Raw genomic sequence first — 226,838 nt, forward strand, 5'->3', positions numbered from 1 at the left:
CATCACGCGCAGACCACGCGTACACATGGCGATGGGGAGGGCAGGACTAGTGACCGCAGAAGCAAGCGGTTCTGTGGTGCGGCGCATCCTCCTGGGCTCTCAGCTCAGGCGACTCCGAGAATCCCGCGGCATCACCCGTGAGGCGGCCGGCTACTCGATCCGCGCATCCGAATCGAAGATCAGCCGCTTGGAGTTGGGAAGGGTGAGCTTCAAGGCAAGGGACGTGGAGGACCTCCTCACGCTCTACGGAGTCACGGACGGCGCGGAGCGGGAGTCCCTGCTGGGGCTCGTCCGCGAGGCCAACGCGGCCGGCTGGTGGCACAGCTACGGCGACGTGCTGCCCGGGTGGTTCCAGACGTACATCGGCCTGGAGGGCGCGGCCTCGCTCATCCGGATCTACGAAGTCCAGTTCGTCCACGGCCTGTTGCAGACCGAGGCCTACGCCCAGGCCGTCGTCAGCCGCGGCATGCCCGGCGCCACGAAGGCCGAGATCGACCGCCGCGTCGCGCTGCGCCTGGAGCGCCAGAAGGTGCTCGTCTCCGAGACCGCCCCCGTCTTCCACGCCGTCCTCGACGAGGCCGCGCTGCGCCGCCCGTACGGCGACCGCGACGTCATGCGCGGACAGCTGGAGCACCTCATCGAGGTCTCCCAGCGGCCCAACGTGCAGCTCCAGGTGATGCCGTTCTCCTTCGGCGGCCACGCGGGCGAGAGCGGAGCCTTCACCCTGCTGCGCTTCCCGGAGTCCGACCTCCAGGACATCGTCTATCTGGAACAGCTCACCAGTGCCCTCTACCTGGACAAAGACGAGGAAGTGGCGCAGTACGAAAGGGCGATGGAGCGGCTGCAGGCCGACTGCCCCGACGCCGACCGGACGCGGGATCTTCTCCGCGGCCTGCTCCAACTGTCTTGATTCGCACGTAGTATGACGTCTGATCAGTGCATGATGACCGATCGGTCTCCGGTGCAGCGCACGGGTGCGCGCTCGCAGTAAGGGATGGCATGTCCATATTCGACGACCTGGCTCACCAGTACATCGACGGCGAATGGCTGGCCGGCACCGGTTCGTGGGACATCATCGACGTCAACCCGTACAACGGGGAGAAGCTCGCGGCCATCACCGTGGCCACCGTCGAGCAGGTGGACCGGGCCTACCGCGGCGCCGAGCGCGCCCAGAGAGAGTGGGCCGCCACCAGCCCGTACGTCAGACGCGCCGTCCTGGAACGCGCCCTGCGCATCACCGAGGAGCGCGAGAAGGAGATCATCGAGGCGATGATCGACGAGCTCGGCGGGACCCGTCCCAAGGCCGAGTACGAGGTCCACCTCGCCAAGGAGTTCATCCGCGAGTCGATCCAGCTGGCCATCCGCCCCGAGGGCCGGATCCTCGCCTCGCCGGTCGACGGCAAGGAGAACCGGGTCCAGCGCCTCCCGGTCGGCGTCGTCACCGTGATCAGCCCCTTCAACTTCCCGTTCCTGGTCACCCTGAAGTCGGTCGCCCCGGCCCTGGCGCTGGGCAACGCGGTGGTGATCAAGCCGAACCAGAACGCACCCGTGGTCGGCGGCGGGGTCATCGCCAAGGTCTTCGAGGACGCGGGCCTGCCGGCCGGACTCCTCAACGTGCTGGTCACGGACATCGCCGAGATAGGCGACGCGCTCCTGACCCACCCCGTCCCGAAGGTCATCTCCTTCGCCGGCTCCGACCGGGTCGGCCGGCACGTGGGCTCCGTCGCCGCCCGCCACTTCAAGCGGACGGTCCTGGAGCTCAGCGGCAACAGCGCCCTCGTCGTCCTCGACGACGCCGACCTCGACTACGCGGTGGACGCGGCCGTCTTCAGCCGCTTCGTCTACCAGGGCCAGGTCTGCATGGCCGCCAACCGGATCCTCGTGGACGCCTCGGTCGCCGAGGAGTTCACCGAGAAGTTCACCACCCGGGTGCGCGGCCTGAAGACCGGCGACCCCCACGAGGCCGACACCCACATCGGCCCGCTGATCAACTCCTTCCAGGCCGACGCGCTCACCGCGCTCGTGGATCAGGCCGTCGAATCCGGGGCGCAGGCCCTCGTGCGCGGGTCTACGCGCGGCAACCTGGTCGAACCGACCGTGCTGGCCGGTCTCCCCGAGGACTCCCCGCTGCTGGGCCAGGAGATCTTCGGCCCGGTGGCGCTGCTGGTGGTCTTCGACGGCGAGGACGAGGCCGTACGGCTGACCAACGCGACCCCGTACGGGCTGAGCGGCGCGGTCCACACCCGGGACGTGGAGCGCGGCGTGCGCTTCGCGCAGCGGATCGAGACCGGGATGATCCACGTCAACGACTCGACGATCGGCGACGAGCCGCTCGCCGCGTTCGGCGGGGAGAAGGCCTCGGGGCTGGGCCGGCTGAACGGCGAGGCCACGATCGAGGCCTTCACCACCCAGAAGTGGATCTCGGTGCAGCACGGCCGCACCACTTTCCCCTTCTGATCAGGCTCTGATCGCGCTCTGACCCCGCCCTCGTCCCGCCCTGATCCGCTTCCGGCCTCGTTTCCACTTCCGGGCTCGCTCTAGACTCGGGCGAGTCAGCGGCAGGCAGCGTTCCGGGGGAGACCTGAGTTGAGCAACATTCCGGAGACGGGGCGCACGCCCCGGGTCCAGAACCGCCTGGTCGTCATCCAGGTGGTCGTCTTCTCCCTGCTGCTCACGCTGGGCGGGCGGCTCTGGTACCTCCAGGTGCGCAACGGCCAGGAGTACACGGACGAGGCGAAGAACAACCACACCCAGCAGGTCGTCCAGCCCGCCGTGCGCGGCTCGATCCTGGACTCCCGCGGTGTGCCCCTCGCCGACAACGAGACGCGCATGGTCGTCTCCGCCAGCCGTACCGATCTCACCAAGATGAGAGACAAGGGCAAGGACGTCCTGACCCGACTCGCCGGCGTCCTGGGCCTCAACCCGGACGACGTGGTCAACAGTGTCCGGCTGTGCGACGCCAAGACGCCCAAGCCGTGCTGGAACGGCTCCCCGTACCAGCCCATCCCCGTCACCGACGAGGCGACGACGGACCAGGTGCTGGAGATAAGGGAGCACGCCGAGCAGTTCCCCGGCATCACCGCCGAGCCGACCGCCCTGCGCCGCTACGCCGGCCCGGACGGGGCCAACACCTCGCAGGTGCTCGGCTACCTCTCGCCCGTCACCGACGCGGAGATCACCAAGGCCAGGAAGACCGACTCCCCGTACCTGCGCTCCGACCAGGTGGGCCGCTCCGGCCTGGAGCGCACGTACGACAAGGAGCTGCGCGGCAAGGCGGGCATCACCCGCTACGAGGTGGACAACCTGGGGCGGGTCATAGGCCAGGCGCAGGCCGACAAGCCGACGCCCGGCTCCAACATCGTCACCTCGATCGACTCGCGCGTGCAGGCGGTCGCCGAGCGCGAGCTGAACAACGCGATGCTCGAAGCCCGCAAGACGTACGACAAGATCACGCACAAGAACTACGAGGCCGACTCGGGCGCGGTCGTCGTCATGGAGGCCAAGACCGGCCGGATCGTCGCGATGGCCTCCAACCCGACGTACGACCCGAACGCGTGGGTCGGCGGCATCTCCGCCAAGGACTACGCGTCCCTCACCGACAAGGAATCCAACTACCCACTGCTCAACCGGGCGATCCAGGGCCAGGCGGCCCCCGGCTCGATCTTCAAGGTCGTCTCCTCGACCGCCGCGGTGAACGCCGGGTACCCCTTCAACGGACGGTACGGCTGCCCCAGCTCGTACTCGGTCGGCAGCCAGACCTTCACCAACTTCGAGTCGCAGGGCTACGGCGACATCACCATCGGCCGGGCCCTCGAAGTCTCCTGCGACACCGTCTACTACGGCATCGCGGACAAGGAGTGGAAGAAGGACGGCGGGATCAACCCGAAGAAGGACCCGAGCGACTGGTTCTTCAAGACGGCCCACGAGTTCGGGCTGGGCAAGGCGACCGGGGTCGACCTGCCGAACGAGGTGACCGGCCGGGTGCCCGACCGTCAGTGGAAGAAGGACTTCTTCGAGGCGAACAAGGCCGCCTGGTGCCGGGACGGAAAGAAGGACGGCTCGTACGCCGAGAAGATCGCGTACGAGAACTGCCGCCAGGGCAACCAGCTGCGCGAGGGCGACGCGATCAACTACTCGATCGGCCAGGGCGACACCCTCGTCACCCCGATCCAGATGGCGTCGATCTACGCGGGCATCGCCAACGGCGGCATGATGCACCAGCCGAGCATCGGCAAGGCGGTCGTCAGCGCCGACGGCACCTCGGTCAAGGAGATCGCGCCGAAGGAGCAGGGCCGGCTGCCGATGGACGAGGAGCTGCGCGACGACATCGACGGCGCGCTCGCTTCGGTGGCCACCACGGGCAGCGCGGCCTGGCGCTTCGGCGGCTGGCCGCAGAAGCAGATCCCGATGCACGCGAAGACCGGTACGGCGGAGGTCCAGGGCAAGCAGACCACCTCCTGGTTCGCCTCGTACACCGAGGACTACGCGATCGTCATGACGATCTCCCAGGGCGGTACGGGCTCCGGGGCGTCCGGGCCGGCGGTCCGCAAGATCTACGAGTCGATGTACGGGCTCGACGAGAAGGGCAACCAGGACCTGTCCAAGGCCCTGCTGCCGAAGCCGCAGACGCAGCTCCCGGTGATCCGTCCCGAAGGCGCGGCACAGTGAACGTCCATTGAGGACAGGATCTGACCGCATGCCTCAGTAGCGTGGTTCTTGTCAGCAGGAAGCAGGCAAGAACCACGGAAAAGGCGGTTGGTCATGGCTCACATCTCCGGAGAGATCCTGGGCGACGAGCGGGGCACGCTCCTCCTCTTCGTCGAATCCCAGCGCACGGCGATCCGCGAATCGCTGGCCGGACTGACCGAGGAGCAGGCGGCGAGCCGGCCCAGCGCCAGCGAGCTGTCGCTGTCCGGGCTGGTCAAGCACGTGGCCGAGGTCGAGCTGGCGTGGCTGCGGATGGCCCAGCAGCGACCCAACGAGAGCCAGCGCAGCGCCGAGACCTGGAACGAGGCCTTCCGCCTCGTCGGGGACGAGACCCTCGCGTCCGTCCAGGCGTTCTGGGACGAGGTGACGGCGGAGCTGACGGCCTTCGTGCGGGACCTGCCCAGCCTGGACGAGACCTTCCCGCTGCCTCCGGCGCCCTGGTTCCCCGAGAACGCCAAGGTGTCGATGCGCTGGATGCTGCTGCACCTGGTGGAGGAGTTCGCCCGGCACGCGGGCCACGCGGACGTCGTCCGGGAGTCCCTGGACGGCACCAAGGCGATGGGATAGCCGGAGGGCTGCCCACCGGCTGAACCGGCCTCGGAGACGACCCTCGGAGAGGACTTGCACCTCACGTGGCGTGAGGACCCAGAGTGAACGGCGTACCGACCAGAGGAGCGGAAACCATGGGCTACTCCGTGGGACAGGTCGCCGGATTCGCCGGAGTGACGGTGCGCACCCTGCACCACTACGACGAGATCGGCCTGCTCTCCCCGAGCACCCGCAGCACCGCGGGTCACCGGCGTTACGACGACGCCGACCTCGACCGGCTGCAGCGGATCCTGTTCTACCGGGAGCTCGGCTTCCCGCTCGAAGAGGTCGCGGTCCTGCTGGACGATCCGGACTCGAACCCGAGGGAGCACCTGCGCCGGCAGCACGCCCTCCTGTCCGACCGGATCGCCCGGCTCCAGCAGATGGCCGAGGCCGTTGAGCACGCCATGGAGGCAGAGAGAATGGGCATCAACCTCACGCCCGAGGAGAAGTTCGAGGTCTTCGGGGAATTCGACCCCGACCAGTACGCCGACGAGGCGCACCAGCGCTGGGGCGACACGGACGCGTACAAGGAGTCCGCACGCCGGACGGCCGCCTTCACCAAGGAGGACTGGAAGCGCTTCCAGGACGAGGCGGACGGGATCAGCCGGCGGTTCGCCGCCCTGCTGGACTCCGGTGCGGCCGCGGACTCCGAGGAGGCCATGGACGTGGCCGAGGAGCACCGCGGCTGGATCGACGGCAACTGCTACCCCTGCTCGTACGAGATGCACACGTGCCTGGGTGAGATGTACGTGGCGGACGAGCGCTTCACGGCCCACTACGACAAGATCCGGACCGGCCTGGCGGTGTTCGTACGGGACGCGATCCTCGCGAACGCCGTCCGCAGCGTCTAGCCGCGGGCACCGCCTGGACCGTCGGATGTTCCCCACATGGCCCCCTCCCGGTACCTGGAACCGGGAGGGGGTCCTGTGCGTTGATAATTGAAACCGCCGTCTTGTCCGGCGCACCCGCGGACGCCCGCCGCGAAACCCCCCGATCCAGGAGAGTCCGGAACTCGTGTACACGCTTGCGCTCGGCCCTGAGTGGCTGTCCCCGGAGTATCTGATCGGGCAATTCGGTCTGATCGGCATCCTGGTCATCGTTTTCGCGGAGTCGGGCCTCTTCGCGTTCCTGCCCGGGGACTCGCTGCTGTTCACGGCGGGCCTGTTCGTCGCGAGCGGCACGATCGACAAGCCGCTGTGGCTGGTCTGCACCCTGATCTCGGCCTCTGCCATCCTCGGTGACCAGGTCGGCTACATGATCGGCAAGGTTTTCGGTCCGAAGATCTTCAACCGGCCGAACTCCAAGCTCTTCAAGCGCGAGAACCTCGACTCGGCGCACGACTTCATGGAGAAGCACGGCCCCAAGGCCATCGTGCTCGCGCGCTTCGTGCCGATCATCCGCACCTTCGCGCCGATGGTCGCGGGCGCGACGGCGATGAAGTACCGCACCTTCCTGACGTTCAACGTCATCGGCGGTGTCCTGTGGGGCGCGGGCGTCACGGTCCTGGGCTACCAGCTCGGCCAGTTCGAGATCATCAAGAAGAACGTCGAGCCGATCTTCATCGGCATCGTCCTGATCTCCGTCATCCCGGTGATCTTCGAGGTGCTGAAGTCCCGCAAGGAGAAGAAGGCGGCGGCCGCCTCCGGCGGGCAGCCCGAGACCGGCGAGGACCCGCAGGCCCCGGGCCGGCGCAGCGGCCGCCACGCCAAGCGCTGAGTCCCGTACCGGCCAGTCCGAAAGCCCCGGCCGACCCGGAGAGGGTCGGCCGGGGCTTTCGCGTGCGCGGTGCCAGGCGGACACCCCCTAGAAGCCGCGGGTCCGCTTCGCCGCGCGCCGCTTGGCGGCGCTCGCGGCCCCCGGGATCCGCATGAACAGCCGCGAGGTCTCCGACCCGAGGTTGACCCCGATCGCGATGGCCAGCGCGATGGCGGCGGCGTTCACCAGCGAGGCGAGGCCCTCGTTCAGCCGGTTCTCGGCGATCAGCAGCAGCCCGTAGTACGTCGCCGAGCCCGGTAGCAGCGGGCCGATGGCCGCGGTCGTGTACGGCAGGGCCGAGGCGAAGCGGTAGCGCGAGAAGAGCTGGCCGAAGAGGCCGACCAGCCCGGCGGCGATGGCCGTGGAGGGGACGGGCGGGATGCCGCCCGCGTAGTGCAGGGCTCCGAAGGTCACCCAGGCGACCCCGCCGTTCAGCGTCACGATCCACACGGTGGAACGTTCCTGCTGGAGCAGGATCGCGAACGTGAACACCAGCACCATCGAGGCCGCGATCTGGATCAGCGGCCGCTGCGTGATCTGCAGGACCTCCTCCGGCTTCGGCGAGGGACCCAGCTGGAGCCCGAGGTACAGCACGACCAGCACGCCCATGATGATGCCGATGAAGAGGTACATGACCTCCAGCAGCCGGGCGGAGGCGGTGATGTAGAAGCCGGTCAGGCCGTCCTGCACGGCCGCGACCAGGGCTCGCCCGGGCAGCAGCGCGAACAGCCCGCCGGTGATCACCGCGGAAGCGCGTACGTCGATCTCGGCCAGCTTCAGGGCCACGCCTATGGCGGCGGGCGGCATCGCGGCGACCACGAACTGGTAGAACTCCGGCAGCCCGCGCCCGGCGCACAGCCAGGCCAGCCGGTCGCCGAGCATCGCCCCGATCGCGGCGGCGAAGAAGACGAGCACACCACCGCCGACCAGGGTGGAGGCGGCCCCGGCGAGCAGCCCGGCGGCGGCCGTCAGGACCCAGGAGGGGTACGGGTGCCGGTTGCGGCGGATCTCGGCGAGGCGCCGGTACGCCTCCTCCAGCGAGAGCTCGAACTCGTGCGCGCTGATGTCGTCCACCAGCTGGTAGACGGCGGCCAGCCGGGTGTAGTCGGTGCCGCGGCGGCGTACGGTCCGGCTCGCCGAGACGGGGTCGTCGACGAGCGAGGGCTGGTGGGTGATCGACAGCAGGGTGAAGGTGACCGTGGGCTCGCAGCGGTCCAGCCCGTACGAGCGGGCCACCGCGAACATCGCGGCCTCCACGTCCTCGGCCCCCTCACCCCCCGCCAGCAGCAGCTCGCCGATGCGCAGGGTGAGGTCGAGTACGCGGCCCACGGCGGGCCCGGCCTCGGCGTGCTTCTGCACGGCCTCCGGGACGGGCCGCACGTCGACCGGCATGCGCAACATGGTGCGCATACGGTCCTGCCAGGGGGATTCCTTCATCAGGGAGACGGGGAACCCGGCGCCGGGGGTGTAGGCGGGCGGGGAGTGCTGGGCGCTGTACGTGGCCGGGGGCGCGAAGGCGGAGCGTTCGGGCTCGGGCTCGGCGGCCGGCTCGGGAACCCCCTCCGGCACGGCGAACTCCGAGGTCGGCTGGTCCTCGTCGACCGGTTCCGGCTCGATTCCGGCGGGGGGAGTGAAGGCGCTGTGCGCCTCGTCGGATTTCGGCTTCCGGTCCTCCGTGCCCCCGGATCCCTCGCCCTCCGCCACACGTCCTCCAGTCCCCGACCAGCCCGGGTATCAGTATGCGGAACCGTTTCGTCCTCGGCGAAACCAGATGACGAACGGGCGGCACCCCCTCGGTGAAGGGGTACCGCCCGTCGTGTTCGAGCCTGTCACCGGCTGAGCGGACTCAGCGGAAGCAGAGGACTCAGTGGTGGCCGCCCTGGGCCTCAAGACGCTTGTACGAGGCCTCGATCTCGGCCTCGGCCTCGGCGCGGCCGACCCAGTTGGCGCCCTCGACCGACTTGCCCGGCTCCAGGTCCTTGTAGACCTCGAAGAAGTGCTGGATCTCCAGGCGGTCGAACTCGGAGACGTGGTGGATGTCGCGCAGGTGCTCCACGCGCGGGTCCGAGGCCGGCACGCACAGCAGCTTGGCGTCGCCGCCCGCCTCGTCCGTCATGTTGAACATGCCGATCGCGCGGCACTTGATCAGGCAGCCCGGGAAGGTCGGCTCGTCCAGGATGACCAGCGCGTCCAGCGGGTCGCCGTCCTCGCCGAGGGTGTTCTCGACGAAGCCGTAGTCGGCCGGGTAGCTCGTGGACGTGAAGAGGCGACGGTCCAGGCGGATCCGGCCGGTCTCGTGGTCCACCTCGTACTTGTTCCGCGAACCCTTGGGGATCTCGATGGTGACGTCGAACTCCACGTCCTGCTCCTCCATGCGTTGACTGATAACGCGTCCGGCCCAGCCCTGCCGGGGTGGGGTGCCATGCTCGCGGCAAGACGCAGTGGTTAAGTGTCCCTCACGCACATGTGTGATCGCGAAAGGGGCTGGTCCGAGGTGCCATTGGTCAAGACGTGGCAGCTCATCGCGGTGTCGGCCGTCGCCGGCCTCGCCCTGTCGGTGGCTGCGGTGGCCGCCGCCGGTCCTTGGGACTCCGGCCAGCGTAAGGCCGAGCGGGACAGGGCCGCCTCCCGGGGCCTCACGGGTGGCGCAGATCACGGCGGCGACCGCGGCGCGGGGCTGCTGCCGCAGGCCGCGCCCAGCGCCCCCGGGGTGCTCTCCGGGATCGGCCCGGGCGCCGCGCGCACGGCGGGCAGCGGGGTCGCGGCCGCGGATTCCGGGCGGCTCGCCGAGGTGCTGCGGCCGCTGCTGGCCGACCCCGCGCTCGGGAGCCTGCGTACGGCCTCGGTCATCGACACCGCCACCGGCCAGGTTCTCTTCGAGTCCGGGGCGCGCGAGGCCATGACCCCCGCCTCCACCACCAAGATCGCCACCGCGGTGGCGGCGCTCGCCGCGCTCGGCCCCGAGCACCGGATCCGGACCACGGTGGCCCCCGGAGCCGGCCCCGGGGAGATCGTCCTGGTCGGCGGCGGAGACCCCTCCCTCACCGCGAAGAAGAAGAGCCCCGCCGGGTCCGGCGGCAGCCTCGTCGCCCTCGCCGCCGACACCGCCCAGGCCCTCAAGGCCGCCGGCACCGACTCCGTGCGCCTCGGCTACGACGACACCCTCTTCACCGGCCCCGCCCGCCACCCGATCGGCGAGAACCCCAACATCGCGCCGGTCACCGCCCTGGCGGCCGACGAGGGCCGCGTCGACGACTCCACCTCCGGACCCGTCGACCGGGTCGGGGACCCCGCCATGGAGACCGCCCGCTCCTTCGCGGCCCTGCTGGGGGACCGGGGCATCAAGGTCACCGCCGACCCCGCCAGGGCCAAGGCGCCCGCCGGGGCCCAGCCGCTCGCCACCACCCTCTCCACCCCGCTCGCCGGGCTCGTCGAGCGGATGCTGACCAACAGCGACAACGACATCGCCGAGGTCCTCGCCCGCCAGACCGCCCTCGCCTCCGGGCAGCCCGCCAGCTTCGAGGGCGCCGAGAAGGCCGTCACCGGCCGGCTCGCCGCCCTCGGCGTCGACACGGCCGGCTCCCGTTTCGCCGACGGCAGCGGCCTGGGCCGCGCCGACAAGATCAGCACCGGCCTGCTCACCGGACTCCTGGCCAAGGCCGCCGACCCGCAGCGGCCGGAGCTGCGGCCCGTGCTCACCGGACTGCCCGTCGCCGGATTCACCGGGACCCTGCGCAGCCGCAACGCCGGCAACTCCCCGGCGGCCGGCCTGGTCCGGGCCAAGACGGGCACCCTGAGCGGCGTGAACTCCCTCGCCGGGACCGTCGTTGACTCCTCCGGCCGACTGCTGGCCTTCGCGTTCCTGACCGCGAACACCCCCGACCCCGGGGCCGCGGAGAAGGGCCTCGACAAGCTCGCCGCGGCCGTCGCCCGCACTTCGTAGCCGATCCGAGGGGCTCCGCCGCGGCGCCGGTCCACGTACCGTTGGCGCATGACGAGCATCGGTGGTGCCGAGATGGTCGACTGGAATCTCGCGGTGGCGACCGCGACCCGGCTGGTGCGGCCGGGTCCCGAGGTCAGCCGCGACGAGGCGCGCGCCGTGGTGGCGGAGCTGCGCGGGCATGCGAAGACCTCCGAACGCCACGTCCGCGAGTTCACCCGGATGATCCCCGAGGGAGCCACCGTCCCCGACACCCCCGTCCTCGTCGTCGACCGGGCCGGCTGGGTCAAGGCCAACGTGGCCGGCTTCCGCGAGCTCCTCGCCCCGCTGCTCGGCAAGATGCAGGACCGCCGCGCCGGCGCCACCGGCGGCGCCGTCCTCGGCGCGGTCGGCGGCAAGGTCACCGGCGTCGAGCTGGGCATGCTGCTCAGCTTCCTGGCCTCCCGCGTGCTCGGCCAGTACGAGACCTTCGCCCCGGCCGGGCGCGACCTGCCGGGCTCGCCCGCGGGCGGCGGCCGGCTGCTGCTCGTCGCCCCGAACATCGTCCACGTCGAGCGCGAGCTGGACGTGCGCCCGCACGACTTCCGGCTGTGGGTCTGCCTGCACGAGGAGACGCACCGTACGCAGTTCACGGCCGTCCCCTGGCTCCGCGACCACCTGGAGGGCGAGATCCAGACGTTCCTGGGCGCCACCGAGGTGGACCCGGCGACCGTCCTGGAGCGGCTGCGCGAGGCCGCCCAGTCCTTCGCCGGCGCCCGCTCCGACTCCGAGCAGGGCGACGAGGGCCGCTCCCTGGTCGAGCTCGTCCAGACCCCCGAACAGCGTGAGGTGCTCGGCCGCCTGACCGCCGTCATGTCCCTGCTGGAGGGCCACGCCGACTACGTCATGGACGGCGTCGGCCCCGCCGTGGTCCCCTCGGTCGCGGAGATCCGCGAGAAGTTCCAGCAGCGCCGGGCCAGCGGCGCGGGGCGCCTCGACGCCGCGCTGCGCAAGCTGCTGGGGCTCGACGCCAAGCTGCGCCAGTACCGCGACGGCGAGCGCTTCGTACGGGCCGTCGTCGGCCAGGTCGGCATGGACGGCTTCAACCGGGTCTGGACCTCGCCGAACACGCTGCCGACGAAGGCGGAGATCGCCAAGCCCGCGGACTGGGTCGCGCGGGTGCACCGCAAGGGCGAATAGAAGCGAAGGGGAGTGACTCAGGGGGCGTAAACATGTCTCACTGGGGGAAGAAGCGTCACCCGTCCGAGGGACCGTGAGGCGTGGAAGGGCGTGCGATGCTCAGGGAACGGCTCGGTTCTGTCACCATCGACGCACTCTGAGTGACAACCCTCATCTCGCGGGGGCTCCCAGCGGGGGGCTCCTCACGGGGGCCGGGGCACCGGGCAGCGTCGAACAGCACCGAACAGAGCCGTTCCAGCACCACACCCCCAGCCTTCGAGGCATCCGAACTCCACCGAAGGGCACCGGACATGGGTCCCCATCCTGCGGTCGCGGCGATACGCCTGGCGGTCCGCCGCGTACTCCACGACGTCCTCACCGACCTCACCGACCGTCCCGCCGGCCACTCCCCGACCCCGTCCGGGGGGACCCCCGCCGCGGCGGCCGGCACCCTGCCGCTCGTACTCGTCGCCTGCTCCGGCGGCGCCGACTCCATGGCACTCGCCTCCGCCCTGGCCTTCGAGGCGCCCAAGCTGGGCATCCGGGCCGGCGGCATCACCGTCGACCACGGCCTCCAGGCCGGCTCCGACCTGCGCGCCGCCGAGGTCGTCACCCGCATGACCGCGCTTCGCCTCGACCCGGTGGAGTCCGTCTCCGTGCGCGTCGGCCGTGACGGCGGACCCGAGGCCGCCGCCCGGGACGCCCGCTACGCCGCCCTGGACGAGGCCGCAGACCGCCTGGGCGCCGCCGCCGTGCTGCTCGGCCACACCCGGGACGATCAAGCCGAAACCGTCCTGCTGGGCCTCGCCCGCGGCTCCGGCATCCGCTCGCTGTCCGGCATGCCGGAGGTCTCGGGGGGTCCCGGCGGCCCGGGCCGCCGCAGCCACCGCTACCGCCGCCCCTTCCTCCAGATCGACCGGCAGACCGCCCGCAAGGCCTGCATGGTCCAGTCGCTGCCGGTCTGGGACGACCCGCACAACATCGACCCCGCGTACACCCGCTCCCGGCTCCGCCACGAGGGACTGCCCGCCCTCGAAAAGGCGCTGGGCAAGGGAGTGGTCGAGGCGCTGGCCCGCACCGCCCAGCTGTCCCGCGACGACGCCGACGCCCTCGACTCCTGGGCCGCCGATGCCGAGGCCGGCGTACGGGACGAGGACGGCCGGCTGGAGTGCGCCAAGCTGTACGCCCTGCCCCCGGCCGTCCGCCGCCGCGTGCTGCGCAGGGCCGTGGTCGCGGCCGGTTCCCCCGCGGGCTCCCTCTTCGCCCGCCACATCGAGGAAGTGGACCGGCTCATCACCGGATGGCGGGGCCAGGGCGCCATCAACCTGCCCGGCCGGGTCGAGGCCCAGCGGCAGGGTGGCAGACTTGTCATCCGGCAGGGCTGATTGGTGCTGAAACACGGCTGAGTCCTCCGGGGGCACCCCCGGAGCCCCGGCCGCAAACGAAAGTGATGCGGGTGGACGAGAAGGACATGGGCAGCGACCTCCAGTCGGTGCTCATCACCAAGGAAGAGATCGACGCGAAGCTGGCCGAGCTGGCCGCGAAGATCGACGCGGAGTACGCGGGCAAGGACCTGCTCATCGTCGGCGTCCTCAAGGGCGCGGTGATGGTGATGGCGGACCTGGCGCGCGCCTTGTCCACCCCGCTCACCATGGACTGGATGGCGGTGTCCTCGTACGGCGCCGGGACCCAGTCCTCCGGTGTGGTCCGGATCCTCAAGGACCTGGACACCGACATCAAGGACAAGCACGTCCTGATCGTCGAGGACATCATCGACTCGGGCCTGACCCTGTCCTGGCTGCTGTCGAACCTGGGCTCGCGCCAGCCGGCCTCGCTGGAGGTCGTCACGCTGCTGCGCAAGCCCGACGCCGCGAAGGTCGCGATCGACGTGAAGTGGGTCGGGTTCGACATCCCGAACGAGTTCGTCGTCGGCTACGGCCTCGACTACGCGGAGAAGTACCGCAACCTGCCGTTCGTCGGCACCCTCGCCCCGCACGTCTACGGCGGCTGACGCCCCGGACGGGACCGGGCCCCGGACGGGGCCCGCTCAGGGGAACCCTGGAACGATTCCTGCCGTTGGAGCAGGGGAAAGCAGTTCTGTCAGCCGTCCCACGAGGCCGCGGGTGACAATACAGGGGTACATTCCGAAGAACAGTCTTTACTCACAGCAGCATTTACCTACGGGCAGGAGGGACGGGGCGCCTGGCGCCCCGTATGGATGGACGTGAAGCGATACTTCCGTGGGCCGGTCATGTGGATCGTGCTGGCCGTCCTCGCCGTGGTCGTGTTGATGAACGTCGTCGGCTCCGGCGGCGGCTACAAGTCGGTGGAGACCAGCGAGGTCATCAAGGCGATCAACAGTGGCCAGGTGGAGAGCGCCAAGCTCACCACCGGTGACAGCCAGATGATCAAGATCGAGCTGAAGAAGGACCAGAAGCTCGGCGACAACGACGGCACCAAGTTCCAGGCCAACTACATCGGAGACCAGGGCGTCCAGCTCGCCCAGAACCTCCAGACCAAGTTCGAAGCCGGTCAGATCCCGGACGGGTACACCGTCTCTCCGGACAAGACCAGCCCGTTCCTCAGCGTGCTGCTCTCCCTGCTGCCCTTCGTCCTCATCGTCGTCGTCTTCCTGTTCCTGATGAATCAGATGCAGGGCGGCGGCTCCCGGGTGATGAACTTCGGGAAGTCCAAGGCCAAGCTCATCACCAAGGACACCCCGAAGACGACGTTCGCCGACGTCGCGGGCGCGGACGAGGCCGTCGAGGAACTCCACGAGATCAAGGAGTTCCTGCAGGAGCCGGCCAAGTTCCAGGCCGTCGGGGCCAAGATCCCCAAGGGCGTGCTGCTGTACGGCCCGCCCGGCACCGGCAAGACCCTGCTGGCGCGCGCCGTCGCGGGCGAGGCGGGCGTTCCGTTCTACTCGATCTCCGGTTCCGACTTCGTCGAGATGTTCGTCGGTGTCGGCGCCTCGCGTGTCCGTGACCTGTTCGAGCAGGCCAAGGCCAACGCCCCGGCGATCGTCTTCGTCGACGAGATCGACGCCGTCGGCCGGCACCGCGGTGCGGGCCTCGGCGGCGGCCACGACGAGCGCGAGCAGACCCTGAACCAGCTGCTCGTCGAGATGGACGGCTTCGACGTGAAGGGCGGCGTCATCCTGATCGCCGCCACGAACCGCCCGGACATCCTCGACCCGGCGCTGCTGCGCCCGGGCCGCTTCGACCGGCAGATCGCGGTCGACCGTCCGGACATGCAGGGCCGTCTGGAGATCCTCAAGGTCCACCAGAAGGGCAAGCCGGTCGCTCCGGACGTCGACCTCTCGGCCGTCGCCCGCCGCACCCCCGGCTTCACCGGTGCCGATCTGTCCAACGTCCTGAACGAGGCGGCGCTGCTCACCGCCCGCTCGGACCGCAAGCTGATCGACAACCACATGCTGGACGAGGCCATCGACCGCGTCGTGGCGGGCCCGCAGAAGCGGACCCGGATCATGTCGGACCGGGAAAAGAAGATCACCGCGTACCACGAGGGCGGCCACGCCCTGGTCGCGGCGGCTTCCCCGAACTCCGACCCGGTCCACAAGATCACGATCCTGTCCCGCGGCCGGGCCCTGGGCTACACCATGGTCCTGCCCGACGAGGACAAGTACTCGACCACGCGCAACGAGATGCTCGACCAGCTGGCGTACATGCTGGGTGGGCGCGCGGCCGAGGAGCTGGTCTTCCACGACCCGACCACCGGTGCGGCGAACGACATCGAGAAGGCCACGGCGACGGCCCGCGCGATGGTGACCCAGTACGGCATGACCGAGCGCCTCGGCGCGATCAAGTTCGGCGGGGACAACACCGAGCCGTTCCTGGGCCGCGAGATGTCGCACCCGCGGGACTACTCGGAAGAGGTCGCGGCGCTGGTCGACGAAGAGGTCAAGAAGCTCATCGAGACGGCGCACAACGAGGCCTGGGAGATCCTGGTCGAGAACCGCGACGTCCTCGACAACCTGGTCCTCGCGCTCCTTGAGAAGGAGACGCTGAACAAGGAGCAGATCGCCGAGGTCTTCTCGACGATCGTGAAGCGCCCGGCCCGCCCGGCGTGGACCGGCTCCTCGCACCGCACCCCGTCGACCCGTCCGCCGGTGCTCTCTCCCAAGGAGCTCCAGCTGACGAACTCGGCGAACGGCACCTCGGCGGGCACGCCGGCCGTGTCCGTGGAGAAGGACCCCGCGCCGGAGGACCGCGCCGAGTAGCCCTCGGCCGGACCGTCCCGGAATGGATGCCGCGCCCCCCAGGTTCTAGCCTGGGGGGCGCGGCACTTTTGCGTGCCCGTGAGGCGCCAGTGCACACAGGAACGAGGAAGAGATGACCGACCCAGTGACCCTGACCGGTGATGAGGGCACGATCGGCGAGTTCGACGAGAAGCGCGCCCAGGCGGCGGTCCGTGAACTCCTGATCGCGGTCGGCGAGGACCCGGACCGCGAAGGCCTCCTGGAAACCCCGGCCCGCGTGGCCCGCGCGTACAAGGAGATATTCGCCGGCCTCTACCAGAGGCCCGAAGAGGTCCTGACGACCACCTTCGACCTGGGGCACGACGAGATGGTCCTGGTGAAGGACATCGAGGTCATGAGCAACTGTGAGCACCACCTGGTGCCGTTCCACGGTGTCGCGCACGTCGGCTACATCCCGTCCATCGACGGCAAGATCACCGGCCTGTCGAAGCTGGCCCGCCTGGTGGACGTGTTCGCCCGCCGCCCGCAGGTGCAGGAGCGGCTGACCACGCAGATAGCGGACTCCCTGATGGAGATCCTGGAGCCGCGCGGGGTCATCGTGGTCATCGAGTGCGAGCACATGTGCATGACCATGCGCGGGGTCCGCAAGCCCGGCGCGAAGACGATCACCTCGGCGGTCCGCGGTCAGCTCCGCGACCCCGCCACCCGCAACGAGGCCATGAGCCTGATCATGGCGCGCTGACCGGGCCGCCCCGGCCCAGGCCCCGGCCGGGCCCGCTCAGGCGCGGGAGGGGGCTTGGGGGGTGGTGTCGTCGTCTTCAGGGAGTTTGAGGACGTGCTCCAGGAAGAGGGCGGCGGCGATGACGGCCGCACCCGCCACGACCGCGAAGCCGGCGTACCAGGTCTGGTCGCGGCGGGCGGGGACGTCGAGGGAGTCCATCAGCAGGAAGACGCCCACGCCGCCGTACATGCCCGCCACGAGGGCCGCGACGAGGGCGCTGGCCTGTCCGAAGACGACCGCGCGGGCAGCCATCAGCGGCTCCACGCCCTTGGCGCCCGGCCGGCGCTCGCGCTGCGCCTTGAGGCGGGAGCGGAGCGACAGGGCCGTCGCCAGCAGGACGACCGCGATGGCGCCCAGCACGATGGGTGCGGCCAGCGGGACGCCCGGCAGGGTCCCGTACGCGTTCCACAGCCGGGCGCCCGCCCAGGACAGCACCCCGGCGACGGCGAAGATCCCCGCCAGGACCGCCGGCCTCAGTTGCTTCACGTGCCCGTTCCCCGCTTTCCGCGCCGCAGACTCTGTCGACGTTCCTCGGCCTCCGCCACAGGTTAACGACTACTCGGGCAGGCGGAGTTCCAGGTCCGGTCGCGGCGTGACGCCGGCCAGGCCGATTCCGGCCAGCAGCGACGCGACCGGGCCGTGCCCCGGGATCTGCGCCTCGGGGTCGATGTCGTTCCACGGGGCCAGCACGAAGGCCCGCTGGTGGGCCCGCGGGTGCGGGAGGGTGAGCACCGGGTCGTCCGAGACCACGTCGGCGTACGCGACGATGTCGACGTCGATCGTGCGCGGGCCCCAGCGCTCCTCGCGGACGCGGTCGAAGGCCTCTTCGATGGCGTGGCCGCGCTCCAGCAGGGAGGACGGCGGCAGGGTCGTCTTCAGCGCGACGACCGCGTTGAGGTACGAGGGCTGCGAGCCGGGCGCGACGCCCCACGGCTCGGTCTCGTAGACCGGGGAGACGGCCTTGACCCGCAGGCCGGGGGTGTCCTCCAGGGCGTCGATGGCGCCCTGGAGGGTCTCCAGGCGGTTGCCGAGGTTCGAGCCGAGCGCGATGACGGCCCACTTGGGGTTGGACAGGGTGGTGTCGGCCGCGTCCACCGTCTCGACGACGGATGCGGGCACCGGCTGGACGGTGGGGTCGCTCTGGGCGTTCAGTCCGTTGTTCACACGCGGCTCCGGGTGATCGTGATGGTCACGTCGTCGAAGGGGACGGTGATGGGGGCGTCCGGTTTGTGGACGACGACCTCCACCTGTGCCACCGCTTCGTGCTTGAGGCACTGCTGGGCGATCCGCTCGGCGAGGGTCTCGATCAGGTCGACGGGCTCTCCCTGGACCACATCGACGACCTCTTCGGCGACGACCCCGTAGTGCACGGTCTTCGCCAGGTCGTCGTCGGCCGCCGCGGGGCGGGTGTCGATGTGCAGCACGAGGTCGACGATGAAGGTCTGGCCTTCCTCGCGTTCCCGGGGGAAGACGCCGTGGTGCCCGCGAGCCTTGAGGCCGCGCAGCGCGACACGATCCACGCGAATCACTCCTGCTTTCGTAGGTGCTTCCGGTCCGGGACTCCCCGGATCCATGGGCCTACGCCGAGTGCGGTCGGCGTCGTCCGTCTTCGAATTTACCTGCGAAAGACCTCGGGCCCCGCCGGAGGGGTCAGGCGGAGTCCTCGTCCTCGTCCTCGTCGGAGTCCGTCAGCACGGGAGAACCGTGGTGGGACCAGAGCCGCCAGCCCTCCGATGTGCGTCGGAACACATTCGTGGCGACGACCAGCTGGCCGACGAGAGGGCCTAGCTCTCCGCCGTCCTCGGCGGGCCCGCCGCTGAGGATGTTCTCCGTGCACGTCACCAGTGCGGTGTCACCTATGACGGCGACCTTCGTGTCGGTGAGGAAGAACTGGATGTAGTCGGTGTGGGACATGATCAGCGCGTACGAGCGCAGCACCTCGCCGCGGCCGGAGAGCACCGGCCAGCCCGGGTGCACGCAGGAGATCTCGTCCTCCAGCCAGAGCGCCGACAGTGCGTCGAAGTCCCCCCGCTCCATGGCCTCGTAGAAGGCCGTGTTGACCTCGTCGACGGCTTCGATGTCGGTACGGCTCACCGTTCCCCTCTCCTGGCTGCTGCTGTACGGGTCCCACCACCGGCGGGGCGGATCACAGAGCCCCTTCCACCGCACGGGCCACCCGAACCGCGTCGGCCGTGGCCCGTACCTCGTGGACCCGTACGGCCCAGGCGCCCTGGTGGGCGGCGATGGCGGAGACGGCGGCGGTGGCGGCGTCGCGCTCGCGGGCGGGCGGCGGGGCGGCGTCGGCGGCGCCGGCCAGGATCCGGCCGAGGAATCGTTTGCGCGACGCGGCGACCAGCAGCGGGAAGCCGAGGGCGCGCAGCTCGGGGAGGTGGGCGACCAGGGCCAGGTCGTGCTCGGCCATCTTCGCGAAGCCGAGGCCGGGGTCGACGAGGAGCCGCTCGGGGGCGATCCCGCCGGCCACGACGGCGTCGATGCGGATCCGGAGCTCGGCGGTGACCTCGGCGACGACGTCCTCGTAGACGGCGAGGCGGTTCATGCCGTCGCTGAAGCCGCGCCAGTGCATCACCACGAACGGCACCTCGGCTGCGGCGACGGCCGGGATCATCCCGGGGTCGGCGAGGCCGCCGCTGACGTCGTTGACCAGCGTCGCGCCGGCGGCGACGGCCCGGGCCGCGACGGAGGCGCGCATGGTGTCGACGGAGACGGTGACCCCCTCGGAGGCCAGGCCGCGCACCACGGGGACGACGCGGCGCAGCTCCTCCTCCTCGTCGACGCGGGAGGCGCCGGGGCGGGTGGACTCGCCGCCGACGTCGACGAGGTCGGCGCCCTGGGCGACGAGGTCGAGGCCGCGCTTGACGGCGGCGGTGGTGTCGAACCAGCGCCCGCCGTCGGAGAAGGAGTCGGGGGTGACGTTGACGACGCCCATGACCCCGCAGCGGTCCCATTCCGGCAGGCCTGCGACCCGGCCCCTGCCGGTGGCCCCGCGCTCGATGTTCATGGCTCCAGGGTAGGGCCGCCGTCCTGGCCGGGCCGTACGCGGCCGCCCCGGCCGGGCGGGAGGCGGGAAACGGAGCGCTCCCCCGGCCCCGGGCGGCCCCGGGAAACGGCGGAGCCCGGCCCGCCACACGTGCGGCGGGCCGGGCTCCTGGGGCAGGGGGCCCGGGATCAGGCGACCTGGACCTCGCGCTCCTGCTTGGCCTGGGCCGGGACCTGGGCGGTGTGGTGCGTGTGGGCGCAGGTGCGGACCGGCTTGGGACGGCGTCGGCTCGCGAACAGCCGGGGCAGGGCCACCGTCACGAAGCCCTCGGCCTGCATCACGGCGAAGCCGATGCGGGGCAGGTCGCTGCTGGTGCGGTAGACCATGAAGCGCGGCTCCCAGCGGGGGCGGAACTTCTCGTTGAACTTGTACAGCGACTCGATCTGGAACCAGCGCGACAGGAAGACCAGCAGGCCGCGCCACATCCGCAGCACCGGCCCGGCGCCGATCTTCTCGCCGCGGGCGAGGGCCGCGCGGAACATCGCGAAGTTCAGCGAGACCTTCTCGATGCCCAGAGAGGGCGCCTCCACCAGGGAGGCCACGATCAGCAGCTCGTTCATGCCGGGGTCGGCGGCGCGGTCGCGGCGCATCAGCTCCAGCGACATGCCGTCCTTGCCCCACGGGACGAAGTGCAGGACGGCCTTGAGGTCGCCGAACGGGCTGGTGTCGCCCTCCTCGACCCGGTGGGCGGTGGCGATGAAGCAGTCGCCGTCGCCCTCCTCGCCGACCCGGCCCAGAGCCATGGAGAAGCCGCGCTCGGTGTCGGTGCCGCGCCAGGCCTCGGCGGCGCCCCGTACGCGCTCCAGCTCCTCCTCGGTCAGCTCGCTGACGCGGCGGACCTGGGTGGTGTAGCCGTTGCGCTCGATGCGCTTCACCATCTGGCGGACGTTGCGCATGGGACGGCCGGCGAGGGAGAAGTCTTTGACGTCGACGATCGCCTCGTCGCCCAGCTCCAGGGCGTCCAGCCCGGTCTCGCGGGTCCAGACCTCGCCGCCGGTCTCGCTGCAGCCCACGACGGCCGGGGTCCAGGAGTGGGCCTTGGCCTCCTCCATGAACCGCTCGATGGCGCCGGGCCAGGCCTCGACGTCGCCGATGGGGTCGCCGGAGGCGAGCATCACACCGGAGACGACGCGGTACGTGACGGCGGCCTTGCCGCTGGGGGAGAAGACGACGGCCTTGTCGCGGCGGAGCGCGAAGTGGCCGAGGGAGTCGCGGCCGCCGTGCTTGGCGAGCAGCTCGCGCAGCTTCGTCTCGTCGTCGGCGGTCAGCCGGGCGGCCGGGTGCTCGGGGCGGAAGGCCAGGTAGATCGTGGTGAGCGCGGTCAGCATGCCGAGGGCGCCGAGCGAGTAGCCCACGGTCCAGGAGACCCGGCCGGCGTAGTCGACGGGTCCCTCGATGCCGAAGAGCCCGTACACGACGTGGCTGATCTGCTCGTAAATACCCGGATGGCCGACGACGCGGCCCGGGTGGGAGTTGACGATGACGAGACCCAGGCCGATGGAGCCGGCGCTCATCAGCACGAAGTTGGCCAGCGCCTTCCAGCGGCTGCGCGGGTCCGGCAGCGCCTTGAATTCACCCTGGTGACGCACGATGAGCCCCAGGAGTACCGCCGCGATGACGACGCTGATGACGGAGTGCCGGTACGCGAACTGCGCCGCGGCCCCGGCCGGGAGCAGGACGACGGCGGCCCGCCAGGCGCGGCGCTTGCGGCGCTTGAGGCCGTGGGCGAGGAGGAGCAGCAGGACGCCCGCGCTGATGGCGAGGGCGGCTGCGAAGGGGCCCAGCGAACCGGGCAGCACCTCGGTGACCGCGTGGATCCGGCTGTGCCGGAACCGCGGGAACACCCCCGCCGCGATGTCCAGAAGGCCGACGATCATGACGGCCGTACCTACCAGCCCGGGCACCGACTCCGGTCGTGGGCCGCGGAAGATTCGGCGGACCTGCTTCGGAACCTGTCCCGACTTATCGCCATCTATCCTGCTAGACATCGCTTCCCGTTGCTCCGCGAGAGATCATGTGGCCGAAGGCCGCGACAGCCTCCGGAGTGTGGTGCGTCCACTAGGACGACATCGGGGTCGAGCGGGTTCACTCTTCCGCCGAGAAAAACTAGTCCTGCCATCAGAAAGTCGACTGACTGCTCATGGGTCTCACCAGTAATACGGTCCTGGCGCTGGCCATCATCGCCGGTGTGCTGCTCTTCGCAGCAACGGTGTGGTTCTGGCCCCGGCTCTCCGGCCGCACCTGGCGTGCGCTGCTCGGCCGGATCGGGCTCCTGCTCGCGACCCAGCTGGCGCTGTTCTCGGCCGTGGGCCTGGCGGCGAACAAGTCCTTCTCCTTCTACGGCTCGTGGGCGGACCTGTTCGGCCAGCAGACATCTGTCGGCAAGGTCGTGGACCACTCCATGAGCAGCAAGGACATCAAGGTCGTCGACAAGCAGAAGCTCGACGTGCCGGGCGGCGCCCAGCCCCAGGTCGGCGGACAGATCCTGAAGGTTGCCATAACCGGGCAGAAGTCGAAAATAACGAGCCCCGGGTACGTGTGGCTGCCGCCGGAGTACTTCCAGCCGCAGCACAAGGAGCAGAACTTTCCGGCCTCCATCGTGCTGACGGGCTACCCGGGCACCGCCGAGAACCTGATCAAAGGGCTGAACTACCCGATGACGGCCTTCAAGCAGGCCAAAGCGGGCAAGATGAAGCCGATGATCCTGGTGATGCTGCGCCCGACCATCGCGCCGCCGCGTGACACCGAGTGCGTGGACATACCCGGCGGACCGCAGACCGAGACCTTCTTCGCCGAGGACCTGCCGCAGGCCATCCAGGACACCTTCCGGGTCGGCAAGAAGCCGCAGAACATGGGCTTCATCGGGAACTCGACGGGCGGCTACTGCGCCCTGAAGATCGCCGCGCACTACCCGCAGACCTTCGGCGCCGCCGCGGGTCTGTCCGCGTACTACGACGCGGCGAACGACGCGACGACCGGCAACCTGTTCCAGGGCGACGACAAGCTGAAGAAGCGCGCGGACGTCCTGCACAGCATCGAGCACAAGAAGCCGACCGGTACGTCGTTCCTGGTCACGAGCAGCGAGACGGGCGAGCCCAACCTCGACGACACCAAGAAGTTCATCAAGCTGGTCAAGGGCCCGGACCGGGTCTCCTCGATCATCCTCGACAGCGGCGGCCACAACTTCAACACCTGGCGCCGCGAGATCCCGTCGATGCTGGTGTGGATGAGCAACCGCATCCAGGCCTGAGCCCCGGCCTCGGTCCGAGGCCGGGCCCCGGCCCAGCCCCTCCCCGGCCCAGGCCTGCTAGGCCTCTTGCAGTTGGGCCCGGCGCAGCGCGCGGTGGACCCCCTCCGGGGTCAGTACGCCGACCAGCGCACCGGAGTCCGGATCCGTGACCCCGATCCGGCCGGAGTCCTCCTGCAGCAGCAGCGCGAGCGCCTCGCGCAGACTCGCCCCCAGCGCCACTGCGGCGGTGGGGGCTTTCCCGTCCGCCCGCGCCAGGTCGTCCTGCTCCACCGGGGTGACCGCGAGCCGCTTCAGGCCCCGGTCCGCGCCGACGAAGGAGGCCACGTACTCGGTGGCCGGCGCCCCCAGCACCGCGGCCGGGCGAGCGAACTGCTCGATGGTGCCCGCGCCGTAGACGGCGATGCGGTCGCCGAGCCGGACCGCCTCCTCCAGGTCGTGAGTGACGAGCAGGATCGTCTTGCGCACCGTCCGCTGGAGCGCCAGGAACTCGTTCTGGAGGCGTTCGCGGACCACCGGGTCCACCGCACCGAACGGCTCGTCCATCAGCAGCACCGGCGGATCGGCGGCCAGCGCCCGGGCGACGCCGACGCGCTGGCGCTGCCCGCCGGACAGCTGCTGCGGGTACCGGCCCCCGTACACGGCCGGGTCCAGCCCCACCAGTTCGAGGAGCTCGGCCGCCCGGGCGCGGGCCTTGGCCTTGGGGGTGCCGATCAGCTGCGGGACGGTCGCGGTGTTCTCCAGCACCGTCTTGTGCGGGAACAGCCCGACCTGCTGGATGACGTACCCGATGTGCCGGCGCAGCTCCACGGGATCGGCGCTCGCGATGTCCTCGCCGCCGAGCAGGATCCGCCCGGAGGTCGGCTCGATGAGCCGGTTGACCATCTTCATCGTGGTCGTCTTGCCGCAGCCGGACGGGCCCACGAGCGTGACCAGCTCACCCTCCGCCACCTCGAAGGACAGGTCCTCGACGGCCGTGGTCCCGTCGGGGTAGCGCTTGGTCACATGCTCGAATCGGATCACATGCCCATCCTCCCCCACACGCTGCGGGTTGTTTGTGACGGGAGTATTACCCCGGTGCGAAGGTTTCCGGCCATTGTCGGCGGCGGGGGTTATGGTCGCTGTTGACCGTGCCCGTTCGGACGGGTGTACGGATCGGCGCAGGGGGTGAGGGCATGGCCGGGCAGAACTGCCTGGTGGCGAACGACTGGATCTGCTGGGACTACGTCACGTCCCGCTCCCAGGAGCTCACCGACGCCACGGTCCAACATGTGTGGATCACGGGGGTGTCGGTGCTTATCGGCCTCGCCCTGTCCCTCCCGCTGGCCCTGCTGGCCCGCCGCGGCCGGCGCTGGGCCGCGCCCGTGCTGGGCCTGACCACCCTGCTCTACACGGTCCCCTCGCTCGCCATGTTCTCCCTGCTGCTGCCGCTGTTCGGGCTGTCGGCGTCACTGGTGGTGACCGGGCTGGTGCTGTACTCGCTGACCATCCTGGTCCGCAACGCGATGGCCGGCCTGGAAGCCGTCCCCGAGGAGGTCCGGGAGGCCGCGCGCGGCATGGGGTACGGGCCGGCGCGGCTGCTGTGGCAGGTCGAACTGCCGCTGGCGCTGCCCGCGCTGCTCGCCGGGGTGCGGATCGCCACGGTGTCCACGGTGGCGCTGACCACCGTCGGCTCCATCGTCGGCAAGGGCGGCCTCGGCAACCTCATCGCCCCGGCGGTCAACAGCTCCTTCAAGGCCCAGGTGCTCACGGCCTCCGTGCTGTGCGTCCTGCTCGCCCTGGTGGCGGACCTGCTGCTGCTCGGCGTACAGCGGCTGCTCACGCCGTGGACGCGGGCGACGCGCGCACCGCGGGCGGTGCGGCGGATGAAGCCGGTGCCCGCGGAGCCCGTTCCCGCGGCCTCGACGACCGCGAAGGGGGCCTGAGGCGATGGGCGTGCTCGGAGAGTCCTGGGACTGGCTGGCGAACGGAGCCAACTGGTCCGGGGAGAACGGGGTGTGGCACCGGCTCGGCGAGCACGTCTACGTCAGCGGGATCTCCCTCGCCATCGCCTGCGCGGTGGCCCTCCCGATCGGCCTGTGGCTCGGCCACATCGGCAAGGGCGGGGCGCTCGCCGTCAACGTCTCCAACATCGGGCGGGCCGTCCCCGTCTTCGCGGTGCTGGCCCTGTTCATGGTCTCGCCGCTGCGCAGCGCGGGCTATGTGCCCACCATCGCCGCGCTCGTGCTCTTCGCCGTACCGCCGCTGCTGACCAATGCGTACGTCGGCGTGCGCGAGGTGGACCGCTCGGTGGTGGAGGCCGCCCGGGGCATGGGCATGTCCGCGGGCCAGCTGTTCTGGCGGGTGGAACTGCCGCTCGCGCGCGAGCTGGTGATGACCGGGCTGCGCTCGGGAGCCGTCCAGGTGATCGCCACGGCCACGATCGCGGCCATGGTCGGCCAGGGCGGCCTCGGCCGGATCATCACCGCCGGCTTCAACACGTACAACACGCCGCAGGTCTTCGCGGGGGCGCTGCTGGTGGCGGCGCTGGCCCTGCTGGTCGAGGGCGTCCTGGTGGCGGCGGACCGGCTCTTCCCGCGCCCGGCGGCGCGCTGACCGGTCGCCCCGCCCCCGTCCGCCCCACCCTCCACCCCCCACCCCCGTTTTTCGTCGGTCGTTCCCACTCCCTCGGAGGAGCACAAGATGAGCAAGTCCACGCGCGTCCTCGGCGCCGTACTGGGGGCGGCGGCCCTGACCGCCTCCCTCGCCGCGTGCGGCGGCGACAGCCTGGAGAAGAGCAAGGACACCGGGTCGGGCGCCTCCGCCCCCTCGGACTCCGGCTCCGGTTCCGCCAAGGGCAAGGTCGTGATCGGCGCGGCCGGGTTCACCGAGTCCAACGTGCTGGCGGAGCTGTACGCGCAGGTGCTCAAGGACGCGGGCTACAGCACGTCGATCACCACGGTCAACAACCGCGAGCTGTACGAGCCCTCCCTGGAGAAGGGCGAGATCGACGTCGTCCCGGAGTACGCGGCCACCCTCGCCGAGTTCCTCAACGCCAAGGTGAACGGGCCGAAGGCGCCGGAGGAGAAGCCGGTCGCGTCGAGCGACGTCGCGGCGACGGTCGCGGGGCTGGAGAAGCTCGCGGCCCCGCTCGGCCTGAAGGTGCTGCCGGCGGGCCAGGCGGTCGACCAGAACGCGTTCGCGGTGTCGAAGGAATTCGCCCAGAAGAACAACCTGAAGACCCTTTCCGATCTTGGTAAGTCGGGGCTGAAGGTGAAGATCGCGGCGGGCGACGAATGCGCCGTACGCCCCTTCTGCGCGCCGGGGTTGAAGAAGGCGTACGGAATCGATGTTTCCGGCATCGACCCGAAGGGTGTCGGCACCCCGCAGGCCAAGCAGGCGGTCAAGGACGGTGTGGACCAGCTGGCGCTCACCACGACCACGGACGCCACCCTCGACACCTTCGGCCTGGTCCTGCTGGAGGACGACAAGAAGCTCCAGAACGCCGACAACGTCCTGCCGGTGGTCAACGCCAAGGACGCGGGATCCCCGGAGATCGCGGCCGCCCTCGACAAGCTGACCAAGGTCCTCACGACCACCGACCTCGTCGAGCTGAACAGGCAGGTGGACGCCCAGCGCGAGAAGCCGGCGGACGCCGCGAAGGCCTATCTGAAGGCGAAGGGCCTCACGAAGTAGGAGTAGCTACGGGTTTGGTGGAGAAATGACGGGTAACTGCCCGGCCACAGATTGCCGGGCAGTTACCCCACTCGACCTCCACGCCCTGTAAATTTCAGGCCATGCCCCGTGGACGCCACCGCAATCCCGAACCCCTGCACCGGCTGCTCACGCCGACGACCGTGGCCGGAGTCTCCGTCGCCAGTGCGGCCGCGGCCTGGCTGCTCGCGGAACCCCTGCCCCTACGCCTGCTCGTGGCCCTCTCGGCGGCGGCGGGCGTGTCCGGCGCCGTCGTCATGCGCGCCTGGGACCGCGCGGCCGGGCGCCGCGTGGCCGAACTCTCGCGCGAGCGGGTCAAGGACGAGTGGAAGACCGAGGAGCGGATAGCCGAGCTGGAGTCCGACCTCGAAGAGGCCCGGGCGCTGCGCGCCAAACTGGACGCGAAGCTGCGGGCCAAGCGGGTCGAACTCGCGGGGCTGCGCGGTGAGCACGCGGCGCTGCTGCGGCGGTACGCGACCGCCGAGACCGAGCGGGCCAGCGCCCTGGAGGGCCGCCGGCTGCTCGCCATCGAGGTCTCGGCCGCCCCGGAGTCCCCGGCGGCGCCGAAGGAGCTCCCGCCGGTGACCGAGGAGCGGACGTCGAGCGGCGCGCCCACCAGCATCGGCTACGCCCGGGCCAATGCCGCCATGGCGGCACTCGTGCGCAAGGCCGAGGCGAAGCCGGCCCGGCCGAAGATGCTGCAGGCCAAGGGCGCCGAGCCGATGGCGCTGGAGACCGGGCAGGCCCGTACGGGCGCGCTCCCGGCGCGCCGGCCCGCCGCGGCGGTGGCCCCGTACTCGGCCGCGCGCCGCTCGGCGTCCCGGGTCGAGGGCGGCTTCGACTTCTTCGGCACCAAGACCGCGGCCCAGGCCCGTGCGGTGATCGAATCGGTCCAGAACGAGGACCTGGCCGACGTGGTGGGCGCGGAGGCCCTCGCGGTCCACAAGGCGGAGTCGGCCCAGGCGGACCTGGCCGCCGCCGAGCAGCCGGTCAAGGACCAGGGCTTCAAGCAGCCCACCCCCGAACAGCGGGCGGTGGGCCAGGTCATCGACCTGACGGCCCACGACGAGACGGAGCCGATCGACGTGGTCCGCCTGCGCACCGCGATCTCGTAGCCGGCCAGACGGGACTTCGACGACACGACCCGGGCCGGTCCCGCGCTCAGAACAGCGGGAGTTGGCCCGGGAGGGGCGGGAGCGCGAAGCCGTCCAGGGTGGGGGCGCCGGCGCCGAGCACCACGCGGGCCCGGGAGCCCGGGCAGGAGATCAGATCGGCGCGGGCGCGGCCGGCGGGAGGGTCGTGGCGGGCGATCCGGCCTGCGGTCACGGCGCAGTCGCGTCCGCATGCGGGGCAGGCCCGTCTGGGGGAGTGGGACATGCCCCAAGTCTGCACCCCCGTACCGACATCAGCCCCGGGTGGCCAGCCACGTCTCGTGGGCCGCGCAGACGCGGTCCCACAGCGCCGTCCGGTCCGCCGCAGTCAGATCGTCGAGCTTCCGCTCGAAGAGGCCGCCCACCACCGCCCAGAACTCGCCCGGGGTGTCCAGGATCCGCTCGGTCGTCCGCTTCGCCGGTTCGGTCCGGCTCAGCACCCGGCCCCGCAGCGCGTCGATGCCGTGGGCGTCGCGCCGCAGCAGCGCGAGGGTCCGTACGAAGCCCGAGTCCGGCGCGGTCGACAGCCGTACGTGCGTGGCCTCGAAGTCGGCGGTCACCGCCGGAGCGGAGAGCACGTTGACCACCGGGAAGGGGCCCGCGTCGTTGACGTACCTCCAGCCGGGCCGGTCCCCGTCCAGCGGGCCCAGCCCGTACGTGAACTTCCCCTGCCGGTGCGTTCCGGCGCGCAGCGGCAGCGGCTCGTACGGGCCGTCGCCGAGCCCGGCGTCGACGAAGTACTCCGCGCCGTCGACCCGGACCGTCAGCGCCAGGTGGTCGCCGTTGACGTCGAGGCGCTCGCGGTCCGCCGGGCCGAGTACGCCCGCCAGGTGCCGGGTCACGGCGAAGCCGAGGCCCTCCAGGAGCAGCGCGAAGGCGCCGTTGAGATGGAAGCAGTACCCGCCGCGCCCGGCCGCGAAGCGGCGTACGGACAGCTCGGGGTCGATACCGGGCGGCCGGCCGAGCTGGATGCCGAGGTTCTCGTACGGGATGCGCTCGACGTGGGCGCGCTGGAGCGCGAACAGCGCCTCCGCGGTGGGCCGGGGAGGCTGCGTGAAACCGAGCCGCCGCAGGTAGCCGTCGAACAGGCCAGGGGTCATGGCCGCACCCTAAGCAGGAAACGCCCGCGCAGTCGCGGGAGTTCCCGCGACTTATCACTTGTCGATGTCTCCCACGACGAAGAACAGCGAGCCCAGGATCGCCACCATGTCCGCGACCAGCTGCCCCGGCAGCAGCACCGCCAGTGCCTGGATGTTGTTGTACGAGGCGGAGCGCAGCTTCAGCCGGTACGGGGTCTTCTCGCCCTTGGAGACCAGGTAGTAGCCGTTGATGCCGAGGGGGTTCTCGGTCCAGGCGTACGTGGCCCCCTCGGGCGCCTTCAGCACCTTCGGGAGGCGCTGGTTGATCGGCCCGGGCGGCAGCTCGGCCATCCGGTCCAGACAGGCCACGGCGAGGTCGAGCGCGTTGTGCGTCTGGTCCAGCAGGCACTCGAAGCGGGCCAGGCAGTCGCCCTCGGTGCGGGTGACCACCTTCAGGACGTCCTGGAGCTCCCCGTACGCCAGGTACGGCTCGTCGCGGCGCAGGTCGAAGTCGACGCCGGAGGCGCGGGCGATCGGGCCGGAGACCCCGTACGCGTGCACGGCCTCGGCGGACAGCACGCCCACCCCGCGCGTGCGGCCGCGGAAGATCTCGTTGCCGTGCACCAGCTTGTCGTACACGTCCATGCGGGTGCGGACGTCGGCGATCGCGGCGCGGGCCCGGCCGAGCCAGCCGGCCGGGAGGTCCTCCTTGAGGCCGCCGACCCGGTTGAACATGTAGTGCATGCGGCCGCCGGAGATCTCCTCCATGACGGCCTGGAGCTCCTCGCGCTCGCGAAACGCGTGGAAGATCGGGGTGATTCCGCCCAGTTCGAGGGGGTACGACCCGAGGAACATCAGGTGGTTCAGCACCCGGTTCAGCTCGGCGAGCAGGGTCCGCATCCATACGGCCCGCTCGGGGACCTCCATGCCGAGCATCCGCTCGACGGCCATCACGACGCCGAGCTCGTTGGAGAACGCGGACAGCCAGTCGTGGCGGTTCGCGAGCATCACGATCTGCCGGTAGTCGCGCGCCTCGAAGAGTTTCTCGGCGCCGCGGTGCATATAGCCGACGACCGGCTCGGCGCTGACGATCCGCTCGCCGTCCAGGACGAGGCGCAGGCGCAGCACGCCGTGCGTGGAAGGGTGCTGGGGTCCGATGTTGAGCACCATGTCGGTGCTCTCCGCCGCTCCGCCGATGCCGACCGTGGTCTCCGTCATGGCCGCATTCTCGCAGCCGCAGGGGGTGGCGTGTCGGCCAGGCCGATAAGGGAGCGGCACCAAGCGCCGCGAGCCCGGTCTGGCCGAGACGCCACCCCCCTACCCTGAGCGCATGGAAACGGGGACGACGGGTGAGACGAGCCGTGCCGAGTGGGTGGGGCTCCCGGGCGGGCTGCTGAGGCTGCGGCGGCTGCTGCTGGTGGTCTGGGCGGTGCCGCTCGCCGCGGGGACCGCGGTGCTGCTGGGGTTGACGGCCGGTCCGGGGTGGGCGGCCGTGGGGGCGATATGGCTGGTCACCCTGGCCTGGGGCTGGGTGCTGCTCGGCCGCAACTGGCGGTCCTGGCGGTACGCCGAGCGCGCCGACGACCTGCTGATCAGCCGCGGGGTGCTGTGGCGGGCGCAGACCGTGGTCCCGTACGGGCGGATGCAGCTGGTCGAGCTGACCTCGGGGCCGCTGGAGCGGCGCTTCGGGCTGGCCTCCGTACAGCTGCACACGGCGGCCGCGGCCACGGACGCCAAGATTCCGGGGCTGGTCCCGGCCGAGGCGCAGCGGCTGCGGGACCGGCTGACGGAGCTCGGCGAGGCAAGGTCGGCGGGCCTGTGACCGCCGAATCGGCCGCTGAACCGGCCGCCGCGCCCGAAGCCGCGTCCGCATCCCAAGCCGCGTCCGCCGTCGAGCGCCGGCTGCACCTGCTCACGCCGCTGCGCCGGGCGTGGGTGCCGATCGCCGCGACCGTCGGCGTCGTCGCCCAGCAGGCCGACCAGGTCGAGCGGTGGGCGAGCGGGCTCTCCGTGACCCTGCGCGCCCTCACTCTGGCCGGCCTGGTCGTGGTGTTCGGCGTGTACGGGTTCCTGAGCTGGTGGTTCACCCACTACGCGGTCACCGACACCGAGCTGCGCATCCGCAGCGGACTGCTCTTCCGGCGCACCGCGCACATCCGCCTCGACCGCATCCAGGCGATCGACGTGACCCGGCCGCTGCTGGCCCGGGTGGCCGGAGTCGCCAAGCTGCGCCTTGACGTGATCGGCACCGAGGACAAGGACGAGCTCGCCTTCCTCGACGAGCGCGAGGCCGTCGCGCTGCGCGCCGAGCTGCTGGCCCGGGCGGCCGGCTTCGCGCCCGCGGAGGCGGCCCTGCTCGGCGAGGCCCCGCAGCAGGAGCTGCTGCGCGTCCGCCCCCGGGACCTGGTGGTGTCGCTGCTGCTCACGCTCTCGGCGTGGGGTGCGCTGATCGGCGGGCTGGGGGTGCCCGTCGCCGTGTGGTGGTTCAGCGGGAACCCCTGGGCGACGATCGGGACCATGCTGCCGGTGCTGGGCGGGCTCTGGTCGGGTACGGCGGGCCGGTTCCTCACCGAGTTCGACTGGCGGGTCGCCGAGTCCCCCGACGGGCTGCGCCTCGACCACGGGCTGCTGGACCGGGCCCACGAGACCGTGCCGCCGGGTCGGGTACAGACCGTACGGATCGTGGAGCCGCTGCTGTGGCGGCGCCGGGACTGGGTCCGGGTGGAGCTGGCGGTGGCCGGTTCGAAGAACGGGGTCCTGGTCCCGGTGGCCTCGCGGGCCGCCGCCCAGGCGGTCGTCGCCCGGGTTCTGCCGGGCGTGGACCTGGCCGCCCTCGCCTTCGGCCGGTCCCCGAAGGACGGGTCGCGGTGGGTGGTCCCGGTGTGGTGGAGGGGGTACGCCCTGGCCGTCTCCGCGGACGTGTTCGCCGCCCGCAAGGGGCTGCTGTGCCGCCGTACGGAGATCGTTCCGCACGCCAAGGTGCAGAGCGTCCGGCTCACCCAGGGCCCGTGGGAACGGGTTCAGGGGCTCGCCGACGTCCATGTGGACACCGGCGCCAACGGCACGGTCACGGCCCGCCTGCGCCCGGCGGCGGAGGCCGCCGAGCTGCTGGACGCCCAGGCGGCCCGCTCCCGCACTTCCCGCGCGGACGCCCGCCCGGACCGCTGGATGACCTGACCGGCGGAGGAACCGACCGGCGGCCCGGAAGCGGGCTGCTGCGCCCCCTACGCGCCGCCGGCGCGGACCAGGCCCGTTTCGTAGGCGAGGACGACCACCTGCACGCGGTCGCGCAGGTTCAGCTTGGTCAGGATGCGGCCCACGTGCGTCTTGACGGTGGCCTCGGAGAGGACCAGGCGGGCGGCGATCTCGCCGTTCGACATGCCCTGGGCCACCAGCAGCATGACCTCGCGCTCGCGCTCCGTCAGCCGCTCGATCTCCTTGTTCTGCGGCTCCTGCGTGTTCGTCGGCAGCATCGGCGCGAAGCGGTCCAGCAGGCGCCGGGTCGTGGACGGGGCCACCACCGCGTCACCGCTGTGCACCGAGCGGATCGCGGCCAGCAGCTCCGCCGGCGGCACGTCCTTCAGCATGAACCCGCTCGCGCCCGCCTTCAGCCCCGAGAACGCGTACTCGTCCAGGTCGAAGGTGGTCAGGATGATCACATCGGGGTGCTCGTCCCGCTCGCAGATCCGGCGCGTGGCCTCGACCCCGTCGAGCTTCGGCATCCGGACGTCCATCAGCACCACGTCCACCTTCGTGGACCGCAGCACCTCCAGCGCCTCCAGGCCGTCGCCGGCCTCGGCGACGACCTCCATGTCCGGCTGGGCGGCGAGCACCATGCGAAAGCCCGTGCGCAGCAGTACCTGGTCGTCGACCAGCATCACTCGGATGGACATCAGTTACCTCGACCTCGTCATTTCTTCTTGAGCGGGAGAAGCGCGCTGATCCGGAAGCCGCCGCCTGGACGCGGGCCCGCGTCCAGGGTGCCTCCGACCATGCCGATCCGCTCGCGCATGCCGATCAGCCCGTGCCCGGCGCCGTCGGCGCCGCCGTCCTCGTACAGCTCGTGGGCCGCCCCCCGGCCGTCGTCCTCGACCAGCAGACCGAGCCCGTCGTCGAAGTAGACCAGCCGGACGCTCGCCCTGGCGTCGGGGCCGCCGTGCTTGCGGGTGTTCGTCAGCGCCTCCTGCACGATCCGGTACGCGGTGAGCTCGACGCCCGTGGGCAGCCGGCGCGGTGCGCCCTCGACCTCGAAGTCCACCGTGAGCCCGGCCGCCCGTACCTGCTCGACGAGGACCTCGATCTGCTCCACGTCGGGCTGGGGCACGTAGTCCTCGGACTCCTGGGGCTCCCCGGTGCGCAGGACGCCGAGCAGCCGGCGCATCTCGGCCAGGGCCTGGCGGCCCGTGCCGGAGATGGTCTGGAGGGCCTCCTTGGCCTGCTCCGGGGCCACGTCCATGACGTACGCGGCGCCGTCGGCCTGGACCACCATCACCGAGACGTTGTGCGCGACGACGTCGTGCAGCTCGCGGGCGATCCGGGCGCGCTCGGCGGCGACGGCCACCTTGGCCTGGGCCTCGCGCTCCTTCTCCAGGCGCTGGTTCCGCTCGACGAGCTGGGCGTAGTAGGCCCGGCGGGTGCGCAGGGAATCGCCGAGCACCCAGGCGAGGACGAACGGGACGATGGCGAACAGGGTGAAGAAGACGTTGCTGGAGGTGTCGCCCTTGTCCACGTGGAAGCGCAGGGCGTAGAGCGGGGCGGCGGTGATCCCGATGGCGAACGCGGTACGGGACATCCGGCGCGAGATCTCGGCCGAGGCGGCGACCGTGTACAGGATGATCAGCATCCCGAAGTCGGCCGTGTTCGTGTCGGTGTGGGTGAGGAGCTTGTACGCGCCGGCGCCGACGGCCAGCCAGAACATCGGCAGGGTCCATTTGCGGCGCAGGGCAACGACGAGGCCCATCGCGATCACGGAAGGGACGGCGATCAGCTTCGTGGTGGCGCTGTCGGCGCCGTTGTCGGCGACTTGCAGCATCGCGATCCCGAACAGGAGGACAGCCCAGAAGCCGTCGACGCCCGTCGGGTGTCTGCGGAGGAAGTCGTAGAGGCGCTGCACGTAACCCAGAGTAGGCAAAGGAGATAGGTGCTGGAGTCAACCACAGGTGCGATCCGTGCGACGGAGGTGTACTCCCCAAGGTGGAGGCCGAGCTTAACCTTTCGGGGATGAGGACCGAGGGAGAAGTCAAGGACGCAGTTCCGGTTCCGGTTCGGTGGCGGACCGCGATGGAGTCCGCGCTGTACGGGCCGGGCGGGTTCTACGTACGGCCGGGCGGGCCGGGGCCGGCCGGACACTTCCGTACGTCCGTGCACGCCTCGCCGCTGTACGCGGGAGCCGTGGCGCGGCTGCTGCGGTGGGTGGATTCGGAGCTCGGGCATCCGCGGGAGCTGGACCTGGTCGACGTCGGGGCCGGGCGCGGGGAGCTGCTGACCGGGGTGCTGGGCGCGCTGCCGGCGCAGCTCGCGGGGCGGGTGCGGGCGTGGGCGGTGGAGCGGGCGCAGCGGCCGGATGCGCTCGATCCGCGGATCCGGTGGGTGCCGGAGCCGCCGCAGGGTGTGCGGGGGCTGCTGTTCGCGAACGAGTGGCTGGACAACGTACCGCTGGACGTGGCGGAGGACGGGCACTACGTACTGGTCGACGGGGAGGGTACGCAGACCCGCGGGCCGGTGGTGGACGGCGCGGACCGGGCGTGGCTGGAGCGGTGGTGGCCGGGGCCCGGCCGGGCCGAGATCGGGCGGGGGAGGGACGAGGCGTGGGCGGGGGCCGTGCGCTCGGTGTCGCGCGGCCTGGCGGTGGCGGTGGACTACGCCCACACCCGGGACGCCCGCCCCCCGTACGGCACCCTGACGGGTTTCCGCGGGGGGCGGGAGGTCGCGCCGGTGCCGGACGGTACCTGCGACGTCACGGCTCACGTGGCGCTGGACGCGTGCGCGGGGCCGGGGGCCGTGCTGGTTTCGCAGCGCGAGGCGCTGGGCCTTCTCGGGGTTTCGGGGGCCCGCCCCCCGCTGGCCCTGGCGTCCACCGACCCCGCCGGGTACGTCCGCGCCCTGGCCCGGGCCGGCGAGGCGGCGGAACTCACCGCCCGCGGCGGCCTGGGCGACTTCGCCTGGCTGGTCCAGCCGGTCGGCGTGCGTTCCTGGCCGGACTGACCGGTCCCGCTGCGCGGGGTCGCCCCGCGCAGCGGGCCTGCGGACTGCTCCGTCTACTCCGCGGCTTCGTGGTCGTGGCCCGGGCGCAGGCCGCCGCCCGTGGCGCCGCCCGTGGTCGGGGTCGAGGGGACCGGCTTCGACAGCGGGGCCAGGTCGAACGCGTAGTGGCCGACCGCGTTCGCGATCACGTCCACGTTGATGTCCAGGGCCTTCTGGTCGATGTTCGTGATGTCGTCGCCCTTGCCGTGGTAGTTCACGTCGTACGCGATCCCCGCCCGGCCCCCGAACTTGGCCGCCTGCGCCGCGGTCTTGATGCCCTCGGCGCCCGTGTCCGTACCGCCGGACGGGATGCCCGCCTCGATGAACGGGCCGTAGTCCGAGCGGCCCGTGAAGTCGGACCCCTCGTGCGGGATCTTCTGCGCGTCGAGGAAGTCGGTGATGCCCTTCTCCAGCTGCGCCGAGCCCTCCGGCCCCGGGCCCGAGCCGACCTTGTCCGAGTCGTCGCCGTCGTAGACGAAGTACGCGGCGTTCGGCGAGGCGATCATGTCGAAGTTCAGGTACAGCCTGATCTGCTTCTTCTGCGCGTCGCTCAGCCCGCCGACGTACGCCTCGGAGCCCAGCAGGCCGAACTCCTCCGCCGACCACCACGCGAACTTGACCTTGTTCTTGATCTTGTTCTGGCTGCTCGCGAGGCGCTGCGCGACCTGGAGGATGCCGGCCGAGCCCGACCCGTTGTCGTTGATGCCCGGGCCAGCCGCGACCGAGTCGAGGTGCGCGCCGAGGAAGACGGTGTTGTTCTCGTCGCCGCCCCGGGTCTCCGCGATCACGTTGTACGTCTTGCGGTTCTCCCGGAACTGGCGGATGTCGAGGGTGACCTCCACCGGCCCGGCCGTCGCCTCGGCGGCCAGCCGCTCGCCCTCGGCCTGGGAGAGGCCGCCGGTGGGGACCTTGCCCGCGTTCGCGTCGCCCAGGGTGCCGTTGAGGGCGCCCTCGGTGTTGTTGTAGATGATCGCGCCGACCGCCCCGGCCGCCGCCGCGTTGGCCTGCTTGACCGCGAAGGTGCAGCCGCCGCGCTTGACCAGCGCGATCCTGCCGGTGAAGGCGCCCGCGGCGAAGTCGCCGGGCTCGCAGCCGTTCGTACCGTCCGCGTCCACCGGCGCGACGGCGATCCGCGCGGTCACCCCGCCCTCGGGGCCGCTCGCCGTGTACGTCATGAGCTTGATCGGGACGTCGCGTCCGCCCGCACCGTTGATCTTCAGCGTCTCGGCGATCGTCTCGACGTACACGAAGTCGAACTCGTTCTTCGAGACCTTGTAGCCGGCCGCCCGCATCACGGCCTCGACGTACTGCGCGGACTGCACGTGGCCCTTCGAGCCGGCCACGCGCGTGCCCTTGTTGTAGTCGGCGATGGCCTGAAAGACCTTCAGGTGGTTGTTGGCGCCTTTGCCGGTCGAGTCCTTGACCAGTTTCCGGGCCAGTGCGTCACCCCGCGCGGCATCGCTCTGCGGGCTGCCGGTGGCACCGGCCGGCCCGGCGAGCATCAGCGGGGAGACGAGGGCCGCGGCGGCCAGGGCGGCGGTTGCTGCGGCTATACGGCGTGAGGGCATGAAGGTCCTTCCACGACAAGTACGGGCAGACAGGCGGACGGTCGGGCGTCAGTGGTGCGCGGTGGACGCACGGTATAGACCACGGGGCCGATCTCGCCAGAGGTTTCGCTGATTCCGGGTGCTGACCTCCGCATACCGGTGAAAGGCCGCCGTCGCCATCCGGCCACCCGTCAGCGCAGGATGCCCTCGATGAACTCCGAGCCGATCCGGGCGACGACCCCCAGGTCCAACTGGTGCTGCACGTACCGCCCTTGGCGCCAGGTGTGCAGCAGGCCCGCCTTCTTCAGGGCCGACAGGTGCCGCGACACCTCCGGCGCCGTGATCCCGTGCACCGTCGCCAGCTCGCTCGTCGTGTACGGGGCGCGCGCCAGGCTCCGGCACAGCATCATCCGCATCGGATGCGCCAGCGCCTCCATCCGCCGCTGGAGCAGCTCCACCGAGCCCGGCTCGGGCAGTTCGGGGGAGCGGATCGGATAGTGGACCACCGGCACCCAGCCGGGTGCGTGCAGCACCAGCAGGTGCGGCCAGCCGAAGTTCGTCGGCACGAAGACCAGCCCGGGGCCTATCTCCGGGTCCGTCGCGGTGGCCGAGCCGTGGACCATCTTGTCGGCGGTGATGGTGGTCGCGGCCTCGTCGACGCTCAGCGCGCTCGACACCTCGTGCAGCGTCGCCGCCAGCCCCTTGCGGCGCAGGACCTCGGTCTTGTGCCGGGCGTCGGCGCTCTGCTGCGGCTCTATCCGCCTCCAGGTCTCCGCGAAGAACGCCTCGTCGCAGTCCTCCAGGAGCCGCCGCAGCCACACCCGTACCGAGGCCGTGTCGTCCAGCAGCCGCAGCGAGAAGTCCAGCTGGCGCGGGCCGCGCGCGGCGGCCGTCTCCAGCGCCTTGGCCCTGGCCTGCGGGTTCTTCAGCGGGGAGGGCCCGCCGCCCTCGTTGTACAGCGCCAGCCAGCAGTGCTCCAGGGCGGCCATCACGAACCGCTCGTCGTCGATCCGGTCGAGTACGTCGAGCTCCTCGGCCAGGGTCCCGGCGGGCAGTCCGCTGCCGCCGGGGATCCCCGCGAAGGCCATGAAGATGTCGGAGAAGGAGCTGCGCCACATGAAATCGCCCTCCAGCAGCCGGTCCGCGAGACAGGGATCCAGCGCGGCGGCAGTGGCGGTGGTCCAGGATGCCAGGCCGGGGTGGTGGGCGGGCTGCGAGAGGGCGTGCAGCGTCATGCAGAGCTCGGAGAGCGCAGAGGGCGCGAAACGGATGCGCTCCGCGGGGAGCCCGGCGATGTCGATGGTGACGCTCATCGGGCCATTCTGACCTGTCCCGGGCCCGTGACCTGGACAGACACGGATCGATTGACGAGGAGCGTCAATCGTCGTGCGGGGTGGCCCGACCGGGTCCAGGGTTGAGTCATGACAGCGATCGAGCAGTACCTCATCGACACATATCGGGCATCCCAGCTGGGTGAGCCCATGCCCCCGCCGCCGGGTCGCGACGATGTCGCCGTCCTGCGCGCGGCCCGTACGTACGCCCAGTTCCAGGCCGTCCTCGAAGGACGGGAGGCCCGGCACCCCTGGTGGGCCGCCCTGCGCCGGCTGACCCACGCGCAGGGAGCCCGCTGACCCGGCCCGGTCAGCGGTCCCCGGGGTGGAAGTCGATCTCGTACGCGATCTCCGAGCGCCGGTCCGCGACCACGATGTCGGCGGTCTCCACGGCCCGGCCGTCCACCGCGTAGTACGTCCGCTCGATCTCGGTGATCAGCTCGCCGACGCTGATGCCGAGCAGATTGGCCTGCGTCTGGTTCGCCCGCGCCGGGCGCGGGACCTCCAGCGCCGAGGCGACCAGCACACCGATCGAGCGCATCCGCTCGATGACCCCGGCGCCCTTGAACGGGCCCGCCTCCGGCAGGACCACCGGAGTGCCGTCGGTGACCGCCATCGGCTCCCAGGACTCGCAGATCTCCACCGGCCGGCCCTCGGCCAGGAACTCGTACGTGGTGTGCACGCACGGGTCTCCCGGCGCGACGGCGAGGCGCTGCGCGATCCGCTCGGGCGCCGGCGTACGGGCCGCGGAGTGCGATTCCCACGTCAGGCCGCCACCGCCGAGCCCGGCCCGGCGGCGCCGCCGGGAGCGGACTATCCGCAGCCGCTCGCGCGGCGCGCACAGGTAGGTGCCCGAGCCCGCGCGGCCCTCCAGGAGCCCCTCGATGATCAGTAACTCCAGCGCGCGCTGCGTGACGCTCTGCCCGACCCCGTACTCCCGGGCGAACCGGGACCGCGACGGCAGCTTGGCGCCGACGGGCCACTCCTCGGCCCCGATCCGCGCCCGCAGCGAGTCGGCCACCTTCAAGTACGCCGTATCACGGGCCATATGAGCCGTCCTGTACCTGTCGACGAGTTGGGCTCAAGCTAATTCATCAGGTCGAACCCGAGTCTTCAGAACGGCGAGGAGTGAGACGAGCGCCACACCGCCGCCCGCCCGCCGGTCGCGGACGAGCGGCGCGCGTGCGGCCTCAGTCGAAGTTCGGCGCGTTGCGCTCGTAGACCAGGCGCAGTCCGATCAGCGTCAGCCACGGCTCGTGGTCGTCGATGACCGAGGACTCGCCGAGGACCATCGGCGCCAGGCCGCCGGTGGCGATCACCCGGACGTCGCCCGGGTCGCCGTGCGGGCCGGCCAGCTCCTTGGCCATCCGTGCGACGACCCCGTCGACCTGCCCGGCGAAGCCGTAGACCACGCCCGACTGCATCGCCTCGACCGTGGACTTGCCGATGACGTTGCGCGGCCGCGCCAGCTCGATCTTGCGCAGCTGGGCGCCCCGTACGCCGAGGGCCTCCATCGAGATCTCGATGCCCGGGGAGATCACCCCGCCCACGTACTCGCCCTTCGCGGACACCGCGTCGAAGGTGGTCGCCGTACCGAAGTCGACCACGATCGCCGGGCCGCCGTAGAGCTCGACGGCGGCGACCGCGTTGATGATGCGGTCCGCCCCGACCTCCTTCGGGTTGTCCATCAGGATCGGCACGCCCGTCTTGATCCCGGGCTCGACCAGCACCGCCGGGACGTCGCCGTAGTAGCGGCGGGTCACCTCGCGCAGCTCGTGCAGGACCGACGGGACGGTCGAGCAGATCGCGATGCCGTGGATGCCGTCGCCGAGCTCGCTGCCGAGCATCGGGTGCATGCCCATCAGGCCCTGCATCAGGACGGCCATCTCGTCGGCCGTCCGGCGCGGGTCGGTGGAGATGCGCCAGTGCTCGACGATCTCCTCACCGTCGAACAGGCCGAGCACGGTATGGGTGTTGCCGACGTCGATGGTCAGCAGCATTACCGCTCCTCGCGCAGGTCCAGGCCGATGTCCAGGATCGGGGAGGAGTGCGTGAGCCCGCCGACCGCGAGGTAGTCCACGCCCGTCTCCGCGTACGTACGGGCGTTGGCCATCGTCAGGCGGCCCGAGGACTCCAGCACCGCGCGGCCGTGGACGAGCGCGACGGCCTCCTCGGTCTCGATCGGCGTGAAGTTGTCGAGCAGGATCAGGTCCGCACCCGCGTCCAGGGCCTCGCGCACCTGCTGGAGGGTGTCCACCTCGACCTCGATCGGCAGGTCGGGGAACTGCTCGCGGACGGCCTTGAACGCCTCCGCGACACCGCCCGCCGCGATCACGTGGTTGTCCTTGATCAGCGCCGCGTCCGACAGCGACATGCGGTGGTTGACGCCGCCGCCGCAGCGCACCGCGTACTTCTCCAGGGAGCGCAGGCCCGGCGTGGTCTTGCGGGTGTCGCGGACCTTCGCCTTGGTGCCCTCCAGCTCGTCGGCCCACGCGCGGGTCGCCGTCGCGATGCCGGACATCAGGCAGAGCAGGTTCAGCGCGCTGCGCTCGCCGGTCAGCAGGTCCCGGGTGCGGGCCTTGACCGTCAGCAGCACCTGGCCGGGCTGCACGCGGTCGCCGTCCTCGACGTGCCGCTCGACCTCGAAGGTGTCGGTGAAGACGACCGACAGGACGGCCTCGGCGACCCGCAGGCCGGCGACCGTGCCCGCCTCGCGCGCCGTGAAGTCGGCGGTGGCGACGGCGTCCTCGGGCACGGTGGCGACGGTGGTGACGTCCTCGCCGCCGTCCAGGTCCTCGGAGATCGCCATGTGGGCGATGTCCTCGACCTCGATCGGGTCCAGGCCCGCGTCGGCGAGCAGCTGGGCGAGCGCCGGGTCCAGGCCGCTCTCCTCTCCGTCGCCGCACGCGCAGTCGTCGCCGCAGCCGCCGCCCGCGGACTGGTCGAGGAGCGGCAGCTCCGCGTGCTCGTGGTCGTGCTCGTGCTGTTCGGGGGTGCTCACGATGACTGCTCCTGGCTCAGGGGGTGCTGTACGGACGGAAAGCCCGCGGAGTCGGTGGGGGTGACGACCAGGGCCCGCCTCTCGGTGGCGGACAGCCGGACGACGAGGTGGCGGCGCCAGGCGGCGTCGTCCCGGTCGGGGTGGTCCTCGCGCCAGTGGCAGCCGCGGGTCTCCTCGCGGCGCAGGGCGGCGGCGACCAGCACGCGGGCCACGCACAGCAGGTTCGTGGCCTCCCAGGTCTCGGTGCCGGGCACGGCGGTCTTGCCGTCCGTCTCCAGCGCCGTGAGGGCCGTCGTGTAGAGGTTCTCCAGGGCGGCGGCCGCCGTGCGCAGGGACTCGGCGGAGCGGAGCACGCCCGCGCCGTCCGTCATGATGCGCTGGACCTCGTACCGCGCCTCGGCGGGCTGGAGCGGGCCGGTCGCGGGGACCGGGATGCCGGGGCCGCTGCCGGCGGGCGCGCCGCCGGCGATGTCGGCGGCGATCCGCTCGGCGAAGACCAGGCCCTCCAGCAGGGAGTTGGAGGCGAGCCGGTTCGCTCCGTGCACGCCGGTGCAGGCCACCTCGCCGCACGCGTACAGGCCGGGGACGGTGGTCCGGCCGTGCAGGTCGGTCCGTACGCCGCCGGAGGCGTAGTGCGCGGCGGGCGCGACCGGGATGGGCTCGGTGACCGGGTCGATGCCGTGGGAGCGGCAGGCGGCCAGGATGGTCGGGAAGCGCTGCTCCCACATCTGCGCGCCGAAGTGCCGGGCGTCCAGGTACATGTGCTGCGCGCCCTGCTCCTGCATGCGGCGCGTGATGCCCTTGGCGACGATGTCGCGCGGCGCCAGCTCGGCCAGCTCGTGCTGCCCCTGCATGAAGCGGACGCCGTCGGCGTCGACCAGGTACGCGCCCTCGCCGCGGACCGCCTCCGACACCAGCGGCTGCTGGCCCTCGGCGTCCGGACCGAGGAAGAGCACGGTCGGGTGGAACTGCACGAACTCCAGGTCGGAGACCTCGGCCCCGGCCCGCAGGGCGAGCGCGACCCCGTCGCCGGTGGAGACCGACGGGTTGGTGGTGGCCGAGAAGACCTGGCCCATGCCGCCCGTCGCCAGGATCACGGCGGGCGCGTGGACGGCGCCGACGCCGTCGTGCTGGCCCTCGCCCATGACGTGCAGGGTGACCCCGGCCGTACGGCCTTCGGCGTCCTGCAGGAGGTCCAGTACGAGCGCGTTCTCGACCGTACGGATGCCCGCCCGGTGGACGGCTTCGACCAGCGCGCGGGAGATCTCCGCGCCGGTGGCGTCGCCGCCCGCGTGCGCGATCCGGCGGCGGTGGTGGCCGCCCTCACGGGTCAGCTCTATCTCGCCGGTCTCGGCGGAGGTGTCGAAGACGGCGCCCGCGTCCATGAGACGGCGCACGGCGTCCGGCCCCTCGGTCACCAGGAGCCGTACGGCGGCCTCGTCGCACAGCCCGGCGCCCGCGACCAGCGTGTCGTCCAGGTGCTGCTCGGGGGTGTCGCCCTCCCCGAGGGCCGCGGCGATCCCGCCCTGTGCCCAGCGGGTGGAACCGTCGTCGAGCCGGGCCTTGGTGACCACGACCGTACGGCGGCCCGCGGCGGCGCAGCGCAGTGCGGCGGTCAGGCCGGCGACGCCGGAGCCGACGACCACGACGTCGGCGTCGAGGGCCCAGCCGGGGGCGTTGGCGTGCAGCCGTATGCCGGTACCGGCGGTGCCTGTGCCTGGGGTGCTCACGTGTGTGCTCCGAACTCCAATGGGATGTTGTCGATCAGCCGGGTCGTCCCCACCTTGGCGGCGACGGCCAGGACGGCCTGCCCGGTGAAGTCGGGGCGGACGTCGGTGAAGTCCTGCGGATCCACCAGCGCCAGGTAGTCCAGCACCAGCGGCGGATCCTGCCGGCCCGCCTCCTCCAGGACGTGCCGGGCGGCGGCCCGTACGGCGTCCGGCAGCCCGGTGCCCGCGGCGGACACGGCGTGCGCGTCGGCGGCGGACCGGATCTCGCCGAGCCGGGCCAGGGCGGTGGCCCGCCCGTCACTGGCCGGGGAGGCCTCGGCGCGGGCGCGCAGCGCGGCCTGCGCGGCGAGCCGGTCCTGCCCGGCGAACAGGGCGCGCGAGAGGGCCAGGGCGGTACGGCGCTCCTGGGCGGAGAGGTACCGGTTGCGGGACGAGAGGGCGAGCCCGTCCTCCTCGCGGACGGTCGGTACGCCGACCACCTCGACGGGGAAGTTCAGGTCGGTCACCATCCGCCGGATCAGGGCCAGTTGCTGCGCGTCCTTCTGGCCGTACAGGGCCAGGTCGGGACGGGTGAGGTGGAGCAGCTTGGCGACGACGGTCAGCATGCCGTCGAAGTGGCCGGGCCGGGTGGCCCCTTCGAGGCGCTCGCCCATCGGGCCGGCGCTGACCCGCACCTGGGGGTCGCCGCCGGGGTAGACCTCGTCCGCGGCCGGGGCGAACACGGCGTCGGCGCCGGCCGCCCGGGCGATCTCCAGGTCGGCGTCGAGGGTGCGGGGATAGCGGTCGAGGTCCTCGTTCGCGCCGAACTGGAGGGGGTTCACGAAGACGGTGACCACGACCTGGCCGCTCTCCCCGGCCCGCTCGCGGGCCGTACGGATCAAGGTGGCGTGGCCTTCGTGGAGGGCGCCCATGGTCATGACGACGGCGCGGGGGCCGTCGGCGGTCCGCGGGAGCTTGTGCAGCTCCTCGGCGGTGTCGATCAGCAGCAGGTCGGTCACTGGTCCCCACCCTCGGGATCGGCGAGTACGCCCAGGAGGTCCTCGGCGAGTTCGGGCTTGAGGAGGCCGTGCGCGAGGGCCCGGTCGGCGGTGGTGCGGGCCATCGCCAGGTATCCGGCGACCGAGGCCGGGGCGTGCTTGCGCAGCTCCGTGATGTGCGCGGCGACCGTACCGGCGTCGCCGCGGGCCACCGGGCCGGTCAGCGCGGCGTCACCCGAGCGCAGGGCGTTGTCGAGGGCCGCGCCGAGCAGCGGGCCGAGCATCCGGTCGGGGTGCTCGACCCCGGCCTTGCGCAACAGCTCCATGGCCTGGGCGACGAGAGTGACCAGGTGGTTCGCGCCGAGGGCGAGGGCCGCGTGGTAGAGCGGACGGTTCTCCTCCGCGATCCACTCGGGCTCCCCGCCCATCTCGATCACCAGGGCCTCGGCCGCGAGCCGCAGCTCCTCGGGGGCCGTGACGCCGAACGAGCAGCCGGCGAGCCGCTGCACGTCCACCTCGGTGCCGGTGAAGGTCATCGCGGGGTGCAGGGCCAGCGGGAGCGCGCCCGCGCGGCGGGCCGGGTCCAGTACGGCGGTCCCGTACCGCCCGGAGGTGTGGACGAGGAGCTGGCCGGGCCGGACCGCGCCGGTCTCCGCGAGCCCCTCGACGAGGGCCGGCAGCGCGTCGTCGGGCACGGTCAGCAGCACCAGGTCGGCCAGCTCCAGCACCTGCGCGGGCGGTACGAGCGGCACGTCGGGCAGCATCCGTGCGGCGCGGCGGCGGGAGGCGTCGGAGACGCCGGAGACGGCGACCGGCCGGTGCCCGGCCTGCTGGAGCGCGCGGGCGAGCGCGGGGCCGACCCGGCCTGCGCCGACGACGCCGACGGTGAGCCGGGCGGGGCGCGGTTGCTGGGATGAATTCACGCGGGGAAGGCCTTCCGTTCCAGTCCGCGGGGGGTACCGGACGATACGCCGCCATGCTAGCCCCTGGGCGTGTTGGCCGGTCGGAGATGATCGGGGGCATGACGGATGACGATGATCTGACGAAGCGGCTGCTGGCGGCGGGGCGTGCGGCGGACCGGATGCTCTCGCCCGGCGCGCGGGAGGCGACCGTCGGGGAGCTGCTGGCGGGGCTGGCGGCGCCGGATCCGGACGAGCCGGCCGACCTGTACGGGGACGGGGTGGTGACCCGGCTGGAGCGGCGGGTGGCGGAGCTGCTGGGCACCGAGGACGCGGCCTTCTTCCCGTCGGGGACCATGGCCCAGCAGATCGCGCTGCGCTGCTGGGCGGGGCGGACCGGGAACCCGGTGGTCGCACTGCACCCGATGAGCCATCCGGAGTTGTGGGAGGGCGGTGCGCTGTCGCTGGTCTCGGGCCTGCGGACGGTGTACCCGACGACGGACCCGCGCCAGCCGACGGCGGAGGAGGTCGCGGAGCTGGCGGAGCCCTTCGGCACGCTGATGCTGGAGCTCCCGCTGCGCGACTCCGGCTTCCTCCTTCCCACCTGGGAGGAGCTTCGGGCGCTGGTCGACGCGGCCCGCGAACGGGACGCGGTGGTCCATTTCGACGGGGCCCGGCTGTGGGAGTCGACCGTGCACTTCGGGCGGCCGCTCCAGGAGATCGCCGCTCTCGCGGACTCGGTGTACGTCTCGTTCTACAAGTCGCTCGGCGGCCTCAGCGGCGCGGCCCTGGCGGGCTCCTCCGCCCTGATCGAGGAGGCGCGCATCTGGCGCCACCGGTACGGGGGCCAGATCTTCCGCCAGTTCCCGCAGGCCCTGTCGGCGCTGGCCGGCCTGGACGGGGAGCTCCCGCGCCTGCCGTCGTACGTGGCCCAGGCCCGCACGGTGGCCTCGGCACTGGCCGGGGCGCTGGCCGGCGGCCCGGTCCCGTGGTTCCGGATCAACCCGGAGACCCCGCACACGCACCAGTTCCAGGTCTGGCTGCCGTACGAGGCGGACCGCCTGACGGAGGCGGGGGTCCGCCTGGCGGAGGAGACGGGCACGGTCCTCTTCCGCAGGTGGTCCCCGACGGTGGTCCCGGGCGTCTCGGTGACGGAAGTGACGGTCACGGCTCCCGGCCTCACCTGGACCCCCGAGGAGGTCCACGAGGCGGCCCGGGCCTTCACGGCCCGCCTCTGACGGGGGCGCCGCAGATGCGTGAATTGTCCCGCCTGTGCAACAGCGATGCACCGATTTCCGCCGAAGTCATCGGTCCGGCGCCGCCTCCCGGTTACCTTCCCTCCACGGGAAAGCAACGGAGCCGTCCCCCGGAGGAGACACCATGACCGCTCACCCCGCCTGGCAGAAGTCCACGTACTGCGGCGAAGGAGACAACTGCGTCTACGTCTCCGCGGCCCCCGGCCACCTCGTCCGCGTGGCCGACCGGGCCGACCCGGCGCATCTGGTTCTGGCCACGACCCAGTCCGCCTGGGCCGACTTCCTTGACGCCGTCAAGGCGGACGGGTAATCGTCGGCGCGCCCGGAATCATGCCGCTCAGGGGGTTTTGTCCGATTAGCGCGTATCTTCGGCCCATGCCCACGCCCTACGGATCCCGCGGCGGCATGGCGTTCAGCGCCGCCGAGCTGCACGTGCTCAGGCGAACGCTCGCCCACGCCCTCCAGTCCTCCACGGCCCCCGCACCCCTGACGACCACCGAGGTCCAGGACTGTCTGCGCCTCGCGCAGTCGGTGGACGAAGCGGTCCAGGAGGCGGGGCGGCTCAGAGAGTTCCTCCTCGCCGACCTGGCCCGCTACCGCGACGCCCTGCCCGGCAGCCTCTCCGGCTACCTGGAGCTGCTCCAGGACGCCCTGGCCGCGGGGTACGAGCCCGCGCCCGACGACCTGGCCGCCCTGCGCGCCCTGCGGGCCAACCCGGTCGCGGCGGCGCTGCTGGAGCGCTGCCAGGGCATCGCCGAGCGCTCCGTACGCCGTCGGCTCTCCATGACCCCGCAGCCCCGCACCCGCCTGCTGGCGCTGTCCGGGGGCAAGGACATCAGGGGGGCCGGGGAGGGCAGGGAGGCCAGGGGTGCGAAGGACGGCAAGGAGGAGCCCGCCCGGCCCGCGCCGGCCCCCAAGGAGCCGGCGCACCCCGAACACCCGTCCGAACGCCCGTCCGAGCGGCCCATCCCGACCCCCGGTGAGGTGTTCCCGCCGCGCCGCAAGCCCACCCCGCCCCCGGCGGCCGGGCTCGCGGCCGGGTAGCTACGCTGGGGGCATGGACTACGTTTCCGCGCTCGTGCCCCCCGTAGTGATGGCCGGCTTCTTCATCGCGCTCGTCGTGACGATCGTGAAGAGCCAGGGCGGCGCCAACAAGGCCAAGGAAGACGCGGCCGTCGACGCCGTGATCGCCCGCGCCGAGGCCGCCAAGCAGACCCAGCCCGGCAAGTAACCCGCCCGGCCTTCTCGCAAGCGGCCCCTCCCGCGTAACGCCGCGCCCGGTATTTTTGCGGCGCGTTGCCTTCCGAATAGCCGGGCAATTCCGCACATTCCGCACTATCGTGCTGTTGTGCCTCGCCCCTTGGGAGAACTCGAAGACGCGGTCATGACGCGGGTGTGGCAGTGGAACCGCCCGGTCACTGTTCGTGAAGTACTGGAAGACCTCCAGCAGGAACGGTCCATCGCGTACACCACGGTCATGACGGTTATGGACAATCTCCATCAGAAGGGCTGGGTCCGCCGGGAAGCCGAAGGCCGCGCCTATCGATATACCGCGGTCTCCACCCGCGCCGCCTACTCGGCCGCACTGATGAACGAAGCCTGGTCGACGAGCGACAACCCCGCGGCCGCCCTGGTGGCCTTCTTCGGCATGATGTCCGCGGAACAGCGCGACGCCCTGCGGGACGCCTTCCGCATCGTGGGGTACGACGACGGGTCGGCCGCCGAGCCGGCGCCCGAGCCGCCCGCCGGGCCGCCCGCCGAGTCCGCGGAGTCCGCCGCGCAGCCCCCCGCCGCGACGCCCTCCGAAGCCCCTCCCGCCGAAGGGGACTCCGCCGGGCGCGGGGCCGAGCCCGGGCGATAGCGTCCGGGCATGGGTGAGTTTTCCGCTGAACACGCAAAAACAGTGACGATCCGCCGTGCCCGCACCGGCGATGTTCCCGCGCTGCGCCGCCTCCTCGACCAGTACGTGCAGCAGCGGATCCTCCTCGACAAAGCCCCGGTCGTCCTTTACGAGGACATCCAGGAGTTCTGGGTCGCGGAACGCGACTCCGACGGCCGGGTGGTCGGCTGCGGCGCTCTCCACGTCATGTGGGAAGACCTGGCCGAAGTACGCACACTCGCGGTCGACCGCGAGTTGAAGGGCGCCGGAGTCGGCCATCAGCTGCTGCGACAGTTGTTGGACACCGCGCGGACCCTCGGTGTCGCCAAGGTTTTCTGCCTGACCTTCGAAGTGGACTTCTTCGCGAAGCACGGCTTCGTCGAGATCGGCGAGACCCCGGTCGAGACGGATGTCTACATGGAGCTCCTGCGTTCCTATGACGAGGGCGTCGCCGAGTTCCTCGGTCTCGAACGAGTGAAGCCGAACACCTTGGGCAACAGTCGGATGCTTCTGCACCTCTGAACGATCACGGCGGCTTTTCCGGTGCTCCGCGCACCTGTGGCCTATGTCCGAATCGCGCACGTTTCCCGCCGCGTTGCGGTCTCGAACCTCTCCCCGGGGGTTTGTGTTTTCCAGGGAAAAGCGGTTTCCTTTCCGCGTACTGCTTTTCGATGAAAGGAAATCCCGGTGGCACAGAAGGTTCAGGTCCTTCTTGTCGACGACCTCGACGGTGGCGAGGCGGACGAGACCGTGACGTTCGCTCTGGATGGCAAGACCTACGAGATCGACCTCACCACCGCCAACGCGGAGAAGCTGCGCTCCGCGCTCGCCGACTACGTCAAGGGCGCCCGCCGCACCGGTGGCCGCGCCTCCGGCGGTCGCGCCAAGACCCGTACGGCCGCGACGTCCGGCAACCCGGACACCGCCGAGATCCGCGCGTGGGCCAAGGCCCAGGGGATGAGCGTCAACGACCGCGGGCGCGTCCCGCAGGAGATCCGCGAGGCCTACGAGAACGCCAAGGGCTGACCCTCGGCCTCCCGTTCCCACAGGGCCTGCGGTCCTGAGAGGGAAGGGGCCCCCAGGGGCGTACGCCGCCACAGGCGCGCCCGGTGGCATTCCGTCGCCGCCGCCGCGACCAGGCGTACGAGGTCGGGCCCGGCACCACCGTGCCGGGGACCGGCGCCCTGCCCCGGACCGGGCAGGGACGGCAGCAGTGCCTCACACCCCCGCTCGGGGGGTCGCAGCCACACGGCGGCCCCCCGGGGACTTCCCTGGGGGTGTCCCGGCGGGACCGGGGCCGAGATCCGGCCGCCGGCGCCCAGCGCGGTGAGGTCCAGGGCGACCCCGCCCCACTCCAGCCAGTCGAGCAGCCCGTCCAGCTCGTCCGCGCCCCCCGCGGCCACCAGGAACCGCATCCTGCGGCCCGCGAGGGCCACCGGACCCGTGGCGACCGGTCTGCGCAGCAGCCGCTCCCCGGCATCGGCCGGCAGCTCCAGCACGTCGAACCGCACCCCGGTGACCAGCCGGGCGGGCGGTCCGCCCGCGAGGGGCCAGCCGAGCACCTCCTCGTACCAGGACGCGTACGCGTCCCGGGGCGAATCCGCGGGTGAATCCTCGGGCGCGACGCGGGGCGGTGGAACGGTGGCGGCCATGCCCGGAGCAACTCCGCAGGCGCCCGGGAGTTACGCAGAGCGCCGGGTTCAATGCGGAACGTAAACATCCGTCGAGGTGGAGTCCCACATTCGGGACGCAATCGTGTTCGCCCGTAGCGGAGGGAACCGGTGCCACCGGCATGGAGTGTCAGTCCTTACGGGTAAGACATTCCTAGTGGATCGGGGCGACACGCTGATTTGAGCGGCTTCCGTTCGCCATCGGCGTACACGTGTGACGGGTATCTGCCTGGCCTGCGGGAACATCGTCTCGCACCATCGGGTTGGAGCAGTTGTCGGCTGTTGAAGCCGGTTTTCCCCACTGACGTGGGGGTGATCGCGGACGGATGTCGGCAGTTGGAATGAGCTGTCCCGCCCCGCGGGACTAGCATGCGGAAGGACAGGGCGGGGACCGACCCCGAACTGCCCGACCGCTCTGAGGAGCGATAAACGATGTTCGAGAGGTTCACCGACCGCGCGCGGCGGGTTGTCGTCCTGGCTCAGGAAGAAGCCCGGATGCTCAACCACAACTACATCGGCACCGAGCACATCCTCCTGGGTCTGATCCACGAGGGTGAGGGTGTCGCCGCTAAGGCCCTGGAGAGCCTCGGGATTTCGCTCGAGGCTGTTCGCCAGCAGGTTGAGGAGATCATCGGTCAGGGGCAGCAGGCCCCGTCCGGCCACATCCCCTTCACCCCGCGGGCGAAGAAGGTCCTGGAGCTTTCGCTCCGAGAGGCCCTCCAGCTCGGCCACAACTACATCGGCACCGAGCACATCCTGCTCGGCCTCATTCGCGAGGGCGAGGGCGTCGCCGCCCAGGTCCTGGTGAAGCTGGGCGCCGATCTCAACCGAGTCCGGCAGCAGGTCATCCAGCTGCTCTCCGGCTACTCCGGCGGAGGCAAGGAGTCGGCCACGGCCGGCGGCCCGGCCGAGGGCACCCCCTCGACCTCCCTCGTCCTGGACCAGTTCGGCCGCAATCTCACGCAGGCCGCCCGCGAATCCAAGCTCGACCCGGTCATCGGGCGCGAGAAGGAGATCGAGCGGGTCATGCAGGTCCTGTCCCGCCGTACCAAGAACAACCCGGTCCTCATCGGCGAGCCCGGCGTCGGCAAGACCGCCGTCGTCGAGGGCCTGGCCCAGGCGATCGTCAAGGGCGAGGTGCCCGAGACCCTCAAGGACAAGCACCTCTACACCCTGGACCTCGGCGCCCTGGTCGCGGGCTCCCGCTACCGCGGTGACTTCGAGGAGCGCCTGAAGAAGGTGCTCAAGGAGATCCGCACCCGCGGCGACATCATCCTGTTCATCGACGAGCTCCACACCCTCGTGGGTGCGGGTGCCGCCGAGGGCGCGATCGACGCCGCCAGCATCCTCAAGCCCATGCTGGCCCGTGGTGAGCTCCAGACCATCGGTGCCACGACGCTGGACGAGTACCGCAAGCACCTCGAGAAGGACGCGGCCCTTGAGCGCCGCTTCCAGCCGATCCAGGTGGCGGAGCCTTCCCTCCCCCACACGATCGAGATCCTCAAGGGCCTGCGCGACCGCTACGAGGCCCACCACCGCGTCTCCATCACGGACGAGGCCCTGGTCCAGGCGGCGACGCTGGCCGACCGGTACATCTCGGACCGCTTCCTGCCGGACAAGGCGATCGACCTGATCGACGAGGCCGGCTCCCGGATGCGCATCCGCCGGATGACCGCGCCGCCGGACCTCCGCGAGTTCGACGAGAAGATCGCGGGCGTGCGCCGCGACAAGGAGTCGGCCATCGACTCCCAGGACTTCGAGAAGGCGGCTTCTCTCCGCGACAAGGAGAAGCAGCTGCTGGCGGCGAAGGCCAAGCGCGAGAAGGAATGGAAGGCCGGCGACATGGACGTCGTCGCCGAGGTCGACGGCGAGCTCATCGCCGAGGTCCTCGCGACCGCGACCGGCATTCCCGTCTTCAAGCTCACCGAGGAGGAGTCCTCGCGACTGCTCCGCATGGAAGACGAGCTCCACCGTCGGGTCATCGGCCAGAAGGACGCCATCAAGGCGCTCTCCCAGGCGATCCGCCGCACCCGTGCGGGTCTGAAGGACCCGAAGCGCCCGGGTGGCTCGTTCATCTTCGCCGGTCCGTCCGGTGTCGGTAAGACCGAGCTCTCCAAGACGCTCGCCGAATTCCTCTTCGGCGACGAGGACGCGCTGATCTCCCTCGACATGTCGGAGTTCAGCGAGAAGCACACGGTTTCGCGCCTCTTCGGTTCGCCCCCCGGCTACGTGGGCTACGAAGAGGGCGGCCAGCTCACCGAGAAGGTGCGCCGCAAGCCGTTCTCCGTCGTCCTCTTCGACGAGGTCGAGAAGGCCCACCCGGATATCTTCAATTCCCTTCTCCAGATCCTGGAGGACGGTCGCCTGACCGACTCCCAGGGCCGGGTCGTGGACTTCAAGAACACGGTCATCATCATGACGACCAACCTGGGTACGCGGGACATCTCGAAGGGCTTCAACCTCGGTTTCGCCGCTGTCGGCGACACTAAGACCGGCTACGACCGGATGAAGGCGAAGGTCAACGAAGAGCTCAAGCAGCACTTCCGGCCCGAGTTCCTCAACCGTGTCGACGACACGGTCGTCTTCCACCAGCTCACCGAGGAAGACATCATCCAGATCGTCGACCTGATGATCGCCAAGGTCGACGAGCGCCTGAAGGACCGCGACATGGGCATCGAGCTGAGCGGCGACGCGAAGCTCCTGCTCGCCAAGCGCGGCTACGACCCGATCCTGGGTGCCCGGCCGCTGCGCCGGACCATCCAGCGCGAGATCGAGGACATCCTGTCGGAGAAGATCCTCTTCGGCGAGCTGCGCCCCGGTCACATCGTGGTCGTCGGCAAGGAGGGTGACGGCGAAGAGGCCAAGTTCACCTTCCGCGGCGAGGAGAAGTCGGCCCTGCCGGACCTCCCCCCGATCGAGGCCACGGGCTCGGGCCCGGACCTGTCGAAGGGCGCGTAACGCGTAAGCGGCAGCTGTACCGAGGGGCGGCCCCGGAACCGAAAGGTTCCGGGGCCGCCCCTCTTCGGGTTGCGGGGCTTTGGTCCCTCACGGGGTGGCGGAGGGCCTGCGGCGGTGACAAGCCGCACAGGGCAAAACGGACCTACTAGGGCGTCTCGTAGGCTTGATGTCCGTTTTGCCCCTGTCGGGCCGGGGGCTCGGGCCAGTTGGGGCGCGGTCAACCGGCTGCGTCACACCTCCCGGCCCTACGAGCGCCGGTAGTAATCGGGAGGTTTGGGGATACGGCGGGACGCGGGTTACCAAGGGTGGGCAAGCCCGGCATCCGCTCTCCAGCGTGCCGGGTGGCTTCTTGCCCGAACCGTCCTTGTCCCCGGCCCGGAGGTCTCCTTATGTCCGCGAAGCGCAGCAGCATCCGTCGTACCCGTATCGCCATCGGCGCCACCGCTCTCGGTGCGGCCTTGGCACTCGGGGCCGGGACGACCGCCGCCTTCGCCGACACCGCCCCGGAGACCACCCTGACCGGCACCGCCGCGCTGGTCGAGGCCCAGGCCAAGGTCCAGGCCGCCAAGGCGCAGGCCGCCAAGGCCGCCGCCGCCTGGCAGAAGCCGGTGTCGAGCTACACGCTCTCCGCCACCTTCGGCAAGGGCGGCACCATGTGGTCCCACAAGCACTCGGGCCAGGACTTCGCCTGCCCCGTCGGCACCCAGGTCAAGGCCGCCTCCGCCGGCACCATCGTCAAGGCCGGCCCGAACGGTGGCGGCGACGGTCCGGCGTACGGCAACGCCATCGTGATCAAGCACGCGAACAACACGTACTCGCAGTACGCGCACCTCTCGAAGATCCAGGTCCGGATCGGCCAGAAGGTCACCAAGGGCTCGCAGATCGCGCTGTCCGGCAACACCGGAAACTCCAGCGGCCCGCACCTCCACTTCGAGATCCGCACCACCCCGAACTACGGCTCGGCCGTGAACCCGGTCTCGTTCCTGCGCAACGCCGGCGTCACCGTCTGATCCGGATCTCCGAACCGGCTCAGTAGAGGAGCCAGGAGCCCGTCGGCTTCGTCTTCGCGTCGACCCGGCCCGGCTTGAGCGTGTCGATCTGGGCGGGCGAGAGCACCGAGGCGTAGGTCTGCACGGTCTCCATGGCCCCGTTCCACGGCGCGGTCCACTTGTCCTCGTGGCGGGAGCGTGCCAGCTCCAGCGGCCCCTGCGCCTGGAAGATCCCGGGGACGGGGGCCTCGCCGGTCTTCTTCCCGTTGACGTAGAGGGCGATCTGCTTGCGTTCGGCGTCGTAGGTCCCGGTCAGGGTGGAGAAGGTCTTCTCCATCTTCGGGCTCTCGCCGGTGACGGTCACCGCGGTCGCCTCCGCGCCCTGGTCGCCCGTCTGGACACGGAAGACCCAGGTCGGCTTGCCGTTCACCTGGTCCAGGCCCAGCTCGAACGAGAAGGACTTCTCGTTGCCCTGGCTGACGGCGATCTGGCGCCCCTTCGGGGCCCGGTTCCAGACGTGGGCCGAGACGGTGAAGCTCTTGGCCGTGTCCACCACGCGCTTCTCGGACTCGGCGTACGAGTTCTCGTTGCCCTTCGTACGGATCTCGAAGCGCTTCTCGATCGGGAAGACCCCGGCGTCGGCGCCCATCTTCAGCGGGGCCTTTCCGCTGCGGTCCCGGATCTGCGTCGGGTCGTCCTTGACGGTCGGGGTGTTGTCGACCGGCGCCTTGCTCTTCGACCCGCTGGGGGAGGGGGAGGCCGACTCGGACGCGGGCGGGGACTGCTTGTCGTCCACCGCCTCGTTCCCTCCCTTGTCGCCGCCCAGCAGCAGGAACGCTCCTCCGCCGGCGAGCAGCGCCAGTACGGTCACCGTGCCGCCGATCATCCACAGCCGCTTCTTGCGCCTCTCGGCCGCCGAGCGGTCCGCCATGGCCTCCCAGTCGGGCTGGTCCGACTGCGGCGCGAACGGGCCGGGGGGCCCGGGGATTCCAGGGCCGCCCGGGGCGCCGGGCGGCACCGGCGCGCCCATGTCCGGGAGCCCCTGGGCCCACTGCTGCGGGGCCGGGCCGAAACCACCGCCGCCGCCCTGTGCCGGCGGACCGGGCGGGTAGCCGTAGCCGTTCGCGGGGGCCGGCGGAACCGGCGGGAACCCGTAGCCCCCGTCCCCGGGGGCGGGCTGGGGCTGAGGGTTGCTGGGGGGATTCGTACCGTCGGTCATGCAGGGGATGCTAAAACACCGGCCCGTACGTCCGTACGACCCGGTCCTGGTCCGATGCCGGTCCGATACCGGTCCGATCGGGCTCCGGGAACCGGTCCCAGAGCGGGCCCCGTCGGCACGGCACCGGCGCCCACCGGCCCGGACCGCCCCAACTCCCCTACCCCGACAGCTTGATGATCGGGAAGCTCCCCGTCGCCGTCGGCGCGTGCTCCGGCAGCCACAGCACCGCCACCGCGCCCGCCGCGGCGCCCTCGCGGTCCACGCCGCCCGGGGCCGCCACGTTGCGGAACGTCAGCCGGGCTCCCAGCACCCGCGCCTGCCCCTCCGCGATGGTCAGCCCCAGCCCGTGCCCGACGCCCGCCCGGTCCGTCGACCCGGTGCGGAACCGGCTCGGCCCCTCGCGCAGCAGCGCCTCCGGGAAGCCCGGCCCGTAGTCCCGGACCCGTACGACCCGGCCCTCGATGTCGACCTGGACCGGGGGCTGCCCGTACCGCGCTGCATTGGCCAGCAGGTTGCCCAGGATCCGCTCCAGCCGCCGCGGGTCGGTGCTGACTATCTCGTCCGCGACCACCCGTACCGACGCCTCCGGCATCAGCGCGGTCACCCGCCGGCTCACGAACTCGCCCAGCGCCACGTCCTGCAGCTCCGCCCGCTCGGACGCGCTGTCCAGCCGGGCCACCTCCAGTACGTCCTCGACCAGCGCCCGCATCGCCTGTGCCCGGTCCCGCACCAGCTCGGTCGGCCGCCCCGGAGGCAGCAGTTCCGCCGCCGTGAGCAGGCCCGTCACCGGGGTCCGCAGCTCGTGCGCGATGTCCGCGGTCACCCGCCGCTCGGCCTCCAGACGCTGCTGGAGCGCGTCGGCCATGGCGTCCACGGCCCGTGCGAGGTCGTCGGTCTCGTCCCGTACGACGCCCCCGACCGCGTCCCGCACCCGTACGTCGGGATCCCCGTGCGCCACCCGCTGCGCGGCGGCCGCGGCCTTGCGCAGCCGGCGCGAGATCTGCCCGCCGATGAGCACGCCGAGCGCCGCTCCCGCGACCACGACGGAGATCGACCCGACGACCAGGGCCCGGTCCAGGTCGCGCACCATGTTGGCGCTCTCCTTGAACTCGTTGTGCAGCGACAGCACCTGCCCGTTCCCGAGCGGCACCGCGGCCCACACCTGGGGCACGCCCCTGCGCGACTCCTGGACGTACGTCCCGCGCCGCCCCGATCGCGCCTTCTCGCGCAGCGCGGCGGGCAGTTCGGGGTCGTTGATCTTCGCCCCCAGGACCGGCTTGCGCCCGGCCTCGACGAAGCGGGCGATGACGTTCACGTTGGCGAGCTGGGCCTCGCGGGCGCTCTCCAGCATCGACACGCGGGCAGCACTGTGCACGACCAGGCTCAGCGCCACGGCGACGAGCGCGCCGACGGCGGCGATGGCGAGCGTGATCTTCCAGCGGATCCCCGTACGGAGGGTGAAGCGCCTCATGCCTTCAGCTTGTATCCGAATCCTCGGACCGTTTCGATTCGGTCCTGCCCGATCTTGGTGCGCAGCCGCTGGACGTGGACGTCCACGACGCGGGTGTCGCCGCCCCAGTCGTAGTCCCAGACCCGCTCCAGCAGGCGGTCGCGCGAGAGAACGGTGCCGGGCGCGGAGGAGAATTCCAGGAGCAGCCGCATCTCGGTCGGCGTCAGCGCCACCGGGGCTCCGGCCTTGCGGACCTCCATGCCCTCGGTGTCGACCTCCAGGTCGCCGAAGGCCAGGACCCCGCGCTCCTCGGAGTCGTCCTCGCCGTTCGCGCCCGGCCGGCCGTTCTGCGGGCCGCCGGCGTGGCCGAAGCGGCGCAGCACCGCGCGGATGCGGGCGACGAGGACCGAGCCGTCGAAGGGCTTGGTGACGTAGTCGTCGGCGCCGGCCTCCAGGCCCAGGACGACGTCGATGGAGTCGGCGCGCGCCGACAGCATGATCACCGGGACGGTGGACTCGTCGCGGATCCGGCGGCACAGGCTCACGCCGTCCATGCCGGGCACCATCACGTCGAGGAGGGCGATGTCCGGGCGGTCGGCCCGGAAGGACTCCAGACCGGACAGGCCGTCGGGCATGGCCGTGACCACGAACCCGTCGCGTTCCAGCGCCAGGGTCGTGGCCTCACGGATGACGTCGTCGTCCTCCACGAACAGGACATGGGTCTCGGCCATGCGGAAGCCTCGCCTCGGTTCTTCGGTACGTCAGTTCTTCTGGGTGACGGCGGGAGCGGGCTGGGCCCCGCCGTCGATGTTGCTGTAGTCGCTGTGCACCCGGTCCTGCTCGCCGAACTTGTCCCCGTCCCAGCGGTACGTGATCACGTCCTCGCCGGACGGGTACGCGAGCGGGTCGCTCTTGCCGTACACCGGCCTGGTGACCACCAGGTCGCCCCGGTCGATCTCCGCGTAGACGGGCGACTGCTCGTCCGAGAACACATTCTCGTACGTCCCGCCCGCCGACCTGTACACGTACGAGCCCCGCCCCAGCGCGTCGGCGCAGGACAGCACGTTGACGACGATGTCGACGACCGAGTTCCCGGTGACTTTCCCGTAGCTCACGTCGATCGGGTACTCCTTGCCCGTGCAGGGCTTGAGGTCCCGCTTGACCTCGGCGCTGACCTTGGGGTCCGCCTGGAGCAGGGCGACGGGATCGACCTTCTTGGAGGGCCTGCCCGACGCGCCGGTCGTGGCCGGGACGTGGTCGGGCGGGGTGGCCGTCGGCGAGCCGCTCTTGGACACCGGGTCGGTGTGGGCGGGCCCGCCGTCGCGCAGGCCGGTCCCGCCCGCGCTGCATCCGGCCGCGAACAGCACAGTGCCGGCGAGGACGACCGTCCCCGCCGACATCAGCACCAGCGAACTTCTGCCCCTCGGGCATTGGCCGTTCAGGCCGCGCACCGCTCACGCCCCTCGTACCTGATGGTGTGGTCACCGCGGTGGTCACCGCGCTCCAGCGCGCGCATGTCCAGATCCCGGCTCTCCAGTTCCTGCCGGAGACGGGCCAGTGCGCGGTGCAGAGTGCTCTTCACAGTACCCGCAGACATCCCGAGCGCGGCGGCGGTCTCCTCGGTGCTCATCTGCTCCCAGTGTCGCAGCACGACGACGCTGCGCTGCTTGGGCGCGAGCACCTTGAGGATGTCCATCAGCAGGGCGCGGTCGGCGCGCTGGTCGGAGCCGTCCTCGACGCTCGCGTCCGGGAGCTGCTCGGTGGGGACCTCTTCGAGCTTGCGGGCGCGCCACCACTCGGTACGGGTGTTGATCATGACGCGGCGCATGTAGGCGTCGGCCAGGGACTTGTCGGCGATGCCGTCCCAGCGGCCGTACGTGCGCACCAAGGCGGTCTGCAGGAGGTCCTGCGCGTCCGTGGGGTCCGGAACCAGGCGCCGGGCACTGCGCAGGAGCGCGTCCTGCCGAGTGCGTACGTACTCTTCGAATCCGAGTACCTCGCCGTGCGCCATCTCAGACCGCCTCCGTCCCGTGCAACCGCTCGTCCGTTGCCTCTCGCCTTACGGATTTGAAGTTACGGAGGGGTTGTCACGGGCCTGTGCGGGCCAGCCTTCGGTGGGCGCACGGACACCCATAGGTTGTGTAACAGTGCCGTGAGCTGGGGTTTCGCCGGGATAAACGGAACCTCTGGCTCAGCTTGTGGAGGGGCTCGCCGGGGTGCTCGCGGCGGGGCTCGTGGGGGTGCTCGTGGGGGCGCTTGAGGGGGTCGCCGCGGGGGTGCCCTGCGGCAGCCGGTACATCCCCGCCGCGAGCGGCTCGACCAGCCCGTCCGAGACCAGCCCGTCAAGCGCCCGGGCCCGCTGCACGGGCTCGTCCCAGACGGTGTCGAGGACGGCCTGCGGAACCGGCCCGACCGCGTCCCGCAGCACCGCGAGCAGCTTGCCGCGCACCTGCCGGTCGGTCCCCGCGTACGTTTGCCCGCGCCGCGGCGGCCCGTCGTGGGCCGGCTTCCCGGCCAGTCGCCACGCACACAGCCCGGCCACCGGGCAGCGGGCACAGTCCGGGGACTTGGCGGTGCACACCAGGGCGCCGAGCTCCATCGACGCCGCCGCCCAGCGGGCCGCGGTGTCCTCGTCCTCGGGCAGCAGGGCCCGGGCCAGGCGCCGCTCGGCCGCGGTGGTGGCGTTCGGCGGGTACTCGACCCCGGTCGTGGTGCGGGCGAAGACCCGGCGCACGTTGGTGTCGAGCACGGCGTGCCGCTGCCCGTACGCGAAGGAGGCGACGGCCGCCGCCGTGTACTCGCCGATCCCGGGCAGCGCGAGCAGCTGCGCGTGCTCCCGCGGTACGTCGCCCCCGTGCCGCTCCGTTATCGCGACGGCCGCGCCGTGCAGGCGCAGGGCCCGCCGCGGGTAGCCGAGCCGCCCCCAGGCCCGTACCGCCTCGCCGGGGGCCTCGGCGGCCAGGTCGGCGGGGCGGGGCCACCGGGCGAGCCACTGCTCGTATACGGGCAGGACCCGGCTGACGGGGGTCTGCTGGAGCATGAACTCGCTGACCATGACCCCCCAGGGGCCGGCCTCGGGGCGGCGCCAGGGCAGGTCGCGGGCGTGCTCCTCGAACCAGGCGATGACCGGGGAGTGCAGCGCGTGGGACGCGTCGCGGGACGTCTCGGGGGAAGGGCTGGTGGATGCAGTCATGGCAACGGCATCCTGACACGTTTCACGGCTGTTGCGCGGGGCCCGGGCCGGTGAACCAGACAGCGGCGCGGCCTCCGCTCGCCCGCATGGCGGTGGTGATCGTACTGATCGGACCGGTCAGGGCGGGGACGGCGAACGCGGCCAGCGCCCCGCCGAGCAGCAGGCCGGCCAGTACGTCGTGGGGGTAGTGGACGCCGACGAAGACGCGGGAGAAGGCCATCAGCACCGCGAGCGGGACGGTCAGCAGCGCGAGGCGGCGTACGGCGAGGGCCAGCGCGACGGCGGCGGCGCCGGCGATGGCCGAGTGGTTGCTGGGGAACGACCAGTCGCCGGGGGCCGGGCAGGCGACGAGCGGGGCGGCCGCCCCGGCGACCGCCCGGCAGGGCCGTTCCTCGTCCACGGCGGACTTCACGAGCTCGGAGGCGACGTACGCGAGGGCTGTGGCGAGCGGCGCGGCGACGGCGAGGGCGACGGCCCGCGGGCCTGCTTCGGCGCGCGCACGCCACCACACGGCTATGAAGAGGAGGCCGAAGAGCAGCAGCCCGTACTCCGTCCAGACCTCGAACGCCGACCGCACCCAGCCGGGTGCGGAGCGGGCGGAGTCGGTGATGTCGCGGTAGAGGCCGGAGGAGTCCATGCTCACCGACCGTACCCAAAGCCGATCAAGTCCGGCATGGGACTCTTGGCCGATTCTCGACGGTCGGAGGTCGGCCCGCAGGATGATCATCGGCAAAACAAGCCGGTTGCGCGGCATGTGGGGCGCGGATCGGGCCGCGGACTCTCGTAAAGTTCCGTCCGTGGGATCTATGCGCAATCCGGTCGGGCCGCTCCCCTCCTCCATCTACTGGCGACGGAGGGCTGTGCTGGCGTCCGTCGTCGCCCTGCTCGCGCTCCTCGCCGTATGGACCGTCAGTTCCGGTGGGGGCAGGTCGAGTACGAACGGCAAGGGCGGCGACAAGGCGCCGAAGCCCGTCATGTCGATCACCCCCGGGCCGGCGGGGACGGGGCCGGCGATCAGTCAGGCACCGGGCGGGCGTGCGGAGTCGGGCGGCGGCGCGGGCAAGAACGGTGAACCGGGCGGCACTCCGGGCACGGGTTCCGCTTCGGGCGGTGGCGCCGGTTCCGGCGGCAGCGGCGGTACGGGTGGCGCCCCGCCCCAGGTCCCGGCGGACTCCCCCCTCCCCACATGTGCCCCGGGCGGGCTCCAGTGGGAGGTCAAGAGCGTGAAGAACGAGTACGAGACGAGCGAGAAGCCCCGCCTCGAACTGGTCGCGCGCAATGTCTCCGGCACGACCTGCAAGGTCGATCTCGGCCCGAAGCAGGCGGTCCTGACCATCCTTCAGGCGAGCACGAGCAAGGCGGTCTGGTCCTCGGCGGACTGCCCGTCGGGCGCGGGCAACGCGTTCTTCCGGGTGCCGGCGCAGGGCGAGACGAAGCAGTCGCTGGAGTGGGACAGGAAGTTCAGCGCCCCCGACCAGTGCCAGACGCCTCCGGCGGGGGCCGCGGCCCCGGACACGTACGTGGTGGAGGTCAAGTCCCCGGGCATGCCGGTGGCCCGGACCTCGTTCGTCCTGAAGCAGGACTGAGCAGGACTGAGCAGGACTGACCAGGACTGGGAAGGACTGGGAAGGACCGAGGCGTCCGGGGAGCGGAGCCCCCGGACGCCTCGGTCAGACGTAGCGTTCGAGGATCGAGGACTCCGCCAGCCGGGACAGCCCCTCGCGCACGCTGCGCGCACGGGCCTCACCGACGCCGTCCACGGCCTGGAGGTCGTCCACCGACGCGGCCAGCAGCTTCTGCAGGCCGCCGAAGTGCTCGACCAGCCGCTCGATGATGGCCCCCGGCAGCCGCGGAACCTTCGCCAGCAGCCGGTAGCCCCGCGGGGACACCGCCGAGTCCAGGGTCTCGGGCGAGCCCGTGTACCCCAGGGCCCGCGCCACGATCGCCAGCTCCAGCAGTTCCGGATGAGTCAGCGCGTCGAGCGCCGGCAGCGCCTCCTCCACCGTGCGGGAGCGCTTCGCCGTCGGCTCCGGCACGTAGTCCCGGATCACCAGCTCCCGCTCCTGCTCGATGCCGACCGTCAGCTCGTCCAGCTGGAGCGACAACAGTCGTCCGTCCGTGCCCAGCTCGACCACGTATTCAGCGATTTCCGTGGCAATGCGGCGAACCATTTCCAGCCGCTGCGCGACCGCCGTCACGTCGCGCACCGTGACCAGGTCCTCGATCTCCAGCGCGGACAGCGTCCCGGCGACCTCGTCCAGGCGGAGCTTGTACCGCTCCAGCGTGGCCAGTGCCTGGTTCGCCCGCGACAGGATCGCCCCGGACTCCTCCAGAACCCGCCGCTCCCCGTCCACGTACAGCGCGATCAGCCGCATCGACTGCGACACCGACACCACCGGGAAGCCGCACTGCTTGGAGACCCGGTCCGCGGTCCGGTGCCGCGTCCCCGTCTCCTCCGTCGGGATCGAGGCGTCCGGCACCAGCTGGACGCCCGCCCGCAGGATCTTGCTGAGGTCCTTGTCCAGGATCAGCGCGCCGTCGAGCTTGCACAGCTCGCGCAGCCGGGTCGCGGTGAACTCGACGTCCAGGACGAAACCGCCCGTGCACATCGCCTCGACGGACTTGTCCATCCCGAGGACGATCAGGCCGCCGGTGTTGCCGCGGACGATCCGTTCCAGACCGTCGCGTAGGGGCTGACCAGGTGCGACCGCGCTCAGCGAGGCGCGCATCATGGCCTCCTGCTTGGAGCTCGCGCCCGACTTCCCGGATGCTGCTGCCCCGTCCTTGGCTGCCACTGCACTCCTCCGGTTGCGGGTTGCGCCGCCTGCGTACGGCCGGGCGGACCAGCACAAAGTCTACCGGCGTGCGCTGCGCGCCCGCCGTGGCTTGGCCAGGTGCACTCCCGCGGGGCCCCGTACGGACCCCCTCACCAGCGGCTACTCCTCGGCCGCCACTCCCTTTACTCCTTGGCCGCCGCCCGCGAACGCCCGCGCGGCAGGACCCGCAGGGCCTCGCCCATGTCCGCGACCTCGATCACCTTCATCCCGGCCGGCACCTTCCCCGGATCGCCGGGCACCAGCGCGTGCGTGAAGCCGAGCCGGTGCGCCTCGGCGAGCCGCCGCTGTACGCCCGTCACCCGCCGGACCTCGCCCGCGAGCCCGACCTCGCCGATCGCCACGAGGTTCTTCGGCAGCGGCACGTCGCTCGCCGCCGAGGCCAGTGCGAGGGCGATCGCCAGGTCGGCGGCCGGCTCGGTCAGCTTCACCCCGCCCACGGTGGCGGAGTAGATGTCGCGCTTGCCGAGCGCGGTGATCCGGCCGCGCTGCTCCAGCACCGCCAGCATCATCGAGACGCGCGAGGTCTCCAGGCCCGAGGTGGTCCGCCGGGGCGAGGGGATCTGCGAGTCCACGGTCAGCGCCTGCACCTCGGCGACGAGCGGGCGCTTGCCCTCCAGGGTCACCGTCAGGCAGGTCCCGGGGACGGCCTCCGCGCGCCGGGTCAGGAACAGCCCGCTCGGGTCGGCGAGCCCGGTGATCCCCTCGTCGTGCAGTTCGAAGCAGCCGACCTCGTCGGTGGCGCCGTACCGGTTCTTCACGCCGCGTACGAGGCGCAGCCGCGCGTGCCGGTCGCCCTCGAAGCTGAGGACCACGTCGACGAGGTGCTCCAGCAGACGGGGGCCGGCGATCGCCCCGTCCTTGGTGACGTGCCCGACCAGCAGGGTGGCCATCCCGCGCTCCTTGGAGGCGCGGATCAGGGCCCCGGCCACCTCGCGGACCTGGGCCATGCCGCCGGGCGCGCCGTCGATCTCGGGCGAGGCGACGGTCTGTACGGAGTCCAGGACCAGCAACGAGGGCTGTACGGCGTCGAGGTGGCCCAGTACGGCGGAGAGATCGGTCTCGGCGGCGAGGAAGAGGTGGTCGTTGAGCGCGTTGATCCGGTCGGCCCGCAGCCGCACCTGGCTCGCCGACTCCTCGCCCGTGACGTAGAGGGTGCGGTGCGCTTCGCCGGCCGCCTTCGCCGCGACGTCGAGCAGCAGCGTCGACTTCCCGACGCCAGGCTCCCCGGCCAGCAGGACGACGGCGCCGGGCACGAGCCCGCCGCCGAGGACCCGGTCCAGCTCGTCCACGCCCGTGCTGCGGGCGGTCGCAGTCCGGCCGTCGACCTGCGCGATCGGGAGGGCGGGCGCCGAGACCCGGCCGGCGGCGGTGGTCCGTACGGCGGGCGCGCCGCCCATCTCCTCCACGGTGCCCCACGCCTGGCACTCGGGGCACCGCCCGAGCCATTTCGCGGTCGTCCAGCCGCACTCGGAGCAGCGGTAGGACGGCCGGTCCTTGGCGGATGAACGAGATGTACGGGCAGCCATGCGGCCCACGGTATCCGGAGCCTGTGACAGCGCCGACCGCTCGGCCGGGCAGCGCGGCGGGCGGCCCGGCGGATGGCCCGGCGGACGGCACGGCGTCAGGGCCGCAGTCAGCACACGTTCGATCTGTTCACCCGTAAGGGCTAAAACAGCTGAAGGCTTCACGGCCGTCACCGGCGTGCGGCCTACCTTCGCCAGGGTGAACAGCAGCAATCAGGAGAGCCCCGCCCAGCGCGCCGGCGCACACCGGGCGCACGGGCGCACGCCTCCCACGGGCCCCCCTGAACGCCCCGAGGGTCTCGAAGAAGACCGCGAGGGCCTCGCAGGCCTTGCAGGTCTCGAAGGCCTCGATCGAGAACAGCGGTCCCGGGCGCACCAGCCGTCCCAGCCGTCCCAGGCACCTCAGGTGCCGCCCCCGTTCCGGTATGAGCCGTACCTGGACGGCCTGTTCACCTACTGCCTGTCGGTCCTCTGCGACCACGACGCCGCCACCGAGGTCCTCGCCGAGGTCCTCGCCGTCGCCGAGCGGTACCCCGGCCGATGTCCCCACGAGGGCGACCGGCGGGCCTGGCTGTACGCCCTCGCCCGCTGGGCCTGCCTGCGGCGGCTGGCCGAGCACCGGCGGACCCGGCAGGGAGCGCATTCCGCCCGGCGCACGCCGGGGCGCAGGAACGCCGATCGCACCGAGCACACCGATCGCACCGATCACGCCGATCACGCCGATCACGCCGATCACGCCGATCACGCCGAGCGCGCGCCGGAGGCGTACCGTTCCGCCTCCCTCGACGTGAGCGCGTACCGGCGCACCGAGCTGGCCCGGCTCGCCTGGCCCGAGGCCGCCGGGACCACACCCGCGCAGCGCGAGGCCCTCGAACTCGCCGTCCGCCACCGCCTCGGCCTCCCCGAACTCGCCGCCGTCCTCGGCACGCCCCCCGCCCTCGCCCGGGAGCTGCTGGCCGGCGCCGCCTGTGAGGTGGAGCGGACCCGCGCCGCCCTCGCCGTCGTCGAGACCGGCGGCTGCCCGTCCGTATCCCGGCTCACCGGTGACGGCGACGGGCAGGTGCTGCTGTCCACCACCCTGCGCGCCGAGCTGGTCCGCCACGTCGACGACTGCCCGCGCTGCCGCCGCGTCGCCGAACGCGCCGACGCCGCGTCCCCCTGGCCCGGTACCGGCGGCATCGACGCCGCCCTCCCGCTGGTCCCCGCCCCGCGCACCGCCGTCCGCGCGGCCATGGTCCGTTCCGGCGGCCGCCGCGGGCGCCGGAACGGCCCGCGCTTCGACCGCACCGGCTTCCCGATGGCCCCCCGGGACCGCGCGGCCCGCCGCGACCGGCTGCGCGCGCGGGCCGTGACCACCACCGTCGTCGCCACCGTCGTCGCGGCCCCGGTCCTCGCGCTGTGGGCGGCGTACCGCGGCGCCCCGGAGACCGGCGAGCCCGTCGGCACGGACTCCACCCGGATCTCCGCGAGCGAGTCCGATTTCCCGGCCCTGCGGCAGGACGGCCGCCCGCTGCGCGGGTACGAGAACGCCGGCAACACCGCGCACGCCACCGGTGAGCCCGGCTTCGCCCCGGGCGGCGCGGACCCGGACGGCTCGGACGTCTCCGTCGAGGTGATCAGCGCCGGGGCGACCGGCGCCCCCGGCGACCGGGCGGGGACCCCCGGGCGGCTCTCCGTCGCCGCCTCCTCGCACGGGGGCACCACCATGCTCACGCTGACCGCGTCCGGCGGGGCCCCGGTGGACTGGCAGCTCTGGTCCGACGCTCCCTGGCTGAGGGCGAGCCGCTCCGCGGGCACGCTGGATCCCGGTGAATCGTCCACGGTGTGGATCACCGTCGACACCGCGGCCCAGCCGGTGGGTGCCTGGTCCGCCCGGATCGGGGTGGAGCCGGGCGGCGCGGTGATCTCCATCCAGGGCCGCGGCCGCCCGGCGCCCACGCCGGAGCCCGCGGACCCGACGCCGACACCGAGCCCGACGCCGCCGCCCACGCCGAAGCCGACGGAAACCCCGACTCCGACGCCGACCCCCACGCCGACCCCGACCCCGACGGCGAGCGCCTCGGCAGGAGGAACGGTTGGCCCGCCGGCGGACCCGAGCGGGCCGGGGCCGTCCTGAGGCTTACGGGGTGGCGGGGTCGGCGGGGTGCGGTGCCATCGGCAGCAGCGAGGAAAGCCGCGCCTCGCACAGCTTCACGAGGGCCTCGTACCCCTCCTTGCCCATCAGCTCGGTCAGCTCGGCGCGGTACGACACGTACACCGGATCGCCGGCGCCGTGCGCGGACGTCGCCGACGTGCACCACCAGTGCAGGTCGTGCCCGCCCGGACCCCAGCCGCGCCGGTCGTACTCGCCGATCGACACCTGGAGCACGCGGGTGTCGTCGGGCCGGTCGATCCACTCGTACGTCCGGCGGATCGGCAGCTGCCAGCACACGTCCGGCTTGGTCTCCAACGGCTCCTGGCCGCTCTTGAGCGCCAGGATGTGCAGCGAGCAGCCCGCCCCGGCGGGGAAGCCCGGCCGGTTGAGGAAGATGCACGCGCCGTCCCAGCGGCGGGTCTGCTTCTCCCCGTCGTCGTCGTGCTGCGTCCACCCGGTCTCGCTGCCGACGTCGTGGAACTGCCACAGCTCGGGGGTCAGCCGCGCCACGTGCTCGGCGACCCGCTTCTCGTCGTCCTCGTCCGAGAAGTGCGCGCCGAGGGTGCAGCAGCCGTCGTCGGCCCGCCCGGCCTGGATGCCCTGGCAGCCGCTGCCGAAGATGCACGTCCAGCGGGAGGTGAGCCAGGTCAGGTCGCAGCGGAAGATCTGCTCGGCGTCGGCGGGGTCGGGGAACTCCACCCAGGCCCGGGGGAAGTCGAGCCCCTTCTCATCGTCACGGGCAACCGAGGCCTTGGCCTTGGTCTTCTTGGTCGCCTTGGACTTGTTGGCCTTCTTCGTATTTGGCACAAACCCAAGCCTAAGGGCCCCTTACGTCACCCATACTCCAGCCGCACAGTAGCGTTTCCTCGTATGAGACTCGGTGTCCTCGATGTGGGTTCGAACACGATCCATCTGCTGGTGGTGGACGCGCACCCCGGCGCGCGCCCGCAGCCGGCGCACTCGCACAAGGTGGAATTGCGGCTGGCGGAGCTGCTCGACGAGCGCGGAGCGGTCACCCCGGAGGGCGTCGAGCGCCTCGTCTCGGTGATCGGCGAGGCGGCGCAGGCCGCCGAGGACAAGGGCTGCGAGGACGTGGTCCCCTTCGCGACCAGCGCCGTGCGCGAGGCCACGAACGCGGACGAGGTCCTGGCCAGGGTGCTGGCCGAGACCGGCGTCGACCTGCCCATCCTGAGCGGTGAGGACGAGGCGCGCCTGACGTTCCTGGCCGCCCGGCGCTGGTTCGGCTGGTCCGCGGGCAAGCTGCTGGTCCTCGACATCGGCGGCGGCTCGCTGGAGATCGCGTACGGCATCGACGAGGACCCCGACGCGGCGGTCTCGCTGCCGCTGGGCGCGGGCCGCCTCACCACGGGCTGGCTGCCGGGCGACCCGCCGGACCCGGCGGACGTACGGGCGCTGCGGCGGCACGCGCGGGCCCAGATCGCCCGTACGGTCGGGGAGTTCAGCCGGTTCGGGGCGCCGGACCACGTGGTGGCGACGTCGAAGACCTTCCGTCAGCTGGCCCGCATCGCGGGCGCGGCCCGCTCGGCGGACGGCCTGTACGTCCAGCGGGACCTGACCCGCAAGTCCCTGGAGGAGTGGGTCCCGCGGCTCGCGGCGATGACCACCGCCCAGCGCTCCGCCCTCCCGGGCGTCTCGGAGGGCCGCGCGTCCCAGCTGCTGGCGGGAGCCCTGGTCGCGGAGGGCGCGATGGACCTCTTCGGCGTGGACGAACTGGAAATCTGCCCCTGGGCCCTCCGCGAGGGCGTGATCCTCCGCCGCCTGGACCACCTCCCGTCCTGACGGACTCGGTACGGGGCACCTGCGGCGCGGAGCCGTACGCCCCGGGCAGCGCCGGTACGGGGCCTGCGGCGGTGACGCGGGTACGGGGCCCGCGACGCGGGCGGGCGCTGTCGGCGCGGCCGGGGCTTCGGGGGCTTCGGGGGCTTCGCCGGGGCGGGGCCTTCACCCCCTTGCTCCACCACCGCGCGGCGGTGGCTGCCCACCCGCCCCCCGGGGTCGGCACGGGCAGCATTTCGCTCAGGCAAGCGCCGCCTGCAAGACCAGGGCTTCGGGGCCGGTAGCCCACTGATCGGCATCGGGGAGGGTTTGGGGTTTCCCGCCAGTCCCATCGTCTCTCCGTGTCGGGCCGGGCCCTCAAGGACGCTCCCTGCGGTCGCGTCGCTCCGCGACGGCCTTCGGCCGCCCTTGACCGCCCGCCCCGCCCCGGAAAGACAAGGACTGCCGGGAAGCCCCAAAAGGACGGTCACCGGGCACAGGCCTTGAGCAGGGCGGCATCAGCGCCGCCAAGGCCCGGTCCCGGGAACGCCCGGCTGCCCAGCCGGGTCCCGTGAACAGACCCGCTCCGGTTCGGGGCGGCCCAGCCGTAGCCGGACAGCGACCACCCCCCCATCGGCGTCGGGCAGGCGAGCGCCACGCGACAGATCGCTACGCGCTTCGGTCGGCATGGCGTCCGGCGGCCGTCTGGGCGCGCTCATGAGGGACGGGGGCGGGTCCCGGATTGAGCGTGTTGGGCTCCGTCCGGCTGGCGCTCGGGTCCGTGGCAGGTTCCACGTTGTCGACCGACGTGGAGAATTCACGGCCCGATGCGGCCCGGATGTAGGCCAGATCCATCCAGTACTCCCGGGCGGCCACGGCCGAGACGTTCTCGTTGATCACTGCCATCAGCTCGCCCTCCGCACCGGACGCGACATCGCGCACCCGACGGCGCAGCAAGGGGTGCGGTTGGTACTCGTAGGCCTCAGACATCGGACCGCTCACCTGCGCTGCGCAGGAACCGCTGCCAGCCGGCATTGGCACGGGCCACCAGCTGGGGGCTGGGGTTCGCTGGCGGGGCGGGCCAAGTGGGAGCTGTGTGCGTTGGCTTGGGGCGTTCGTCTGCGCTGTTCGTGTTCATGGGCCGATGATGGGCTGGCACGAAGAGGGGCAGATAGGTCATCGTGCGGCCATCGGTGGCCACGTGGCGGCCATGGCCGGGGACAGATGCGATGACACCTCAAGCTGGGGCCATGGGCCACCGCAATGACGCTCTCCGGGCAGCGCGACTTCGCGTCGGCTGGCGCACCATGGACCAGGCCGCGAAGGGTTTATCCGCACATGGGCGGCAGCTCCTCGACGATCGGCACTTCGACGTGTCGCCGCGCACGTGGCGGCGGTGGGAGGGCGAGCGCCCGGGCTGGCCGCCTGCGGAGACCGCTGTCGTGTTGCACGACGTGTTCGGCCAGTGGCCCGAGGATCTGGGATTCACGACGCCCGACGGCTGGATCCGTCCCGAGACACACCAAGAGGGCGCCGTGAACCGACGGCAGTTCGTATCCGCTACCGCCGCGGCTCTCCTTGCCGGGCCGACCGCGCCCCAGCACGTCGACCCCGCCCTCGTCGACTACTTCCAGCAGCAGCTCGAAGGGCACTACCGAGCCGACATGTACCTCGGCCCTCACGATCTGATCGGTACCGTCAGCGCGCAGTACCAACTGATCGACAAGCTCATCCGTTCAGCGAAAGGCGAGGTACGGCGTGGTCTCCTGCGCGCCGGGGCTGCCTATGCCGCGCTCGTCGGCTGGCTTTACCAGGACGCGGGCGATCTCGGCGCTGCCGCGTTCTGGAGGGGCGTCACCCAGGAGATCGCGGTCAGGTCCCGCGACCCGCACCTCATCGGGTACAGCCTGGTGAACCAGGCTCAGGTCCGTACGGATCTTGGCGATGGCTGCGGGGTCATCGACCTGTGTGAGGCCGTCCTCGACGAATCGGACGGACTCTTTCCCAAGGTGAGGATCATGGCCATGCAGCAGCAAGCGCACGGCGCCAGCCTCACGGGTGACCGGACCGCCGTCGATCGGCTCATCGATGCGGCCGGGGGACTTCTCTCCCGTGTCGACGATGACTTGCCCTGGGGCAATGCCTGTCGCAGGACTCCGGGGTACCTGGAAGTGCAGCGCGCCACGTGTTACGGACGACTCGGTCTTGGTCGGGAAGCAGGCTCGCTCTGGGCGCAGGTCCTGGACGGAGTACCCGCCACCGCTCGCCGGGACCGTGGTGTGTACCTAGCCCGACAGGCCACGGCGGCGGCTGCGGCGAGGGATCCCGACCACGCGGTCGAGATCGCCCGCCAGGCAGTGGAGATCGCCGTCGAGACCCGGTCCGCGCGTATGTGCCGTGAACTCGCCACTCTGGAGCGGGTGATGCGTCCGTGGCACGATGCCCCGGTAGGCCGGGACCTGGCCGAGGTCCTGGCGCCTGTGAACGAGGGGGGCTGACATGGCCGTACCGAAGCCGCTGTCCGACCAGGAGATTGCGGAGCGCCTGGGAGGCCTGCCGGGCTGGGAGCGGAAGGGTGACGAGATCACCCGTGTGTACGAGATCCGCTACCACGCCGCGGTGGCGGCGATCGTGACCATCGCGGACCGGTCCCGGCGGATCCACCATCATGCCGACCTCGATCTGCGCATCGATCACCTGCGGGCGTCCATCACGACGCACGACGCCGGGTACCGGCTCACCGCCGCAGATTTCGACCTTGCGCACCGGATCGACATGATCGTCGCCGCGCACCAGGCCCTCCCGCTGGATTGACCCCCGCTTCGGGTGTGTCCCCTTCCGTCGGTGAGGGGGATGGGTGGCCGCGGTTCCCGTGGTTGCTGAGGCGTTGACCGGTCCGGCGGCGGTGTGTGGGGTGGTGATCGTCACGGCGGGGGAGGGGGGTGGGACCGTACTCTGTCTCCGTGGCAGAACCTGTTCGGATCCCGAGTGCGAAAGTCGCGCTTTCCACTGCCTCCGTATATCCGGAGTCGACGGCTACCGCCTTCGAGATCGCCGCGCGCCTCGGGTACGACGGCGTCGAGGTGATGGTCTGGACGGATCCGGTCAGCCAGGACGTCGATGCCCTGCGGCGGCTGTCGGATCAGTACCAGGTGCCGATCCTCGCCGTGCACGCGCCCTGTCTGCTCATCACGCAGAGGGTGTGGTCCACCGATCCTTGGACCAAGCTCCAGCGGGCGCAGGCCGCGGCCGAGCGGCTGGGGGCGTCCACCGTCGTCGTGCACCCGCCGTTCCGCTGGCAGCGGCAGTACGCGCGGGACTTCGTCGGCGGGATCTGGCGGATGGCCGACGAGACCGACGTGCGGTTCGCCGTCGAGAACATGTACCCGTGGCGGTACCGGGACCGCGAGATGCTGGCCTATGCCCCCGAGTGGGACGTGACCAAGGACGACTACCGGCATTTCACCGTTGATCTCTCGCATACCGCTACCGCCCGGACCGACGCCACCGAGATGATCGACCGCATGGGGGACCGGCTCGCGCACGTGCACCTCGCCGACGGAAACGGTTCGGCGAAGGACGAGCACCTGGTGCCGGGGCGGGGGACGCAGCCGTGTGCCGAGTTGCTGGAGCGGCTCGCCCGGGTCTCCTTCGACGGGCACGTCGTCATCGAGGTCAACACCCGCCGCGCGATGTCCTCCGCCGAGCGCGAGGCCGACCTCGCCGAGGCGCTGGCCTTCACCCGGTTGCATCTGGCCTCCAGCGCCGCGCCGATCAGGACCCGCCGGCCGTGACGGAACCGGTCAAGCCGCGCCGCGGGCCCGGCCGGCCCCGCCAGGACGAGGCCGACGAGGGCCCCGGCACCCAGGAGCGGATCCGGCTCGCCGCCCGCGAGGTGTTCGCGGAGCGCGGGTACGACAAGACCTCCGTACGCGGCATCGCGAAGGTCGCCGGCGTGGACCCGGCGCTGGTCCACCACTACTTCGGCAGCAAGGACGACCTCTTCGCCGCCGCCATCGAGGTCACGATGGAGCCCGCCCTGGTCGTCCCCGCCATCGTGGGGGAGGGCCCCGAGGGCATCGGGGAGCGGCTGGCACGCTATTTCCTGGGCATCTGGGAGAACCCGGTCACCCGGGCGCCCCTGCTCGCCGTCATCCGCTCCGCCCTCACCCACGAGGCCGCGGCGGCGGTGCTGCGCCGGCTGGTCCTGCGCCGGGTCCTGGAACGGGTCGCGGCCGACCTCGACGTCCCCGACCCCACCTTCCGCGCCGAGCTCGCCGCCTCCCACATGATCGGCATCGCGCTCCTGCGGTACGTGGTCCAGGTCGAGCCCCTCGCGTCCGCCGACCCGGAGGACATCGTCGCCCTGGTGGCGCCCACCCTCCAGCGTTACCTGACCGAGGAATGAGCCGCCCGTATCGACATGCGGACCACCTGTCCGCATCGCGGGCCGGGAGCGTAGCCTCGTAACCGAGCCATATCCACAGTCATGCACAGTCGCGGCGGGCGTGCGAACGCCACCGCACTCATGGGGAGTGAACCCGATGCCCGAGCTGAGGTCCCGTACCGTCACCCACGGCCGCAACATGGCGGGCGCACGCGCCCTTATGCGTGCGTCGGGCGTAGCGAGCGCGGACATCGGGAAGCCGATCATCGCGGTCGCCAACTCCTTCACCGAGTTCGTCCCCGGCCACACCCACCTGGCCCCGGTCGGCCGGATCGTCTCCGACGCCATCCGCGCCGCCGGCGCGATCCCGCGCGAGTTCAACACCATCGCGGTCGACGACGGCATCGCCATGGGGCACGGCGGCATGCTGTACTCCCTGCCCTCCCGCGACCTGATCGCGGACAGCGTGGAGTACATGGTCGAGGCGCACTGCGCCGACGCGCTCATCTGCATCTCCAACTGCGACAAGATCACCCCCGGCATGCTGATGGCCGCCATGCGCCTCAACATCCCGGTCGTGTTCGTGTCGGGCGGCCCGATGGAGGCCGGCCAGGCCGTCCTCGTCGACGGCACCGTCCGCAAGCTCGACCTGATCGACGCCATGGTCGACGCCTCCAACGAGAACGTCTCCGACGAGGACGTACTGCGCATCGAGGAGAACGCCTGTCCGACCTGCGGGTCGTGCAGCGGCATGTTCACCGCCAACTCCATGAACTGCCTCGCCGAGGCCATCGGTCTCGCGCTCCCCGGCAACGGCTCCGTCCTCGCGACGCACACCGCCCGCCGCGCCCTGTACGAGGACGCCGGCCGGACGGTCGTCGAGATCACCAAGCGGTACTACGAGCAGGACGACCACTCGGTCCTGCCGCGCTCCATCGCGACCCGCCAGGCCTTCGAGAACGCCATGGCCCTCGACATCGCCATGGGCGGCTCGACCAACACGATCCTGCACCTGCTGGCCGCCGCGCAGGAGGCGGGCCTGGAGTACGACCTCACCGACATCGACGAGGTGTCGAGGCGGGTCCCGTGCCTGGCCAAGGTCGCGCCGAACGTGGCGCCCGGCGGTACGTACTACATGGAGGACATCCACCGCGCCGGCGGCATTCCCGCCATCCTCGGTGAGCTGCACCGCGGCGGGCTCCTGAACAAGGACGTCACGACGGTCCACTCGGAGAACCTGGAGGACTGGCTGGCGAAGTGGGACGCGCGCAGCGGCACGGCCTCGGAGGAGGCCATGGAGCTGTGGCACGCTGCCCCCGGCTGCGTCCGCTCCGCCACCGCCTTCTCGCAGTCCGAGCGCTGGGACAACCTCGACCTGGACGCCGAGGGCGGCTGCATCCGGTCGGTGCAGCACGCGTACTCCAAGGACGGCGGGCTGGCGGTCCTGCGCGGCAACATCGCGGTCGACGGCTGCGTCGTGAAGACGGCCGGCGTCGACGAGTCGATCTGGACCTTCGAGGGCCCGGCGGTCGTCTGCGAATCGCAGGACGAGGCGGTAGACAAGATCCTCCGCAAGGAGATCAAGGCGGGCGACGTCGTCGTCATCCGGTACGAGGGCCCGCGCGGCGGCCCCGGCATGCAGGAGATGCTCTACCCGACCTCGTTCCTGAAGGGGCGCGGGCTCGGCAAGGTCTGCGCGCTGGTGACGGACGGCCGTTTCTCCGGAGGCACCTCGGGCCTGTCCATCGGACACGCCTCCCCGGAGGCGGCCTCGGGCGGCGACATCGCCGTCGTCGAGGACGGCGACCGCATCCGGATCGACATCCCCAACCGCTCGATCGAGCTGCTGGTGGACGAGGCCACGCTGGCCGCCCGCCACGCGGCCCTCGGCGGCGTCTACGCCCCGAAGAACCGCGAACGCAAGGTCTCGGCGGCGCTGCGCGCGTACGCGGCGATGGCGACCAGCGCCGACAAGGGCGCGGTCCGCGACGTGAGCAAGCTGGGCGTCTGACGACGGCCGGGCGTCTGACGACCCCCCGTGCCCCCACTGCGCACCGGATCCACCGCGAACCCCGTCGGGAACCCCCGGCGGGGTTCGCCGCTTCCGGCTGCGCCGGGGCCGGTCACCACCGCGTGGGGTCGGCGGCGTCGACCGCGAAGACCGTGCCGTCCGGGGCCGTTGCGTAGACCCGGCCGGCAGCGGGGACCGGGGCCGGCAGGGTCGCCGTGAAGCCGTCGCGGCCGTCGCCCGGGCGCGGCCGCGTCTGGCCCACCAGCCGCCCGGTCCCGGCATCGACCGCCAGCAGCCGTCCGTCCGGCGCCGTCAGGTGGATCCGGCCGTCGGCCGCCACCGGACGGGACGTCACGGCCAGGCCCGTCTCCAGCCGCCACTGCTCCCGCTCGGCGCCCACCGCGATCAGCGCACCCGAGACCCCGGCCGCGTACACGACCCCGTCCGCGCCCACCGCCGCCTCCGCGTCGTACAGCGGCACCGACAGCCGGACCCGCCGTACCGCCTGTGTCGCCGCATCCACCCGGACCACCGCGCCGGTCTTGCCCTCCGTATCGACCTCCAGCAGGTACAGCCCGCCCCGCGCGGCCCCGACCGGCCGCAGCCGCCCCGCCGTCCGCAGCTGCCAGCGCACCGCCCCGTTCGCCGGATCCACCGCCAGCAGCTGCGAGCTCCCGCCACCGCTGTCCGGCGTCGACACGTACACCGCCGCGCCGTCGCCCCACCACACGGAACCCACCCCGCCGAGCTGCTTCGTCCACCGCACGGCCCCGCTCGCCGCGTCGAGGGCCGTCACGCTCCCGTTCGGCGCCACGAGCAGCACCTGCCCGCCCGCCGCCACCGCCCGCGCGCCGTCCGGCAGCTTGTGCTGCCAGCGCTCGGCGCCCGTACCCGGATCCAGCGCCTGCAGCGTCCCGTCGCCCGGCGCGGCCACGAGCACCAGCCCGCCCCCGTGCATCGGCGCACCGTCCGCCGCCGTCCGGGTCGCCGGGGCAGCCGCCTTCACCGACCACACCACCGAGCCGTCCGCCGGGTCGAGCCGGGCCGCCGCCACCCCCGGCCCGGCGCAGTACAGGGCCGCCGCCTCCCCCCAGGAACAGGCCCCGGTCCGATTGCCCGCCCTCGGCTCGCCCACTGCGACCGCCCACGGTACGAACGGCTTCGCCGGCGCCGGACCGGTCTTCGCGGCGATCTGCCCCGGCGGTCCGGCCCCCGCCCCGAAGTGCAGGTACCCGCCCACGGCCCCGCCCGTCAGCAGCAGCCCGACCGCCGCCGCGACCACCGCCCGAGCCCTGCGCCGCCCCTGACCGGCGTGACCGGCATGACCCGCGTGATCGGCCTGGCCGGCTCGACCGGTCTCGACGGCGATCCGCTCCCGCCGATGGGTGGCTTCGGCAGCCGACCCCGCCACGACCGGCCGCCGCGGCTGCGGCACGAACACCTGCGTGTCCTCGGAGGTCGGGTACGCCACCGCCCGCATCTCCGCGATCAGCTCCTCCGCGGTGGGCCGGTCCGCCGGCTCCTTCGCCAGGCACCGCGCCACGAGCGGTACGAGCTGCTCCGGCAGCCCGGTCAGATCGGGCTCGGCGTGCACGACCTGGTACGCCACCAGGTAGTGGCTGTCGGAGTCGAACGGCCCGTGCCCCGTCGCCGCGTGGACGAGTACGGCGCCCAGCGCGAAGACGTCCGCGGCCGAGCCGACCTCCCGCGGGCGCTGGAACTGCTCCGGCGCCATGTACGGCGGCGTCCCGATCAGCTTCCCCGTCTCGGTCCGCAGATCGCTGTCCGCCGGCCGCGAGATGCCGAAGTCGATGACCCGCACCCCGTCCGGGGCCATCAGTACGTTGCTGGGCTTGAGGTCCCGGTGGACGACCCCCGCCCGGTGGATGTCCCGCAGCGCCTCCGCCAGCCCCGCGGCGAGCCGGGCCAGCTCGACCGGGTCCAGCACCCGCTCCCGTACGCGCTCGGCCAGTGTCGGGGAGTCGATGAACAGGGTGGCCATCCACGGCCGTTCGGCATCCGGATCCGCGTCCACGACGGGCGCGGTGAAGGCCCCGCTCACCCGCCGCGCGGCGGCGACCTCCTGCCGGAAGCGGGCCCGGAACTCCGGATCGACCGCGTGCTCGGCGTGCACGATCTTGACGGCGAGTTTCAGCCCCGAACCCGAGGTGGCCAGATGGACGACGCCCATCCCGCCGGAACCGAGCACCGATTCCAGCCGGTACTGGCCGGCGTACTCAGGAAAGCCCACGTAGTCCGCGCGCAGCGAATGCACCGCTCAACCACCCCCGCCGGAGCCTAGTCGATGGGCCGTACGAATCTCCAAGGGTCCTGCTACCCTGCGCGAGTTGCGCACGGCAACACCCGTGGGGGGAGATTTCACATGTCCGTGGAGAACGATTCCAGCCAAGTCCAGAGCCTGGCCGCCGACTCGGGATTCCAGACGTTTCCGGTCGCTCCGGGGTACCGCGTGAACGTCCGCAGCGGCCCGGGGACGAACTACTCGGTCATCGACACCCTGCCGTACGGCGCGAGCGTCTCGATCCGCTGCCAGTGCGACGGCACGACCGTCTCGGGCCCGTACGGCACGTCGGACATCTGGGACTGCATCGGCAACGGACGCTTCATCTCCGACGCGTACGTCAAGACCGGCACCGACGGCTACGTCGCGAACCGCTGCGGCTGAGCCCCTGAGCCCCTGAGCCCCTGAGCCCCTGAGCCCCTGAGGCCGGGGCCCCGGGGCCCCGGCCGTCCGCCGCCTGCCGCCCGTCTGCCACGTGAGACGACCCCGGCAGGGCCGGCGCGGCGAGGGATAATCGCCGGTGTGAGCGACGACGACCAGCGAGACCAGATCCCCGCCGAGCCGGCCGCGCAGGCCCCTGCGGCCCCCGCCGGGCCCGAGCCCGAGCCGATCCGGTTCTTCGGCACCACGTGGGTGAACCACGATGGCGGCTACGCCCTGCGCCGCGCCGCCATGGCCGCCGGTTCGCTCGTCACCGCCGTCGCCGCGGCCGTGCTGCTCCGCCTCTCCTACGAGGGCCTGGAGATCGGCAACGTCGGCCCGTTCCTCAGCATCTCCGTCGTCGTCCTCTTCGCGATCGCCAGCTCCATCGCCTTCGTCAAGACCTGGGACTCCTTCAGCCGCCGTCCCGCCCCGTCCTCCGACGAGGCCGCCCTCAAGGGCCTGAAGACGATCGGTTTCATCGGCTCCCTCATCGCGTACTTCCTGCGCTGCTTCTTCGAGGCCCCCGGCGAGAAGCTGCGCCGCGCCGAGTACGAGCGCGCCACCGCCGAGTTCGCCCGCCGCCGCAGCACCCGTACGGGCAACCCGGCCGCGCGCCGCCCCAAGCGGAAGAAGTAGCCCCGCCCGCCACCGCCCTGTTGACGCCCCGGCTCAGTCAGGAGCATTATTCATCACATGATGAATAACCCGCAGGCGTCGCCCGGCGAGCCCGCCCCGCCTGCCCCGCCCGCCGTCCACGCCCGCGGGCTCACCGTCCGCCGCGGCACAGGCCGCAGCCCCAGCACCGTCATCGACTCCATCGCCTTCGACGTCCCCCGCGGCCGCATCACCGGCCTCCTCGGCCCCTCCGGCTGTGGCAAATCCACCCTCATGCGCTCCATCGTCGGCACCCAGGCCCACGTCACCGGCACCCTCGACGTCCTCGGCCGCCCCGCCGGCTCCCCGGAGCTCCGCTCCCGCATCGGCTACGTCACCCAGGCGCCCTCCGTCTACGACGACCTCACCATCCGCCAGAACCTCGACTACTTCGCCGCCGTCCTCGACCCGGGCCGCGCCGCCGCCGACCGCCGCCGCTCCACCGTCACCCGCGCCATCGCCGACGTCGACCTCACCACCCACGCGGGCGCCCTCGCCGGCAACCTCTCCGGCGGCCAGCGCAGCCGCGTCTCCCTCGCCGTCGCGCTCCTCGGGACCCCCGAGCTCCTCGTACTCGACGAGCCCACCGTCGGCCTCGACCCCGTCCTGCGCCGCGACCTGTGGAACCTCTTCCACGACATCGCCGCCACCCGCGGCGCCACGATCCTCGTCTCCTCCCACGTCATGGACGAGGCCGAGCGCTGCCACGAACTGCTCCTCATGCGCGAGGGCCGCATCCTCGCCCAGGACACCCCCGACGCACTGCGCACCCGTACGCACTCCGCCACCGTCGAGGAGGGCTTCCTGCGCCTCGTCGACGAGGCCGAGGCCGAAGCCGAAGCGAAGACCGAGGTCATCCGATGAGCGCCGCCCGCACCGCCGCCACCGCCGCCCGCGTCCTGCGCCAGCTGCGCCACGACCCGCGCTCCATCGCGCTGATGCTGCTGGTCCCCGTACTGATGCTGACGCTGCTGCGCTTCGTCTTCGACGGCGATGCCCGCACCTTCGACGGCATCGGGGCGTCCCTCCTCGGGATCTTCCCGCTCATCACCATGTTCCTGGTGACCTCGATCGCCACCCTGCGCGAGCGCACCTCCGGCACCCTCGAACGCCTCCTCGCCATGCCGCTGGGCAAGGGCGACCTCATCGCCGGCTACGCCCTCGCCTTCGGGGCCGTCGCCGTCGTCCAGTCGCTCCTCGCCACCGGCCTCGCCCTCTGGATCCTCGGCCTCGACGTCGTCGGCTCGCCCTGGCTGCTCCTGCTCGTCGCCCTGCTCGACGCGCTCCTCGGCACCGCCCTCGGCCTGTTCGTCTCCGCCTTCGCCGCCAGCGAGTTCCAGGCCGTCCAGTTCATGCCGGCCGTGATCTTCCCGCAGCTCCTGCTGTGCGGCCTGTTCGCCGCGCGCGACACCATGCACCCCGTCCTCGAAGGCCTCTCGGACGTGCTGCCCATGTCGTACGCCGTCGACGGCATGACCCAGGTCCTCACCCACACCGACATGACCGCCGACTTCGTCCGCGACGCCGTGATCGTCGCCGCCTGCGCGCTGCTCGTCCTGGCCCTCGGCGCGGCCACCCTCCGCCGCCGTACGCCCTGACCGGGCCCTGACCGCACTGCGGACACCGCCTCGCCGCTCCGCGCACGGGTGCAAGGATGAGGAGGGAGAAGCCAGCACACGTGCAAGAAAGTTCGGCGAGGTGAATCGGGCATGACCCAGACAGTCGCAGTCCTCGGTACCGGCAAGATCGGCGAGGCCCTGCTCAGCGGAATGATCCGCGGCGGCCGGCCCGCCTCCAAGCTCCTCGTCACCGCCCGCCGCCCCGAACGCGCCGAGGAGCTCCGCGCCCGCTACGGCGTCGAGGCCGTCAGCAACGCCGAAGCCGCCAAGCGCGCCGACACCCTCATCCTCACCGTCAAGCCGCAGGACATGGGCAAGCTCCTCGAAGAGCTCGCCCCGCACATCCCGGCCGACCGCCTGGTTATCAGCGGCGCCGCCGGCATCCCCACCTCCTTCTTCGAGGAGCGGCTCGCCCCGGGCACCCCCGTCGTCCGCGTCATGACGAACACCCCCGCCCTCGTCGACGAGGCCATGTCCGTCATCTCGGCCGGCAGCCACGCCACCGCCGAACACCTCGCCCACACCGAGGAGATCTTCGGCGGCGTCGGCAAGACCCTGCGCGTCCCCGAGTCCCAGCAGGACGCCGCCACCGCCCTCTCCGGCTCCGGACCGGCGTACTTCTACTTCCTCGTCGAGGCGATGACCGACGCCGGCATCCTCCTCGGCCTGCCCCGCGCCCAGGCCCACGACCTCATCGTCCAGGCCGCCATCGGCGCCGCCGTGATGCTCCGCGACAGCGGCGAGCACCCGGTCAAGCTCCGCGAGGCCGTCACCTCCCCGGCCGGCACCACCATCAACGCGATCGTCGAGCTCGAACGGCACGGCGTACGGGCCGCCCTGATCGCAGCCCTGGAAGCGGCCCGCGACCGCAGCCGCGAACTCGCCTCCGGCAACAGCTAAGAGGACGGCGGTACGGGCCCCCGCACGAGCGGGGGCCCGGTACCCGCGGGGGCCCGTACGGCCCGGTGTCCTTCAGGGCTCCAGCAGCCCGATGGCCCGGTACGCCCGGTCCACGATCGGCCGCGCCAGCGCCCGCGCCCGCCCGGCCCCGTCCCGCAGCACCTTCTCCACCGCCGCCGGATCGGCGGCCAGCTCGGCGTGGAGCTCCTGCACCGGCCGCAGCAGCTCCACCACCGCGTCGGCGACGTCCCGCTTCAGCGCCCCGTACCCGCTGTACTCCTCCGCGAGGGCGGCCGGATCCCCGCCGGTGCAGGCGGCCAGGATGTCCAGCAGGTTCGCGACCCCCGGCCGCGCCTCCCGGTCGTAGAGCACCCCGCCGTCCCCGCTGTCGGTCACGGCCCGCATGACCTTCTTCCGGATCACCCCGGGCTCGTCCAGCATGAACACGACCCCGGGCCCCGCCCCGCCGGACTTCCCCATCTTCGAGGTCGGCTCCTGGAGGTCCATCACCCGCGCGGCCACCTGCGGCAGCGTCGCCCTCGGCACCGTGAACGTCTGCCCGTACCGCTGGTTGAACCGCACCGCCAGATCCCGGGCCAGCTCCACGTGCTGCCGCTGGTCCTCACCGACCGGGACCTCCTCGGTCCCGTACGCCAGGATGTCGGCGGCCATCAGCACGGGATACGTCAGCAGCGACAGCCGTACGCCCTCCCCGGTCGCCTGCGCCCGCGCGGACTTCTCCTTGTACTGGATCATCCGGCGCATCTCCCCGTCGGTGGCGGTGCACTCCAGTACGTACGAGAGCCGGGTGTGTTCGTCCACGTGGCTCTGCATGAACAGGGTGCATTTCTCCGGGTCCAGCCCGGAGGCGAGGAACAGGGTCGCCGCCTGCCTGCTGAGCCGGCGCACCCGCGCGGGATCGTGCTCGACGGTGAGCGCGTGCAGGTCCACGACGCAGAACAGCGCCTCGTCCGGCTCCTGGTCGGCGGCGACCCACTGCCGGAGGGCCCCCAGGTAGTTCCCCAGCGTCAGGTGCCCGGTCGGCTTGATCCCGCTGAAGATCCTCGTCATGTCCTGTCTCCCTGTTCGTGGCTGGTGTGGGGACCGCCGCGTCGGGCGACCGAGCCACTCCCGGGAGGGACAAACAGAAACGGCCGCCGTAAGCGGCGGCCGTGAGCGCATGCGTGCTCGCGTGGAAGGTCGGCCGCCGTCAGGCGGCCCACCAGCGAAGGCTGGACGTGAGCGCATGCGTAGTCATGGGGATCAGGCTAGCCCTTCCGGTGGCCCCTGTCCCGGGGTTGACACACCTGACCGGGGTCCGTAAGGTTCTTCGAGTTGTCCGACGTGAGCGCCGACCCCGGTCGGTCCCCGGACAGCCATCCCGCACTACACATTCGAACGAACGACGCACTGTGTCGTCTCGTTTTCATGCGTATTTGCGAATGAGGAATCTGCGTCCAAGGACGCAGCCGCCGATTAGGTTCGGGGGCAAGGAATCCGCTACTGTCTCACTCGCCGCAAGGGCCCAACAGCCCAAGCGGCGGAACCCGCTGACTGGGAGTCAGGCCCGAAAGGATCTGATAGAGTCGGAATCGCCGGAAAGGGAAAACGCGAAAGCGAAGAACCCGGAAAGCGAGCGGAACTGACTCTGATAGAGTCGGAAACGCAAGAACGAAGAGCGAAAGCCCGGAGGAAAGCCCGAGAGGGTGAGTACAAAGGAAGCGTCCGTTCCTTGAGAACTCAACAGCGTGCCAAAAATCAACGCCAGAAGTTGATACCCCGTCCACTTCGGTGGATGAGGTTCCTTTGAAAAAGACCTGTGAGGTCGCCTTCGGGTGATGCTTGCAGGCAACAACACAGCGAGGACGCAGTGGTCAGTCGGTCATATTCCGACATGACTGACCCGCTCTAAGTGTGTGTGTACCGGATTACCGGTAAACATTCATGGAGAGTTTGATCCTGGCTCAGGACGAACGCTGGCGGCGTGCTTAACACATGCAAGTCGAACGATGAAGCCCTTCGGGGTGGATTAGTGGCGAACGGGTGAGTAACACGTGGGCAATCTGCCCTTCACTCTGGGACAAGCCCTGGAAACGGGGTCTAATACCGGATAATACTCCTGCCTGCATGGGCGGGGGTTGAAAGCTCCGGCGGTGAAGGATGAGCCCGCGGCCTATCAGCTTGTTGGTGGGGTAATGGCCCACCAAGGCGACGACGGGTAGCCGGCCTGAGAGGGCGACCGGCCACACTGGGACTGAGACACGGCCCAGACTCCTACGGGAGGCAGCAGTGGGGAATATTGCACAATGGGCGAAAGCCTGATGCAGCGACGCCGCGTGAGGGATGACGGCCTTCGGGTTGTAAACCTCTTTCAGCAGGGAAGAAGCGAAAGTGACGGTACCTGCAGAAGAAGCGCCGGCTAACTACGTGCCAGCAGCCGCGGTAATACGTAGGGCGCAAGCGTTGTCCGGAATTATTGGGCGTAAAGAGCTCGTAGGCGGCTTGTCACGTCGGATGTGAAAGCCCGAGGCTTAACCTCGGGTCTGCATTCGATACGGGCTAGCTAGAGTGTGGTAGGGGAGATCGGAATTCCTGGTGTAGCGGTGAAATGCGCAGATATCAGGAGGAACACCGGTGGCGAAGGCGGATCTCTGGGCCATTACTGACGCTGAGGAGCGAAAGCGTGGGGAGCGAACAGGATTAGATACCCTGGTAGTCCACGCCGTAAACGTTGGGAACTAGGTGTTGGCGACATTCCACGTCGTCGGTGCCGCAGCTAACGCATTAAGTTCCCCGCCTGGGGAGTACGGCCGCAAGGCTAAAACTCAAAGGAATTGACGGGGGCCCGCACAAGCGGCGGAGCATGTGGCTTAATTCGACGCAACGCGAAGAACCTTACCAAGGCTTGACATATACCGGAAAGCATTAGAGATAGTGCCCCCCTTGTGGTCGGTATACAGGTGGTGCATGGCTGTCGTCAGCTCGTGTCGTGAGATGTTGGGTTAAGTCCCGCAACGAGCGCAACCCTTGTCCTGTGTTGCCAGCATGCCCTTCGGGGTGATGGGGACTCACAGGAGACCGCCGGGGTCAACTCGGAGGAAGGTGGGGACGACGTCAAGTCATCATGCCCCTTATGTCTTGGGCTGCACACGTGCTACAATGGCCGGTACAATGAGCTGCGATACCGTGAGGTGGAGCGAATCTCAAAAAGCCGGTCTCAGTTCGGATTGGGGTCTGCAACTCGACCCCATGAAGTCGGAGTCGCTAGTAATCGCAGATCAGCATTGCTGCGGTGAATACGTTCCCGGGCCTTGTACACACCGCCCGTCACGTCACGAAAGTCGGTAACACCCGAAGCCGGTGGCCCAACCCGTAAGGGAGGGAGCTGTCGAAGGTGGGACTGGCGATTGGGACGAAGTCGTAACAAGGTAGCCGTACCGGAAGGTGCGGCTGGATCACCTCCTTTCTAAGGAGCACAGTACCGATTGCAGACAAACGTTCTGCACGGTCAGCTCATGGGTGGAACGTTGATTAGTTGGCACGGTTTCCTAAACCCTCTGTAAGTACTGCTTCGGCGTGGAACACAGTGAGGTGGCGGTGATCGTGCTTGGCACGTTGTTGGGTCCTGAAGGTACGGCCGTGAGGTCATGTCTTCAGTGCCGGCCCCAGTGAACTCGCCAGCTTGTCTGGTGGGGTGATGGGTGGCTGGTCGTTGTTTGAGAACTACACAGTGGACGCGAGCATCTGTGGCCAAGTTTTTAAGGGCGCACGGTGGATGCCTTGGCACCAGGAACCGATGAAGGACGTGAGAGGCCGCGATAGGCCCCGGGGAGCTGCCAACTGAGCTTTGATCCGGGGGTGTCCGAATGGGGAAACCCGGCAGTCGTCATGGGCTGTCACCCACTGCTGAACACATAGGCAGTGTGGAGGGAACGAGGGGAAGTGAAACATCTCAGTACCCTCAGGAAGAGAAAACAACCGTGATTCCGGGAGTAGTGGCGAGCGAAACCGGATGAGGCCAAACCGTATGCGTGTGATACCCGGCAGGGGTTGCGCATGCGGGGTTGTGGGAATGAGCTTGATCGGTCTGCCGGCCGGTCGGCGAGTCAGAAACCGTTGATGTAGTCGAAGGACATGCGAAAGGTCCGGCGTAGAGGGTAAGACCCCCGTAGACGAAACATCAGCGGCTTGCTTGCTCATCTCCCAAGTAGCACGGGGCCCGAGAAATCCCGTGTGAATCTGGCGGGACCACCCGCTAAGCCTAAATATTCCCTGGTGACCGATAGCGGATAGTACCGTGAGGGAATGGTGAAAAGTACCGCGGGAGCGGAGTGAAATAGTACCTGAAACCGTGTGCCTACAAGCCGTGGGAGCGTCGCTCATTGGGTTTACCCAATGGGTCGTGACTGCGTGCCTTTTGAAGAATGAGCCTGCGAGTTAGCGGTGTGTAGCGAGGTTAACCCGTGTGGGGAAGCCGTAGCGAAAGCGAGTCCGAATAGGGCGATTGAGTTGCACGCTCTAGACCCGAAGCGGAGTGATCTAGCCATGGGCAGGTTGAAGCGGAGGTAAGACTTCGTGGAGGACCGAACCCACCAGGGTTGAAAACCTGGGGGATGACCTGTGGTTAGGGGTGAAAGGCCAATCAAACTCCGTGATAGCTGGTTCTCCCCGAAATGCATTTAGGTGCAGCGTCGTGTGTTTCTTGCCGGAGGTAGAGCACTGGATAGGCGATGGGCCCTACCGGGTTACTGACCTTAGCCAAACTCCGAATGCCGGTAAGTGAGAGCACGGCAGTGAGACTGTGGGGGATAAGCTCCATGGTCGAGAGGGAAACAGCCCAGAGCATCGACTAAGGCCCCTAAGCGTACGCTAAGTGGGAAAGGATGTGGAGTCGCAGAGACAACCAGGAGGTTGGCTTAGAAGCAGCCACCCTTGAAAGAGTGCGTAATAGCTCACTGGTCAAGTGATTCCGCGCCGACAATGTAGCGGGGCTCAAGCGTACCGCCGAAGTCGTGTCATTGCAGCAATAGGGCCAACGCCCGCTGTGATGGGTAGGGGAGCGTCGTGTGCCGGGTGAAGCAGCAGCGGAAGCTAGTTGTGGACGGTTCACGAGTGAGAATGCAGGCATGAGTAGCGATACACACGTGAGAAACGTGTGCGCCGATTGACTAAGGGTTCCTGGGTCAAGCTGATCTGCCCAGGGTAAGTCGGGACCTAAGGCGAGGCCGACAGGCGTAGTCGATGGACAACCGGTTGATATTCCGGTACCCGCTTTGAAACGCCCAATATCGAATCAGGCGATGCTAAGTCCGTGAAGCCGTTCCGGACCCTTCGGGGAAAGGAAAGTGGTGGAGCCGACGAACCAGACTTGTAGTAGGTAAGCGATGGGGTGACGCAGGAAGGTAGTCCAGCCCGGGCGGTGGTTGTCCCGGGGTAAGGGTGTAGGCCGAGGGGTAGGCAAATCCGTCCCTCGTTAAGGCTGAGACCTGATGCCGAGCCGATTGTGGTGAAGTGGATGATCCTATGCTGTCGAGAAAAGCCTCTAGCGAGTTTCATGGCGGCCCGTACCCTAAACCGACTCAGGTGGTCAGGTAGAGAATACCGAGGCGTTCGGGTGAACTATGGTTAAGGAACTCGGCAAAATGCCCCCGTAACTTCGGGAGAAGGGGGGCCATCACTGGTGATCGGATTTACTCCGTGAGCTGGGGGTGGCCGCAGAGACCAGCGAGAAGCGACTGTTTACTAAAAACACAGGTCCGTGCGAAGCCGTAAGGCGATGTATACGGACTGACGCCTGCCCGGTGCTGGAACGTTAAGGGGACCGGTTAGTGCACTTTCGGGTGTGCGAAGCTGAGAACTTAAGCGCCAGTAAACGGCGGTGGTAACTATAACCATCCTAAGGTAGCGAAATTCCTTGTCGGGTAAGTTCCGACCTGCACGAATGGCGTAACGACTTCTCGACTGTCTCAACCATAGGCCCGGTGAAATTGCACTACGAGTAAAGATGCTCGTTTCGCGCAGCAGGACGGAAAGACCCCGGGACCTTTACTACAGTTTGATATTGGTGTTCGGTTCGGCTTGTGTAGGATAGGTGGGAGACTTTGAAACCCCAACGCCAGTTGGGGTGGAGTCGCCGTTGAAATACCACTCTGGTCGTGCTGGATGTCTAACCTCGGTCCGTGATCCGGATCAGGGACAGTGTCTGATGGGTAGTTTAACTGGGGCGGTTGCCTCCCAAAGGGTAACGGAGGCGCCCAAAGGTTCCCTCAGCCTGGTTGGCAATCAGGTGTTGAGTGTAAGTGCACAAGGGAGCTTGACTGTGAGACCGACGGGTCGAGCAGGGACGAAAGTCGGGACTAGTGATCCGGCGGTGGCTTGTGGAAGCGCCGTCGCTCAACGGATAAAAGGTACCCCGGGGATAACAGGCTGATCTTCCCCAAGAGTCCATATCGACGGGATGGTTTGGCACCTCGATGTCGGCTCGTCGCATCCTGGGGCTGGAGTCGGTCCCAAGGGTTGGGCTGTTCGCCCATTAAAGCGGTACGCGAGCTGGGTTTAGAACGTCGTGAGACAGTTCGGTCCCTATCCGCTGTGCGCGTAGGAATATTGAGAAGGGCTGTCCCTAGTACGAGAGGACCGGGACGGACGAACCTCTGGTGTGCCAGTTGTCCTGCCAAGGGCATGGCTGGTTGGCTACGTTCGGGAGGGATAACCGCTGAAAGCATCTAAGCGGGAAGCCTGCTTCAAGATGAGTATTCCCACCTCCTTGAGAGGGTAAGGCTCCCAGTAGACGACTGGGTTGATAGGCCAGATGTGGAAGCCCGGTAACGGGTGGAGCTGACTGGTACTAATAGGCCGAGGGCTTGTCCTCAGTTGCTCGCGTCCACTGTGTTAGTTCTGAAATAACGAACAGCTGTGTTCATGCCAGCGTTCAAATTTCATAGTGTTTCGGTGGTCATAGCGTTAGGGAAACGCCCGGTTACATTCCGAACCCGGAAGCTAAGCCTTTCAGCGCCGATGGTACTGCAGGGGGGACCCTGTGGGAGAGTAGGACGCCGCCGAACAATCATTGTAGAAAGCCCCGTACCGGGTATCCGGTACGGGGCTTTTCTGCGTTTACGGGCATCTTTTGCGTAGGGTCGGGGCCATGGGCTACGACCTCGTCATCTTCGACAACGACGGCGTGCTGGTGGACAGCGAACCGGTCGCCAATACGATCCTCGCCGGGTACCTCACCGAGTTGGGGTATCCCACCTCGTACGAGGACTCGATCCGCGACTACATGGGTGCCGCCGTGCACCGGGTGCACGACCTCGTGTTCGAGCGGACCGGGGAGCGGTTGCCCGCCGAGTTCGACGCGACCCTGCACGCGCGGACCTTCGCCGCGTTCGAGCGGGAGCTGACGCCGGTGGCCGGCGCCGTGGAGGTACTCGGGGCGCTGACCGCGCGCGGGGTGCCGTACTGCCTTGCCTCCTCCGGGAGTCACGAGCGGATCCGGGTCGGACACCGGGCGGCCGGTCTCGACGGGTGGTTCGAGGAGGAGTGGATCTTCAGCTCGCAGGACGTGGGGAAGGGCAAGCCGGCCCCCGATCTGTTCCTGCACGCGGCCCGTTCCATGGGCGTCGAGCCCGCGCGGTGCGTGGTGGTCGAGGACAGCCCGCTCGGGGTGCGGGCGGCCGTCGCCGCCGGGATGGACGTGTACGGGTTCACCGCGATGACGCCCGCCGAGCGGCTGGCCGGGGCCACCGGTGTCTTCGGGGAGATGAAGGAGCTGACGGGGCTTCTGGAACTCCCTGTGTGATCTCTCTACCCACGGGTAGCCCGCGGGCCTACGCTGTGCCGCCATGACAGAAGACGTACGGCTGCGCCGGGGGCGGGGTTCCCTGGGGTTCAGCTTCTTCGTGCAGGGCGTGACCTTCGCCCTCCTCGTGACGCGGATCCCCGCCATCCAGGACCGGTACGGGATATCCGACGGGCTGCTGCCCGCCTTCCTCGCCGCCGTGCCGATCCTCGCCGGGGTCTCCAGCGTCGTCACGGAGCACCTCGTGAAACGGGTCGGGCCGGCCACCGTACTGCGGTGGGCGCAGCCGCTCGTCCTGCTCGCCCTGCTGGGAGTCGGGGCCGGTACGCAGATGTGGCACGCGGCGCTGGCGCTGGGGGCGTTCGGGCTGTCCGTCGGTGCGCTCGACGCGTCGATGAACATGCTCGGCGTCAGCCTGCAGCGGGCGTACGGGCGCAGCATCATGCTCGGCTTCCACGCCGCGTACAGCCTGGGCGGGATCGTCGGGGCGTCCGCGGCCTGGGCCGGGGCGCACTGGCACCTGTCGCTGTTCACCTCGTACCTGCCGGCCGTGGTCGTGCTGCTGCCGCTCGCGTTCTACGGGAGCCGGTTCTACGTCGACCAGCAGGACGCCAAGGACGCCAAGGACGCCACGGACCACGTCGTCGAGAAGGGGCTCGGGGTCGGCGGGTTCCGGCTGCTGCTGCCGCTGTGCCTGGTGATGGCGTGTGCGTACATCGGGGATTCGACGGTCTCGAACTGGAGCGCCAAGTACCTCCAGGACGTGCTGGGGAGCTCGGAGCAGCTGGCGACCGTCCCGTACAACGTCTACATGGTGACCACGCTGATCGGGCGGGCCGTCGGGGACCTGGGCGTGCGGCGCTTCGGGGCGGTGGCCGTCGTACGGATCGGGACGGTGGTCGCGGCCGGCGGGTTCGCGGTGGTGGCGTCCGCGCCCGGGGCGTGGACGGGAATGCTCGGGTTCACGCTGCTGGGGATCGGGCTGTGCGTGATCGTGCCGCAGACCTTCGCGGCGGCCGGGCGTCTCTTCCCTTCCTCCTCCGATACCGCCATCGCGCGGCTGAACATCTTCAACTACGTCGGCTTCCTGATCGGATCGCCGCTCGTCGGCGGGATCGGGGACGCCTGGAGCTACCGGGGCGCGATGCTCGTGCCGATGGCGCTCGTCCTCGTGACGCTCTTCCACGCCCGCTCGTTCGGCACGGAGGGCGCCCGATACGGTGTCGGGCATGAGCGGCGAGCCGGTGACCGGGCTGTTGATGTGGGACGAGGCGGTAACGAGGTATGACTTCGGACCGAGCCATCCGATGGATCCGGTGCGCCTGGCGCTGACCATGGGCCTGGTGCGTGCCTTCGGGCTGGACCGGGAGATGGAGGTACGGGCGGCCCGCGCGGCCGGGGACTCCACGCTGCGGCTGGTCCACCGGCAGGACTACGTGGCCGCGGTGCGCGAGGTGTCGGCGGATCCGGGGGTGGCCGACGGGTCGTACGGCCTGGGGACGATGGACGATCCGGCCTTCCGCGGGATGCACGAGGCCTCGGCGCTGATCGCGGGGCAGTCGGTGGCGGCGGCGGAAGCGGTCTGGCACGGGGAGGCCGAGCACGCGGTGAACTTCGCGGGCGGGCTGCACCACGCGATGCCGGGCGGGGCGGCCGGGTTCTGCGTCTACAACGACGCGGCGCTGGCGATCGCGCGGCTGCTGGAGCTGGGGGCCGAGCGGGTCGCGTACGTGGATGTGGACGTGCACCACGGGGACGGGGTCCAGGCGGTGTTCTGGGACGATCCGCGGGTGCTGACGATCTCGCTGCACGAACATCCGCGCACGCTGTTCCCGCAGACCGGCTGGCCGGAGGAGACGGGCGGACAGGCCGCGGAGGGTTCGGCGGTGAACGTGGCGCTGCCGGCCGGGACCGGGGACGAGGGGTGGCTGCGGGCCTTCCACGCGACGGTGCCCGAGCTGTTGGAGGAGTTCCGGCCACAGGTATTGGTGACCCAGCACGGGGCGGACACGCATTTCGAGGACCCGCTGGCGCATCTGGCGGTGTCGCTGGACGCGCAGCGGGCGGTGCAGGAGGCCTGTCACCGGCTCGCCCACGAGTACGCGGGGGGCAGGTGGGTGGCGTTGGGCGGCGGCGGGTACGCGGTCGTGGACGTCGTACCGCGGTCGTGGACGCATCTGGTGGGGATCGCGGCGCACCGTCCGGTCGATCCGCAGGCGGCGGTGCCGGACGGGTGGCGGGACGAGGTGTACGCGCGGACGCGGCAGCCGGCGCCGGCCCGGATGACGGACGGGCGGACGGTGGCGTGGCGCGACTGGGAGGCGGGCTACGATCCGGCGGACCGGATCGATCAGGCCGTTCTGGCGACCCGGCGGGCGGTGTTCCCGTTGCGCGGCCTGCTCGCGTAGGGGCTGGGCGGGGCGCAGCATCGTTACGCCAACGGTGGGGCTGTTCCCCGGAATTGACGAGCGGTCCGGTGGGGTGCGGCAGCATCGGAGGGTGTTGAGCACCGGCGCGCTGCGTGCGCATCTGCTGGCCGCCCGGTTGGCCGGGCCCGTCGCCACGTCGCGGGAGGAGAGCCTGCGCAGTTACCGGCTGTTCGCGGCGCGGGATCCGCGGGTGCTGCTGGGGCTGGATCCGGAGTGGGGCTGGGGCGAGGGTGACCTGCTGAGGCTGATGGCGGACAAGTGCGGGGTCTCGGCGGATCCGGCGCACGTCAGAGGGCCGGACGTGATCGATCCGGAGCTGACGCTGGCGGCTCTGGAGGCGTTCGCCGAGCGGCTGCGCGAGGCGGCGGGGGCGCGGTCGCCCGTGCTGTTCGGGACGGGTCATCCACACCGTCTCCTGGGGTTCTACGCCAGTTTGGCGCGGGCCCTGTCGGCGGTGGGATGTGTTGTGCTCACTCCTGCGCAGGGGGCCCGTGTCGACATGGCGACCCGGTTCGGCGTACGCAGGCACAGCATCGATTACGTACGGGGAGTCGCGTTGGTGCGGGAGCCCGGCGCGCGGCCGCCGGGGAGTGCCACCGGCGTGCACACCCATTCACCCCTGCCGGTTCGGATCGCGCTGGGGGCCCTCGCCGAGGCCGGCGGGCCCTTGCCGGAATTGGTGGTGGGGGATCACGGGTGGGTCTGCGGCGCAGGTCAGCTCGGTGTGGAGGCGATCGGGCTGGCGGATACGGACGACCCGGCGCTGTTCGTCGGCGAGGCGGAGGGGCGCGTGGCGGTGGCCGTTCCGCTTGATGACGCGGTGCGCGCGGACTACTACAGACCACTGATTCGCTATGTACTCGATCGGGCGAGCCTGTCGGGTGCGCAGGAGTGGCCGTAGCTCCTCTTCCCCACTCGTATCACACGCCCCTACTCTGGGAGTGAGCGTGCGACGACGAGGAGTAACCGGAGGGGAAGCCGGTGCCCGTCATGCGCGGAAGGTCAAGGTGTGTCATGGCTGCTGGCGAGAGGCCTCTCAGCGAGGTCGTGTTCCTGACCGTGGCAGAGGTTGCCTCGGTGATGCGAGTGTCGAAGATGACTGTGTACCGCCTGGTGCATAACGGTCATCTGCCCGCAATCCGGGTGGGCCGGTCCTTCCGGGTCCCCGAAAACGCGGTTCACGAGTACCTCCGAGAGTCCTATGTGGGGGTGGAGTCGGCCTGAGATTGACCCGCGGTGTCCCTCGGATTACGGGCTCGGAGCTCGGGCGGGTAGGCTAGGCCGACGTAGGTCGTGTGGGCCCAGACGCCCCGCACCGATCTCCGCTAGCGCGGAGATGTTCCGAGAAGTGAGCGAGGGTAGTCGTGGGCTCTGTTATCAAGAAGCGGCGCAAGCGGATGGCTAAGAAGAAGCACCGCAAGCTGCTCAAGCGCACCCGCGTCCAGCGCCGTAACAAGAAGTAAACGGCAGCTGTACGTGTTCTCCGCAGCCCCTCCACCATCCTTTGGTGGAGGGGCTGCGGTGTAGCCGGGGACGACGAGGAAGGCGCGGAGCTCGTGGGGAAGGTCGTGCTCGTTACCGGGGCTGCCCGGCAGCTGGGGGGCCGCTTCGTGCGGCGCATCCAGCGTGATCCTGAGGTCGATCGGGTCATCGCGGTCGACGCGGTGGCGCCGCCGCACCGGCTCGGGTCGGCGGAGTTCATCCGTACGGACATCAGGCAGTCCTCCATCGCGCGGGTGCTCGCCGAGCGCGCCGTGGACACGGTGGTCCATCTCGCTGTGACCGGGGGCGGAGCGGGCGCGGGCGGCGCGGGCAGTGCCGTCAAGGAGACCAACGTCATCGGCACGATGCAGCTGCTCGGGGCCTGCCAGAAGTCGCCGACGGTACGACGGCTCGTGGTGAAGTCCAGTACCAGCGTGTACGGGGGTGCCTCGCGGGATCCGGCCGTTTTCACGGAGACCACGCAGCCCAAGTCGCTGCCGGCGGGGGGCTTCGCCAAGGACGCCGGCGAGGTCGAGTCGTACGTACGGGGCTTCGCGCGCAGGCGGCCGGACGTGGCGGTGTGCGTGCTGCGCTTCGCGAACATCCTGGGGCCGTACGCGGACTCCGCGCTCGCCGAGTACTTCTCGATGCCGGTGATGCCGACGGTGCTGGGGTACGACCCGCGGCTCCAGTTCGTCCACGAGGACGACGTCCTGGACGTGCTGCGGCTGGCGGCGGGGGAGCCCCAGCGCGGGACGCTGAACAGCGGGACCTTCAACATCGCGGGGGACGGGGTGCTGCTGCTGTCGCAGTGCGCGCGCCGGCTGGGGCGGCCGACGGTGCCGCTGCTGCTGCCCGCGGTGACGTGGGTGGGGTCGGCGCTACGGGCGGTGGGGGTCACCGACTTCTCGCCGGAGCAGATCAGACTGCTGACGCACGGGCGGGTCGTGGAGACGTCCCAGATGCGGGAGGTGCTGGGATTCAAGCCCATGTACACGACCGCCGAGACGTTCGCCGATTTCGCGCGCAGCCGGGGGAAGGGGCTGCTGCCGCCGGAGCAGGCGGCGCAGGTCGTGGACCGGGTTGCCGCCGCGCTGAAGGTGGACGGCGCGCACGTGGACACCCTGAACGTCGAGGTTGCCGGAGCCGAAGAGGGAGCGCAGCGATAGTGGCGGACGCCAAGGTCATTCCGTTCGACGAGGACCGGCCGCGCCGGCGGGGCGCCGGGACCCGGAGGGTACGGGCGGTGCCCGCTCAGGGCCCGGCGGTGGAGGCCGAGGAGCCGGTCGGGGCGGAGCCCGCTGCCGTGAAGTCCGGCGGGGCCGACTGGGACCGGCGGATCGCCGGCGGGCTGGCGTTCCTGCGGCGCCGGGTCACCGGGGACTACGAGGTCGACGAGTTCGGCTACGACAAGGAGCTGACGGACCAGGTCCTGATGTCCATGATGCGGCCGCTGTTCGACAAGTACTTCCGGGTCGAGGTCAAGGGCATCGAGAACATCCCGGCCGAGGGCGGTGCGCTGATCGTGGCGAACCACTCCGGGACGCTGCCGCTGGACGGGCTGATGGTGCAGGTGGCGGTCCACGACCACCACCCGGCACAGCGGCACCTGCGGCTGCTGGCGGCGGACCTGGTGTTCATGCTGCCGGTGGTGAACGAGCTGGCGCGCAAGGCCGGGCACACGCTGGCGTGCTCGGAGGACGCGCAGCGGCTGCTGGAGGCCGGGGAGCTGGTCGGGGTGATGCCGGAGGGCTTCAAGGGGATAGGGAAGCCGTTCGGAGACCGGTACAAGCTGCAGCGGTTCGGGCGGGGCGGGTTCGTGTCGACGGCGCTGCGGGCGGGGACGCCGATCGTGCCCTGCTCGATCGTGGGGGCGGAGGAGATCTACCCGATGGTCGGCAACGCGAAGACGGTGGCCCGGCTGTTGGGGATCCCGTACTTCCCGATCACGCCGACGTTCCCGTGGCTGGGGCCGTTGGGGGCGGTGCCGCTGCCGACGAAGTGGACGATCCAGTTCGGCGAGCCCATCCCGACGGACGGGTACCCGCCGGAGGCGGCGGAGGACCCGATGCTGATGTTCAACCTGACGGACGAGGTCCGCGAGCAGATCCAGCACACCCTCTACAAACTGCTGGTGCAGCGGCGGTCCGTGTTCTTCTGAGTTCGTTTCACCGCTGATTCTTCACCGCATGACGCGCAGGCCCTCGACCCCGGTGGGGGTGAGGGCCTGCGCGTCATGCGGTGCTACTCGGTGTCCTCCGCCTGGATGCCCAGGCCCGGGAGGAGGCCCGGGAGCAGGGGCGGCAGGGTGATCTCCGGCGCGACGTGCTCCGGGGAGGACGAGGGCGCCGGGGTGTTCTGGCCCGCGGGCGGGTGGAGGAGGTCCCCCGTGCCGCCCAGGAGACCGCCGGGGGCGGGTGAGGGCTTGCCGCCGGTGGGTGCGGGCGTGGTCGGGCTGGCCGAGGGCGTGCCCGCCGCCGGTGCGCTCTGGTGCTGCCCGGCCGTAGTGCTCGGCTTGGCCGGGGTGCCCGTGCCGCGGGTCTGCTCCGGTGGCTTCGGGAGCAGGTTCTGCAGGGGCGCCACGTCATCGTCTATGGCCTGGAAGACCGACTCGACTTCCCCGCCCACGTCGGTGAGTTGCGCCGGGAGCTTCTCCCGGAGCCGGCCCCACGCGTCGCGGTGGGAGCGGGAGAAGGACGACAGGGCCTGGATCGGGCCGAGCGAGCCGTCCCGTTCGTAGGCCGCCTGAAGCAGTCGGTGGCCTTCGGCCGCGTCGTGCTTCATGCCGGCCAGGGCCCGGCGGATCGCGCCGAGCGACTCGTGGTCCAGGGTGCCCAACCGGCCGCGCTCCATCAGCCTGCGGGCTTCCGAGAGGCGGTTGGAGGCCTGGTCGAGGTAGAGCTCGCCCCGGTCCGCGTCCTCGTCGGCCATGCCCAGCTTCAGGTCCTCCATGCCCCGCTTGACGGGGTAGAGGGAGTCACCGGGCAGGGCGTCCGTGCTGGCAGCGGCCACGCCGCTGAAGGCCCCCGCGGCCACACCTACGGTGAGGCCGCCCGCTGCGATGCCCTTGGACCAGCGGGAGCGGGGCCGCAATTTCCGGAGCGAGGTCGCCCGGTGGGCGCCGCGGCCGGTCCGCTGCTCGGGCAACCGAGGGTCCGAGGCGGCACCGCCCCCGGCCCTCTCTTCCATCACCATGGCCTCCATGGCGGCCACGAGCTGGGCTCGTTGCACCACTTTGACCTCGGGGTCCAGCACCGGGCGCGGCATACGTTCGCCGAACGCGCTCGCCAGGGCCAACAACCGGTCGTGGTCGGCAGGTTCGGCAGGTGCCTCGGACTGCTCGGCCGCCGGGTCCGGTTCCGAAAGGTCGGATGGGGTCCGATCCTCCAGGGCCTGGGCGAAGGCGTTCGCCCGCCGGTGCGGAGTCACGTTCGCGATCACTGGCGGCACCTCCTCTCGTCATGACGATCGACTCCCCAAGGTGTCCGGAAGGTTGCCTTCCTTGAGCACGTCCACACTTTCGAGTGAGCGGCTTCGGGCAGGGCTTGTCCACAGGGAGCCTGCATTCCGCACAACGAGCGGCGCGGCACTTGGGTTACGGACGAAGGATGATCGGACCACAGCGTCATCGAGGGGTCACCGGTTGTGTGGATTGTCAGGAGGGTCGGAAGGCGTGGGGGGCGTGGGGGGTCCGGGTGGTGCGCGGGTGTGGCGGTGCGCGGCGCGGAGGTCAGCGGGCGTCGTCCGGCAGCAGGCGGGCCAGGGTGCGGACCGCCCGGTACTGGAGCGTCTTGATGGCGCCCTCGTTCTTCCCCATCACCCGGGCGGTCTCGGCGACCGACAGGCCTTGGAGGAACCGCAGGGTCACGCACTCCTGCTGCTGGGGATTGAGCTTGCGTACGGCTTCCAGCAGGGCGGCGTTGGAGAGGGACTCCAGGACCGAGTCCTCGGGGGATCGTTCCACCTCGTTCGCGTCCAGCATCTCGCCCGTGGTCACTTCCAGGCGGAAGCGACTGGACTTGAAGTGGTCCGCGACCAGGTTGCGGGCGATCGTCACGAGCCAGGCACCGAAATCGCGGCCCTGCCAGGTGAAGGTGGAGATGCGGCGCAGCGCGCGCAGGAAGGTCTCACTGGTGAGGTCCTCCGCGGTCGCCTTGCCGCCGACGCGGTAGTAGATGTAGCGGTACACCGTGTCGCTGTACTGGTCGTACAGCCGGCCGAAGGCCTCGGCCTCGCCGGCCTGGGCGCGTTCGACCAGGTCCATCATGCGGGCCTGGTCGCTGTCCGCGGTGGGGCGGCGGGCGGCGGGCGCGCTCGTTCCGGTTGCGGCGGTGCCGGCTCCTCCTCCCGCGCGACCGCGTCTGCCCACCGTCGCTCCGCCGTCGGTCAGGGCATAGCAAGGACCGGCCGGGCCGAGGCCGGCAGGGACCGCGGCGGCGAAGGCGGGGACGGCGTACGCGGTGGGGACGAAGCCGCGCAGGTGGTCGAGGACCGTTGCGCGCAGCGTAGCCAGGCCCGAGGCGTCAACCCCGACAGGTGGGTACACGGGACTCCCAGAGGCAGAGCTTCCATCACGTGCAGTGCGGGACCGTTCACCCGTCGTGGCGACAGATGAGCGGTGGCATGCGTTTGAGGAGAATAACGCTTCGTACAGGCAGCGCTACACCCAGTTGCTCAAATCACCGATTCCGACACTTCTGTTGCGTGTCGAAGGCATATTCGGTCGCAATTGGTGATCGGTTCTTGATCGGTTGGGCGCGCGGAATGGACGCTTCCACGCTGGCTCGCGACCGAGTCGGGGATGCAGGAGTGCCGCGTGGGGCGCGGGGGTAGGGGAGGGGGAATGCCTGCCGCGCACCTGGCCGCAGGGACGCGGAAAGCCGCCCGGCGGGCGGCCGGGCGGCTTAGGTGCAGGCGGCGGCGGGGTGGCGACCCCGCGGTGGTGCGCTGCGGGCTACTTGCGGCGGCGGTGCAGGGCGATGGCGGCGGCCGCGCCGCCCGCGATCGCGCCGACCCCGGCGGCTGCCGGGACGCCGACCTTCACGGCCTTGCGGCCGGTCCGATAGTCGCGCAGGCGCCAGTCGTGTGCCCGGGCATGCTTGCGCAGTTTTGTGTCGGGATTGATCGCGTACGGATGTCCGACCAGCGACAGCATCGGAATGTCGTTGTGCGAATCGGAGTACGCGGCGCAGCGTTCGAGGTCGAGTCCCTCGGCGGCGGCCAGGGCGCGGACCGCCTCGGCCTTCGCGGGCCCGTGCAGCGGTTCGCCGACGAGGCGGCCGGTGTAGATGCCGTCGACGGATTCGGCGACCGTGCCGAGCGCCCCGGTCAGGCCGAGGCGGCGGGCGATGATCGTGGCGGTCTCCACGGGCGCGGCCGTGACGAGCCAGACCTTCTGGCCGGCGTCGAGGTGGGCCTGGGCCAGGGCGCGGGTGCCCGGCCAGATCCGCTCCGCCATGTACTCGTCGTAGATCTCCTCGCCGATCGCCATGAGTTCGCAGACCTTGTGGCCCTTGACGATGGAGAGGGCGCTGTCGCGGGCGTCCTGCATGTGGTCGGGGTCCTCGACCCCGGCGAGCCGGAACCAGGCCTGCTGCCAGGCGAAGCGGGCGAGTTCGCGGCGGTGGAAGAACTCCCGCTTGTAGAGGCCGCGGCCGAAGTGGAAGATCGCGGCGCCCTGCATGACGGTGTTGTCGAGGTCGAAGAAGGCGGCGGCGAGGTCGTCGCCGGCGACGGGGAACTCGGGCTCGGCCGGTTCCGCTTCCTCGGCGGCTGCCTGCTCGGCCGCCTGCTCGGCCGCCTCCTCGGATTCGGCCGGTGGTCCGGCGTCCGCGTCGATGCCGTCGAGGGCTTGCGCGGTCTTGCGGGCGGCCTCGGCCGAGGCCTCGCCTGCCAGCACGCTCCGCGCGGTTGCGGAGCGCCTACGGGGGGTGAGCCATCCCAGAGCGGCCATGACGCGAGCATAGCCATTGTGTTCGGGAGTTCCCGAACCCGCGGGATGCCGGGGGCGTGAACTCTTCGGTGCCGTGGTGTTACGCGGTGGCGCGGGAGAATGGGGACATGAGCCCTTTGCTGCGTCGTAAGGAAAAGAAGCGTCCCGGCGAGCGGTTGGTCACGCTCATCGGGAAGCCGGGGTGCCATCTGTGCGATGACGCCCAGGAGGTGATCGAGAAGGTCTGCGCGGAAGTCGGAGCACAGTGGGAGAAGAAGGACATCTCGCAGGACGAGGAGCTCTACCGGCTGCACTGGGAGCAGATCCCGGTGGTGCTCGTGGACGGCGAACAGCACACCTTCTGGAGGGTGAACCCGGACCGGCTGCGCCGGGCATTGGAGGCCTGAGCCTCCCGCCGGTTACCATCATGGGCGATTTATGGGGTCTCGGGGGCGTATCGATGAGGAGTGTGTACCGTTTTGCCCCCCTCGGGATTTGAACGGGTTCGGCGTGTTGTGGGTTCCCGCCCTGCATGCCCGGACCGCGTGACCCCGGTCACTTTGCTCGGACAAAGCGGACACAATCTTTGTGCACGCGTTCACAAAGACATAGCCTGCTTCCGACGGGGCGGTCTTGGGACAAGTGACCGCCTGCAGCCCCGCTCATCCCGCAGGAGCATCGTGGCAACTGGCCGAACTCACCGACCGGCGACCCGCAGCCGAGGTATTCCCGAGGCCACTGTCGCCCGGCTTCCGCTGTACTTGCGCGCACTCACCGCGCTCTCCGAGCGATCGGTGCCCACGGTGTCCTCCGAGGAGCTCGCGGCGGCGGCCGGAGTCAACTCCGCCAAGCTCCGCAAGGACTTCTCCTACCTGGGTTCGTACGGGACGCGCGGCGTCGGCTACGACGTCGAGTACCTCGTCTACCAGATCTCCCGCGAACTGGGCCTGACCCAGGACTGGCCGGTCGTGATCGTCGGCATCGGTAACCTCGGCGCCGCCCTGGCCAACTACGGCGGCTTCTCCGCGCGCGGGTTCCGCGTCGCGGCGCTCATCGACGCCGACCCCGCGATGGCCGGAAAGCCGGTCGCGGGCATGCCGGTGCAGCACACCGACGACCTCGAAAAGATCATCGAGGAGAACGGTGTCTCGATCGGCGTCATCGCGACCCCGGCGGGCGCGGCCCAGCAGGTGAGCGAGCGGCTGATCGCCGCCGGAGTCACCTCCATCCTCAACTTCGCGCCGACGGTCCTGTCGGTGCCGGACGGCGTGGACGTACGCAAGGTCGACCTGTCGATCGAGCTGCAGATCCTGGCCTTCCACGAGCAGCGCAAGGCGGGGGAGGAGGCGGCCGCGGCCGGCGCCGGTGCTCCTGCGTCCGCCGGTGGTGCCGGTTCCGTCTCCGGTGACGCGGACCTCGCCGATGTCGCGGGCGTCGGTTCCGGTGCGGCCCCCGCCGCGGCCGTCGAGCCGCCGGCCGGGCGGGCCGCGGCCGTCGCACGCAAGAACGGCCCCGAGGGCGACGTCCCGGCGGTGATGCCGGCATGAGTCTGCTCGTCGTGGGACTGAGCCACCGCAGTGCGCCGGTGAGCGTGCTGGAGCGTGCCTCGCTGTCCGCCGATGCCAAGGTCAAGCTGCTGCACGACACGCTGGCCGCGGAGCCGGCGACGGAGGCGGCGGTGCTCGCCACCTGCAACCGGATCGAGCTGTACGCGGACGTGGACAAGTTCCACGCCGGTGTCGCCGAGCTGTCGACCCTGCTCGCGCAGCACAGCGGCGTGGCGCTGGAGGAGCTCACCCCGTACCTCTACGTCCACTACGAGGACCGGGCCGTCCACCACCTGTTCTCGGTGGCGTGCGGGCTGGACTCGATGGTGGTCGGCGAGGGCCAGATCCTCGGGCAGATCAAGGACGCCCTGGCGCTGGGGCAGGAGCTGCACACGGCCGGGCGCCTGATCAACGACCTCTTCCAGCAGGCGCTGCGCGTCGGCAAGCGGGCGCACTCCGAGACCGGGATCGACCGGGCCGGGCAGTCGCTGGTGACGTTCGGGCTGGAGCAGCTCGCCGTGCACCTGCCCGTGGACGTGTGGGCCAAGGACAAGCGGGCGCTGGTGATCGGGGCCGGGTCGATGTCCTCGCTGGCGGCGGCGACGCTGGCGCGGGTCGGGGTCGCCGAGGTCGTGGTGGCGAACCGGACCGCCGAGCGGGCGGAGCGCTTGGTCGAGATTCTGGTTGCCTCAGGCACTGGGGTGGTGGCCAGGTCCGTTCCGATGGCGTCGGTGGTCGACGAGCTGACACGTGTTGACGTGGTGGTGTCGTGCACGGGTGCCACTGGCTTGGTGCTGACCGGGGAGGACGTTGCCGCCGCGGTCGAGGGCCCTGCGGGGCTTTCCCCCACCCCGCCCCTTCCCGATTCCTGGGGGCTCCGCCCCCAGACCCCCGCGCCTCAAACGCCGGCGGGGCTGGAGGGGACGCCTGCTGGGCTGGATGCGGTTGACGCCGACGTCGTGGCGCGGCTCGCCGCCGCCGCTGCGGCCGGGGTGCGGCTGGCCGACGGCGGGGTGGCGCGGACCATCGTGCCCGGGACCGGCGAGCGCGACGGGTGTCCCGTCGAGGTGCCGGCCGGGGACGGGCGGGCCGCGCTCACCGGGGTCGACGCCAACTCCCTCGAACTGCACGGCACATGGGCCGACCAGGGCGAGGCCGCCGCGCAGCGGCAGCCCCGCAGGGGCGCCCGCAGCCAGGTCGACGTGGCACCGGTACGGCTGGCCCTGCTGGACCTGGCCATGCCGCGCGACATCGACGCCGCCGTGCACCGGATCCCGGGCGTGCGGCTCGTCGACATCGAGTCGCTCGCGGAGGCTTCGGCCGACGCGCCGATGGCGGCCGACGTGGACGCCGTACGCGGGATAGTCGCCGAAGAGGTGGCCGCGTTCGGCGCCGCGCAGCGGGCCGCGCACATCACGCCGACCGTCGTCGCCCTGCGGGCGATGGCCGCCGAGGTCGTGGCCATGGAAGTGGCGCGGCTCGACGGGCGACTCCCGGACTTGGACGAACGGCAGCGGGCCGAGGTCACCCAGACCGTGCGCCGCGTCGTCGACAAGCTCCTCCACGCGCCGACCGTGCGCGTCAAGCAGCTCGCCAGCGAGCCCGGCGGCGCCGGGTACGCGGAGGCGCTGCGCGAACTCTTCGATCTCGACCCGCAGACGGTGGCCTCCGTCAGCCGGGCGGATGCGGCAGACAAGAACGACGACTCAGGACGGGCATCATGAATCCACGTCTCGACCAGCCCCTGCGGCTGGGTACGCGGCGCAGCAAGCTGGCCATGTCCCAGTCCGGCCATGTCGCCGACGCGGTACGGGCGATCACCGGCCGGCCCGTCGAGCTCGTGGAGATCACGACGTACGGTGACGTGTCCCGTGAGAACCTCGCGCAGATCGGCGGCACCGGCGTGTTCGTCACGGCGCTGCGCGAAGCGCTGCTGCGCGGCGAGGTCGACTTCGCCGTCCACTCGCTGAAGGACCTGCCGACCGCGCAGCCCGAGGAGCTCGTGATCGCGGCCATGCCGCTGCGCGAGGACCCGCGCGACGCGCTCGTGGCCCGGGACGGGCTGACCTTCGAGCAGCTGCCCGACGGCGCCCGCATCGGTACCGGTTCGCCGCGCCGCACGGCGCAGCTGAACCACTACGCGCGCGCCCTCGGCAAGCGCATCGAGACGGTCGCCATCCGCGGGAACGTGGACACGCGGATCGGTTTCGTGCGCGACGGCGAGCTGGACGCCGTCGTCCTCGCCGCCGCCGGACTGAACCGGATCGGCCGCGGTGACGAGGCGACCGACCTGCTGTCCGTGGACAGTGTGCTGCCGGCTCCGGGCCAGGGCGCCCTGGCCGTGGAGTGCCTCGCTTCGAACACGGAGCTCATCGCTTCGCTCGCCGAGCTCGACGACCCGCACACCCGGGCCGCCGTGACCGCCGAGCGTTCCCTGCTCGCCGCCCTGGAGGCCGGCTGCAGCGCGCCCGTGGGCGCGCTCGCCGATCTTCTGGCCGACGGCCAGGTTGTCAATGAAATGCGCCTGCGCGGCGTCGTCGGAACCCTCGACGGCTCGACGCTCGTGCAGCTGTCCACCACCGGTCCCGTGCCCCAGTCGTACGACGAGGCCATGGCGCTCGGCCGCGAACTCGCGGACGAGATGCTGGCCAAGGGCGCGGCCGGTCTGATGGGGGAGCGATCGCTTTGAACCCCTCACGTCCGACCACCTCCGCTTTTCCGGTCGTCGCCGCGCACGGGCACGTCACCTTCCTCGGTGCCGGCCCCGGTGACCCGGGTCTGCTGACGCTCCGCGCCGTCGAGGCGCTCGCGGCCGCGGACGTACTGATCGCGGAGCCCGAGGTGCTCGAGGTCGTACGCACGCATGCGCGCGCGGGAGTGGACACGCCACAGCTGACGATTGCTGACGAAGTGTCAGCAGCCGCCGGTGTCCCGGTGATCCGAGATGCCGCCAATCTTGTCATGGAGGCCGCGCGCTCCGGCAGGCGGGTCGTTCGTGCCGTCACCGGCGACCCCGGGCTCGACGGCAACGCGGCCGAGGAGATGCTCGCCTGCGCGACCGAAGGCATCCCCTTCGAGGTGGTGCCCGGTGTCGCGACCGCCGTGGGCGTGCCGGCGTACGCGGGTGTGCCGCTGCGCGGCCGCCAGGGTGCCGACGTGCGGTTCGTGGACGCGCGCAACGCCTCCGCGCGCTGCTGGAGCGAGGTCGGTGCCAGCGACGGCACCCTCGTCGTCTCGGCGACGCTGGAGACCGTCGCGAGCGCCGCCGCCGAGCTGGTGTCCGCCGGACGCGGGGCCGACACCCCGCTCACGGTGACCGTCGCCGGTACTACGACCCGCCAGCGGACCTGGAACGCCACCCTCGGGACCATCGCCCAGGTGTTCAAGCAGGGCAAGGTGCTCCCGTCGCCCGAGGGCGCCCGGCCGGTCATAGCCGTGGTCGGTGAGCAGGGCGCCGCCGCGCGGCGCGAGGAGCTGGCCTGGTTCGAGTCGAAGCCGCTGTTCGGCTGGCGGGTGCTCGTACCGCGCACGAAGGAGCAGGCCGCTTCGCTCTCCGACCAGCTGCGTTCGTACGGTGCGGTGCCGCACGAGGTGCCGACCATCGCCGTGGAGCCGCCGCGCACCCCGCAGCAGATGGAGCGGGCCGTGAAGGGGCTCGTCACCGGACGCTACGAGTGGGTCGCCTTCACCAGCGTGAACGCGGTGAAGGCGGTCCGGGAGAAGTTCGAGGAGTACGGGCTCGACGCCCGGGCCTTCGCGGGCATCAAGGTCGCCGCCGTGGGCGAGCAGACCGCCGCCGCGCTGGTCGAGTTCGGAGTCAAGCCGGACCTGGTGCCGAGCGGCGAGCAGTCCGCGGCCGGGCTGCTGGAGGACTGGCCGCCGTACGACCCGGTCTTCGACCCGATCGACCGCGTCTTCCTGCCGCGGGCCGACATCGCGACCGAGACGCTGGTCGCGGGCCTGATAGAGCTCGGGTGGGAGGTCGACGACGTCACCGCCTACCGGACCGTGCGCGCGTCGCCGCCGCCGGCGGACACGCGCGAGGCGATCAAGGGCGGCGGCTTCGACGCCGTTCTCTTCACGTCGTCGAGCACGGTGCGCAACCTGGTGGGCATCGCAGGCAAGCCGCACAACGTCACCGTCATCGCCTGCATCGGGCCTGCCACGGCCAAGACGGCGGAGGAGCACGGCCTGCGGGTCGACGTCCTGTCGCCGGAGCCGAGCGTGGGCAAGCTGGCGGAGGCCCTGGCCGAGTACGGCGCCGCGCGCCGCGAGGCGGCCAAGGAGGCCGGAGAGTCGGTGTCCCGGCCGAGCGAGCGCCGGCCGGGGGCGCGGCGGCGCCGTACCACCTGACCGGTGGGGTGAAGGTCGATCAGGGCCCGGACGCGCCGCGTCCGGGCCCTGACCCGTGCCGGGGAGCCGGGCGGGTACGGCCTACGCTGGATCCCGACTGTTCTCGAAGCTCGAAGAGGCGACTGAGTATGAGCGCGTACGGATCCTTCCCCGGCTCGCGGCCCCGCCGGCTGCGCACCACCCCGGCGATGCGGCGGATGGTCGCGGAGAACCGGCTGCACCCCTCGGACCTGATCCTCCCGGCCTTCGTACGGGAGGGCATCAGCGAGCCCCTGGCCATCTCGGCGATGCCGGGCGTGGTCCAGCACACCCGCGACACGCTGCGCAAGGCGGCCGTGGAGGCGGTGGAGGCGGGGGTCGCGGGGATCATGCTCTTCGGTGTCCCGGCCGACGAGAACAAGGACGCGCTGGGCACGGCGGGCACCGAGCCGGACGGGATCCTGCAGCTCGCGATCCGCGACGTGAAGGCGGAGGTCGGCGACGACCTGGTGATCATGTCGGACCTGTGCCTGGACGAGTACACCGACCACGGGCACTGCGGGGTCCTGGACGAGCACGGGCGCGTCGACAACGACGCGACGCTGGAGCGGTACGCCGAGATGGCGCAGGTCCAGGCGGACGCGGGCGTCCACGTGGTGGGCCCGAGCGGAATGATGGACGGGCAGGTCGGCGTCATCCGCGACGCGCTCGACGAGACCGGGCACGAGGACGTCTCGATCCTCGCGTACACGGCGAAGTACACCTCCGCCTTCTACGGGCCGTTCCGCGAGGCCGTCGCCTCCTCGCTGCAGGGCGACCGCAAGACGTACCAGCAGGACCCGGCGAACGCCCGGGAGTCGCTGCGGGAACTGGCGCTCGACCTGGAGGAGGGCGCGGACATGGTGATGGTCAAGCCGGCCGGCCCGTACCTGGACATCCTGTACCGGGTCGCGCAGGCGGTGGACGTCCCGGTTTCCGCGTACCAGATCAGCGGTGAGTTCGCGATGATCGAGGCGGCGGCGGAGAAGGGCTGGATCGAGCGCGACCGGGCCATTTTCGAGACCCTGCTGGGCATCAAGCGGGCGGGCGCGGACACGATCCTGACGTACTGGGCGACGGAGGTCGCGGGCTGGCTGCGCGAGGCGCGCTGACGTCCCGGACCGGGGCCTCGTCCCGGCCCCGGCCCTGGTCGCGGCCGCGGTCCCGGTCCTAGCCGCGGCGGTTCACCGACGCGAGCAGGGCCTGGGCCGAGGCGAGGGCGGCGGCGTCGCGCCCGTTTCCCGCGAGGCTGTACGTGATCTCGGCGAGCAGCACCGAGAGCCGGCCGTCGTTCACCCGGGAGAGCGGCTCGGAGCCCTCCCACACGGCGTCCCGTACGGCGTGCTCGGTGATGCAGCCGACCGGGTCGGCGGCGGTCAGCAGCCGCCGGGCGATGGTGCGTTCCAGGTCGGTGGGGACCCAGTCGCCCGTGTCGAGGTCCTTGGCGAGTTCGAGGGTGCGCTCACGGAGGGCTGCCGGTGTCATGAGGTGCTCCTTGAGGGGTGGGCGGCTGCTCGGACGGGGGAGATGCGGATCGCCCTGCCGGGGGCGGGGAGGTCCCTGAGCACCAGCGAGTGGGCCCGGATCCGGTTGCCGGAGGCGATGGTGACCGGGCCGAGTACGGAGGCGCCGACGCCGATGAGGACGTCGTCGCCGATGACGGGGTGGCGGCGCACGCCGGGCTCGCCGGCGCGGGACCAGCCGCGAGATCCGAGGGTCACCCCGTGGTAGAGCGTCACGTCGTCGCCGACGCGGGCGGTCTCGCCGATGACCACGCCGAACCCGTGGTCGATGAAGGCCCGCCGGCCGATCCGCGCACCGGCGTGGATCTCCATGCCGGAGAGCAGCCGGCCCGCGAGCGTGAGCAGTCCGGCGGCGAACCGGTGGTCGCGTACGTGGAGGCGGTGCGCGATCCGGTGGAGGGCCAGCCCGTGCCAGGGCGAGTGCAGCAGGGCGTCGCGGCGGCGCGGACGGGAGGGGTCGCGGGCGACGACCGTGTCGAGGTCTTCGCGGATCTGTCCCAGGAGGGAGATCCGCTGCGGGGTGCCGCGCCCGGCGCCGGTCACGGCCGGCCCGCCGAGGCGTGCGGGGCTTGCTGGGCGCTGCCGGGGGCGTGTTGGGCCTGCTGGGAGTCCAGCCGGTTGATCCGGTACATCGTGCGCTGGAACAGGTCCTGCGCGGTCAGGGCCGGATACCGGTCGGGCTCGCCGTCCTCCGTGCAGCCGCGGAGCGTGGAGAGCACCGTCCACGGGGTGGGGTGGCAGAACTGCACGATGGAGAGCCGGCCGCCGCTCTGCCCGGGTGCGGCGACGACCCGGTGGACGGCGGCCCGGGCCCGGCCGCCGGTGAGCCGTTCCAGGACCATGCCGACGTTGAGCACGGTGTAGCCGTCGGGTGCCTTGACCGGGGTCCACTCGCCGTCGATGAGGACTTCGAGGCCGGCGGCGGTGGCCCGGGGCAGGGCGGTGATCAGGTCGAAGTCCTGGTGCTCCACCATCCATACGTGGTCCGCGGACGGGGCCCGCTCCATCGGCGGGTACCAGGTGGCGCGGTTGACGACGGGGCCGTCCTCCAGCATCTCCTCGAAGTAGCCGGGGGCCGCGCCGAGCGCCCCGGCCAGCCGGCGGACCACGTCGAGCTGGAACCGGGCCATCCGCAGGTGGAGTTCGCCCAGTGCGGCGCCGATCCCGGGCACCAGGTGGTCGGGGAAGTACGGCTGCGGATAGCGCGCGGGGTAGCGCTCGCGCAGCGGGTGGGCGGCGGGCAGCGGGGCACCCCAGTGGAACAGCTCCTTCCAGTCGGGGGTGCGGCCCTTCTCGCCCTGCTCGACCAGGGGCGGGAGGTACCCGGACTGCCCGTTGGAGCCGGGCACCCGGCAGTCCGCCTTGACCTCGGCGGGCAGCTCGAAGAACGCGCCGAGCATGGCGTACGCCTCGTCCAGCAGGCTCTCCGGCACCGTGTTGCGCACCAGGAAGAATCCGTCGCGCAGGGCGCTTCGGACGTGCTGGTCGTCGCCCCGGTCGTCGAGTGCGATCTCCTTGAGCATCTCCGGTCCCTCCTCTCTCTCCTCCCGCGCCGCTCAGACCGCGACGAAGGACAGGGTCAGGTACTTGAGCTGGTGGCCCTCGTACTCGAAGTGGCGGTCGATCTCCAGGCTGCCGGTGAAGCGGAAGCCGTTCGCCTCGTAGAGCTCGGTGACGAGTCGCTCGGTGAGCCACCAGTTCAGCCGCCCGTCCGCGAGCGCGTGCGGGGTGATCTCCCCGTCGGGGCTCAGGAACACGCTCACCACCCAGACCCCGCCCGGGCGCAGCATCTTGCGGCCGTGCTCCACCCAGGGGGCCCAGTCCTCGCGGCGCTGGTGGTGCAGACAGCCGTTGTCGACGAGCAGGTCGAGGCCCTCGGCCTGGAAGGCGAGGAAGTCGCCCTGGTGGAAGCGGATCGAGCCGTGCGCGACCTCGGGGGTGTCCCATACGTCGAGCAGGTCGAGGCCGGTGACCTCGGCCTCCAGCCATTCGGCGAGGGAGGCCGTCTGCAGGCCGCGGCCGCAGCCGATGTCCAGGACCCGGGCCGGGCCGGAGCCCGGCGGGTGGTCGTCGGTGGGGGCGGCCGCGATCGCGAAGTGCGTGACGCGGTCGTTGGTGGTCGTCCCCGACCAGGAGTCCTTGTTGTTCTTGTACCACTGCTTGAAGGAGTTGCGGACGACCTCGCGGTAGCCGCAGTAGTTCCGTTCCGCGTGCTCCGCGTCCGCGGCACTGTGGCCGTTGACGGTCAAGACGGGTGTGTCACGATCCTGCGGCATGCTCCCACTCCTCGATTGTTCCGCGGCTTGCGACGACCGCGACTGCGCTGCGCCCTCGCGGGCCTTGGTCGACCTCCGCCGAGGCGCCGAGCCAGGCGCCCGCGCCACTGCCGGAGACGGCGATGCCGTGTTCCCGGCGCAGGTGGCGCATGGCCTGCAGGGCCTGCGGATAGGCGACGGCGGTGAAACTGAAGAAGTCCTGCGGGAACGCGGCGATCAGCGGCTGGCGCAGGCCGTGGCCCAGCCCGCCCGTGCCGCTCATCCGGCGGGCGCCGTCGGGGGCGCGCTCGTCGCCGTAGACGGCCTCGGCGGGGAAGACGGCGAGGGGGCGGCAGTCCGGCCAGGCGCTGCCGAGGGCCATGGCGGTGCCGGCCAGGCTGCCGCCGGTGCCGACGGCCGCGGCCAGGGCGGCCGGTTCGACTCCGTAGCCGGAGAGCTGGCCGATGATCTCCGCGCCGGTGTGTTCGCGGTGCAGGGCGGCGCCCGCGGCAGCGCAGTGCTGGAGCAGCAGGTGCCGGTCCTCGCGTTCGGCTACGCGGACGGCCTCGTCCATCGCGCCGAGGAAGCCGGTGCCCTCGCGGGCCGTGGTGGTCTCGGCGCCCTGGCGGCGCAGTTGGTCCAGCAGCCGGTCGGAGGCCCCGTACGGGACCACCAGGTGCAGGTCCAGGCCCAGTTGTCCGCACAGCTCGGCCAGGGCGACGGCGAGGCTGCCGCCCGAGTACTCGGCGAGCCGCAGCCGGGGGGAGCCGGCCGAGGCCACGGCCGCGCACAACAGGGCATACGCGGTACGGGACTTGACGGACCCGTAGGTGTTGGCAGCCTCGGTCTTGAGCCAGACCGTGCCCCGTCCCGCCCGGCTGGGCACCGGGACCAGAGGGGTGTCCCCGATGCCCGGGCGCAGGGCGGCGAGCCGGGGCAGCAGCCGGTGTGCTTCGGCCTCCAGCGGTGCGAAGGCGCGGGTGATGTCGGCCAGGGCCGGGGCCCGGTCGGCCAGGACGCGGCGGATGTCGGCGAAACCGGGGCCGGGGTCGGGGCCGGGGCCGGTGCCGGGGCCGGTGGGGTCGGGGCCGGCGGCGAGGGCCGGCTCCGGCCCGGGGCGGAGGGCGGTGGTCATGAGGGCCGCTCGCCGGTGGCGAGGCGGAACCCGACGGGGTACAGCGGCCCGGGGAAGGCGCCGTGGCGGCGCCGGGTGCGGGTCAGGTCGCCGAACCGGGCGAAGGAGCCGCCGCGGGCGATCCGGTAGCTGCCCATCGACTGCACCAGGTGGTCGGCCACGTAGGGGCCGTCCGGGTAGGGGGCGTACTCGTCGGCGGTGAACTCCTCGACGTTGCCGCCCATGTCGTGGACGCCGTACGGGGAGCGGCCGGCCGGGAACGCGCCGACCGGGGTGGTGGTGTGCACGCCGGACTCGCGGGTGTTGGCCGCCTCCGGGTCGAACCCGCCGGGCCAGGGGTAGGGCAGGCCCTCGGGGCCCTTGGCGGCGTGCTCCCACTCGGCTTCGGTGGGCAGCCGCCAGGGGTGTCCGGTGCGCTCGGTGAGCCAGGCGGCGTAGGCGTCGGCGTGCTCGGGGCGGATCCCGGCCACCGGGTGGTTGGAGCGGTCCCACGGGTAGGCGCCCAGGTACCAGGTGGTGGGGCGCTCCTCCAGGCCGGTGTCGGCCAGGAAGGCGCGGTACTCGCCGTTGGTCACGGGGTAGGTGGCGATCCAGAAGTCGGCGATCTCCACGGTGTGCTCGGGGCACTCCTTGAGGATCCAGGACTCCTCCACGCCCACGTGCGCCCAGGCGTTGGTGACGTATCCGGCCTCGTTCGCGGGGAGGCCGATACGGATCCGGCCGCCGGGCACGTGGCGGGTGCCGGGGCCCGCTCCGGTGGCGGGGGAGGGGATGCGGGGGTCGCCGAGCAGGCCGAGGACGTGGCCGGCGGCGAGGCGTTCGGCGGTCGGCAGGTCCGGGTCCTCGACGGCGGCGGCGAGCTGCTCGGGGGTGGTGCCGGGCAGCCGGGCGGGGTGCAGCCTGCCGGGGTCGGCGAGGCCGGCGTGCTCCTTGAAGTGCGGGGAGTTCGCGAGGTCTTCGAGTGAGAGCGTCATGCCGCGGCCTCCTGGAGCAGCGCGATGGTGTGGCCGGCGAGTTCGGCCTTGGCGGACAGGTAGCGGGAGTTCTCCGCGGTGACGTACACGCCGGTGGGGATCACCTCGGTGATCTCGATGCCGTGCGCGCGCAGCTCCCGCACCTTGTCGGGGTTGTTCGTGAGCAGGCGGATCCGGGTCAGGCCGAGGGCGTGGAGCATCGCGGCGGCGGCCGCGTAGTCGCGCTCGTCGTCGCCGCGGCCGATCATGCGGTTGGCGGCGAAGGTGTCGTGGTCCTGCGACTGGAGGACGTAGGTGTCGAGCTTGTTGTAGAGCCCGATGCCCCGGCCTTCCTGGCGCAGGTAGAGCACGGCGCCGCCGTGGTCGGCGATGCGCCGCAGGGCCTCGTCGAGCTGGGGGCCGCAGTCGCAGCGGGCCGAGCCGAGGACGTCGCCGGTCAGGCATTCGCTGTGCAGGCGCACCAGCGGCGGCGCGGTGTCGCCGGGGGCGGCGGGGACGAGGACGGCGAAGTGCTCGCCGGGGTCGGGGAGGTGGTGGAAGGTGATGAGGTCGGCGCTGCGGTCCCGGACGCGCGAGAGCGTGACGGGTACGCGGGCCCGGACCACCGCCGGGATCACTGCCGGGATCACTGCCGGGATCACTGCCGGGATCACCGACGGGACCGCCGACGGGACCGCCGCGGGGGCGGCTTCCGTGACGGCCCCCGGTATGTCGGCCGAGGTCGTCATGCGGCCACCTGCTTCCGGTCGGCGCTCAGCGCGATGTCGTCGATGTGGAGGGTGTGCTGGATGTGGGCGCCGTACGCGTCGACGGCGACGAAGACGATCCGGCCGTCCCATCCGGCCACGGCGACGCGCCCGTCGGCGAGCTGGAACATGCAGGACAGGCCCTGGGTGAACCCGGCGAGGACGCGGCCGGAGGCGAGGGTGCCCGCCGAGTCGGCCCAGTCGACCTGCCAGGAGTAGAGGTTGAAGTCGTAGGAGCCGGCGAGGACGGTGGGCCTCTGGATGTCGCCCAGCAGCGAGACGCACTTGACCGACTCGTCGGAGCCGAGCAGCGTCTGCGGCGCGCCGGTGCTCCAGCCGCCGTCCTCGGTACGGGTGACCCGGCCGACCTTGACGGTGTGGTCGCGCGAGGCGCTGGCGACGACGGAGCCGCCGGGGCCGTGGAGGCCGGCGACCGCGTTGACGAGGTTGCCGTGCTCCCACAGCTTGGTGCGCCCGTGCACGGCGCCCGCCTCGATGGTGCGGTCGGTGGCGGCGGACAGGAAGCCGCCGTCCGGGAACGGGGCCAGGGACTTCACCGATCCGCCGTGCGCGTCGACGCGCTCTTCGAGCCGGAGCGTGGCCGGGTCCAGGACGAGGAACTCGCCGTTGTAGGTGCCCGCGATCAGCCGGCCCCCGTCGACGGTGAGGGAGGGGATCGGCGCGCCGAGGCGCTCGCTGGAGGTGCGGGTGCCGTCGTAGCGGATGACGTGGCCGGAGTAGGTGCCCGCGTAGATCGTGTCGCCGTCGGTGGCGAGGGACAGGATCGGGCCGTCGGTGAGCTCGATCGGGGTGGCCCGCCGCTGGGCGCCGTTCTCGACGCGGACGGCGAAGACGGTGCCGGAGTCCCCGCCGATGAGGAGCTCGTCGCCGCGCGCGGCCAGGGCGTTGGGGCCGTGGGTGGCGCGCTCGGGGCCGGACAGTTCGGCGGCCGTGGCCATGTCGTACAGATGCGGGGCGTTGCGGAAGGAGCCCGCGGCGACCAGGCCCCGGGCGGCGGCGACGGAGCGCGGCCACACGCGGAGGTCGGCGACGGTGTGCCGGCGTTCGCCGGAGCGGTCGAACCAGTGCAGGGAGCCGTCGTAGGCGCCGACGACGAACGCGGAGTCGTCCTCGGCCCAGTCGACGGCGCGGGCGGCGGAACTGGAGACCTCGACGGTCAGTACGTGGTCCAGCTCGCGGGTCAGCAGGTCGACGCGGCCGTCGTCGCGGGCCACGGCGAGGAGGTCGCCGGCCCGGGACCAGGCGCAGCCCTCGATGGAGGAGTCGTAGTGGCGCCTGCGCGCCGCGCCGGAGCCGGAGGCGGGGTCGCTGACGGCGACCAGGCCGTCCTCGCCGACCGTGGCGGCCAGGCCCTCGACGCTGACGGAGACCATCATGCAGTGCGCTTCGTGCGAGCCGACCTCGGTGAGGAAGGTGCCGTCGAGTACGGACCACAGGGTGGCGCGGCCGTCCTCGGAGACGCAGATCAGGCGCTCGCCGTCGGGCAGCCAGGCGACCGAGTTGATGTCGTCGGTGTGCCGGGCCAGGACGTTGACCAGCGTGGCCGGGCCCTCCTGGGGGACGCGCCAGATGCCGACCGTCTTGTCGGCGGAGGCCGTCGCGAGGAGGGTCGGGTCGGCGGGGTTCCAGGCCGAGGAGTTGACGAGGCGGCGGTGGCGCAGGGTCGCGGCCTCGGTGGGGTGGGCGGGGTCGGTGGTGTTCCAGACGATCACGGTTCCGTCGTAGGACGAGGTCGCGAGGCGGGAGCCGTCCGGGCTGAAGGCCACGTGGGTGATCGGGGCCGAATGTCCGGTCCCCGATTTAGGGATGGAGATGGTGCGCACGCTGTCTCTGTCCTTTGCTTCGGTGCCCGGGAAGGCCGTTTACAGGGTGGATGGAGAGTTGGGTGTCCAGGTTCCTGATGCACGCTAATTGCTGCCGCAAGGAACTGCGAAGCGCTGCCCGGCAATGTGGTAAGTCGCCCGACCTGATGTATTCGAATTCTCTTGTTTGACATGTTTCCGCAGATCAGAGTGGGGGTCGGAAGTATCGGGGCGGGAGCGAAACGGGAACGGAACGGGAATGAAAAGGGAAGAGGTGATGGAGTGAGCGGGATTATGCGGCTGCCGCTTGCCCTGTAGTCCGTGCCCCTCGATGCTTCGATGAGAAGAGGACTCAAGGGGCTGAGCTCATGCATGTTGTTCTGTTGGAGACGGCATACGTCAGAGGCTTTGACGTCGTGGCGGACATGGCCGACGACGGGATCGAGGTCACCTTCGTCACCGGGCGCCTGGACGCCTACCGCGCCAATGCCGGGTTCGAGCTGCTCGAACGCGCCGCGCGGGTGGTGGAGGTGCCGGACCTGTCCGGTGGCCAGGACCTGGCCGCCCTGCTGCGGGGACGGCTCGGCCCCCATCCGGTCGACGGCGTGATCTGCCGCGACGAGAACCTCCTGCACGGCGCGGCGCGGTTCGCCCGCGAGCTGGGCCTGCCCCACGAGTCACTGGAGGCGGCGCGGCTGCTCGGCGACAAGTCGGCCGTACGGGAACGGCTCGGGAAGGCCGGGATCGGCAGCCTGCGCTGGCGCCGGGCGGTCACCGAGGAGGAGGGACTGGCGGCGGTCGACGAGATCGGGCTGCCGTGCGTGATCAAGCCGACGTCCGGCCGGTATTCGGTCGGGGTCACCGTGGCGTGGACCCGCGAGCAGGCCGCCGCCGGGCTGGCCGAGGTACTGGGGGTCCCGTACGGGGACGGTAACGGCGACGGGAATGGTGACAGGGACGGGAACGGCGACGGTGGCGAGCGCCCCGTCGCGCTCGTCGAGGAGTACGCCGTGGGGCGCCACGTCAGCGCCGAACTGCTCGTCCAGGACGGGCGCGTGGTCCTGTACGGATTCGCCGAGCGCATCCCGACGGCGCCCGGCACCACGGCCGAGCTCGGCGGGCACTTCCCGGCCCGCTTCCAGGGCATGGGCGCCGCACGGCGGTTCGTCCTGGACACCGTCGAGGCTCTCGGGGTCAGGGCGAGCGCGCTCCACGTGGAGCTGCTCGTCACGCCGACCGGCCCGGAGCTGATCGAGGTGAACGGCCGGATCGCCGGACACGTGGTGACCCGGCAGATGTCGCTGGCCCTGGACCGCTCGGTCGCCCGCGACCTGGTCGCGCTCGCCACCGGTGCGCCGGTCGAGGACGCGGCCCCGCCGGTGACCACCGTGGCCCTGCACGCCCTGTGGAGCCCGGCCGACGGGATCGTGCGCGGCACGGTTCCCGCGTTCCGCGAGCTGCCGGCCGGGGTGGTCGACTGCGAGGTGACCGTCGGGCCCGGCGACCGGGTGCCGGCGCTGGGCACCAACCACGACCGGTTCGGGTACCTGATGGTGCGCGGAGCCGATGCGGCGACGGCCCGGCGGGTCGCCGCGCAGGCGGCCGCCCTGGTGCAGGAGTCGCTGCGCATCGAGCCGGTCGTCGCCGCGGAGCAGGAGCATCCGGAGCCTGATGCCGCGGGCGGCGAGCACGTGGTGGTGCTGCTGGACGGAGGGGACCCGGTCGAGCGGATCGTGGCCGCGGCCGGGGCGGTGACCGCGCGGCTGACCGTACTGCGGCGTGACGAGCTCACCTTCGACGCGGTGCGCGCGCGGTTCCTGGCGGCGCACGAGCGCCGGCCGGTGGCCGCGGTCCTGTCCTGGTCGGGCGCGTACGAGCGGGAGGCGCGGGAACTGCGCGCGCTGGCCGCCGGAGCCGTCCGGGCCGGCGGGGAGGGGGGCGAGGAACTCGGTGAGCTCGACGGGCTGCTGGAGGAGCTCGCCTTCGTCAGCGACCCCGTGCACACCGTGCTGGCCCTCGCGGCCGGCGGGGGCCGGGTGGACGTACTCGCCTCGATCGACGAGAGCGGTGACCAGGCCGCCGAGGACGGCAGCTCCGAGCGGCGCCTGACCGTCGGCCCGGTGCCCGCGCGGCTGCGGGCACGCACCGAGGAGGCCGTGCGCGACGCCGGGATCGAGGGGCCCGCCCGGGTCGTGTTCGGGGCGCGCAACACGCGCCCCCTGGTCCTGCCCGGCTTCGACCGGCAGGTCCTCGACCTCTACGACGCCGCCCACCGGCGGAGCCTGGTGACGGTCGCCGCCGAGAGCGCCCTGGGCCGGCCGGTGCGCGTCGCCCCGCCCGACGCCGGGCGGATCGCGATCCAGCGCCACGTCATGTCCGGGCCGGGCCGCTTCCGCGTGGTCGCCGCGACCGCCGCCGAGGAGCTGTACGAGTGGCCCGAGGTGGCGTCCGTACGGACCCCGCTCGATCGCGAGGGCATCCACAGCGGGCCGGTCGTCCGGCTGGAGTACACCGTGGCGGCGCCGGACACCGTCCGCGCCGAGCAGGCGGTGGCCCGGATCGAGCGCTCGCTGCTGTGGAAGACCGAGGCCGCCGACCGTACGCACGTCCTGCTGCTGGACCGGATCGGCTCCCGGGTGTGGACCCGCGACGACGGCTCGCCGCTGCTGGACCCGGACCGCTTCCGGGTCAGCGTGCTGAGCTCGGCCGCGGGCAACACCACCGGCAGCGCCGCCGACTTCGCCGCCCGGACGGACGTGTTCGACCCGGACGGGGTACGGGCCCTCGCGGGCGCGGTGCACGCGCTGCACCCGGTGGACCGGGTCGCCACCGTCTCCGAGCGGCTGCTGGAGCCGGCCGCGGAGCTGCGCGCCAGGCTGGGCACGCCGGGCAGCGACCCGGCCACCGCACGCAAGTTCGTGGACAAGGCGGTGATGAAGCGCATCGCCCGCCGGGCGGGCATCCGTACCGCCGAGGGGCACCTCGTCCACACCCCGGAGGACGTCACCGACCTGTTCGCCCGGCACGGCCGGGTCGTGGTCAAGCCGCGGGACGGTTCGGGCTCGTTCGGGGTGTCGGTGCTCGCCGACGCCGCCCAGGTCGAGCGGTGGGTGCGCGAGGAGTTCAGCCCCGGCACCCACCTGTGCGAGGGGTTCGTGGCGGGCGACATGTGCCACATCGACGCCGTCATCTACGAAGGCGACGTGATCTGGGACGTGTCCCGGTACGTGAGCGACACCCTGGCGGTCTCCCGGGTGGAGCCGCTGTCCTCCATCACGGTCGCCGACCCCGCCGTGCGCGCGGCCGCCCGCGAACTGCTCGGCCAGGTCGCGGGCGCCTGGCAGGTCTCCGCGGGCGTGCTCCACCTGGAGGCCTTCCTGGACGAGTCCGGGTTCACCTTCTGCGAGGTGGCCGGCCGCCCGGGCGGCGCGGGCGTCCGCGAGGCCTTCCTGGCCACCACCGGCATCGACCTCTTCCACGCCAAGATCCTCACCGACGTGGGCCTCGACCCGCGGGCCGGCCGGGTCGCCCCGGTGGGCGCGTACGCGGGCTGGACCGTGCACTTCACGGTCGGCGGGATGCTGCTGGACTTCGACGACTCGGCGGTCGCGCAGGACGCCTACTACCGCAACGTGCCGTACCGGATCGGGGACGTGGTCCCCGTGCAGCCGTTCTCGGGTACGGGCGCCAGCACGCACGTCTTCGCCCACGACTCGCACGAGGAGGTCAGGCGCCTGGTCGCGCGCGCCGAGCGCGATGTCCGCCTGGTGATCGGTCTGGAGCCGAAGCCGGGGTCCGCGGGGGCCGAGCGGTGATACTCGGCATCCTCGGCAGCGCCTCCGCGGACTCGGTCTCGCGCCGGGTCCTGGAGGTGGCCGCCCAGCGGATCAGGGCGGCCGGGGCGGCGTACGAACTCCTCGACCTGAGCGTGGAGTTCCCCGGCCGCCACCGGATCGAGGACTACGACGACCCGCCCCCGTACAGCCAGACGGCGGCGATCCGCGCCCGGATCGCCGGGGCGAGCGGCGTCGTCCTCGCCACGCCGGTCTACCACGGCTCGTACAGCGGGCTGCTGAAGAACGCCCTGGACCACCTCACCGGCGAGGCGCTGGCCGACCGGCCCGTGGGGCTGATCGCCGCGGGCGGCGGTCCGCGCGGCGCGGGGACGGCCTGCGACCAGATGCGGTCGGTGGTCCGGGCGATGGGCGGCTGGGCCGTGCCCACCCATGTGGCCTCCGCCCGCAGCGACTTCACGCCGGGGCGCCCGCTGGAGGAGCTGTACATCCGGATGGACCGCCTGGTGGACGAACTGCTCTCGTTCCGCTCCGCCCGCCGTGTCCCGGCACCCCTCGTCAGCCACTGACCCCGAAGCACCGACCCGACTCCACTGACCCGACTCCACTGGCCCCGACTCCACCGATCCCGACTCCACTGGCCCCGACTCCACTGACCCCCACTCCAGCGAAGCGAAGCCCCTCACCTGAAAGGACGCGCCATGACCCCCCGCTCCGCCCGCCCGTCCGCCGGCTCCGAGGAACAGCCGCACCTGCTGCTGATCTCGGGCATCGGCGGCCACCCTCCCGCCGCGGCGCTCGACTCCCTCTCCCGCCTCAGCCCGGCGGTCTCCGTCGTCCACATCGCGGCCTGGGGCGACCCGGAACCGGTGCGCGCCGACTGGGCCGCGCGCGGACTGCGCGGAGAGTTCCTGACCGCGGCCGACCTCGACGACGCGGTGGCCGTCGGCCTCGCCCTCCACGAGCGGTACGCGCTGTCGGGGGTCGTCACCTACTCGGAACTGCTGCTGCGCCCGCAGGCCGAGCTGGCCGCACGCCTCGGGCTGCCGGGCAACACGCCGCAGGCGGTGACCGTCGCCCAGTCCAAGTCCCGGCAGCGGCAGGTCTTCGCCGAACACGGCGTGCCCTCCCCGCGGTTCGCGGAGATACGGGAGGAGGAGGATCTGGCGGAGGCGGCCCGCAGCATCGGCCTGCCGGCCGTCTTCAAACCCTCGCTCGGCGCCGGCAGCCAGAGCGTGCGGCTGGTCCGCACGTACGAGGAACTCCTGGACGCCTACCGCGACGGCCGGGCCACCGTCTCGGCCTTCCTGCAGAACGAGGACGTCTTCCTGCTGGAGGAACGCCTCGAACTGGAGGCGGACGGAGACAGCGGCTGGGCGGCGTACTGCAGCGTGGAATCGCTGCTGGCGGCCGGCGAACGGCACCACCTGGCCGTCTCCGACCGGCTGGAGCTGCGCCACGGCTACGCCGAGGAGGGCGCGTCGATGCCGTCGCGGCTGGACCCGGCCGTCCAGGCGGCCGCCGTCGACTGCGCGGACCGGGCGATCCGGGCCATCGGGCTGACCACCGGGGCCGTGCACACCGAGATCGCGCTGACCCCGCGGGGGCCGCGCGTCATCGAGGTCAACGCCCGTGCGGGCGGACCGATGCCGGTCATGTTCGAGGTCGGCGCCCGGTACGACTACGCCGAGCAGATCGGCCGCAGCGCGCTGGGCCTCGCGCCGGACACCGTGCCGGAGTTCACGCGGACGGCGCTGATGAGGATGGTGCCGATCCCGGCGGGCGAGTGGCTGGTGGCCGCGCAGACCCCGGTGGCGGAGCTGATGGCGGCCTTCCCCGAACTGGTCTACGTGAAGCCGCGGTTCGGGCCGGGTCAGACGGCGAGCCGGGACCGGACCCTGCACCTGGCGACGTTCATGCTCGGCGCGCCCACGCCCGGCCGGGCCCTGGAGCTCGCCGACCGCGTCGAGCGGGCCCTCGGCATCGAACTCGTGGAGGCCGGGGCGCAGTCCGAGGCCGCCCTGGCCCGGGCCACCTAGCCGTGGACGGACCCGCCCACCCCCGCCCGACTCCGCAATCCCGCCTACTCATGACGTGGGGATCGCTCCGATGAAGAAACGCATCTACGCCACTGGACTCTCCGACGCCGTCGGACTCGGAATGTACCTATCCCTGTCCGTCCTCTTCTTCCACGAGGCCGTGGACCTGCCCAACGCCGAGATCGGGCTGGTCCTCGGCATCGCCGGCATCACCTCGCTGCTGGGTGCCATGCCCATCGCGCGGGCCGCCGAGCGCTTCGGCACCCGTACCGTGCTGACCGTCCTGTTCCTGGTCCGCGCCGCCGCCTTCCTGGCGCTGGCCACCGCCTCCTCCTTCATCGCCGCCCTGCTGGCCTCGGCGGTCGCCGGGGTGCTGAGCCGGGGCATCAGCCCGCTGATCGAATCGGGCCTGATCGCCCGGGCCAGCAACGAGGAGGCGGTCGGAGCGCTCGCCCGGCTCCGGTCGCTGCGCAACGCCGGCATGGCCGCGGGCGCGCTGCCCTCCGGGGCGGCCATCGCGATCGGCGAGGCCTGGGCCTACCGGGCGGTGATGGTGCTCTCCGCCGTCCTGTTCATCGGCTGCGCCGCCGTCAGCCGCAGCTTCGCCGACGGCGGGCGCCCGGCCGGGGCCGCGCAGGGCGGCCCCTCACGCGGCAGCGTCCTGCGCGACCGGGCCTTCCTCCGCATCACCGTCCTGTACGGGGCCCTGACCATGTCGGCGCTCGTCCTCGGACTCGGCGTGCCGCTGTGGGTGGTCCAGCAGACGCAGGCCCCCGCCTGGACCGTGACCCTGGTCCAGGTCCTCAACACCGCCGTCGTCGTCGCGCTCCAGGTCCGGATCAGCAAGGGGTCCGAGGACTTCGCCACCGCGCGCAGGATGATGCGGCGCGGCGGGCTGCTGTCGGCTCTGGCAGCGGGGGTCGTACCGCTGACGACGTTCGGCGGTACGACCACGAACCTGGCCCTGGTGGTCGCAGCCGCGCTGCTCTTCTCCCTCGGGGAGCTCTACATCATCTCCGGCACCACCGGCGTCGCCCTGTTGCACATCCCCGAGGGCCGCAAGACCGGCTACCTCGCCGCCTTCAACCTCGGGTTCGCCGTCACCACCGTGGTCGGGCCCCCTCTCATCACCAGTTCCGTCGGCTGGGGCGGCTGGGCCTGGCTGGGCTGGGCGGTCTACTTCTCCGCCGTCGCCCTGGCCGCGATGCGCGTCCCGCAGCCGGCCCCGGCCGCCGGGAAGGCGCCGCAGACCGCGGGAGCCCCCGCGTGAGGCCGGCCGAGGGAGCACGGGAGCGGGCCCCGAACATTCCGCTCTGTGCGGCGTACCGTCATCCTCGGACGACACGCCTCAGCCCATCTGCCGCTGCGGCCGGTTCGCCGACGGAGTGCCGGACGAACTCTCCGCCCGAGTGCGCCCAGCGGCGTGGTCGGCGCCGATCGCGACGCTGTGGGCGGCCGAGGAGAGCGTGAGGTGGCGGTGCCAGCCCTTGAAGGAGCGGCCGGCGAAGTCGCGCAGACCGGCTCGCTCGCCGGTGTCGGCGCTGTCGAAGGCCGTCCGCCGGCTGAGCTTGGCCAGCCGCATCAGCCCGTCTAGCGAGGTGGTGGTGAGATCCGTGAGCCACAACTCGCTGGGCGGGCCGTTGCGGTTGGTCCACTCGCCCATCAGCATCCACTGCTGCGGACCGGAGGGCGAGCGGCGCGGCTGCGGCAGCTCGACGCGTATGCCCGCGACCAGGGTGCTGCGTACGACGGGCGTCCCCGAGGAGGGGTCCAGCCATTCGACGGGCCGGCGCAGTCCGCGTACGTGCTGGAGCATGTCCGACACCGGTATGGGGCCGGCGCCGTACCCGGGCATGGCCGTGTCGGCGACCCGCAGCTGGTCCATGGCCCGCATCCGGGCCATGACGGGAACGCCCGCGGCGTGGAAGCGGCTCAGCACGGCGCTGCTGACGAAGTCACGGGAGGGCAGCACCACCGGGCGGCGTTCCACCCCGCCCCAGGCGAGGACCTCCAGGGCGGAAGCCGTGGCGCACTCGCCCGGCGACTCCTCGTCCACCCAGTCCGGGATGTCGGCCCGGCGGCGCTTCTCCTCGTCCTGGAGCCAGGAAGGGGAGAGGTACAGCCGCCAGTTGACGGGGGCGCTCATCGCCTCCGAGGCCATCCACAGGCCGAAGGAGTGCTGGCCGTGCACGGAGTGCCCCAGTTCCGGGACGAACCGGCGGTCTATGCCGGCCGACTGCTCGCCGGCCTTCTGGATCGGCATGGACTGGACGACCCAGGCCTTGGGCTGGACCATCTGCTCCGCGTACCGGGCGAGCGCCGAGCGCATCGGGGCCCAGTTCCAGGTGGATTCGCTGATGAAGTGGTGCAGCGACTGCTCGGTGCCCGCTCCGCCGACGACTCCGGCCATGTTGCGGATCGACTTGCGTCCGTCCGCGTAGAGCAGTCCCCGCAGGTACTGCTCGCCGCGGGCGCGCTGGTCGCTGCGGCGCAGCGACATGAACAGCTGCGGTGCCAGCTCCGAGATCATCGCTTCGACGATCTGGGCTCTGTGGTCGGCCGTCGTGGTCGACGGCAGGGCGGGTGGGGAGTGGGGGGGCTGTGCCGGAGGGGTGGCTACAGGTGCTTGGTAGGCGCTGTGCGCGGCGGCAGGCCGGGTGCCGGAATGGTTCGCCGCGCGCCGCACGGTCCGCCGGCTGGCGCCGAGGCCGAAAGTCTTCATCGCTGCTCCTGAGTCCGAGTCAGGAGGCCACTGTCCGAGGTGTCGTTCCCGCTTCGTTCCCGCTTCGCTACCGCTTCCCCCCGTAAGCTCTTAGGATCCTGCTGAAGGCTCTTCAGCAGGGGGCATTGAGGGGGATGGGGCAAGGAGGCCATGGCTAATTCGGTGGAAAGCCAGGTGCGTTTCAACATTCTCGGACCACTTGAAGGGTGGACGGCAGGAGAGCGGTTAAAGCTCGGCGGTCAAATTTACGAACGAGTTCTTGCCACCCTTCTGCTCGAACCGGGAAATATTGTCCCGGTTGTCCGTCTTGTGGAGGCGGTGTGGGATGAGGAACCACCGGTAACCGCTTCCCATCAGGTGCGCAAGGCGGTCGCCGACCTGCGGCGTCGGATCCCGGGGGGCGGGAAGCTGATCGTCACGGACGGTCCCGGCTACCGCGTGCAGGTGACGGTCGATCAGCTCGATCTGCTCGAATTCAACGGGCACATACAGCAGGCCCGGCACGCCGCCGCCTCGGACCTGCCCGAGGAGGCGGCCGACCAACTGCGCGCCGCCCTCGCCCTGTGGCGCGGCCCGGTGATGTCCGGCGCCGGCGGCTCGGTGGTCGAGGCCGCGGGGGCGGTACTGGAGGAACGCCGGCTGGGGGCGGCCGAGCAGCTCTTCGAACTGCGCCTGGCCCTGGGGGAGGCCGGTGAGCTCATCGGAGACCTGCGCACCCTCATCGCACAGCACCCGCTGCGGGAATCGCTGCGCGGGCACCTGATCCTGGCGCTGTACCGCTCCGGGCGGCAGGCCGAGGCGCTCACCGAGTACGCCAAGGTCCGTGAACTGCTCGTCGAGGAGCTGGGCATAGACCCCAGCGCGCAGCTCACCAAGATGTACGAGGACATCCTGCGCGCCTCCCCCGAACTCGCGGGCCCGGCCGCCCGGCCGGTACCGGTGGCCGGGCCGCCCAACTCCCGGTCCCCGGCACCGCCACCGGCCGCGGAGTCCGGACGGTCCGCGCCGTCCGGCGCCGGGAGCGGCCGCTTCCCGACCCTCGCCTCGCTGCACGGCGCTCCCTGCACCCTGCCGCCCGGCGTCCCCGACTTCACCGGTCGCGAGCGCGAGCTGGCCGAGGTGCTGGAGGCGTGCCGGCAGGACGCGGGGGAAGGTCCGCGCGTCATCGCGATCGACGGCATGGGCGGCTGCGGCAAGACCTCGCTGGCCGTGCGCGCCGCGTACCAGCTGGCCGAGGAGTACCCGGACGGCCAGCTCTACGCCGACCTGCGCGGTTTCACCCCCGGTGAGAAGCCGCAGCGGCCGGCCGCCACCCTCGTCGGCCTGCTGCGCACCCTCGGGGTGTCCGCCGACAGCATCCCCGACGACGAGGCGGGCCTGATCGGGCTGTGGCGGGCCACCCTCACGGGCCGGCGGCTGCTGTTCCTGTTCGACAACGCCCTGGACGCGGGCCAGGTGCTACCGCTGCTCCCGTCCTCGACGGAGTGCCTGGTGCTGGTCACCAGCAGGGCCAGGCTGCTCGATCTGGACGGCGCGGACTGGATCTCGCTGGGGGTGATGGAGCCGGAGGAGAGCCGGGTGATGCTCGCCGAGCTCCTCGGCGACAACCGGGTGGCCCGCGAACCGGAGGCCGCCGCCGAACTCGCCGAACTCTGCGGCCACCTGCCGCTGGCCCTGCGGCTGGCGGTGGCCCGCCTGCGCAACCGCCCCCGCTGGACCGTCCGCTACCTGGTCGAACGGCTGGAGGACGAGACCCGTCGGCTGGACGAGCTGAGCGCGGGCGAGCGCAGCGTCGCGGCCACCCTCAGCCTGTCGTACAAGGCGCTGGAGGAGGAGCTCCAGGCCGCCTTCTGCCTGCTGGGCCTGCATCCGAGCGCGGAGGTCGACGTCTACTCGGCCGCGGCGCTGCTGGAGACCGGGGTCCGGGACGCGGAGGACATGCTGGAGGACCTCCTCGACATGCACCTGCTGGTGCAGAACGACCCGGGGATGTACGCCTTCCACGACCTGGTGCGGACGTACGCGCTCTCGCTGGGTGAGGGGAAGGGCGGGCGCGAGGCCCGGGAGGCCGACGGCCGGCTGCTCGGCTACTACACGGCGGCGACCGAGGCCGCGTGCACGCTGCTGTTCCCCAGCCGCCGCAGCATGCACGTGGATGCGCCCGACACCGCGTACGCGCTGCCTCCGATGCGCCGCGAGGACCGCACCCTGGAGTGGTTCGACCGGGAGTCCGCGGGCATCCAGACCCTCCTGGCCCGGGGCGGTCACGATGAGAGCCCGCAGCTGGTGTTCGCCCTGGCCCGCAACGCGTCCTTCCACCTGAACCTCCGCGGACGCTTCGCGGAGTTCGAGGCGGTGTGCCGGGCCGGCCTCATCGCGACGCGCAGCATCGGCGATCCCCTGCTCATCTGCCAGACCCTCAACAACCTCGGGGTGGCTTGCTGGAAGCTGGGCCGGCTCAACGAGGCCGTGGAGGCTGCGGAGGAAGCGCTGGACTGGGCCAGGAAGGCCGGGGGCCCGGACGACGAAACGGTTGCCCTCGGACTGCTGGGGATCGCGCACTACGCGCTGGGGAACCTGGCGCGCTCGTACGACTACACGACGCAGGCCGTGGGGGAGCTCAAGGGAGGGGACCGCACCAAGCTTCCGCAGCAGCAGGCGGAGGACCTCAACAATGTCGGCACGGTCTGCCTGGCACTCGGGCAGTACGAGCAGGCGGTCGACGCCGCGCGACAGGCGATCGAGCTGTGCCGTGCCTTCCGGTTCCCGGAGCAGGAGGCCCTGGCTTGGACGACTCTGGCTCTGGCGTACTGCGGCACGTGCGCGTTCGAGGAAGCGGAGTCCAGCCTCTCGCGGGCGCTGAACACGGGCTCTTCCTGCCCGGACGAGGTTCTCGTACTCATCTGCGCGGTCTCTTCGGATCTCAGCGACCGGCGCGGCGACACGCGGCGGTCGCAGGAGCAGGAGGCCACGGCGCTGGAGCTGCTCAACTCGACGATCTCGCCGCAGCGGCGCTCCAGGGTGGACAACGTCCTGGCGCTCAAGCACAACCGCAACGGCCGGTACGAAGAGGCCCTGCGTCTGCACGAGCGCGCGTTCGCGTGTGCCGAGGGCATGGGCTACCGGGTCGAGATGGCCCACGCACTGGACGGGATGGCGGCCGCGGCCGGGCAGTTGGGCCTGTCGGACGCTGCCCAGTACGGGGAGCGGGCCGACATGCTCTTCGAGACCATGGGGGTGCCACCCGAGGGGCGGCGCACCCTCTGATCGGAGCGCGGTGCGCGGAGGTAAGGCAAAAGCAGTGGGCCCCGTCCGGTATCGGACGGGGCCCACTGCTTGCGCGGGGGGTGGATCAGGCGCCGGTGGGGGGCGTCGGCGGCGTGGTCGGGGGCGTCGCCGGGGCCACGCCCGGACCCTTGGTGTCGGCCAGTACGGAGTGACCCTTGGTGCCGTTGGCCTGGTGGTCCTGCTCGATCGCCGCACCCAGGCCGAGGGTGAGGACGAGGGCGAAGATACCGACCAGACCAGCGAGCTTGCCGCGCATTTCGTACCCCTTGTTTGTTTGGAAATCCCGTGTCGCTTTCGACATGACAGAGATTCGCAACGGGGCTTCCTGCTCCAGTCCCTCTCCGTTCCCGCTCAAGTGGGTGGTGGTATGGGAACGGAACGGGAACGGGCAGTCTAACGAGAAAACCGGTGGGCTATCCGGTATTTCTTTGGCCGGATATCGTCGTTCAAATATCGGTGGATTGCCGCTCAGGAAAGGGAGAGTCGAAGTTCCGCTTCGAGTCGTCCCAGATCCCGCGCATGGCCGTGGGCAGCGATATGCCCGTCCGGCCGGATCAGGTAGTACCCCGCGGAGCGACATCCGGCCTGCGCGGCGGCGTCGCGGCGCCGTACCGTCACGTGCCGCAACAGTGGCCATTGCGCCACGATGTGGCCCAATTCCTCCTCCCAGGCCCTGTTCCCGTCCGGGACGACCACCAGGTTCCAGCCGTGCGGATCCGCGGCCGGTCCCGAGATCCCGTAAGCGAGTGCCAGACGGCGCGGGAAGACCGCGCCGACCTCCAGGGCGCCGGGCAGTGAGCGCCGTACGCGGCAGCCCGTCCAGCCCGAGGGCTGCTGGGTGTCGCGGGTCACCGGGTACGACAGCCGGCGGCCGGCCATCACCGGGGCGTAGAACTCCGAGACGATCCCGGTCCGGTCCAGGAGCCGGAACGCCGCGTCGCGCGCCGCCACCGTGGCCTTGGACTTGAACAGCCAGGCCCTGGTCTGGAAGTCGGTGTCGCGCACGAGCTGGCGGGTGACCTCCGCCCGCTCCTCGCCGTAGGAGGCGAGCAGCGAGGAGGGGGACTCGCCCCGGATCACCGAGGCCAGCTTCCAGGCGAGGTTGTGCGCGTCCTGGAGGCCGTTGTTCATGCCCTGCCCGCCGGCCGGGCTGTGCACATGGGCGGCGTCGCCCGCCAGGAAGACCCGGCCGCGCTGGAACTCGCTCGCCCGCCGGGCGTGAACCCGGAACACGGCCTTCCAAACCGCCTCCTTGATCCGTACGCCGCGCGGTCCGCGCTCGTCGATGACGGCCTGCATCATCGCGGTGTCGACCTCGCCGCCGCCCTGGGGCATCACCGACAGGAACCGGAAGATCCCGCCCGGGATGGGCACGATCACCAGCGCGCCGTTCGCGGACTGGTAGAAGTGGCACTCGTCCGGAGGTAGGTACCCATCGATGCGTGCATCGATGAGCGCGAAGGCCATCTCGTACGTCGATCCCTCGAATCCGACGCCGAGCTGGCCCCGGACGGCGCTGCCGGCACCGTCGGCGCCGACGACGAACGGCACCCGCAGCCGCTGCAGCCCCTCGGGGGTCTCCAGCACCGCCGTGACGCCGTCGGTGGCCTCGATCCGGCCGGAGTAGTCCAGCCCGTCCAGGGCGAGCAGCCGCACCCCGCGCTCGATCTTGCCGCCCAGTGCCTGCAGCCGCTCGGTGAGCAGCCGCTCGGTGACGTGCTGGGGCAGGGTGCGGCACGCCAGGTCGTCGGAGAACCCGAAGGAGGCCAGCGGGCGCCGTTCGGAGAAGTAGCTCAGCGTGTTGATCCGTACGGACTCCTCGTCGACCACGCCGCCCAGACCGGTGTCCTCAAGGATGTCGAGGGCGCGCGGCCAGACGGACAGGGCCTTGGGGGTCAGCATGGGTTCGACGGCACGGTCGATCACGCGGACCCGGATGCCGCGCCGCAGCAGTTCGACGGCGGTCAGCAGGCCGGTGGGGCCGGCCCCGACCACCAGGACGTCCAGGTCGGACGCCCCGGCGGCGGCGGGTACCGCTTCGCCCTCTCTCGTGGGCCGGCTCTCGCCGGCTATCAGGTCAGCCATGGCCTCTGGGACTCTCTCAGTCGGTGCGGACGCCGGTGGTGGTGGAGTTCTCCGGCTCGGTGGGCAGTCGGTCGAGGCTGATGCCGAAGTGGGTCTTGTAGGCGGCGATGACCTCGGCGTCGTCCTGGAGGACGGTCTTCGAGCGCTGGTCGCCGTCGACGACGTTCAGGTGGCGGCCCTTGAGGGTCACCAGACCGGTCTCGGTGCGGATGGAGCAGAACAGCGCCTGCATGAAGGAGGAGTCGGGCGCCGTGCGGTACCACCACAGCGAGGGGCCGTAGTCCTCGATGCGGACCGGGGTCTCGACGACCTGGTACAGCGGGCGGCCGCCGAGCCACAGGTCCACGGTGCCGGGCTGTCCCTCGACGTCCTTGAGCTGGTACTCGCCGTGCGGGTCGCTCTGGACCTCGCGGCTGGTGAAGTCGAGCGGGAAGCGGCTGTTGCGGCCGAAGCCGGTGTCGACGAGGTACACCTTGTCGCCGATGGTGACCTTCAGGGCGAGGTGGCCGAGGAACGGGCCGAGGCCCTCCGGCCGGTGCACGCGGCCCGGCAGGATGTCGACCTCGTAGCCCAGGGCCTCCAGCACGAAGCCGAGCGCCGGGTTGACCTCGTAGCAGCCGCCGCCGCGGTGGTCGATCGCCACCTTGTCGACGGAGCGCTGATCCATGTGGATCTCGCGGCCTTCGAGGTGGTAGTCGAGGTTCTCGAACGGCACGGACAGCACGGCGCGTTCGGCCAGGTGCCGCAGTCCGGCGAGGTCGGGCTGCGCGGGGCGGCTCGCGCCGATCCGGGTGAGGTAGGCGTCGACCCGGGCGTCGTCGATCGGGGTTGCGTCCAGCATGGAATCTCCTTGAAGGGTGTCGCCCCCGGGGCGGGGCGGGCAGGGAGGGAGGGAGGGGTCCGCGGGAGGGGTTACCAGCGGACGAGCGACAGACCCAGGGCCATGCCGCCGCCGAAGCCCGCGAGCAGGACCAGGTCGCCGTCGGCCAGCCGGCCGGAGCGGGCCGCGCGGTCGAGGGTGATCGGGACTGAGGCGGCGCCGGTGTTGCCGTACCTCTCGTACGTCGTCCAGGTGCGGTCGGTGCCCACTCCGATTTCCTCGGAGAGGTCTTTCAGCATGTGTCCGTTGGCCTGGTGCGGAACGAAATGCGCGATGTCCGCGGTGGTGAGGCCGCGTTCCGAAAGGAATGCGTGGATGGCGGGCGGGACATTCGCGGCGACGAAATCGCGGACGCCCCGGCCGTTCATGGTGAAGTACTGAAGTCCCTCGGCGAGGGTTTCGGCGGTGGTCGGAATACGGCTGCCGCCCCCGGGGACCTCGATCAGATGGCGGTCGGCCGCGAAACTGGCCAGCCGGTTCGCGAGGATGCCGCGTCCTTCCCCGGCCGCCGGGCCGAGGACGACGGCGCCGGCGCCGTCACCGAACAGGATCGTGGTGCGCCGGTCCTCGCGGTTGAGGATCCGGGAGTACACGTCGGCGCCGATGACCAGGGCGTAGCCCTCGCCGGTGGCGGCGGCGAGCATGCCCTGTGCCGTGGTCAGGGCGAACAGGAAGCCCGTGCAGACGCCGTTGACGTCGAAGGCGGCGGTGCCCTGGTCCGCGCCGAGCTCGGCGGCGACCACGGCCGCCGTCGGCGGCTGGGGCTGGTCGGGGGTGGACGTCGCCACCACGATGAACGACAGCTGCCTGGCGCGGATTCCGGCACTTTCCAGTGCCGCCCGCCCCGCGATCACCGCGAGATCGGATGTTGCTTCATCGGGCTTCGCCCAACGCCGCTCGCGTATTCCCGTCTTGCCGAGTATCCATTCGTGATCAACTCCGGCCGGCGCTCCGACTTCTTCGTTGGAAATGACATGAGCCGGTACGTACGACCCCGTACCGAGCACGCCCACCGAAAAAGCATTGCGCGCACCGTGATTTCCCGTCGTGATCATTTCTACGACTCCTCAACACTGCGTGAAACTCATGGTTCCGTCCCGGGGGAATGCCGACAACGGCGTCCGTGGGACCTTGTCAGGTACGGGGTCGCGGGGCGGTCCGGGCGGACCGGACCGCCCCGCGCCGCGTCAGGCGGCGAGCACCCGCGCCGTCAGCGAGGACAGCAGGTCCCCGGTGATGCGCGGTCCGTTCTGTGTCAGCACCGACTCGGCGTGGAACTGCATCGACGCGAAGTGCGGGCCGCGCAGCGCGTGCACCTCCCCGGTCTCCGGATCACGGCTGATGTCCACGAGCCCGACACCGGGGACGACGGCCGAGTCGACCAGGGAGCGGGCGGCGAAGGTGTTGTAGAAACCGACCCGTTCCGGTCTGCCGAAGAAGTCGATCTCCTTCTGCACGCCCTGGTTGGGCTCGCTGCGGCGGACCAGGTCGAAGCCGAGCGCGGTGGACAGCACCTGGTGGCTGAGGCAGACGGCCAGGAAGGGCCGCCGTTCGTCCAGCAGGTTCCGTATCGCCGCGCGCAGGTGGTCGATCTTGGGGTGGGAGCCGTCCCGGGGGTCGCCCGGGCCGGGGCCCATCACCACCAGGTCGTGTCCGTCGAAGGAGTACGACTCGTCATAGCGGCGAATCGTCACGTCCAGGCCGATGGAGTCCAGTTGGCGGGCGATCATCGCCGTGAACGTGTCCTCGGCGTCCACCACCAGCACCGTTCGGCCGGCCAGCTCAGGATCCACGGCCGCCCGGTCCTGGTCCTCCTTGAGCCAGTAGCCGGCGATCGTGCGGTTGCGGTCCTCCAGTGCCGCGCGGACGGTGGGATGGGTGGCGAACCGGGCCGGGCCGCCCCCCGATTCGAGGGCCGCGAGCAGTCCGGCGGCCTTGGCCGCGGTCTCGGCCACCTCCGACCACGGGTCGGAGTGGCGTACCAGGGTGGCGCCGACCCCGATGCGGACCTCGCCGCCGGCGCCGATGTCGGCCGTACGGATCAGGATGGACGAGTCCAGCGCGTCCCCGCCCTGCTCGTCGCGGCCGATCAGCGCCAGTACGCCGCTGTAGTAACCGCGGCCCTGGGGCTCGTACTTGGCGATGACCTGGGCCGCGCTCTCCAGCGGGCTGCCGGTGACGGTCGGGGCGAACAGGGTCTCGCGCAGGATCTCCTCCGGGGGGCGCGTACTGCGGCCCTCGATGAAGTACTCGGTGTGGGCGAGGCGGGCCATCTCCTTGAGGTACGGCCCGTCGACGCGGGCACCGCCCTCGCAGATCCGGGCCATCATCTTGAGTTCCTCGTCCACCACCATGTAGAGCTCGTCGACCTCCTTGGTGTCGGCGAGGAAGTCCATGACCTCCGGCAGCGAGGGTCCGGCCGCCGGGTAGCGGTACGTGCCGCTGATCGGGTTCATGACGGCGGTGCCCCCGCGCAGGCTGACGTGCCGCTCGGGACTGGCGCCGACGAGGGTGCGCTCGCCGGTGTGCACGACGAAGGTCCAGTACGCGCCGGACTCCTTCTCCAGCAGCCGCCGGAAGAGGGTCAGCGCGTGGCCGGTGGAGTACGCGCGGATGCCGGTGGTCCAGGACCGCTTGAGGACGAAGTTGGCGCCCGCGCCCTCGCCGATCTCGTCCGAGATCACCCGGCGCACGGTGTCCGCGTACTCCTCGTCGGAGACGTCGAACGCTCCTCCTTCGAGTTCGATCGGCAGGTCGGGGATCCGGGAGAGGGCCTCGACGAGCGAGATCTGCTCCTGCCCGGTGACGGTCATCGCGACCAGCGGGGTGTCCTCGTCGGGGGCGGCGAAGCCCCGTTCGGAGATCTGCCGGTACGGGATCAGCGCGAGCACCTCGTGCCGGGAGCCGCTCGCGGCCGGCGCGGCCGCGGCACCCGGTGCGCGCAGCTGCGCCAGCGAGTCCACGGTGGCGCTCTCGCCGACGATGACGTCGAGGATCCCGGGACCGGCGGCTTCCGGACGGTAGAGAAGGGCGAAGGGGGGCGGATTGGGGCCCAGGACGCGGGCCAGCAGCGGTGAGGTCATCCGGCGATCTCCTTGGCGGTGGTGACGACCGCGCACCGCTTGGACGCGTAGTCGATGGCCAGCCGGTGCTCCAGCTCGCTGAAGTCGCCGATGGCGTCCGCGACCAGGAAGGTCTGGATGTCGTGGCTGAAGGACTCGATGGCCGTGGTCAGCACGCCGACGTGCGCGTAGACACCGCAGATCACGAGCTGGTCCCGGCCGGCGGCGCGCATGCGTTCCAGCAGGTCGGTGTTGAAGAAGGCGCTGTAGCGCCACTTGGTGCAGACCCAGTCCTCGGGGGCGGGGGCGAGCGCGGGGACGACCTCGCGGTCCTCGGGCGTCGTACGCATCCCGGGACCCCAGATGTCCGCGAGCAGCCCGCGCTGCTCGGGGGTCATGCCGCCGGGCTGGGCGGTGTAGGCGACGGGGGCGCCGTGGGCCTTGAAGTGCTCACGCAGCAGTACGGCGTTGTCCGTCAGCTCGGCGCGCAGCCCTTCGGGGAAGGGTGCGAGGAAGTAGCGCTGCATGTCGTGGACGAGCAGCACGGCTCGTTCCGGGTCGAACGACCACTGCGGTACGGACGGGGGGATGTCTCCCGCGGTCGGGAGGGGATAGGGCTCGATGGTCGGTATGCCGGCCATGAATGTCCTCTCGGATGTCTGTTCCTCAAAGGGGCTGCGCAGGGGTGGACGGGGTGGGCGGGCTCACGCGCCGAGCGTGGCTCCGCCGTCCACGGTGAGGACGTGCAGGGTGATGTGCGCCGCCCGGTCGGAGAGCAGGAAGAGCACGGATTCGGCGATGTCGTTGGTCCGGGCGAGCTTGCCCAGCGGGATGCCGACCTTGTAGGAATCGGGGCTGCCCGCGATGGTCCTCGCGGGGCCCTGCTCGTCCTCCCACATGGAGGCGAGCATCGCCGTGTCGGTGGACCCGGGGGCGACGACGTTGCAGCGGATGTTGTGCTTGGCCACTTCGAGGCCGAGCGTCTTGGTGAGCATGGTCGCGGCGGCCTTGGACGCGCCGTAGGCGCCCATGGCGGTACGAGGGGTGCCGGACGCGTTCGAGGCGACGGTGACGATGGCCCCGCGGTTGCGGGGGATCATCCGGTTGACGGCGGCTCGGGACAGCCGGAAGACACCGCTGACGTTGACCTCGAAGGTCTGCAGCCAGTCCTCGTCGCTGAAGTCCCGTACCTCGCCCAGGCGCAGGATCCCCGCCGTGTTGACGAGGAATTCCAGCGGGCCGAGTTGGGACTCGACCGCGTCCACGACGGCCTCGACCTGCTCGGTGACGGTGACGTCGGCCGGGTGGGCGTGGACGTCCAGTCCGTCGGCGGCCAGCTTCTCCACCGACTCCCGCAGTCTCTCGGCGTCCCGGTCCACGGCGGCCACCGTCGCGCCCTCCTCGGCGAGCAGGCGGGTTACGGCAAGGCCGATACCTCCCGCGGCTCCTGTGACGAGGGCGACCTTGTTCTCCATGTCCAATCTCCCTGCTGGTTCAGGCTCGCCACTGCGTCACCACGGCGTAGGCCTGGTTCGGGTTGAGGCGGGGGTCGCACAGGCTCGTGTACTTCTCTCCGACCGTGTCCAGCTGGTCCGCACCGGTCGCGCACTCGGTGACGTCGTCCGGGGTCGTCTCCAGGTGCAGCCCGCCCGCGATCCCGCCGCCCTGGGCCACGGCGGCCTGGAAGCCCTGGATCTCCTTGACGACAGTGGCGACGAGACGGGTCTTGTGACCGCCGGGGGCGGAGAAGGTGTTGCCGTGCATGGGGTCGGTCAGCCAGATCACCGGGTGTCCGGCCTGCCGGACCGCGTCCACGAGCGCGGGCAGGCGCTCGGCGACCAGGTCGGCGCCCATGCGGGCGATCAGGGTGAGGCGGCCGGGCTCGCGCCAGGGGTCGAGGCGCCGGCACAGCTCGATGAGCTCCTCCGGCTCCATCGACGGGCCCACCTTGCAGGCGACCGGATTGACGACCCCGGCCAGCATGTCCACGTGGGGGCCGTCGATCTGGCGGGTGCGCTCGCCGATCCACGGGAAGTGGGTCGAGGTCAGCAGCGGGCTGCCCTCCTCGTCCCAGCGCATCATGGGCAGTTCGTAATCGAGGAGCAGCGCCTCGTGGCTGGTCCACACCGGCGGGCAGATGCCGGAGCGGCGGGCCGGGTCGGTCCAGCCGAGGTGGGCCATGGCCTGCGCGGCGGCGCGGTAGCCGGAGAGCAGGCGGAAGGGGTCGGGGAGGCGGTCGGCCAGGCCGGCGTCGGGGCCGTTGACCATGTGCCCGCGGTAGACGGGCAGTTCGACCCCGTCCACGACCTCGGTCGGGCGCGAGCGCGGCTTGGCGAACTGGCCGGCGAGCCGCCCGATCCGGACCACCGGCTTGTGCGTGATCATCTTCAGGGTGCCGGCGAGCATGTCGAGGAGGGCGGACTTGCGCGCGATGTAGCCCGCGTCGCACTCCGAGGGGTCCTCTGCGCAGTCGCCCGCCTGGACCACGAAGGCCTCGCCGGCGGCCACCCGAGCGAGGTGGGAGCGCAGGCGGCGGACGTCTCCGGCATTGACCAAAGCAGGACGCTGGGAAAGATCGTCCTTTACTTTTGCCAGTTCGGGGAAATCGGCCCAGTCGGGCTGTTGGAGGGCCGACGCTTTTCTGACGGTGAGTGAAGCTGTAACCACAGGAAACTCCCAGGAAATGGGCCCAAGTCTGGCGTATGGGCAGAACTGAGGGGTGGCGGATTATCGATGCTGCTGGGTAATTGGGGCGGCACCCACCGGGCGATGGTCACTCCGTCAGGTGGGGCGGCCGCACCTGACAAAGCCGCCGGTGATCGCTTAACTCACACCTGACTGAAAATCGGCACGGGGTTTCCCGCGGCGGCCGCTGCGAACAGAATCCGAACCATGCATGCCGCCTATATCGAACAGTTGGGTCCCGCGGAGCTCATCCGCTTCGGTGAGCTGCCCGCTCCGCAGCCGGGGCCGTCCGACGTGCTCGTCGAGGTCGACGTCGTGTCCGTCAACCACGTCGACACCTTCGTCCGCTCGGGTGCCTGGCGCACCCCGCTCGCCTTCCCCTTCGTGATCGGCAGGGACCTCGTCGGTACGGTGCTGGCCGCCGGCCCCGAGGTCGCCCACCGCTTCGCGCCCGGGGACCGGGTCTGGTGCAACAGCCTCGGACACGACGGCCGCCAGGGCGCCGCCGCCGAGCAGGCCGTCGTCCCGGCCGACCGGCTCTACCCGCTGCCCGAGGGGGTGGACCCGGTCGACGCGGTGGCCCTCGCGCACCCCGCCGTCACGGCCTACCTCGCCCTCTTCGACCAGGGCCAGGTCACCGCCGGTGACACCGTGCTGGTGGCGGGGGCCGCGGGCAACGTGGGCAGTGCGCTGGTCACGATGGCCGCGCAGGCCGGAGCCCGGGTCATCGCCACGTGTTCGCCGCGCGACTTCGACTACGTACGAGAGCTCGGCGCGGCCGAGGTCATCGACTACAACGACCCCGACGTGGCCGGCCGGATCCGGGAGCTCAGCCCGGACGGGGTGGACATCCACGTCGACACCTCGGGCCGCAACGACCTCGACACCGCGGTGGACCTGCTCGCGAGCCGCGGCCGGATCGTGCTGCTCGCGGGGCTGCGCACCCGTCCCGTGCTGCCGGTGGGGCCGCTCTACCTCAAGGACTGCTCGGTCCGCGGTTTCGCCATCTCGCACGCCACCGCCGGCCGGCTGGCCGCCGCCGCGGCCCACGTCAACAAGCTGACGGCGGCCGGGCTGCTGCGGCCGCGCGGCACCGAGGTGCTGCCGCTGTCGGCGGCGGCCGAGGCGCACCGCCTGCTGGACGAGGGCAAGGTGACGGGAAAGCTGGTGCTGCGCGCCCGTTCCTGACGGATAAAGCTGACGGACAAAGCTGCGGAAAAAGCTGCCGGCGGCGCCGTGGAATCATTATCGCGGCGCCGCTCCCGCATGTCTTGAATTTCATTGTGCAATACACGGGTAAAAGACCTGATGGACCTGCGGCAAGAGTCTTGAGTGGCGAATGGTCGAGCAGCAGTATTTCGGCCATGACGAACTCCATCATCGACTCGACCCCGCTTTTCGAGGTCCGCGCGGATATTCCCGTCGCGGCCACTGCGCAGGAGATCTACGACGTCGTGAGCGACCTGACCCGGAGCGCCGAGTGGAGCCCGGAATGCCAGGGCGGCGAGTGGATTTCCGGTGAACCCTCCAGCGTCGGCGCGGTTTTCCGCGGCGAGAACCTGCGCGCCGAGGACGTCGTCGGCTGGGCCCCGCTGGTCCGCGGCACCTGGTACACCGAGGCCCGCATCACGGCGGCGGAGCCCGGCCGCACCTTCCGCTGGATGATGCTGACCCACGCCCAGGAGGACCAGGAGTCCATCTGGGGCTTCGACATCGAGCCGGCGCAGCAGGGCTCGGTCCTCGTGCACCACTTCCGGATGGGCAAGGCGACGGCCGGCATCCACAAGATCGTCGCCGACCTGGACGAGGTCCAGCGCAAGCAGTTCATCACCGACTGGACCGAGAAGCTCGAACAGGACCTCGACGCCACCCTCGCCCGCATCCGCGACGTCGTCGAAGGCCGCTGAGCCTGCGTTGTCGCACCCGGACGCCGGCACCGGCCTCCCCCGCGGTGCCGGCCCACTCCCCGTACGCCATCGAAGACACTCTTGAGAGAACGAGGCCATGCTTCTCCAGCGCATAGGAAACAAGGGCATCCGGCTGGGTACGCTCTTCGACCGAGCGGCCGCCCGCACCCCTGCGGGCCTCGTGGTCATGGACCACGACCTGGACATCGCCCCGCAGCTCGGGCGCCGCCCCACCTTCACCGAACTCGCGGACCTGATCGACGACTTCGCCTCCCGTCTGTGGTCGGTCGGCGTACGGCCCAACCACCACGTCGTCGTGCACAAGTCCGACGGCTTCGACATCTCGCTGCTGGCCTGCGCGATCGCCCGCATCGGCGCGATCCCCGCCCTGCTGTCCCCGAAGCTGGACGGCGAGACGGTCGCGACGCTGGTCCGCCGCATCGACCGGCCCTTCCTGATCACCGACCAGGAAAAGCTCGACCACAACCTGCCGGCCGAGATCTTCGACATCACGGCCGAGGTGCTGCTGACCACGGGTTCCTTCGACAAGGCCGTCGAACTGGCCTCGCTCGCGGGTGCCACCCGGGTCCCGGCCATCCCGATGCCGCCGGACCACCCCACCCTGATCACGCACACCTCGGGAACCACCGGCACCCCGAAGCTCGCCGTCCACACCGGTCACACCTTCGAGGCCCGCTACCGCCCGCAGGCCACGGTTTTCTCGGCCGTCGCCAAGCGCGAACCCGTCGCCGTGCACGTCTCGTTCGTCCACTCGCGGATGTTCACGGCGATGCCGATCTCGATCCTCCAGGGCCACACCCTGATCGTCCTCAAGGAGGACGACCCGGAGACCGTCGGCGACATCTTCTCCCAGGTCCCGCCCGGCTTCATCGAGGCCCACCCCAACACCTTCCTGCGCTGGGAGGCACTGGCCGACGACCCGCGCGGCCCGCTCTCGAACGTCAAGTACTACAGCTCGACGTTCGACGCGATCCACCCGCGCACCGTCAGCATCCTGCTGAACGCCACCAAGCGCCGCAACCCGCTCTTCGCCCAGGCCTACGGCCAGAGCGAGGTCGGCCCCATCGCGGCCCGCACCTACACCCGCAAGGGCGGCGCGGACTTCGACGGCCGCTGCGTGGGATCGCCGTTCCCCGGCATGACCGGCGTCCGCGTCGTCAGCCGCGACGGCAACCCCGTCACCAAGACGAACCCCGGCTTCATCGAGATCAAGTCCGACGGCCGCATCATCACCTACCTCTCCGAGCACGAGCGCTGGGAGAAGCAGGTCAACGACGGCTGGTGGCGCATGGGCGACCTCGGCTACCGCACCAAGTGGGGCTGCCTGCACCTGCTCGACCGCGAGGTCGACGAGATCCCGGGCATCGGCTCGACCCTGGAGATCGAGGACAAGCTCTTCACCCGGCTGCACGAGCTCATCGAGGTCATCATCATCCCCGGCGCCGACGGCGTCCCGGTCCCCGTGGTGTGCACGCGCGACGACAAGCCCCTCGACCTGATCGCGTGGAAGTCCGCGGTCATCGGCCTGCCGAAGCTCGCCGCCCCGGTCCAGTGGCGCCTCCAGGACGTCCCGCAGACCGCCACCACCAAGATCAAGCGCCTCGAACTCGCCCGGCTGGTCGCGGGCGGGACGGACGGCGCGGACGGCGAAACCGAAGCCGACGCCCGAGCCGAAACCGGAACCGAGGTCAAAGCCGACGCCGCATGAGCGCCCCGGTGAACTCCGCCGCGCCACCGCGCCCGGCCCACCACCGCGCAGACCCGGCTCCCACCCTGCATCCCCACAGCATCGGAGAAAACGCATGAGCAGCTCGTCCGTAGAGATAGCCGTCGTCGGCGCCGGCCCCCGCGGCCTGTCCGTCGTCGAGCGCCTGGTCGCCAACGAGCGGGAGAACCCCGTCCACGACTCGGTCGCCATCCACGTCGTGGACCCGGCCGCGCCCGGCGCCGGCCAGGTCTGGCGCTCCGGCCAGTCCCGCCACCTGCTGATGAACACCGTCGCTTGCCAGATCACCGTCTACACCGACGACAGCTGCAAGATCGACGGCCCGATCGAGCCCGGCCCCAGCCTGTACGAGTGGGCCAAGTCCCTCTCCGTGCTGGGCCAGTTCGGGGACTACGACGAGGGGACACTCGCCGAGGCCGCGGCCATGGGCCCGGACACGTACCCCACCCGCGCCTTCTACGGCAACTACCTCAGCGAGTGCTTCCAGCGCGTCATCGTCGGCGCCCCCAAGCACGTCACCGTCCACGTCCACCGCTCCCGCGCCGTGGCCGTCGCCGACACCCTGGGCATCCCCGGCGGCCCGCAGGGCGTCCGGCTGCAGGACGGCACCCGCCTGAACGACCTCGACGCCATCATCCTGGCCCAGGGCCACGTCCCGGCCCGCCTGACCCCGCGCGAGGCGCGCACCGCCTCCCTGGCGCGCATCCACTACCTGACCTACCTGACGCCGGGCAACCCCGCCGACAAGGACCTCGCGCAGATCAAGCCCGGCCAGACGGTGCTCATCCGCGGCCTGGGCCTGAACTTCTTCGACTACATGGCGCTGTTCAGCCACGGCCGCGGCGGCACCTTCGTCCGCGACGAGGACGGCAAGCTCGGCTACCAGCCGTCCGGGCAGGAGCCCCGGCTGTACGCCTTCTCCCGGCGCGGCATCCCGTACCACGCCCGCGGCGACAACGAGAAGGGCGCGTACGGCCGTTACTACCCCAAGCTGCTGACCCCGGACTACGTGCGCGCCCTGCGCGAGCGCGCCGCCGCCGGCGGCCGGGTCACCTTCAAGGAAGACCTGTGGCCCTTCATCTCCCTTGAGGTCGAGAGCGTCTACTACGGCGCCCTGCTCGCCGCCAACGGCCAGCCGGAGGAGCGCGAGGCGTTCACCGAGCGCTACCTGGAGACCGAGGACGCCGAGGCCCGCGGCTGGCTGCTCGCCGAGTACGGCATCCCCGAGGAGCAGCACTGGAGCTGGGAGAAGCTCTCCGTCCCGTACGGCGACACGCAGTTCGCCGACCGCGACGCCTTCCAGAGCTGGCTGGTGCAGTACCTCGCGGCCGACGTCGTCGCCGCCCGGCAGGGCAACCTGAGCGGCCCGATCAAATCGGCCCTGGACGTCCTGCGCGACCTGCGCAACGAGGTCCGGCTCGCCGTCGACCACGGCGGTCTCGACGGGGACTCGCACCGCGACGACCTGGAGGGCTGGTACACCCCGCTCAACGGTTTCCTCTCCATCGGCCCGCCGGCCACCCGCATCGAGGAGATGATCGCCCTCATCGAGGCCGGCGTCCTGACGATCACCGGCCCCGGCACCCAGGTCCGCATCGACACCGACACGCAGACGTACGTGGCCGCGTCCACGTCCGTGCCCGGCCCGCAGGTCAAGGCGCAGGTGCTCATCGAGTCCCGGCTGCCCGAGCCCGACCTGCGGCGCACCTCCGACCCGCTGCTCCAGCACCTGCTGGACACCGACCAGGCCAAGCCGTACGTCATCTCGGGCGAGCAGGGCGGCTACCAGACCGGTGGCCTCGCGGTCACCGAGCGCCCGTACCGGCTCATCGACGCCCGCGGCACCGCCCACGCGCGCCGCTTCGCCTACGGGGTGCCGACCGAGTCCGTGCACTGGGTCACGGCGGCCGGCATCCGGCCCGGGGTGGACTCGGTGACGCTCGGCGACTCCGACGCGATCGCCCGCGCCGTCCTGGCCCTGCCGCCGCTCGCGAGCCTCCCGGCCGGGATCCGGGCGGTGGCCGACGAGTCGGCCGGCGACACCCTGCCCGGTGTGATCGTATGACCGGCGAGGGCCTTCTCGTGGACGCCGGCCTGCTGTCCCCGGTGCGGGCCGGCACCGCGGTCGAGGCGGCCGTCGGCGACCGGGCGTGGCTCCAGGCCATGCTCGATGCCGAGGCCGCCCTGGCCCGGGCCCAGGCGAGTCTCGGCACCCTTCCGAGGGCCGCCGCGGCCACCATCACCGAGGCCGCCCGGGCCGAGCGGTTCGACCTGAGGGCCCTCGCGCTCGCCTCGCGGGAGACCGCGAACCCGGTGGTGGGCCTGGTCCAGGCCCTCACCGCCGTGGTCCGCGGCATCGACCCGCACGCCGCGGACTTCGTCCACCGGGGCTCCACCAGCCAGGACATCTTCGACACCGGCGCCATGCTGGTGGCCGCCAGGGCCCTGCGCCTGATCCGGGCGGACCTCGCCCGGACCGCGCAGGCCCTGGCGGGCCTCGCGCACACCCACCGCGACACCCTGATGGCGGGCCGCACCCTGGCCCTGCACGCCGTCCCCACCACCTTCGGACTCAAGGCCGCCGGCTGGCGCGCCCTCGTCCAGGGCGCCGACGCCCGCCTCGCCCGCGTCCTGGACGAGGGCCTGCCGGTCTCGCTCGGCGGGGCCGCCGGCACCCTCGCCGGCTACCTGGAGTACGCCGACATCGACCGCCCCGACGTGGCGGCCGACACCGCCCACCCCTACCTCGACCGGCTCGTCGACGCCTTCGCCGCCGAGACCGGACTCGCCCGCCCGGTGCTGCCCTGGCACGCGCTGCGCACCCCGCTCGCCGATCTCGCCGCCGCGCTGGCCTTCACCGCCGGCGCCCTCGGCAAGATCGCGGTCGACGTGCAGGCGCTGACCCGGACCGAGGTGGGCGAGGTCGCCGAACCCGCCGCCGCCGGCCGCGGCAGCTCCTCCGCCATGCCGCACAAGCGCAACCCGGTGCTCGCCACGCTGATCCGATCGGCGGCCCTCCAGGTCCCGGTGATCGCCGCCGGACTGACCCAGTGCCTGGTCACCGAGGACGAGCGCGCCGCCGGCGTCTGGCACGCCGAGTGGCAACTGCTGCGCGAGTGCCTGCGGCTGGCCGGCGGCGCCGCCCACACCGCGGTCGAACTCGCCGAGGGGCTGGAGGTCCGGCCCGGCCGGATGCGGGAGAACCTCGACCTCACCGGCGGCCAGGTGGTCTCCGAGCGCATCGCGGCCCGCCTCGCCCCCCGCCTGGGCAAGGCCGCCGCGAAGCAGCTGCTGACCGAGGCCTCGGCCGCCGCCGCCGGGAGCGGGCAGCCCCTGGGCGCCGTGCTCACCGGGATGTCCGAGGCCGGGCACGGACTCGGCGCGGACCACATCGCGCAGCTGTGCGACCCGGCCGGGTACAGCGGCGCCGCCGGCGCCCTCGTCGACCGCGCCCTGGCCGACGTACCGCGGAAGCCGCAGTCGGCCCCGCCGCAGTCCCCACCCCCCGGACCAACCGTCTGACAGACAAGGGAGAAACCAGGTCATGAGTGCCGCGAGAGCAGCCACGCGATCGGCCAAGGGGCGCTGGATCGAGGACTGGGACGCCGAGGACGAGCAGTACTGGGAGCGGGGCGGCAAGCGCATCGCCCTGCGCAACCTCTACCTGTCCGTCGTCTCCGAGCACATCGGCTTCTCCATCTGGAGCATGTGGTCGGTCCTGGTGCTGTTCATGACGCCCCGGATCGGCCTCGGCTTCGCGCCCGACGAGAAGTTCCTCCTCGTCGTCACCCCCACGCTCGTCGGCGCCCTCCTGCGCCCCTCGTACAGCTACGCCGTCACCCGGTTCGGCGGCCGCAACTGGACCGTCTTCGCCTCGGCGATCCTGCTGGTGCCGGCCCTGCTCACCGTGTGGTTCATCCAGCGCCCCGGCACCCCGCTGTGGGTGTTCCTGCTGATCAGCGCCCTCGGCGGGGTCGGCGGCGGCAACTTCGCCTCCTCGATGACCAACATCACCGGCTTCTTCCCGCGCCGCCACCAGGGCTGGGCCCTCGGCCTCAACGCGGGCGGCGGCAACCTCGGCGTCGCCGCCGTCCAGCTGCTGGGCCTGCTCGTCATCTCCACCGCGGGCGACACCCACCCGGCGTACATCGCCGCCTGCTACCTGCCGCTCATCGTGCTCGTCTCCCTCGTCTGCGCGCTGAAGATGGACAACATCGCGACCGTACGGACCGACCCGGGCGCCCAGCGCGAGGCCCTCGCCCAGCGCGACACCTGGCTCATCTCGCTCCTCTACATCGGCACCTTCGGCTCGTTCATCGGCTACGGCTTCGCCTTCGGGCTGGTCTTGCAGACCCAGTTCGGCTCCACCCCGCTCCAGGCGGCCTCGTACACCTTCCTCGGCCCGCTGCTCGGCTCCTTCTCCCGCCCCCTCGGCGGCTGGCTCGCCGACCGGTTCGGCGGCGCCCGCATCACCCTCATCACCTTCGCCGGCATGGGCGCGGGCACCGGGGTGCTGCTCCTCGCCTCGGACCGCGACTCCCTGACGATCTTCATCGCCGGATTCACCGCCCTGTTCGTCCTCAGCGGCATCGGCAACGGCTCCACCTACAAGCTGATCCCCGCGGCCTTCACCCGCCAGGCCGAGGCCCGCATCGTGGAAGGCCAGGACGCCACCCGGGCCTTCGCCACCGCCCGCCGCCTGTCGGGGGCCGCCATCGGCATCTCGGGGGCGATCGGCGCGCTCGGCGGAGTCGCCATCAACCTCGCCTTCCGCGGCGCCTACAGCGGCGGCGCGAGCAACGGCGCCCCCGCCTTCCTGTCCTTCCTCGGCTACTACGCCGTATGCGCCGCCGTGACCTGGGCGGTGTACGTACGCCGCGAGCGGGCCGGCGCCCCGGCCCCGCAGCAGCAGACGGCGCCGGCGGCCGCCGCCACCCGCCCGGAGAACGTCCATGTCTGACCGGACCCCGTCCGACGGCGAGGCCGACGCCGACGCCGGGACCGTACGGACCCACTGCCCGTACTGCGCCCTGCAATGCGGCACCCTGCTGAGCCGCGCCGACCCGGCGGGCGGAGCCGAGGTACGGCCCGACCCGGAGTTCCCCGTCAACGGCGGCGGCCTGTGCCAGAAGGGCTGGACCGCCCCCACCCTGCTCACCACCCCCGACCGGATCCGGACCCCGATGGTCCGGGACCCCGGCGGGACCCTGCGCCCCACCGACTGGGACACCGCCCTCGACACCGTGGCCGCCGCCCTCACCCGGATCCGCGCCCAACACGGACCCGACGCCGTCGGCGTGTTCGGCGGCGGCGGTCTCACCAACGAAAAGGCGTACCTCCTCGGCAAGTTCGCCCGCCTCGCCCTCGGCACCAGCCAGATCGACTACAACGGCCGCTTCTGCATGTCCTCGGCGGCCGCCGCCGGGAACGCCGCCTTCGGCCTGGACCGCGGACTGCCCTTCCCCGTCACCGACCTCGCGGCCGCCGACACGATCCTGCTCGCCGGGGCCAACCCCGCCGAGACGATGCCCCCGCTGATGCGCCACCTCACCGCCGCCCGGCTGATCGTCATCGACCCCCGCCGCACCCCCACCGCCGCCCGCGCGGCCCTGCACCTCCAGCCGCGCCCCGGCACCGACCTGGCCCTCGCCCTCGGCCTGATGCACATCCTCGTCGTCGACGGACACACCGACCGGGCCTACGTCGACCAGCGCACCACCGGCTTCGAAGCCGCGTGGAAACGCGCCGCGTCGTGGTGGCCCGAGCGCGTGGAGAAGGTCACCGGCGTACCCGTCAGCGACCAGCGCGAGGCCGTGCGGATGCTCGCCGCCGCCGACCGCGCGTACGTCCTCACCGGACGCGGCGCCGAACAGCACAGCAAGGGCACCGACACCGTCGCCGCCTTCATCAACATCGCGCTCGCCCTGGGCCTGCCCGGCCGCGAAGGCGGCGGCTACGGCTGCCTCACCGGCCAGGGCAACGGCCAGGGCGGCCGCGAGCACGGCCAGAAGGCCGACCAGCTCCCCGGCTACCGGATGATCACCGACCCGGCGGCCCGCGCGCACGTGGCGGAGGTCTGGGGCGTCGACCCCGAGACCCTCCCGGGCCCGGGCCGCAGCGCCTACGAACTCCTCAGCGCCCTCGGCACCGACACCGGCCCGCGCGCCCTGCTCGTCTTCGGCGCCAACCCGGTGGTCTCCGCCCCGCGCGCCGACCGCGTCGCCGAGCGCCTGGCCTCCCTGGACCTGCTCGTCGTCGCCGACTTCGTACCCTCGGAGACCGCGCGCATGGCCGACGTGGTGCTGCCCGTCACCCAGTGGGCCGAGGAGGAAGGCACCCTGACCAACCTCGAAGGCCGCATCCTGCGCCGGCGCCGGCTGCTCGACCCGCCGCCCGGGGCCCGCTCCGACCTCGCCGTACTGCGCGCCCTCGCCACCCGGCTGGGCGACCTCCCCGAGCGCTACCCGGCCGAACCCCGGGCCGTCTTCGATGAGTTGGGCCGCGCCTCCCGGGGCGGGCCCGCCGACTACTCGGGGATCGACTACGAACGCCTCGACGCGGGCGAGACCCTGCACTGGCCCTGCCCGCGCACCGCCGACGGCGAAGCCGCCCACCCCGGCACCCCCCGGCTCTTCCTCGACCGGTTCGCCCACCCCGACGGCCGGGCCCGCTTCGCCGAGGTGGAGCACCGCCCGCCCGCCGAGGAGGCGCACGCCGAGCACCCGCTGTACGCCACCACGGGCCGGGTCCTGGCCCAGTACCAGTCCGGTGCGCAGACCCGCCGGGTGCCGCAGCTGACCGCCGCCGCCCCCGAGGTGCACGTCGAGGTGCATCCCGACACGGCCGCCCGGGCCGGCCTGACCGAAGGCGGCCACGCCCGGGTCAGCTCCGCGCGCGGCACCACGCTCGCCCGGGTCCGCCTGGATCCCACCCTGCGCGCCGACACCGTCTTCCTGCCGTTCCACTTCCCGGGCGCCGGGCGGGCCAACCTGCTCACCAACGACGCCCTCGACCCGCGCAGCCGCATGCCCGAGTTCAAGGTGTGCGCGGTCCGGATCGAACCGGCGGACCTCGAATTCCCCGAGACGGACGCCGAGAGGGGCTTCGAAGAGGACGGCATCGAGGACGACGGCGACGGCACCGTGCTCGCCACCGCCCCCGGCCACGGCCCCGCACTCCTCCAGGACGCCCGCCCATGACCACGCACCCCACCGCGCCGCTCCTCGTCATCGGCAACGGCCCGGCCGCCCACCAGATCCTCGACCGGCTGCGCCACTTCGGCTGCGAGGACCCCGTCACCGTCCTCGGCGCCGAGGACACCCCGGCCTACCACCGGGCCCTGCTCACCTCCGCCCTCGACGGCAGCCTGCCGACCGAGGCGATGGAACTGCCCCCGCCGCCCGGCGACACCACGATCCGGACCGGCGTCTGCGCCGTCCGCGTCGACCGGGTCCGCCGCCGCGTGCACACCGCGGACGGGGACGTCTTCCCGTACGCCCGGCTGATCCTGGCCACCGGCGCCACCCCGCGCCTCCCCGACCTGCCCGGCCTGCGCACCCCCGACGGGAGCCCGGCCGCCGGGGTCGCCGTCCTGCGCACCCTCGCCGACTGCGCCCGGCTCACCGCCCCGGCCGTGGTGGCCGCCCGGGCCCCCGTGACCATCCTGGGCGCCGGATCCCTGGGCGTCGAAGCCGCGTTCGCGCTGGCCCTCAAGAACCGTCCCGTCACCCTCGTCCACCCCGGCCCCTGGCCGATGGACCACCTCCTGGACGCGGCCGCGGGTGGCCTCGTACGCGACCGGCTCACCGCCGCCGGCGTCGAACTCGTCGCCGGCAGCCCCGCCGCCTCCTACACCCCCGCCACCGCCCATGCCCCCGGCGCCCTCACCCTCGCCGACGGCGCCGCCCTGCCCGCCGACACCCTGCTGCTGTGCACCGGCGTCCTGCCCGAGACCGGCCTGGCCCGCACCGCCGGACTGGCCGTCCGCACCGGCATCCTCGTCGACGACTGCATGCGCACCGACGACCCGCTGATCCACGCCATCGGCGACTGCGCCGAACACCGCGGCAGCCGCGGCGGATCCCTGGCCTCCGGCTGGGCCCAGGCCGAGGCCCTGGCCCGCCACCTCGCCTCCGGCGCCCGCGGCGTGGCCCCCGCCCGCCGTGTCCTGCGGCCCCGTATCGCAGGCCCCGGCCTCGTGGTCCTCGGCATCCCCGGCAGCGCCCCCTGCGACGAGACGATCACCCTCAACGACCCGGCGAACGGCCGCTACGCGCGCCTGGAGCTGACCGGCGAACGCATCACCGCCGGGGTCCTCCTCGGCTTCGACCGGGCCATCGCCACCACGACCGAGCTGTATGTCCACGACGCGCCCGTCCCGCGCGACCGGCTCAGCCTGCTCCTGGGCCGCGCACCCCGCCTGGCCATGACCGGCTCCGCCGAGATCACGCCAGAAACCGTCGTCTGCCTGTGCAACAACGTCACCCATCAGGACCTCACCCAGGCCTGGCACGCCGGAGCGCACGAGCTCGCCGAGCTCGCGGACGCCACCCGCGCGACCACCGGCTGCGGTGGCTGCACCCGCCAGGTGGAGTCCATCTGCACCGCCCTGGCCTCCACCAGCGCTGCCGCGACCGGCAGTTGACCCGGCGCGGCGGCCCCCACCCCGCGAAGGACACCACGCATGACCACCCGCACCCTCGTCGTCATCGGACACGGCATGACCGGCCACCGCCTGGTCGAGGAGCTCCGCTCCCGCGACCGGCACGGAACCTGGCGGGTGGTGGTCCTCGGAGAGGACAGACACCCCGCCTACGACCGGGTCAGGCTCTCGTCCGCCCTCGACGACAAGACCCCGGCCCAGCTGAGCCTGGTGAAGCCGGCCCTGTTCGACGACGCCCTGGTGGAGTTCCACACCTCCACCAGGGCCGTCGGCCTTGACCGCGAACTGCGCACCGTCACCCTCGAAGACGGCGGCCGCGTCCCCTACGACGCACTCGTCCTGGCCACCGGATCGGTGCCCTTCGTCCCGCCCGTCCCCGGCCGCGAACTGCCCGGCGTCTGCGTCTACCGCACCCTCGACGACCTCGACGCCATCCGTGAGGCCGCCGCCCGCACCACCACCGGCGTGGTGATCGGCGGCGGCCTCCTCGGGCTGGAGGCCGCCAACGGCCTGCGCCTGCTGGGACTCGCCCCGCACGTCGTGGAGATGGCGCCGCGGCTGATGCCCGTCCAGGTCGACGAGGGCGGCGGCCGCGTCCTCGACCGGCTCGTCACCGGGCTCGGCGTCACCACCCACCTGGGCGTGGCGACCAGCCGCATCGAGGCGGGCGCCGACGGACGGGTGGCCCGCCTGGTCTTCGCGGACGGTACGTCGATCGAGACCGGCCTCGTCGTCTTCTCCGCCGGGGTGCGGCCCCAGGACTCCCTGGCCGGCCCCGCGGACCTGCCGCGCGGCGAGCGCGGCGGCTTCCTCGTCGACGACCACTGCCGCACCCCGGACCCGTACGTCTGGGCCGTCGGAGAGTGCGCGGCCGTCGAGGGCCGCTGCTACGGTCTGGTGGCCCCGGGCTACCGGATGGCGGAGGCGGTCGCCGCGCAGCTGCTCGGCGAGGGCCCGGCCCGCTTCCCGGGCGCCGACATGTCCACCAAGCTCAAGCTGATGGGCGTGGACGTTGCCTCCTTCGGCGACGCCCACGCGCAGACCCCGGGCGCGCTGGAATTCGTACGGGAATCCGCGGGCGGGGAGGTGTACGCCAAGCTCGTCCTCGACTCGGCGGGGGACAGCCTGCTCGGCGGGATCCTCGCCGGCGACGCGGCCGCCTACCCGCGGCTGCGATCCCTGCTGGGTCGTGAACTCCCCGACTCCGCCGAGGCCTTGCTGGCCTCCGTATAGCCCCAGCCCCACCCGTGCCGCTGGGGGGTGTCCCGGATCCGGGACACCCCCCAGCGGCCGTTTCCGTGGTCCGTACCGGGCACGGCGCAACGGCGCACGGCGAGAGCCCCCACCCGGCCGGGTAGGGGCTTTCGCCGTGCGGTGCGTCAGGCTGCCGGATCAGACACCGGCGGTCTGTGACTCGCGCTCGGCGGCGGGCGCGGTCTGCACCTGCTGCTCGGGCTTCTTCAGGCCCAGGGCGATCAGGCCGGTGATCACGATGCCGGCCGCGGCGATGAAGACCGCCTTCTGGATGCCGTCGGTGGTGGCGGCGCGGAGCGCCTCACCCGTCTGGCCCTCCAGGCCGGAGTTGGCGATGGCGACCAGGACGGCGAGGCCGACGGCGCCACCGATCTGCTGGGTGGTGGAGGCGACACCGGAGGCGATGCCCTGCTCCTCGGGGGCGACGCCGATGGCGGCGGCACCGAACATCAGGGTGTAGCCGGCGCCCTGGCCGAGGCCCATGACGATCAGGCCGGGGACGAGGGCCCAGTACGAGGCGTCGGTGGCCATGGTGACGCCGACGATCGCGGTGCCGATGACACCGATGACCATGGCGCCGACCATGATGGCGCGGATGCCGTGCTTGGTGGCGAGGCCACCGGCCGTCTGGGCGCCGATGGCGATGGCGACCATCGGGACGAGGAAGGCGACGCCGGTCTCCAGCGGGCTGTAGCCGTGGACGCCCTGGAAGTAGACGGTGAGGAAGTACAGCAGGGTGCCGAAGGTGGCCATGTAGAAGAAGGTCACGCCCACCGCGGTGGTGAGGTTGCGGTTCTTGAAGAGCGACAGCGGCAGCAGCGGGTCGGAGGACTTCTTCTCGATGACGAAGAAGGCGATGAGCAGGACCACGCCGATGGCGAGGGCGCTGAGGACGACCGAGGAGGCCCAGCCGGACTCGGGGCCCTGGACCAGGGCGAAGACGATCGCGGTGATGCCGACGGTGGAGGTCAGGGCGCCCAGCAGGTCGAAGCTGCGGCTCGTGTTGCGGGCGGCGTCCGGCTTGATCAGCGGGAAGGCGAGCAGCGCGGCGATGCCGGCCAGCGGCACGTTGACGTAGAAGACGGACTCCCAGCCGAGGGACTGGGTGAGCACGCCGCCGAGCAGCGAGCCGACGATCATGCCACTGCCACCGGCGGTGCCCCAGACGGCGAAGGCGCGGTTGCGCTCCTTGCCTTCGGCGAAGCTGGTGGAGACCAGGGTCAGGGTCGCCGGGAAGAGGAAGGCGCCGCCGATGCCCTGGATCGCGCGGGCGGCGATCAGCACCTCGGGGCTGCCGGCGAGGCCGCCGAGCAGGGAGGAGCCGGCGTAGAGGGCGAGGCCGAGGACGAACATGCGGCGCGGGCCGAACAGGTCGCAGGCGCGGCCGCCGAGGAGCAGGAATCCGCCGAAGGCGACGGCGTAGGCGCTGACGACCCACTGGAGGGTCTGGGCGGAGAAGCCGAGGCCGCTGCCGATGTCGGGCAGGGCCACGTAAACGATGTTGTAGTCGATGGAGATGATCAGCTGGGCGAAGGCGAGCAGCGCCAGGGTGAGACCGAGGTGCTTGCGCCGGCCTTCCTGGTTCTGGGTGGTTGACATGGTGAAACAGCTCCCGGGGTAGCGGGTCGGGGGTTGGTGGGCCGTGCTCGGTGTGCGGTGGTGTGTGGTGGAGTCCGGGGCGCGTTGCTCAGGAGGCCAGGTCGTGGGTCACCTGGTCGGCGAGCCGACGGGCCAGTTCGAGGCGCTTGATCTTGGCGGTGGCCGTGCGCGGCAGCTCGCCGAGCTTCATCTGGATGGGGTCGGCCATCGTGGACTGGTCGGCGATGGCGCGCTTCCAGCGGCCGAGGTCCAGCGGCGCGTCGTCCTTGGTGCAGACGACCGGCACGGGCTCCTTCTCGGGGCCCGGCACGATGATGAGCTCGGTCAGCTCGGGCAGCCGGTGCAGGACGGTGTCCTCGACCTCCAGGGTCGAGTGGATCGTCGGGATCTGGTCGACCTCGCGGTCCAGCAGGTGCAGGCAGCCCCACTTGGTGCGGTAGCCGATGTCGCCGCCGCGCCACCACTCGCCGTCGAGCTGCTTCTCGAAGCGCTCGGCCTCGCCGTAGTAGGTCAGGGCGCGGCCGGCGGTCTGGACGTCGATGTAGCCGGGGTTGTCGTGGGAGACGGGCTTGCCGTTGCGGGACACCAGGCGGTACTTGGTGATGCCCGGCGTGGAGTAGCCCTGGCAGCGGCCGTCGGCCTGCATGACGGTCTTGCGGGTGTACGGGCGGGCGACCAGCGGGCCGCACTCGCTCTGGCCGTACACCTGGAGGAAGACGGGGTTCTTGCGCTCCGAGGCCCGCAGGAACTTGTCCATCGTGCCCGGGTGGATGGCGTCGAAGGTGGAGTTGTAGAAGCGGACCGTCTTGAACGGCTTGCGCGGGTCGTCGAGGATCGACTCGCACTCCAGGAAGGAGTTCGGGTGCGTCTCGAAGACGCCCGGACGGTACTTGACCATCGCGTCCGCGACCTTCGCCGGCTCGGCGTCGTCCAGGAAGACCATCGGCTTGTTGGCCAGCATCATGGCCGCGATGCCCGGGTACATCCGCGAGTGGACGTAGGAGACGTGCATCAGGATCGGCTCGCGCTGGCGCAGCAGGCTGACGGGGATGTTCTGCCAGCGGTAGCGGGCACCGATCGAACGGGCCGAGTGCACGACCAGCTTGGGGATGCCGGTGGTGCCCGAGGTGTGGGTCATGATCGCGTGCGAGTCGGGGTGCAGCGTCACCGGCGTGCGCTCGGGGGCGCCGGCCAGGTCGGAGAGCGAGATCGCGCCCTCGACCGGCTCGGTGACCGAGATGACCCGCGCGGTGAGCTCGGCGAGCGGCGAGGCGGCCAGCGAGCCCGTGAGCTTCGCGGCGTCCGTCAGCAGCGTCGGTGCGGGCAGCCGCTGCAGCAGCGCGTTGATGGTCTCCCCGTCGAGGTGCGCGGAGAGCATCACCGGGACGGCGCCGATACGGGCCGTGGCGCACGCGAAGAGAGTGATGTCGAAGTTGTTGGTCTTGTGGATGACGACGTGTTCGCTGGGCCGGATACCACTGGCCCACAGGCGGTTTGCCATCTCGGCGATCAGGTCGGCGAATTGGGCGACCGTCAGGACCTGGCCGACCTCGGGGAGGGCGTCCATGGTGCGGTCGAGCGTGATGGTGTTGGCGCCGAACTGGGCGGCAGCCTCCTCGGCCACCAGGCCGAGGTAGAGCGGCGTCTTGTTCTTGGGAATCCGGAGCATGTGTTCAAGTTCTCACCAAGAATGCCCGGGCCCAATGGCGGTTGTTTGACTGTGTCAGCTCGACGGAATCGAGCCATCGAATTGGCGGGAATCAACTGCGGTGTGCGCGAGAAAAGGCCCGTAGCGGATGCTCCCGCTACGGGCCTTTCCGGTGCCGGTGCGTTGCTGTTCTTGCTGGTTGCAGGGGGTGTTACTACTTGAGCCCCTGCTTGAGCGCCTCGGCGACCTGGAGGGTGCGGACGGTCTGGTAGCCGACCGCCTTGAGGTTGTCCTCGGTCACGTTCTGGGCGAGCAGGCCGGGGACGGCCTGGAGCCCGGACGTGGCGCTCACGCCGTACGGGTTGCCGTTGCTCGGCGCCACCATGATCGGGTCGGTGACGCCCGGGGGCACGATGATCGCGCCCCAGTGGTAGAAGACGTTCGACAGGGACAGGACGGTCGACTCCTGGCCACCGTGCTGGGTGCCCGTGGACGTGAACGAGGACATGGCCTTGTTCTTCAGCCCGCCGCGGGCGTGCAGCTCGAAGGTCTGGTCGATGAAGTGCTTGAGCGGGCCGGCCATGGCGCCGTAGCGGCCCGGGGTGCCCCAGATGACCGCGTCGGCCCAGTCGAGGTCGTCCTGCGTGGCGATCTCGACCTCGCGGCTGCTGCCGCCGACGTGCTCCTGGAACGCCTCGGTCCACTCGGAGAAGTTGGGCGCGATGGTGGCTTCCTGGATCTCGGCGACGCGGCGCAGGCGTACCTGGGCGCCGGCCTTCTCCGCCGCCTCGGCGGCGGCCACCGCGAGCTTGTGGATGTTTCCGGTCGCCGAGTAATAGACGATCGCGACGTTGGTCATCGGCTCTTCAATCTCTCTTGTCTTGTGGGATTCAGGGCTTCGCGCTTTCGCGGTCGGTTCCCGGCGGGTTGTCAATGGCATAACGCCAGGAGCCGTCCGCGCCGCGGCGCACCACATCCGTGGCCGTGCCTTCGTGGAGTACGGAAGTTCCGTCCGGCTTGACGCCCTTGATCAGATAGTCACACAGCAGCAGCGCCAGGTCGTCGTATTCGTAGCAGTGGCGCACCGTCAATTTCATCGGGATGCCCAGTGACATGAAGCTGCGGGTCGCGTCGCGCCGGCCATCGCCCGTGACGACCTCGCCGGGGGTGAGCACGCGTACCGCCCCGGGCTCGAAGAGGCGGTCGATCGCCTCCATGTCGCGGGCGTTGAAAGCGCGCAGGAACGCATCGGGAAGTTCGGCCGGTGCCGTGACGGTTGTGGTCATGGTGACTCCTGGGAGGGGGGAAGGAGGTACCTGGCGGAGGCGATGGAGGTGGAGGCGGAGGTGGAGCCGGAGCGCCCACCGTGGGGGGAGTGGGGGGATCCGGCGGTGCCGGTGGGAGGTGGGGACGCGGGTGGGGAGCCCGCGGCTACTCGACGGCGATGCCGGACGAGCCCTCGGGGCGCACCGGCTCGTCGGGCAGCCGGTCCAGTGCCATTCCGAAGTACTTGTGGTACGCCTCGAACACCTCGGTGTCGTCGGCGAGTTGCTCCACGGTGAACTCACCGTGGACCCGCTTCGTCAGCGTGTGGCCCTTCAGCGTGATCCGGCCCTCGACCGTCGGCAGCGAGCAGAACACGTCCTGCATGAACGGTGAGTCCGGGCAGGTGCGGAACCACCACAGCGAAGGCCGGAACTCGCCCAGCTCACGCGCCCGGCCGTCCACCCGGTACATCGGATCGCCGTCCATGAACAGGTCGAACTCGCCCTGTTGCTCCGGTCCGAAGGCGAACGCGCCCTGCGGGTCGTACTGCACCGCCTCGGTCCCCAGCAGCAGCGGCCGCCGCGCGTTGCGCCGGAAGCCCACGTCCACCAGGTACGCCGACCCGTCGAAGGTCACGCGCAGCATCAGGTGGCCCAGCGGAGCGCCGAGCCCGCCCGGCCGGTGGACCCGCGCCGAGAGGATCTCCACCTGGAAGCCGAGCGCCTCCAGCAGCAGCCCGAAGGCCGGGTTCACCTCGTAGCAGGCACCGCCGCGGCCCTGGTGCACGATCTTGTCGACGGCCCGCTCGTCCAGGTGGATCTCCTGGCCGAGGTGGTAGTCGAGGTTCTCGAACGGCACGGTCAGCACGTGCCGTTCGGTCAGCTCGGCCAGCGCGGCCAGGTCCGCCTTCGCGGGGCGCGAAGCGCCGATCCGGGCCAGGTACGCCGTCGCGAGCCCGTTGTCGATCATCAGGCGTCCAGGGTCTTGATCACGGAGGCGACCTGGAGCGTACGGCGCGCCTGGAAGGCCGCGGCCTCCAGGTTCTCCTCCGGGACCTGGCCCGGGTTGCCGCCGACCACGGCGGAGGCGCCGTACGGGTTGCCGTTCTTCGGCTTGTACAGCACCGGGTCCGTGGAGCCGGTGGAGACGATGACCGAACCCCAGTGGGTGATCGCGTTGTGCAGGGCGAGGATCGCGGAGACCTGCCCGCCGTGGGCCGCCGAGCCGGACGCGAAGGCGGACACCGCCTTGTTCAGCAGCTTGCCCTCGATCGACAGCTTCGACGTGGAGTTGATGAAGTGCATCAGCTGCGGGGCGGCGAGACCGAAGTGCACCGGGGTGCCGAGCAGGATGCCGTCCGCCCACTCCAGGTCCGCGAGGGTCACCACGGGGATGTCCTTGGTGGCGTCCTGGAAGGCGGAGGCGCCGTCGCGGCTCGCGGACTCACCGTTCGGGGCGATCTCGGCGATCCGCAGCAGGCGGACCTCCGCGCCCTCCTTCTCGGCCGCGGTGGCGGCGGCCTCGGCGAGCTTGTGGGTGGAGCCGGTGGACGAGTAGTAGATGACAGCGATGTTCGTCATGACGCGAAGCACTCCCTTTCGACCGCCCCCGCTCGTATCCGGTTTTCGACTGCCGGGGCCTTGGGTTGATCCTGTTCCGTGCCCGGCGCCCCACCGAGGGCGCCGGCCCTAGTCCGTCACGTACGCGCGGCCGTGTGTCAGGTGCGCGCGTACGCATGTCAGGTGCGGGCGTACGCGAGTCAGGTACGGGCGGCCCGGCGCCGGCGGCGGCCGGTCACCACCAGCAGCACCACGCAGCAGCCCAGCAGGGCGGACATGAACAGCCCGACGCCCCTGACCTCGCCGAACGCGAGCGGGATCTGTGCGCCTATCCCGCCGCCGATGTTGAGCGTGAACCCGTACAGGGCCGTCGCCATGACCCCGTGCGCCGCGCCCGAGATCGCGCCGATCTCCTGCACCACGGCAGGGCCGATCGCCGCGAGGCCCAGCATGAACACGAACAGCGCCCCGGCCAGCCCGGCGGCCGTACCGCCGAACAGCCCGGCACCGCAGATCCCCGCCGCCGCCACGGCGAACGCCCCTGCCCCGCGCGGCCGGGCCGGGATCCGGCCCAGCAGCGGCGACAGCAGGACGCCCAGCACCAGCGCGGGAATGGCCGTGGCCCGCAGCGTCAGCATCGCCTGGCCGTCACCGACCAGCGAGGCCGGACCGTAGAGCTGCACGCTCGTGTAGACGGCCGTCATGGTGCTGGAGCAGGTGATCCCGACGACGTACAGCGGCAGCAGCCGCAACCACATCCGCCTGGTCTCGCCGCGATCCGCCCGCGAGGCGGAGCCCCCGCCGGAGCCGGCGCCCGCGCCGCCCCTGGCCCGCGCCGGATCCACCGGCGCCAGCACCCGGCGCAGGATCTGCGCACCCACCAGCAGCAGCGGCGCGGTCACCCAGAACGTGCCCCGCCAGCCGACGACGGCGGCCAGCAGCTGCGATTCCACCTGCCCGGCGACGATGGTCCCCGCCATGCAGGCGGAGACGATCGTGAGCGCCGTCGGCAGCTTCGAAGCCGGGATGTGCGTGTTCAGGTAGGCGTACACCAGCGGGACGTACACGCCGGCGAACAGACCCTGCCCGGCCCGCAGCGCCAGCCCCACACCGAAGGAGTCCGCCAGCGGCACGCAGGCGGTCACCACCGCCAGCGCGCTCACCCCGGCCACCAGCACCGCCCGGGTGCCGAACCGCCGGGCCAGCGCCCCGCTGAACAGCGAGATGATCGCGTACGTCACCGCGTACGCGGAGGTGGCCCAGGTGGCCGACGCCTGGTCCACCCCCCAGGCCCGCCCGATGTCGGGCAGCAGCGGGATCGCCACGTACAGCTGGCCCACCACGAGCATCCCCAGCAGGGAGATGGCCGCGACCACGCGTGCGACGGACCGCCGCGTAAGACGGCCCGGTGCGGTGCGGTGGGCTGGGGAGAGGTCGTGCGCAGGCTCATCGTTCCTCCAGGGCTGCGGTGCACCCCGGGAGGGTGGGCCGGTCCGGGCGAGGTGGCGGGTCGGCGATCAGCTGCCGTACGGCTGCTGGGCCTTCTTGTCCTTGAGCGCGGTGCCCCACCACTCCAGCGCGTCCAGGAGGGTCTTGGCCGCGGCCTCCGCCTCGGTCGGGTCGATGAGGTTGCCCTGCTCGTCGAACTGGCCCCAGGGACCGTGGAATCCGACGGTGTCGCGGACCGTCACCGAGTGGGTCTCGGCGAAGATCTGGCGCAGGTGCTCGACGGCGCGCATACCGCCCGCGAGGCCGCCGTAGCCGACGAAGCCGACCGGCTTGGCGTGCCACTCGGTGGTGTGCCAGTCGATCAGCGACTTGAGCGAGGCGGGGTAGGAGTGGTTGTACTCGGGGGTGACGACGACGAACGCGTCGGCGGCGGCCAGACGGGGCGAAACGCCCGAGAGCACGGCCTGGACCTCCAGGTCCGGCGACTGCGACAGCCGGTTCGGCAGGTCGTGCTCGATCAGGTCGATCACGTCGATCTCAAGGTTCTGCCGCTCACGGGCGACACCGGTGAACCAGTTCGCGATGACCGGGCCGAACCGGCCGTCACGGACACTTGCGACGATGACTGCGACGCGGAGCGGCTCAGACATTGAAAAATACCTCCGGATGAGTGCGAGCTAGCGGTGCCCACTTTTTGCGCCGCGCGCCGGGCGGACAACGCCGCGGGCACGAGTACGTCAACTTCCCGGCCCCGCCGCCCACAGATGCGCGTTGACCTGCCGGGCCGCCCCGGCCAGCCGGGCCAGCTCCACGACCTCGATCCCGGCCGCGCGCAGCTCGGCCACGCCCGTGCACGCCGTCACGAACAGCGCCGGCTCCCGCCACGCGATGACCACCCGGCGCACCCCGGCCCGGGCCACCAGCCGCGCACACGGAACCGGCCGGGAGCGCCGCTGCGAACACGGCTCCAGCGTCGAGTAGAGCGTCGCCGTACGCAGCCGGGCATCGTCCGGCGCGAGCTTGGCCAGCGCCGACTCCTCCGCGTGCACCGTCGGATCGCCCTCGCGGCTGTACCCGTACGACAGCTCCGTCCCGCCGCCGTCCACGAGCACCGCGCCCACCGAGTACGCGCCCGGGCTGGGCGGGCACCGCCGCGACAGAGAGATCGCCCGGCGCATCCACTCCTCGTCCGACAGGTACAGCGGTGTCACAGTGCACGCTCCTTCGGCGCGTAGCGCAGTACGACGGCATCCCCCGCCACCCGCGCGTCCAGCAGTCTCATCCGGGCCGCGGGCCCGCCCGGGAACTCCGCCCCACCCACCAGCCGCGGCGCGCCCTCCTGCCCCACCAGCAGCGGAGCCACGGCCACCTGGAGCTCGTCGGCCAGGTCGAGGGCGAGCAGCTGCGTGTGCACGGACGTGCCGCCCTCCACCATCAGCCGCCCGACACCGCGCCGCCCGAGCACGTCGAGCACCCGCGCCCAGTCCAGCTCCGGCCCGGTGCTCACCACCTCGGCGAGGCCGCCGAGCGCCGCGCGCAGCGGCCCGGCGCTCCCGTCGACGGTGAACACCACCTTCTCGCCGCCGCAGTGCCAGAACCGCAGCCCGGGATCGAGCCAGGGCGAGGCGGTGACGGTGACCTTGAGCGGATCCGCGGGCGCGCCGCGGTCCACCCGGGCGGCCCGCCGCCGCGGATCGCCCACCAGCAGCCGCAGATCGTCCTTCCGTAGGGTGCTCGCGCCCACCAACAGCGCGTCACAGGACGCGCGTACGGCGTCCACCCGGTCGAAGTCCTCGGGTGAGGACAGCAACAGCCGGTCGGGGCTCGCGTCGTCGAGCCGCCCGTCCACGCTCATCGCGGCGGACAGCAGGACGTACGGCCTGCGCGCACTGTCGGCACCGCCCATGCGGACGTCACCCCTCCCTGTACCCCTGCTCGTCGGTCGGGGCGTCACCGTAGGCGGTGCCCCTCGGCCAACTTGCGGGCCGCGAGCCGAGTCCGTCAGCTCAGCGCCGGCCCACCGCCGGGTAGTGACGGATTCCGGATAGCCGTGGCGGGAACCCTGCGTTCCTGACCGAGGCTGCACGCACTCGACCGAAAGCTTTGTCCTGCGTGCCAGGACGGAACGGAGTGTGGTTCACGTGCTCACCAGACGCTCGCTCATACGCGCCGGTGCCGGCGTCGGGGCGGCCGCCGCACTGACAGCCGGAACCGGTGGTCTGATGCTGGCGCAGGCTGCCGGCGCCACCCCGTGGAAGACGCTGCAGGGCCGGCTGACCGGCCGGCTCGTCCTGCCCGCCGACGCGACGTACGAGACGGCCAAGCAGCTGCAGCTGGCCCAGTTCGACGTGATCCACCCGCAGGCCATCGCGTACTGCACCAGCGAGGCCGACGTGGCCGCGTGCATCCGCTTCGCCCAGGACTACGGCCTGGCCCCCGCGGTGCGCAGCGGCGGCCACAGCCAGGCCGGCTACTCGACCACCCCGGGCCTGGTCATCGACGTCTCGAAGCTCAACCACGTCCGCCCCGGCGACACCGTCCACCTGGGCCCGGGCAGCCAGGGCGTCGACGTCCTCAACTCCCTCGCCCCGTACAACATCCAGGTCGCGGCCGGTACCTGCCCCACCGTCGCGGTCGGCGGCTGGCTCCAGGGCGGCGGCCTCGGCTACGCCACCCGCAAGTTCGGCATGGGCGCCGACCGGCTGGTCTCGGCCCGGGTCGTGCTGGCCAACGGGCGGACCGTACGCGCCTCGGAGACCGAGAACCCCGACCTGTACTGGGGCCTGCGCGGCGGTGGCGGCGGCAACTTCGGCGTCGTGACCGACTTCGAGGTGCAGCCGGTCCAGATCCCCTCGCTCACCACGTACAACCTCAACTTCGCCTGGTCGGACGCCGTCCAGGTGATCCTCGCCTGGCAGGACTGGATCGCGACCGCGCCCCGGGAGCTCTCCTCGGAGCTGCTGTTCCTGCTCTCCACCGACGCCCCGGCGGGCACCGAGCCGTACGTCGTCCTCACCGGCGGCTACGCCGGCCCGCAGGCCGACTGCGACCGGGCGCTGGACCAGCTCATCGCGGCCGTCGGCCGGCCCACCACCTCGCGCACGGTCAGCGAACTGCCGTACCGGGACGCGATGATGAACGTCTTCGGCTGCGGGACGAAGACCGTCAACGAGTGCCACCGGATCGGCTACTCGCCCGAGGCGCAGCTGTCGCGCGACAACTACTCCCTGGGCCGGAACAACTTCTTCGCCCGCGGCTGGACCCGCGCCAACGCCGAGGCGGCCGTGGCGGCCTTCACGGCCGACTTCCGTCCGGGCCAGTTCCGCTTCCTGGGCCTGTTCGCCTACGCGGGCAAGGTCAACGACGTCGCCCCGACGGCCACGGCGTTCGTGCACCGAGACTCGCTCTTCAACGCCGGGTACTCGGTGGGCCTGACCAACCCGAACCTCACGCAGGAGGACAAGGACCGGGGCCAGGCCTGGGTGGACAACGGCTTCAACACCGTGGAGCCGTTCTCGGCCTCGCTGCACCAGTCGTACCAGAACTACATGGACCCGGCGCTGACGAACTGGCGCGAGGCCTACTACGGCCGGAACTACACCCGCCTCCGCTCGGTCAAGCGCATCTACGACCCGAACCGCTTCTTCCGCTTCGCGCAGGGCATCGACTGACGCGGGGGCGGGCCGGGGCGTCGCCCCGGCCCGCCCCGGCCGGGTCAGCGCAGCGGCCAGACGCGCGCGGACCCGGCCGGGGGCCCGGCCCGCCAGACCCTCCACCAGCCCTGCCACCATCTCGGCACCCTGTTCCTGTCCATGCCGGGCAGCGTAGGCAGGGGGCGGGCGGGGGTTCACGGAGCGGGAGAGGAATCTGTCACTCCACGCGGTCGGACCGTTGCTGCCGCTGCCGGTACCGGTGGAGCTGCCAGGCGGCGTACGCCACGAACGGCACCGTGACGCCGGGCACGACCCACCAGGGCAGGCCGATCGCGAAGGCGGGGACCGCCACGGCGAGGGTGGTGACCGCCGCGCCGAGGAGCAGCGGGAACCCGAGCGAGCGCCAGGTCCAGGGCTCCCGCCCGCCGAACCCGGCCAGCCACGCGGTCGCGAAGCCGAGCCCGAGGGCCGCGAGCAGGCCGGCGAAGGTGCCGAGCCCGGCGGTCATCTGGGCATCGTCGCGGGGCTCGTCGGCGGAGCTCTGCCGGACGTCCCCCTGGGCGAGGGCCATGACTGCGCCGCGCCACACGGTGGCGGTCACCTGATCGCCGGGCTCCAGCCGCGCGAGGAGCGGCCCGGGGTCACCGAACCGCACGACGGTCTTCCAGGAGGCACCGGAGGCGGACGTACCGGAGAGGGTCGCCTCGAAGCTGCCGCTCCGGCCCTTCTTGACCACCGTGCGGTCGACGGTGAGGGGGAGGGTGCGCAGGCAGTCGTCGGTGCTGTCGCTGCACGGCGCGGCGGCGGCGTAGTCCCCGTACCGCCGGATATCGTCCGGCACCACCACAGCGAACAGAAACCCGCTGATCAGCGCGGGTATCAGCGACAGAACGGCCAATGCCGCCCCGGCCACCCGCCCAGGCCGATTTCCAACATCTGTCACCACAAGCCCCCCCCGTACGTACGCACGTTCGCTCCCCACAGCTTCGACGGCCGCGGGCGGGCAGGCAAATGACTTGATCGGCGCGCCTCAGGGCCAGTCGACGATGGCGGCGAACACGACGTAGTCGAGGACGACGACGGCAGGAGCGAGCAACGAGAACCCGACCCGCCGGGCGGCGTTCCGCCGCTGCCAGGGCAGCGCCCAGCAGATCACCAGCACGGCGAGGACGAGCAGCAGGCCGGTGTTGAAGACGGGGAAGGCGAGGCCGTACGAGGCATCGAACCGATCGCTCGCGGCGTCCCCGCAGGAATCGCAGGCCATGGGAGACAGCCCGGCGGAGAAGAACGCGAGGACCCCCATCGGCAGTGTCAGCAGGGTGGAGATCAGCGGCGCGACGAAGGCACACCGGTCGCGCGAGGTGGTGTCTTGATCCATGCCACGAGTCAACTGCGCCGACGGGAGCGGCACATGAGCGCGGGTACTCAGGCCACTAGGTATCTCGGGGGCGGGGTTTCGCCAGCCGGCATCAGAGGGAGTCCGGGGGTTTCCCGACAGTCCACTGTCCTTCCGTGTCGGTCCGGGCCGTCAAGGGCGCTCCCTTCGGTCGCGTCGCTTCGCGATGTCGCTACGCTCCACCCTTGACTGCCCGGCCCGCCCCGGAATGCCATAAGACTGTCGGGAAGCCCCCGAAGGAACGGTCAGGGGGACAGGTGCGCATTCGGCTCCCTCAGGGATGTCGATCTCACCACCGGGTTCAGCCGTCCTCTCCAAGGGGCACCGTGCACCCCTTCCCGCACCCCGCCAGCCCACCGCACACCAGACAGCGACGAGATGCCCATCCCGTCCCGGTCGGGCGGGATGCGCATCAAATCGCTACGCGCTTCGCCCGGCATAGCGTCCGACGACCGCCTGCGGCTGGACATAAGCCGCCCACGACCGGCACGGGGGCCCTGGGCCTGCGACAGCAGGCGGTTTGTCCCTTTTGGCGGCCAATCCGGACCCTCAAGGGGCCTTGCCGGAGTGGAAGGTTGAGAAACCCGGCATCAGACTCCCTCACACCCCTTTTCCGCCCCCTCTCGCCCTCTTTTCGGCCCAGAGAGCGTGCAGACGCCCGAAACCCGCCCACGGACGTCGTCTGGCGGCCTCCAGCGACGTGCAGACGCCCGAAAACCCGGCCACGGACGTCGTCTGCGGCCCCCAACGACGTGCAGACGCCCGAAGGCCGCCCACCTGCGGTGCGTGGGCGGCCTATGTCCAGCCCAAGGCGGTCGCTGGACGCCATGCCGGGCGAAGCGCGTAGCGATCCGCTGCGCGCCCCGTCATGGCCGGGCCCGGTGGTCCCGGGAGGGACGGGACGCCCCCGGACACACCACCGACCCCGGCCGACCGGGACCCCGCCCCCCCCGAGCCCCCGCTCGCGTTCCAGCCGCCCCAGGCGCACCCTGGAGACAGGGTGACCCCCTGGAGGTGATGCACCATGCCCACACTCGTCGGGTGGCACGTGGAGCTCGAATTCACCGAGGAAGGCCACCGCACCAGCGCGGCGGCCATGGTCAGGCTCGGTGACGGCTCCGAGATGAGGGCGCGCGGCTACGCCATGCGCCACCCCTCCGACCCGGAGCAGCTGCGGGTCGGGGAAGAGATCGCCGGCGCTCGCGCGCTGATGGATCTCGCGTCCCAGATGTTGCAGAAGGCCCACTCAGAGATCGATGCAGAGACGGGCCGACACTCTTACCCGATCAGCTAGTGACCCACTGAGCGAGGTGGGACCACGCGCTGGGAGAGAGAGCGAGCGAGGGGCCGTGAGGGACTTTCGAGTCCCTCACGTGCACCTGGTCGGCGCAGGTGGCGACCTCGACGCAGGCGTCGCCTTCTTCACTGCTGTAGCTGGACTTGCGCCAGGCGACGGCGACCTCCAGGCACTGGCCGCCTTCGTCGCTGCTGTAGCTGGACTTGAACCACGTGAGTGTGGTGTTCATCGTTCTCCTGAGAGGCGATCCAACAGGGCCTTTGTCTCCTGGAAGTTGAGGGCCTGGGATCGCAGCATTGCATACTTCCGTGTGAGGATGCTGACGTCCTCGGGGTCCTGCCGGAAAACGCTGCCGCGCTGGGTCTCCGCGTAGAAGAGGTGCTGGTGCTCGGGGGTTTCCAGGAGGATGAACGGGCCTCCGAGCCCCGCGTGGCCGGTGAGGCCCAGAGGCAGGATCTGGAGCGAGATGCCCGGCCGATCCGCGCACGCGCGCAAGTGTCGGAGCTGCTCCCGATAGACCTCATCACCGCCGATCCGGTCGCGGACGGCGGGTTCCCAGATGATGAAGCTGAGGGTCGGCGGGACCGGGCGGTCCAGGATCTCCTGGCGCTCCATGCGGCGGGAGACCTGGACCTCAATCTCCTCGACGCCCAGGTACGGAACGCGGCAGCCGAAGAGCGCTCGGGCGTACTCCTCCGTCTGGAGCAGGCCAGGTAAGACATGTGTGTTGAACCACGAGATGGCCACGGCCTCCCGCTCGCGGTCCATGTACTCCTCCGCCCACGGAGGGATCACGTCCACCGCCGGCATCTGGTCCGAGGCCACGGCAAGGACCCCCGGCAGCCCGAGGAGCCGGTCCAGCAGATCGGCCACGTCGGGCATCAGCGCACGTCTGCCCTGCTCGATCGAGGCGATGGTCTGTTCCTCCAGCCCCACCAACTCTCCAAGTTGCTTCTGGGTCAGGTTCTTCGCGACGCGGCTGACGGCGACCATCGCTCCGACCATCTTCATGGTCGTCGCGTTGGGCCGTGGGCGCTTCCTTGGTGGCATGACAGCGAACTCCCCGTCCGTGCACGGCCAATACCCGTGACAACCCGTACTCATCAATGAGTACGGGTTGGCGCTCAGCCAGACGCTAGTCACTCCGCGCGACGATCGCCTCGTGAATCTCGATATCCAACCGGCGCTCCTGCGGCAGCAGTTCTACCTCCGGTCTCCCCGAACCATCAGTGCCGCAAGGGGTTTCACACGTGACACCCTCCACGCCTGGGGTGTCACGTCGCGTGAGGACGACATGTTGCTCTGCGTGAGCGAGCTGGCCACCAACGCCCTCCTCCACGGCGCCCCGCCCGGGCGCGGCTACCTGCTCCGTCTCCTCCGCCTGGAGCACCTCGTACGCGTAGAGGTCCACGACAGCGGCGACGGCGCGCCCATCCCCCAACCACAGGACCGGGACGGCGGCGGCCTGGGCCTCCTCATCGTCGAAGCGGTTGCCGATCTCTGGGGCGTGAGCGAGCGCCGGCCTGGCAAGGTGGTGTGGTGCGAGTTCCGAACACACCTTGCTGATATGCACAGTTGGGGGAGACGTGCTCACGTACCAGGAAGTGATGACGACGAACTTCGGCCTGCTCGCCACGGCGGCGACCGCGTGGGACGCGATGGCCGGTGAACTGAAGAAGGTCGAGGACCGGTACGCCGGGAGCGTCCAGAAGGTCACCATGGGTCCGTCCGTCGGCCAGAACTGGCTCGGTCTCAGCGCCGGGGTCGCGCAGGACCGCTTCGCCACCACCCGCCGCGAGTACGCCGCCGCCCAGACCGAGGCGAAGGCGGTCGCCGCGCTCCTGCGCGACGCCCACGCAGGGTTCGTGGAGCTGAAGAAGAAGGTGGAGTCGGCCCGCAAGGACGCCGTCGACGCCGGCATGGCGGTGTCCACGGCGGGCAGGGCAAGCTTCGACTTCACCCGGGTCGAGGACCCCGCCCAGGCCCGCATCCTGCGCCGCGACCCCGGGATGCGGGAAGCGGAGGACTCGTGGACCGCGCACATCGCGGAGGCGGTGCGTGCGGTGGATGAGTTCGACAAGGCCATCCGGCAGGCGCTCCAGGCCGTGGTGGTCGACTCCAACCCCTTCGACGGCACGATGGGCGGCTTCAACGCCACCGCCAAGCCGGTGATCCCGCCGACCGGGTCGGCGCGCAGCGAGCAGAAGTTCACCGAGGCCGAGAAGTGGATCTTCGACGAGATGAAGCGGAACGTGGACTCCGACACCGTCCACCAGCTGCAGGCCCTGCTGCGCGAGCCGCAGTGGTACGACTTCGGGCGCAATTACGGCGGCGACATCAACGCGGCGCTCGTGATGTGGGGCCTGAAGGTGGCCCCCGGCCAGGACTGGGACCACAAGCCCCAGCTCCAGCAGCACTTCGACCTCCAGACGAAGAACGACTACTTCTTCAAGCAGCCGGGCCAGAACCGGGAGGTGTTCTACGACATCTACTCCAACATTCATTACGGGTACATCGGTCGGGCCGCAGGATTCGACCCGGACACCCTCATCAAGGGCGCCTCTTTGGGGGAGACCTTGCTGACGGGTGACGACGACCAGGGCGACCAGATCACCATGAGGATCGGAATGGACCTGTACGACAAGTACGGCAAGGACATGACGGAAGACCAGCTCAAGCAGGGGATCGAGGACGCCATGGACCGGATGGAGCAGGCGAAGCGGGAGGGCAAGGACGTCCCGCAGATCAGGAGCACCCCGTGACGCGCGGACAGCTGGGCTGCGTCCTCGCCCCGCTGGCCGGTCTGGGCACGGGCGTGCTCGGCGCGGTACTGCTCAATGCAGCCTGGCGCGCCTGCGACGTCGGCGTGAACGGGGCCGCCAACGGCCTCGCCCTGCTCTTCTACGGGGCGCTGCTCGCCCTCCTCGCGACGGCCTGGTGGGGCGTGCTCGTCGCGTACGTCGGCCGCTGGAACCTGGCGGTCGCCCTCCTCGGCGGCCTGGCCGGTGCAGCGGTCATGGTCTGGGTCTTCGTGGCCCTCCTCCAGGTCCCCGACGGCTACCGCTGCTAGCTCCGGGCCGCCCCGGTGCTATCCGGCCCCGGGGCCCGCCCGCCGCTCCACCCGGGCCTGGAGCCGGGTCATCGCGCGGGTCAGCTCCCCGGATGCCCCGAAGGGGACGATCGCCGCGTGCCCGGGAACCCGTACGCCGCCCGTCAGGGCCACGCGGGTGCCGCCGCCCGGCTCGGGGGCGGCCGCCATGCCGATGATCAGGAAGCGGCTCTGCAGCCAGCACCAGCCCGGGCGCAGGGCCCCCCGGAAGTGGGCGCGGAATCCGTACTTGCTGCGGGCCAGCGCCTCCACCCGGTCGCCGGTCCTGCGCAGGACGCGGATGCCGCGCATGTCCGGCTGGAACCGGCCGAACTCGCCCTCCAGGTCACCCATCACCGCCCAGACGGTTTCCAGGGGGGCGGGGACGACCTGTTCGGCGATCCGGGCGCCCCGGACGCCCGCCGCCATGATCCGCAGGCGGTTCACCTCGTCGAGTGCGTACGTCATGCGGACCATGCCTTTCGGAAGCTGGTACGGGCCCGGTGCAGCCGGGACTTGGCGGTGCCCGGCGGGACGCCGAGGAGCACGGCCGCGGACTCCTCGTCGAGCCCCTCCACGTCCCGCAGCACCAGGACCGCCCGGTGGTCGGGCGAGAGGCGGGCCAGGACGTCGTCGATGTCGGCGGCGAGCTCGGGGTCCCCGGGGCCGGGGAGGTCGGCGAGTTCGGCGGGGCGGGCGCGGGCCGCACGGCGGGCGACGCGGACCGCCTCGCGGACCGCGATGGCGCGGACCCATCCGTACAGGGTCTCCGGATCGCGCAGGCCCCGCAGGGCGCGGAAGACCGCCACCAGGGCCTCCTGGCAGGCGTCGGGGCCGTCCGCGAGGGCGATGGGGGTGCAGATGCGGGCGACGTACGGGGTGAGGTGGTCGAGCAGGTCGTGCATCGCGAGGGTGTCGCCGGCGCGGGCGGCCCGGGCGAGTGCGACGCCGCGGTCGTGTTCGGCGGGGGTCACCGGGCGCGGGCCAGCCGGGCGGCCGCCCAGCCGAGGCCGAGGCAGGCGGGCGTGTAGAGGACGAGGTTCAGCCGGTGGAAGGGGCCGGACGGGCTGTCGAGGAGACCGGCCGCCCATCCCAGGCCCGCGAGGCCCCGTACGGCCAGACCGGCCGCGACGGCCGCGGTGACCGCCCGCGTGACGCGTCCGCCGTGCCCGTACGCGTGACCGAGGACGGCGGCGGCTCCGCTCAGGGTGAGCGCCGCCAGCGGGAGGACGACAGCCGGTGCGAAGGAGACCTCCGTGCCGAGGACGGCGAGGGAGAGGGTGCGCTCGCTCGCCGCGGGCCAGGTGCGGCCGGTGGCCCAGTACAGGTGCACCAGCCCGTCCGCGGCCAGCAGCCCGGCGAGTGCCGCTCCGGTGCGGCGCCGCGATGTGTCTCTCATGAGTGCCCCCTGGGTGTCGAGAACCAACACCCCGAAGAGGAGGCGGACATGGAGGACGTTCCCTGTGCGCCGCGTCACATCCGGTTCAGAGCCTGATCCCGCCGGTGAAACCCTGGCCGGCGAGGACCAGCGCGACCACGACGAACAGGTTCAGCGTCGTACCCACGTACACCAGCACGCTGGACGGGCCACGGAAGAGGAACAGGCCGCGGACGAGGCCGAAGAGGGCCATGAGCAGCGAAACGATCCCCATGACGAGCACGACGGGACTGAGGGCCACCGGGAGATCGAGCACGACCACGAGCCAGGCGAGGAAGAGGAAGAACGTGAACTGGGGCAGCCCGAGCATGAAGACCAGCCACGCGCTCGAACGGTAGGGCTGGTACGCGGGCATCGGCGGGATCACCACCACCTGGGGTGCCACGGGCACCGTGGGTGCCGGTGGCCCCGAGGGCGGGGCCGGGGGGCCCTGGAACGGGATCTGGTGCGCCGTCACCGAGCTCAGGCCGATCGACCCCAGCGCGGCGGTGGAGCCCGCGGCGCTCGCGGCAGGCGGCACTCCGTACGCCGCCACGGCCGCCGGTCCGCCCAGCAGCTGCTCCAGCAGGTCGTTCAGGGTGTCCCCGAACGCCGGGTCACGGGAGAGCTCGTCCGCCAGCACCGGCACGGCGATGGCCGTGGACGCGTCACCCGGCTCGTCGCGCAGCTTCGTCAGCACCGCCGTACCCAGCGGGCTGCTCCGCAGGCGGTCCTCCACGTGGACCCGGACCCGCGCTTCGAGCGCGGACCGTGCCGGGGAGCCGCCCCCGGCGCCGGTCAGCACTCTCAGCGCGGCGCGCGCCAGCTGTAAACCGTTCACGATCGGCCTCCCCTGCCGTTCAGACGGAAGGCCGATCGTACGGAGCGGTGCGCCCCGCGAACAGGGTCAGAGGCGCTCGGGGGTGCGGATGCCCAGGAGGGACATGCCCTTCGTGAGCGTGCGGGCGGTCAGGTCGCACAGGAACAGGCGGTTCTCGCCGACGACGAGCTCCGGCTCCGGCTTGATGACGGGGCACTGGTCGTAGAACGTCGTGAACAGCGAGGACAGCTGGTAGAGGTACGCGGCCAGCTTGTGCGGGGCGTGCTCCGCGGCCGCCTCGGCGATGAGCTCACCGAAGCCGTCCAGGTGCAGGCCCAGTGCGCGCTCGGCCGGGGCCAGCTCCAGCTCCGGGTGCGCGACCGGGGTGCGCTCGCCCGCCTCGCCCGCCTTGCGCAGGATCGACTTGATCCGGGCGTACGCGTACTGGAGGTACACGGACGTGTCGCCGTTCAGCGAGACCATCTGGTCCAGGTCGAACTTGTAGTCGCGCGCGGCGGAGGTGGAGAGGTCCGCGTACTTGACCGCGCCGATGCCGACGTACCGGCCGTTCTCGACGATCTCCTCCTCGGACAGGCCGACCTTCTCCGCCTTCTCGCGGACCACGGTGGTCGCCCGCTCCACCGCCTCGTCCAGCAGGTCCACCAGCCGGACCGTCTCGCCCTCACGGGTCTTGAACGGCTTGCCGTCCTTGCCGAGGACCGTGCCGAAGGCCAGCTGGACGGCCTTGACCTCGTCGTTCAGCCAGCCCGCGCGGCGGGCCGTCTCGAAGACCATCTTGAAGTGGAGCGACTGGCGGGCGTCGACCACGTAGATGAGGGTGTCCGCCTTCAGGTTGCCCACGCGGTCCCGGATCGCCGACAGGTCGGTCGCGGCGTAGCCGAAGCCGCCGTCCGACTTCTGGACGATCAGCGGGGTCGGGTTGCCGTCCGGGCCCTTGTACTCGTCGAAGAACACGCACAGCGCGCCGTTGGAGCGGACGGCGACGCCCGAGTCCTCCAGCAGCTTGCACGTCTCGACCAGCATGTCGTTGTAGCCGGACTCGCCGACGACGTCCGGGTCCTGGATGTCCATGTCCAGCTTGTCGAAGACGGAGTAGAAGTAGATCTTCGACTCGTCGACGAACCGCTGCCACATCGCGAGGGTCTGCTCGTCGCCCGCCTGGAGGTCGACCACCCGGGCCCGGGCGCGCGTCTTGAACTCCTCGTCGGAGTCGAAGAGCACGCGCGAGGCCTTGTAGAGGCGGTTGAGGTTGGACATGGCCTCCTCGCCGGAGACCTCCGCGTCGTCGGCGCCGTCAACGGACTTGTGGTCCAGCTCGTGCGGGTGCTCGATCAGGTACTGGATGAGCATGCCGAACTGGGTGCCCCAGTCGCCGATGTGGTGGCGCCGGACCACCTTCTCGCCCGTGAACTCCAGGATCTCGACCATCGCGGCGCCGATCACGGCGGACCGCAGGTGGCCGACGTGCATCTCCTTCGCGACGTTCGGCTGCGCGTAGTCGATGACCGTCGTGCCCGCGTTCGCGGCGTACGGGACACCGAGGCGGTCGTCGCCGGCGCGGGCGGCGAGGGTCTCGATGATCGCCCGGTCGGAGACGGTGATGTTGAGGAAGCCGGGGCCCGAGACCTCGATGTCCGCGATCAGGTCACCGGTCGGGATGGACCCGACCACGGTCGTCGCCAGCTCACGCGGATTGGCCTTGGCCTTCTTCGCGAGCGCCAGGATGCCGTTGGCCTGGAAGTCGGCCCGGTCGCTTCGTCGCAGCAGCGGGTCGGCGCCACCGGCCTCCGGCAGGGCCGAGGCGAGGGCGTCCGCGACGCGCTGATTGACGGAAGAAGCGAGGGAAGGGACCGAGGCCATGAGCTGCCGTTCCTGTGAGGTCGTGCCTGAAGGTGCACTTGGTTGTTCCGACAAGCCCCGAGTATCCCACGTGGGGCCGTCTCGTTTCCCGAGATAAAGGGGGCCCGCGGGCAACCCCGGAGTGTCCCGTTCCGTCTGGGAGAATGGCTGACAGCCAGCATTCGAGATAGAAGGACGTGTCGTGGCTCAGAGCGCCCAGAGCAGCACCGAGACCGACTGGGTCTCCCGTTTCGCGGACGAGGTCATCGCCGAGGCGGAGCGCCGAGCCCCGGGCAAAGCCGTCGTCGTCGCGTCCGGACTCTCCCCCTCCGGCCCGATCCACCTGGGCAACCTCCGCGAGGTCATGACCCCGCACCTGGTCGCCGACGAGATCCGCCGCCGCGGCATCGAGGTCCGCCACCTCATCTCCTGGGACGACTACGACCGCTACCGCAAGGTCCCGGCCGGCGTCCCCGGCATCGACGAGTCCTGGGCGCAGCACATCGGCAAGCCGCTGACCTCAGTGCCCGCCCCGGCCGGCTCCGCGTACCCGAACTGGGCCGAGCACTTCAAGGCCGCCTTCGTCGAGGCCCTGGCCGAGATGGGGGTCGAGTACGACCCGATCAGCCAGACCGAGCAGTACACGAGTGGCGCGTACCGCGAGCAGGTCCTGTTCGCGATGAAGCACCGCGGCGACATCGACGCCGTCCTCGCCCAGTACCGCACCAAGCAGAAGCCGGGCGGCAAGAAGCCCCAGCAGAAGCAGGTCGACGAGGCCGAGCTGGAGGCCGCCGAGGGCTCCGGCGCGGCCGCCGAGGACGACGGCAGCGCCGGCGAGAGCGGGTACTTCCCGTACAAGCCGTACTGCGGCCAGTGCGGCAAGGACTTCACCAAGGTCACCTCGTACAACGACGAGACGACCGAGATGACCTACGTCTGCACCGAGGACGAGTACACCGAGACGGTCAAGCTCAGCGAGTTCAACCGCGGCAAGCTGGTCTGGAAGGTCGACTGGCCGATGCGCTGGGCCTTCGAGGGCGTGATCTTCGAGCCCTCGGGCGTCGACCACTCCTCGCCCGGCTCGTCCTTCCAGGTCGGCGGCCAGATCGTGCACATCTTCGGCGGCGAGCAGCCGATCGGACCGATGTACGCGTTCGTCGGCATCAGCGGCATGGCCAAGATGTCGTCCAGCAAGGGCGGGGTCCCGACCCCGGCCGACGCGCTGAAGATCATGGAGCCGCAGCTGCTGCGCTGGCTGTACGCGCGCCGCCGCCCCAACCAGTCCTTCAAGATCGCCTTCGACCAGGAGATCCAGCGGCTCTACGACGAGTGGGACAAGCTGGAGTCCAAGGTCGCCGACGGCTCCGTGCTGCCGGCCGACGCCGCCGCGCACACCCGTGCCGTACGGGTCGCCTCGCACGAGCTGCCGCGCACCCCGCGGCCGCTGCCGTACCGCACGCTCGCCTCGGTCGTGGACATCACCGCCGGGCACGACGAGCAGACCCTGCGGATCCTGGCCGACCTGGACCCGTCGCAGCCGCTGACCTCGCTGGACGAGGTACGGCCGCGGCTGGACCGCGCCGAGAACTGGATCACCACCCAGGTCCCGGCCGACCAGCGGACGCTGGTGCGCGAGGACGCCGACACCGAGCTGCTGGGGTCCCTGGACGCCGAGGGCCGCGAGTCGCTGCGGCTGCTGGTGGACGGGCTCGACTCGCACTGGTCCCTCGACGGGCTGACCACGCTCGTCTACGGCGTGCCGAAGGTGATGGCGGGGCTGGAGCCGGACGCGAAGCCGACGCCGGAGCTGAAGGTCGCGCAGCGCACGTTCTTCGCGCTGCTGTACCGGCTGCTCGTGACCCGGGAGACCGGGCCGCGTCTGCCCACGCTGCTGCTGGCCGTGGGCGCGGACCGGGTGCGCAAGCTGCTGGCCGCCTGAGCCGTTCGCAGGCGAACGGAAGGGCCCGCACCCCTCGGGGTGCGGGCCCTTCCGCATACGGATATGTCGCCTCTGCCTCTGCTTAGGCGATGTGCTCGCTCTCCAGCTCGCGCTGGTAGCGCAGCTTCAGACCCGGCATGAGCTTGCGGATCATCGAGGAGCTGCGCGGGTGGTCGATCCCGTGGCGGTCCGAGAGGTGTATGTCCACCTGCTCCGGGGTCGGGAAGTCCGAGTGCTCGTCGAGGTACGAGCGGAACACCTCGTACGCCGCCTCGTTGAACTTGGCCTGGTCGAAGCCGGCTTCGGCGTCGGCGGCTTCGGCGGCGGCTTCGGCGTCATCGGCGGTGGCCGGCGGTACGGGGAGCTGCTCCTGCTGCGGAACGTCCTCGTCCGGACCGGTCGGGGGCATGACCGGGGTCGGTTCCAGGCCCTCGACGTACTGGGGGTTGTACCCGCCCTCGTACGCGGCCTGCGGGGCCAGGGGAGCGGCGAACCAGGCGCTGTCGTGGGCGGCGGGCATGGCCGTCGGGTCGACCGCGAAGGGGAGCGGGGTGTGGCCCTGCGGGGCTGCCGCTCCCATACCCGCCCCTTCCCGAACCTGGGCTTCCGCCCCGGGCCCCGGGTACCCGGCGCCTGCGGCGCCCGGCAGACCGGGCTGGCCCACGAGGCCCGCGGCCGCGCCGGGCACGCCCGGCTGACCGGGGATGCCCGCGGCTGCGCCGGCAAGACCCGCGTGGCCCTCGGCTCCGCCGGGCAGGCCGGGCTGACCCGCCATAGCCGGCTGACCCGCCTGGACCGGGCCCGCGGCTCCGCCCGGGAGACCCGCGAGACCCGCGGCTGCACCGGGCATGCCCGGCTGGCCCGGGACGCCCGCCATGCCGACCTGCCCCGGGATGCCCGCGACCGTGCCGGGCAGGGCCGCGTGGCCCGGCCGGCCGGCGGTCTGCGCGGCCAGGCCCGCTTCCAGGGCCGGAGCCGAGGGAGCCGACACCGCCGCACCCGCCGCCGCACCCGTAGCGATGGCCGCGGCCGCCGGAGGCAGCAGTACCGGGTCGATGCCCGCCGCCGCCAGGCCCTCCGGGGCCGTCTGGGACAGGGGGACGCCGATGCGGGCCAGCCGGAGCGGCATCAGGGCCTCCACCGGGGCCTTGCGGCGCCATGCGCGCCCGTACCGGGCCTGGAGCCGCGCCTGGTAGATCAGCCGGTCCTGCTCCATGCCGACGGCCTGCTCGTAGGAGCGCAGCTCCCACAGCTTCATCCGGCGCCACAGCTTGAACGTCGGCAGCGGCGACAGGAGCCAGCGCGTGATGCGGACGCCCTCCATGTGCCGGTCCGCGGTGATGTCCGCGATCCGGCCCACCGCGTGCCGGGCCGCCTCCACCGTGACCACGAACAGGATCGGGATCACGGCGTGCATGCCCACGCCCAGCGGGTCCGGCCAGGCCGCCGCGCCGTTGAACGCGATCGTCGCCGCGGTCAGCAGCCACGCCGTCTGGCGCAGCAGCGGGAACGGGATCCGGATCCACGTGAGCAGCAGGTCCAGTGCCAGCAGCACGCAGATGCCCATGTCGATGCCGATCGGGAACACCAGCGAGAAGTTCCCGAACCCCTTCTGCACCGCGAGCGCGCGCACCGCGGCGTACGAACCGGCGAAACCGATCCCCGCGATGACCACGGCTCCTGCGACCACGACGCCGATGAGTATCCGGTGCGTACGAGTCAGCTGCATCGCGGCCACCCGCGATCCCCTCCCCTTGTCGAGCTACGGCAGGCACAGCGTACGGGTGACCGCACAGGTGACTGAATGTCAGCCTCCCGTTAAGCGCCCGCCACGCCGCCCGGACCCGCCGGCGCCTACTGCGCGGAGGGAGAAGCCTGCTGCTCAGGCTGCTGCGACGGCTGCTGCTGCTGGTTGGCGGCGGCGACCGAAGCCACCGTCTCCTTCGCCGCGGCGATCGCGTTCTCCAGCAGCTTGGCCTGATCCGGAGCGCCGGCACCCTCGTACGCCGCACCGTTGTAATCGAGCGTGATCACCACGTTCTGCGTGCGCGCCACGATCGTCGTGTTGAAGAAGTCCACGTCCTTCTTCACGCCGTACACGACCGACGAAGCCTGGTCGCCGATCCCGCCCGCCTGCTCGACCTTCACGTTCTGCGCGCCCTCGGCCGCCTTCGCGGTCTCGACCTGCTTGTTGAACTGGTCCTCGGCGCGCTTGTTCGCGCCGCCGAGGGAGGAGTGCGACTCGTAGCGGACCAGGGAGATCGACAGCCAGCGGTACTGCGAGCCCTTCAGTCCGTCCTCGTCCAGGCCGTTCCAGGAGCAGCTGCCGCGGGAGGCCAGGTCGTTCGACTTGGTCGCCGTGCCGTTCTTGTCCTTCGCCTCCGGGACGAGGGTCTCGACGGTCTTCGCCTGGATCGACTTGCACGGGTCGGGCAGCTTCGCGAACGCGGCCTTCTCCAGTTCGGCCGAGGCCTTGCCGCTCGGCTTGGCGGAGGAGGAGGACGCGCCGGGCTTCTTGTCGCCGCCCGAAGCGGAGCCCTTGCCCGAGTCGGACGAGCAGCCGGCGACGGTGAGGATCACCGGGACGGCTGCGCAGGCGAGAACGCGAGTGAGGCGCGAGGCAGATCGGTGCATGGTTCCTTCAGTCAGTACGTTGTGGGGCGCGTTCTGTGGACGCGGTGCGGGCTCGGTTCGGTTTCGGTGCGGGCTCGGTGCGGGCTCGGTTCGGGTTCGGGCGGGCGGGCGCGGGACCCGAACAAGGTAGCCCGACCCGGCGCGCGCCTGCTGTGCGCGCCGTCACGCCGAGCCCCGCGCGCCCCCGCTCACTCGTTGAAACGCTCGACGAGGGCCTGCGTCAACTGCCGTGCCTTGTCCTGGGTTTCGGGGCTCGACGGCACCGTACCGGGCAGCGCGGGCTGCACGCTGTACTCCACCGTGACGATGACATTCGAGGTACGGAACACAATCCGCACCGTCCGCGCCTGCGCCGCGCTCGCGCCCGCCGCGCTCAGCTTGTCCTCGATGTACGCCTCGGTCCCGAGCCCTTCGAGCACGCGGGACCCGAGCTCGGGCGGCGGCGCGGAAGGGCTCCCGGCGCCGGGGGAGGGCGACTGCCCGGCGGGCGGCGGGGGAGTGCTGGCTGCCGGAGGGGCGCTGGAGCTCGTACCCGTACTCGGCGTCGGGCTCGTGGTGGGGCCGGGGAACGGCAGGTGCGCGTCCGTCAGCCGGCGCACGTACACCTGGTGCGCCTTGTCGTCGTCGCTCATGAGCGTCCGGTCGTACGAGACCACGCGCTCGAAGCCCACCGACAGCAGCCGGGTCTCCTCGGGCGTCTGCGCCGTCCAGCGGCAGCCGACGTGCCGGTCGCCGTCGTACGAGGTGTCCGCGACCCCGGCGTACAGCTGGGCGCGCTGCTCGTCGGTGAGGCTGTCCCCGGTCGGGAGCATGGCCTTGAGGCGCTTGCCGTCGGCGGCCTTGCAGGGCGCGGGCAGGCTGCGGTACTTGCCGGCCGGCGCGGGCGCGGGGCTGCTGTCGCCCGCCTTGGAGTCGGTGTCGGACCCGACGCCGCTGCCGCTGGTGCACCCGGTCAGGCCGGTCGCGCCGGCCATGAGTGCGGTGAGCATCGCGATGCCCGGCAGGACCCGCCGTCGTTGCCGTACCGCCTTGCGCTGCACGTCCACTGGCTCCCTTCGACCGGCCGGCGCCCCGGCGGTCAGGAAAATGCGTTGCCGCGCTTTGGACGCGGATGAACACAATGTCTATCGCACACGCTGGCACCGGCGCCGGTCCCCTGTCTGATTTGGGATCAAGAGCGAGGTTTTTGCTTATTCGGGGGATTGAAGTCTTATGTCGTATGTAGAGGTACCGGGAGCGAAGGTCCCGATCCGGATGTGGACCGACCCCGAGTCGGTCGAGGCGAGCGCGATGCAGCAGCTGCACAACGTCGCCGGCCTTCCCTGGATCAAGGGCCTGGCGGTCATGCCGGACGTCCACTACGGCAAGGGCGCCACGGTCGGCTCGGTGATCGCGATGAAGGACGCGGTGTGCCCGGCGGCGGTGGGGGTGGACATCGGCTGCGGCATGTCGGCGGTGAAGACGTCCCTCACGGCGAACGACCTCCCGGGCGACCTCTCCCCCCTCCGCTCGAAGATCGAGCGAGCCATCCCGGTGGGCGCGGGCATGCACCGCGACCCGGTGGACCCGGACCGGCTGTACGGGTTCTCGGGCGCGGGTTTCGGGGACCTCTGGGAGCGGTTCGACTACGTCGCGGACGCGGTGAAGTTCCGGCGGGACCGGGCGATGAGGCAAATGGGAAGCCTTGGCCAAGGCAATCATTTTTGTGAGCTTTGCGTTGACGTGTCCGGTTCGGTGTGGCTCATGCTGCACTCGGGCTCGCGGAACATCGGCAACGAGCTGGCCGACTTCCACATCAACGTGGCCCGTGGGCTCTCGCACAACCAGGGGCTGGTGGACCGGGACCTCGCGGTCTTCCTCGCGGCGACGCCCGAGATGGAGGCGTACCGCAACGACCTCTTCTGGGCGCAGGAGTACGCCAAGTTCAACCGGGCCGTGATGATGAGCCTGTTCAAGGAGGTCATCCGCCGGGAGTTCCGGAAGGCGAAGGTCTCCTTCGACCGGGAGATCAGCTGCCACCACAACTACGTGGCGGAGGAGCGGTACGACGGCATGGACCTGCTGGTCACCCGCAAGGGCGCGATCCGCGCCGGCAGCGGTGACTACGGGATCATCCCGGGGTCCATGGGGACGGGCTCGTACATCGTGAAGGGCCTCGGCAACGAGAAGTCCTTCAACTCGGCCTCGCACGGCGCGGGCCGGAAGATGAGCCGTACGGCCGCGAAGAAGCGGTTCTCGGCGCGGGACCTGGCGGATCAGACGAAGGGCGTCGAGTGCCGCAAGGACTCGGGCGTGGTCGACGAGATCCCGGGCGCGTACAAGTCGATCGAGCAGGTCATCGACCAGCAGACGGACCTCGTCCAGGTCGTGGCCAAGCTCAAGCAGGTCATCTGCATCAAGGGCTGAGCCCTGGGTGCAGTTGTCGGGGGAACGGAAGGGCCCGGACCGAACTCGGTCCGGGCCCTTCCGTGTGGACCGGTCAGTCGAGCTTGGTGCCCGTGTCGTCCGCCCAGTTCGAGGAGGTGACCTCCAGGTACGGATCGGCAGGCTTCCCGGGGACAGGGGGGTGGGTGCGGCGTACGCTCGGCGGGAGGGGATCTTGGCCCCCGACGGGACCGCGGGAGGATTCATGACCGCGCTCGGTGAGCTGATCGGGATCGACGACCGGACCGTGCTGGTCCGCGGGCAGGAACTGGACGTCGAGCGCGGTCAGCCGGATGTCGGCAATGCCCTGGTGCACCGGGCCGGCGACGTCCTGGTGGTCGTCGACACCGGCGTCACGACGGCCTTCCGCGCGGCCCTGCGGGAGGCGATGGACCAGGTCGGGCCCTGGTCCCGGGCGCTGTTCCTGACCACGCACGGCCACCCCGACCACGTTGCCAACAACGACCTGGCCGACGAACTGGGCGTGCCGGTCGAGCACTGGGTACCCGCTCCCGACCTCGACCAGATGCGGGATCCCGCCTCGTACTGGGTGCGGGCCTTCGAGCGCATCGCAGGGGTGGCGCAGCTGCCCGCTCCGGCGCTGGCCGGCCCCCGGCTGGTGTCGCTCTTCCAGCCGTACCGGCCCTTCGGCGCGACCACCCGGACCTACGAGGAGCGGCCGCTGGAGCGGATCCGGATCGGCTCGGCGCGCTTCACCGGCTGGACCTTCGCCGACGGCGCGGTCCGCGTGCTGCGGAGCCAGGGCCACTGCGCCGGGCACGTGATCGTGCACCTGAGGGACTGCGGCGTCCTGCACCTGTCCGACGAGGGCAACGGAGCCTGCGGCGCGATGGCCGACGCCGACCAGCTCAAGATCCAGACCGTGCTCGGCGCCGTCGCCCTGCTCTTCGAGGAGGCGGAAGCCGAGCTCCTCACCGACGGGCACACCTTCGCCGTGCGCCGTGGCGCCGGGGTGGTGGTGCCGTACCTGGACGGGCTGCTGGAGCAGGCCGCCGCCCTGCAGTCCGCGGCGCTCGGACTGACCGGAGGGAGGGGGCGGGTCCGGCCGGGCGAGTTCGCCGCCCGGTACGCGGAGGCCTTCGCCGCACTGGGCGGCGGCGGGGCCAACCCGAACGCGATGTTCGCCGCCATGATGGCGGTCAACCAGCTCCGCGAACTCGGACTGCGGCCGGAGTCCGCCGACGCCCCCTGGTCCCGCCCCGCGCGGCAGGTGCCGTAGGGGCGGTCACAGGTCGCGGTGGACCTTGGTGTTCGAGGCCTGGGCGCGGGGGCGGACCACCAGGAGGTCGATGTTGACGTGGCTGGGGCGGGTCACGGCCCAGGTGATGGTGTCGGCCACGTCGTCGGCGGTCAGGGGGGCCGCGACGCCCGCGTAGACCTTCTCGGCCTTCTCGGCGTCGCCGCGGAAGCGGGTCTTCGCGAACTCCTCGGTCTTCACCATGCCCGGGGCGATCTCGATGACGCGGACCGGCTGGCCGACGATCTCCAGGCGGAGGGTCTCGGCCAGGACGCGGGCGCCGTTCTTGGCGGCGACGTAGCCGGCGCCGCCCTCGTACGTGGCGTGGCCCGCGGTGGAGGACAGGACCACGACCGTGCCGTCGCCGGAGGCGATGAGGGCGGGGAGGAGGGCCTGGGTGAGGTTGAGGGTGCCGATGACGTTGACCTCGTACATCGTGCGCCAGTCGGCGGGGTCGCCGGTGGCGACGGGCTCGGCTCCGATGGCGCCGCCGGCGTTGTTGACCAGTACGTCGCAGCGGTCGAGGGAGGCCGCGAAGGCGTCGACGGCGGGGCGGTCGGTGACGTCGAGGGCGTGGGCGGCGGCGGAGTGGCCGGCCGCCGTCAGCTCGGCGGCGAGGGCCTCGATGCGGTCCTTGCGGCGGGCGGTGAGGACGACGTGGTAGCCGGCGTCGGCGAGCTGTCGGGCGGTGGCCGCGCCGATGCCGCTGCTCGCGCCGGTGATAACGGCGGTACGGGTGGCGGCCGTGCTCATGTGCGGGCTCCTAGGTCGTTCGGTCTTCGGTCATTCGGTCGTTCGTACGGGCGAATACCCGCCAGCATAGGCGGGGCTCAGCGGCCGCGCGGGGCGTACATGATCACCGCCATGCCGGCGAGACAGACGAGGGCCCCGGTGACGTCCCAGCGGTCGGGGCGGTAGCCGTCGGCGACCATGCCCCACACGAGGGAGCCGGCCACGAAGACCCCGCCGTACGCGGCGAGGACGCGGGCGAAGTCGCCCTGGGGCTGGAGGGTGGCGACGAAGCCGTAGAGGCCGAGGGCGATGACTCCGGCGCCGATCCAGGCCCAGCCCTTGTGCTCGCGTACGCCTTGCCAGACGAGCCAGGCGCCACCGATCTCCAGGACGGCGGCGAGGGCGAACAAGGTGGCGGAGCGGGCGATCAGCATGGCTCGAAGCGTACGCAGACGGGCCGCGGGCCCGGATTGCCGCCTGTTGCTGCCCGCCGGTTGGGCGAGGGCTCGCCCTCGTTCGTGTGATGGTCCGACCGGACGGGGGCGGTGCTGGCTAGCCTCCGCGCGTGGAGGTGGTGGCGGTGCGCCGTTGTGCCGTACGGAGTGTGGTGGTGGCGGGCTTGCTGGTGCTCGGGGTCTCCGGGGTGTCCGGAGTGTCCGGGGAGGCGGGGGCGGCCGCCCGGAGTGGTCCGGGTCCCGAGGCCGACGTGGCGTACCACGGGCGGGTGTCCCTGTCGCAGGGGCGGCTGCGGGTGTGGGTGGTGCCGCAGAACGAGGGGCCGGCCGCGCTGCCCAACGCGACGCTGCGGGTGCGGCTGTCGGCGGAGCTCGCGGACCGGCAGGAGCTGGCGCAGGGCTGTGCGCGGGCCGGGCTGCGCGAGGTGGTGTGCGAGACGGGCGCGCTGCCGCTGCACGGCCGGGGCCGGCACATCGGGCTGCTGCTGGAGCTGAAGGAGCCGGTGCCGGAGGTGGTGGTCCGGATCGACACGTGGTGGAACGGCGGGGCGTCCGACCGCGACCTGTCCAACAACCAGCACGCGGTGCTGGCGCTGGACACGGGCGACTCCTACGCCTTCTGACGGGCTTGTGGTCCTACGGCGTGGCCGTGCCTACGGGGTGGCCACGCCGCCGAATTCCTCGACCGCCTCGCTGACGATCCGCTCCAACCGGGCGTGGTGGGCGCCGCGCCAGTAGACGCGCTCGCACGCCGTGCACTGCGCGAAGACGTCGTACGAGCGCTGCGTCCCGCTTTCGAGGCGGTCCCCGACGCTGTCCTTGTCGGCCTCGCGGAGCGACCCGTTGCACGCGGTGCAGCGGGTCCACGGGGCGAGGGCGGGCGCGAACCGGCCGAGGACGTCCCGGAGTTGCTCGTCGGGGTTGTCGCTGTAGACGTACGCGCCCGCGAACAGCTCGCGGCGGCGCAGCAGTCCGCGGTCGCGGGAGAGCAGGACGCGCTGCTCGGCGGCGGAGCGGGTGGCGAGGGCGGGGTCGCCGATGTCCTCGTTCTCGTACGCGGTGTCCACGCCGAGCAGGCGCAGGCGGCGGGCGAGCGTGCCGAGGTGTACGTCGAGGAGGAAGCGCAGCGGGGCGCCCTCGATCTGCTGCGGGCGCTCGACGCCGAAGACCTCGACGTTCTGTCCGGCCTGCGGCACGTACGAGACGGGCACCTCGTGGCCGTCGACGAGCAGCCGGCCGACCTCGGTGAGCGGGACGCCGGCCGATTCGACGACGTGGCCGATGCTGGAGGCGCCGTCGGTGGCGGTCGGTACGCGGTCGGCGCGCCGGCTGGGCGGCGCGAACAGGCGTAGTTCGGGGGCGAGGGTGAGCTGAATGCCGGGTCCGTTCACGCTGTCAGCATGCCATCGGCGGGCGGGCGGTGCGGGGGAATTACGAGGTCGCGGCGGTGGCGCCGTCGTAGGCGGTGCGGTGTGCGTCGACCTCGTCGAAGTGGCTCTCGGCCCACTGCTTCACGGAGGTGAGGAGGCAGGCCAGGCTGCTGCCGAGTCCGGTGAGGCGGTAGTCGACGCGCACGGGGACGGTGGGGGTGACGGCGCGGGTGACGAGGCCGTCGCGTTCGAGGGAGCGCAGGGTCTGGGTGAGCATCTTCTGGCTGACGCCGGGGATCTTGCGGCCGAGGTCGCTGTAGCGCATCGAGTCGTCCTCGGCCTGGGCGAGCGCGGCGACGATGAGGCCGACCCATTTGTCGCTGATCCGGGCCAGGAGCTGGCTGGTGGGGCACTCCTTGAGGAACGCGTCGTAGGCGTGGCGGGCCTCTTCGCGGCGGGTCGCGGCGGTACGGGTGGCCATCGGGTGCCCCACTTCCGGGTCGGGTACGCACCTCCAAGTACGTACTTACGAAAGGAGAGTACCTCTCCCTAGGTTAGTGCTCAGCGGAACGCAGGAACCGAGCGAACCGAACCGAGCCAACCGAACCGGGGAGACACCATGAGCGAGAACGAGCAGACCGTACGGACCATGCAGGCGGCCGTCGTGAACGGCTTCGGCGGGCCGGAGCAGGTGGAGATCGTGCGGGTGCCGGTCCCGCGGCCGGCCGCCGGCCAGGTCCGGATCCGGGTCGCGGCGGCCGGGGTGAACCCGGTGGACGGCGCGGTCCGCGTCGGCGTCTTCGGCGGCGCCGGGACGCGGCTCGGGCTCGGCTGGGACGTGGCGGGCGAGATCGACGAGGTCGGCCCCGGGGTCACCGGCTGGTCGGCGGGGCAGCGGGTGGTCGGACTGCACTACGGGCCGGTCAAGCCGCTGGGCACGCACGCGGAGTACGCGGTGCTCGACGCCTCGGCGGTGGCGGCCGCTCCGGCCACCGTGGACGCCGTGGCCGCGGCCGCGCTCCCGCTCAGCGGGCTGACGGCCGCGCGGGCGGTGGGGCTGCTGGGGCTGGCTCCGGGGTCCTCGGTGCTGGTGACGGGGGCCGCGGGCGTGGTCGGCGGGCTCGCGGTGCAGCTCGCCGTACGGGCGGGGCTGGTGGTGACGGCCCTGGCGGGGGAGTCGGACGAGGAGCTCGTACGGTCCCTGGGCGCGACGGAGTTCGTCCCGCGCGGCTCGGCTCCGGCCGGCCCGGTGGACGGGGTCGTGGACGCGGCCGTACTGGGGGAGCCGGCGCTGGGCTTCGTCCGCGACGGCGGGGTCTACGTGGGCCTGCGTCCGCACGCCGGCCCGGCCGCGGAGCGGGGGATCCGGGTGGTGGAGCAGGAGGTCGCGGCGGACGGCGCGCACCTGGCGGAGCTGGTGGGCCTGGTGGACGCGGGCGCCCTGACCCTGCGGGTCTCGCAGACCATTCCGCTGGCGGACGCGGTGAAGGCCCACGCCCGCCTGGCGGAGCCGGGCACCCGCGGCCGCCTGATCCTGACGACCGCCTGACGACCGCCTGACGGCGATCAGTGCTGACCAGCGCAGACAGCGTCGGCTGGCCCGGGTATCCCCACGGTGGAACACTCGGGGGAGAGCGGTGAGGAGCAACCCATGGGTGCCTCGACTGCGCCGGCCTCGGTACCGGTACCGGTCCGGCTGGACGATTCCGCGTACCACGAGCTGGCGCGTTCCTTCCGGGGGAGCCTGGTGCGGGCCGGGGACGCCCCGTACGAGGAGCGCCGGCGGATCTGGAACGGCGCCATCGACCGGCATCCCGCCCTGATCGCGCCGTGCACCGGTTCGGCCGATGTGGTGGCGGCGCTGAAGTGGGCCGGTCGGACGGGCGCGCCGGTCGCGGTGCGCAGCGGCGGACACAGCTTCCCCGGGCATTCGGTCTGCGACGGCGGTGTGGTGATCGACCTGTCGCCGATGAAGGAGATCCGGGTGGATCCCGTGGCCCGTACGGTCCGGGTCCGGGCGGGGGCGCTGCTCGGCGAGCTGGACGCGGCGACGCAGCCGTTCGGGCTGGCGGTGCCGTCGGGGATCGTCACGCACACGGGCGTCGCGGGGCTCACGCTCGGCGGCGGTATCGGCTGGCTGAGCCGCAAGTACGGGCTGAGCGTGGACCAGCTGCTGTCGGTGGACCTGGTCACGGCGGGCGGGGAGCGGGTCACGGCCGGTGCGGGGCACGAGCCGGAGCTGTTCTGGGGGATGTGCGGGGCGGGCGGGAACTTCGGCATCGTCACGGAGTTCACGTTCCGGCTGAACCCGGTCGGGCCGACGGTGCTGGCCGGTCCGGTGCTGTGGCCGGTGGAGGAGTCGCCGCGGGTGATGCGGTTCTACCGGGACTGGATCGCTGGGGTGCCGGACGAGCTGACGACGATCGTGGTCCACCGCAAGGCCCCTCCGTCGCCGGCGATCCCGCCGGAGCTGCACGGCCGGCCGGTGGTGATGGTGATCGCCTGCTGGGTGGGCGAGATGGCCGCCGGTGAGGAAGTGATGAGGCCGATGCGGGAGTTCGGGCGGCCGCTGCTCGACCTGTGCCGGCCGAAGCCGTACCTGGCGCACCAGGCGATGTTCGACGCCTCGTTCCCGCACGGCTGGTGGTACTACTTCCGGGGCTGCGGCCTCGACCGGCTCGCCGACGGCGCCCTGGACGCGATGGTCGAGTACGCGGGGCGGATCGCCTCGCCGCAGAGCGGTTTCCCGCTGTTCCAGCTGGGCGGCGCGGTCGCCCGGGTCGGCGAGGAGGACACGGCGGCCGCGGGCCGCTCCCTGGGCCACATGCTGAACATCAACGGGATCCGGGACACGCCCGAGGGTTTCGCCGAGGAGTGCGCGTGGGTGCGGGAGTTCTGGTCCGCGCTGGAGCCGTACCACGCGGGCGTGTACGTGAACTTCCTGATGGACGAGGGCGAGCAGCGCATCCGCCAGGCCTACGGCTCGCGGGAGCGCAAGCTGGAGCGGCTGCGCGCCCTGAAGGCGCAGTGGGATCCGGGGAACGTGTTCCGCCTGAACCAGAACATCCCACCGGCGGGCTAACCGCGCCCGCCCGGCTCGCCATCCCCCGGCTTGTGATCATCTCCGGCGCGGCTACGGGCACTCGCCGGGCGCCATGGTCACGCTGGGTGGCGGGATCACCATCCAGCGAGCCGGAGGCGTAGATGAACCCGATGGACCAGCCCGTACCGATGTTCACGACCGCCGAGACCGGCGCACTGCACGACGCGCTGTGCGAGATCGTCGCCGACGGCGCCACCCCGGGAGGCGTGGTCGTCTGCGGTACGAGGCATGCCGGCGGTACGGCGGCCGGCGAGCGCACCGTCCTCGCGGCCGGGGTCGTCTCCCCGTTCACCGGCCCCGGCACCCCCGACGAGCGCACCGTCTACGACATCGCGTCCCTGACGAAGGTCACCGCCACCTGGCCGCTCGTCGGCCGCGCCCTCGACGGGGGCCTGCTGGACCTCGACACGCCCGTACGGGAATTCCTGCCGCCGATGGACGGCTCGATGCCCAGCGGGGAGGCGACCGTACGGCAGCTGCTCTCGCACACCTCCGGCCTGCGGGCCGCCACCCGCTTCGACCTCTACGACCTGACCGGGCGCCCGCTGCACGAGCTGATCTGCCACGAGCTCATGGAGAACCTCCCCGGCATCCACCGCTACATCAACCGCGGCTACATCCTGCTCGGCCTGGCCCTCGCCCATGTGCACGGCCGGCCGCTGGACGAGCTCGCCCGCGAGCTGTGGGCGGAGCTGGGCATGGACGACACCGCGTACGGCCCGGTCGAGCAGGAGTCCCGCGTCGCGCCGACCGAGCGGCAGGAAGGCCACGACCGGCTCTGGGGCGCCGTCCACGACGACAACGCGGCGATCATGGGCGGCGTCGCAGGCCACGCCGGGGTCTTCGCACCGGCGGCCGACCTCGCCACCTACGCCGAGCACCTGCTCGCCGGGCGAGAGAGCCCGCTCGGCCAGTGGTTCCGGATGAGCCTCGTCCCCCAGGCGGAGATCGAGCCGGGCCTGCAGCGCGGCCTGGGCTGGATCCTCGGCGCGGGCGGGACGATGGCCTACCACCACGGATTCACCGGTACGAGTCTCTACCTCGCCCCCACCACCGGCCGGTACGTGGTCATCGTCACCAACGCCGTCCACAACGGCGCCGCCGCCCGCATCCGGATCACGCCCCTACGGGAGCGCGCCCACAAGATCCTCGCGGCCGGCTGACCGGTACGCGGAGGATCAGGGCCAGACCAGGCAGTACGGCTGGTGGCCCGCCTCGTGGAGCCGGTGGCTGAAGTCCTGCCACTCGTGGAGCAAATGACGGCTGCGCGGCCCTGACCTGGTCCTTCCCCCCGAAACAAGCCCTGACCAGCGAAAGCCTCGCTCGCCAGTTCTCACCGATCCACGCCCCTTCCCACGCGCATGTGCCCTGGATGTGCCCTCCTGAAGGGCCGGTGGCGGAATCCCATCCCGGAGCCAGGGCCAGGTCGGGGCACACATGTACGGTTTTAGGGTGACCGGGCATCAGGAGGGGGAGCCTTGGAACTGGAACACCGGACAGAGAACTTCGTCAACGCGTCCTGGACCATGGTGGATCTCCGGGACCTGATCTACGACATGGTGGGGCTGCTCTTCACCGAACTGAGCCAGCACGGTGGGATGGCGGGAGACGACGGCGCGGGGCGGGCTTTCGCCGCTGTGTACAAGCCGGCGGTGGCGACCGTGTTTGCCTCGGCGGGCCGCGCGCATCAAGTCATGGCGAATGGAGCCGGCACCCTTCTCAAGGCCGCCGAGGACTTCGTTCGGCAGAACAGTGAGATTGCTGCGTCATTCCTCGACCAGAGCCCGGCCGCCCCCGGTATCGGACCGCAACCGTCCGGCCCGGACTGTAACCCGCGTGCCAGTCACAAGGCCGAGGATCTTCCCGAGGTCGTCGGCGAGACGAGCTGGACCGACCAGTACCTGCTCGACAAGCGCTTCCACGGGCAACGCGACAAGCTGCGCAAGACAGCAGCTGTCTGGAACTCGGCCGCGAAGATCCTCGAAGACGCCTACTGGGACTCCGGGACCGCCTGGAAGACCGCGACCACCAATCAGCAGGGCGAGACCGCCGCCGCAGTGGAACAGTTCTTCAACCTGTTCGTGGGCAACACCCCACCACCGAGCGAAGTGGGCGGTGAAGAGACCCTGATGGCCAATCTCCCCGCCGCCTGCCACATGATCGCCAACGCGTGTGAGGCGTACGCGGATCACGTCGAAACGGCCTCGAAGCGCATCCCCGAAGAGTCGAACCCCATCTTGGGCGACCCCTTGCTCCCGTGGGACCGCCCCCTCTTTGGAGGTGACGGTCACGACGGTGGGCTGCACGAGCTGGTCTCGGGCGACATGCGCATAGCGAGCTTGGGCAAGATCCCGCCCGCCATGGACAGCTCCCAGGCCCGCGTCCCCATGCCGCAGCCCGACGGAGGCGGCTTCCTGCCGTCGCTGCCGCCCTTCCTGGCGCCCTTCACCCGTGTACCCCTGCTGGTCCCGGTGGCGTACCGCCCCGCGAACGGGCCGAGAGTCCAGCCGATAGCGCCACCGACGCCGCCCAGCCCGCGGTTCCCTCCCCTCACGGCGCCGCAGCAGCAGAACTTCCAGACCTGGCTGAACTCGCTGCGTGCGGGCGACGTCTCGGGCGGCAGGCCCGCCGAGGTCGCCTATCAGCTGCGTGTGGCCGGCTATCCCGAGTACGAGGTCCCCATCGCCCCCGGTACGGGCAAGGGCACCACGCTGATGGTGGACGGCTTCCGTGACAGCGACGGCATGGCCGTTGAGGCGAAGTACGTCAACAACCCGGGCAAGAAGTGCTACCGGTCGCTCGAAGAGCTCCGTACCAACCACCAGACGGGCAAGAAGGAGTTCCTCTTCGACCCCGATCGGAACGAGCTTCAGAAGTACGCCGCCGCACTGAACGACCCCCGCAACACGGAGATGCGGGGTGTGGAAACGGTCACCAACAATCCCGACTCCGTCGCCTACTGGCGAGTGATGATGGCGGCATATGGCGTCAAGGGCTATGCCCGCTACGTTCCCTGACCCACCCTGCACCGCCAAGGAGTACACCCGTGGACGCGTCCCAGCTCGCCGAACTGCGCACCATGTACGTCTTCACCCCCATAGAGGGGCAGACGTGGGGGCTGACGTACGACAGCTTGAAGGCCAGCCTCCTGGAGCGTGATCCGGACGAGTTCATCCGGATCCAGGAAGGCGGGCAGATCCGCGGCTCAGCCATGCACTACGGCATCACCCTCGAAGGCGAAGAGCTCGAAGGCTATGCACGCGTCCAGCCGGAAGGCATCTCGATCCTCGACGCCACCGCCCAAGCGGCTGCCAACTTCGTCGGCTGGCTTCGGGAGCACATCGTCCCGGAGGGCGTGGCGATGACGTTCAACACCGCGTGGGGGCTGGAAGAGGATCTGCCGGACGCCTCCGTCCCCGAAGTGACGCGTCCCCGGCTCATCGCGGCCTTCCTTGCCCACCTCGAAGCCACCGGCCTGGAGTGAGTGCACCGAGGCGGTGCAGCTGTCGGAAGCTCGCCCTCGCCGCGGCCGGGGTCATCCCGCCCCGCGAGTGCGGCGCGAAGTACCTCCAGTCCGCCCCGGAGGACGGGATGCATGCCCTCCGGCACGCGTACGCGTCCGTCCTCCTGGACGCGGGGGAGAGCATCAAGGCGCTCTCGGAGTACCTCGGCCACTCCGACCCCGGCTTCACGCTGCGTACTTACACGCACCTGCTGCCGACGAGCGAGACCCGCACGCGTAAGACGATCGACGCGGCCTTCACCGATGAAGGCGACGGCATCGAGGCGCAGGGCACACCCGAGACGCATTCCTCAGCCGTGTGCCCTCAATGTGCCCTGGCCGCCTGACGGACGGGTTCTGAGCAAGGTCGGGCAGCCCTCGCAGAGACCGCCCGTCAACGACGAAAGGGCAGGTCAGGGCCAGACCAGGCAGTACGGCTGGTGGCCCGCCTCGTGGAGCCGGTGGCTGAAGTCCTGCCACTCGTGGAGCAGCTGGTAGACGTTGAACGCGTCGCGCGGCCCGCCACGGTCGGGGACCGTGGACCAGATGAACGCCGCCGCGCCGACCGACTCCTCGCCGATGCCGCGCAGCGGGTCGACCACCGTCATCGGGAGCTTGACCACGGCGTAGTCGGGGTGGAGCACGACCAGCTCCAGCGGGGGCACCTTGTGCAGGGGTATGCCCTCGATGCCGGTCAGGACCATCGCGGCCACCGTCTCCGGCTTGATCTTGGTGAAGAGGCCGCCCATGCCGAGCTCGTCACCGCCGAGCTCCTCCGGCCGCATCGTGACCGGGACCCGGGCGGCGGTCGCGCCGTCGGGCGCGCCGAAGTACTTGTACGTCACGCCCATGCCGCGGCCCTTGGGCAGTCCGTCGGGGGACTCCAGCGGTCCTGGTACCGGATCGGCCGCGTCCGCTGCCCGGCGCCGGTGCTTGCCCCGTCGGCGGGCTTCGCGGGCCTCGCGGGCGCGCTGCGGGTCGAGGCCGTCCGTACCCTCGCCCGGTCCACCACCGCGTTGCATATCTCCACCCGACTGGTCTTGCCTGCCCCGGCCCCGCGGCCCCCGCCACGCAGCCTGATCATCATGGCAGTGACCTCCCCCGGGGTGGCGCGGTGAAACGCCCGTCCGCAAGTCAGTCGCGGCCTGATGAGACCATGGCTGGTGTGAGCTACCCGTACCCGTATGAAGCCAAAGTCTCGCAGACTCTCTTTGACCGCGCGTCCCTCGTGACGCCTGGCGGCGTGAACTCTCCGGTGCGTGCCTTCCGCGCCGTGGGCGGAACGCCCAGGTTCATGGTGTCCGGTACCGGTCCGTACCTGACCGATGCCGACGGGCGCGAGTACGTCGACCTGGTCTGCTCGTGGGGACCGATGATTCTCGGCCACGCCCACCCGGCCGTGGTGGAGGCCATTCAGGCCGCCGTCGCCCGCGGCACCTCCTTCGGCACGCCCGGCGAGGGCGAGGTCGCGCTCGCCGAGGAGATCGTCGACCGTATCGAGCCCGTCGAGCAGGTCCGCCTGGTGTCCTCGGGCACCGAGGCGACCATGTCGGCGATCCGCCTCGCGCGCGGCTTCACGGGCCGGGCCAAGGTCGTCAAGTTCGCGGGCTGCTATCACGGCCACGTGGACGCGCTGCTCGCCGCGGCCGGTTCCGGTTTGGCAACTTTCGCGCTGCCGGACACCCCCGGCGTGACGGGCGCGCAGGCCGGCGACACGATCGTGCTGCCGTACAACGACCTCGAATCGGTACGGGCGGCGTTCGCCGCGCACCCCGGCGAGATCGCCTGCGTGATCACCGAGGCCGCGCCCGGCAACATGGGCGTCGTGACCCCGGCGCCCGGCTTCAACCAGGGCCTCGCGGACCTGTGCCGCGAGAACGGCGCGCTGTACATCTCCGACGAGGTCATGACGGGTTTCCGTACCTCCCGGGCCGGCTGGTACGGCGTCGACGGGGTCAAGCCCGACCTGATGACCTTCGGCAAGGTCATGGGCGGCGGCTTCCCGGCCGCGGCCTTCGGCGGCCGCGCGGACGTGATGGGCCACCTGGCCCCGGTCGGCCCGGTCTACCAGGCGGGCACGCTCTCCGGTAACCCGATCGCCACCGCCGCCGGCCTCGCGCAGCTGCGCCTGCTCGACGAGGCCGCGTACGAGAAGGTCGACGCGGTCTCCGCGCAGATCCAGGGCCTGGTCACGGACGCGCTCGCCAAGGAGGGCGTGGCGCACCGGCTGCAGACCGCGTCCAACATGTTCTCCGTCTTCTTCACCGAGGACGAGGTCAAGAACTACGACGACGCCAAGAAGCAGGAGTCCTTCCGCTTCAACGGCTTCTTCCACTCGATGCTGTCGCAGGGCGTCTACCTGCCGCCTTCGGCCTTCGAGTCGTGGTTCGTCTCCACCGCCCACGACGAGAAGGCGGTCGAGCGGATCGCGGCCGCCCTGCCCGCCGCCGCCCGCGCCGCCGCGCAGGCCACCCCGGAGGCCACCGCATGAGCGAGATCACCGTCGTCCACCTGATGCGCCACGGAGAGGTGCACAACCCGGACGGGGTCCTGTACGGGCGCCGCGCCGGCTACCACCTCTCCGAGCTGGGCCGGGAGATGGCCGAGCGCGTCGCGGACCACCTGCAGAACCGTGACATCACGTACGTGGTCTCCTCCCCGCTGGAGCGGGCGCAGGAGACGGCGGCGCCGGTCGCCAAGAGCCACGGCCTGGTGGTGGCGAGCGACGCGCGGCTGCTGGAGGCGGAGAACGTCTTCGAGGGCAAGACCTTCGGCGTCGGGGACGGCGCGCTGCGCAAGCCCGCCAACTGGAAGCACCTGACGAACCCGTTCAAGCCGTCCTGGGGCGAGCCGTACGTGGAGCAGGTCGTCCGGATGACGAGCGCCATCGAGGCGGCGCGCGACGCGGCGCGCGGCCACGAGGCGGTGGCGGTCAGCCACCAGCTGCCGATCTGGATCGTGCGCAGCTTCGCGGAGAAGCGCCGGCTGTGGCACGACCCGCGGCGCCGGCAGTGCACGCTGGCCTCGCTCACGTCGTTCACGTACGAGGACGACCGGCTGGTGTCGGTGGGCTACAGCGAGCCGGCCCGGGACCTGGTCCCGGCGCACCTGCTCGCGGGTGCGAAGCCCGTGAAGGGTAAGTCCAAGGCGTTCGGCGCCTAAAAACTCGTACAAGTCGTACCGGAATCGCCGCGCCGAGCCTCGACTTCATTGAAAAGTCCGTTTATGTGACTATTCATGAACGGTGTGAACAGGGCGACGCGCGACTTCACCCGAAGGGGGCTGCTCGGGCTCGGCGCGGCCGCGGTGGCGGCCGGTGTCGTCGGCTGCGGCGGCGACGACCGCCCGGGCCGCCCCGGCCCCGGCGGTCCCGGCGGCGGCCCCGGCGCCTCCCCGTCCGCGGCCGCCGTGCCGATCGGCGACGGCTCCACCGCCGACACCGGTCCGCAGCCCCACCAGCCGGCCAAGCCCGTACCGCTCCAACCGGGCGAGACCCCGCCGCAGTTCGTGGTGTTCAGCTGGGACGGCGCGGGGGAGATCGGCAACGGCCTCTTCCCGCGCTTCCTCAAGCTTGCCAAGGACCACGGCGCGGCCATGACCTTCTTCCTCTCCGGCCTCTACCTGCTGCCCGAGTCGAAGAAGGACCTCTACAAGCCGCCGAACAACCCGGTCGGGGCCTCCGACATCGGCTACCTCAAGGACGAGAACGTCCGGGGCACCCTGAACTGCGTCCGCCAGGCGTGGCTCGACGGCCACGAGGTGGGGACCCACTTCAACGGCCACTTCTGCTCCGGCTCCGGCTCCGTGGCCCACTGGACCGCGGACGACTGGCAGAGCGAGATCGACCAGGCCGTGTCCTTCGTCACCGGCTGGCGGACCAACACCGGCTTCACCGACCTCGAACCGCTGCCCTTCGACTACCGCAAGGAGCTGGTCGGCGGCCGCACCCCGTGCCTGCTCGGCCAGGACAACCTGCTGCCCGTCGCGCGGAAGCTGGGCTGGCGCTACGACGCCTCCTCGCCCGGCGGCGTCCAGGTGTGGCCGGTGAAGAAGTCGGGCGTCTGGGACCTGCCGCTGCAGTCCATGCCCTTCCCCGGGCACTCCTTCGAGGTGCTCTCGATGGACTACAACATCCTCGCGAACCAGTCGAAGAACACCACCCGGGGCATGCCCTCCAACTACCCGGCCTGGCGCACCCAGGCCACCGGCTCCTACCTCGGCGGCTTCCGGCGCGCGTACGAGACGAACCGCGCGCCGATGTTCATCGGCAACCACTTCGAGGAGTGGAACGGCGGCATCTACATGGATGCCGTCGAGGAGGCCCTCAAGGGCATGTCGGACAAAAAGGACGTACGACTCGTCTCCTTCCGGCAATTCACCGACTGGATCGACGTACAGGACCCCAAGCTGCTCACCCGGCTCCAGGAGCTGGCCCCGGGTCAGCCGCCGGCCGGCGGCTGGAACACGTACCTCTCCGCCGCCTGACCAGCTGACCAGCGGCTTAGCACACCCCTCGGGGGGCGGGAAAGATCCGCAAATCGCTCATGCGAAACTTTTCACATGAGAATTGGCCGTGCGCTCCTGCTCACCGCGGTGACCCTCGCGAGCGCTCTGACCCTGTCGGCGTGCAGCGACGGCGGCGGCAAGCCGAACGGTTCCGCCGGCGGAAACTACGTGACCGGCGCCGGCGGCATCTCCACCGTCGCCAAGGACGCGCGCACCGACGCCCCCAAGCTGGACGGGGAGACCGTCGACGGCAAGACCCTCGACACCACCGAGCTCAAGGGCAAGGTCGTCGTCCTCAACGTGTGGGGCTCCTGGTGCCCGCCGTGCCGCGCCGAGGCCCCGAACTTCGCGAAGGTGTCGAAGGAGCTGGCCGACGCCGGCAAGGACGTCGCCTTCGTCGGCATCAACACCCGCGACACCAGCAAGCAGAACGCCGCCTCCTTCGAGGAGAACTTCGGGATCGCCTACCCGAGCCTGTACGACCCGGACGGGAAGCTGCTGCTCCGCTTCCCCGCCGGCACGCTCAACCCGCAGGCCATCCCCTCCACGATCGTCCTCGACAAGCAGGGCAGGATCGCCGCCCGCACGCTCGTCGCGATCAACGAGCAGCAGCTGCGCTCCATGATCGACCCCGTGCTCGCGGAGCAGTGACCGCGTGGTCCCCGAGCTCCTCACCCTGGCCGCCGAGCCCACCGGCGTGAACACGACGGTCCTCGACGGGGCCCTGATGCTGGCACTGCCCATCTCGGTCCTCGCCGGACTCGTCTCGTTCTTCTCGCCCTGCGTGCTCCCGCTGGTCCCCGGCTACCTCTCGTACGTCACCGGCATCAGCGGGGCCGACCTCGCCGAGGCCCGGCGCGGCCGGATGCTGGCCGGAGCGAGCCTGTTCATCGTCGGTTTCACGGCTGTGTTCGTCTCCACCGGCGCGCTCTTCGGGTACTTCGGCGGCACGCTCCAGGCGAACCGGGAGATCATCTCCCGGATCCTGGGCGGTCTGGTGATCGTCCTCGGCCTCTTCTTCATGGGCCTGATCCCGGGCCTGACGATGCGGGAGTTCCGCTTCCACAAGAAGCCGACCGCGGGCCTGATCGGCGCGCCGCTGCTCGGCGTGCTCTTCGGCGTCGGCTGGACCCCCTGCATGGGCCCGACCCTCGCCGCGGTCAGCACCCTCTCGATCGACCAGGCCAGCGCCGGCCGCGGCGCGCTGCTGACCGTCGCCTACTGTCTGGGCCTGGGCCTGCCCTTCATCCTCGCCGCGATCGCCTTCCGCAAGGCGCTCGGCGCATTCGGCTGGGTGAAGCAGCACTATGCATGGGTGATGCGGATCGGCGGCGGCATGCTGGTCCTGACCGGTCTGCTGCTCGTCACAGGTTTGTGGGCAAGCATCGTCGACGACATGCGCATCTGGACCCAAGGCTTCACGGTGGGGATCTGAGGACTACACGGACATGAGTACGACAGACAAGGCGTCCACCGAGGCGCCGAACCCGTCCGAGGACGCCGCTGACGCAAGCGAAGCGGCCGCCGGCGCGCAACTCTCCACCGCCCCCGCGGAGGATGCCGGCGGCCCCGTCGGCATCGGCGTGATCGGCTGGATCCGCTGGTTCTGGCGGCAGCTCACCTCCATGCGGGTGGCGCTGATCCTCCTCTTCCTGCTCTCCCTGGGCTCCATCCCCGGATCGCTCGTCCCGCAGAGCCAGGTCGACGCGATGAAGGTGGCCCAGTGGAAGAAGGACCACTCCTTCTGGGTCCCGGCCGCCGAGAAGCTCCAGCTCTTCGACGTCTACAGCTCGGTGTGGTTCTCCGCGATCTACCTGCTGCTGTTCATCTCGCTGATCGGCTGCATCGTCCCGCGCACCTGGCAGTTCGTCGGCCAGCTCACCGGCCGCCCGCCCGGCGCCCCCAAGCGCCTCGACCGGCTGCCCGCGTACGCGACGTGGCGTACGGAGAAGTCCCCCGACGAGGTGCTCGCACAGGCGAAGACGATCCTCGGCGGGCGCCGGTTCCGTACCGAGGCCGGCGCGTCCGCCGTCGCCGCCGAGAAGGGCTACCTGCGCGAGGCGGGGAACCTGCTCTTCCACGTCGCCCTGATCGTGATGCTGATCGCGTTCGCCTGGGGCCAGCTGTTCAAGTCCGAGGGCGGCAAGCTCGTCCTGCGCGGCAAGGGCTTCGCGAACACGCTCACCCAGTACGACGACTTCAAGTACGGCAGCTGGTTCGACCCCGACGACCTGTCGCCCTTCTCCTTCACGCTCGACAAGTTCGACGCCACGTACGAGGAGAGCGGCCCGCAGAAGGGCACGGCGCGCGACTTCAAGGCGTACGTGACCTTCAGCGACGGCGCGGACGGCGCCCCGCAGAAGCGCGAGATCCAGGTCAACAAGCCCATGGAGGTCGACGGGTCCAAGGTCTACCTGCTCGGCCACGGCTACGCGCCGGTCATCTCGGTGACCGACCCGACCGGCAAGGTGGTCTACAAGGACGCCGTGCCGATGCTGCCCTTCGACGCGAACCTCAGCTCCTCGGGCGCGGTCAAGGTGGCGGACGGCTACCGCGACAAGGACGGCAAGAAGGAGCAGCTCGGCTTCAACGCCATGTTCGTGCCGACCTTCGCCGGTGAGGGCAAGGGCACGATGCTCTCGCAGTTCCCCGACCTGAAGTTCCCGGTCCTCGCCCTCAGCGCCTACCACGGCAGCCTGGGCGTGGACTCGGGCCTGCCGCAGAACGTGTACCAGCTGAACACCTCCAAGATGCAGGAGTTCAAGGACGCCGACGGGCAGCTGTTCAAGAAGCGGCTGCTGCCCGGCGAGACCATGGAGCTCCCGAACGGCGCGGGCACCGTGAAGTTCGAGGGCATCGAGCGCTGGGCCACCTTCTCGATCACCCGGCAGCCCGGCAGCGGCCTCGCCCTCGCGGGCGCGATCGCCGCGATCGGCGGCCTGGCCGCGTCGCTGTTCATCCAGCGGCGCCGGGTCTGGGTGCGCGCGGTGGCCGGCAAGGACGGCGTGACCGTCGTCGAGATGGCCGGCCTCGGCCGCAGCGAGTCGGCCAAGCTCCCGGAGGAGCTGGGGCAGCTCGCCGCCGCCCTCCACCAGCAGGCGCCCACGGCGCCCGACCAACCTGTCAAGGCAACTGTCGAAGGGGAGCGCGGATGACGCCGCTCGCAGCCGAAGTCAACGAGAATTTGGCGCAGATCAGCAACTACCTGGTCTATTCGTCGATGGCGGTCTACACGCTCGCCTTCCTCGCCCACATCGCCGAGTGGATCTTCGGCAGCCGCAGCAAGGTGGGCCGTACGGCCGCGGCGCTGACCGGCGCCAAGGCCGCGGCGGCCGCCGCCCCCGCCGTCCAGGTGCGCGGCAAGGGCGGGACCGCGGTCCTCGACAAGCCGAAGGTCGTCACCCGCTCCGCCGCCGGCACCCGCGACGTCCCGGACGGCCCCGGCGCGGCCGGCGGCACCGTGAACGGCGACCTGTACGGCCGGATCGCGGTCTCGCTGACCACCCTGGCCTTCGTCATCGAGGCCGCCGGTGTCGTGGCCCGCGCGACGTCCGTGCAGCGGGCCCCCTGGGGCAACATGTACGAGTTCTCGCTCACCTTCTCCACGGTGGCCGTCGGCGCGTACCTGATCCTGCTGGCGCTGAAGAAGAACGTCCGGTGGATGGGCCTGATCCTGGTCACCACCGTCCTGCTGGACCTGGGCATCGCCACCACCTGGCTCTACACCGCCAGCGACCAGCTGGTCCCGGCCCTGCACTCGTACTGGCTGTGGATCCACGTCTCCACGGCGATCATCTGCGGCGCGGTCTTCTACATCGGCGCGACCGGCACGCTGCTGTACCTCTTCCGCGACTCCTACGAGGCCAAGCTCGCGGGCGGCGGCACGCCGGGCCGCTTCGCCACCTCGGTGATGGAGCGGCTGCCCTCGGCGGCCACGCTCGACAAGTTCTCGTACCGGATCAACGCGGCCTTCTTCCCGCTGTGGACCTTCACGATCATCGCGGGCGCGATCTGGGCGGGCGACGCCTGGGGCCGCTACTGGGGCTGGGACCCCAAGGAGGTCTGGTCCTTCGTGACCTGGGTGGCGTACGCCTGCTACCTGCACGCCCGCGCCACCGCCGGCTGGAAGGGCCGCAAGGCCGCGTACCTCGCGCTCTTCGCCTTCGCCTGCTGGATCTGGAACTACTACGGCGTGAACATCCTGCTCAACGGCAAGCACTCGTACGCGGGCGTCTGACGCGAGGGCGTCTGACCCGCGGGCGCGGCGCCCGCGGGAGTGGGACGCTGGTGGCATGACGCTGACACCGGTGAGTCATGCCACCAGTGAGAGCCGCGGCGAGGGCCGCTGGCTGCTGCGCTTCGAGGTGCACGTGCCGAATGCGTACGAGGCCGTGTGGCCCGCCCTGACCACGGCGGACGGGCTGCGCGGCTGGCTGGCCGCGGCGGACGTCCTGGAGCGCAGGCTCGGCGGGGCCGTCACCCTGCGCTGGCTGAACACCGGGACGACGGTCTCCGGCCACGTCACGGCGTGGGACGTCGAGCGGGTCGTCGAGTACACGGTCACTGAGCACGGGCGGATCCGCTTCCACCTGGAGGCGGTCGGCACGGACTCGACCGTGATCCGCTTCTTGAACGAGCGGGCCGGCTCGGCCGAGGACCGCCTCGACTGCCTGGCCGGCTGGCACCACCACTTCGAGCTGCTGGAATCCGCCCTGCAGGGCCATCCGGCGGACTGGTCGCGGTGGACCGACGCCCGCTGGGCGGAGCTGCGCGCGTCCTACGGGTCCTTCTCCAGGACGTAGGCGCTGCGCGCGTCCGGATCGCCGTAGAAGAAGTACAGCTCCAGCGTCTGCCGGTGGTCGCGGCGCATCTCGAAGGTCCACCTGTAGAGGTCGGGCAGGCGCAGGCGGACGTGCTGGCCGTAGTTCCAGCCGGCGGGCTCCCGGCTGATCAGCTTCCAGGTGCCGCTTCCGGAGAGCCGCCAGCCGTGGTCGTAGTCCCGCTCCTGCCCGTTGAGCAGGGTGACGGTGGCCGTGCCGTCGGCCCGGAAGACGACCTCGGTGCCCTCGACGCAGCGCCAGGTGCCGACGATCTCGTCGGCGCGCGCGTCGTAGACGGCGGGGGTGGAGCGGTGGGTGTGCGGATTGCCGCCGGCCATGGCGAGCAGGGCGGCGACGGCGACCCCGTACGCGAGCAGATTGCGCAGGATCGTGTCGACGACCCGCGGTCCCCCGCTGTTCCTCGGCATCCGCCCATTCTTGCAGCCGCCTTGAACGCGTTCAATGCCAGACGGGCCGCAGCGGCGGGAGGTCCCCGTCCCCGTTCAGCGCGCGCAGCAGGCCGGTGAGCTCCCCGCGCAGGGTGGCGAGGTCGACGCGGGCGCCGAGCTCCGCCTCCAGCTCGTGCAGGATCCCTCCCGCGACGGCCAGGTGCTCGTTCGCGGCCCGGGTCAGGACCACCAGCTTGCGCCGACCGCCCTCGGGGTGGGGCTCGCGCCGTACGTAGCCCCGCTTCTCCAGGTCGTCCACGAGCTGCCCGGCGGCCTGCTTGGTCACCCCGAGCCGTTCGGCGAGCTCGGTGGCGGTGGCCCCGGGCCCCTTGAGCGCCTGGAAGGCCATGCCGTGCGCGGGCCGCAGGTCCCCGTACCCCGCCTCGTCGAGGCGCCGGGTGAACTCGCCGATCAGCAGCTGGAACCCGAGCCCGAGCAGGAAGCCGAGCTCGATGCCGGCGTCTTCGTTTCTCGTCACGGAAAACATGGTGACACGGCCGAGTCAAGCTGCTTTACTCGTGGATGTAAGTAAAGCGGCTTGACTCAGGAGCGAGGGATCTCGGCATGCACGTCATCACCACCTCACCCGACCACGTCATCACCACCCCCAACGCCGTCATGACCGGCCTGGCCGCCCCCAGCCGGGGCAGCTGCGAACTCAGCACCTGGCACGTGGCCATGAACGCCGGCGCCACCGGCCCCGAGCACTCCATCGACCGCGAACAGGTCTGGACGGTCGTCGCGGGCACCCTGGAGGTCACCTCGGCCGGCCGTACGGAGAAGATCACGGCGGGCCGGACCCTGCTCCTCCCGCCGGACGTGCAGCGCCGTATCCACGCGCCGGAGGCGGCCGAGGCGTACGTCGCGATGCGCGCGGACGCCCTGGTCACGGTCCCGGGAGAACCGGAACCCCGCGTCCTCCCGTGGGCCCGCTGAGGGCAGCTCCCGCCCCCGGCCCCCAGGGCCTGTCCGGCTTCCGTGACCCTTGTCAGTCCTTGTCCTTGTCGCGGTCCTCGCTGAGGGAGCGGAGGAACTCCGGGTTGTCGTCGGGGGCGACCCACTGCGTCCGGCGCGCCCGGCCACCGCCGACCGCGGAGCGCTGCCGGCCCGCGAACAGCCACACCACCGGTCCGACGATCGAGAACAGCAGGATGATGATCACCCACACCACCTTGGGGAGGTGTTTGACCTCTTCCTCCGGCGTGTTCAGGCAGTCGATGAAGGCGTAGATGGTCAGCGCGATGATCAGCAGGAACGGCAGATAGCGCAGCACGGTGTGGGACCGACTCCCCAGCAGTGACGGGGGACCCGCCTCGGGCCCCGGTGACACTCCCAGGCTAGCCGGTGACGGATACTGGCCCCTATGGCTTACGACGATCTCCGCTCGCTGCTCCGGGCTCTGGAGCGAGAGGGCGACCTCAAGCGCATCAAGGCCGAAGTCGACCCGTACCTGGAGGTCGGGGAGATCGTCGACAGAGTGAACAAGGCGGGGGGTCCCGCCCTCCTCTTCGAGAACGTCAAGGGCTCGGCGATGCCGCTGGCCATGAACGTCTTCGGGACCGACCGCCGGCTGCTCAAGGCCCTCGGCCTGAAGTCGTACGGCGAGATCAGCGAGAAGATCGGCGGCCTGCTCAAGCCGGAGCTCCCGCAGGGCTTCATCGGCGTACGCGAGGCCTTCGGCAAGCTCGGCTCGATGGTGCACGTGCCGCCGAAGAAGGTGAAGGGCGAGTCCGCCCCCGTCCAGGAGGTCGTCCTCACCGGCGACGACGTGGACCTGGACCAGCTCCCGGCCCTGTTCACGTGGCCCAAGGACGGCGGGTCCTTCTTCAACCTCGGCCTCACCCACACCAAGCACCCCGAGACGGGCGTGCGCAACCTGGGCCTCTACCGCCTCCAGCGCCACGACAAGCGCACCATCGGCATGCACTGGCAGATCCACAAGGACAGCCGCAACCACTACGCGGTCGCCGCCAAGCGCGGCGAGCGCCTCCCGGTCGCGATCGCCTTCGGCTGCCCGCCGGCCGTGACGTACGCGTCGACCGCTCCGCTGCCCGGCGACATCGACGAGTACCTCTTCGCCGGGTTCGTCGCGGGCAAGCGCATCGAGATGGTCGACTGCAAGACCGTCCCGCTCCAGGTCCCGGCCAACGCCGAGGTCGTCATCGAGGGCTGGCTGGAGCCGGGCGAGACGCTCCCGGAGGGCCCCTTCGGCGACCACACGGGCTTCTACACCCCGCAGGAGCCGTTCCCGGCGCTGAAGATCGACTGCGTGACGATGCGCAAGCGCCCGCTCCTCCAGTCGATCGTCGTCGGCCGCCCGCCCACGGAGGACGGCCCGCTCGGCCGCGCGACGGAGCGTTTCTTCCTCCCGCTGCTGAAGATCATCGTGCCGGACATCGTGGACTACCACCTGCCCGAGTCGGGCGGCTTCCACAACTGCGCGATCGTCTCGATCGACAAGAAGTACCCGAAGCACGCCCAGAAGGTCATGCACGCCATCTGGGGCGCCCACATGATGTCGCTGACCAAGCTGATCATCGTGGTGGACTCCGACTGCGACGTCCACGACCTGCACGAGGTGTCCTGGCGGGCCCTCGGCAACACGGACTACTCCCGCGACCTCACGGTCGTGGAGGGCCCGGTCGACCACCTCGACCACGCCTCGTACCAGCAGTTCTGGGGCGGCAAGGCGGGCATCGACGCGACGAAGAAGCTCCCCGAGGAGGGCTACACCCGCGACGGCGGCTGGCCCGACATGGTGGAGTCCGACCCGGCGACGGCGGCCCTGGTGGACCGCCGCTGGAAGGAATACGGACTGTGAGCCCGATCGGAGTGAGCGGCCCGGAGCTGTTCATCGGCACCGAGACCGCGTACGTGGCCTTCGTACGGCCCGAGATCGACCCGACCCAGCCGGACGTGGTGCTCGCCGCCCAGGAGGCGGGCGTGACGCCCGAGGAGTTCGCGGGCCCGGGCAACATCTGGGCGCTGATGCTCGACGTGGACGGCGAGGGGGACGGCTTCGAGCTGCCCGGAGCACGGGACGTCGAGGCGGACGACTTCGCGGAGCAGCTCCAGCGGGCCCTGGCCGCGGGTGAGCCGTTCACGGCCGAAGCCGGCAACTTCCTGCGCCTGGACGCCCGGCCGGTTGCCGACACCTGGCAGGTCACCGCATCCGTGACGCCGCCCGAGGGCCACGACGGCGGCCCCCGGACCCTGGAGCTCGGCGCGCTCCCGGCGGCGGAACTGCTCGCCGACCTCGAAGACTTCCGGAGAGCCCTCGCATGATGACCACCGCCGACGGAGTCATCGGCCCCGGTTCCGCGCCGCAGGCACCCGGCAAGGTGAAGGCGTTCCTGCGGCTCGTGATGATCGAGCACTCGGTCTTCGCGCTGCCCTTCGCGTACATCGCGGCGCTGACGGCGATGTTCCAGCTGGACCGGACCATGCACTGGGCCGAGCTGCTGCTCGTCACCGTCTGCATGGTGGGGCTGCGGACCTTCGCGATGGCCGCCAACCGGATCATCGACCGGGAGATCGACGCCCGCAATCCCCGTACCGCCGGCCGTGAACTCGTCACCGGAGCGGTGTCGGTCCGCTCGGCGTGGACCGGGGCCGGGATCGCGCTGGCCGTCTTCCTCGGGTCGGCGGCGCTGCTGAACCCGCTGTGCCTGGCGCTGGCGCCGATCGCGGTGATCCCGATGGTGGTGTACCCGTACGGCAAGCGGTTCACGAACTTCCCGCACGCGATCCTGGGCCTGGCCCAGGCGATGGGGCCGGTAGGGGCCTGGCTCGCCCTCACCGGCGAGTGGTCCTGGGACGCGGTGATCCTGGGCCTGGCGGTGGGCGTCTGGATCGGCGGCTTCGACCTGATCTTCGCCTGCCAGGACGTGGCCGCGGACCGCGCGGACGGGGTGAAGTCGGTCCCGGCCCGCTTCGGCGTCCCGGCGGCCCTGTGGGGCGCGCGCGGCGCGCACGCGGTGACGACGGCCCTGCTGGCGTGGTACGCGGTCGCGACGGACGCGGGCCCCTTCTTCTGGTTCGGCCTGCTGGTCGTCGTCGGCGCCTTCCTGTACGAGCACACGATCGTGAAGCCGCACGACCTGTCCCGCCTGAACCGCGCCTTCTTCTCGGTGAACGGCTTCATCGGCATGGCCCTCTTCGCCTGCGCCCTGGCCGACCTCGTGGCCCGCGGCCTGACCCTGTAGCGGGGGTCCGGGTCCCGGGCTACGCCCGGACCGCCCGGCGGGGGAAGCGGAATGCTGCCGCGATGCCCGTCAGCAGGCCGAAGAGGTGGCCCTGCCAGCTGACCGTCGAGTTCGTCGGCAGGATGCCGGTCAGGATGGCGGTGCCCCAGTACGCGGCGATCGCGACGGCGACCAGCACGCCCAGCGGGCGGCGTTCGACGAAGCCGCGGACCAGCAGATAGCCGAAGAGGCCGAAGATCAGGCCGGAGGCCCCGGCCGTCACGGTGTTCGCCCCGGAGACCAGCCACACCCCGAGTCCGTCCAGCACCACGACCACCGCGCAGAGCGCGAGGAACCGCCGTATCCCGCTCAGCGCGGCGACGAAGCCGAGGACCAGCAGCGGGACGCTGTTGGACGCCACGTGGTCGAAGCCGAAGTGGAGGAACGGGGCCAGCGGGATCCCGGTCAGGCCGTCCACCGAGCGCGGAATGATCCCGTACGCGTCCAGCGCGTGTCCGGTGGCCAGGTCGATCACCTCGATCAGCCACAGCAGGGCCACCCAGCCCAGCATCAGCTTCCCGGCGGCCTTGGCCCGGTCCGCCCGGCTCCATTCATCGAGGCGTACGACGCCTGCGCCTACTCCGGCCATGTCCTCGAAACCCCCACCCATCGACGCTCGGGTCACCTTACTCAGCGTCGTCCGCCGGTGGCCGGATAGTCTCGGAGCTATGACTGACGGCAAGCGCACCCCGTGGGTGGTCGGGGTTTCCGGGGCGTCCGGGACGCCGTACGCGGCGGCGGTGATCCGGGGACTGCTGGCGGCGGGGGAGAGCGTGGACCTCGTGGTCAGCCGCGCCTCGCGGCTGACCCTCCTCGACGAGACGGGAATCGCGTTCCGCGACGCGCACTGGCGGGAGGATCTCGCCACCTGGCTGGAGCGCGGAGCGGACGGCAAGCCCGCGACCTTCGCACGGCCGGAACTGGACGATGTCCGCTACTGGGGCGCCGGCGACCTGGCCGCCGGGCCGAGTTCGGGCTCGTACCCCGTGAAGGGGATGCTGATCGTGCCGGCGTCCACGGCCTGTGTGGCGGGTGTGGCGCTCGGGCTGTCGAAGGACCTGCTCCAGCGCGTCGCGAGCGTGACGCTCAAGGAGCGGCGGCGACTGGTGGTCGCGGTGCGGGAGACCCCGCTGAACGGGCAGACGCTCAAGCATCTGGTGGCGCTGGACGAGGCGGGCGCAGTGGTGCTGCCCGCCTCTCCGGCGTTCTATGCGGGTGCGACGCACATCCAGGACCTGGTGGATTTCGTCGCGGGGCGGGTGCTGGATGCGGCAGGGGTGCCGCACCGGCTGTACCGCCGGTGGGAGGGGGAGCTCGGTGGAGCGTCCCGCCCCCGGGAGGCAAGCGGTGGCTAGCGCGGTGACTGGCGCAGGAAGCTGCGCAGCGACTAGCGCTTCTTGGCGCGGAAAGCGCCCGGCTTGCGGGTCCGGTCGACGCGGTGGGCGGCGGCGGGCTGGTCGGTGCGGGATCGGTTGGCCAGCTCCTGGAGCTGTCGCATGTGCGCGTAGGCCATCTCGATCGTGTACACGGTGAACCACTCCTGATGTTGTCAGATCAGCGAGATCATCGCCGATCTGTTGAAAGATTCACAGGGTGTTGACCCTGTGCGCCTTTGATTCTATACGTAAACTTGCGGGATCGCCGAATAATGGAAGGCTCCAGGTATATGGACGCGGTGGATAGGCAGCTCATCCAGGCACTTCGTGAGAACGGACGTGCCTCGTACGCGGAGCTGGGCCGGCTCGTGGGCCTCTCCGGCCCCAGCGTCACCGACCGGATCAACCGGCTCGAATCGGCCGGCGTGATCACCGGCTACCGCGCGACCGTCAACGCGGCCTCGCTCGGCCTCGGCGTCACGGCGCTCATCGGCATCTCCCTCTCCGACGCCGCGGACCACGAGGACGTGGCCCGCCGCCTGCGCGACCTGGCGGAGATCGAGGACTGCTGGTTCATCGCGGGCGACGACTCGTACATGCTCAAGGTCCGGGCCGGCGACGTGGACGGGCTGGAGCGGATCATCCGCAAGCTCTCCAGCACCAAGGGCGTCTCGCGCACCCGTACCACCATCGTGCTCTCCACGAAGTGGGAGAACCGGGTCGGGGACCTGCCCGAAGAGGGCTAAGAGTACGGTGGGTGGCGGTTGCAGGCAGGACAGGACCCGTAGAGGAGACGACCGGAATGGACGCTGGGCTCAAGCGTGAGCTGGAGGACAAGGTTCGCTCCGGCGAGCGGCTGACCCGTGAGGACGGCATCGCCCTCTACGAGTCCGACGACCTGGCCTGGCTGGGCGGCCTCGCCCACGAGGTGCGTACGCGCAAGAACGGCGACGTCGTCCACTTCAACGTCAACCGCCACCTCAACATGACGAACGTGTGCACCGCCTCGTGCGCCTACTGCTCGTTCCAGCGCAAGCCGGGCGAGAAGGACGCGTACACGATGCGCATCGAGGAAGCCGTACGCCTGGCCAAGGCCATGGAGAACGACAACCTCACCGAGCTGCACATCGTCAACGGCCTGCACCCGAGCCTGCCGTGGCGCTACTACCCGCGCTCGCTCTCCGCGCTGAAGGAGGCGCTGCCGAACGTCTCGCTGAAGGCGTTCACGGCGACCGAGATCCACCACTTCGAGACGATCTCCGGCATGTCGGCCTCCGACATCCTGGACGAGCTGATCGAGGCCGGTCTGGAGTCCCTCACCGGCGGCGGCGCGGAGATCTTCGACTGGGAGGTCCGCCAGCACATCGTGGACCACAAGACCCACTGGGAGGACTGGTCGCGCATCCACCGGCTGGCGCACTCCAAGGGCCTCAAGACCCCGTCGACCATGCTCTACGGGCACATCGAGGAGCCGCGCCACCGCGTGGACCACGTGCTGCGGCTGCGCGAGCTCCAGGACGAGACCGGCGGCTTCCAGGTCTTCATCCCGCTGCGCTACCAGCACGACTTCGTGGACATGAAGGACGGCAAGGTCCGCAACAAGCTCCAGGCCCGTACGACGATGGCGACCGGCGCCGAGGCGCTGAAGACCTTCGCCGTCTCGCGGCTGCTCTTCGACAACGTGCCGCACGTGAAGGTCTTCTGGGTCATGCACGGCGTGCAGACCGCCCAGCTGGCCCTCCAGCACGGCGCGGACGACATGGACGGTTCGGTCGTCGAGTACAAGATCACGCACGACGCGGACAACTACGGCACGCCGAACAAGCTCGGCCGTGACGATCTGCTGGAGCTGATCCGCGAGGCCGGCTTCCGCCCGGTCGAGCGCAACACGCGCTACGAGATCATCCGCGAATACCCCGGCCCGGACGCGGCCCTGCGCGAGACCCCGCAGGCGATGCGCGTCTGACGCCGTCGACTTGGTGAAAGGCCCCGGTCCCACGAGGACCGGGGCCTTTTCCGTTGCCCACCAGGGCGGGTAATAGATATTCTCCGACCATGACCCTTACCTTCACCTTCGAGCCGACGGTTGACCGGGGGCTGCGCGACGGCCTCGTACAGCTGTGGACCGACGTCTCCAACGCGGGCGGGGCGGTCGGCTTCGTCCCGCCGGTGACCGCGGACGACATCCGCCCCGAGCTGGTCAAGCACCTCGTCGCCATGGCCGAGGAGCGCAACCGGCTCGTCGTCGGGCAGGACGCGCAGGGGCGGGTGCGCGCGGCCGCGTTCATCGCGCACAACGGTCACGCGCTCCAGCGGCACTGGGCGTGGGTCTACACCGTCATGGTCAGCCCCGAGCTCCAGGGCCGCGGCGCCGGGCGGGCCCTGATGGATGCCGTGGCCGACGCGGCGCGCTCCCTGGGCGGCCTCGACGCGCTGCGGCTCGGCTGCCGCGGGGGGCACGGGCTGGAGCACTTCTACGCGGCCTGCGGCTACAAGGAGGTCGGCCGCGTCCCGGGCGCCATCCGGGTGGCCCCGGGCGACGACCGCGACGACATCACGATGCTGCTGCCGCTGCACTGACCCGGACGGTGCCCCCCGGCGGGTTTGTCCGCACCTGCGCCGTGCTTCACTGGACGGACACGCAGTCGACCGAGTGCGCGTACCGACGAGAGAGAAGGGGTCACCGTGTCCCTCAAGCCGAGCGCGACGATCCGCTACACCGCGATGCGGCTGGGCATCTTCGTCGGATGCCTCGTCCTGGTCGCCGTCCTGGTCAACGTGGGCTGGGTGCCCGCCGGCCTCGGCGACGCCAACCCCGCCTGGGTCGTGCTGCTCGCCCTCGTGATCTCCGCGCCGCTCTCCTTCGTACTGCTGCGCAAGCAGCGCGACGAGATGTCCGCGCAGATCTCCGGACGCGTCGCGGGCGCGAAGGAGAAGCTCGCCGCGAACCGCTCCCAGGAGGACGCGGCCGACGACGCCGCCCGCGCGTAAGTTCCCGCCCGCGCGTAAGTTCCCGCGCCCGCGTTAACTGCGTCACACCCCGAACGCCAAAGAACCGCACCGAACCGCCCCAGCGCCGCGATCTGCCCTGCGCGCTGGGGCGGTTCGGCGTTTCGCGGGAGCTCCCTGACTCAAAGTGCACCTTTGAGATCCTCAAAGGGAAAGTGTTAGCGTGTTAAACATGTTGACCACAGTTGCGCACCAAATGACCGCGAGCGTCCCGCTCGTGGCGCGCCTGCACGTCGACCTCTGCCGCCGCGTGTCCGCGGCCTGTTGTGGCTGTCGCTGAGCCCACGCCGTTCTTCATCTCTTCCCCCCTTCTTTGCGCATCACCCCCGGAGTGTGTCCGTGTCCGCGACCCCGCAGGCCCCCGCCAAGGCCTCTTTCAAGTTCCCGTTCTGGGCCCAGATCGTCACCGGCCTCGTGCTCGGTGTCCTGTTCGGCTGGCTCGCCCGCAGTCAGGACGTCAGCTGGCTCGCCAAGACCCTTGAGCAGATCGGCGACATCTTCGTCCAGCTGCTGAAGCTGGCCGTGGCCCCGCTCGTCTTCTTCGCGATCCTGGTGTCGATCACCAACCTGCGGAAGGTGAACAACGCCGCCCGCCTCGCCTCGCGCACGCTGCTCTGGTTCATGATCACCTCGCTGATCGCCGTCGGCATCGGCCTCGGCATCGGCCTGCTGACCAACCCGGGCGCCGGCACCGGCCTCACCCCGCAGGACGGCAAGCTGCCCAAGCGCACCGGCTCCTGGCTCGACTTCCTCACCGGCATCGTGCCGACGGACGTCATCACGCCGTTCACCGAGCTGAACGTGCTCCAGATCGTCTTCATGGCCGCCGTCGCCGGTATCGCCGCCCTCCAGCTCGGCGACAAGGCCCAGCCGCTGCTGACCGTCGCCGAGTCGGTCCTGGAGCTCCTCCAGAAGGCCCTGTGGTGGGTCATCCGCCTGGCCCCGATCGGCACCGTCGGCCTGATCGGCACTGCGATCGCCTCGTACGGCTGGGAACTCATCGGCAAGTACGCGACCTTCACCGCGGACGTGTACGTCGGCTCGGCGCTCGTGATGTTCGGCGTCTACCCGCTGCTCCTCGCGACGGTCGCCAAGGTCAACCCGATCCAGTTCTTCAAGGGTGCCTGGCCCGCGATCCAGCTGGCCTTCGTCTCCCGCTCCTCGGTCGGCACGATGCCGGTCACCCAGAAGGTCACCGAGCGCCTCGGCGTCCCGAAGGAGTACGCCTCCTTCGCCGTCCCGTTCGGCGCGACGACGAAGATGGACGGCTGCGCCGCGATCTACCCGGCGCTCGCCGCGATCTTCATCGCGCAGATCTTCGACGTCCAGCTGACGATCACCGACTACCTGCTGATCGCCTTCGTCTCGGTGGTCGGCTCGGCCGCCACCGCCGGCCTGACCGGCGCCACGGTCATGCTGACCCTGACCCTCTCCACCCTGGGCCTGCCCCTGGAGGGCGTCGGCCTGCTGATGGCGATCGACCCGATCCTGGACATGATGCGCACCGCCACCAACGTCGCCGGCCAGGCCCTGGTCCCGGTCGTGGTCGCGGCCCGCGAGGGGATCCTGGACAAGAAGGCCTACGAAACGGCCTCGTCCTCCCCGCTGGACGAGCGCACCCCGGTCGCCGTGGCCGCCTGACCGCCCCGGCCCCCGCAGCCCCCGCCCCCGCCCGGGCGGGGGCTGCGGTGCGTTCAGTCGCGGATGCATTAACTTGTCTGCAACTTGTCTGCTCTCACGGGAAGTTCACCCGTGAGCGCATGCCGCTGACCGGGAGGAACAGGGTGCTGACAGAAGCGCTGGAGTTACTGGCTGCCACGGGTGGTACGGCTTTGGTGAGCGCGGCCGCGACCGATGCCTGGCAGACGACCCGCTCCGGCTTCACCCGGCTCTTGGGACGCGGGAACCCGCAGGCCGAACAGACCGCGGCCGGCCGCCTCGACCGCCTCGCCGCGCAGCTGGGCCGGGCCGCCAACCCGCAGGAGCAGGAGGCCGTACGACGTGCACTCGAAGCCGAGTGGTGCGGCCGGCTGAAGGACCTCCTGGAGGAGCAGCCCGAGATGGCGGCCGAGCTCGGCGAGCTGATCGCCCGCGTCCAGAGCGAGCTGCCGGCGCCCCAGCAGACGTTGGTGCAGAACAACACGGCGTACGGGGGCGGCATCCAGAACATCACCCAGGGCGGCGACATCATCGTCGGCGACCCCGGCCGGCGGCAGCGGTGACCGAGCCCGACCGCCAGGACAACGCCGCCTATGACGGTGGGACCCAGAACATCACCCACGGCGGCGACGTCATCCACCACCACTACCCACGGTCTGCCGAGCCGACCCCGGCGCCGGCGCGTGGCCTGCGGGCTTTGTCGGGCCGCACCCTCGCCCTGGCCGCCGCCGGGGCCGCCGCGGTGATCGCGGTGCCGACGACGATCCTGGCCCTCCAGCACGGCCCGCTGAGGACTGCGAACGCCGACAGCGCCCGCTCGGCCCCGGCCGCAGCCCCGTCCTCACCCGCCGCATCCCCCAGCAGCTCCGCCTCCGCCGCGCCGTCCACCCCGCCGACCACGCCCTCTCCACAGGCTGCGGGGATCGTCTCCCAGCCGTCGGCGACGCCGTCGGCTGGGACCACCCGCAGAACGGCCACGCCCAGCTCTCCGTACCCGTCGGACAACGTGGCCTGTCGGAACGAGTGGACCAGCAGCTATGTCACCAACATCGACTTCCAACCCTGCACCCAGGCAGTGAGCGGGACGGGAGCGGTCCAGTTCGGTGTGAAGGTCAGGAACGCAGGTAACACCCAGCTGGTCGTCGCGGTGCTGGTGAAGCCCTACGTGGCCCAAGTGGGAGCCGGAGAATGCCCCATGCATCCGGGGCCGTGGCAGGAGGTCGTGATCGACGCCCGTACGACTTGGTACAGCCAGTTCTCGCAGTGCTCGCTCAGCGCCGGAATCAAGGGGCACCGGGTGCAGTCCTCGGCCAGGGTCGCCCCCGACCCCGCGAGCGATGCGGACTTCGGAAACGCCAAGCTCGACTACTCGCGGGCATTCGACATCCAGCCGGACGGCAGGGCCCTCGTGGCCAAGTGAGACGGCTCAGCCCAGGGTCTCGCCGCGGATGAAGGCCGTCAGGCCGAGGATCAGCGGCGGGGCCAGCCACCACAGGCCCATCGTGCGGCGGACGGTCGGGATGACGGTGATGAGCAGGCCCAGCACGCTCAGGGACATCGAGATCAGGCACATCGCGCCGACACCCGCGTAGCCCTGGTCGTCCCACTCGCCCTGGGGCCCGGCGTACAGGGCCGCGAAGACGGCGACGGCGTTCAGGAGGTGGATCAGTCCGAGCGGTACGCCCAGGACCCACTGGAGGCAGCCCCGGTCCTCGGGCAGGTCGATGCTCTCGCGCCCGTACGTCATCGCATTGCGTCCTTCACGTTGCCGAGGTTGTTCCGGAAATCATCGCCGTAGTCCTGTGCCTTCTTCGACTCCCAGTACGGGCCGCCGTTGTAGCGGGCCGCGATCTCCTGCATCTGGGCCTCGGTCAGCTGGTCCGCCGGGACGTTCGCGTACCCGGTCTCCTCCTTGATCTGCGCCAGGAACCCCGCCGCGATGAAGGCGTTCTGCTTCGGGTCCTGGAGCGCGGACTTCACCACGTTCCGCTGCTGGTCCGTGAGGTTCTCCGGGTCGTAGCCCAGCACCTCCGCCCCGCGCCGAAGCTGCACCGCGATCGGCCCGAAGGAGGTCTCGTCCGGCTTGCCGCCCGCCCGGTCCGGCAGGTTCTCGGCCGTGACCGGGCTCAGCCCCCACGGCGCGTCGGCGGCCTGGCGGAAGAAGTCCACGCCGTCGTCGAAGATGCCCGGCTGGCCGCCGACCTCCTTCCACGCGATACCGGCGACCATCTCCTCCGGCAGCCCCGCCCGCTGCGCCGCCGCCCGCAGGATCTCCTTGTTGTTGCGGATCCACTCGGCCCGGCCCTCGTCCGACTGCGGCGGGTCCCAGTAGTTGTCGTCGGCCTCGGGCAGGCCCGCCACCCGCATCCGGATGTCGCGCAGCTCGGGCGAGACCGGCTCGCTCCCCACCGGTCCGGTCATGTCCTTCTTCGGACCGCTGCCCGGCAGGTGCGTCAGGGGGTTCGTACGGGCCTCCGCCGCCTCGCGCCGGATGTCGGCCATCGCCGCGTACACGTCGACCCCGCCCCCGCCGCCCTTGACCTTGAACTCGGGCAGCAGCTCGTACGCCTGCTTCAGCGCGTGCACGCACACGCTCCGCGCCTCCGCCTCGGCCGTCTTGGCCAGGTGGAAACTGCCGCCCGCGTCATCGTGCAGCCGGTTCGCCTCGTCGCGGATGTCGTCCACGTCCATGGTGATCTCGGCGAAGAAGTCCATGACTCCGGTCGTCGCCCGCATGTCCTCCCACTGGCACATCGGCTCCGCCTCCTGCGCCGTGCGCGTGATCGCGGTGCCCTTCGTGCCGATGAGCGCCGCGAGCTTGCGCTCGGTGCGCTTGCCGTTCGCGTAGTGCGACTTGGCGGTGGTCAGGGCCGATGCGTACGCGTGCAGGGCGCTCGCGGCCTTGTCGTACCCCTCGGCCATGTGGAGGACGAGCTGGCGGGCCTCCGAGAGGCGTGAGGTGTACGTGTGGCTGCCGTCGCTCTGCCACTGCGTACCGGTCTCGGCGCGCCGCGCGGGCTCCTCGACCTGCACCAGCAGATCGCGCAGCCGCTTGAACTCGGCGGCGTTGCGCTCCACCAGCGCCGGATTGCACTCCTCCAGGAACTGGACGTCCTTGCGGTGGCTCAGGCTCACTTCGACTCCGGCTTCACGTACTGGCCGCCGTCGAGGATGCCGTTGAGGAAGGAGAGGGCGGTACCGTCGTCCACCTGCGCGAAGCTGGTGCCGGTGGTCTTGAGCTTGGTGGCCAGGGCGGCGAACAGGTTGATCGTGTCCTTGAACTGGTCGTCGGCGAAGCGGGCGAAGCGCAGGGCCTCCGCCGAGACGTCCGCATGGGCCCGGGGCGCGCGGGCCATGGTGCTCGCGTCCCCGTCCGGCCGCCCCTCGTGGAGGAGCGCGGCGATCTCGATCAGCAGGTTGGCGTTGCCGTTGATGGACTGCGCCCCGGCGACGAGACTCCCGGCCGGGCTCCCCGCCGTGCTCGCGTCGGCGGGTACGTGGTTGAGGCGCATGGCGGGCGACGACTGCTGCGCGAGGGCGGCGGCCTTGTGCTGAGCCCATTCCGCATCGAACGACATGTGTCCCCTGGGTAGTTGATAACCGGACATGACCAGAATTCGACTGATCATGTTCATGAGGGACGCGGAATTGGATCGTACGGTTCCAGGCCTGCGGTTATAGTCGGCCGCTGTTGACCAACTGACCTTGTGCGGGGGCATGGTGACGGTACGAGAGATACGCGCGGCAGCGCAGATGATCGGTCGGCGCAACGCGCTGCGCTACCTGGCGATCGGCGTCGGCGCCTCACTGGTCGCGGCGTGCGGCGGCAAGGGCAAGGACGACCTGCCCGGCGCGCCGGCGGCCCTGGCCGACCCGGCCGCCGGGGGCACCTCTTCCGGAGATCCGGCCCCGGCCTCCTCGGGCGTGGTCGCCCGGGCCTTCGACGCGTTCATCAAGGGCGACTGGAACCTGGAGTCGACCACCCCGAACGGCAAGACCGTGAAGGGCAAGGCCACCGTGAACGCGGACGGCGGCGGCAACTCCGGCTGGAGCATCGCCTGGACCGACGGTCCCTCTTGGACCGGAGGCTGGCTGCTGCGCGGCGGCCACCTGGTCCTCGACGTGTACGAGGCCCCCAAGGCCAGCCTGAGCCGACTGACCGGCGGCCAGGCCCTGACCGTCCCCAACGAGGTCGGGGACAACGTCTCGCTCACGCTCCCCTGGAAGCCTCCGGGCCACAAGGACACCAGCGACGGGCAGGTGCTGAAGGTGACCTACAAGAACAACGTCCTACGGATCGTCCACAGCGAGGGCGGGCACAGCGAATCGGTACACGTCTGCACCCGCGCCTGAGCCGTCGCCGTCAGCTGCCGGAAGCGTGGGCCACGAACCCGGCCCACGCGCCCGGCCCGAAGGCCAGGTGGTCCCGCTGGACGTCCTTGGAGTCCCGGACGAGAACAGCACCCGCAGTGGTGGCCACCTCGACGCAGTCGTTGATGTCACTGCTGTCGCTGTAGCTGCTCTTGAACCACTCCAGCTCGGCCATGTGGATCACGTCTCTCCCAGCAGTTTCTCGATGAAGGCTCGTGACTCCCGGGGCGAGAGAGCCTGGGCCCGGATCATGCCATAGCGCAGATCAAGGATCTGCAACTGCTTGTGGTCAGAGACCGGACGGCCGTTGAAGATTCCTTCGGAGCGCCCCACTGCCGTTCCGTCACCGAACTTCAGCACCTGGATGCGGCCTCCCATTCCTGCGTGGTCCTCGCAGATGGTCGGCATCACCTGGATCGTTACGTTCCGCAACCCGCCCAACTCCAACAGCCGTTCGAGCTGGCCGCGCAACACCATTGTGCCCCCGATGGTGCGTCGCAGGGTCACCTCTTCCTGGACGAAACTGAGAGCAGGCTGAGGCGATCGCTCGAAGATCGACTGTCGAGCCAGCCGCGCGGCTACTCCCCGCTCGACCTGCTCCGGCGACTGCGGGGGCTGAGCCATCTCGAAGAGCGCCCTGGCGTAGTCCTCGGTCTGCAACAGGCCATGGATGTTGTGGTTGTTGTAGGTGCCGATCTCGACGGCCTTGGCCTCCCGCTGCTTCAGATCCCGGACCCTCCTCGGGTAGCGGACCTGCTCAAGGTCGACCTTCATCGCCTTGATCTTGCCGCCGGCGTTCAGTACCTCGTCCGCCCGGTCGAGGTACTCAGGCCGAGGGATCCTCTTCCCCGCCTCGACCTTGCGGACCTGGTCTTCCCCGTACTGGATGGCCGCTCCGAACTCGGCGGCCCGCATGCAGGCCTCCTCCCGCCAGACCTTGAGCTGGCGACCCAGGGCGGCGACCACCGCCACGCCCTGTTCGTCCTCCGGGTCGACGTCCCAGCCGGGCTCTTCCGTACCGTCACTGCTGTCCACGCTCATGCGCGCCCACCTCCGACGAGCCGATGTCCTCAGCGCCCCGTACCCGCGACCTCGGTCCGGACAGCCCTGACAGCACTGGACAAGCGCCGGACAAACGCGGGACGTAGAGGCGATGTTGCTTCCCACGGTACGCACGTACGGCCACGCTCAGTGACGTGATTCCTCAACTCGTCGACTTCCACGTCCAGCTGTCCGCGACCCCGCGCGGAGCTCGACTCGGCCGCGTGCTGGCCGCCGAACAACTCCGCGCCTGGGGCCTGCCCTTGGAGGTGCCCGCTCAGATCATCGCGGAGCTCGCCACCAACGCCGTGACCCACGGTCGGGTTCCCGGACGGGACTTCAAACTCGCCCTCACCATCACGCCCGACACCCTGCTCATCGAGGTGACGGACACCCGGGGCGATCGCATCCCGGAGATCCGCGACACGGGTCGGGGCCTGGTCCTGGTCGAAGCGCTGGCGGACCGTTGGGGCGTAAGGGAAGGGCCGGCCCCGTCCAAGGTGGTGTGGGCGGAGGTGTCGCTCACTCCCGTGTCCCGGGGTCCCGCGATCCGGCGTGCTTAGACGTAAAAGGACCAAAGAACCGGGGGAAAGAACCCACCAAACCCACCCCACCGGCCCCGCGTCGCTCGGATGGGTGAACTGTGCCAACTGGGCTGGATTTCGGGCCGGTTGGCGGGCATATGCTCGCCACGACAACCGCAGACATGAGACGGCCCCCGGCGGGACGGCAATCCCGGCCGAGGGCCTGACCAAGCAGGAAGCACTACCTTCCCCATGGCTCTTGAGCACCCTACCGCGCCCGCATGCACCCCACCGGGACTTCACCCGCGGACCCCCCGATCCGGCGTAATCCACGTCAACTCGCCACACGCGAGTCACTTCACCGTGATCGGCAACCACCTCCTCCAGCATCACGAGCTGTCGGCGACGGCGATCGGTGTCGCGTCGTACATCCAGTCGCTCCCCGAAGGCGCCCCGGTCGGCATCAGGGCCCTGGTGGCCCGCTTCCCGGAGGGCGAGATGCGGATGAGCGCCGCCCTCCGCGAGCTGGAGCGCCACGGCTACCTGGAGCGCCGCCGCGAGCGGCTGGAGAGCGGGCGGGTGGTGACCCGGACGTACTCGTACAACAAGCCCCTGACCACCCCGGACGAGCCTCCGCCGCCGCCGGACCGGGAGCCCGTACCGGACCCGGAACCCGACCCTGAGCCGCAGCGGATCACCGACCCCGAGCCCACACCCCAACCCGTACACCCCGGCGCGGCCGACCTGCTCGCGAACCTCCGCCGCTACGACCCCCGCCTCCTCCTGGCCGAGCGCGACGTACAACGCCTCGCGCCCGGTGTCTCGGCCTGGCTGGACCGGGGCGCGGACCCCGAAGCCATCGGGCTGGCCCTGACCACGAACCTCCCGGAGCCCCTGCGCAGCCCCGCCTCCGTACTCGCGTACCGCCTCAAAGCGCTGCTCCCACCCCACCTGCCACAAGCCCCGGCGCCGAGCCCGATCAGACGCCCGGACCCCTTCCAGACCTGCGACGGCTGCGACCGGGCCTTCCGATCCCCCCACCCCGGCCGCTGCCGCGACTGCCCACCCCCGCCCGAAGTGCGCGCCGCCGCCTGAGCCGGACCCTCTCCGGGGTTGTCGTGCTGCGCCGTCCGGCCGCTCCGACGGGATGTCGCCGTGGATGCGGCCTCGGGGCGTGGTCGGCTGACCGGCGTCCCCACTGATCGACATCGAAAGGTGGTGCCCGGTGTACCGAGCCCGCTTCCTCACCGCAACGGCTTCGGGACTGTCGTCGAGGAGAACCGCCTCCCCGCGGTCACCTTCGTGTACACGGGTGCGACCCCTTCACGGTCGTCCCCCGCCCGGCCCGGGGACCGGGTGATGTCGTGATCAACCTGTCTGCGCCAAGGTGAATCCTGCTGGTCAGACCGGAGCGGGAGCTGCTTCGGACGGTGCGCAGTCCGGTTGCGGGGCATTCGACGCAGAGTAGCCTGGACTTGATCGACGCTGCCCGATTCTGGAGGTACGCGATGTTCGTCCGAAGGCTGCGGCGCCGTATGCCGCATCGGTTTGTTCTTCTCGGCAACGGCCGTTCGATTCGAGGCTTCAGCGGGGGGCTTTACGACGGCCACGGATACATGTCCTGATACAGCTCACCGTGTCGAACTCGGCCTGTCGCAGAGTCCGTGCGGCAGGCCGAGTTTGGAGTATGTGCGGTGGCGGAAGAGACCGACACCCTGGTGGCCATTACGCGGGTTCTGTCACCGCATTGCCGTGTCACCAGGACGTCCAGCGGTGCCCTGATTGCCGACTGGAGGCGGCGGACCCGTTTTCTCGGCATGACGACGGCGGACGTTCAGAAATTCGTTGAGGGAAGCTCCGAGGAACGTGCCGAACTCGTCACGGATCTCATCCGCGCCGGGTGTGCAACGGCCTGCCGAAAGGCGTACTCGGACGTCGAGGTCGGGCTATGGCTGCGCGGAGTGCACCTGTCGATCCGGACCATGGGGTTCGGGCGCGTCCTTCGGCTCCTGTCCGTGGCGGCCCCGGTGTACTCACGCGCAGACCCTCCTTCGGAGGACGAGGTGGCGCGGCTGAAACGGGCCGTGCGATCACACAGTCACAGAAGCTGGTTCGTGAACGACGACTGCAAGGCCGAGGCCGTGACGGCCTTCGTCCTTCTGCGGCGATGCGGCTTGAACGCCGTGCTCCACGTCGGTGTGCGCGAGCACCCGTTCGCCTTGCATGCCTGGAGCTCTTCGGCGGGCGTGTGCATCCCTGATGCCGATCCGCGGGGCCACGCGTTCGTGCCGGTTCTCTCGATCAGTTGCGCAGGGCAGTGACGTGCAAGCTCTCCGCCTTGACTGGGCAAAGGGTGCACCGAGGCTCCGGGCGGCCGAGGCCATGGCGCGGCAGGGACTCGTGACGACGGTCTCGTCACGGGCCGGCACTGCAGTGGTCGTCGGCTGGGTCGGCTCGGTCCGTGACCGCGAGGCGGGCGCGCGCGGGCTCCTGGACGACGTCGGCCGACCGGGAGCCACAGCACGTCTACGTCTGCCGATCGGCGACTACGCGGCCGTCCTGGTGTGCCGCGACCGCATTGTGCTGATGCGCGACGACCATGCGCGCATTCCCCTGTTCTTCAGGGAGTCCGGCGGACGCGTCAGCGCGGTGAGTACGTCGGCGCGCTGTCTGGGCGACTTCGAAGCGCTGGAACGCAGCTACTTCTGCCGGTTCCTGACGGGGAACATGGCGCAACCGCACTCGGAACTCACCCCGTTCTCCGGTGTGCACCGGATCCTCGGCGGCGAGGTGGTGGAGCTTTCGATCACCGGGCAGATGCGTGGTCGGGTGCGCAGACGCGTCGGTGGGGCCGACGCCCCGGGGGAATCGACGGCAGACGGGCTCCGTCTCAGCGGGGCCGCGAAGGACCTGCGCCTCGCACTGGAGAACGCCGTCGGGCGCCGAGTGGGCCGGATGACGGCATGCCACGTCTCCGGCGGCATCGACTCCACCAGCGTCGCGTTGCTCGCAGCCCGTCAGCTGGGCGCGGGACGGGGCCGCCGTGGGGATCTCGTCCTGCTCGCCGGGCGCTTCGACAGAGGAGAGCTGGCCGGGGAGCAGCCGTACCTCGAAGAGGCGATGAAGGAGATCTGCCGTCATGCACCGGCAGCCCGCCCGGTGATTGCGGATGTCGGCGACGTGGCTGACTTCGACGACTTCGAACACCACGCGGGAGACGCGGACGAGCCCCATGCGCACGCCTTTCGCGCCCCGTTCTGGAGCAGGCTCCACGGCAATGCGGCGGAACTCGGCTGCGACGTCCTCATGACCGGTTGCGGGGCCGATCCGATCGTGGACGCCAACCCTCTCCACCTGCACAGACTGGCCCGCACAGGGCAGTTCCGGCAGATGACGAAGCAGGCGCGTGCCTGGGCCGCGGGCACGGACCGTGGCGTGCGCGACGTCGTCTACGACTACGTCGTGCGGCCGGCCCTCCCACTGGCAGCCGAACGGATCGCTGCGCTCGACCGCCGCGGGACCGTGCTGGGCAGCCTCGGCAGCTTCGCCCGCCCCCGCTGGCTGCGATACGGATTTGCGCGGGCCCACGGCTACCGTGAAGCGAGCATCGCGGAGAGCCGCTTCGTGTTCGGACGCAGGCCGGAAGAGTCGTTCTTCGAGGCGGCCAATTACCTCGCCGCTCCCGACCCGCTCTCCTGGCAGCGAGCACGGCAGGACGGATTCTTCCTCTCGCACCCCTTTCTCGACCGCGAGGTCATCACCACGATGCGCCGCTTCCCTGCTGAAGCCACGTTCCATCCGGGCCGTCCGAAGGCGGTTCTGCGCGAGGCCATGGCAGATCTGCTCCCCTCCCGGATCCGCGGCCGAGCGGTCAAGATCCCCTTCGACCAGCTCTACGCCCGCGGCTTGCGGGCACACGGCGACGAACTCATCGACCTCTGCCGCTCCGCGAGGCATCCGCTGGTCGCGGAGATGTTCGACATCGAGGTGCTGTGCCAGGCAGTGAGGGAGGCACGGCTCGGCGTGGGGAACGCACAATCCTGGGATCGGATGAACAGCTCCCTTGCCCTCGTGGCGTGGCTGGAGGGATTGGACCCGCGATCCCGCGCGCCCGGTGCGGCAATGGCGGTCACTGACGGCTCTTGATCTTGATGTCCCACAACGATCGCTGGATCGGGCCCGTCACGACATCGACGAGGCCGTACCGGTTGCTCACCGCGCGGTTCTCCGCGTCGGACGGCGTGCGATCTTCCTCGCCTTTTCGCGTGATGGATGAGAACACGGCTGCGCCCTGCGTGCCGAACTTCCAATAGACGTCGACGAAACGTGGGTCCATCGTACGTGCGTTGATCGAATTGTTTTCGTGCACCCTGCCGGTGTAGATGAGGGAATCGAAATTCTCCTGTTCCTTCATCCAGTGGGGCACTTTTCCGCCGCTCCAGGAGTCCCTGTCGAATCGGACCGAATCCAGGCCGAGTCGGTCCTTGCGTGCGAAGCTCGCGGTGGCGTAGAAGGATACTTGATCGTACGGCGTGTCGATGGGCAGTTGTACAACCGTTCGAGTGACGAACGAGTCACTTGCCTCGATCCAGTTTCCCTGGACCATCCAAGGCTGCGCCGCCACCAATTGGCCGGCCTGGTGGATCTCCCTGCGGGAGAGCGGGCTTTTCTCCTGGGATTTACTCCACTGCTTGGCATCGTCCCGCCATTGCTGCCGGAGCCGGTCACTCGCGCTCACCGTTACCTTTTGCCCCATGGCGTGAAACTCGGCGCCCATGACGTAGAAACCCACATCGCTGTGGTTGTCGAGCGTGATGTCGACCGGAATGGCGAATGATTTCCGGTCCATACTCAATTCGGGATTCCCCATGACCAGCTTGATAATAGGCCTGGCCCCGTGCTGGTATGGCTGATAGAGGTTTTGGTAGCCGAAATTGGCGATCGCGAATACGGTGGAGGCGAGGACCGCCACGGCCAGCCGCTTCGGAGCGGGGATCTCGACCGACATCCGCCCCACGGCGAAGACGGCCCATGCGGAACCCGCAGTGAGCAGGATCGACGCCGCCATGTAGTACCGAGAGTCGCCGTTCGCCACCTCAAGCAGGACCATGAGATTGGTCAAGGCTGCCGCGACCGTGCCGACCAGCGCGACGATTCCGGAGTGGGGGAAGCTGCCCCGGAACCAGTAGTCCATGACTGCGGCGCCGCCCAACAGTGCGGCGATCGAGGCCACGATGAGGCCGGCGCCGGTGACGCGCCCCATGAAGGTCAGGGCCTCGTTGAGGTCTTCGACGCCGAACCGGCCCAGGTAGCTCGCCGTCAGGAGGAGGATGAGCAGGATCAATACCGGGGTCGTCCGTGACCGTCGGGTTTTCGCCGGTGCCCGTCCCGCCCGCAGGTACGAGCAGAATCCGGACTTGGGTGGCGTGCTCACGCTATTACCTCCTGAGACTGCAAGCCGTGCGTTGTGCTCCGGATGTGCCGATGACGACCGCGACCGGCACGGTGTCGCCTTCCCGCACCGTTCCGGGCGGTCCGGCGCTGCGCCGAGGGCTTGAGCACCATCGTCCGTGCCGATCCGTGGGATCACCATCCGGATGCCTCTGGACGGCCCAACCGGAAGGGTCCGCGCCGGGTGGTCCCCAGGGGCCGGTGCCAGTGCCGCATCAGGCAACGTTCGCCCTGTCGTGACGCGCCGTCCGGAGTGCAGGTCCGGGCGGTAAGCGCCCGCCATGCTGTCCTCGTGGCTGAGCGTGTGCGGGTGCGTGAGATCGATGCGCTCCTCGCAGGCCGAGGCCGCCCGCCCCCTCGATCACTGGCTCACCAACCGCTTCCACGCCTATTCCGCACGCATGGGCCTCCTGTGGCGCACCCCCGTCCGGCACGAGCCTTGGCCACTGGTCCACGCGACGACGGTGGCTCTCACGCAGACCCTCACCCGGGCCGCCGGCCTACCCGACCCCGAAACAGAGCCGACAACCCACACGTCCCCCTGCGTCGGACCGGTCAGACTCGGCCCGGCCCGACCCGCCTGAGCACCTGGGCAGGCCGGCGTCACCTGGCCGCCAAGCCCTAGATCCAGGAGTGCGTCTGTGAGCCCGGTCAGGATCGGCCCGACGGAGTCAGCGGGAATCCGTTGCGTCGTCCTCGTCCGGGCCGGGAGCTGCCGTGCCGCCGGCGGCCTGGCGGGCGGCTCGTTCCGCGCGGAGTTCTTCGGCGACCTCGTAGGCACGGCCCGGGTCGTAGACGGTGACCGAAGTGCCAGGGCTGTACATCGCGGATGCCCGGGGCGTGTACCCGTAGCTCTCGACGCGGCGCCGGGCGGCTATGCCGTCGACCTCGCCGAGGGGTACCTGCCACAGCTCGGCGGTGTGGGACGGGGTCCACCACTCGTCCGGACGCACGAAGTCTCGCTTGACCTCCGTCTGACGCTCCACCGCCACCTGGGCCGGGTCGAGTTGCTCGGTCAACCAGCTGGTCAGCGCCTGTGCATCGACCCGAGAGAGCGGTGCGAAGGTCGCCGGTTCGCACTCCACCGTCTCGTCGCGGGTATGCAGTATCACCTTGATCGACTGTCGCTGCCCGAGACTGAGTCGCTCGATGACGACGACTCGCTGCAGATCAGCCATCGCCATGGTCGACGAACGCAGAAAGCGGGCGATGACGACCTGGGCCGTAGTTCCCCGGGGGCGGAACTGGACCCACCGCACCGTCGTGGACACCGTGACGCACACCACGGCCACGATGAGCAGGATCATTCCGACGACCGTGAGCGCCAGGAAGACCCACAGAACGCCCCAGGCGAGGGAACTCCCCGAGATCACGGCGCCCAGCAGAACGCCCAGCAGCAGGGGGGCGGCGACCACCGCCGGGACCACGATGCTCGCGCCGAAATCGAACGCCAACTGGCGGACCCGGCTGGGGACGAACAGCAGCCGCCATCCGTCCGTCACCGGCAACACAACTTTCGCCAGCGGGCCAGAACGCTGAGATCTCATGGCTCAAAGGTAGGACCGTGCAAAGGAGTTCGTAAGGCCACTGCGAGCCGCACCTTCTCAAGGACGGGAACCACAGGCGACAGCGCGTCAGCCGGTCAGGTGGGTGCAGAGGTCGGCCACGGCTTGGGGGTCCGGGTAGGCCGCGAGTTGTTCCAGGGGCAGCGGCTGGCCGGCGGGGTCCGGCCGAGTCGCCGAGGGAAGCGAAGGCCCAGAGCGGGTGATGGCGCGGCGCGGCGGCGGGCGGTGCCGCCTGACGGGCGCCGGAGCGGTCAGAGCTCCGAGGCGTCGACCACGGCGACGTCCGGCTGGGGTCCGCAGGGTCGGGAGGGGGACGACGAGGACGGGGCACGCCGCGTGCGCGGCGCAGTACCGTGCGGTGGAGAACCCACGGACGTTCGCCTGGCAGGCCCGCCGGGCGGCCGGCTCTCTCCTGACGGGGGGCGGGCCCACCACGCCTCACCCTCGTGCGAGCGGTTGCGAAGCGCCCGCTCCAACGTCTCGACCACCACCTCGTGAGGCAGCGCGGGCGGATTCTCGAAGCGCAGATGAGAGTGCATCCCACGAGGCTACGGGCCTGCAACCACGGCGAGACCAGGGCAAACGTTGCCTGATGGGGCACTAGTCCTTGCCGTTGTCGAGGTGGGCCGTCAGGAGGTTGGGGTTCGGCGGGACGGCGAAGTAGGAGGCGTTCGTCACGTAGACGGTCTTGTCGTGCAGGGCCACGGCGGTCGGGTTGGACAGGCCGTCCGGCGTGGTGAGGACGACGGTGTGGGTGCCGTTCGGGCGTACCTGGGCGATCGTGCTGTACGTGATCAGCGCGGCGAGGACCGTGTCGTCCTTCCCGGTGAAGGCGAAGTCGTCGATCCCGTCGAGTCCGGTCGCCCTGGTCTCGATCGTGCCGGCGGTGCCGTCGCGGCGGACGGGGATGCGCAGCAGCGTCCGGCGGTCGGTGTTGGACACCCACACGGCGTCGCCGTGGAGCTTGATGCCGTTGGCGCCGGCCTCGTAGCCCACGCCGGCGCCGATCGGCTGGAGCGCGGACCCCGCCGCCCAGATCGTGGCCGTGCCGCCCTTCAGCGGGACGCGCCAGACGAGTCCGCGTGCCGAGTCGGCCACGTAGAACACGCCGCGCTTCTCGTCGAGGGCCAGGCCGTTGGGGAGCGAGTCGGCCGGGAGCTGCGCGATCTGGACGGGCGTGCCGCCGTGGGGTCCGATGCGCCAGATGCCGGTCGCGTTCGTTCCGGTGGCGTAGTTGACGTAGAGGGTGCCGTTCTTGGCGCGCACGATCCCCGTCACCACGGCCGAGCCGATGCCCGGGGTGTTCGGGTTCGGTACGGAGGGCAGGACCGCGAGGAGCCGGTGGGTCCCGTGTCCGTCGATGCGGACGACCTGGCGGGCGTGGGCGAGGGTCAGGTTCGCGGAGCCGTCGGGTTCGAGGGCGATGTTCTCCGGCGTCTCCCCGGCGTCGAAGCTGAAGTTCGCGACGGTGCGCGGATCGGTCAGGGTCGGCTCTCCGGCCGATGCGGCGGCGGGGACGAGCAGGGTGAAGGCGGCGACGGCGACCGTGGCGGTGGTGGCCAGGCGGGGGAGTCGGAACATGGGCCTCTCCTTGGGCGGCGCTGGGTGCCGGGGAACACGGCACAAGGAAGAGGTGATGCTGCGTCGGTGCGAAGTGGTGGCAGTCACGGCCGGAAGATCGCCTGCACGGGCCACGACGTGGGGCCGGTTGGCCCGGCCGCCCCCGCTGACCGCCGCGGTGACGGTCAGCGGGCGCGGCGGCGGTCAGCGGGTGCGCTGGACCCGGCGTTCGTCCCATACCGGCTCGGCGGTCTCCCTGACGACTCCGTCCGAGCCGAAGACCAGGTAGCGGTCGAAGGAGCGCGCGAACCAGCGGTCGTGCGTCACCGCCAGCACCGTGCCCTCGTACGCCTCCAGCCCCTCCTGCAGTGCCTCCGCCGACTCCAGGTCGAGGTTGTCCGTCGGCTCGTCGAGGAGGAGTGCGGTGGTGCCCGCCAGCTCCAGCAGCAGGATCTGGAAGCGCGCCTGCTGGCCGCCCGACAGCCTGTCGAAGGGCTGGTCCCCCTGCCGGTCCAGCTCGTAGCGGCGCAGCGCCGACATCGCCCCGCCCCGGTCCTTGGCGTGCTCCGTCCAGAGGATGTCGACCAGGCTGCGCCCCATGAGCTCGGGGTGCGCGTGCGTCTGCGCGAAGTGGCCGGGAACGACCCGTGCGCCCAGCTTCCACGTTCCCGCGTGGGCGACGGGCTCGCCCGCCAGCAGCCGCAGGAAGTGGGACTTGCCCGAGCCGTTCGAGCCGAGCACGGCCACCCGCTCCCCGTAGAAGACTTCCAGGGAGAACGGCTTCATCAGCCCCGTGAGCTCCAGGTCCTGGCAGACCACGGCCCGTACGCCCGTCCGGCCGCCCTGCAGGCGCATCTTGATGTCCTGCGTGCGCGGCGGCTCCGGGGGCGGGCCGATCTCCTCGAACTTGCGCAGCCGGGTCTTGGCCGCCTGGTAGCGCGAGGCCATCTCGTCGCTGCGCGCCGCGTACTGCTGCATGTCCTGCACGAGCCGCTTCAACTGCGCGCGTTTCTCGTCCCAGCGCCGGCGCAGTTCGTCGAAGCGCGCGAACCGCTCCGCCCGCGCCTCGTGGAAGGTTCCGAAGCCGCCGCCGTGCACCCATACGTCGGATCCGGCCGGGCCGGGCTCCACCGCGACGATCCGCTGCGCGGCCCGCGCCAGCAGCTCCCGGTCGTGGGAGATGAACAGGACCGTCTTGCGGGTCTCGCGCAGCCGCTCCTCCAGCCACCGCTTGCCCGGGACGTCGAGGTAGTTGTCCGGCTCGTCCAGCAGGAGGACCTCGTCCGGCCCGCGCAGCAGCGCCTCCAGTACGAGCCGCTTCTGCTCGCCGCCGGACAGCGTCCGCACCTCGCGGAAGCGGGCCCGGTCGTACGGCAGGCCGAGGGCTGCCGTCGTGCACATGTCCCAGACGGTCTCGGCCTCGTACCCGCGGGCCTCGGCCCAATCGCTGAGCGCCTGCGCGTACTTCATCTGCGCGGCCTCGTCGTCCACCGTCATGATCAGGTGCTCGGCGGCGTCCACCGCTGCCGCAGCCTCCCGGATCCGCGGCTGGGACACCGATACCAGCAGGTCACGGACCGTGCGCTCGTCCCGTACCGAGCCGACGAACTGGTGCATGACGCCGACGCCGCCGCTGGAGGTGATGGTTCCGCCGTCCGGCTGGAGCTCGCCCGACACCAGCCGCAGCAGCGTCGTCTTGCCCGCGCCGTTGGCGCCGACGAGGGCCGCCACCGAGCCCTCGCCGACTCTGAACGAGGCATCGCCGAGCAGTACGCGCCCATCGGGCAGGTAGTACTCCAGGTGCGAGGCTTCCAGATGTCCCATGGTCCGGATCCTTGCCTGCCGTACGGCGGCGGCACAACGCGTTTTCGGCGCGGGCGGGAGGGGGCGGGAGCGGTGCCGAGGGTGTGGAGGAGTCGGGTGGGTTCGTCCAAGGGGTGCACGGGGGGTGGTCAGAGGGGTTACCCGTGCGTAGATTACCGGCGGTAACTCCGGAGCGGAGTCGAGCCGAGCCGAGTCGAGGAGACCGTCGTGGAAGCCGCGCCCCAGCTGGTACCGCCCGCCCTGGTACCGCCCGTGTTGACCGTCGTCGACGGGGTGGTGCGGGAGGCGCAGGTGCCCGCGCTGGCCGGAGTGCCGGGGAGCGGGTCGCTCGGGGACATCCCATTCCAGAACGCCCGGGAGGCCCCCGGCGAGGTGGTGCTCGCCCGCAAGGAGCGGGACGGGAGCTGGCGCGACGTCACCGCCGCCGAGTTCGCCGCCGAGGTGACGGCCGTCGCCAAGGGCCTGATCGCCGAGGGGCTGCGCGAGGGGGACCGGCTCGCGATCATGGCCCGGACCACGTACGAGTGGACCCTGCTGGACTTCGCGGGATGGGCCGCCGGGCTGGTCACCGTACCGATCTACCCGACGTCCTCCGCGCTCCAGGCCCGCTGGATCATCCAGGACTCCGGGGCCGTGGCCTGCGCCGTCGAGGACACCGCGCAGGCCCGCATGATCAGCACTGAGCGGGCCAACCTGCCCTGGCTGACGCACCTGTGGGAGTTCGACACGGGCGCGGTGGCGCGGCTGGTCAAGGCCGGCGAGGACCTGCCCGACGCCGTCGTGCACGCGCGCCGGTCCGTCCGTACGCCGCACTCCGCGGCCACCCTCATCTACACGTCCGGTACGACGGGACAGCCCAAGGGCTGCGTGATCACGCACGCCAACTTCTTCGCCGAAGCCGACAACGCGGTCGAGCTCCTGCACCCCGTCTTCAAGTCCGCGACCACGGACGCGGCCTCGACGCTGCTCTTCCTCCCGCTCTCCCACGTGTTCGGGCGGATGGTGGCCGTGGGGTGCATGCGGGCGCGGGTCAGGCTCGGGCACGCGCCGAGCATCCAGACGGAGGAACTGCTCGCCGACCTCGCCGGGTTCCGGCCGACGTTCCTGCTGGCCATCCCGTACGTACTGGAGAAGGTCTACAACACGGCGCGCGCGACCGCCGAACGGATGGGCCGGGCCTCGTCGTTCGACCGGGCGGCGCGGATCGCGCAGCGGTACGGGGAGATCGTCGAGGGCCGGACCCCGGGGGTGAGCCTGCGGGCGGCGCGGGCGCTGTACGACCCGCTCGTGTACCGGCGGATCCGGGCGGCGCTGGGTGGGCGCGTGCGGTACATCCTGAGCGGCGGTTCGCCGCTGGGGCGCAGGCTCGCGGCGTTCTACACGGGCGCCGGGATCGACGTCTTCGAGGGGTACGGGCTCACCGAGACGACGGGGGCGACGACGGTCACCCCGCCGCTGAAGCCGAGGCTCGGGACGGTGGGGTGGCCGCTGCCGGGCACCGCCGTACGGATCGCGGACGACGGGGAGGTGCTGCTGCGGGGGCGGCACGTGTTCGCGGGGTACTGGAATTCGGGGGAGGCGGTCGGGGGCTGGTTCGCGACGGGGGACATAGGGGAGCTGGACGGCGAGGGCTACCTGACCATCACCGGCCGGAAGAAGGACCTGATCATCACCTCCGGCGGCAAGAACGTGGCCCCGGCCCCGCTGGAGGACTGGCTGCGGGCCCACCCGCTGGTCGGCCAGTGCATGGTGATCGGCGACAACCGGCCGTACGTGGCGGCGCTGATCACGCTGGAGCCGGAGGGGCTGGCGCACTGGCGGCAGATGCGGAAGAAGACGGCGATGCCGATGCGGGAGCTGGTGCGGGACGAGGAACTGCGGGCCGAACTCCAGCGGGCGGTGGACGAGGCGAACCGCCTGGTCTCGCGGGCGGAATCGATACGCCGCTTCGCGGTGCTGCCCCGCGAGTTCACGGAGGCGGGCGGCCACCTGACCCCGTCCCTGAAACTGAAGCGCGCCAGGATCGCCCGCGACTTCGAGCGCGAGATAGACGACCTGTACCGCCGCGCATGACCGGCGGGGCCGGCATGACCGGCATGACCGCCGGGGCCGGTGGGCCGGGCTACGGGGTGGCCGGGGCCGGCTCCTCGATCGGCCAGGCGATCTCGAACCGGTTGCCGGGGTCGTCCGGCGTCCCCGTCCAGCGGCGGTAGACCAGCCGCACCGGGCCGGCGAAGGCGAAGCCGTGCGCGCTGATCCAGTCGGCGACGGCATCGTACGCGGTGAGGATCGCGGGGAACTCGGCCGCCGGGCCGGACACTTCCGTGCAGGCGAAGGTGTTCTCCGGGAGGTCGTGGACGGAGATGCCCTCCGGCAGGTCGGTGGGCTGGGCGGCGTCCTCCCAGAAGGGGAGGCAGGCCTCGACCAGCGTCTCGTTCTCCTCGTCGCACACCCCGTGGTAGCGGACGAACGCCGGACCGGTGAAGGTCAGCGGGCCGCGGCCCGCGACGGCGTACATGTCCTGGAAGGCGGTTCGGAGGAACCCGTCGAGGCCGGAGTTCTTCAGGGTCGCGCCGCGCAAGAGGACGCGTTCGGGGCCGCTCTCGCGGACGGTGACGCGGTGGTTCATCTCTGCTCCTTCGGACAGGCGGGTCAACAGGCCGTGGACGAGGCCGCGTTGGACGGCCAGGCGGTCCTCCGCGGCTTTCAGGCGCGCGGCCAGTGCGGGGGCCAGGTCGGCCCCCGCCTCGGCGTGCGCGAGCATGCCGCGCACCTGCTCGATCGGGATGTCGAGTTGCCGCAGGACCCGGATCAGCTGGGCCGTCCGGACCTGATCGCGCCGGAAATAGCGGTAGCCGCTCTCCGGGTCGACACGGGCGGGCGGCAGTACGCCACTGGCGTCGTAATGCCGCAGGGCGGTGACCGTGAGGCCGCTGGCTTGCGCGAACTGCCCGATCGGCAGCAGGTTCGTCATGTCCACGGGGAAGACTGTGCTGTCTCGGGTGACCCGAGAGTCAAGGGTGGGCCTTACGAGGGGATGGCGGTCAGGCCCGCCTCGGCGATCTTGACGTCGTCCGACCAGTGGCCGCCCGAGACGCCGATGCCGCCGACCAGGTGGCCGTCCACGACGATCGGCAGGCCGCCGCCGAACGTGACCAGGCGGTCGATCCCGGTCCGGGCGCCCGGGGCCAGCTGGGCGTCGTTCTCGACGAACTCGTGCCAGTCGGTGGTGCTCAGGCCGAAGGCGGCCGACGTGTAGGCCTTGTCCTGGGCGATCTGGATGGTCATCAGGCCCGAGCCGTCCATCCGCGCGAACGCGCTGAGGTGTCCGGACTCGTCGACGACGGCGATGGCGAAGAACAGGTCGGTCTCCCGGGCTGCGGCCAGGGCGGCATCGACGATGGCGCGCGCGAGGTCGTTGCCGAGGGCCGGGCGGGTGCGGACAGCAGTCATGGCGGTATCCCCTTGGTGAGACATGCGGGAGTTCGTGTGCTTGTAGCTAACAGCATGCTTATAGCTATCTGCAAGCTGGCTGACTGCTCGGTGGTTACTGGCACCGACCGGCACCCGCTCTTACACTCGCCCCATGCACTACTCCGAGCGGCTGCTGATCCACATCAAGCAGGCCGAACGCATCACGCAGGCCGCCAAGGAGGCCGCGGTGCGCGAGGCCGGGATCACCGCTGCTCAGCAGGGTGCGCTCGCCGTGCTCAGCGACAACCCCGGGATCAACGCCGCCGAGCTCGCGCGCAAGCTCTCGGTGACTCCGCAGACGATGAACAGCCTGCTCGGCCGGCTGGAGACCCGCGGTCTCATCGCGCGCACCCCGCACCCGATCCACGGCACGCTCATCGAGATCCGGATGACCGAGCGCGGCGCGGAGGTGTTCGCCGCCGCCGACGCGCTGGTGGCGAAGCTCGACGCCCGGCTGGCCGAGGGCCTCTCCGAGTCCGAGACGGCCGCCGTACGGGAGCTGCTCGCCCGGATCATCCGGAATGCGGAGGCCGCCGGCCGCTAGGGGCCTAGGGACCCGGAGTCTTCAGCAGTTGGCGTGCGTCGGGCGGCCCGCGAAGCGGTCGGCGAGCCAGTTGCCCGCCGCCAGGGAGTGGGTGATCACGCCGCTGACGTGCTCACCGACCCAGATGGTCTGCCACTCCACGTCCGCGCCCTTCGCGCACCACTCCGAGCGCAGCTGCCGCCCGACCGCGTACGGGATCAGCTCGTCGCCGAGCGCGTGGTACTGGTACACCGGCGCCGCCGGCGCCGTCCGCCCCAGCCGGCTCTGGTCCAGCCGGGCCTGCCAGTCCGGCTGTTCGAGCGGGTTGCGGGTGGTGAGGTCGGAGATCCGCTTGAAGGAGCCCGCGATGGCGTCGATGGCGACGCAGCCGTCCTTCATCCCCGCCACCAGCGCCTTGCCCGCCGGGTTGAGGTACGAGTCGAGGCGCAGCTCGGGGAACGCCGCGTCCTGACCGGCCGCCGCCATGAAGATGAGCCCCGAGCCGTACGAGCCGTTGTTGAAGTCGGCCACCTTCATCAGGTCGGCCGGGACCCCGCCCGTCGCCGTGCCCTTCACCTTCAGCTCGGGGGCGTACGAGCCCTGCAGCTCGGCGGCCCAGCTGCCGGCCTGGCCGCCCTGGGAGTAGCCCATGATCCCGACCGGGGTGTCCGCCGGCAGCCCCGTCCCGGGGAGCCGGGTGGCCGCGCGGGCGCCATCGAGCATGGCGCGGCCGGCCGACGGGCCCACCGTGTACGTGTGCACCCCCGGCGTGCCGAGCCCCTCGTAGTCGGTGACGACCACGGCCCAGCCGCGCAGGGTGAGCTGCTGGATGAGGTTGGCCTCCATGGCGGTGCCGTACGGGAGGTTGTTGCTCGGCGCGCAGGAGTCGCCCATGCCGACGGTGCCGACGGCATACGTGACGAGCGGCCGCGGGCCGGTCCGGCCGTCCTGCGGGACGATCACGGTGCCGGAGACGGTGTTCGGGACACCGTCGGCGGTGGTGGACCGGTAGTGGATCTTCCACGCCTTGGTGCCGGTCGGCTGCCCGGGCAGCGGGTGGAAGGCGGACGGCGAGACATCGACGATGTCCCCGGCCCGGCCGGTCTCGGCTGCGGTGGCGGCGGTGGCGGGGCTCGCGACGGACACGGCCAAGGCGGCCAAGGCGACGGCGACGGTTCGGAAACGCATGGGCGGCTCTCCCAACGGAACGTTTCGTGCGGGGGACAGGTGAGGAGAACGTAGTGACCGACCGCTCGGCACGTCGCTGACCGCGCAGCTCACCTTTCCTGACCCGGATTCGCACACCCGCCCGCCGAGACTCGCCCGTCGAGGTGAACCTGAGCCCACTCCGCCGCGCTGTCGGGAGTGGTGCGGGGCGAGAGGGGAAGATCCTGGAGCGGTGATCCATCTCAGGCGTCACGTGCTGCTCGTGCTGTTCCTGGTCCTGTGCGCGCTGCTGACCGTTCCAGGCACTGCCGCCCGGGCCGCGGATTCCCCTCCCGCGGACACCTGCACCGCGGACCGGCTCAAGGGGGCGACGGTC

Annotated in this window: 213 protein-coding genes, 3 rRNA genes and 2 pseudogenes (1 of these 218 running past the window's edge); 118 read left to right on the top strand and 100 right to left on the bottom strand. The window is 71.1% G+C overall.

Features of this window, described 5'->3' with window-relative positions; all coding sequences use genetic code 11:
- Positions 1-31 precede the first annotated feature (31 nt).
- The 6 genes and pseudogenes from OG509_RS20975 to OG509_RS21000 all read left to right on the top strand — a co-directional run.
- Positions 32-910, top strand: coding sequence for a helix-turn-helix domain-containing protein (locus OG509_RS20975; protein WP_406183982.1), 879 nt, complete (start codon positions 32-34; stop codon positions 908-910).
- Positions 911-999: 89 nt separating this feature from the next.
- Complete coding sequence (locus OG509_RS20980; RefSeq protein WP_385573581.1) at positions 1,000-2,457, top strand: aldehyde dehydrogenase family protein; 1,458 nt, start codon at positions 1,000-1,002, stop codon at positions 2,455-2,457.
- A gap of 129 nt (positions 2,458-2,586) precedes the next feature.
- Complete coding sequence (gene mrdA, locus OG509_RS20985; RefSeq protein ID WP_406183983.1) at positions 2,587-4,668, top strand: penicillin-binding protein 2; 2,082 nt, start codon at positions 2,587-2,589, stop codon at positions 4,666-4,668.
- Positions 4,669-4,761: 93 nt separating this feature from the next.
- On the top strand, positions 4,762-5,274 hold the full coding sequence (locus OG509_RS20990) for a DinB family protein (RefSeq protein WP_406183984.1): 513 nt from the start codon (positions 4,762-4,764) through the stop codon (positions 5,272-5,274).
- 116 nt (positions 5,275-5,390) lie between these two features.
- Positions 5,391-6,149, top strand: a complete 759-nt coding sequence (locus OG509_RS20995; protein WP_406183986.1) for a MerR family transcriptional regulator — start codon at positions 5,391-5,393, stop codon at positions 6,147-6,149.
- A gap of 163 nt (positions 6,150-6,312) precedes the next feature.
- A pseudogene (locus OG509_RS21000) lies at positions 6,313-6,981 on the top strand (DedA family protein); the annotation flags it as partial.
- 120 nt (positions 6,982-7,101) lie between these two features.
- On the opposite strand, the gene OG509_RS21005 reads toward OG509_RS21000, so the two are convergent.
- The gene (locus OG509_RS21005) at positions 7,102-8,757 is read right to left on the bottom strand and encodes a threonine/serine exporter ThrE family protein (protein WP_406183987.1); all 1,656 of its coding nucleotides are present in this window, start codon (positions 8,755-8,757) and stop codon (positions 7,102-7,104) included.
- 160 nt (positions 8,758-8,917) lie between these two features.
- On the bottom strand, positions 8,918-9,412 hold the full coding sequence (locus OG509_RS21010) for an inorganic diphosphatase (RefSeq protein WP_266672831.1): 495 nt from the start codon (positions 9,410-9,412) through the stop codon (positions 8,918-8,920).
- 135 nt (positions 9,413-9,547) lie between these two features.
- Here OG509_RS21010 and dacB point away from each other — a divergent pair, with 135 nt between their 5' ends.
- The 6 genes from dacB to folE all read left to right on the top strand — a co-directional run bounded on the left by dacB (position 9,548) and on the right by folE (position 17,112).
- Positions 9,548-10,996 (top strand): D-alanyl-D-alanine carboxypeptidase/D-alanyl-D-alanine-endopeptidase, encoded by a 1,449-nt coding sequence (gene dacB / locus OG509_RS21015; RefSeq protein ID WP_406183988.1) that lies wholly within the window; start codon positions 9,548-9,550, stop codon positions 10,994-10,996.
- A 48-nt stretch (positions 10,997-11,044) separates the two neighbouring features.
- Positions 11,045-12,172, top strand: a complete 1,128-nt coding sequence (locus tag OG509_RS21020) for a zinc-dependent metalloprotease (protein WP_406183989.1) — start codon at positions 11,045-11,047, stop codon at positions 12,170-12,172.
- A 290-nt stretch (positions 12,173-12,462) separates the two neighbouring features.
- Complete coding sequence (tilS, locus tag OG509_RS21025) at positions 12,463-13,536, top strand: tRNA lysidine(34) synthetase TilS (RefSeq protein ID WP_385573557.1); 1,074 nt, start codon at positions 12,463-12,465, stop codon at positions 13,534-13,536.
- A gap of 65 nt (positions 13,537-13,601) precedes the next feature.
- Positions 13,602-14,162 carry a hypoxanthine phosphoribosyltransferase gene (gene hpt, locus OG509_RS21030; protein ID WP_030158549.1) on the top strand — a complete coding sequence of 187 codons (561 nt, stop codon included), beginning with the start codon at positions 13,602-13,604 and terminating at the stop codon, positions 14,160-14,162.
- A gap of 207 nt (positions 14,163-14,369) precedes the next feature.
- The gene (gene ftsH, locus OG509_RS21035) at positions 14,370-16,391 is read left to right on the top strand and encodes an ATP-dependent zinc metalloprotease FtsH (protein ID WP_385573554.1); all 2,022 of its coding nucleotides are present in this window, start codon (positions 14,370-14,372) and stop codon (positions 16,389-16,391) included.
- A gap of 112 nt (positions 16,392-16,503) precedes the next feature.
- The gene (folE, locus tag OG509_RS21040) at positions 16,504-17,112 is read left to right on the top strand and encodes a GTP cyclohydrolase I FolE (protein WP_406183991.1); all 609 of its coding nucleotides are present in this window, start codon (positions 16,504-16,506) and stop codon (positions 17,110-17,112) included.
- A 36-nt stretch (positions 17,113-17,148) separates the two neighbouring features.
- Here the strand turns inward: folE and OG509_RS21045 are convergent, their stop codons facing one another.
- From OG509_RS21045 to OG509_RS21070, 6 genes are all read right to left on the bottom strand, one after another.
- Positions 17,149-17,637, bottom strand: a complete 489-nt coding sequence (locus OG509_RS21045; RefSeq protein WP_406183993.1) for a DUF3180 domain-containing protein — start codon at positions 17,635-17,637, stop codon at positions 17,149-17,151.
- Positions 17,638-17,706: 69 nt separating this feature from the next.
- A complete protein-coding gene (gene folK, locus OG509_RS21050) occupies positions 17,707-18,315 on the bottom strand; it encodes a 2-amino-4-hydroxy-6-hydroxymethyldihydropteridine diphosphokinase (RefSeq protein WP_406183994.1) in 609 nt (202 codons plus the stop codon).
- A complete protein-coding gene (gene folB, locus OG509_RS21055) occupies positions 18,312-18,671 on the bottom strand; it encodes a dihydroneopterin aldolase (protein WP_030158540.1) in 360 nt (119 codons plus the stop codon). The genes folK and folB overlap by 4 nt, the downstream gene beginning before the upstream one ends.
- A gap of 130 nt (positions 18,672-18,801) precedes the next feature.
- On the bottom strand, positions 18,802-19,245 hold the full coding sequence (locus tag OG509_RS21060; protein WP_406183995.1) for a nuclear transport factor 2 family protein: 444 nt from the start codon (positions 19,243-19,245) through the stop codon (positions 18,802-18,804).
- A 52-nt stretch (positions 19,246-19,297) separates the two neighbouring features.
- A complete protein-coding gene (gene folP, locus OG509_RS21065; RefSeq protein WP_385573541.1) occupies positions 19,298-20,170 on the bottom strand; it encodes a dihydropteroate synthase in 873 nt (290 codons plus the stop codon).
- 167 nt (positions 20,171-20,337) lie between these two features.
- Positions 20,338-22,197, bottom strand: a complete 1,860-nt coding sequence (locus OG509_RS21070) for a phosphatidylglycerol lysyltransferase domain-containing protein (RefSeq protein WP_406183996.1) — start codon at positions 22,195-22,197, stop codon at positions 20,338-20,340.
- Between the two features lie 152 nt (positions 22,198-22,349).
- On the opposite strand from OG509_RS21070, the gene OG509_RS21075 reads away from it, so the two are divergent.
- Positions 22,350-23,459, top strand: a complete 1,110-nt coding sequence (locus tag OG509_RS21075) for an esterase family protein (protein ID WP_053691362.1) — start codon at positions 22,350-22,352, stop codon at positions 23,457-23,459.
- Between the two features lie 57 nt (positions 23,460-23,516).
- Here OG509_RS21075 and OG509_RS21080 read toward each other — a convergent pair whose 3' ends face one another.
- Complete coding sequence (locus OG509_RS21080) at positions 23,517-24,479, bottom strand: ABC transporter ATP-binding protein (RefSeq protein WP_385573536.1); 963 nt, start codon at positions 24,477-24,479, stop codon at positions 23,517-23,519.
- A 152-nt stretch (positions 24,480-24,631) separates the two neighbouring features.
- On the opposite strand from OG509_RS21080, the gene OG509_RS21085 reads away from it, so the two are divergent.
- From OG509_RS21085 to OG509_RS21100, 4 genes are all read left to right on the top strand, one after another.
- A complete protein-coding gene (locus OG509_RS21085) occupies positions 24,632-25,381 on the top strand; it encodes an ABC transporter permease (protein WP_406183997.1) in 750 nt (249 codons plus the stop codon).
- Positions 25,382-25,385: 4 nt separating this feature from the next.
- On the top strand, positions 25,386-26,051 hold the full coding sequence (locus tag OG509_RS21090; protein ID WP_406183998.1) for an ABC transporter permease: 666 nt from the start codon (positions 25,386-25,388) through the stop codon (positions 26,049-26,051).
- Positions 26,052-26,138: 87 nt separating this feature from the next.
- Positions 26,139-27,131, top strand: coding sequence for an ABC transporter substrate-binding protein (locus tag OG509_RS21095; RefSeq protein ID WP_406184000.1), 993 nt, complete (start codon positions 26,139-26,141; stop codon positions 27,129-27,131).
- A 101-nt stretch (positions 27,132-27,232) separates the two neighbouring features.
- Positions 27,233-28,264, top strand: a complete 1,032-nt coding sequence (locus OG509_RS21100; protein ID WP_406184001.1) for a hypothetical protein — start codon at positions 27,233-27,235, stop codon at positions 28,262-28,264.
- 46 nt (positions 28,265-28,310) lie between these two features.
- Here the strand turns inward: OG509_RS21100 and OG509_RS21105 are convergent, their stop codons facing one another.
- The 3 genes from OG509_RS21105 to OG509_RS21115 are packed head-to-tail and all read right to left on the bottom strand — an operon-like array spanning position 28,311 to position 30,597.
- A complete protein-coding gene (locus OG509_RS21105) occupies positions 28,311-28,526 on the bottom strand; it encodes a hypothetical protein (protein ID WP_406184002.1) in 216 nt (71 codons plus the stop codon).
- Between the two features lie 28 nt (positions 28,527-28,554).
- Complete coding sequence (locus OG509_RS21110) at positions 28,555-29,400, bottom strand: arylamine N-acetyltransferase (RefSeq protein WP_406184004.1); 846 nt, start codon at positions 29,398-29,400, stop codon at positions 28,555-28,557.
- 54 nt (positions 29,401-29,454) lie between these two features.
- Positions 29,455-30,597 carry an NADH-quinone oxidoreductase subunit D gene (locus tag OG509_RS21115; RefSeq protein WP_030158514.1) on the bottom strand — a complete coding sequence of 381 codons (1,143 nt, stop codon included), beginning with the start codon at positions 30,595-30,597 and terminating at the stop codon, positions 29,455-29,457.
- A gap of 112 nt (positions 30,598-30,709) precedes the next feature.
- Between OG509_RS21115 and OG509_RS21120 the strand changes: the two genes are divergently transcribed.
- Both OG509_RS21120 and OG509_RS21125 read left to right on the top strand, forming a co-directional pair.
- Positions 30,710-31,201, top strand: a complete 492-nt coding sequence (locus OG509_RS21120) for a PH domain-containing protein (protein WP_406184005.1) — start codon at positions 30,710-30,712, stop codon at positions 31,199-31,201.
- The gene (locus tag OG509_RS21125) at positions 31,198-32,556 is read left to right on the top strand and encodes a PH domain-containing protein (protein WP_406184006.1); all 1,359 of its coding nucleotides are present in this window, start codon (positions 31,198-31,200) and stop codon (positions 32,554-32,556) included. Before OG509_RS21120 ends, OG509_RS21125 begins: the two co-directional genes overlap by 4 nt.
- 47 nt (positions 32,557-32,603) lie before the next feature.
- Here OG509_RS21125 and OG509_RS21130 read toward each other — a convergent pair whose 3' ends face one another.
- Positions 32,604-33,272, bottom strand: coding sequence for a response regulator (locus OG509_RS21130; protein WP_403733265.1), 669 nt, complete (start codon positions 33,270-33,272; stop codon positions 32,604-32,606).
- 17 nt (positions 33,273-33,289) lie between these two features.
- Positions 33,290-34,492 carry a sensor histidine kinase gene (locus OG509_RS21135; RefSeq protein ID WP_406184007.1) on the bottom strand — a complete coding sequence of 401 codons (1,203 nt, stop codon included), beginning with the start codon at positions 34,490-34,492 and terminating at the stop codon, positions 33,290-33,292.
- A gap of 107 nt (positions 34,493-34,599) precedes the next feature.
- On the opposite strand from OG509_RS21135, the gene OG509_RS21140 reads away from it, so the two are divergent.
- Complete coding sequence (locus tag OG509_RS21140; protein ID WP_406184008.1) at positions 34,600-35,583, top strand: SAM-dependent methyltransferase; 984 nt, start codon at positions 34,600-34,602, stop codon at positions 35,581-35,583.
- A 53-nt stretch (positions 35,584-35,636) separates the two neighbouring features.
- Here OG509_RS21140 and OG509_RS21145 read toward each other — a convergent pair whose 3' ends face one another.
- On the bottom strand, positions 35,637-37,190 hold the full coding sequence (locus tag OG509_RS21145; RefSeq protein WP_406184009.1) for a M28 family metallopeptidase: 1,554 nt from the start codon (positions 37,188-37,190) through the stop codon (positions 35,637-35,639).
- Between the two features lie 170 nt (positions 37,191-37,360).
- On the bottom strand, positions 37,361-38,482 hold the full coding sequence (locus tag OG509_RS21150; RefSeq protein ID WP_406184010.1) for a DUF5937 family protein: 1,122 nt from the start codon (positions 38,480-38,482) through the stop codon (positions 37,361-37,363).
- A 108-nt stretch (positions 38,483-38,590) separates the two neighbouring features.
- Between OG509_RS21150 and OG509_RS21155 the strand changes: the two genes are divergently transcribed.
- Positions 38,591-38,800, top strand: coding sequence for a hypothetical protein (locus OG509_RS21155; RefSeq protein WP_406184011.1), 210 nt, complete (start codon positions 38,591-38,593; stop codon positions 38,798-38,800).
- A gap of 10 nt (positions 38,801-38,810) precedes the next feature.
- On the opposite strand, the gene OG509_RS21160 is transcribed toward OG509_RS21155, so the two are convergent.
- From OG509_RS21160 to OG509_RS21185, 6 genes are all read right to left on the bottom strand, one after another.
- On the bottom strand, positions 38,811-39,548 hold the full coding sequence (locus tag OG509_RS21160; RefSeq protein ID WP_398907654.1) for a GntR family transcriptional regulator: 738 nt from the start codon (positions 39,546-39,548) through the stop codon (positions 38,811-38,813).
- Positions 39,549-39,690: 142 nt separating this feature from the next.
- Positions 39,691-40,500 carry a type III pantothenate kinase gene (locus OG509_RS21165; RefSeq protein WP_030158500.1) on the bottom strand — a complete coding sequence of 270 codons (810 nt, stop codon included), beginning with the start codon at positions 40,498-40,500 and terminating at the stop codon, positions 39,691-39,693.
- Positions 40,500-41,501, bottom strand: coding sequence for a carboxylating nicotinate-nucleotide diphosphorylase (nadC, locus tag OG509_RS21170; protein WP_406184012.1), 1,002 nt, complete (start codon positions 41,499-41,501; stop codon positions 40,500-40,502). The genes OG509_RS21165 and nadC overlap by 1 nt, the downstream gene beginning before the upstream one ends.
- Complete coding sequence (locus tag OG509_RS21175) at positions 41,498-43,231, bottom strand: L-aspartate oxidase (RefSeq protein WP_406184013.1); 1,734 nt, start codon at positions 43,229-43,231, stop codon at positions 41,498-41,500. Before OG509_RS21175 ends, nadC begins: the two co-directional genes overlap by 4 nt.
- Entirely contained in the window at positions 43,228-44,229 is a 1,002-nt protein-coding gene (gene panC / locus OG509_RS21180) for a pantoate--beta-alanine ligase (RefSeq protein WP_406184015.1), read from the bottom strand. Before panC ends, OG509_RS21175 begins: the two co-directional genes overlap by 4 nt.
- Positions 44,226-45,131 carry a Rossmann-like and DUF2520 domain-containing protein gene (locus OG509_RS21185; RefSeq protein ID WP_385573498.1) on the bottom strand — a complete coding sequence of 302 codons (906 nt, stop codon included), beginning with the start codon at positions 45,129-45,131 and terminating at the stop codon, positions 44,226-44,228. Before OG509_RS21185 ends, panC begins: the two co-directional genes overlap by 4 nt.
- Before the next feature lie 98 nt (positions 45,132-45,229).
- On the opposite strand from OG509_RS21185, the gene OG509_RS21190 reads away from it, so the two are divergent.
- The 7 genes from OG509_RS21190 to OG509_RS21220 all read left to right on the top strand — a co-directional run bounded on the left by OG509_RS21190 (position 45,230) and on the right by OG509_RS21220 (position 49,268).
- On the top strand, positions 45,230-46,345 hold the full coding sequence (locus OG509_RS21190; protein WP_406184017.1) for a threonine aldolase family protein: 1,116 nt from the start codon (positions 45,230-45,232) through the stop codon (positions 46,343-46,345).
- Between the two features lie 142 nt (positions 46,346-46,487).
- On the top strand, positions 46,488-46,673 hold the full coding sequence (locus OG509_RS21195) for a DUF397 domain-containing protein (protein WP_030158488.1): 186 nt from the start codon (positions 46,488-46,490) through the stop codon (positions 46,671-46,673).
- Positions 46,674-46,738: 65 nt separating this feature from the next.
- The gene (locus OG509_RS21200; RefSeq protein ID WP_406184019.1) at positions 46,739-47,407 is read left to right on the top strand and encodes a hypothetical protein; all 669 of its coding nucleotides are present in this window, start codon (positions 46,739-46,741) and stop codon (positions 47,405-47,407) included.
- 13 nt (positions 47,408-47,420) lie between these two features.
- On the top strand, positions 47,421-47,594 hold the full coding sequence (locus OG509_RS21205; protein ID WP_403733235.1) for a hypothetical protein: 174 nt from the start codon (positions 47,421-47,423) through the stop codon (positions 47,592-47,594).
- Between the two features lie 117 nt (positions 47,595-47,711).
- Positions 47,712-48,224 carry a BlaI/MecI/CopY family transcriptional regulator gene (locus OG509_RS21210; protein ID WP_406184020.1) on the top strand — a complete coding sequence of 171 codons (513 nt, stop codon included), beginning with the start codon at positions 47,712-47,714 and terminating at the stop codon, positions 48,222-48,224.
- A gap of 9 nt (positions 48,225-48,233) precedes the next feature.
- A complete protein-coding gene (locus tag OG509_RS21215; RefSeq protein WP_053691339.1) occupies positions 48,234-48,764 on the top strand; it encodes an amino-acid N-acetyltransferase in 531 nt (176 codons plus the stop codon).
- 165 nt (positions 48,765-48,929) lie between these two features.
- The gene (locus tag OG509_RS21220) at positions 48,930-49,268 is read left to right on the top strand and encodes an Lsr2 family protein (protein WP_030867899.1); all 339 of its coding nucleotides are present in this window, start codon (positions 48,930-48,932) and stop codon (positions 49,266-49,268) included.
- On the opposite strand, the gene OG509_RS21225 is transcribed toward OG509_RS21220, so the two are convergent.
- A complete protein-coding gene (locus OG509_RS21225; RefSeq protein ID WP_406184021.1) occupies positions 49,247-49,894 on the bottom strand; it encodes an SCO3374 family protein in 648 nt (215 codons plus the stop codon). The genes OG509_RS21220 and OG509_RS21225 overlap by 22 nt on opposite strands.
- Positions 49,895-50,344: 450 nt before the next feature.
- Between OG509_RS21225 and OG509_RS21230 the strand changes: the two genes are divergently transcribed.
- Together OG509_RS21230 and OG509_RS21235 are read left to right on the top strand one after the other, a co-directional pair.
- Positions 50,345-52,870 (top strand): ATP-dependent Clp protease ATP-binding subunit, encoded by a 2,526-nt coding sequence (locus OG509_RS21230; protein WP_365951337.1) that lies wholly within the window; start codon positions 50,345-50,347, stop codon positions 52,868-52,870.
- 389 nt (positions 52,871-53,259) lie between these two features.
- On the top strand, positions 53,260-53,880 hold the full coding sequence (locus OG509_RS21235; protein WP_406184022.1) for a M23 family metallopeptidase: 621 nt from the start codon (positions 53,260-53,262) through the stop codon (positions 53,878-53,880).
- Between the two features lie 19 nt (positions 53,881-53,899).
- On the opposite strand, the gene OG509_RS21240 is transcribed toward OG509_RS21235, so the two are convergent.
- The 7 genes from OG509_RS21240 to OG509_RS21270 form a co-directional block, all read right to left on the bottom strand.
- Positions 53,900-55,078: a LamG-like jellyroll fold domain-containing protein gene (locus OG509_RS21240; protein ID WP_406184023.1), complete on the bottom strand. Its 1,179-nt coding sequence runs from the start codon at positions 55,076-55,078 to the stop codon at positions 53,900-53,902.
- 157 nt (positions 55,079-55,235) lie between these two features.
- Positions 55,236-56,549 carry a two-component system sensor histidine kinase CseC gene (gene cseC / locus OG509_RS21245; protein WP_406184024.1) on the bottom strand — a complete coding sequence of 438 codons (1,314 nt, stop codon included), beginning with the start codon at positions 56,547-56,549 and terminating at the stop codon, positions 55,236-55,238.
- Positions 56,546-57,259: a two-component system response regulator CseB gene (cseB, locus tag OG509_RS21250; RefSeq protein ID WP_406184025.1), complete on the bottom strand. Its 714-nt coding sequence runs from the start codon at positions 57,257-57,259 to the stop codon at positions 56,546-56,548. The genes cseC and cseB overlap by 4 nt, the downstream gene beginning before the upstream one ends.
- Before the next feature lie 30 nt (positions 57,260-57,289).
- Positions 57,290-57,928, bottom strand: a complete 639-nt coding sequence (locus tag OG509_RS21255; RefSeq protein ID WP_406184026.1) for a hypothetical protein — start codon at positions 57,926-57,928, stop codon at positions 57,290-57,292.
- 38 nt (positions 57,929-57,966) lie between these two features.
- Positions 57,967-58,539, bottom strand: a complete 573-nt coding sequence (locus tag OG509_RS21260; protein ID WP_048478496.1) for a SigE family RNA polymerase sigma factor — start codon at positions 58,537-58,539, stop codon at positions 57,967-57,969.
- Between the two features lie 180 nt (positions 58,540-58,719).
- Positions 58,720-59,721, bottom strand: a complete 1,002-nt coding sequence (locus OG509_RS21265) for an A/G-specific adenine glycosylase (protein WP_406184028.1) — start codon at positions 59,719-59,721, stop codon at positions 58,720-58,722.
- 22 nt (positions 59,722-59,743) lie between these two features.
- On the bottom strand, positions 59,744-60,358 hold the full coding sequence (locus OG509_RS21270; RefSeq protein ID WP_406184029.1) for a phosphatase PAP2 family protein: 615 nt from the start codon (positions 60,356-60,358) through the stop codon (positions 59,744-59,746).
- A 223-nt stretch (positions 60,359-60,581) separates the two neighbouring features.
- Here OG509_RS21270 and OG509_RS21275 point away from each other — a divergent pair, with 223 nt between their 5' ends.
- Positions 60,582-61,307, top strand: a complete 726-nt coding sequence (locus OG509_RS21275) for a hypothetical protein (RefSeq protein WP_406184030.1) — start codon at positions 60,582-60,584, stop codon at positions 61,305-61,307.
- Between the two features lie 84 nt (positions 61,308-61,391).
- Here the strand turns inward: OG509_RS21275 and disA are convergent, their stop codons facing one another.
- Positions 61,392-62,516 carry a DNA integrity scanning diadenylate cyclase DisA gene (gene disA / locus OG509_RS21280; protein WP_406184032.1) on the bottom strand — a complete coding sequence of 375 codons (1,125 nt, stop codon included), beginning with the start codon at positions 62,514-62,516 and terminating at the stop codon, positions 61,392-61,394.
- A gap of 164 nt (positions 62,517-62,680) precedes the next feature.
- Positions 62,681-64,084, bottom strand: a complete 1,404-nt coding sequence (gene radA, locus OG509_RS21285) for a DNA repair protein RadA (protein ID WP_406184033.1) — start codon at positions 64,082-64,084, stop codon at positions 62,681-62,683.
- A 196-nt stretch (positions 64,085-64,280) separates the two neighbouring features.
- Between radA and OG509_RS21290 the strand changes: the two genes are divergently transcribed.
- On the top strand, positions 64,281-66,197 hold the full coding sequence (locus tag OG509_RS21290) for a BACON domain-containing protein (RefSeq protein WP_406184034.1): 1,917 nt from the start codon (positions 64,281-64,283) through the stop codon (positions 66,195-66,197).
- A 3-nt stretch (positions 66,198-66,200) separates the two neighbouring features.
- Here the strand turns inward: OG509_RS21290 and OG509_RS21295 are convergent, their stop codons facing one another.
- Positions 66,201-67,022 (bottom strand): hypothetical protein, encoded by an 822-nt coding sequence (locus OG509_RS21295; protein WP_406184035.1) that lies wholly within the window; start codon positions 67,020-67,022, stop codon positions 66,201-66,203.
- Positions 67,023-67,085: 63 nt separating this feature from the next.
- On the opposite strand from OG509_RS21295, the gene OG509_RS21300 reads away from it, so the two are divergent.
- On the top strand, positions 67,086-68,015 hold the full coding sequence (locus OG509_RS21300; RefSeq protein ID WP_385591194.1) for a Ppx/GppA family phosphatase: 930 nt from the start codon (positions 67,086-67,088) through the stop codon (positions 68,013-68,015).
- A 645-nt stretch (positions 68,016-68,660) separates the two neighbouring features.
- On the opposite strand, the gene OG509_RS21305 is transcribed toward OG509_RS21300, so the two are convergent.
- Positions 68,661-68,981: a hypothetical protein gene (locus OG509_RS21305; protein ID WP_406184036.1), complete on the bottom strand. Its 321-nt coding sequence runs from the start codon at positions 68,979-68,981 to the stop codon at positions 68,661-68,663.
- A 260-nt stretch (positions 68,982-69,241) separates the two neighbouring features.
- Between OG509_RS21305 and OG509_RS21310 the strand changes: the two genes are divergently transcribed.
- From OG509_RS21310 to ilvD, 5 genes are all read left to right on the top strand, one after another.
- The gene (locus OG509_RS21310; protein ID WP_406184038.1) at positions 69,242-70,489 is read left to right on the top strand and encodes a Twin-arginine translocation pathway signal; all 1,248 of its coding nucleotides are present in this window, start codon (positions 69,242-69,244) and stop codon (positions 70,487-70,489) included.
- Position 70,490: 1 nt separating this feature from the next.
- Positions 70,491-70,805 (top strand): 4a-hydroxytetrahydrobiopterin dehydratase, encoded by a 315-nt coding sequence (locus OG509_RS21315; protein WP_406184040.1) that lies wholly within the window; start codon positions 70,491-70,493, stop codon positions 70,803-70,805.
- 149 nt (positions 70,806-70,954) lie between these two features.
- Complete coding sequence (locus OG509_RS21320) at positions 70,955-71,785, top strand: sugar phosphate isomerase/epimerase family protein (RefSeq protein WP_406184041.1); 831 nt, start codon at positions 70,955-70,957, stop codon at positions 71,783-71,785.
- The gene (locus OG509_RS21325) at positions 71,782-72,399 is read left to right on the top strand and encodes a TetR family transcriptional regulator (RefSeq protein WP_385591184.1); all 618 of its coding nucleotides are present in this window, start codon (positions 71,782-71,784) and stop codon (positions 72,397-72,399) included. Before OG509_RS21320 ends, OG509_RS21325 begins: the two co-directional genes overlap by 4 nt.
- 136 nt (positions 72,400-72,535) lie before the next feature.
- Positions 72,536-74,389, top strand: a complete 1,854-nt coding sequence (gene ilvD / locus OG509_RS21330; RefSeq protein ID WP_406184042.1) for a dihydroxy-acid dehydratase — start codon at positions 72,536-72,538, stop codon at positions 74,387-74,389.
- Positions 74,390-74,501: 112 nt separating this feature from the next.
- On the opposite strand, the gene OG509_RS21335 is transcribed toward ilvD, so the two are convergent.
- Positions 74,502-76,664: a serine/threonine-protein kinase gene (locus tag OG509_RS21335; protein WP_406184043.1), complete on the bottom strand. Its 2,163-nt coding sequence runs from the start codon at positions 76,662-76,664 to the stop codon at positions 74,502-74,504.
- A 108-nt stretch (positions 76,665-76,772) separates the two neighbouring features.
- On the opposite strand from OG509_RS21335, the gene OG509_RS21340 reads away from it, so the two are divergent.
- The 5 genes from OG509_RS21340 to proC all read left to right on the top strand — a co-directional run bounded on the left by OG509_RS21340 (position 76,773) and on the right by proC (position 80,287).
- Positions 76,773-77,075: an SH3 domain-containing protein gene (locus tag OG509_RS21340; RefSeq protein WP_406184044.1), complete on the top strand. Its 303-nt coding sequence runs from the start codon at positions 76,773-76,775 to the stop codon at positions 77,073-77,075.
- Positions 77,076-77,213: 138 nt separating this feature from the next.
- Complete coding sequence (locus tag OG509_RS21345; protein WP_406184045.1) at positions 77,214-77,750, top strand: hypothetical protein; 537 nt, start codon at positions 77,214-77,216, stop codon at positions 77,748-77,750.
- A 57-nt stretch (positions 77,751-77,807) separates the two neighbouring features.
- Positions 77,808-78,632, top strand: a complete 825-nt coding sequence (locus tag OG509_RS21350; RefSeq protein ID WP_406184046.1) for an ABC transporter ATP-binding protein — start codon at positions 77,808-77,810, stop codon at positions 78,630-78,632.
- Complete coding sequence (locus OG509_RS21355; protein WP_385591783.1) at positions 78,629-79,366, top strand: ABC transporter permease; 738 nt, start codon at positions 78,629-78,631, stop codon at positions 79,364-79,366. Before OG509_RS21350 ends, OG509_RS21355 begins: the two co-directional genes overlap by 4 nt.
- Before the next feature lie 111 nt (positions 79,367-79,477).
- Positions 79,478-80,287: a pyrroline-5-carboxylate reductase gene (gene proC, locus OG509_RS21360; RefSeq protein WP_134072388.1), complete on the top strand. Its 810-nt coding sequence runs from the start codon at positions 79,478-79,480 to the stop codon at positions 80,285-80,287.
- 72 nt (positions 80,288-80,359) lie between these two features.
- Here the strand turns inward: proC and trpS are convergent, their stop codons facing one another.
- Positions 80,360-81,358, bottom strand: a complete 999-nt coding sequence (gene trpS, locus OG509_RS21365) for a tryptophan--tRNA ligase (protein WP_406184047.1) — start codon at positions 81,356-81,358, stop codon at positions 80,360-80,362.
- A gap of 870 nt (positions 81,359-82,228) precedes the next feature.
- Between trpS and OG509_RS21370 the strand changes: the two genes are divergently transcribed.
- The 11 genes from OG509_RS21370 to OG509_RS21420 all read left to right on the top strand — a co-directional run bounded on the left by OG509_RS21370 (position 82,229) and on the right by OG509_RS21420 (position 94,160).
- Positions 82,229-83,753 (top strand): 16S ribosomal RNA (locus OG509_RS21370).
- A 282-nt stretch (positions 83,754-84,035) separates the two neighbouring features.
- Positions 84,036-87,158, top strand: a 23S ribosomal RNA gene (locus OG509_RS21375).
- 76 nt (positions 87,159-87,234) lie between these two features.
- A 5S ribosomal RNA gene (gene rrf, locus OG509_RS21380) occupies positions 87,235-87,351 on the top strand.
- Together the 16S, 23S and 5S rRNA genes form the textbook arrangement of a ribosomal RNA operon.
- An 83-nt stretch (positions 87,352-87,434) precedes the next feature.
- Positions 87,435-88,088 (top strand): HAD family hydrolase, encoded by a 654-nt coding sequence (locus tag OG509_RS21385; RefSeq protein WP_406184048.1) that lies wholly within the window; start codon positions 87,435-87,437, stop codon positions 88,086-88,088.
- A gap of 43 nt (positions 88,089-88,131) precedes the next feature.
- Complete coding sequence (locus tag OG509_RS21390; RefSeq protein ID WP_406184049.1) at positions 88,132-89,376, top strand: MFS transporter; 1,245 nt, start codon at positions 88,132-88,134, stop codon at positions 89,374-89,376.
- A complete protein-coding gene (locus OG509_RS21395) occupies positions 89,348-90,496 on the top strand; it encodes an acetoin utilization protein AcuC (RefSeq protein ID WP_406187641.1) in 1,149 nt (382 codons plus the stop codon). The genes OG509_RS21390 and OG509_RS21395 overlap by 29 nt, the downstream gene beginning before the upstream one ends.
- A gap of 91 nt (positions 90,497-90,587) precedes the next feature.
- On the top strand, positions 90,588-91,418 hold the full coding sequence (locus OG509_RS21400; protein WP_406184050.1) for a phosphatase: 831 nt from the start codon (positions 90,588-90,590) through the stop codon (positions 91,416-91,418).
- Between the two features lie 113 nt (positions 91,419-91,531).
- Positions 91,532-91,741, top strand: a complete 210-nt coding sequence (locus tag OG509_RS21405) for a helix-turn-helix domain-containing protein (protein ID WP_158708561.1) — start codon at positions 91,532-91,534, stop codon at positions 91,739-91,741.
- Positions 91,742-91,881: 140 nt separating this feature from the next.
- Positions 91,882-91,980 carry a 30S ribosomal protein bS22 gene (locus OG509_RS21410; RefSeq protein WP_003948845.1) on the top strand — a complete coding sequence of 33 codons (99 nt, stop codon included), beginning with the start codon at positions 91,882-91,884 and terminating at the stop codon, positions 91,978-91,980.
- Between the two features lie 93 nt (positions 91,981-92,073).
- On the top strand, positions 92,074-93,168 hold the full coding sequence (locus OG509_RS21415; RefSeq protein ID WP_406184051.1) for an NAD-dependent epimerase/dehydratase family protein: 1,095 nt from the start codon (positions 92,074-92,076) through the stop codon (positions 93,166-93,168).
- A complete protein-coding gene (locus OG509_RS21420; protein ID WP_406184052.1) occupies positions 93,168-94,160 on the top strand; it encodes a lysophospholipid acyltransferase family protein in 993 nt (330 codons plus the stop codon). Before OG509_RS21415 ends, OG509_RS21420 begins: the two co-directional genes overlap by 1 nt.
- 83 nt (positions 94,161-94,243) lie before the next feature.
- On the opposite strand, the gene OG509_RS21425 is transcribed toward OG509_RS21420, so the two are convergent.
- The 3 genes from OG509_RS21425 to OG509_RS21435 form a co-directional block, all read right to left on the bottom strand.
- Positions 94,244-95,440 (bottom strand): DUF5667 domain-containing protein, encoded by a 1,197-nt coding sequence (locus tag OG509_RS21425; RefSeq protein WP_406184053.1) that lies wholly within the window; start codon positions 95,438-95,440, stop codon positions 94,244-94,246.
- Positions 95,441-95,729: 289 nt separating this feature from the next.
- Positions 95,730-96,545 carry an ECF subfamily RNA polymerase sigma factor, BldN family gene (locus OG509_RS21430; protein WP_053691854.1) on the bottom strand — a complete coding sequence of 272 codons (816 nt, stop codon included), beginning with the start codon at positions 96,543-96,545 and terminating at the stop codon, positions 95,730-95,732.
- A gap of 408 nt (positions 96,546-96,953) precedes the next feature.
- Complete coding sequence (locus OG509_RS21435; protein ID WP_406184054.1) at positions 96,954-97,952, bottom strand: HAD family hydrolase; 999 nt, start codon at positions 97,950-97,952, stop codon at positions 96,954-96,956.
- Positions 97,953-98,059: 107 nt separating this feature from the next.
- Between OG509_RS21435 and OG509_RS21440 the strand changes: the two genes are divergently transcribed.
- From OG509_RS21440 to hemB, 6 genes are all read left to right on the top strand, one after another.
- The gene (locus tag OG509_RS21440; RefSeq protein ID WP_134072370.1) at positions 98,060-98,338 is read left to right on the top strand and encodes a glutaredoxin family protein; all 279 of its coding nucleotides are present in this window, start codon (positions 98,060-98,062) and stop codon (positions 98,336-98,338) included.
- A 273-nt stretch (positions 98,339-98,611) separates the two neighbouring features.
- Complete coding sequence (locus OG509_RS21445) at positions 98,612-99,478, top strand: redox-sensing transcriptional repressor Rex (RefSeq protein WP_406184056.1); 867 nt, start codon at positions 98,612-98,614, stop codon at positions 99,476-99,478.
- Positions 99,475-101,202 carry a glutamyl-tRNA reductase gene (locus OG509_RS21450; RefSeq protein WP_406184057.1) on the top strand — a complete coding sequence of 576 codons (1,728 nt, stop codon included), beginning with the start codon at positions 99,475-99,477 and terminating at the stop codon, positions 101,200-101,202. Before OG509_RS21445 ends, OG509_RS21450 begins: the two co-directional genes overlap by 4 nt.
- Positions 101,199-102,167 carry a hydroxymethylbilane synthase gene (gene hemC / locus OG509_RS21455; protein ID WP_406184058.1) on the top strand — a complete coding sequence of 323 codons (969 nt, stop codon included), beginning with the start codon at positions 101,199-101,201 and terminating at the stop codon, positions 102,165-102,167. Before OG509_RS21450 ends, hemC begins: the two co-directional genes overlap by 4 nt.
- A complete protein-coding gene (locus OG509_RS21460; protein WP_406184059.1) occupies positions 102,164-103,831 on the top strand; it encodes a uroporphyrinogen-III synthase in 1,668 nt (555 codons plus the stop codon). The genes hemC and OG509_RS21460 overlap by 4 nt, the downstream gene beginning before the upstream one ends.
- 128 nt (positions 103,832-103,959) lie before the next feature.
- Positions 103,960-104,961, top strand: coding sequence for a porphobilinogen synthase (hemB, locus tag OG509_RS21465; protein ID WP_406184061.1), 1,002 nt, complete (start codon positions 103,960-103,962; stop codon positions 104,959-104,961).
- A gap of 58 nt (positions 104,962-105,019) precedes the next feature.
- On the opposite strand, the gene OG509_RS21470 is transcribed toward hemB, so the two are convergent.
- The 8 genes from OG509_RS21470 to OG509_RS21505 are packed head-to-tail and all read right to left on the bottom strand — an operon-like array spanning position 105,020 to position 112,326.
- Positions 105,020-105,334 (bottom strand): hypothetical protein, encoded by a 315-nt coding sequence (locus tag OG509_RS21470; RefSeq protein WP_385585582.1) that lies wholly within the window; start codon positions 105,332-105,334, stop codon positions 105,020-105,022.
- Entirely contained in the window at positions 105,331-105,915 is a 585-nt protein-coding gene (locus tag OG509_RS21475; protein WP_406184063.1) for a serine O-acetyltransferase, read from the bottom strand. The genes OG509_RS21470 and OG509_RS21475 overlap by 4 nt, the downstream gene beginning before the upstream one ends.
- Positions 105,912-106,895 carry an isopenicillin N synthase family dioxygenase gene (locus OG509_RS21480; protein ID WP_406184065.1) on the bottom strand — a complete coding sequence of 328 codons (984 nt, stop codon included), beginning with the start codon at positions 106,893-106,895 and terminating at the stop codon, positions 105,912-105,914. Before OG509_RS21480 ends, OG509_RS21475 begins: the two co-directional genes overlap by 4 nt.
- Before the next feature lie 33 nt (positions 106,896-106,928).
- Positions 106,929-107,648 (bottom strand): class I SAM-dependent methyltransferase, encoded by a 720-nt coding sequence (locus OG509_RS21485; protein WP_406184066.1) that lies wholly within the window; start codon positions 107,646-107,648, stop codon positions 106,929-106,931.
- On the bottom strand, positions 107,632-108,762 hold the full coding sequence (locus OG509_RS21490) for a pyridoxal-phosphate dependent enzyme (RefSeq protein ID WP_406184067.1): 1,131 nt from the start codon (positions 108,760-108,762) through the stop codon (positions 107,632-107,634). Before OG509_RS21490 ends, OG509_RS21485 begins: the two co-directional genes overlap by 17 nt.
- Complete coding sequence (locus OG509_RS21495) at positions 108,759-109,736, bottom strand: formylglycine-generating enzyme family protein (RefSeq protein WP_406184069.1); 978 nt, start codon at positions 109,734-109,736, stop codon at positions 108,759-108,761. Before OG509_RS21495 ends, OG509_RS21490 begins: the two co-directional genes overlap by 4 nt.
- The gene (gene ribA / locus OG509_RS21500; RefSeq protein WP_406184070.1) at positions 109,733-110,464 is read right to left on the bottom strand and encodes a GTP cyclohydrolase II; all 732 of its coding nucleotides are present in this window, start codon (positions 110,462-110,464) and stop codon (positions 109,733-109,735) included. Before ribA ends, OG509_RS21495 begins: the two co-directional genes overlap by 4 nt.
- The gene (locus tag OG509_RS21505) at positions 110,461-112,326 is read right to left on the bottom strand and encodes a WD40 repeat domain-containing protein (RefSeq protein ID WP_406184071.1); all 1,866 of its coding nucleotides are present in this window, start codon (positions 112,324-112,326) and stop codon (positions 110,461-110,463) included. Before OG509_RS21505 ends, ribA begins: the two co-directional genes overlap by 4 nt.
- A gap of 347 nt (positions 112,327-112,673) precedes the next feature.
- On the opposite strand from OG509_RS21505, the gene OG509_RS21510 reads away from it, so the two are divergent.
- The 4 genes from OG509_RS21510 (at position 112,674) to OG509_RS21525 (ending at position 119,408) form a co-directional block, all read left to right on the top strand.
- Positions 112,674-116,120 carry an ATP-grasp domain-containing protein gene (locus OG509_RS21510; protein ID WP_406184073.1) on the top strand — a complete coding sequence of 1,149 codons (3,447 nt, stop codon included), beginning with the start codon at positions 112,674-112,676 and terminating at the stop codon, positions 116,118-116,120.
- Positions 116,117-116,668 (top strand): NADPH-dependent FMN reductase, encoded by a 552-nt coding sequence (locus tag OG509_RS21515; protein WP_385585606.1) that lies wholly within the window; start codon positions 116,117-116,119, stop codon positions 116,666-116,668. Before OG509_RS21510 ends, OG509_RS21515 begins: the two co-directional genes overlap by 4 nt.
- Positions 116,669-116,800: 132 nt before the next feature.
- Positions 116,801-118,138, top strand: coding sequence for an acetyl-CoA carboxylase biotin carboxylase subunit family protein (locus OG509_RS21520; RefSeq protein WP_406184074.1), 1,338 nt, complete (start codon positions 116,801-116,803; stop codon positions 118,136-118,138).
- Between the two features lie 70 nt (positions 118,139-118,208).
- The gene (locus OG509_RS21525) at positions 118,209-119,408 is read left to right on the top strand and encodes an MFS transporter (RefSeq protein WP_406184075.1); all 1,200 of its coding nucleotides are present in this window, start codon (positions 118,209-118,211) and stop codon (positions 119,406-119,408) included.
- A gap of 78 nt (positions 119,409-119,486) precedes the next feature.
- On the opposite strand, the gene OG509_RS21530 is transcribed toward OG509_RS21525, so the two are convergent.
- Positions 119,487-120,860 carry an IS701 family transposase gene (locus OG509_RS21530; RefSeq protein WP_406184077.1) on the bottom strand — a complete coding sequence of 458 codons (1,374 nt, stop codon included), beginning with the start codon at positions 120,858-120,860 and terminating at the stop codon, positions 119,487-119,489.
- Between the two features lie 357 nt (positions 120,861-121,217).
- Here OG509_RS21530 and OG509_RS21535 point away from each other — a divergent pair, with 357 nt between their 5' ends.
- Positions 121,218-124,127 (top strand): BTAD domain-containing putative transcriptional regulator, encoded by a 2,910-nt coding sequence (locus OG509_RS21535; RefSeq protein ID WP_406184078.1) that lies wholly within the window; start codon positions 121,218-121,220, stop codon positions 124,125-124,127.
- A gap of 85 nt (positions 124,128-124,212) precedes the next feature.
- On the opposite strand, the gene OG509_RS21540 is transcribed toward OG509_RS21535, so the two are convergent.
- From OG509_RS21540 to OG509_RS21575, 8 genes are all read right to left on the bottom strand, one after another.
- Positions 124,213-124,404: a hypothetical protein gene (locus OG509_RS21540; protein ID WP_406184079.1), complete on the bottom strand. Its 192-nt coding sequence runs from the start codon at positions 124,402-124,404 to the stop codon at positions 124,213-124,215.
- Positions 124,405-124,616: 212 nt separating this feature from the next.
- Positions 124,617-126,233 carry an FAD-dependent monooxygenase gene (locus OG509_RS21545; RefSeq protein WP_406184080.1) on the bottom strand — a complete coding sequence of 539 codons (1,617 nt, stop codon included), beginning with the start codon at positions 126,231-126,233 and terminating at the stop codon, positions 124,617-124,619.
- Between the two features lie 16 nt (positions 126,234-126,249).
- On the bottom strand, positions 126,250-127,074 hold the full coding sequence (locus OG509_RS21550; RefSeq protein ID WP_053691874.1) for an arylamine N-acetyltransferase: 825 nt from the start codon (positions 127,072-127,074) through the stop codon (positions 126,250-126,252).
- Between the two features lie 71 nt (positions 127,075-127,145).
- A complete protein-coding gene (locus OG509_RS21555) occupies positions 127,146-128,168 on the bottom strand; it encodes a 3-oxoacyl-ACP synthase III family protein (protein WP_387287683.1) in 1,023 nt (340 codons plus the stop codon).
- Between the two features lie 132 nt (positions 128,169-128,300).
- Positions 128,301-130,196: an anthranilate synthase family protein gene (locus OG509_RS21560; protein WP_406184082.1), complete on the bottom strand. Its 1,896-nt coding sequence runs from the start codon at positions 130,194-130,196 to the stop codon at positions 128,301-128,303.
- Positions 130,193-130,816, bottom strand: coding sequence for an isochorismatase family protein (locus OG509_RS21565; RefSeq protein WP_030160668.1), 624 nt, complete (start codon positions 130,814-130,816; stop codon positions 130,193-130,195). Before OG509_RS21565 ends, OG509_RS21560 begins: the two co-directional genes overlap by 4 nt.
- A 63-nt stretch (positions 130,817-130,879) precedes the next feature.
- Entirely contained in the window at positions 130,880-131,650 is a 771-nt protein-coding gene (locus OG509_RS21570) for a 2,3-dihydro-2,3-dihydroxybenzoate dehydrogenase (protein ID WP_406184083.1), read from the bottom strand.
- A 19-nt stretch (positions 131,651-131,669) separates the two neighbouring features.
- Positions 131,670-132,842 carry a 3-deoxy-7-phosphoheptulonate synthase gene (locus OG509_RS21575; protein WP_406184085.1) on the bottom strand — a complete coding sequence of 391 codons (1,173 nt, stop codon included), beginning with the start codon at positions 132,840-132,842 and terminating at the stop codon, positions 131,670-131,672.
- Between the two features lie 225 nt (positions 132,843-133,067).
- Here OG509_RS21575 and OG509_RS21580 point away from each other — a divergent pair, with 225 nt between their 5' ends.
- From OG509_RS21580 to OG509_RS21620, 9 genes are all read left to right on the top strand, one after another.
- The gene (locus OG509_RS21580) at positions 133,068-134,048 is read left to right on the top strand and encodes an NADPH:quinone reductase (protein ID WP_406184087.1); all 981 of its coding nucleotides are present in this window, start codon (positions 133,068-133,070) and stop codon (positions 134,046-134,048) included.
- Positions 134,049-134,224: 176 nt separating this feature from the next.
- A complete protein-coding gene (locus OG509_RS21585) occupies positions 134,225-134,767 on the top strand; it encodes an SRPBCC family protein (RefSeq protein ID WP_406184088.1) in 543 nt (180 codons plus the stop codon).
- 97 nt (positions 134,768-134,864) lie between these two features.
- Positions 134,865-136,496, top strand: coding sequence for a class I adenylate-forming enzyme family protein (locus tag OG509_RS21590; RefSeq protein WP_406184090.1), 1,632 nt, complete (start codon positions 134,865-134,867; stop codon positions 136,494-136,496).
- Between the two features lie 94 nt (positions 136,497-136,590).
- Positions 136,591-138,579 (top strand): FAD/NAD(P)-binding protein, encoded by a 1,989-nt coding sequence (locus OG509_RS21595; protein ID WP_406184091.1) that lies wholly within the window; start codon positions 136,591-136,593, stop codon positions 138,577-138,579.
- The gene (locus OG509_RS21600) at positions 138,576-140,036 is read left to right on the top strand and encodes a lyase family protein (RefSeq protein ID WP_406184092.1); all 1,461 of its coding nucleotides are present in this window, start codon (positions 138,576-138,578) and stop codon (positions 140,034-140,036) included. The genes OG509_RS21595 and OG509_RS21600 overlap by 4 nt, the downstream gene beginning before the upstream one ends.
- 22 nt (positions 140,037-140,058) lie before the next feature.
- A complete protein-coding gene (locus tag OG509_RS21605; RefSeq protein WP_406184093.1) occupies positions 140,059-141,474 on the top strand; it encodes an MFS transporter in 1,416 nt (471 codons plus the stop codon).
- The gene (locus OG509_RS21610; protein WP_406184095.1) at positions 141,467-143,713 is read left to right on the top strand and encodes a molybdopterin oxidoreductase family protein; all 2,247 of its coding nucleotides are present in this window, start codon (positions 141,467-141,469) and stop codon (positions 143,711-143,713) included. The genes OG509_RS21605 and OG509_RS21610 overlap by 8 nt, the downstream gene beginning before the upstream one ends.
- A complete protein-coding gene (locus OG509_RS21615; protein ID WP_406184097.1) occupies positions 143,710-145,158 on the top strand; it encodes an FAD-dependent oxidoreductase in 1,449 nt (482 codons plus the stop codon). Before OG509_RS21610 ends, OG509_RS21615 begins: the two co-directional genes overlap by 4 nt.
- A gap of 39 nt (positions 145,159-145,197) precedes the next feature.
- Positions 145,198-146,409 carry an NAD(P)/FAD-dependent oxidoreductase gene (locus OG509_RS21620; RefSeq protein ID WP_406184098.1) on the top strand — a complete coding sequence of 404 codons (1,212 nt, stop codon included), beginning with the start codon at positions 145,198-145,200 and terminating at the stop codon, positions 146,407-146,409.
- A gap of 159 nt (positions 146,410-146,568) precedes the next feature.
- Here OG509_RS21620 and OG509_RS21625 read toward each other — a convergent pair whose 3' ends face one another.
- From OG509_RS21625 to OG509_RS21670, 10 genes are all read right to left on the bottom strand, one after another.
- Positions 146,569-148,029 carry an MFS transporter gene (locus OG509_RS21625; protein ID WP_406184100.1) on the bottom strand — a complete coding sequence of 487 codons (1,461 nt, stop codon included), beginning with the start codon at positions 148,027-148,029 and terminating at the stop codon, positions 146,569-146,571.
- An 88-nt stretch (positions 148,030-148,117) separates the two neighbouring features.
- Complete coding sequence (locus OG509_RS21630) at positions 148,118-149,698, bottom strand: AMP-binding protein (protein WP_406184101.1); 1,581 nt, start codon at positions 149,696-149,698, stop codon at positions 148,118-148,120.
- A 193-nt stretch (positions 149,699-149,891) separates the two neighbouring features.
- Positions 149,892-150,536, bottom strand: coding sequence for an NAD(P)H-dependent oxidoreductase (locus tag OG509_RS21635; protein WP_385585667.1), 645 nt, complete (start codon positions 150,534-150,536; stop codon positions 149,892-149,894).
- Between the two features lie 31 nt (positions 150,537-150,567).
- Positions 150,568-150,963 (bottom strand): YybH family protein, encoded by a 396-nt coding sequence (locus OG509_RS21640; protein ID WP_406184102.1) that lies wholly within the window; start codon positions 150,961-150,963, stop codon positions 150,568-150,570.
- Between the two features lie 145 nt (positions 150,964-151,108).
- Positions 151,109-151,912, bottom strand: coding sequence for an arylamine N-acetyltransferase (locus OG509_RS21645; RefSeq protein ID WP_406184103.1), 804 nt, complete (start codon positions 151,910-151,912; stop codon positions 151,109-151,111).
- Positions 151,912-152,523 (bottom strand): NAD(P)H-dependent oxidoreductase, encoded by a 612-nt coding sequence (locus tag OG509_RS21650; protein ID WP_385585676.1) that lies wholly within the window; start codon positions 152,521-152,523, stop codon positions 151,912-151,914. The genes OG509_RS21645 and OG509_RS21650 overlap by 1 nt, the downstream gene beginning before the upstream one ends.
- Before the next feature lie 179 nt (positions 152,524-152,702).
- Positions 152,703-153,878 (bottom strand): MFS transporter, encoded by a 1,176-nt coding sequence (locus OG509_RS21655; protein WP_406184104.1) that lies wholly within the window; start codon positions 153,876-153,878, stop codon positions 152,703-152,705.
- Positions 153,879-154,019: 141 nt separating this feature from the next.
- A complete protein-coding gene (locus tag OG509_RS21660) occupies positions 154,020-154,601 on the bottom strand; it encodes an NADPH-dependent FMN reductase (RefSeq protein ID WP_099890082.1) in 582 nt (193 codons plus the stop codon).
- Positions 154,602-154,688: 87 nt separating this feature from the next.
- Positions 154,689-155,162 carry a deaminase gene (locus OG509_RS21665; RefSeq protein ID WP_406184106.1) on the bottom strand — a complete coding sequence of 158 codons (474 nt, stop codon included), beginning with the start codon at positions 155,160-155,162 and terminating at the stop codon, positions 154,689-154,691.
- Entirely contained in the window at positions 155,159-155,857 is a 699-nt protein-coding gene (locus OG509_RS21670) for a RibD family protein (RefSeq protein WP_406184107.1), read from the bottom strand. Before OG509_RS21670 ends, OG509_RS21665 begins: the two co-directional genes overlap by 4 nt.
- Positions 155,858-156,092: 235 nt before the next feature.
- Between OG509_RS21670 and OG509_RS21675 the strand changes: the two genes are divergently transcribed.
- Positions 156,093-157,622: an FAD-dependent oxidoreductase gene (locus OG509_RS21675; RefSeq protein WP_406184109.1), complete on the top strand. Its 1,530-nt coding sequence runs from the start codon at positions 156,093-156,095 to the stop codon at positions 157,620-157,622.
- Between the two features lie 199 nt (positions 157,623-157,821).
- On the opposite strand, the gene OG509_RS21680 is transcribed toward OG509_RS21675, so the two are convergent.
- Both OG509_RS21680 and OG509_RS21685 read right to left on the bottom strand, forming a co-directional pair.
- A complete protein-coding gene (locus OG509_RS21680) occupies positions 157,822-158,445 on the bottom strand; it encodes a hypothetical protein (RefSeq protein WP_406184110.1) in 624 nt (207 codons plus the stop codon).
- Positions 158,446-158,634: 189 nt separating this feature from the next.
- Complete coding sequence (locus OG509_RS21685; RefSeq protein ID WP_406184112.1) at positions 158,635-158,982, bottom strand: hypothetical protein; 348 nt, start codon at positions 158,980-158,982, stop codon at positions 158,635-158,637.
- Positions 158,983-160,024: 1,042 nt separating this feature from the next.
- Between OG509_RS21685 and OG509_RS21690 the strand changes: the two genes are divergently transcribed.
- Positions 160,025-160,294 carry a DUF1876 domain-containing protein gene (locus tag OG509_RS21690; RefSeq protein WP_406184113.1) on the top strand — a complete coding sequence of 90 codons (270 nt, stop codon included), beginning with the start codon at positions 160,025-160,027 and terminating at the stop codon, positions 160,292-160,294.
- On the opposite strand, the gene OG509_RS21695 is transcribed toward OG509_RS21690, so the two are convergent.
- Together OG509_RS21695 and OG509_RS21700 are read right to left on the bottom strand one after the other, a co-directional pair.
- Positions 160,287-160,526, bottom strand: coding sequence for a DUF397 domain-containing protein (locus OG509_RS21695; protein WP_406184114.1), 240 nt, complete (start codon positions 160,524-160,526; stop codon positions 160,287-160,289). The genes OG509_RS21690 and OG509_RS21695 overlap by 8 nt on opposite strands.
- Positions 160,523-161,308, bottom strand: a complete 786-nt coding sequence (locus OG509_RS21700) for a Scr1 family TA system antitoxin-like transcriptional regulator (RefSeq protein WP_406184115.1) — start codon at positions 161,306-161,308, stop codon at positions 160,523-160,525. Before OG509_RS21700 ends, OG509_RS21695 begins: the two co-directional genes overlap by 4 nt.
- A 151-nt stretch (positions 161,309-161,459) precedes the next feature.
- Between OG509_RS21700 and OG509_RS21705 the strand changes: the two genes are divergently transcribed.
- The 3 genes from OG509_RS21705 to OG509_RS21715 are packed head-to-tail and all read left to right on the top strand — an operon-like array spanning position 161,460 to position 163,367.
- On the top strand, positions 161,460-161,966 hold the full coding sequence (locus tag OG509_RS21705) for an ATP-binding protein (protein ID WP_406184116.1): 507 nt from the start codon (positions 161,460-161,462) through the stop codon (positions 161,964-161,966).
- Entirely contained in the window at positions 161,905-163,059 is a 1,155-nt protein-coding gene (locus OG509_RS21710; protein WP_406184117.1) for a polymorphic toxin type 44 domain-containing protein, read from the top strand. Before OG509_RS21705 ends, OG509_RS21710 begins: the two co-directional genes overlap by 62 nt.
- Positions 163,056-163,367, top strand: coding sequence for a hypothetical protein (locus OG509_RS21715; RefSeq protein WP_406184119.1), 312 nt, complete (start codon positions 163,056-163,058; stop codon positions 163,365-163,367). Before OG509_RS21710 ends, OG509_RS21715 begins: the two co-directional genes overlap by 4 nt.
- An 18-nt stretch (positions 163,368-163,385) precedes the next feature.
- On the opposite strand, the gene OG509_RS21720 is transcribed toward OG509_RS21715, so the two are convergent.
- The 5 genes from OG509_RS21720 to argS all read right to left on the bottom strand — a co-directional run bounded on the left by OG509_RS21720 (position 163,386) and on the right by argS (position 167,503).
- Positions 163,386-163,853, bottom strand: a complete 468-nt coding sequence (locus tag OG509_RS21720) for an SRPBCC family protein (RefSeq protein WP_406184120.1) — start codon at positions 163,851-163,853, stop codon at positions 163,386-163,388.
- Positions 163,850-164,359 (bottom strand): RNA polymerase sigma factor, encoded by a 510-nt coding sequence (locus OG509_RS21725; RefSeq protein WP_406184121.1) that lies wholly within the window; start codon positions 164,357-164,359, stop codon positions 163,850-163,852. The genes OG509_RS21720 and OG509_RS21725 overlap by 4 nt, the downstream gene beginning before the upstream one ends.
- Positions 164,356-164,784, bottom strand: a complete 429-nt coding sequence (locus OG509_RS21730) for a DUF3995 domain-containing protein (RefSeq protein WP_406184122.1) — start codon at positions 164,782-164,784, stop codon at positions 164,356-164,358. Before OG509_RS21730 ends, OG509_RS21725 begins: the two co-directional genes overlap by 4 nt.
- 85 nt (positions 164,785-164,869) lie before the next feature.
- A complete protein-coding gene (locus OG509_RS21735) occupies positions 164,870-165,643 on the bottom strand; it encodes a hypothetical protein (RefSeq protein ID WP_406184123.1) in 774 nt (257 codons plus the stop codon).
- Positions 165,644-165,709: 66 nt separating this feature from the next.
- Positions 165,710-167,503: an arginine--tRNA ligase gene (gene argS / locus OG509_RS21740; protein ID WP_406184125.1), complete on the bottom strand. Its 1,794-nt coding sequence runs from the start codon at positions 167,501-167,503 to the stop codon at positions 165,710-165,712.
- A gap of 181 nt (positions 167,504-167,684) precedes the next feature.
- On the opposite strand from argS, the gene lysS reads away from it, so the two are divergent.
- Positions 167,685-169,421 carry a lysine--tRNA ligase gene (gene lysS / locus OG509_RS21745; RefSeq protein ID WP_406184126.1) on the top strand — a complete coding sequence of 579 codons (1,737 nt, stop codon included), beginning with the start codon at positions 167,685-167,687 and terminating at the stop codon, positions 169,419-169,421.
- Positions 169,422-169,503: 82 nt separating this feature from the next.
- Here the strand turns inward: lysS and OG509_RS21750 are convergent, their stop codons facing one another.
- From OG509_RS21750 to OG509_RS21760, 3 genes are all read right to left on the bottom strand, one after another.
- Positions 169,504-171,150 (bottom strand): DUF2637 domain-containing protein, encoded by a 1,647-nt coding sequence (locus tag OG509_RS21750; RefSeq protein ID WP_406184128.1) that lies wholly within the window; start codon positions 171,148-171,150, stop codon positions 169,504-169,506.
- A gap of 125 nt (positions 171,151-171,275) precedes the next feature.
- A complete protein-coding gene (locus OG509_RS21755; RefSeq protein ID WP_406184130.1) occupies positions 171,276-172,055 on the bottom strand; it encodes a DUF3558 family protein in 780 nt (259 codons plus the stop codon).
- Positions 172,056-172,243: 188 nt separating this feature from the next.
- On the bottom strand, positions 172,244-173,095 hold the full coding sequence (locus tag OG509_RS21760) for a DUF3558 domain-containing protein (protein WP_406184131.1): 852 nt from the start codon (positions 173,093-173,095) through the stop codon (positions 172,244-172,246).
- A 172-nt stretch (positions 173,096-173,267) separates the two neighbouring features.
- On the opposite strand from OG509_RS21760, the gene OG509_RS21765 reads away from it, so the two are divergent.
- Both OG509_RS21765 and OG509_RS21770 read left to right on the top strand, forming a co-directional pair.
- The gene (locus OG509_RS21765; protein WP_406184133.1) at positions 173,268-174,461 is read left to right on the top strand and encodes an RtcB family protein; all 1,194 of its coding nucleotides are present in this window, start codon (positions 173,268-173,270) and stop codon (positions 174,459-174,461) included.
- Positions 174,462-174,684: 223 nt separating this feature from the next.
- Positions 174,685-175,719 (top strand): MBL fold metallo-hydrolase, encoded by a 1,035-nt coding sequence (locus OG509_RS21770; RefSeq protein ID WP_406184135.1) that lies wholly within the window; start codon positions 174,685-174,687, stop codon positions 175,717-175,719.
- Positions 175,720-175,725: 6 nt separating this feature from the next.
- On the opposite strand, the gene OG509_RS21775 is transcribed toward OG509_RS21770, so the two are convergent.
- Together OG509_RS21775 and OG509_RS21780 are read right to left on the bottom strand one after the other, a co-directional pair.
- Positions 175,726-176,490, bottom strand: coding sequence for an SDR family NAD(P)-dependent oxidoreductase (locus OG509_RS21775; RefSeq protein WP_406184137.1), 765 nt, complete (start codon positions 176,488-176,490; stop codon positions 175,726-175,728).
- A 77-nt stretch (positions 176,491-176,567) separates the two neighbouring features.
- Positions 176,568-176,903 (bottom strand): YnfA family protein, encoded by a 336-nt coding sequence (locus OG509_RS21780; RefSeq protein ID WP_406184139.1) that lies wholly within the window; start codon positions 176,901-176,903, stop codon positions 176,568-176,570.
- Between the two features lie 131 nt (positions 176,904-177,034).
- On the opposite strand from OG509_RS21780, the gene OG509_RS21785 reads away from it, so the two are divergent.
- Positions 177,035-177,547, top strand: coding sequence for a hypothetical protein (locus OG509_RS21785; RefSeq protein ID WP_406184141.1), 513 nt, complete (start codon positions 177,035-177,037; stop codon positions 177,545-177,547).
- A 30-nt stretch (positions 177,548-177,577) separates the two neighbouring features.
- Here the strand turns inward: OG509_RS21785 and OG509_RS21790 are convergent, their stop codons facing one another.
- Both OG509_RS21790 and OG509_RS21795 read right to left on the bottom strand, forming a co-directional pair.
- Positions 177,578-178,315: a Mut7-C RNAse domain-containing protein gene (locus OG509_RS21790; protein WP_385580584.1), complete on the bottom strand. Its 738-nt coding sequence runs from the start codon at positions 178,313-178,315 to the stop codon at positions 177,578-177,580.
- A 40-nt stretch (positions 178,316-178,355) separates the two neighbouring features.
- On the bottom strand, positions 178,356-178,775 hold the full coding sequence (locus OG509_RS21795) for a winged helix-turn-helix transcriptional regulator (protein ID WP_385580581.1): 420 nt from the start codon (positions 178,773-178,775) through the stop codon (positions 178,356-178,358).
- A 168-nt stretch (positions 178,776-178,943) separates the two neighbouring features.
- Here OG509_RS21795 and OG509_RS21800 point away from each other — a divergent pair, with 168 nt between their 5' ends.
- The 6 genes and pseudogenes from OG509_RS21800 to OG509_RS21825 all read left to right on the top strand — a co-directional run.
- Positions 178,944-179,843, top strand: a complete 900-nt coding sequence (locus OG509_RS21800; protein WP_406187642.1) for an NADP-dependent oxidoreductase — start codon at positions 178,944-178,946, stop codon at positions 179,841-179,843.
- Positions 179,844-179,945: 102 nt separating this feature from the next.
- On the top strand, positions 179,946-181,376 hold the full coding sequence (locus tag OG509_RS21805) for an FAD-binding oxidoreductase (protein ID WP_406184143.1): 1,431 nt from the start codon (positions 179,946-179,948) through the stop codon (positions 181,374-181,376).
- A gap of 122 nt (positions 181,377-181,498) precedes the next feature.
- Positions 181,499-182,560, top strand: a complete 1,062-nt coding sequence (locus OG509_RS21810; RefSeq protein WP_406184144.1) for a serine hydrolase domain-containing protein — start codon at positions 181,499-181,501, stop codon at positions 182,558-182,560.
- A 315-nt stretch (positions 182,561-182,875) separates the two neighbouring features.
- Positions 182,876-184,414, top strand: coding sequence for a restriction endonuclease fold toxin-2 domain-containing protein (locus OG509_RS21815; protein WP_406184145.1), 1,539 nt, complete (start codon positions 182,876-182,878; stop codon positions 184,412-184,414).
- A 29-nt stretch (positions 184,415-184,443) separates the two neighbouring features.
- On the top strand, positions 184,444-184,881 hold the full coding sequence (locus OG509_RS21820; protein WP_406184147.1) for a hypothetical protein: 438 nt from the start codon (positions 184,444-184,446) through the stop codon (positions 184,879-184,881).
- Positions 184,882-184,907: 26 nt separating this feature from the next.
- Positions 184,908-185,246 (top strand): annotated as a pseudogene (locus OG509_RS21825) (tyrosine-type recombinase/integrase); the annotation flags it as partial.
- A 66-nt stretch (positions 185,247-185,312) separates the two neighbouring features.
- On the opposite strand, the gene OG509_RS21830 reads toward OG509_RS21825, so the two are convergent.
- Entirely contained in the window at positions 185,313-185,750 is a 438-nt protein-coding gene (locus OG509_RS21830; RefSeq protein ID WP_030161262.1) for a hypothetical protein, read from the bottom strand.
- A gap of 305 nt (positions 185,751-186,055) precedes the next feature.
- Here OG509_RS21830 and hemL point away from each other — a divergent pair, with 305 nt between their 5' ends.
- The 8 genes from hemL (at position 186,056) to OG509_RS21870 (ending at position 194,207) form a co-directional block, all read left to right on the top strand.
- Positions 186,056-187,390 (top strand): glutamate-1-semialdehyde 2,1-aminomutase, encoded by a 1,335-nt coding sequence (hemL, locus tag OG509_RS21835; protein WP_406184149.1) that lies wholly within the window; start codon positions 186,056-186,058, stop codon positions 187,388-187,390.
- The gene (locus OG509_RS21840; RefSeq protein ID WP_099890064.1) at positions 187,387-188,061 is read left to right on the top strand and encodes a histidine phosphatase family protein; all 675 of its coding nucleotides are present in this window, start codon (positions 187,387-187,389) and stop codon (positions 188,059-188,061) included. The genes hemL and OG509_RS21840 overlap by 4 nt, the downstream gene beginning before the upstream one ends.
- Positions 188,062-188,136: 75 nt before the next feature.
- Positions 188,137-189,384 carry a hypothetical protein gene (locus OG509_RS21845; RefSeq protein ID WP_406184151.1) on the top strand — a complete coding sequence of 416 codons (1,248 nt, stop codon included), beginning with the start codon at positions 188,137-188,139 and terminating at the stop codon, positions 189,382-189,384.
- Positions 189,385-189,459: 75 nt separating this feature from the next.
- Positions 189,460-190,056, top strand: coding sequence for a TlpA family protein disulfide reductase (locus tag OG509_RS21850; protein WP_406184152.1), 597 nt, complete (start codon positions 189,460-189,462; stop codon positions 190,054-190,056).
- Between the two features lie 76 nt (positions 190,057-190,132).
- On the top strand, positions 190,133-190,840 hold the full coding sequence (locus OG509_RS21855) for a cytochrome c biogenesis CcdA family protein (protein WP_385580661.1): 708 nt from the start codon (positions 190,133-190,135) through the stop codon (positions 190,838-190,840).
- Between the two features lie 13 nt (positions 190,841-190,853).
- Positions 190,854-192,560 (top strand): cytochrome c biogenesis protein ResB, encoded by a 1,707-nt coding sequence (locus tag OG509_RS21860; RefSeq protein ID WP_406184153.1) that lies wholly within the window; start codon positions 190,854-190,856, stop codon positions 192,558-192,560.
- Positions 192,557-193,642: a c-type cytochrome biogenesis protein CcsB gene (gene ccsB / locus OG509_RS21865; protein WP_406184154.1), complete on the top strand. Its 1,086-nt coding sequence runs from the start codon at positions 192,557-192,559 to the stop codon at positions 193,640-193,642. Before OG509_RS21860 ends, ccsB begins: the two co-directional genes overlap by 4 nt.
- A 55-nt stretch (positions 193,643-193,697) precedes the next feature.
- Positions 193,698-194,207 carry an SRPBCC domain-containing protein gene (locus OG509_RS21870; RefSeq protein ID WP_406184156.1) on the top strand — a complete coding sequence of 170 codons (510 nt, stop codon included), beginning with the start codon at positions 193,698-193,700 and terminating at the stop codon, positions 194,205-194,207.
- Here OG509_RS21870 and OG509_RS21875 read toward each other — a convergent pair.
- Together OG509_RS21875 and OG509_RS21880 are read right to left on the bottom strand one after the other, a co-directional pair.
- The gene (locus tag OG509_RS21875; RefSeq protein WP_406184157.1) at positions 194,183-194,653 is read right to left on the bottom strand and encodes a hypothetical protein; all 471 of its coding nucleotides are present in this window, start codon (positions 194,651-194,653) and stop codon (positions 194,183-194,185) included. The two genes, OG509_RS21870 and OG509_RS21875, sit on opposite strands and share 25 nt — an antisense overlap.
- Before the next feature lie 31 nt (positions 194,654-194,684).
- Entirely contained in the window at positions 194,685-195,152 is a 468-nt protein-coding gene (locus OG509_RS21880; RefSeq protein WP_406184158.1) for a MarR family winged helix-turn-helix transcriptional regulator, read from the bottom strand.
- A gap of 86 nt (positions 195,153-195,238) precedes the next feature.
- Here OG509_RS21880 and OG509_RS21885 point away from each other — a divergent pair, with 86 nt between their 5' ends.
- Complete coding sequence (locus OG509_RS21885; RefSeq protein WP_406184159.1) at positions 195,239-195,610, top strand: cupin domain-containing protein; 372 nt, start codon at positions 195,239-195,241, stop codon at positions 195,608-195,610.
- A gap of 52 nt (positions 195,611-195,662) precedes the next feature.
- Here OG509_RS21885 and OG509_RS21890 read toward each other — a convergent pair whose 3' ends face one another.
- Entirely contained in the window at positions 195,663-195,947 is a 285-nt protein-coding gene (locus OG509_RS21890; protein WP_385580534.1) for a PLD nuclease N-terminal domain-containing protein, read from the bottom strand.
- A 90-nt stretch (positions 195,948-196,037) separates the two neighbouring features.
- On the opposite strand from OG509_RS21890, the gene OG509_RS21895 reads away from it, so the two are divergent.
- From OG509_RS21895 to mqnP, 3 genes are read left to right on the top strand one after another with little or no spacing between them, the layout of a single operon-like run.
- Complete coding sequence (locus OG509_RS21895) at positions 196,038-197,495, top strand: menaquinone biosynthesis decarboxylase (protein ID WP_385580531.1); 1,458 nt, start codon at positions 196,038-196,040, stop codon at positions 197,493-197,495.
- The gene (locus OG509_RS21900; protein ID WP_385580528.1) at positions 197,492-197,959 is read left to right on the top strand and encodes a hypothetical protein; all 468 of its coding nucleotides are present in this window, start codon (positions 197,492-197,494) and stop codon (positions 197,957-197,959) included. Before OG509_RS21895 ends, OG509_RS21900 begins: the two co-directional genes overlap by 4 nt.
- Complete coding sequence (gene mqnP / locus OG509_RS21905; RefSeq protein WP_406184160.1) at positions 197,956-198,879, top strand: menaquinone biosynthesis prenyltransferase MqnP; 924 nt, start codon at positions 197,956-197,958, stop codon at positions 198,877-198,879. Before OG509_RS21900 ends, mqnP begins: the two co-directional genes overlap by 4 nt.
- Before the next feature lie 19 nt (positions 198,880-198,898).
- On the opposite strand, the gene OG509_RS21910 is transcribed toward mqnP, so the two are convergent.
- On the bottom strand, positions 198,899-199,507 hold the full coding sequence (locus OG509_RS21910; protein ID WP_406187643.1) for a rhomboid family intramembrane serine protease: 609 nt from the start codon (positions 199,505-199,507) through the stop codon (positions 198,899-198,901).
- Positions 199,508-199,586: 79 nt separating this feature from the next.
- Here OG509_RS21910 and OG509_RS21915 point away from each other — a divergent pair, with 79 nt between their 5' ends.
- Entirely contained in the window at positions 199,587-200,273 is a 687-nt protein-coding gene (locus OG509_RS21915) for a UbiX family flavin prenyltransferase (protein WP_406184162.1), read from the top strand.
- A 32-nt stretch (positions 200,274-200,305) separates the two neighbouring features.
- Here the strand turns inward: OG509_RS21915 and OG509_RS21920 are convergent, their stop codons facing one another.
- Positions 200,306-200,446: a hypothetical protein gene (locus tag OG509_RS21920; RefSeq protein ID WP_406184163.1), complete on the bottom strand. Its 141-nt coding sequence runs from the start codon at positions 200,444-200,446 to the stop codon at positions 200,306-200,308.
- Positions 200,447-200,584: 138 nt separating this feature from the next.
- On the opposite strand from OG509_RS21920, the gene OG509_RS21925 reads away from it, so the two are divergent.
- The 7 genes from OG509_RS21925 (at position 200,585) to OG509_RS21955 (ending at position 206,382) form a co-directional block, all read left to right on the top strand.
- Positions 200,585-201,040 carry an Lrp/AsnC family transcriptional regulator gene (locus OG509_RS21925; RefSeq protein ID WP_030161227.1) on the top strand — a complete coding sequence of 152 codons (456 nt, stop codon included), beginning with the start codon at positions 200,585-200,587 and terminating at the stop codon, positions 201,038-201,040.
- Between the two features lie 56 nt (positions 201,041-201,096).
- On the top strand, positions 201,097-202,260 hold the full coding sequence (mqnE, locus tag OG509_RS21930; RefSeq protein WP_406184165.1) for an aminofutalosine synthase MqnE: 1,164 nt from the start codon (positions 201,097-201,099) through the stop codon (positions 202,258-202,260).
- Between the two features lie 89 nt (positions 202,261-202,349).
- Positions 202,350-202,874, top strand: coding sequence for a GNAT family N-acetyltransferase (locus OG509_RS21935; protein ID WP_406184167.1), 525 nt, complete (start codon positions 202,350-202,352; stop codon positions 202,872-202,874).
- A gap of 144 nt (positions 202,875-203,018) precedes the next feature.
- Positions 203,019-203,285, top strand: a complete 267-nt coding sequence (locus OG509_RS21940; protein WP_051696588.1) for a DUF4229 domain-containing protein — start codon at positions 203,019-203,021, stop codon at positions 203,283-203,285.
- Between the two features lie 351 nt (positions 203,286-203,636).
- Entirely contained in the window at positions 203,637-204,944 is a 1,308-nt protein-coding gene (locus OG509_RS21945; RefSeq protein ID WP_385580513.1) for a dicarboxylate/amino acid:cation symporter, read from the top strand.
- Positions 204,945-205,087: 143 nt separating this feature from the next.
- Positions 205,088-205,525: a hypothetical protein gene (locus tag OG509_RS21950; RefSeq protein WP_406184168.1), complete on the top strand. Its 438-nt coding sequence runs from the start codon at positions 205,088-205,090 to the stop codon at positions 205,523-205,525.
- Positions 205,522-206,382 (top strand): hypothetical protein, encoded by an 861-nt coding sequence (locus OG509_RS21955; RefSeq protein ID WP_406184169.1) that lies wholly within the window; start codon positions 205,522-205,524, stop codon positions 206,380-206,382. Before OG509_RS21950 ends, OG509_RS21955 begins: the two co-directional genes overlap by 4 nt.
- Before the next feature lie 6 nt (positions 206,383-206,388).
- Here the strand turns inward: OG509_RS21955 and OG509_RS21960 are convergent, their stop codons facing one another.
- From OG509_RS21960 to OG509_RS21970, 3 genes are read right to left on the bottom strand one after another with little or no spacing between them, the layout of a single operon-like run.
- Positions 206,389-206,709, bottom strand: a complete 321-nt coding sequence (locus OG509_RS21960; protein WP_229337159.1) for a hypothetical protein — start codon at positions 206,707-206,709, stop codon at positions 206,389-206,391.
- Positions 206,706-208,097, bottom strand: coding sequence for a hypothetical protein (locus tag OG509_RS21965; RefSeq protein ID WP_406184170.1), 1,392 nt, complete (start codon positions 208,095-208,097; stop codon positions 206,706-206,708). Before OG509_RS21965 ends, OG509_RS21960 begins: the two co-directional genes overlap by 4 nt.
- Entirely contained in the window at positions 208,094-208,540 is a 447-nt protein-coding gene (locus OG509_RS21970; protein ID WP_406184171.1) for a hypothetical protein, read from the bottom strand. Before OG509_RS21970 ends, OG509_RS21965 begins: the two co-directional genes overlap by 4 nt.
- Positions 208,541-208,679: 139 nt before the next feature.
- Here OG509_RS21970 and OG509_RS21975 point away from each other — a divergent pair, with 139 nt between their 5' ends.
- The gene (locus tag OG509_RS21975; RefSeq protein WP_406184172.1) at positions 208,680-209,315 is read left to right on the top strand and encodes a hypothetical protein; all 636 of its coding nucleotides are present in this window, start codon (positions 208,680-208,682) and stop codon (positions 209,313-209,315) included.
- Positions 209,316-209,325: 10 nt separating this feature from the next.
- Here the strand turns inward: OG509_RS21975 and OG509_RS21980 are convergent, their stop codons facing one another.
- Both OG509_RS21980 and OG509_RS21985 read right to left on the bottom strand, forming a co-directional pair.
- Positions 209,326-209,508, bottom strand: coding sequence for a DUF397 domain-containing protein (locus tag OG509_RS21980; protein ID WP_406187644.1), 183 nt, complete (start codon positions 209,506-209,508; stop codon positions 209,326-209,328).
- Positions 209,509-209,513: 5 nt separating this feature from the next.
- Complete coding sequence (locus tag OG509_RS21985; RefSeq protein WP_406184174.1) at positions 209,514-210,374, bottom strand: helix-turn-helix domain-containing protein; 861 nt, start codon at positions 210,372-210,374, stop codon at positions 209,514-209,516.
- A gap of 155 nt (positions 210,375-210,529) precedes the next feature.
- Between OG509_RS21985 and OG509_RS21990 the strand changes: the two genes are divergently transcribed.
- From OG509_RS21990 to OG509_RS22005, 4 genes are all read left to right on the top strand, one after another.
- On the top strand, positions 210,530-210,937 hold the full coding sequence (locus tag OG509_RS21990) for an ATP-binding protein (protein ID WP_406184176.1): 408 nt from the start codon (positions 210,530-210,532) through the stop codon (positions 210,935-210,937).
- Between the two features lie 324 nt (positions 210,938-211,261).
- Entirely contained in the window at positions 211,262-211,993 is a 732-nt protein-coding gene (locus OG509_RS21995) for a helix-turn-helix domain-containing protein (protein WP_406184177.1), read from the top strand.
- A 599-nt stretch (positions 211,994-212,592) separates the two neighbouring features.
- Positions 212,593-213,219, top strand: coding sequence for a lasso peptide biosynthesis B2 protein (locus OG509_RS22000; RefSeq protein WP_406184178.1), 627 nt, complete (start codon positions 212,593-212,595; stop codon positions 213,217-213,219).
- A 61-nt stretch (positions 213,220-213,280) separates the two neighbouring features.
- Positions 213,281-215,044, top strand: a complete 1,764-nt coding sequence (locus OG509_RS22005) for an asparagine synthase-related protein (protein ID WP_406184180.1) — start codon at positions 213,281-213,283, stop codon at positions 215,042-215,044.
- On the opposite strand, the gene OG509_RS22010 is transcribed toward OG509_RS22005, so the two are convergent.
- The gene (locus OG509_RS22010) at positions 215,028-216,332 is read right to left on the bottom strand and encodes a hypothetical protein (protein WP_406184181.1); all 1,305 of its coding nucleotides are present in this window, start codon (positions 216,330-216,332) and stop codon (positions 215,028-215,030) included. The genes OG509_RS22005 and OG509_RS22010 overlap by 17 nt on opposite strands.
- A 340-nt stretch (positions 216,333-216,672) precedes the next feature.
- Here OG509_RS22010 and OG509_RS22015 point away from each other — a divergent pair, with 340 nt between their 5' ends.
- Positions 216,673-216,933, top strand: a complete 261-nt coding sequence (locus OG509_RS22015; RefSeq protein WP_406184183.1) for a DUF2071 domain-containing protein — start codon at positions 216,673-216,675, stop codon at positions 216,931-216,933.
- An 87-nt stretch (positions 216,934-217,020) separates the two neighbouring features.
- Here OG509_RS22015 and OG509_RS22020 read toward each other — a convergent pair whose 3' ends face one another.
- The 3 genes from OG509_RS22020 to OG509_RS22030 all read right to left on the bottom strand — a co-directional run bounded on the left by OG509_RS22020 (position 217,021) and on the right by OG509_RS22030 (position 221,298).
- Positions 217,021-217,851: a hypothetical protein gene (locus tag OG509_RS22020; RefSeq protein WP_406184185.1), complete on the bottom strand. Its 831-nt coding sequence runs from the start codon at positions 217,849-217,851 to the stop codon at positions 217,021-217,023.
- 663 nt (positions 217,852-218,514) lie between these two features.
- Positions 218,515-219,495, bottom strand: a complete 981-nt coding sequence (locus tag OG509_RS22025; protein WP_406184187.1) for a hypothetical protein — start codon at positions 219,493-219,495, stop codon at positions 218,515-218,517.
- 183 nt (positions 219,496-219,678) lie between these two features.
- The gene (locus tag OG509_RS22030; protein ID WP_406184189.1) at positions 219,679-221,298 is read right to left on the bottom strand and encodes an ABC-F family ATP-binding cassette domain-containing protein; all 1,620 of its coding nucleotides are present in this window, start codon (positions 221,296-221,298) and stop codon (positions 219,679-219,681) included.
- Positions 221,299-221,505: 207 nt separating this feature from the next.
- On the opposite strand from OG509_RS22030, the gene OG509_RS22035 reads away from it, so the two are divergent.
- Entirely contained in the window at positions 221,506-223,371 is a 1,866-nt protein-coding gene (locus OG509_RS22035; protein WP_406184190.1) for an AMP-dependent synthetase/ligase, read from the top strand.
- A 49-nt stretch (positions 223,372-223,420) separates the two neighbouring features.
- On the opposite strand, the gene OG509_RS22040 is transcribed toward OG509_RS22035, so the two are convergent.
- Both OG509_RS22040 and OG509_RS22045 read right to left on the bottom strand, forming a co-directional pair.
- Positions 223,421-224,272: a MerR family transcriptional regulator gene (locus OG509_RS22040; RefSeq protein WP_406187646.1), complete on the bottom strand. Its 852-nt coding sequence runs from the start codon at positions 224,270-224,272 to the stop codon at positions 223,421-223,423.
- 53 nt (positions 224,273-224,325) lie between these two features.
- Positions 224,326-224,751 carry a heme-binding protein gene (locus tag OG509_RS22045; RefSeq protein WP_385580463.1) on the bottom strand — a complete coding sequence of 142 codons (426 nt, stop codon included), beginning with the start codon at positions 224,749-224,751 and terminating at the stop codon, positions 224,326-224,328.
- Between the two features lie 133 nt (positions 224,752-224,884).
- On the opposite strand from OG509_RS22045, the gene OG509_RS22050 reads away from it, so the two are divergent.
- Positions 224,885-225,316: a MarR family winged helix-turn-helix transcriptional regulator gene (locus OG509_RS22050; RefSeq protein WP_406184191.1), complete on the top strand. Its 432-nt coding sequence runs from the start codon at positions 224,885-224,887 to the stop codon at positions 225,314-225,316.
- Positions 225,317-225,337: 21 nt separating this feature from the next.
- Here OG509_RS22050 and OG509_RS22055 read toward each other — a convergent pair whose 3' ends face one another.
- Positions 225,338-226,483: a lipase family protein gene (locus OG509_RS22055; protein ID WP_406184193.1), complete on the bottom strand. Its 1,146-nt coding sequence runs from the start codon at positions 226,481-226,483 to the stop codon at positions 225,338-225,340.
- A gap of 211 nt (positions 226,484-226,694) precedes the next feature.
- On the opposite strand from OG509_RS22055, the gene OG509_RS22060 reads away from it, so the two are divergent.
- A protein-coding gene (locus tag OG509_RS22060; RefSeq protein ID WP_406184195.1) for a DUF6185 family protein crosses the window boundary here: on the top strand, positions 226,695-226,838 show its start. The gene runs 2,391 nt beyond the window's last position; the window shows 144 of its 2,535 coding nt (coding positions 1-144); it begins with the start codon at positions 226,695-226,697; its stop codon lies beyond the right edge, outside the window.

Source organism: Streptomyces sp. NBC_01006, from assembly GCF_045162725.1.
Taxonomy (GTDB): Bacteria; Actinomycetota; Actinomycetes; order Streptomycetales; family Streptomycetaceae; genus Streptomyces.

Coding starts and splice junctions, on each gene's coding strand:
- mqnP (WP_406184160.1), top strand. CDS start 197,956: ATGATGACCACCGCCGACGGAGTCATCGGCCCCGGTTCCGCGCCGCAG.
- OG509_RS21260 (WP_048478496.1), bottom strand. CDS start 58,539: ATGGCGCACGGCGAGGTACTCGGATTCGAAGAGTACGTACGCACTCGG.
- OG509_RS21695 (WP_406184114.1), bottom strand. CDS start 160,526: ATGAACACCACACTCACGTGGTTCAAGTCCAGCTACAGCAGCGACGAA.
- OG509_RS21530 (WP_406184077.1), bottom strand. CDS start 120,860: ATGAAGACTTTCGGCCTCGGCGCCAGCCGGCGGACCGTGCGGCGCGCG.
- OG509_RS21340 (WP_406184044.1), top strand. CDS start 76,773: ATGTCCGTGGAGAACGATTCCAGCCAAGTCCAGAGCCTGGCCGCCGAC.
- OG509_RS21485 (WP_406184066.1), bottom strand. CDS start 107,648: ATGCCGCAGGATCGTGACACACCCGTCTTGACCGTCAACGGCCACAGT.
- OG509_RS21305 (WP_406184036.1), bottom strand. CDS start 68,981: ATGTCTGAGGCCTACGAGTACCAACCGCACCCCTTGCTGCGCCGTCGG.
- argS (WP_406184125.1), bottom strand. CDS start 167,503: ATGGCCTCGGTCCCTTCCCTCGCTTCTTCCGTCAATCAGCGCGTCGCG.
- OG509_RS21440 (WP_134072370.1), top strand. CDS start 98,060: ATGAGCCCTTTGCTGCGTCGTAAGGAAAAGAAGCGTCCCGGCGAGCGG.
- OG509_RS21510 (WP_406184073.1), top strand. CDS start 112,674: ATGCATGTTGTTCTGTTGGAGACGGCATACGTCAGAGGCTTTGACGTC.
- OG509_RS21470 (WP_385585582.1), bottom strand. CDS start 105,334: ATGACACCGGCAGCCCTCCGTGAGCGCACCCTCGAACTCGCCAAGGAC.
- OG509_RS21215 (WP_053691339.1), top strand. CDS start 48,234: ATGGGTGAGTTTTCCGCTGAACACGCAAAAACAGTGACGATCCGCCGT.
- cseC (WP_406184024.1), bottom strand. CDS start 56,549: ATGAGGCGCTTCACCCTCCGTACGGGGATCCGCTGGAAGATCACGCTC.
- OG509_RS21590 (WP_406184090.1), top strand. CDS start 134,865: ATGCTTCTCCAGCGCATAGGAAACAAGGGCATCCGGCTGGGTACGCTC.
- OG509_RS21235 (WP_406184022.1), top strand. CDS start 53,260: ATGTCCGCGAAGCGCAGCAGCATCCGTCGTACCCGTATCGCCATCGGC.
- OG509_RS21795 (WP_385580581.1), bottom strand. CDS start 178,775: ATGGCCACCCGTACCGCCGCGACCCGCCGCGAAGAGGCCCGCCACGCC.
- OG509_RS21315 (WP_406184040.1), top strand. CDS start 70,491: ATGGCCGTACCGAAGCCGCTGTCCGACCAGGAGATTGCGGAGCGCCTG.
- OG509_RS20995 (WP_406183986.1), top strand. CDS start 5,391: ATGGGCTACTCCGTGGGACAGGTCGCCGGATTCGCCGGAGTGACGGTG.
- OG509_RS21120 (WP_406184005.1), top strand. CDS start 30,710: ATGGAAACGGGGACGACGGGTGAGACGAGCCGTGCCGAGTGGGTGGGG.
- OG509_RS22050 (WP_406184191.1), top strand. CDS start 224,885: ATGCACTACTCCGAGCGGCTGCTGATCCACATCAAGCAGGCCGAACGC.
- OG509_RS21020 (WP_406183989.1), top strand. CDS start 11,045: ATGACGAGCATCGGTGGTGCCGAGATGGTCGACTGGAATCTCGCGGTG.
- hpt (WP_030158549.1), top strand. CDS start 13,602: ATGCGGGTGGACGAGAAGGACATGGGCAGCGACCTCCAGTCGGTGCTC.
- OG509_RS21480 (WP_406184065.1), bottom strand. CDS start 106,895: ATGCTCAAGGAGATCGCACTCGACGACCGGGGCGACGACCAGCACGTC.
- OG509_RS21205 (WP_403733235.1), top strand. CDS start 47,421: ATGGACTACGTTTCCGCGCTCGTGCCCCCCGTAGTGATGGCCGGCTTC.
- OG509_RS21690 (WP_406184113.1), top strand. CDS start 160,025: ATGCCCACACTCGTCGGGTGGCACGTGGAGCTCGAATTCACCGAGGAA.
- OG509_RS21755 (WP_406184130.1), bottom strand. CDS start 172,055: ATGCACCGATCTGCCTCGCGCCTCACTCGCGTTCTCGCCTGCGCAGCC.
- OG509_RS22055 (WP_406184193.1), bottom strand. CDS start 226,483: ATGCGTTTCCGAACCGTCGCCGTCGCCTTGGCCGCCTTGGCCGTGTCC.
- OG509_RS21495 (WP_406184069.1), bottom strand. CDS start 109,736: ATGACGCTCTCACTCGAAGACCTCGCGAACTCCCCGCACTTCAAGGAG.
- OG509_RS21085 (WP_406183997.1), top strand. CDS start 24,632: ATGGCCGGGCAGAACTGCCTGGTGGCGAACGACTGGATCTGCTGGGAC.
- ccsB (WP_406184154.1), top strand. CDS start 192,557: ATGACGCCGCTCGCAGCCGAAGTCAACGAGAATTTGGCGCAGATCAGC.
- OG509_RS21090 (WP_406183998.1), top strand. CDS start 25,386: ATGGGCGTGCTCGGAGAGTCCTGGGACTGGCTGGCGAACGGAGCCAAC.
- OG509_RS21915 (WP_406184162.1), top strand. CDS start 199,587: ATGACTGACGGCAAGCGCACCCCGTGGGTGGTCGGGGTTTCCGGGGCG.
- OG509_RS21270 (WP_406184029.1), bottom strand. CDS start 60,358: ATGGACTCCTCCGGCCTCTACCGCGACATCACCGACTCCGCCCGCTCC.
- OG509_RS21975 (WP_406184172.1), top strand. CDS start 208,680: ATGGTGACGGTACGAGAGATACGCGCGGCAGCGCAGATGATCGGTCGG.
- OG509_RS21555 (WP_387287683.1), bottom strand. CDS start 128,168: ATGATCACGACGGGAAATCACGGTGCGCGCAATGCTTTTTCGGTGGGC.
- OG509_RS21640 (WP_406184102.1), bottom strand. CDS start 150,963: ATGACCACAACCGTCACGGCACCGGCCGAACTTCCCGATGCGTTCCTG.
- OG509_RS21885 (WP_406184159.1), top strand. CDS start 195,239: ATGCACGTCATCACCACCTCACCCGACCACGTCATCACCACCCCCAAC.
- hemL (WP_406184149.1), top strand. CDS start 186,056: ATGGCTGGTGTGAGCTACCCGTACCCGTATGAAGCCAAAGTCTCGCAG.
- OG509_RS21850 (WP_406184152.1), top strand. CDS start 189,460: ATGAGAATTGGCCGTGCGCTCCTGCTCACCGCGGTGACCCTCGCGAGC.
- OG509_RS21630 (WP_406184101.1), bottom strand. CDS start 149,698: ATGCTCCGGATTCCCAAGAACAAGACGCCGCTCTACCTCGGCCTGGTG.
- OG509_RS21580 (WP_406184087.1), top strand. CDS start 133,068: ATGCATGCCGCCTATATCGAACAGTTGGGTCCCGCGGAGCTCATCCGC.
- OG509_RS21770 (WP_406184135.1), top strand. CDS start 174,685: ATGACCGCGCTCGGTGAGCTGATCGGGATCGACGACCGGACCGTGCTG.
- OG509_RS20990 (WP_406183984.1), top strand. CDS start 4,762: ATGGCTCACATCTCCGGAGAGATCCTGGGCGACGAGCGGGGCACGCTC.
- OG509_RS21585 (WP_406184088.1), top strand. CDS start 134,225: ATGACGAACTCCATCATCGACTCGACCCCGCTTTTCGAGGTCCGCGCG.
- OG509_RS21190 (WP_406184017.1), top strand. CDS start 45,230: ATGACGGATGACGATGATCTGACGAAGCGGCTGCTGGCGGCGGGGCGT.
- OG509_RS21810 (WP_406184144.1), top strand. CDS start 181,499: ATGAACCCGATGGACCAGCCCGTACCGATGTTCACGACCGCCGAGACC.
- OG509_RS21165 (WP_030158500.1), bottom strand. CDS start 40,500: ATGCTGCTGACCATCGACGTCGGCAACACCCATACCGTGCTCGGCCTG.
- OG509_RS21130 (WP_403733265.1), bottom strand. CDS start 33,272: ATGTCCATCCGAGTGATGCTGGTCGACGACCAGGTACTGCTGCGCACG.
- OG509_RS21860 (WP_406184153.1), top strand. CDS start 190,854: ATGAGTACGACAGACAAGGCGTCCACCGAGGCGCCGAACCCGTCCGAG.
- OG509_RS21070 (WP_406183996.1), bottom strand. CDS start 22,197: ATGTCTAGCAGGATAGATGGCGATAAGTCGGGACAGGTTCCGAAGCAG.
- OG509_RS22025 (WP_406184187.1), bottom strand. CDS start 219,495: ATGTTCCGACTCCCCCGCCTGGCCACCACCGCCACGGTCGCCGTCGCC.
- hemB (WP_406184061.1), top strand. CDS start 103,960: ATGAGCGCGTACGGATCCTTCCCCGGCTCGCGGCCCCGCCGGCTGCGC.
- OG509_RS21110 (WP_406184004.1), bottom strand. CDS start 29,400: ATGACCCCTGGCCTGTTCGACGGCTACCTGCGGCGGCTCGGTTTCACG.
- OG509_RS20975 (WP_406183982.1), top strand. CDS start 32: ATGGGGAGGGCAGGACTAGTGACCGCAGAAGCAAGCGGTTCTGTGGTG.
- OG509_RS21730 (WP_406184122.1), bottom strand. CDS start 164,784: ATGAGAGACACATCGCGGCGCCGCACCGGAGCGGCACTCGCCGGGCTG.
- OG509_RS21540 (WP_406184079.1), bottom strand. CDS start 124,404: ATGCGCGGCAAGCTCGCTGGTCTGGTCGGTATCTTCGCCCTCGTCCTC.
- OG509_RS21775 (WP_406184137.1), bottom strand. CDS start 176,490: ATGAGCACGGCCGCCACCCGTACCGCCGTTATCACCGGCGCGAGCAGC.
- ribA (WP_406184070.1), bottom strand. CDS start 110,464: ATGACGACCTCGGCCGACATACCGGGGGCCGTCACGGAAGCCGCCCCC.
- OG509_RS21100 (WP_406184001.1), top strand. CDS start 27,233: ATGCCCCGTGGACGCCACCGCAATCCCGAACCCCTGCACCGGCTGCTC.
- OG509_RS21550 (WP_053691874.1), bottom strand. CDS start 127,074: ATGCTGGACGCAACCCCGATCGACGACGCCCGGGTCGACGCCTACCTC.
- OG509_RS21780 (WP_406184139.1), bottom strand. CDS start 176,903: ATGCTGATCGCCCGCTCCGCCACCTTGTTCGCCCTCGCCGCCGTCCTG.
- OG509_RS21225 (WP_406184021.1), bottom strand. CDS start 49,894: ATGGCCGCCACCGTTCCACCGCCCCGCGTCGCGCCCGAGGATTCACCC.
- OG509_RS21450 (WP_406184057.1), top strand. CDS start 99,475: ATGAGTCTGCTCGTCGTGGGACTGAGCCACCGCAGTGCGCCGGTGAGC.
- OG509_RS21145 (WP_406184009.1), bottom strand. CDS start 37,190: ATGCCCTCACGCCGTATAGCCGCAGCAACCGCCGCCCTGGCCGCCGCG.
- OG509_RS21525 (WP_406184075.1), top strand. CDS start 118,209: ATGAAGAAACGCATCTACGCCACTGGACTCTCCGACGCCGTCGGACTC.
- OG509_RS21405 (WP_158708561.1), top strand. CDS start 91,532: ATGGCTGCTGGCGAGAGGCCTCTCAGCGAGGTCGTGTTCCTGACCGTG.
- OG509_RS21845 (WP_406184151.1), top strand. CDS start 188,137: ATGAACGGTGTGAACAGGGCGACGCGCGACTTCACCCGAAGGGGGCTG.
- proC (WP_134072388.1), top strand. CDS start 79,478: ATGACCCAGACAGTCGCAGTCCTCGGTACCGGCAAGATCGGCGAGGCC.
- OG509_RS21710 (WP_406184117.1), top strand. CDS start 161,905: ATGACGACGAACTTCGGCCTGCTCGCCACGGCGGCGACCGCGTGGGAC.
- OG509_RS21800 (WP_406187642.1), top strand. CDS start 178,944: ATGCAGGCGGCCGTCGTGAACGGCTTCGGCGGGCCGGAGCAGGTGGAG.
- OG509_RS21545 (WP_406184080.1), bottom strand. CDS start 126,233: ATGGCTGACCTGATAGCCGGCGAGAGCCGGCCCACGAGAGAGGGCGAA.
- OG509_RS21155 (WP_406184011.1), top strand. CDS start 38,591: ATGACAGCGATCGAGCAGTACCTCATCGACACATATCGGGCATCCCAG.
- OG509_RS21520 (WP_406184074.1), top strand. CDS start 116,801: ATGACCCCCCGCTCCGCCCGCCCGTCCGCCGGCTCCGAGGAACAGCCG.
- OG509_RS21970 (WP_406184171.1), bottom strand. CDS start 208,540: ATGTCGTTCGATGCGGAATGGGCTCAGCACAAGGCCGCCGCCCTCGCG.
- OG509_RS21490 (WP_406184067.1), bottom strand. CDS start 108,762: ATGACCACCGCCCTCCGCCCCGGGCCGGAGCCGGCCCTCGCCGCCGGC.
- OG509_RS21670 (WP_406184107.1), bottom strand. CDS start 155,857: ATGGGCGGTGCCGACAGTGCGCGCAGGCCGTACGTCCTGCTGTCCGCC.
- OG509_RS21615 (WP_406184097.1), top strand. CDS start 143,710: ATGACCACGCACCCCACCGCGCCGCTCCTCGTCATCGGCAACGGCCCG.
- OG509_RS21385 (WP_406184048.1), top strand. CDS start 87,435: ATGGGCTACGACCTCGTCATCTTCGACAACGACGGCGTGCTGGTGGAC.
- OG509_RS21265 (WP_406184028.1), bottom strand. CDS start 59,721: ATGACTGCATCCACCAGCCCTTCCCCCGAGACGTCCCGCGACGCGTCC.
- OG509_RS21700 (WP_406184115.1), bottom strand. CDS start 161,308: ATGAAGATGGTCGGAGCGATGGTCGCCGTCAGCCGCGTCGCGAAGAAC.
- OG509_RS21805 (WP_406184143.1), top strand. CDS start 179,946: ATGGGTGCCTCGACTGCGCCGGCCTCGGTACCGGTACCGGTCCGGCTG.
- OG509_RS21075 (WP_053691362.1), top strand. CDS start 22,350: ATGGGTCTCACCAGTAATACGGTCCTGGCGCTGGCCATCATCGCCGGT.
- OG509_RS21620 (WP_406184098.1), top strand. CDS start 145,198: ATGACCACCCGCACCCTCGTCGTCATCGGACACGGCATGACCGGCCAC.
- OG509_RS21720 (WP_406184120.1), bottom strand. CDS start 163,853: ATGACGTACGCACTCGACGAGGTGAACCGCCTGCGGATCATGGCGGCG.
- OG509_RS21395 (WP_406187641.1), top strand. CDS start 89,348: ATGTGGGACGAGGCGGTAACGAGGTATGACTTCGGACCGAGCCATCCG.
- OG509_RS21595 (WP_406184091.1), top strand. CDS start 136,591: ATGAGCAGCTCGTCCGTAGAGATAGCCGTCGTCGGCGCCGGCCCCCGC.
- OG509_RS21355 (WP_385591783.1), top strand. CDS start 78,629: ATGAGCGCCGCCCGCACCGCCGCCACCGCCGCCCGCGTCCTGCGCCAG.
- OG509_RS21650 (WP_385585676.1), bottom strand. CDS start 152,523: ATGACGAACATCGCTGTCATCTACTACTCGTCCACCGGCTCCACCCAC.
- OG509_RS21980 (WP_406187644.1), bottom strand. CDS start 209,508: ATGGCCGAGCTGGAGTGGTTCAAGAGCAGCTACAGCGACAGCAGTGAC.
- OG509_RS21830 (WP_030161262.1), bottom strand. CDS start 185,750: ATGGGCGTGACGTACAAGTACTTCGGCGCGCCCGACGGCGCGACCGCC.
- OG509_RS21195 (WP_030158488.1), top strand. CDS start 46,488: ATGACCGCTCACCCCGCCTGGCAGAAGTCCACGTACTGCGGCGAAGGA.
- OG509_RS21105 (WP_406184002.1), bottom strand. CDS start 28,526: ATGTCCCACTCCCCCAGACGGGCCTGCCCCGCATGCGGACGCGACTGC.
- radA (WP_406184033.1), bottom strand. CDS start 64,084: ATGGCTGCCCGTACATCTCGTTCATCCGCCAAGGACCGGCCGTCCTAC.
- OG509_RS21570 (WP_406184083.1), bottom strand. CDS start 131,650: ATGGAGAACAAGGTCGCCCTCGTCACAGGAGCCGCGGGAGGTATCGGC.
- OG509_RS21635 (WP_385585667.1), bottom strand. CDS start 150,536: ATGACCAACGTCGCGATCGTCTATTACTCGGCGACCGGAAACATCCAC.
- OG509_RS21940 (WP_051696588.1), top strand. CDS start 203,019: ATGCGGCTGGGCATCTTCGTCGGATGCCTCGTCCTGGTCGCCGTCCTG.
- folP (WP_385573541.1), bottom strand. CDS start 20,170: ATGAACATCGAGCGCGGGGCCACCGGCAGGGGCCGGGTCGCAGGCCTG.
- OG509_RS21240 (WP_406184023.1), bottom strand. CDS start 55,078: ATGACCGACGGTACGAATCCCCCCAGCAACCCTCAGCCCCAGCCCGCC.
- ftsH (WP_385573554.1), top strand. CDS start 14,370: ATGGACGTGAAGCGATACTTCCGTGGGCCGGTCATGTGGATCGTGCTG.
- OG509_RS21350 (WP_406184046.1), top strand. CDS start 77,808: ATGATGAATAACCCGCAGGCGTCGCCCGGCGAGCCCGCCCCGCCTGCC.
- OG509_RS21390 (WP_406184049.1), top strand. CDS start 88,132: ATGACAGAAGACGTACGGCTGCGCCGGGGGCGGGGTTCCCTGGGGTTC.
- OG509_RS21300 (WP_385591194.1), top strand. CDS start 67,086: ATGAGACTCGGTGTCCTCGATGTGGGTTCGAACACGATCCATCTGCTG.
- trpS (WP_406184047.1), bottom strand. CDS start 81,358: ATGACGAGGATCTTCAGCGGGATCAAGCCGACCGGGCACCTGACGCTG.
- cseB (WP_406184025.1), bottom strand. CDS start 57,259: ATGGCCGAGACCCATGTCCTGTTCGTGGAGGACGACGACGTCATCCGT.
- OG509_RS22015 (WP_406184183.1), top strand. CDS start 216,673: ATGCGCTCCTCGCAGGCCGAGGCCGCCCGCCCCCTCGATCACTGGCTC.
- hemC (WP_406184058.1), top strand. CDS start 101,199: ATGAATCCACGTCTCGACCAGCCCCTGCGGCTGGGTACGCGGCGCAGC.
- OG509_RS22005 (WP_406184180.1), top strand. CDS start 213,281: ATGGCGCGGCAGGGACTCGTGACGACGGTCTCGTCACGGGCCGGCACT.
- OG509_RS21750 (WP_406184128.1), bottom strand. CDS start 171,150: ATGCAGCTGACTCGTACGCACCGGATACTCATCGGCGTCGTGGTCGCA.
- OG509_RS21925 (WP_030161227.1), top strand. CDS start 200,585: ATGGACGCGGTGGATAGGCAGCTCATCCAGGCACTTCGTGAGAACGGA.
- OG509_RS21855 (WP_385580661.1), top strand. CDS start 190,133: ATGCTGGCACTGCCCATCTCGGTCCTCGCCGGACTCGTCTCGTTCTTC.
- OG509_RS21960 (WP_229337159.1), bottom strand. CDS start 206,709: ATGACGTACGGGCGCGAGAGCATCGACCTGCCCGAGGACCGGGGCTGC.
- OG509_RS21230 (WP_365951337.1), top strand. CDS start 50,345: ATGTTCGAGAGGTTCACCGACCGCGCGCGGCGGGTTGTCGTCCTGGCT.
- OG509_RS21600 (WP_406184092.1), top strand. CDS start 138,576: ATGACCGGCGAGGGCCTTCTCGTGGACGCCGGCCTGCTGTCCCCGGTG.
- OG509_RS21660 (WP_099890082.1), bottom strand. CDS start 154,601: ATGTCTGAGCCGCTCCGCGTCGCAGTCATCGTCGCAAGTGTCCGTGAC.
- OG509_RS21685 (WP_406184112.1), bottom strand. CDS start 158,982: ATGGATCAAGACACCACCTCGCGCGACCGGTGTGCCTTCGTCGCGCCG.
- OG509_RS21115 (WP_030158514.1), bottom strand. CDS start 30,597: ATGACGGAGACCACGGTCGGCATCGGCGGAGCGGCGGAGAGCACCGAC.
- OG509_RS21910 (WP_406187643.1), bottom strand. CDS start 199,507: ATGGCCGGAGTAGGCGCAGGCGTCGTACGCCTCGATGAATGGAGCCGG.
- OG509_RS21310 (WP_406184038.1), top strand. CDS start 69,242: ATGGGCCACCGCAATGACGCTCTCCGGGCAGCGCGACTTCGCGTCGGC.
- OG509_RS21870 (WP_406184156.1), top strand. CDS start 193,698: ATGACGCTGACACCGGTGAGTCATGCCACCAGTGAGAGCCGCGGCGAG.
- OG509_RS21895 (WP_385580531.1), top strand. CDS start 196,038: ATGGCTTACGACGATCTCCGCTCGCTGCTCCGGGCTCTGGAGCGAGAG.
- OG509_RS21150 (WP_406184010.1), bottom strand. CDS start 38,482: ATGAGCGTCACCATCGACATCGCCGGGCTCCCCGCGGAGCGCATCCGT.
- OG509_RS21140 (WP_406184008.1), top strand. CDS start 34,600: ATGAGGACCGAGGGAGAAGTCAAGGACGCAGTTCCGGTTCCGGTTCGG.
- OG509_RS21435 (WP_406184054.1), bottom strand. CDS start 97,952: ATGGCCGCTCTGGGATGGCTCACCCCCCGTAGGCGCTCCGCAACCGCG.
- OG509_RS21160 (WP_398907654.1), bottom strand. CDS start 39,548: ATGGCCCGTGATACGGCGTACTTGAAGGTGGCCGACTCGCTGCGGGCG.
- OG509_RS21200 (WP_406184019.1), top strand. CDS start 46,739: ATGCCCACGCCCTACGGATCCCGCGGCGGCATGGCGTTCAGCGCCGCC.
- ilvD (WP_406184042.1), top strand. CDS start 72,536: ATGCCCGAGCTGAGGTCCCGTACCGTCACCCACGGCCGCAACATGGCG.
- folE (WP_406183991.1), top strand. CDS start 16,504: ATGACCGACCCAGTGACCCTGACCGGTGATGAGGGCACGATCGGCGAG.
- OG509_RS22040 (WP_406187646.1), bottom strand. CDS start 224,272: ATGACGAACCTGCTGCCGATCGGGCAGTTCGCGCAAGCCAGCGGCCTC.
- OG509_RS21625 (WP_406184100.1), bottom strand. CDS start 148,029: ATGTCAACCACCCAGAACCAGGAAGGCCGGCGCAAGCACCTCGGTCTC.
- OG509_RS21610 (WP_406184095.1), top strand. CDS start 141,467: ATGTCTGACCGGACCCCGTCCGACGGCGAGGCCGACGCCGACGCCGGG.
- OG509_RS21255 (WP_406184026.1), bottom strand. CDS start 57,928: ATGTCGGCGGGGACGGTCGTCCTCGCCGGCACTGTGCTGTTCGCGGCC.
- OG509_RS22030 (WP_406184189.1), bottom strand. CDS start 221,298: ATGGGACATCTGGAAGCCTCGCACCTGGAGTACTACCTGCCCGATGGG.
- OG509_RS20980 (WP_385573581.1), top strand. CDS start 1,000: ATGTCCATATTCGACGACCTGGCTCACCAGTACATCGACGGCGAATGG.
- mqnE (WP_406184165.1), top strand. CDS start 201,097: ATGGACGCTGGGCTCAAGCGTGAGCTGGAGGACAAGGTTCGCTCCGGC.
- OG509_RS21765 (WP_406184133.1), top strand. CDS start 173,268: ATGTCGTATGTAGAGGTACCGGGAGCGAAGGTCCCGATCCGGATGTGG.
- OG509_RS21565 (WP_030160668.1), bottom strand. CDS start 130,816: ATGGCCGGCATACCGACCATCGAGCCCTATCCCCTCCCGACCGCGGGA.
- OG509_RS21095 (WP_406184000.1), top strand. CDS start 26,139: ATGAGCAAGTCCACGCGCGTCCTCGGCGCCGTACTGGGGGCGGCGGCC.
- OG509_RS21840 (WP_099890064.1), top strand. CDS start 187,387: ATGAGCGAGATCACCGTCGTCCACCTGATGCGCCACGGAGAGGTGCAC.
- OG509_RS21560 (WP_406184082.1), bottom strand. CDS start 130,196: ATGACCTCACCGCTGCTGGCCCGCGTCCTGGGCCCCAATCCGCCCCCC.
- OG509_RS21875 (WP_406184157.1), bottom strand. CDS start 194,653: ATGCCGAGGAACAGCGGGGGACCGCGGGTCGTCGACACGATCCTGCGC.
- OG509_RS21645 (WP_406184103.1), bottom strand. CDS start 151,912: ATGATCGACAACGGGCTCGCGACGGCGTACCTGGCCCGGATCGGCGCT.
- tilS (WP_385573557.1), top strand. CDS start 12,463: ATGGGTCCCCATCCTGCGGTCGCGGCGATACGCCTGGCGGTCCGCCGC.
- OG509_RS22045 (WP_385580463.1), bottom strand. CDS start 224,751: ATGACTGCTGTCCGCACCCGCCCGGCCCTCGGCAACGACCTCGCGCGC.
- OG509_RS21985 (WP_406184174.1), bottom strand. CDS start 210,374: ATGAGCGTGGACAGCAGTGACGGTACGGAAGAGCCCGGCTGGGACGTC.
- OG509_RS21605 (WP_406184093.1), top strand. CDS start 140,059: ATGAGTGCCGCGAGAGCAGCCACGCGATCGGCCAAGGGGCGCTGGATC.
- OG509_RS21935 (WP_406184167.1), top strand. CDS start 202,350: ATGACCCTTACCTTCACCTTCGAGCCGACGGTTGACCGGGGGCTGCGC.